Source organism: Streptomyces sp. NPDC088157 (assembly GCF_044741545.1).
GTDB lineage: Bacteria > Actinomycetota > Actinomycetes > Streptomycetales > Streptomycetaceae > Streptomyces.
This window is the reverse complement of record NZ_JBIUSU010000001.1, coordinates 1-230,686: the sequence shown is the minus strand read 5'-3', so window position 1 is coordinate 230,686 and position 230,686 is coordinate 1. Positions and strand designations below refer to the sequence as shown.

Sequence of the window (230,686 nt, the reverse complement as noted above, 5' to 3'; positions counted from 1 at the left end):
TTGCCGAAGTAGTGCAGCATGTCCGACTGCTGGAAGGCGTTGGTGAAGTTGTCCGGGCTCAGTTTGTCGGGCCAGGAGACGTAGCCCTTGTCGCTGGTTTCGGCGTAGGGGCGCAGGGCTGCGAAGAGGGCCCACAGCAGGGGCGCCAGCCAGGCCAGGGAGGTGCCGGCGAGGAAGACGTGCAGCAGGATCCGGGCGGGGCGCAGGGGGGTGCGCTGCTTCGGCGGGGCCGCGAGGGTGGGGGTGCTCATGCGCGGCGCTCCTTGCGGAAGGTCGCGATCAGGTAGGGGATGATCACGGCGAGGGAGATGACCAGCAGGACGACGGCGATCGCGGAGCCGTATCCGATGCGGCTGGACTCGCCGATGATGTTGTTGGTGACCAGGATGGACAGCAGTTCGGTGCCCTGGGCGCCCTTGTTGAAGACGAAGACGAGGTCGAAGGCGCGCAGTGCTTCGATGATCGTCACCACCAGCACGACGGTGTTGGTGGGGCGCAGCGTGGGGAAGATGACGTTCTTGAACGTCTGCCACTCGTTGGCGCCGTCCAGGGCGGATGCCTCGCGCAGGGAGGGGTCGACGCCCTTGAGGCCGGCCAGGTAGAGAATCATCATGTAGCCGGTGTGGCGCCAGCAGGCGGCGATCAGGACGGCCCACAGGTTGAGGTGGGGGTCGCCGATCCAGTCGATGTAGTGGCCGGGTCTGTTGGCGCCGATGATGCTGTTGATCAGGCCGGTGTCGGGGTTGTAGACCAGCTGCCAGACGAAGCCGGTGACGGCCAGGGAGACCACGACGGGCAGGAAGAACGCGGTCTGGTAGACGCGGCTGAAGCGGATCTTCTTGTCGAGCTGGACCGCCAGGAACAGTCCGAACGGCGTGGGGATCAGGATCAGCACGACGAACCAGATGACGTTGTGCTGGACGGCGGGCCAGAACTGCGGGTTGTTGGTGAACAGCTCGCGGAAGTTGTCCAGCCCCACCCACTTGATCGAGTCGAAGCCGATGCCGTCCCAGGTGGTGAAGGCCAGGGCGACCGAGGCCAGCGCGGTGACCCAGACGAGGGCCACGTGCAGGATCGTCGGCACGCCGGCCATCAGACCGAGGGTGAGCCGGTCACGGCGGGTCAGCAGGCGCCGGTGGCCCCGCGGGACCCGCCTCTTGGGGGATGCGGTGCCCGGAGGCGGCACGGCGGCCGCCTCCGGGGACTTCGTGGTGTCCACGGTCATGGTGTCGGTGCTCATCCGCTTTCAGCAGGAGGGTGTCAGCCGGACGCGAAGATCGTCTTCTTCTGGCGCTCGATCGAGGACAGCAGACTGTCGATGCCCTTGGGATCGCGGACGAACTTCTGCAGCGCGGGCTGCATCACCGTCGAGGTGAAGTCCGGCCGGCTGTCACGGTCCATGAACTGCGTGAGGTGCTTGGCGCCGCTGATCATCGCGTACGCCTTCTTCTGCAGCGCGGTGTACGAGGAGGTGTCGGCCTTGGACGAGGCCGCGACGACGCTCGGGTCGGCCTTGAGGTAGATCGCCTCGGCCTCCGGGGTGCCCAGGTACTCCAGCAGCTTGACGGCGGACGCCTTGCTCTTCGGGGCCTTGGAGAGCATGAAGCCGTCGGTGGGCGCCTCGACGGTGTCCTGGCCGTAGGCCGGGTCGATCTCCGGGAAGGCGAAGAAGTCGAGGTCGTCGGCGTCGGCCTGGTTGGTGAACTGCTGCGCCACGAAGGTGCCCAGCAGGTACATGCCGGCCTTCTTGGAGACCAGGGTCTGGGCGGCGTCCTGCCAGGTCCGGCCGACCGCGCCGTCCTGGTGGTAGGGGAGGATCTCGGCCCAGTGGTCGAAGGTCTTGCGGACCTTGGCGTCGGTCCAGGAGGCCTTGCCCGCCATCAGCTCGACGTGGAAGTCGTAGCCGTTGGTGCGGAAGTTGATCTGGTCGAAGGTGCCGAGCGCGGGCCAGGCGTCCTTGTCGCCGAAGGCGATCGGGACGAGGCCGTCCTTCTTCATCTGCTTGCACAGGGCGACCAGCTGGTCCCAGGTGGTCGGGACGGTGTAGCCGTGCTGCTGGAAGACGCTCTTGCGGTAGAAGAGGGCCCAGGGGTACGTGTACAGCGGCACGAAGTAGTACTTGCCGTCCTCGCCCTTGCTGAGCGCCTTCATCGCGTCGGGGAAGTTGCCGCCGATCGTCTGCCACACGTCGTCGATCGGGGTGGCGAGCTTCTTGGCCGCGAAGAACTGCATGCGGTAGCCGGCGAACCAGTTGAACACGTCGTCCGGGGTGCCCTGGAGGTAGGAGTTGATCTGCTCCTGGAACGTGTTGTGGTCCTTGGTGTTCACGTCGACCGTGATCCCGGACTGCTTCTTGAAAGCCGCGTAGATCTCGGCGAAGGCCTTCTTCGGCACCGCGTCGGACGCGTTGGAGCCGAGGGTGACGGTCTTCGGGTCGGCCGCGGTGCCGCTGCCGCCGCACGCGGACAGCAGGGGTATGCCGGCGCCGAGCACGGCCGCGCCGCCCATGCCGCGCAGAAGGGTGCGACGGCTCGGGGAGGGGAGGGCGGGGCGGCCCGAGGGAGAGAGGTGCATGAACGGCTCCTGACGCGGGGTTCGGCCACGAGGTGTGGCTGAAAGATGATCGCAATCGACCAGAAATCAACTTGACCGAACACTGGGTGGCGCAATAACAGCCGTATGTCCGGTCATGCGTCAAGAGCCGTCGGCTTCATTTGTCGAAACGTAATCGACACACCTTGATCACTTAATGATCGTTTTCCCTTCCTGCCCGCTTGATCACTTACCGCTCACTTGTAGGCGGCGAACGCCTTCGAGAACGCGGAGTCGGCCTGGACGATCGAACTGCAGGTCGCGTCCGCGAAGTTCTTGGCCCCGCCCGGGCACTGCTTGTCCCGGGTGGCCGACCACATCGACAGCCACCCGAGTCCCTTGGCCTTGGCGAAGGCGACGAGCTGGCTCGCGTCCTCGACCTTGAATATCTCGGACGTGACGTCATTCACACCGAGCATCGGGGTGACCGCGACCGTCTTCCAGGCCGCGCTGTCGCTGAGTCCGAGGACGCTCTTGACCTGCGCCTGGGTGGCGGTGGCGGCCTGCTCGGCGTACGTCCCCATGTCGCCGCTGTACGCCGGCCCGTAGTCCATCGCCATGATGTTGACGGTGTTGATCTTCACGTTGCCGGACTTCGCGTTCGCCAACAGATTCACACCGTCCTGGGTCAGCCCCTCGGGCATGACGGGAAGGGTGAACGAGACGTCCAGGTCCGGATGCTGCTGCTGGAGCTTGGCGATCGCCTGGGCGCGGCGGGTGTGGGCCGCGGTGTCGGGCAGCGCGCCGCCCTCGATGTCGAAGTCGACCTTGGTGAGCCGATACGCGTCCACCACCTTGCCGTACGCCGTCGCCAGCGCGTCCGCCGAGGAGCAGGTGGTCGCCAGCTCGGAGCCGGAGGCGCCGCCGAAGGAGACGCGGACGTCGCCGCCCTTGGCCCGCAGGGCCCCGATCTGCGCGGCCACCCCGTCGCTCGCGAGGTCGCTCACGCCACCCCACTTGGGCGTGCAGCCGCCGCCGTCGGTGACGAACGCGAGGTTGTAGTCCTTCACCCCGGTCGCGTTCACGCTCGCGAGGAGGTCGAAGGCGGGGTAGAGCGAGGTGTCGACGTAGGGGGCGAACCCGGCGGAGCCGGTGGTGCCCGTGCCGGTGCTCGCGCTGGTGCTCGGGGCAGGAGTCGAGGGGGCGGAGGGGGTGGAGGAGCTGACGGTCGGGCTCGGGGCCGCCGTGGGGCTCGCGGTCCGGGTCGGCCGTCCACTCGGCTCGGGTGTGGCGCCGCCGTCGGCGGAACACCTGGCGCCGTCGACGAGACACCCGGCGGGATCCGCTTGGCCGTCGACGACGAAACCGACGGTGACCGACTCCCCGACGGCGAGCCCGTCGGTGTCCCACTTGGGCGGCGAGACGGTGACGTGCTGGCCGCTGACGGTGGACTCCCCGTTCCACAGGGAGCTCAGCTTCGCCCCGGCCGGCAGATCGAACTCGAGCTTCCAGGCCGCCTTCGTCCCACCACTGTCGTTCGTCACGACGTACTGCGCGGTGTACCCCGTCGACCAGTCGCTGGTCCGGGTGTAGGCCGCCCCGACCCCGGCGGCCTGGGCGGTACCACCGAGCAGCACGGCCCCGCCGCCCACCACGGCCGCGGCGACCGCGCCGCCGATCATCTTGTTCCTGCCACTGACCCTGCGCCGATGCGTGCTTGTGCCCATCACATGCCTGCCTTCACTGCTCACGGGGGATCCCGGGGGTGGGTGCGGCAGCACGCTAGCGATCCCGAACCGGGCAAAGCGCCTGATAGGGACGGCGTTCGGGGTTCTTAGGGAGCGCTTAAGGAACACATCGGGGGCGGTTAAAGGTCGAGACCAATTCGGCCCTCAGGAGCGGCCGGCGACCGCCCCTCTCCGTCTGCGCACGGCTCCCCGGTGGCCTCTGCGCACCGGGTCGCGGCCGTTGAGCTGGATCCAGACCCGTATCTCGGTCCCACCCAGTACCGAGGAGCCGATGCGGACGTCGCCGCCCGTCGACTCGGCGAGCCGGCGGACGATGTCCAGGCCGAGACCGGTCGAGCCCGCGGCGCCCGAGCCGCGACCGCGGGCCATCGCCGCCTCGGGGTCGAGGATGCCCGGGCCGGCGTCCGAGACCAGGACGATCACCGCGTCCTCGCCGTTGTGGACGTCGACCGCGAAGGCCGTGCCCTCCGGGGTGTGCCGGAAGACGTTGCCGAGCAGGGCGTCCAGAGCGGCGGCGAGGTCGGTGCGGGCCACGGGTATGCGGACCGGGCGGTCCACACCCGCCGTGCGCACCTTGCGGCCCTCGTCCTCCGCGAGCGCCGACCAGAACGCCATCCGCTCCCGGACCACCTCCGCCGCGTCGCAGCCCGCGCCCGGGCCGACGGCCGCCGTCCGGGGCTTCGCCTCCCGCGCCGTCCGGATGATCGTGTCCACCTCGCGCTCCAGCTGGGCGACGGCGGTCCTCGTCTGCTCGGCGGCCGGAGTGTCTCCCAGGGAGGCCGCGTTGAGACGCAGCACGGTCAGCGGGGTGCGCAGCCGGTGGGACAGATCCGCCGCCAACTCCCTTTCGTTCGCCAGCAGTTGCACCACCTGATCGGCCATCGAGTTGAACGCGACCGCCGCGAGGCGCAGTTCGTTCGGCCCCTCCTCGGGCACTCTCGCCCCGAGTTGCCCCTCCCCCAGTTCGTGCGCCCCCTCGACCAGCCGTCTCGCCGGCTGCACCATCCGTACGCCCAGCCGGTCGGCGACGGCGACCGAGCCGACGACCAGTGCGGCCCCGACCGCCGCGAGCACCGCCCAGGCCGTACCGACGCCGTTGCTCACCTCGGACTCCGGGACGTACACCTCGATCACCACGGTCCCCAGGCTCAGCGCGACCGGCTGGAGCAGCGCGGAGCCGCCGGGGACCTCGGTGGTGGAGGCGCGGCCCAGTTTCCGCACGGCCGCGATGTCCGTGTCCGCGGCGCGCTGCCGGCCGAGGTCGACGGCGGCCCGGCCGTCGCTCGCCGGCAGGTGCACGGCCATTCCGTCGTCGGAGCCCGCCGAGGCGACGACCCGCTCCAACTGGTCGCGGTCGGTCGTGATGGACAGTGCCGGGACGACGACCGCGGCCTCCCGCTCGGCGTTGGAGAAGGCGCGGTCGCGGGCCATCTCCTTGATGACGAGGCCGAGCGGCACCGCGAAGGCGACCACGACCATCGTGGTGACCGCCAGGCAGACCTTGACCAGTGCCCATCTCATCGCAGCGGCCCCGTTCCCCCGGAGTCGGGGACGGGCGGCTCCAGCTTCACGCCGACGCCCCGCAGGGTGTGCAGATAGCGCGGCCGGGCCGCCGTCTCGCCCAGTTTGCGGCGCAGCCAGGACAGATGGACGTCGATGGTCTGGTCGTCGCCGTAGGACTGCTGCCACACCTCGGCCAACAGTTCCCGGCGCGGGACCACGACCCCCGGCCGGCCCGCGAGAAAGGCCAGCAGGTCGAACTCGCGGCGGGTGAGGTCGAGCCGTACGCCGTCCAGCTCGGCCTGGCGGCGCAGCGGGTCGACGGTCAGACCGCCGACGCTGATGACGCTGGAGGGCGGGGGCTCCGCGGCGCCGGACCGGGCCCGCCGCAGTACGGCGGCCATCCGGGCCGACAGGTGCTCCACCGAGAACGGCTTGGTCAGATAGTCGTCCGCGCCCGCGTTCAGGAGGCGGACGATCTCCGCCTCGTCGTCGCGCGCGGTGGCGATGATGACCGGCACGTCCGTGATGCCGCGCAGCATCTTCAGGGCCTCGGAGCCGTCCAGATCGGGCAGGCCGAGGTCGAGGATGACCACGTCGAAGCGGAAATGGGCGACCTCGCGCAGCGCCTCCAGTGCCGTACCGACGCTGCGCACGAGGTGCGAGGCGTCGGTCAGCTGCCGGATCAGCGCCGAGCGTACGAACTGGTCGTCCTCGACCACGAGCACACTTGCCATGCGCCGCAACCTACGCCATGCGGGAGAGCGTCATTCGGGCCTGTGGACAACTCGGCCCCTGTGGACGACCGGTGAGTCGGCGGTGCGCGGCCGGGTGCCATCCGCACGACACGGGTGAGGCGCGTGGGGCAAGATGGCCGCGATGCGCAGAGGACTCGTACACGTACTGGCCTGGTCGCTCGCCACGGGCGCGGCGGTCACGCTGTCGTGGTGGGGTGTGCACACGGTGATGGCGGGCACGGCCTACGACCCGCCGCGCGCTCTGCCGCTCACCGCGGCCGAGGCGACCACGCAGGGGTCGGGACCGCAGGCCTCGCCGACGGACCGGCCGTCCGCGTCCAAAAGCCCGTCCCCGACCCCGAGCCGGACCCCGACGACCCCGGCGGCCCCCTCGCGGACGGCGGCGACGAGCCCCTCCCCGTCCCCCACTCCCACCGCTTCCGGCCAGGTCAAGAGCTACGACACCGACGGCGGCCGGGTCGTCTTCGACCTGGACAAGACGTACGCGACACTCGTCTCGGCCACCCCGGGCCCGGGCTGGTCGATGCAGGTGTGGAAGACGGAGTCGTGGATCCGGGTGGAGTTCGGCTCCGGCGCGGACCGGGTGTCCGTCTTCTGCACCTGGCACGACGGGCCGCCCCGGGTCGAGGTGGGCACGTACTGACGGCCCGCGGTCCGCGAACGGGACAACGGGACAACGGGGACAAAGGATCAACGGCAGCGGGTCAGCGGAACACCGATGGCGGCGGCGCCGGTGACGCCACCGCCGACGCGTCCACGACCGGTACCGCGCCGCCGGTGAAGTCGGTGAGCGCCCGGCCGTGCTCGACCCGGCCGGGGTGCGGATCGGAGGCTGCCCGACGGGTCAGTTCGGCGGTCGGCAGCGGCAGATCGCAGGCGACCAGCACCGCGTTGCCGAACCGTTTGCCGCGCAGCACTGTCGGGTCGGCGACCAGCGCGAGTTCCGGGAACCGCGCGGCGGCGGTGGCGATCTGGCCGCGCAGGTGGGCGAGCGGCGGGCCGTCGGCGAGGTTGGCGGTGTAGACCCCGCCGGGCTTCAGCGCCCTGCGGACCTCGTCGAGGAACTCGGTCGAGGTGAGGTGGGCGGGGGTCCGGGCACCGCTGAACACGTCGGCCACGACGAGATCCGCCCACCCGTCGGGCACCTTGGCCAGTCCTTCCCGCGCGTCGACGGACCTGACCCTGATGCGCGCCCCCGGATCCAACGGCAGTTCCCGGCGCACCAGTCGGACGAGGGCCGCGTCCCGTTCGACGACCTGCTGGGTGGAGCGGGCGCGGGTGGCGGCGACGTACCGGGCGAGGGTGAACGCGCCGCCGCCGAGGTGCACGACGTGCAGGGGCTTGCCGGGCGGGGCGACGAGGTCGATGACATGACCGAGGCGCCGCTGGTACTCGAAGGAGAGGTGGGCGGCGTCGTCGAGGTCGACGTGCGACTGGGGGGCACCGTCGATGAGCAGCGTCCAGGCCCGCGCCCGGTCCCGGTCGGGTATGAGCTGGGCGAGCCCGCCGTCGACGGTCTCGACGACGGCGTCGGCGTCCCGCTCGCGCCGGGTGTTCCTGGACTTTGCCATGACAGCATTTTCGCAGGCTGCGGGGGCCGCCCGCGCGGCCGGGCGGAAAGCGGCCGGACCGCGCGCACCCAGGTCACGGACACGCGCGCGTGCGGTCGGGCCGGCGCACGCCGCCGCTCACGCCGGAGGCGTCCTCACCGGCAGCTGTCCGCCGCCTCGATCAGCCGCGCCGCCTCGCCCAACGCCCGCCGCAGCACCGCCGGATCCGTCGCGAGGTCCGACTCGCCGGGGGGTACCAGCCAGTCCGAACCCTGGGCCGACGGCTCGGGGGCGAGCCGCAGCCCGCGGCCGTCGGTCACCGTGCAGGTACTGCCCGGCACGTCCCATGCCGCCGCCGTCCCGGCCGGCACCACGAAGCCGAGGGTGTCGTCGCCGCCGTCGTGCAGGACGGGCCCCACCCCGTCCCCCGCCGCCCCCCTCCGCAGGATGTCGACCGCCTCCAGTCCGTGACGGGTCGGCACCGTCACCAGGTCGCACGCCACCGCCGACGACATAGAAGGATCGTTGTTCCTCTGGCTGGTCTCCATCCGGCCTCCACCGCGCAGCCCGCCCGTAGTCCACAAGGTTCAACGCCTCAGAACGTCAAGGGCTACGGCGGAAGTCCGCCGCAAAGGATGGCAGTTCATGGCAGATCACGGATGAGATATCCGTTTTGTAGCCAAACACCGCATGGCGGCCCGACCACAGCAGGTACGTTCTTGCCCGCCGGGAACAAGGGTGCCACACGGACAACTCACCCTTTTCCGGCATGGTTCGACGGTTCGCACGAGAGGACCCGGCCATGGCGTCGTCAACGGTGACCCCACCTCGGCCCGACCGGCCGGCACGGCCCAACCTCGCCTTCCGCCACCTGCGCGGACGTCGCTCGCCGGCCGAGTTCGCCGCGCTCGTACGGCGGGCCGGGCGCGAGATCGGCGAGCGGGTGAGCTGCGACGCGCGCTACATCGGGCGCGTCGAGGCGGGGGAGATCCGCTGCCCCAACTACGCGTACGAGCGGGTGTTCCTGCACCTGTTCCCCGGCAGCACGCTCACCGATCTGGGGTTCGCGCCCCGGGCGTCCGTGCGCGGCCGAGGGGCGCGCGCAGCCGAGGACGCGCCCTGTGTACACACCACGAGACCGGAGCGCACGACCAGTGACGAGCGGGGCACGAATGAGACGGGTGGGGCGCATGAGCCGTATGACACGCAGGACCCGTACGACACGCACCACGACCACGAGGAGAGCGACGTGCTGCGTCGCGCATTCATGACCGGCGGAGGTGCCACGATGGCCGCCGCCACCCTGGGCCCCCTCGGGCTCGCCCACGACGCGTCGGTGAAGCGCCCCGTGCGCCGCGCGGGAACGAACGAGGCCGGGGCCCTCGAAGAAGCGGTCCGCAGAATCCGGCTGCTGGACGACCGGCACGGGGCCGACGGCCTCTACCGGCGCGCGGCCGCTCCGCTGCGCGCCGCCTACGCGCTGCTGGACGCCGGGACGACCCGGCAGACGACCGCCGACCGGCTCCACTCGGGCGCCGGCGAGCTCGCCATCTCGGTGGGGTGGCTGGCCCACGACTCGGGCCGGTTCGACGACGCCCGTTCGCACTACGCGGAGGCCCTGGCGACCGCCCGGATGACCGGGGACCACGCACTGGAGGCGCACGCCTTCTGCAACACGGCGTTCCTCGCGCGGGACGCGGGCCGGCCCCGCGAGGCCGTCCGCGCCGCCCAGGCCGCCCAGCGCGTCGCCCGCCCCCTGGGCTCGCCCCGCCTGATGTCGCTGCTGGCGCTGCGCGAGGCGGGTGGCTGGGCGGGGCTCGCCGACCGCACCGGCTGCGCGCAGGCCCTCGTCCGCGCGCAGGCCCTCTACGACCGGGGCCCCTGCGAAAACGACCCCGAGTGGATGAGCTTCTACGGCGAGGCCGAGCTGGAGGGGCTCGAGGCGCAGTGCTGGTCGACGCTCGGCGACTGGCCGCGCGCGGCCCGGCACGCGGGGCGGGCGGCGGACCTCCAGGACCCGCACTTCAGCCGGAACATCGCGCTGTACACGGCCGAGCTGGCGGACGACCTCGCGCGCGGGGGCCGTCCCGACGAGGCCGCGGTGGCCGGGATGCGGGTGCTGGATCTGCTGGACCAGGTCCAGTCCTCGCGGATCCAGACGATGCTGGCGGGCACGGCCAGAGTGCTGCTGCCGCACCGGCGGGCGGGTGGCGTGTCGAGCTTCCTGGAGCGGCACGCGTCGACACCGCGGACGGTGTGAGACCCGCTTCCCGGGACCGTCCGCGGTTACCCGAGGTGCCCGAGGTCGTTCCAGCTCTCGATCGCCGGTTCGCCGTAGGCCCAGCCCAGGACCGACAGCGAGGTCGGGTTCAGCCGCAGCCGGGCCGCGAATTCCAGCGGCAGCCCCAGCCAGCGTGCTCCGATGGAGCGGAGGATGTGCCCGTGGGCGAAGACCAGGACGTCACGGTCGGCCGAGCGGGCCCAGGCGACGGCCTCGTCCGCGCGGGCGGTCACCTCGGCGAGGGTCTCGCCCCCGGGGACGCCGTCGCGCCAGATGAGCCAGCCGGGCCGGCCGGCCTGGATCTCGGCGGGGGTCATGCCCTCGTAGTCGCCGTAGTGCCACTCCATGAGGGTGTCCCAGGTGGTGGCCCGCTCGCCGAAGCCGGCGAGTTCGCACGTCTCACGCGCGCGTGCCAGCGGGCTGGTGCGCGTCTCCACGTCCGTGAGGCCGTCGAACGGCACCCGGTGCAGCCGCTCGCCGAGCAGCTTGGCGCCCCTGCGGCCCTCCTCCAGCAGCGGCACGTCGGTCCTGCCGGTGTGCTTGCCGGACAGCGACCACTCCGTCTGTCCGTGCCGGGCCAGCAGGATGCGCGGTGCCATGGGAGACCTTTCCGGGGAAACCCTGGGAGGGATCAGGGAAGAATTCAGCGGCGGATCCCCTCCATCATCGCTCACCCTGAACAGGGGCAACCCGGAGGGCGATCTCAGCGTCTTTGAGAGCCGGGGCGCCCATGAGGTGCGCGCACATACGCCGTAAAGTGGCCCGTCCCGCGCCACCGGCGCAGCAGCGACGACACAGCGACACGAAGGGGGAGGCGATCGGATGCCGCAGACCGAGACACCAGGCACCGAGGCGGCCCCGCGGACGGGGTTGCGCTGGTGGACCGAGCTGCCTCTGATCCTGCTGGTGTACGCCTGCTACTCCGCGGGCCGGCTGCTCGCGCGGGGCGATGTGACCACCGCCGTGGACCACGGCCTGGCGATCCTGCGGATCGAGAAGTTCCTGCACATAAACGCCGAGCACCCGCTGAACCGGCTGTTCAGGACCCAGGCGTGGATAGGCGTGCCGGCCGACTTCTGGTACGCGTCGCTGCACTACGTGGTGACGCCCGTGATCCTGGTCTGGCTGTTCCGGTCGGGGGCCCGGCACTACCGGGCGGCCCGCACCTGGCTGATGACGTCCACGTTCATGGGCCTCATCGGCTTCACGCTGCTGCCCACCTGCCCGCCCCGGCTGCTGTCGGCGGGGTACGGCTTCGTGGACACGATGGCCCAGTACAGCTCGTACGGCTGGTGGGGCGGCGAGGCGAGCGCCCCGCGCGGCATGGGCGGCATGACCAACCAGTACGCGGCCATGCCCAGCCTGCACGTCGGCTGGGCCCTGTGGTGCGGTGTCATGCTCTGGCGCCACGGCGGCACGCGCCTGGCGAAGACGGCGGGCGTCGTCTACCCGCTGGTGACCACGCTCGTCGTGATGGGCACCGCCAACCACTACTTCCTCGACGCGGTCGCGGGCGCGGCCGTGATGGGCGTCGGGCTGCTGCTGACGCCGTTGGTGCTGCGTGGCGCGGACCGCGCCCGGGTGTGGTTCGCGGCCCGTGTCCCGCTGGTCGCGACGGCCTCTGCGGGCACATCGGCCTCGATTGTCAGTGGTGGATGCCAGACTTCGACGGGTGAGCGAATTCCACGGCAGCGCGAGTCATCGTTCGGCCCCGGAGCCGAGCCGGGTGCCTCCCCCTCGGACGCCGGGGACGGCGCTCCGGCAGCGGCTCGCTGAGCTGCGCGGGCCCGACGTACCCGCCAAGGCGCTGGACGCCCGGGCCCTCGCGGCGCTGGCCGCCAACCCGGGCTGTGAGCGGCGCGCGATCCTCGACGGCGCCGGGGTGGACAAGGCGACGCTGGCGGACGCGCTGGGCTCGCCTTCGGCCTTCGGGCAGTCCCAGTTCGCTCTCACGCGCGGCAACGCGTTCGAGGCGAAGGTGAAGGCGGACGGCGGCGCGGAACTGCTGAGGCTCGTGCACGAACGGCTGGACCCCGGCGCGGCGCCGCCCGCCGGGGCGGCCGTGCCGGACCTGTCCGCGATCGGCCCCGAGGGCCGCACCGCGCGCACCGCGCTGGCACTGCGCGAGGCCACCGGGGCGTCCGGCACCTGGACGCTCCTGGACCATCCGATGATCGCGCTCGACGTCGCCGGCTCCCCCGCCTTCCTGGAGCCGGACGCGGTCGTGGTGCACCCGGACGGCAGCTGGACGGTCGTGGAGATCAAGTCCTTCCCGATGCTGGACGGTTCGGCGGACCCGGCGAAGGTCGGCGCGGCCGCCCGGCAGGCCGCGGTGTACGTGCTGGCCCTCGAGGAGGTCGCCGCCCGTCTCGACCCGGCCCCGCCCGTGCGCCACCGCGTCCTCCTGGTCTGCCCCAAGGACTTCTCCAACCTGCCCACCGCCTCCGCCGTGGACGTGCGCAAACAACGTGCGGTCACCCGGCGCCAACTGGCCCGCCTCACCCGCATCCAGGACATCGCCGACGCCCTCCCCGAGGGCACGTGCTTCTCCCCCGAGCTGCCCGCCGAGCAGCTCACCACGGCCGTCGAGGCGGTTCCCGCCATGTACGCGCCCGAGTGCCTGGCCGCCTGCGAGCTGGCCTTCCACTGCCGCGACCGCTCCCGCGCGGAGGGCGCCGTCACCTCCCTGGGCCGTTCCGTGCGGGCCGAACTGGGCGGGCTGACGACCGTCGAGGGCGTCCTGGCGGCTGCGCGCGGCGAGACCGGGGATCCTCAGGATCCGGCGGTCGCGGCCCTGCGCCGGGCCGCGCGCCTGCGTGCCGAGGCGCTGGGGGCGATGTGTCACTGATCACCACGCTCGCCCGCCTCGAGGCCGTCACGACCGGCCGCGCCCGGCCCACCGCCACCGTCCGGCACCGGCACCTCTCCGAGCGGCCGCTGGTCTTCGTGCCGCTGACCACCGCCGGTGAGGCCGGCGCTCCCCTGGGCGCGCTGGTCGGCACCGACCGGGACGCGCCGCGGCTGCTCGTCGTACCGCAACCGCGCGACCGCGACCTGCGGTTCGCGTTCCTCGCCGAACTGGCCGACGTCGTCCTGCCCTACCTCGACTCCTACGCCGAGGCCGTCGAGGCCGCCGAACGCAACGAGACCGACCCGGAGACCGGCAAACGCGTCAAGGTCGAGGTCGAGCTGTGCGCCGACGCTCCCCAGCTGATCGTCCCGAGCCGCGCGGGCGTCGACTTCGTGCGCCTCCTGGGCCGCTCCATGCGCTTCAGGCGGACGGCGGAACAGGACCCGGAGACGCCGCATCCCGCGCCCCCGCGCGTGCCGCTGCTCGGCCGGTGGCTGACCCACTTCGGGGAGCGGTCCCGGGTGCCCGGCTCCTCGCTGCTGACGGCGATGACGGAGCTTCTGGGCCGGCACTGGGCGACCGGGCAGTCCAGCCTGGAGGACCAGCACCTGGGCGCCCAGCTCGCCTGGATCGCCCCGCCGCAGGGCGAGTCGGGCGCGCAGGCGGCGCTGCGGGCGGAACTGGCGCGGGACGCCGACGGGCAGCTGTGGTGCCCGCCGGCCGGTCCGGCGACCGACCCGGCGTTCGACAACAAACTGCTCGCCCCGGCCATCGAGCGCTACGACCGCGCACGTACCGCGCTGGCCGCCGCCGAGGACGGCCTCCAGGCCGACGACCGGCTGGGCGCGCTCACCGCGGCCGAGCGGGAGATCCGTGAGCTGGTGAGGAGCCGGACGCTGCCCACCTGGACGAAGGTGTGGGAGGGCATCGACCTGCTGCGGGAGCTTCCGGAGGGTGCGCACGTCGAGGAGCGGTGGACGCGCGACCGCTGGTCGTTCACCGGCCACCGTGACCGGGTCGTCGCCGGTGAGCCCCCGCAGCCGCGGCGGGACGACGCGGTCACCGCCGCCAACAAGCTCGCCACCCGGGAGCGCGAACAGGCCCGGCTGGAGGCGCAGGAGGCGCTCGACGACCCGCTGGTGATGGCGGGGCGGCGGCTGGCCGGGGAGGCGTTCGCGGGCGAGGTCGTCGACGTCGTCATGGCGTACGGCGAGAGCAAGCGGCCCAGTCCGCGCCCGCTGGTCACCGTACGGACGGACGACCGGCCGCATCTCGGGGAGCGGGCGAAGGTGTTCCGGTCGCTGGGCGGAAAGCCCCAGGCGGCCGAGTTCGTGGAGCAGGCGGCGGAGGATCTTCTCGTGCTCCGGATCGTCGACAAGATGGGCCGCGGCAAGGAGCCCGAGGTGGGGTCCGTGCCCGAGAAGGGCGACCGGCTCTGCTTCACGCTCTTCGAGCACGAGCAGCGCGGCGGCGCGAAGCTCCCCGACCCGGAGGACACGCCGTGGACGCACGGGGGGCCGCCGGGCGAGCAGGTGCCCGAAGCCCCCGATTCCGTCACCCGGGAGGATGTCCTGTGACCACCGAGGCCGTCTTCGACCCCGGTACCGCCGCCACCCGCGCCACCGACGCGATCCTGCGCGACACGCTGCACGGCACCGCGCGCGGGGTGGTCGTCGACTCGCCGCCCGGTGCCGGCAAGTCCACGCTGGTCGTCCGCGCTGCGCTCGAACTCGCCGACGCCGGACGGTCCCTGATGGTGGTCGCGCAGACCAACGCGCAGGTGGACGATCTGGTCGTGCGGCTCGCCGTGAAGAACCCCGAGCTGCCGGTGGGCCGACTGCACAGCAGCGACGCCGACCCGTACGACAAGGCACTGGAGGAGCTGCCGAACGTCAGGAAGTCGGCGAAGGCGGCGGACCTGGCGGGCCTGCCGGTGGTGATCTCCACCGCCGCCAAGTGGGCTCATGTGAAGGTCGACGAGCCGTGGCGGCACGCGATCGTGGACGAGGCGTACCAGATGCGGTCGGACGGGCTGCTGGCGGTGGCCGGGCTGTTCGAGCGGGCGCTGTTCGTGGGCGACCCGGGGCAGCTGGACCCGTTCTCCATCGTGGGCGGCGAGCAGTGGGCGGGCCTGTCGTACGACCCGTCCGCCTCGGCGGTGAGCACCCTGCTCGCGCACAACCCCGAACTGCCGCAGCACCGGCTGCCGGTGTCCTGGCGGCTTCCGGCGTCGGCCGCGCCCCTGGTCTCCGACGCGTTCTACCCGTACACCCCCTTCCGCAGCGGCACCGGGCACGGCGACCGGCGGCTGTCCTTCGCCGTGCCCCCGGACGGCTCCGGCACCGACCGGGTGATCGACGAGGCGGCGGAGTCGGGCTGGGGGCTGCTGGAGCTGCCCGCCCGGCACACGCCCCGGACCGACCCGGAGGCGGTACGGGCCGTCGCGACGGTCGTACGGCGGCTGCTGGACCGGGGCGGCGCGGCCACCTCGGAGCTCTCCTCCGACCCGACCCCGCTGACCGCCGACCGGGTCGCCGTGGGGACGGCGCACCGCGACCAGGCGGCGGCGGTGCGGGCGGCGCTGGCGGAGCTGGGCGTCCCGGACGTGACCGTGGACACGGCCAACCGGCTCCAGGGCATGGAGTTCGACGTCACGGTGATCCTCCACCCGCTCTCCGGCCGCCCCGACGCCACCGCCTTCCACCTGGAGACGGGCCGCCTGTGCGTTCTCGCCTCCCGGCACCGGCACGCGTGCGTGGTGGTCTGCCGGGCCGGCGTGGGCGACCTGCTCGACGCATACCCGTCGACGGAACCCGTCCAGCTGGGAACCCTCGTGAAGTTCCCGGACGGCTGGGAGGCGAACCACGCGGTACTGGCCCACCTGGCGGAACACCGGATGACCTGGAGACCCTGATCGGGCGGGAGCATCGGGGGCCGAGGCCATGGCCTGGCGGGAGCATCGGCGCCCCGGACGTGCGACCCGGCGGGAACATCGGGGTGGCCGGGAGCCTTGAGACTGCGGGGCCGAGGGCCTCTTGCGCGACCGGGGGACAATGGAGGGTGGTCCACTCCACCGGGTCCACCCGGTGGAGCCATCCGAACCGTACGAGGAGGAGAAGACATGGCGGAGCCCACGCCGCGTCGGAACGAACCGCGGCTACGCCCCGCGCCCCTGCTCTTCGAGCCCGCCGAGGCGGCCGGCGATCCGGAGCACTTCTTCGACCTGGAGTCGATAGACGATCCGGCCGCGCTGCTCGCGCGGGCGACGGAGCTGACGCTCGCGTTCCGGGCGGCGGCCGACCGGGCGGTGGAGTTCCAGGCCATGGCGGCGGCGCAGCTCGCCGATCCGCGCCGCTTCGACCGGCTGACCCCGGCGGACATCGGCGAGCGGGCCGAGTGGACCGAGGACTACGCGAAGAAGATGGTCGAGTTCGGCCGTGATCTGCTGCGGGGCGACACCGAGGGGCGGGGGCACGCCGACCCCGTCTGAGCCCCTGGCAAGCCGGCCGCGGGTAGGCCGCGGCACGTCCCGCCCGGTCATTTGGCATATGCCGGGCGGGCAAGATACTCCCTCCGCGCCCCTCCTGTCCGGGTTTCTCGCAACCCTGTGAAATCGACTGCTCACGCCCGGTAGACCTGGCGGTATGAGCAGCGCATGCGACGACGAACCCATCGGTGTCACCCCGGACGGCGCCGCTTGGCTGGCCTCCGCCGGAACGTACCCGCGCAGCACGCTCGCGCTCTGGCAGGAGCGGCCGGACGCCCCGGTGGTGCTGCCCTGCGGCTCGGTGTTCGACATCGTCAGCGCGCCGGCGCTGTTCGGGCGGCTGATGCTCGACCGGCTGTGGGGCGAGGGGCCGGGCTCGGGGCCGGTGGCCGCGTTCCGCGGGCGGACGCTGCTGTTCGCGGCGCCGGGCACGGCTCAGCGGCTGCCCTCGCTGCTGGAGTGGGAGGAGTGGAGTGCCGAAGGCCGCTCCGACGGCCGTGCCGCGACGGTGCCGCCGCTGCTGTGTCACGGCACGGGCGACGCGGTGACCGTGCCCGCGCTCACCCCCTCCCGGGACGGCGCGTCGACGCGCTGGATGGTCGCCCCCGACACCCGTCACCCTTGGCTTCCCGGCCCGGAAATCCTGCTGTGGGCGGCCGTCCGGGCGGCCCGTTCGGCGGTGCGGATTTCGATTTCTCCTCCCCAGGATCAGGATGCTAAGGTCTACGACGTCAGCAGGCGCCGCTAGCTCAGTTGGTTAGAGCAGCTGACTCTTAATCAGCGGGTCCGGGGTTCGAGTCCCTGGCGGCGCACAGACGGCAGAGGCCCCTCGCGAAAGCGGGGGGCCTTTCGCGTGCCCGGGACGCGACCTGGTTCACAGCTTCGTCCCCGGCGTGATCTGCACGGTCCACTCCCCCGACGCCGTGCGTCCCTCCACGTCCACCCGTACGCCGTTGCCCGGCACCGTGAAGCTCTCGCCGAGGGGCACCGGGGCGTCCGCGAGGGGCGGGTAGACGGAGTTCTCCCAGCAGGCCTCGGTGCGCGGGTGGGCGTCGATCACCTCGACCGGGCCACGCCCGGACCGGGCGCCGCTGCTGACGCGGTAGACGAGGACGCCGCTGCGGCAGGCCGCCCGGTCGTTGCCCGCCGGGCCGCGCGCCTCGAAGGCGAGCGCACTGGCCGGGCCGGTGCGCACCACCGCGAGCTTGACGCCGTTGCCGAGCCCGAAGGCCGGCGCCCCGGCGGCACGGGTGGCCGGCACGTCCGGCGCGGCGCTCAGCGGTTCCAGGGTCAGCCGGCTCGGCCCGGGGCCCCGTACGCACACCACCTGGCGCGGTTCCAGCCAGCCCAGCTTCCACTTGTGCCAGGCGAACAGATCCGGGGCGAGGCCGAACTGGCTGCCCATCAGGTCCCAGTCGCCGACGTAGGTGTCCCAGTCGCCCTTGCCGTCGACGGGGCGATGGTAGAGGTCGGGCAGGTCGAAGACGTGCCCGGTCTCGTGGGCGAGGACGAGCCGGTCCGGGGGGTGCTGCTCGAAGACCGTGACGACCCGGCGGATGTCGACGCCGTCGGCATGCAGCGGGGTGTCCAGGTTGACGACCTTCGTGGCGTCCGAGTCGACGCCCGGCGCGTCCGGGTCGGCCACGAAATAGACGACGTCGTAGCGCGAGAAGTCGACGTGGGGGTCGGCGGCTGCCAGCGCGTCGTGCAGGTAGGCGGCCCGGCTCTCGGCGTTCCAGTCACGCTGTATGGCGTAGGCGGTGGACGGCTTCGGCATCCGGATCCAGTGCTTCAGCGGGCGCGGGTTCAGGGTGAACCTGCCATAGGACGCCTGCCGGAAGAAGCGGTCGGTGGCCGGGAAGTGGTCGGCGGCCAGTTCGTCGGGGGAGGTCGTCGGGGACCGGTCCGGGAAGGACAGGAAGACCATCACCGCGTCGAGGGAGCTGGTCGGACGGGGATAGGCGGTGTTCCAGGTGTCCACGCCCTCCGAGTGGTGGGCCACGGTGCGGGTCAGGGCGCACGGGGCGGCGGAGAAGGGTTCGGCGACCGAGGGTCCGCTGACGAGGGAGTTCGCGGCCAGTGCCGAAAGGGTGGTGAACACGGCCGCGGTACTGCGCAGTCGGGGGCGCGGGAGCAGTCGCAGACGTCGCGGCAGTCGCGGCACAGGGACCTCCGGAAGGCGGTTCACGGGACACCGCCACCCAGCCTGTGTGAATTTGTCGTACTACGCCCTGTTTGTCTGCCCCAGACGAGTGAGGCGCCGGAAAGCGGGCATCACCTCGACACCCCCGGAATTCTCACGGAACGTCACAAGCGGTCGTCCACCCGCAGAACCGGGCCAGGTGCGGGCAGAAACGATCTGTCAGAAAGGCGGGTTGTTCGGGGACACTGGGCAGTGGCTGCGCGGGTCCGGGGGCAGCATCTATGATCGGCAGACTTTCCTGCACGGACAGCGATCGAGTGCACTGCGGGAGCGAGCGGTGAGCGGAACGTCCGAAGGGTCGACGCCCGCGGCAGACCTCGACCGGTCAGCCGTCACAGAGAGTGACATCGATAGTACGGAAGGCGGGGCCCAGGTCCACCGGCCACCGGCCTACCGTTCCGTCTTCGCGGCAGCGCCACTCGCCATGGCCGTGGTCGACGGCGAGGGCCGGATCGTCGACGCCAACGACGCGCTCGACGCGCTGCTCGGCGGCGGGAGCACGGGCCTGGTCGGCCGGGTCGCCGCCGATCTGCTGGACCTGAGCTCCGACGCCCGCACCTGGCACGCCTACCGCGAGGTGCTGCGCGGCCGGCAGGCGAAGCTGCGCTGCACCCGGCGCCTGAAGCAGCCCGACGGGCACTCGCTGTGGGCGCAGGTCACGGTCTCCCCGCTCGACGAGGGCACGCCCGGCGTACTGCTGTCGGTCGCCGATGTCAGCGCTCACCGTGACCTGCAGGCGAGGCTGCGGCACCTCCAGATGCACGATCCGGTGACCCGGCTGCCCAACCGGACCCTGTTCTTCGAGCGGGTCTCCGCCGCGCTGGAGGCGGAGGCGTACGAGCAGAGCGGGAGCGGCCGGATCGGCCTGTGCTACCTGGATCTGGACGGTTTCAAGGCGGTCAACGACACCCTCGGTCACCGGGTCGGCGACCTGCTGCTGGCCGCCGTCGCCGAACGGCTGACGGAGTGCGCCGAGGAGGCCGGGCGGACCCGGCCGAGTGTGCCGCTGGTGGCTCGGCTGGGCGGCGACGAGTTCGCCCTGCTGGTCGAGGACTCCACCGGCACCGAGCAGCTCGCCGACCTCGCCGAGTCCGTCCTCAAGGCGCTCCAGGTCCCCTTCGACCTGGCCGGACACCGGCTGAACGTCTCCGCGTCCATCGGGGTCGTGGAGCGGCACGCGGCCGGCACCACGGCGACCGGTCTGATGCAGGCCGCCGACACGACCCTGTACTGGGCGAAGGTGGACGGCAAGGACCGCTGGACGCTGTTCGACCCCGAGCGCAACGCCCATCTGATGACCCGGCAGGCCCTGGCCTCCACGCTTCGGCCCGCCATCGAACGCGGCGAGTTCCGCCTCGACTACCAGCCGCTGGTCGGCATGTCGGACGGCCGGCTGCGCGGCGTGGAGGCGCTGGTCCGCTGGGACCACCCCCGGTTCGGGCCGCTGTCGCCGAATCGGTTCGTCGCGCTGGCCGAGGAGGACGGCTCGATCGTGCCGCTCGGCCGATGGGTTCTGGCCACCGCCTGCCGCCAGGCACGCCAGTGGCAGCTGGACAATCCGGACGATCCGCCGCTGTTCGTCAGCGTCAACGTGGCGGTGCGTCAGGTGTGGGACTCCGACCTCGTGGCGGACGTGGCGGAGATCCTCGCCGAGACCGGGCTCGCACCCCGCCTCCTCCAGCTGGAGCTCACCGAGTCGGCGGTGATGGGCTCGGCGGGACGGCCGCTCCAGGCGCTCCAGGCGCTCAGCGAGATGGGCGTGGGCATCGCCATCGACGACTTCGGCACCGGTTACTCCAACCTCGCCTATCTGAGCCGGCTGCCGGTGTCGGTGCTCAAGCTCGACGGGTCCTTCGTGCGCGGCTTCCAGTACGAGGGCGCGGGCGCCCCGCCGAACCCGGCCGACCAGGTCGTCGTCGAGGCGATGATCGACCTCGCCCACCGGCTGGGGCTGACCGTCACCGCCGAATGCGTGGAGACCTCCGCGCAGGCGACCCGGCTGCGCAGCATCGGCTGCGACACCGGGCAGGGGTGGCTGTACTCCCGTCCGGTGTCGCCGGATCGTATCTCCGAGCTGCTGGGGACCGAGACCTACGCCGTCGGCAACCCGTAGGCGTCCGCGATCAGTTCGTAGGAGCGCAGGCGCAGCTCACCGCGGTGGGCGTGGCTGGTGAGCATCAACTCGTCGGCGCCGGTGCGCTTGTGGAGGTCGTCGAGGCCGGTGCGGACCTCGTCGGCCGTGCCGTGGATGATGTTCGCGCTCCAGGAGTCGACGAACTCCCTTTCCAGCGCGCTGAATCGGTGTGCCTCCGCCTCCTCGGGGGAGGGGAACAGACCGGGGCGGCCGCCGCGCAGTCGGACCATGTTGAGGCCCATGGCCAGGGTCTGCCGGCGGGCCTCGTGCTCGTCGTCGACGGCGAGCACGGAGACGCCGATCAGCGCGTACGGCTCGGCGAGCGCTTCGGACGGCCGGAAGGACTCCCGGTACAGGTCGAGGGCCGGGACCGTGTTCTGCGCCGAGAAGTGGTGCGCGAAGGCGAAGGGCAGACCGAGCACGCCGGCCAGCCGGGCGCTGAAGCCGGAGGAGCCGAGCAGCCAGATGGGCGGCCGGTGCGGCGACTGCACTCCACCGGGGGACGTGCCCTGGACGGGTCCGGGGATCGCGTGGATCCGGCGGTAGCGATGTCCGTCGGGAAAGTCGTCGTCCAGGAAGCGGGTGAGCTCGGCGAGCTGTTCGGGGAAGTCGTCGGCGCCCTCGTGCAGGGTGGCGGTGCGGCGGAGGGCGGCGGCGGTGGCGCCGTCCGTCCCCGGGGCGCGGCCGAGGCCGAGGTCGATGCGACGGGGGGCCAGCGCCTCCAGGGTGCCGAACTGCTCCGCGATGACGAGGGGCGCGTGGTTGGGCAGCATCACGCCGCCCGAGCCGAGCCGGATGCGGTCGGTGTGGGCGGCGAGGTGGGCGAGGATCACCGCGGGCGAGGAGGAGGCGACGCCCGGCATCGAGTGGTGCTCGGCGACCCAGTAGCGGTGGAAGCCGCGCGACTCGGCGAACCGCGCGAGGCCGACGCTGGTGCGCAGGGCTTCGGTGGCGGTGTGGCCGGAGCCGACGGTGACCAGGTCCAGCACGGAGAGGGGCGCCGGGGCGCTGCCCTGTGCCGCGCCCCGGATCCCGTCCGCCGCCGCCGTCACATCACTCGCCGTCTCGTCTGCCGCCACGGGGGTCCTCCTGTTGTCGGCCGTGTGCTTCCTCCGACCGGTAACAGGAGGGTGTCCCCGTTTATTCCCGGCCGCCGCCCCCTCCAGGGCGGGCCGGTGGCCGGGCGGCTGATCAGGCCTGCACGATCGGTGCTCGGGTGAACAGCGCGCCGAGGCCCGGGGCGTTCACCCGGCGGTCCGTGAGGCGCAGGGCCTCCCACACCGTCACCTGGTTGGCGGTGAGGACCGGCTTGCCGAGTTCCGCCTCCAGGGCGGGAATGTACGCGGCCGTGTGCAGGGCGGTGGCGGGAAGCAGGACCGCCTCCGCGTCGGGCGCGTCCGCCGCCCGTGCGAGGGCGAACACCTCCGCCTCGCCCCAGGTGCCGACCTCCGCCGCCGTGAGGGTCCCGACGCTGTGGACGCCGGTCACCTCCACACCGCCCGCCCTCAGGAACCCGGCGAAGAGCCCGGCGACGTCGTCCGGGTACGTCGCGCCGACGGCGACCCGCCCGGCGCCGATCTCCTGGGCCGCGTGCACGAAGGCGAAGGAGGTGGAGGAGGCCGCCATCCCGGCGGTCGTGGCCAGGGCGCGCACCTGCTCCTGGGCGCCCTCCCAGCCGTGCACGAAGCTGCCGCTGGTGCAGGCCCAGACGATCGCCTCGGCGCCGGCCAGCCGCAACTGCTCGACGCCCTTCATCAGCCGCTCGGGCTCGCCCATCTGCCGCAGCGCGTCGACCCGGTGCGCGTCCTCGCCGATGTCCGTGTGGACCAGGTCCAGCCGGATGTCACTGCCCAGGAGCTGCTCGATACGGGGGTAGTCGTCCTCGGCCGAGTGGCCCGGGTAGAGAAAACCGAGTGCGGTCATGTCCAGCCTTCCTGCTACTGCTCTTCTTCCGGCAGGACCGGGGGTTCCTGCGGTACGGGGAGTTCCCGAAGTACCCGGGTGTCCGGCAGCCCGGGGGCCACACCGCGCCGAAGGTCCTCCGCTGTCCGAAGGGCGCGGGAGATGCCCCCACAGCAGCGGTTGTCACGGTCCCATCGCTCGCCTACCCGGTCGGCGCGACGCCGCCCACATGGTCACCTGGTTGGCCGAGAAAGGTGGGTGCCCCGGCGGGGCGCCGCCCCCACCGGCGGGCGGGACGCCCAACGAGCCGCACCGACGGTCGTGTTGACGGCGGTGGATTCGGGTGCGAACGTGGTCAATCCGCGCACGTCAGGCGCTTGGTCACGGACGTAGGGGGCACCGGATGGCCGTCGTCCCCGCAGCTCTGCCCACCCTTCTCGTGCTCGACGCCGATCCCCTCCCCCGTCTCGGGCGCCTCACCGGGCGGGCCCGGGTGCTGCACACCGACGAGGCGTCCCTCGCCGCGCGGCTGCCGGAGGCGGACGTCCTGCTGGTGTGGGACTTCGCCTCGCGGGCCGTGCGCTCCGCCTGGCCCGGCGAGGGTCCGCGGCCGGGCTGGGTGCACACGGCGAGCGCGGGCGTGGACCACCTGCTGTGCCCCGAGCTCGCCGCCTCGGACACGGTGGTGACGAACGCGCGCGGGATCTTCGACGAGCCGATCGCCGAGTACGTCGCCGCGCTGGTCCTGGCGATGGCCAAGGACCTGCCGCGCAGCTGGGAGCTTCAACGGCGGGGCGAGTGGCGGCACCGGGAGAGCGGGCGGGTCGCCGGGACCCGGGCCGTCGTCGTCGGGTCGGGGCCGATCGGACGTGCGATCGCCCGGACGCTGAAGGCGCTCGGCATCACCGCGGCCGTCGTCGGCCGCGTCCCGCGCACCGGCATCCACGGCCCCCAGGACCTGGACCGGCTTCTCGCCCGCGCCGACTGGGTGATCGCCGCCGCCCCGCTCACCGAGCAGACGCGCGGCATGTTCGACACCCCGCGGTTCGGGGTGATGCAGCCCTCCGCCCGCTTCGTGAACGTCGGCCGCGGGCCGCTGGTCGTCGAGGACGCCCTGGTGCGGGCCCTGGAACGCCGGTGGATCGCGGGGGCCGCCCTGGACGTCCTCACCACCGAACCGCTCGCCGCCGACAGCCCCTTGTGGCACGTCCCGGGCCTGCTGATCTCGCCCCACATGAGCGGCGACACGGTCGGCTGGCGGGACGAACTCGGCGCGCAGTTCGTGGAGCTGTTCGAGCGCTGGACGGCGGGTCGGCCGCTGAAGAACGTGGTCGACAAGCAGCGCGGATACGTGCCCGGACACTGACGTCCCCGATCGGCGGCTTCCGGTCGCCACCGTCGCGGAGGTCTTGAGGTGACGGTGTGCAGCATGCGATCCACGGCGCATACGTCGAATGGTCCTGGGTAGCCGCGCCGCCATGGCTCCACCGACCAGATTCAGTCATCGCACACACACCACCGGAACCACACGCCGATCGCTGCTCGCGGGGGTGGCGGCGCTCGGCACGCTGGGCGCCGCGGGCTGCTCACGGGTGGCGACGGCGTCGACCGCGGCCGGCGGCGACCTGCTGGAGAGACTCCGCGCCCAGGGTGTCGTACGGCTCGGGATAGCCGGTGAGATCCCCTTCGGCTACATCGACAGGGACGGCCGGCTGACGGGCGAGGCACCCGAGCTGGCGAAGGCGATATTCAAGCGCCTCGGGGTCGACAAGGTGCAGCCCGTGCCCACCGAGTTCGGGTCGCTCATCCCCGGGCTGGGTTCCCAGCAGTTCGATGTCGTGGCCGCCGGGATGTACGTCAATCCCGACCGCTGCGAGCAGGTGATATTCGCCGACCCGGATTATCAGATGCTGGATGCCTTCATCGTCCGCAAGGGGAACCCGAAGGGGTTGCACACCTACCGGGACGTGGTGGAGAAGGGCGCGAGGTTCGCCACCGGGACCGGGTACGCCGAGATCCAGTACGCCGTCGAGGCGGGGTACGAGCAGGACGACATCCTCGTCGTGCCCGACCAGGTCGCCGGGCTGAACGCCGTCGAGGCGGGGCGGGTCGACGTCTTCGCCGGTACGGCGCTCACCGCCCGCGAGGTCGTGAAGAAGTCCGCCAAGGCCGAGGCGACCAAGCCCTTCGCGCCGCTCGTCGGCGGCAAGCCGCACGTCGACGGGGGAGCGTTCGCGTTCCGGCCGACCGAGACGAAGCTGCGGGACGCCTTCAACACCGAGCTGCGGAAGCTGAAGAAGAGCGGGGAGCTGTTCCGGATCCTTCGGCCCTTCGGGTTCACCGAGGCCGAGATGACCGACCTGACCGCGAAGGAGCTGTGCGGCCCATGACCTCAGGACTCTGGGAACTCGTCCTCGGGGGGATCTGGGCGACCGTTCAACTGCTGGTGTTCAGCGCCCTGCTGGGCGCCGCCGTCTCCTTTCTCGTCGGGATCGCGCGTACCCACCGGCTGTGGATCGTCCGCTTCCTCGCGGGCGTCTACACCGAGGTGTTCCGCGGGACCTCGGCGCTCGTGATGATCTTCTGGGTGTTCTTCGTGCTGCCGCCCGCCTTCGGCTGGCAGCTGGTGCCGATGTGGGCGGGCACGCTCGCGCTCGGGCTGACGTACGGCGCGTACGGCGCGGAGATCGTGCGCGGCGGGCTCCAGGCCGTCGACCCGGCGCAGCGGGAGGGCGGGATCGCGCTCGGCTTCACGCCCGGGCAGCGGATGCGCAAGATCCTGCTGCCGCAGGCGGTGCCGGAGATGATCCCGCCGTTCTCCAACCTCCTCGTCGAGCTGCTCAAGGGCACGGCCCTGGTGTCCGTCATGGGCATGGGCGACCTGGCCTTCAGCGGCAACCTGGTCCGTCTCGCGCTCCAGGAGAGCGCGGAGATCTACACGTACGTGCTGCTCATCTACTTCGTGATCGCGTTCCTGCTCACCCGGGTGATGCGAGGGCTCGAGAACCATCTGAAGGCGGGTGTGCGATGAACTGGGACTGGGATGCCGTCCGCGACTTCATGCCGTTGTTCTGGGACGGTCTGCTCGTCACCCTGCAGGCGCTGGTCCTGGGCTCGCTGATCTCGTTCACGCTGGGCCTGGTGTGGGCGCTGCTGATGCGGACCCCCACGCGGTGGGTGCAGTGGCCGGTCGGGATCGTGACCGAGTTCGTCCGGGACACCCCGCTGCTGGTGCAGCTGTTCTTCCTCTTCTACGTGCTGCCCGAGTGGGGGCTGACCCTGTCGGCGATGGCCACCGGGGTCGTCGCGATCGGTCTGCACTACTCGACGTACACGATGCAGGTCTACCGGGCCGGTATCGAGGCGGTGCCCGCCGGCCAGTGGGAGGCGGCGACCGCGCTGAACCTGCCGAGGGCCCGGACCTGGCGTGCGGTGATCCTGCCGCAGGCGGTCCGCCGGGTGGTGCCCGCGCTCGGCAACTACGTCATCTCGATGCTCAAGGACACGCCGATGCTGATGGCGATCACCGTGCTGGAGATGCTCGGCCGGGCCCGGCTCTTCTCCCAGGAGCACTTCCAGTTCACCGAGCCCCTCACCGTGATCGGGGTGGCCTTCATCGTCATCTCCTATCTCGCCTCCCTCCTTCTGCGCACCCTGGAGCGACGCCTTGTCCGTTGACACTCTCGAGCAGCCCTCCGACACCCCCAGGACCACCGAGCTGATACGGCTGGAACAGGTCACCAAGCGCTTCGGGGACAACACCGTCCTCGACCATCTGGACTTCTCCGTGGAGCCCGGCAAGCACGTCACCCTCATCGGCCCCTCGGGTTCCGGCAAGACCACGATCCTGCGGCTGCTGATGACGCTGACCAAGCCCGACGAGGGCACGATCACCGTCGACGGGCAGCGGCTGTTCCCCGCGCCCGAGAAGCAGGTCCGCGAGGTCCGCAAGAAGATCGGGATGGTGTTCCAGCAGTTCAACCTGTTCCCGAACATGAGCGTGCTCAGAAACCTCACCGAGGCCCCGGTGACCGTGCTCGGCCTGTCCAAGGACGAGGCGGAGGCGCGGGCGCGCGAGCTGCTGGACCTGGTGGGCCTGGCCGACAAGTGCGACGCGAAGCCGTCCCGGCTGTCGGGCGGCCAGCAGCAGCGCGTCGCGATCGCCCGGGCGCTGGCGATGCGGCCGCAGATCCTGCTCCTGGACGAGGTCACCTCGGCGCTGGACCCCGAGTTGGTCGCGGGCGTCCTCGACGTCCTCAGGGACATCGCCCACTCCACCGACATCACGATGCTCTGTGTGACGCACGAGATGAACTTCGCCCGGGACATCTCCGACCAGGTCCTGATGTTCGACGCGGGCCGGGTCATCGAGGCGGGCCCGCCGGAGCAGATCTTCGGTTCGCCGGAGCAGGAACGCACCCGGGAGTTCCTGAGCGCGGTCCTCTGAGCACTTTCCCGGCTTCGAACCCGGTCCCAGCCGGACTTCAAGAAGTGAACTCCGCTCAGGTTCCCAGGTCTTGGCGCTGGGGCATGACTTTGGCATATGCCAGCGGGTCACTGCCGCAGTTGAGGGGGCCGAAGGTGAAACACATTCTCGCCAACAACCCCTCCCTTCGGCCCCCTTGGCCGTTATCGTGGAACTGATTCGCTGCCCGGATCACGGCCAGAGAAGCGACCAGGGGGGAAACCGTGGCGCTGAAGCACGAGCCGACCGCGCCGTACCACTCGGCCCAGGAAGCACTGCGCGTTCTGGAGACGGTGGCGCGGCACTCCACCGGTGTCACCGACGCCGAACTCGCCCGCCAGACCGGCCTCACCGCGGAGCGGCTGACCACCCTCCTGCGCATGCTGCGCCGCGAGGGCTACGTCGAGCAGGTCGCCGACGGGGCGTACGTCACGGGAGACGCCCTGACCCGCCTCGCGTCCGCGCACCTGCGCGAGCAGGCCCTGCGCGACCAGCTCCAGCACACTCTCGACCGGCTCCGCGACTCCGTCGGCGCGGCCGTCTACATCAGCCGGTACGTCGACGGCGAGGTCACCATCACCCAGTACGCCGACGGCCCCGCCACGCCGTCCGTCAACGAATGGGTCGACTTCCGCTCCTCCGCCCACGCCACCGCGCTCGGCAAGAGCCTGCTCGGCCAGCTCGACCACAACGGCCGGCGCGACCACCTCTCCCGGCACAAGATGGCCCGGCTCACCTCACGCACCATCACCAGCGACAAGCTGCTGCTCTCCCGCCTGGAGGCACAGCCGCCCACGGTCCCGATGCTCGACCTCCAGGAGTACGCGATCGGCACGGTCTGCGCGGCCGTCCCGATCACCGCCGGCTCCACGGCGGGCTGTCTGGCACTCTCCCTGCCCGTCGAGCACGCCCACCGGCTCCGCCAGGCCGCCGAGACCCTGAACAGGAACGCGGCACCGGTACTGCTGTCGCTCGCGATCTGAGCGCGTCCGCCGGGCGGCTCGGCGGGTGATCCGGGATGGTCCGGAGCACCCCCGCGGACCAGGTAGTATTTTCTCCGTCGTCAGCCGCCGAAGGCGGAGGGCGGGAGTCATGCGCCGCTAGCTCAGTTGGTTAGAGCAGCTGACTCTTAATCAGCGGGTCCGGGGTTCGAGTCCCTGGCGGCGCACCTCAACGGTGGCGGTTCATGTTCGCGGAAAGCGCGGACATGAACCGCCACCGTCGTTTTCCGTGCGGCGAAACCGCGCACGGCGGGGGCTCCGCGCCACCCACAGCCCTCAGGAAGGGCCCCTCCTGGACATGAGGGGCCCTTCGGCGTTCCCCCCACTCCCGATGCCTTCGATGTCTGCCGCGGTCAGCCTCCGGTACGTCGCCTCACCCGCCGGCCGCCACCACACCGGGTCGGCGCACCGGACCCCCTCCCGCCGCAGCCGCGCCCGGTGGATCTTGTTCGTGGCGGTGACGGGCATCCGCTCCAGCACCCGGACGAAGCGGGGCGCCATCTTCGTCCCCAGGTCGGGCTGGGCGAGGAGGAACCCGGCGAACCCGAGCGGGTCGAAGGACCCGGCCAGCGCCGCCATCACCTGGTCCCCGGTCACCGGATCCGGCACCGCGTAGACGGCCACCGCGGCCGCCCCCTCGTACCGGGCGAGGATGTTCTCGATCATCGCGGCGGCCAGGTTCTCGCCGTCGACGCGGAGCCGGTCGTCGGTGCGGCCCGCGAAGTAGAGGAAGCCGTCGCGGTCGCGGTAGAAGAGGTCGCCGGTCCAGTACGCGCCGTCCTCCCGGCGCCGCTCCGCTTCCGCCCCGGGGTTGCGCCAGTAGCCCTCGAAGGGGTTCGGGCCCCGGTTGACCAGCTCCCCGATCGCCTCCTCGCCGTTCAACAGCCGTCCGGCCGGGTCGAGATCGGCCGGCGGGCACTCGGCGCGCGTCCGCGGGTCGAGGACGACGAGACCGGGCCCCGCCCGACCGACCGCCCCCGCGGGGGTCCCCGGGGACCACTGCACGGCCGCCCCGCCCTCCGAGGAGCCGTACCCCTCCACCAGCCGGACCCCGAACCGCCGCTCGAAGGCCGCCGCGTCCACCGCCCCCGCCTCGGTGCCGAAGCCGAGCCGCAGCGCATGGTCCCGGTCGTCGGGGCGCGGCTCGGTGGCCAGGACGTACTGGATCGCGCGGCCCACGTAGGTGAAGTAGGTGGCCCGGTAGCGCCGTACGTCCGTCAGGAACCCGGAGGCCGAGAACCGCCTCCGCAGGGCGACCCCGGCCCCGGCCACCAGCGCGGGCGCCCAGTCGGCGATCACCGCGTTGCCGTGGAACATCGGCATGCAGACGTAGTGCACGTCGTCCCGGCGGACGGAGAACTGCCCGGCCAGGGAACGCCCGGCGGCGGCCAGCCGGCCCTGGGTGCAGATCGCGGCCTTGGGGGCGCCGGTCGAGCCGGAGGTGAAGTAGAGGAGGAGCCGGTCGGCGGGGGTGGCCCGGGAGGGGTCGGGGCGGGCGTTCGCATACGGGGCGAGCAGCTCGTCGTACTCCGGGGTGCCGGTGATCAGCAGACGGACCCCGGGCAGGTCGAGCCCCCTGAGGAGCGGGAGATGGGTGCGCTCGGTGATCAGCAGCCGGCACTCGGTGTGCAGGATGTCCCGGGCCAGTTCGGGGCCCCGCCGGGTGGGGTTGATCCCGGCGACGGCCGCGCCGGCGAGGGCGGCCGCCGACAGCCAGAGCGGGAACTCCAAAGTGTTGTCCAGCAGCACTCCGACATGCGGCGGGCCGTCCGGCGGAAGCAGGTCGGCCAGCAGTGCCGCACGCGCGGCGGCGCCGGCGGCGACCTCGTGATGGGTGAGGACGGTGTCCTCGCGGCGCTCGGGCTTCACGATGTCTTCGGCGGTCGCGGCGTGTTGGGTGTTCGCGGTGTGTTCGGCGGTCGCAGTGTTCTGGCACCACAGCCCGGGACGGTGGTCGCCCCACCGGGCCGCTACGAGTTCGGCGACGGACTCCATGGCGAGGCACGGTAGTTGACGTACCGTCAGATGTGGAGGGCTACGGCATGACGTCGTCGGCCTCGGCGAACATCCAGTGGGCGGTGACCATGAAGAAGACGCAGAAGGCGATGGCCACGCCGAGGAAGAGCAGCAGGCACCCCGACTCGGCGAGGAGCCTGCCGCGGGCAGGTGCCTTGGCCGTGGCCTCCTCGGGGTGGCCGGCCGCGTAGTGGACGGTGACGATGTCACCCTCGAGGGTCGTCCCCGGGCCGTTCGCCTCCTCGAAGCGGACGACCCGGCCCTCTCGGGTGGTGAACTCGTAGACGTGGTGCAGGGTCGTGCTGACCATGGTGTCGCCGCCGCCGCTGGCCGTCGTGTACGTCCGCAGACAGCGCGCCTCCGCGGTGAGGCCGCCGCTCCAGGCCCGGGCGAACCGCCGGGAGCGGCGGACCAGCCCGAACACGCCGCACAGCAGTGCGGCGATCATGGCCGACGGCACGATGTAGAAGAAGGCTTCCATGGGCTCCCCCGGTGTCCTGGCGCCGACCTGGTCGGGTCGGCGTGCAGGGAACGTACCCGCGCGCGAACCCGGGGGAGCTCAAGCGATGCTCAGAACGTGACGTCGGAGCAGGCGTAGAAGGCGTTGGTCGTGTCGGCGACCGTCCACACCGCGACGATCACGTGACGTCCGCTGAGCCCGGACGGCAGCGTGCCGCTGTGCGAGAGGGTGGACGGGGGCCGCTGACCGCCGTAGGGCACGGTCAGGAACGGGGTGAGGTTGAGGTCGGAGCGGGCCAGGTTGTGGTTCTGGTTCCAGCCCTGCCTGGTGACGTAGTACTTGAAGTCGGTCGTGGCGTGCATGGCGGTGAACTGCCAGCGGAAGGTGTAGTTCTGACCGCCGTTCACCTTGGTGGTCGGCCAGGCCCCGCCCGACGGGGTCTTCGGGCTGTCGAGCTGGGCGAAACGGGTGTTGTTCGCGGAACAGATCCGGCCGTCGGCCGCCCCGGACGCCGGGAAGCCCTTGGGGCCCTCGACGCTCTGCGGCTCCCACTGGATGTCGCCGCAGTTGGTGACGGTGCCGTTCTGGCAGAGCTTCTGCCGGCTGACGGGAAGGTCGGTGTAGCCGTGGCCGCTCGCGCCCCCGGCGGTGAGCACAAAGGCTCCCGCCGTGGTGAGCCCGAGCGCGGCGGCGTACCACTTGGTCTTTTTGCGCATGCTGCCGCTCCTGGAGAACGTGGGGAGTTCAGTGAGCTGAGCCGTGCAGGTCTAGACCAAGTTCGAGATTATTGCCGTTTCTTTTGCATGTCCAGACCAATCACGGCCCCTGTTCCCCGCGGCCCGCGCAGAAGGCGACGGTCAGGTCCTTCACCAGCGCCTTGCGCTCGTAGTCGTCGAGTTCCACGAGCCCCCGCATGGTCAGCCGGGTCACCGTGTCCTCCACCGAGTCCACCACGGAGGTGAGCACGCTCGCCCGGTGCTGGGCGTCGAGCGCGGCGATCCGGCGGCGGTGCATCGCGGCGGCGACCTCGGGGGCGTACTCGATCCGCAGCGGCCGCACCGCGAACACCTCCAGGCCGACCGCGCCCGCGTCCTGGGCGACCCGCCGGGTCAGCACCTCCCCCGCCGCCTCCACCGAACCGCGTCCCGCGCCCGGCGTCTCCACCGGGATCCGGGCCAGGGCGGCCTCCACGCACTCACGCAGATACGTCTCGTGGTCCTCCACGCCGAGCGTGGCCCGGGCGGTGTCCCGCACCCGCCACACCACGAGCGCCACCACCCGCAGCGCGACCCCGCTGCCGTCGGCGGCGGGCATCGGCTCGCTGCGCCAGTGCCGCAGCCGGACGTCCACCCGGCGGCGCAGCAGCAGCGGGTTCACCCACAGCAGGCCGGTGCGCCGCACGGTCCCCCGGTAGCGGCCGAACAGGCCCAGCACCCAGGCCCGCCCGGTCCGGCCCCGGGCCAGACCGCCGAAGCCGAACAGACCCAGCGCGCCGGCCCCCGCGTACGCCGCCCACTGCGCGGGACCCAGCCCGGCGCCCGAGAGCTGCGGCAGCCGCAGCGCCTGCGCCGCGTACGGTGGCAGCACCCCGGCCCACCACGAGGCGGCCACGCAGCCGGCCGCCCCGCAGAGCCCGGCGAACACGCCCGCCGCGCCCGGCAGCACCCGGGCCGGCCGCTCCACCAGGTCCGGGTCGACCTGCGCGACCGGGCGGGGCTTGTCCGGTGTGGGCCGGCGCAGCCGCGGCTGCTCCCCGGTGCCTGCCCGGCTGCCCACCACGGCCGACCCGAGCGGCACGGGCCGTGGCTCGGGCTCGTCGCGGAACAGCAGATGGACCGGGATCTCGGTGGTCTGCTCGTTCTGGATGAGCCGGGGGGACCTGGACGGTCCCTCGGACTCGGGTGTCTGTGACGTGGTCGTGTTCATGCGTGCCTCCAGCCTCCGCGCCAGCTACGCCATGACGGTGAACTGAGTGGGATCAGGGGAGCGAGCGGGTCCCGTCTACGAGAAGAGGCGCCGCCAGGTCTCCGGTCCCGGGTAGCCGTCCGCCGCGCCGCCGCGCCATCCCTGGGCGCGCTGGAAGGCCTCGACTCCTCGCCGGTCCGCCTCGCCCCAACGCGGTCCGGGTCCCGTCGTGTAGTACTTGCCGAAGCCCTTCCTGACCAGTTGCCTCCCCAGCCGGGTGACGTACGCGTTCTGCGCACCGGGCCGGAACATGCCGCGCCCGGGGTACGCGGGCACGCGCGGCCGCGACGGCGAGGCAGGCGGGCCGGCCGCCCCGGTTCCGGCGCCGGCCCCCGCCCCGTTCACTGGAATTCCGCCGGGACCGGTTGCGGAACCGGTCCCGGAACCGGAGCCGCCGCCGCCGGGACCAGTGCCGGTGCCGGAGGGGATGCCCGTGCCGGTGCCGGTGCCGGAACCGCTGCCGGGACCTGAACCGGTCCCGGGGCCGGCGCCCGCTCCGGAGGGGGTGCCCGCAGCCGGGGACCAGCCGGGGTCGATGTCCCTGCCCTTGCCGGCGGTCAGGAGGGCCCAGGTCCTCGGGCCGGGGATGCCGTCGGCGTCGGCGCCGCGCCAGCCCTGGGCCTGCTGGAAGGCCATGGTGGCCCACCCGTCGGACGCCGACCACCTCGGCCCCGGGCCCGAGCCGTAGAAGCGGGCGCCGCCGCGCTCGACGAGGAGCCGCCCCAGCTGGGTGACGTACCTGTTGTTCGCGCCGGGTCCGAAAGCCGCCCGCCCCGGGAACGGCGTCGTCGAGGCGCTCCCGGCGCCGGGCCTGTCCCCGCCGCCGTCGGCGGTACCGGCGCCCGCCTGCCCCCCGGAAGCGGGCGCGGCCTTCGTGAGGCCCTTGTAGCGGTAGGGGACGTAGTCGTCGGAATGGCTCCAGTAGGCGTAAGGAGTGGCCTGCCGGCGCGTGGTCGGGCGGGTCTGCTCGTAGACGATGTAGTAGCTGTGCGTGTAGTCCGTCCAGCCGCCGAAGATAACGACGTGCGAGCCTTTCTCGGGGTCGGACGGATTGTGGAACAGCAGAATGTCGCCGGGCTGGAGCTCCTCCTTGGTAATGCGCGTCCCGTACTGGTGGAGACTGCCCGTCCACTCGTTCCCGGACAGGTTCCAGGCCATGGACACGAAGCCCGAGCAGTCCTGCCGGTAACCGTCGTACCAATAGGCGCCCATGCTGTACGGCACCTCTGCCGAAACCCATTCCCTGGCCCGTCGGATGATCTCCACCCGGGTCGTCGGGGGCGTTCTGACCGGTCCCGCCAGTCCTCCAGGCCGGGCCGGCTGCCCCGCGGGACCGTGCAGCGGCGCCTTGCCGCCCTGGGGGGTCGCGGGCTCGTCACCTGCGGGTACGCCGGGCCGATCGGGGGCCTGCGGGGCGGCCAGGGCGGGCGCCGCGGGCGCGGCTCCGAGCGCCGCGGCCGCCGCCGTGGCGACGACCATGACGCGGTGGGCGGCCGTGCGACCGCCGAACGGGGCGGGCGGGGAATTCGACCCAGCCCGCCGCCGCGATACGCATCCGGGGCAGTCGCAGTCGCTCTCGGGATCGAATTCCTCGAATACCGGAGAGCCCATGCGATTCCCCTCACACTCCAGCTGGAAATGTCCGCGACTGTGCACGTTCGCCAGTTTCTCAACTGTCCCCCCGACGCGCATGCTGACGGTCCGAACGATGTACCCGGCACCCGTCCGGCGCCCGCCCGGCCCTGCGGCCCCGCGACCCCGGGCGGCTGGTCCGGGGCACCCCCGGGGGTCCTGTAGAGTTATGACGTCAGCAGGCGCCGCTAGCTCAGTTGGTTAGAGCAGCTGACTCTTAATCAGCGGGTCCGGGGTTCGAGTCCCTGGCGGCGCACAGACACCGAAGGCCCTTCGCGAAAGCGTGGGGCCTTCGTTCGTGTGCCGGAGCGGACGCCGGGTCCCTTCCGCGATCCGGACGTCGGCTTCGTCATCGGCCCGCAGGCCGACACGGGACCCGCACCGCCCACGGGAACGCCGGAAAGCGGTCGTCGCCCCCGTCCGCTGGGTAGGTGAACCTCACAGCCTCCCGCGCCGGTCGCCGGGTTACTCCCGCAGCCCGGGCGCGCGCGGTCGAGGACCGGCCCAGTCGGCGGTTTCGGGGGAGCGGGCCGCCGACCGGGCCGGGTGACACCGGATCAGGCGCTCGTGCCCGTCAGGTACGCCGACACGATCACGTTGGCCGTGTAGCTGCCGCTCACCCGGTCGAAGGTGCCGCCGCAGGTGATCAGGCGCAGTTCGGCGCGGTCCGACTGACGGGGACCGTAGGCCTGCCGGGCGTCGAAGCGGTCGCGCCGGATCACCTCGACGTCGTCGACGGTGAACTCGGCGACCTTCCCGTCGTCGCGGACCACCCGCACCGTCTCGCCCGCCTTGAGCGTGCTGAGCTTGTAGAAGACTGCGGGCCTGGTCGCGGTGTCGACGTGCCCGACCAGCAGGGCGGTGCCCCGGGCGCCGGGCTTCGCGCCGGCGGCGTACCAGCCGACGACGCCCGCCTGGTCGAAGGGCGGCGGGTCGACACCCCCCTCGGCGTCCAGCCCGCGGGCGACGACCGGGGCCTGTACGCCCAGGTCGGGGATATCGATGCGTTGCGGCAACGCCTGCCCCAACGGCCTGGCGGCAGGCGGGAGTTCGGCGTCCGGCGGGCGTCCCACCGCGGCCATGTCACCTGTGGCCGGGGCGGATATTCCGTGCCGTACGTCGGTCACCTGGCGCCCCCACAGCCACAGCCCGAGCAGCAGCACCGCCCAGGCCAGGCCGGTCAGAAGGCGGCCGGAAGAGCGTTCGCGGTCGGACATCGTTCATTCCGCCCTGCGTCTCCGGTGTACACCGCGGAACACGACGGCGGCCGCGGCGACTCCGGCGAGCACCAGCCCGACGACCGCCTGCACCGTGCCGGGGCCGTGGCCGTCCGCCTTGGCCTCGTCCGCGGCGGCGAGCGGGGCGGTGCCGCCGCCGCCCGCGTGGACGGGGGCGACGGGAGAGGCGGGCGTGGACGGCCCGTACGGCTCCGACGACTGCGGTGCGCGCGGTGACGACTCGGCCGACGACGCGACGATCTTGATCCGGCCCTTCACCTCGAAGTCGGCGCAGGTGATCCGCACGTCGTAGGTGCCCGTCCCGATCGAGGAGCGGACCCGGGTGTCGCCGACGAGCGTGCCGCCCGCGCCGCCCCCGCCCACGAGCCGTGCGTCCGCGACGAAGGCGTTCGAGGCCGCGGTGGCCGTTCTGCCGCCGCAGCCGCTGACCTTCAGTGTGACCTCGTCGCCGGGTGCGGGCGTCGACGGTGTGACCGAGACGCTGCCGCCCTTGTCACCACTGCCTTCGTCCGAGGCGTACGCCGTCGGGATCAGCACCGCGGCGACCACGGCGACGCCCGCACAGAGAGTGATTTTCAGTGAACTCATCGTGAACCTCCAGCTGTTTGGAGACTCCCCCGCCGGGACCCGGAGCGCATCCTCAGGCGGGGTATCACTGCTCCGTACGAGTGGCTTACGCCGTGTTACGGGTTTCAGATCCGGTCGACGAGATCGGCGATCGAGTCCACGATCCTCGACGGGCGGTACGGGAAGCTCTCGACCTGCTCGGGCCGGGTCAGACCGGTCAGCACCAGGAACGTCCGCATGCCGGCCTCCATGCCGGCGAGGACGTCGGTGTCCATGCGGTCACCGATCATCGCGCTGCTCTCGGAGTGGGCGCCGATGGCGTTCAGGCCGGTGCGCATCATCAACGGGTTCGGCTTGCCCGCGAAGTACGGGTTCTTGCCGGTCGCCTTGGTGATCAGCGCGGCGACGGCCCCGGTGGCCGGCAGCGCGCCCTCGGCGGAGGGGCCGGTCTCGTCCGGGTTGGTGCAGATGAACCGGGCGCCGTCGTTGATCAGCCGGACGGCCTTGGTCATCGCCTCGAACGAGTAGGTCCGGGTCTCCCCGAGGACGACGTAGTCGGGTTCGTGGTCGGTGAGGATGTAGCCGATGTCGTGCAGCGCGGTGGTCAGCCCGGCCTCGCCGATGACGTACGCCGTGCCCTCGGGCCGCTGGTCGTCCAGGAACTGGGCCGTGGCCAGCGCGGAGGTCCAGATGTTCTCGACCGGCACCTCCAGACCCATCCGCCGCAGGCGGGCGTGCAGGTCGCGCGGGGTGTAGATCGAGTTGTTGGTGAGGACCAGGAACGGCTTGCCCGAATCGCGCAGTTTCTTCAGGAAGGCGTCGGCGCCGGGGATCGGCACGCCCTCGTGGATGAGCACACCGTCCATGTCGGTGAGCCACGACTCGATGGGCTTGCGGTCTGCCATGTGCGGGGTCTCCCTGCCGTGCGCGGGTACGCGGTGGCCGCGCCTGTATGTGGTGCTGCGCCTGCACGCGGTCGCTGCGTGCGCCCCAGCCTAAGCACAGGCCGGATCTTGAGGGAATGGCCGGTTCCGAGGCGTCCACCGGCTGGGACGCGACCACGGCTCACCGGCGTCGACGGGCCAGCCTGCGGGCCAGCAGCAGGAGCGCTCCGGCGGCGAGGAGGCAGGCGGTGCCGGTGACCAGGATGGCGGGCGAGGTGAGGCCGGTGCGGGCGAGTTCCTCGGCCTCGTCGGCCAGGGAGAGGCGGCCGGTGTCCGCGGCGGAGGCATCGGGGGCGGGGGTGGCGGAGAGGGTGGGACCGGGCGTGGGCGCGGCCGGGTCGAGGCCGGTGCCGGAATCGGCGGTGCCGGAATCGGCGGTGCCGGGGTCCGGGGCGGCCTCGACGGCGAAGCGGTAGTCGTTCGACTGACCGATCCAGTCGCCGTCGTCACCGTGCCGCTGGACGACCGCCGCGTTGGCGGTGACGGCGTTGGGCGCCGTGTCCGAGGTGAGGGCGAGGCGCAGCTTGACGGTGAGGGTCCGGCCGGGGCCCACGGTGAAGCCGGGGAAGCGGTCGGTGCCGTCGGCCTGTCCGGTGGCCTGTCCGGTGACCTGTCCGGTGGCCGGTCCCTCGGTGGCCGGTCCCTCGGTGGGGCCGTCGGTGAACGCTCCGACCAGTTCGTCTTCGTCGGTGGGTTCGAAGCGGACCGGGTGCGGTCGTCCGTCGGCGTAGAACTCCAGGTGCGCCTGGGACGGCTTCAGGGTGCGTCCGGCGTCGACCAGGACGACGACCGGGTGGATCCCGTCGCAGGTACGGCGGGTGGTGTTGGTGAGGTCGAGATACCAGGTGCCGTATCCGCCCCCGGCCCGGTAGGAAGCCGGGCCCCCGTGCAGGCGGGTGGTGAGGGGGAAGTCGGCGCCGTCGGGGCCGGCGCATCCCGGACCGGCTTCCGCGTGGGCCGGCGCGGGAAGGAGGGCGGCGGCCACGGCGAGGCAGAGGGAGACAGGCGGGCACAGTCGCATGAACACGTGAGCCTGCACGAAGGAGTCCGGCGAGACGGGACGGCACACCGCACGACCGTACGAATCCCCTCGTTCGGCGCAAACGCAAGCATCCGCCCACCGGTCAGTGAGCGACCGGCTCAACAGCCGGCCGGGCCGTAGGCAGCCGGGCCGTAGGCAGCCGGGCCGTAGGCGCCATCCGGCACTGGGCTCGACAGCCGGGCCGGCCATGGGAGGCACCCGGCACCCGGCACTCGGCTCAGCCGCAAGCCCGGCCGTGGGAGGTGTTCGGCCGTCGGCTTGGCGGGCGGCCCGGCCCCGGGGAGCAGCACCCGGCACTCGGCTCGGCAGCCGGCCGCGCCGGGGGAAGCACCCGGCAATCGGCTCAGCCGTGGGCGACACCCGGCCGCCGGCTCGACACCGACTCGGCCCTCGGCCCGGCCCATGACGCCGAAGGTGAACAGGGCCACGAGGCCCACGGTGACCGTGATCGGCTCGGCCCTCGGGCCCGTCGGCGGGTCGGTCCGCGGCCCGGTGGTCGGGTCAGCCGTCCCCCCGGCCGAACACCGGAGCCAGCAGCAGTTGCGCCGCGCCCTGCGCGACACCGCGGGCGCCGCCCGGGGCGAGGCGTACGGGTACGGCGCCCTCCGGCGAGCCCTCACGGCGCGCGCGGGCGTCGAGGACGGCGGCGACTCCCCGTACGAACGGCTCCGGCGCCGCCGTGATCGTGCGGCCGCCCAGCAGCACGGCGTCGATGTCGAGCAGTCCCGCCAGGTTCGCTGCGCTCTCGCCGAGCACCCTGGCCGCCTCGGCCACGTCGCCCCGGCCGATGGCCGCCAGGCACAGCGCCTCCACACAGCCCCGGTTGCCGCAGGGACAGGGCGGCCCGTCCAACTGGAGCACCTGGTGCCCGAACTCGCCCGCTCCCGTGCGGGCCCCCCGGTGCACGGTCCCGCCGATCACCAGGCCGGCGCCGAGGCCCGTACCGAGGTACAGGCAGGCGAAGGAGCCGCGCTCCCCGCCGACGGCGAGGCCGAGCGCGGCGGCGTTGGTGTCCTTGTCGACGACCACCGGCGCGCCGAGCCGAGCCGCCAGCACCTCCCTCAGCTCGAATCCGTCCCACTCGGGAAAGCCGGTGACCCGGTGCAGCACCCCGCGGGCATGATCGAGGGGCCCGGGGAGCGCCACTCCGACGCCGAGCAGGGTCGACACGACACCACCACCGAGTACTTCCGTCACCTCGCGCACCACCGCTCCCAGCACCGCCTCCGCCCCCGCGCCCAGGGACAGCGGGACGCGGCGCTCGCCCACCACGCGCCCGTCGAGGTCGGCCAGCACCACCCTCAGCTCGTCCCGGTCGAGGTGGACCCCCACCGCGTGGCCGGCCTCGGGGACCAGCCGCAGGACCGTACGCGGCTTGCCGCCGGTCGACGCGCGGTGGCCGGCCTCCGCCGCCAGGCCCTCCTCCCGCAGCCGGGCGGTGATCTTGCTGACCGCCTGTGGGGTGAGCCCGGTGCGCTCGGCGAGCTCCAGGCGGCTGATGCCGTCCGCCCCGGCGGTGCGCAGCAGATCGAGCACGAGCGCGGCGTTGTGGCTGCGCAGGGCGAGCAGGTTCACGCCCGTCGGGCGGCCTGCCGGGCGGTCCGACGTGCGCTCCACCAAGCGCCCCGCCGAGCGGTCCGAAGTGCGACCCGTCGAGCGGTCCGCCGTGTGCCCCGTCGAGCGGTTCGCCGTGTGCCCAGTCGAGCCGTTCGACGTGTGCCCAGTCGAGCGGTTCGACGTGCGATCCGCCTCTCCGTCCGGTGTACGGGCCGCCGCGCGATCCGGCGTACGGTCCGCCTCGCCACTCCCTGTGGGGCCCGACTCGCGGCCTGGCTTACGGGCCGCCTCACCGTCCGGCGTGCGGGCCGCCTCGCCGTCCGGCATGCGGGCCGCCTCACCGTCCGGCATGCGGGCCGCCTCACCGTCCGGCATGCGGGCCGCCTCGCCGTACAGCGTGCGGTCCGTGCGGGCTTCGCCGTTCGCGCTGTTCACGTTGCCATTGTCTCCCGCGCTTGCACTTTAGCAACAGCGTTGCCAAAGTGGATGGCATGACTGGACGCACAACTGGCGAGACCGACTCCGCCACCGGCACCGGCACCGGCACCGACCCGGCCGTCACTCCGCTTCGCGTGGGCCTGATCGGCTACGGCCTCGCGGGCTCCGTGTTCCACGCCCCGCTGATCGCCGCGACCGAGGGCCTCGTCCTCGACACGGTGGTCACCTCGAACCCCGAGCGGCAGGAGCAGGCCCGCGCCGAGTTCCCGGACGTACGCGTCGCCGCCACCCCCGACGACCTCCTCGCCCGCGCCGACGAGCTGGACCTGGTCGTCATCGCGTCCCCGAACAAGACGCACGTACCGCTCGCGACCGCCGCCCTGAAGGCCGGACTGCCGGTCGTCGTCGACAAGCCGGTCGCCGGCACCGCGGCCGAGGCGCGGGAGCTGGCCGTCCTCGCCGAGGAGCGCGGCCTGCTGCTCTCCGTCTTCCAGAACCGCCGCTGGGACAACGACTTCCTGACCCTGCGCAAGTTGCTGGACGAGGGCGAGCTGGGTGACGTCCGGCGTTTCGAGTCCCGGTTCGAGCGGTGGCGGCCGCTGCCGAAGGGCGGCTGGCGCGAGTCGGGCGACCCCGCAGAGATCGGAGGTCTCCTCTACGACCTCGGGAGTCACCTCGTCGACCAGGCGCTGGTCCTGTTCGGCCCGGCGGCCTCCGTCTACGCCGAGGCCGACGTCCGCCGGCCCGGCGCGGAGACCGACGACGACACCTTCATCGCGCTGACGCACGCGAACGGCGTCCGCTCCCACCTCTACGCATCCGCGACGACGCCCCAACTCGGCCCGCGCTTCCGGGTGCTGGGCTCGAAGGCGGGCTATGTGAAGTACGGCCTGGATCCGCAGGAGGCGGCCCTGCGGGAGGGCGAGCGGCCCGACGGATCCCCGGGCTGGGGCACCGAGCCGGAGGAGTTGTGGGGCCGCGTCGGCGCCGGCGAGTCGCCGCTGACCGGCGGCGGACGACCCGAACAGACCCTCCCCGGCGACTACCCGGCCTACTACGCTGCGGTGGCCAGGGCACTGATCGACGGCGGCCCCAACCCGGTGACCGCCACCGAGGCGGCCGCCGCCCTGGACGTACTGGAGGCGGCCCGCCGTTCGGCACGAGACAAGGTGGCGGTGACGCTGTAGTGGGAACACACCAGATGACCCCGAAGTTCACCCCGGAGATCACCCCGACCCTGGAGGAGCTCCAGGCCCAGGAACGGCGGCTGATCTTCCGGCAGTTCACGAACGACGACGCGTGGGAGCTCGGCTCCCTGCTGGTGGAGCTGGCCCGCGAGCGCCAGGCGCCGGTCGCCGTCGACATCCACCGCGCCGGCCAGCAGCTGTTCCACGCGGCCCTGCCCGGCTCGACGCCCGACAACGACGCCTGGATCGCCCGCAAGCGCCGGGTGGTGGAGCGTTTCGGCGCCTCCTCCTACCTGGTGGGCTCCCGCTTCCGCGCCAAGGGCACGACGTTCGAGGAGTCCTCCCGCCTGGACCCCGACGAGTACGCGGCCCACGGCGGCTCCTTCCCCGTCAACGTGGAGGGCGTGGGCATCATCGGGGCGGTGACGGTGTCGGGCCTGCCCCAGCTGGAGGACCACCGGTTCGTGGTGGAGGTACTGGAACAGTTCCTGGAGAAGTACCTGGGCTGAGACGCGCCCAGGGGGCGGCGGGGCCGTGCCATGGTGCGGCCCCGCCGCTCGGGCGCGATCGGCCGCCGTCAGCCCGCGGACAGCAGACCACCGTGGTTCCCCGCCCCTCGGCGGAGCGTCACGCGTCCTTGAACTCCTGGCGCTGACGGCCGAGCCCGGCGATCTCCAGCTCCACGACGTCCCCGGCCCGCAGGTACGGCTTGGGCTCCGGCTCGCCCATGGCCACCCCGGCGGGCGTCCCGGTGTTGATGACGTCCCCCGGGTACAGGGTCATGAACTGGCTGACGTAGCGGACGACCTCCCCCACCGGGAAGATCTGCTGGGCCGTGGTCCCGTTCTGCTTCAACTCCCCGTTGACCCAGAGCCTCAGGGACAGGTCCTGCGGGTCGGCGACCTCGTCCGACGTCACCAGCCACGGCCCCAGGGGGTTGAACGTCTCGCAGTTCTTCCCCTTGTCCCAGGTCCCGCCCCGCTCGATCTGGAACTCCCGCTCGGACACGTCGTGCGCGACGGCGTACCCCGCGACATGCGCGAGCCCGTCCGCCGCCGACTCCAGGTAGCGGGCCGTACGCCCGATGACGACCGCCAGCTCCACCTCCCAGTCGGTCTTGAGGGACCGGCGCGGCACGAGGACGGTGTCGTAGGGCCCGACGACCGTGTCCGCCGCCTTGAAGAAGACGACCGGCTCGGCAGGCGGCTCGGCCCCGGTCTCCCGGGCGTGGTCGTGGTAGTTGAGCCCGATGCACACGATCTTGCCGATCCGGGCCAGCGGCGGCCCGATCCGCAGCCCGGTCGCGTCCAGCACGGGCAGTTCCCCGGACTCGGCGGCCTCGCGGACCCGGCCGAGCGCGACGTCGTCGGCGAGCAGTGCCCCGTCGATGTCCGGGACGACCCCCGAGAGGTCCCGCAGGACGCCCTGGGGGTCGAGCAGCGCGGGGCGCTCCGTTCCCGCCGTACCGACTCGCAGCAGCTTCATGGTCACTATCTCCCTCGATCGCGGGCAGCCGTCCGACGGGTGCAGCCATCGGAGGACTGGTCGATCCTCCAAGCTCACCATCGGCTCCGCAAGCCCCCGTTCACGGACTGGACCGACCGCCACCGGTCCGAGCCCGCCCTCACCGGCCCGGGACCACCCTCACCGGTCCGGGACCACCTTCACCGGTCCGGTGCCGTCACCCGCAGGACCGTCGATCCGTCGATCCGTCGATCCACCCGTCACCTGTACAGGGCGGCCCGCTCGAGCGCGCTCCACGTCGTGCTCGTGATCACGTACAGCGCGGCGGCCAGCGGTACGACGGCCACGGTGACCAGCGTGAAGAAGGACAGGAACGGCATGACCTTGGTGATCGTGCCGAGCCCGGGCACCTCCTCACCGGCGGCGCCGTCCCGGGGCAGCGGCAGCGGCGCCCGCTTCGCGCGTACGAAGTTGAAGGAGGCGACGGCCGCCACGACGGCGAACAGCCCCAGGTAGACCAGCCCGGCCGCGCCGAACAGCCCGCCGTCGGCCAGCGCGTCCGTCCAGCGGTGACCGAGGGGTGCCGCGAACAGTTGGTGGCCGAGCAGTCCGTTGTCCTCGCCGCCGATCGAGGAGCTGGAGAAGAGGTGGTAGAGGAGGAAGAAGGCGGGCAACTGGCAGAGGCTGGGCAGCAGTCCGGACAGCGGCGACACCTTCTCCTCGGTGTGCAGTTCCAGCACGGCCCGCTGCAGTTTCTCGGGGTTCCCGGCGTGCTTCGTGCGCAGCTCGGCGATCCTCGGCTGCAATGCGGTGCGGGCCTTCTGGCCCCGGGCGGCCGCGCGGGACAAGGGGTGTACGAGAAGTCGTACGAGCGCGGTGAACAGGACGATGGCGGCGGCCGCGGCGGCGGCGCCGAACAGGGGGTGGAGCAGGTCGGCGAGATGCTCGACCAGGCTGGCGAAAACGGACATGGGTGGTGAGCCCTCCGGGGGTCTCGTCGTGCCGAGGAGAACGGGACTGACGGCATGACGACCCGCGCGGGTCACCCACGTACCAGGTGCACGTACTCAGGTGCACGTACTGGTGCCGAGCGGCCCTAAGCGACGGTCGTCGGGAGGGCGCGGCCGGGTGCCCTGGGGCGGGGGCGGCCGGAGGCGTCGGGATCGCGTTGCGGCAGGAAGGCCGTACGGCGGGCCCGGTCCCTGATGGCCGTGCGCACCCGGGTGGGCGGCACGGCGGGGGCGCTGCGCGCGGCGACGAGGCTGCAGACGGCCAGCGCGGAGCCGGCCGCCGCCGTCGCGGCGAGCGCGACGGCGGCCGGGAGGCTGCCCGCGTCGAGAAGCACGACGTCGACGAAGAGGAGGAACAGCACGAGGGCGGGACGCGGCACGAACCGACTGCGGATCACGCGCTCCCCCTTTCTCTCGTCTTCGGCTCCCGGCTCGGCTGCGGGCGCTGAGTTCTGAGCTCTCACGCCCTGGGCTACGGGCGCTGATTTCTGAGCTCTGAGCTCTGAGCTCTGAGCTCTGAGCTCTGAGCACTGAGCACTGAGCACTGAGCACTGAGCACTGAGCACTGAGCTCTCGGCGTTCGTCTGCTTGTCCAATGTCGGTTATACCTGACCGGCCTCGATCGACTCCAGCAGCCTTTTCGCCTTCAGCGGCGCTCGGCTGACCGGATCCGCCGGGTCGGGGTCGAGCCCCCGGCCCCGGCGCCGGTACCTGTACCGGCGCGGGCGGTGGCCGCGGTGAGGGGCTTGGGCACGGGATGGGCTACCCGGGGTTAAGGAACATCGGAACGAAAACCGGCGCTAAGCCCGTCGCGGGCCTGAGAGCGCTTTGACGTGGGGGTCTGTGGGGCGGAGCCTTCGGCAGTCGTGTTGATCATTGACTGTCTGGAGGTCCGGGGTGCCGGTCGAGTTTCTGACGGATTCGCAGGCCGCGGCATGCGCGGTGTACGACGGGGCGCCGTCGCGTACGGAGTTGGAGCGGTTCTTCTTTCTGGACGACGCGGATCGGGCGCTGATCGAGCCGAAGCGGCGGGCGTACAACAGGCTTGGTTTCGCTGCCCAGCTCACGACCGTGCGGTAGCCGCCGCTCGACTCCGACGCGGACGAGGCTTGGCGGAGCCAGCTCCTGACCCGCTTGGGCACCGTACGGCCGTTCCTGGGGCTCCTGGTGACGGTGGTCGACTTCGGTGCCACCCCGGAGGGCCTGCCGGTCCTGGAGGCGTTGGACATGCTCGGCCGGTACTCCTGCCAGCTCCCCGACCTGCCCGGGGACCTGCGTCCGTGGCGTGAGCCGGACGCCACCGACGAGGGATGACGCCCGGCGCCGGTCCCGGGCTCTCGTCTCTGACCCCAGCCGCAAAGTATCGGTCGAGCTCGTTGTCAGTCGATGGCCTGGTAGAGCGTGGTCCAGAAGTCGTTCATGGCACGCGGCGAATCCGGGGTGGACAGTCCGACCTGGGTGAGCAGGACTCCGGTGAGCTGGTTGGTCCTGTCTGCGTAGGCGGTGGTGCCGGTACCGCCGAACCAGCCGAACTGGCCGATGGGCGCGTAGTCGCCGCGATAGGTGCGCACCGCCATCCCGAAGCCCCAGCCGCCGTTCGACCCCTGGCCGGACGACAGGTGGGCGACGTTGCTGAACATGGCCTCCCGGGCGGCTAGTTGCTCGGGCGAGAGACGGTTGGTGGTCATCAACGCGACGGCGGCCCGGGACAAGATCCGTTCACTCCCGTGCATCCCGTGGTTCAGCAGCATCTGGAAGTAGGCGTGGTAGTCGTCGGCGGTGGAGACCAGCCCGCCGCCGGCGCCCTGGAACGCGGGAGGCACGCTGGACCTTCCCCCTGCCGCCTCGTCCCACACGAGGAACTCGCCGGTCTGCGGGTCGGGCCCGTACAGCGGCGGCAGTCGGTCGATCTTGTCGGCGGGCACGTGGAAGGCGGTGTCCTTCATCCCCAGCGGATCGAGGATGCGTGTCCGCAGGAACGTCTTAAACGACTGTCCCGTGACCCTGGAGACGAGCACACCGACCACCTCGTTGCTGAGGTCGTACTGCCACCGCACCCCGGGCTGGTACTGCAGCGGCAGTTCGCCGAGGCGGCGCATCCACTCGTCCGGCTCCGGGGCCGGCCCGGATGCCACGCTGTAGTCGAGACGCTCGAAGGTCGCGGCCCTGATCGGGGAAGCCATCGACTCGAAGTCCACCCCGAGCCCGAACGTGGAGGTCAGCAGGTCCCGTACGGTGATCGGCCGGTGTGCCGGCATGGTGTCGTCCAGGGGTCCGTCGGGCCGCTTCAGCACCTGCCGGTCGGCGAGTTCGGGCAGCCACTGGTCCACGGGGTCGTCCAGCCGCAGCCGACACTCGTCGAGCAGGATCATCGCCGCCGCCATCGTGACCGGCTTGGACGTGGACGCCATCCGGAAGATCGTGTCCCGGCGCATCGGCGCGCCACCGTCATGACGCATCGTCCCGATCGCTTCGACGTGCGTCCGGCCGCCGCGGCTGACGAGGGCGACAAGGCCGGGAATCTTCTTGGACTCGACGTGCTGTGCCAGCACCTCGCGCAGCCGGCGCAGCCCTGTGTCGGAGAAGCCGCTGTTGCTTGTTCCCATGATGAATCTCCTGTTCACGGTGTGGTTCTCACGGCGGCCCTGGTGGCTGCCTGGCCCTTCGAATGGCCATGCGCAGAGCCTGCAGCCTTGACCCGAGGTCAAGGTCAACCCCCTGTACCGATCAAGGGGTGACCGGCACCGATCGCAGGCGTCCCGGTCCCTCTTGGCAGCAGGGGGGGCTGGAACTGGTGCGCGCTATCCTCACCCCGGTGATCATCCGGACTTCCCGGCCGTCACCGACGCGGTGCGCGAGACCGCAGCCGCCCACGATCCGGAGGTGCGCCGAGCCGATGACAGACGGGCTCACGATCGGTCAGGCGGCGGCGTTCGTCGGTGTCACGATCAAAACCGTGCGGCACTATCACCGGCTCGGCCTGGTCGCCGAGCCGGAACGCGACGGCTCCGGCTACCGCCGTTACCGATCGGACGAGCTGTACCGGCTGGTCCAGGTCCGGACCCTGGCCGCGGCAGGCGTGCCGCTGGCCGAGATCGGTGACCTGCTCGACGCCGATCCCACGACGTTCGCCGCGACCCTGGACGACATCCACCACCAACTCACCGAACGGATCGAAGACCTGATCGCGCGCCGCGACAGGCTGCACCGTCTCGACCATGGTGACCGCGCCCTGCTGCCCGACCGGGCCTGCGCGGTCTTGGAGCGGTTCGCCGAACTCGGCTTCGGTCCCGACTACGTGGCCGGTCAACGGGAGGCTCTGGTGCTGGCCCGGGCACTGGTCCCGGAGATCTTCGACAGCTTCCTGGCCCGGCTCGAACACTCCCTGGACGACCCCGAGTCCGTCGAGCTGACCAAGCGCTGTTGGGATGCGAGGGCCTGGGATCCGGACGACCCGCGGATCGAGGAGTTGGCGTCCACGCTGGCCGACAAACTGCTGACCCAACGGGCGCTGCTGGCGATGCCGACCGGGTTTCAAGACCAGTCCGACGCTGCCTCCCGGTACGCAATGGTCAACCACCACCGGGAAGACCAGTCACCGTCGATCGCCCGGTTGAACACGCTGGTCGAGGCGAACCTGCGCGCGGCCGGCATCACCGTTCCGGGTCAGTGACGGCCGCCCAGCAGACCCGGCACTGCGGCGAGACGCCCGCCGCGTCCCGCCGCGCCCGAACCGGGATCTGCCCGGCGGACGGACACGCGTACAACCATTGACGGGCACGGCCGTCACAGATGACGTCTTCCGCCACAGCGTCTTCTCCCGCAGGTGCACCTCCCGCCGCGCGATCAGCCGGTCGATCGCCATCTTCGAGCGGGCAGGGGTTTCGGAGTCCGGTGGCGTGAGCCGCTTCGCCCAGGCAGGGACCGCCGGGCCGTCGTACCCGCGCTCATCGCACCAACCCAGCTACGAGAGCACCGACGCACGCCGGGCGTTCCAGGTGTTCACCGCAGAGCTGCCCCACAGCAGTTCCAGGGTCTCGCCGATCTCGTCGTCCGCGACGGACACGAGGGGCCGGCCCTCACCGAGCCGCTCGGCGGTCTTGCCCTGCGGGAAGACTTCAGGCGGGTCCGGCCGCCGACGCCCCGTCAGCCGCCCACCAGGACCGACAGATCCTTAGCGCCGGTTTTCGTTCCGATGTTCCTCGACCCCCTACCCGGTGCGGGCACCCCGACAGGCTGCTTGTATCAACTGGTTGACACAAGATCCCGGCTCCCGGCATCTTGTACTCACCACTTGATACAAGTACGCGTACTCACCGGGGGCCCCGACATGCTGGACACCGTTCCACCTGAGCGTCTGCTCGCCCGCGCCGACCTCTGCGCCCGCTGGGCCGGGCTGGCCCTGGGCGCCGTCGTCGCACAGCGGTTGGCGGTTCGGGACAGCGACGACGTCGCCATGACCTTCCTCAGCGCGGTCACCGCGTTCGGACTGTGCGCGGTCGGCGGCGTCCTGCTCGGCGACTCCCTCACCCCCGCCCCGCTGGAAGCGGTCCGCACCGCCAGCCTCGCCCCGCGCCGGGTCCGTGACCACGTACCGCCCCGGATGGCCCCGCTGCTGCTCTTCCAGACGGCGTGTCTCGTCGTGCTCCTCATGATCGGGGCCGCCGCGGCCTCTCCCGACACCATGGGCCGGGCGGGCCGGGCCGTCACCGTCACGTGCAGGAGCGTGACCAGACCCCTCGGCCCCTGGCCCGGCATCCACTACGCCACCCCGATCCTCGCCTCCATCGCCCTCGGAACCGCCGCCTGCGTATGGGCCCTGCGCCGCATCGCCCACCGCCCCGGCGGGAACCAGCAGCGCCACGACCGCTCATGGGCGATCACCGCGGCCTGGGGACTGCTGGTCTCCAGCCAGTTGCTGCTCGTCCTCGGGATGATCGGCCGGGTACTGTCCCGCACGACCTGCGCCGGCATGCTGGGCAACGTCACCGCCCTGGTGATCTATCCCCTGGGCCTGCTGACCCTGTTCAGTCTGGGATGGTCCCTGTTCACCATCGTCGTGCCCCGGGCCGTCGGCGATGAGTGAACCGGCGGTACGCGTCGACACCACGAGCCAGGTGCCGCCGTACGAGCAGATCCGCGCCCAGCTCGCCGCCCTGATCGTCACCGGCCGACTGACGGAGGGGGAGCGTCTGCCGACCGTGCGCCAGCTGGCCTCCGACCTGGGTCTGGCGCCGGGCACCGTGGCCCGCGCCTACCGCGAGCTGGAGGCCGCCGAGCTGATCCGAACCCGTCGTGGCGCGGGCACCCGGGTGGCGGCGCCCCCGTCCGAACCGGCCCGACCCGATCCCGACCAACTCGCCACCCTGGCACGTGACTTCACCTCCTCCGCCCGCGCCCTCGGCGCAGACACCGAGGCCGTCCTGACCGCCGTCCGAGAGGCCCTGGCGGAAGGGTCGTAGTGCGGCCGCCGGGCGGTCGTCGAGCGGTCACGGGGCGGCCACGGGGCGAGGGCGCACGGCCGGCCTCCCGTACGGCACGGCGGAGACCGCGACGCTGCTCGCAACCGCCGCCCCCGCCGAAGCGCTCTACATGACCATGCGCGAGACGACCACCCACGGGACGACGACCGACGCGACGACCACTCACGGCATGACCGCTCACGGGACGACCACTCACGGGACGACCGCTCACGGCTTGGCCTCTCACGGGAGGACTGGCGCGACGACCGCGGGCGCGACGACCGCGCGCAGGATCAAGGACTGTGCAGGAACGTTCATCCGGCAGCTGACCCGCTTTGCCTGGCTCCAGGCGCGCTGCTGCGCATTCGCGGTCGCGCTGCTCGGCGGCATGGCGGTCTCCACCCTGCTCCCGCCCCTGCCGGTGGCCCGCTACGACCTGCTGCTCGCCTACGGTGTGCTGCTCACCGGCGTCGGGTTCCTGCTCGGCTGGGAGACCCGGCGGGAGGTCGCGGTCGTGGCCGCCTGTCATGTCCTGGGCTTCGCCTTCGAGGTGGTCAAGGTGCGGGTGGGGTCGTGGAGTTACCCCGAGGCGGGACTGTCCAAGGTCGCCGGGGTGCCGCTGTACGGAGGCTTCATGTACGCGGCCGTCGGCAGCTACGTCTGCAGGGCCTGGCGACTGCTCGACCTGGCCCTCACCGGCTACCGCGCCCGCTCCACCGCCGCCTTGGCCGTCGGCCTGTACGTCAATTTCCTGAGCCATCACTGGCTGCCGGACCTGCGCCTGCCCCTCGGCGCGCTGCTGCTGGCCGCGACCGCGGGGACCTGGGTGCACTTCACGATCGTCGAACGCCGGCACCGGATGCCCCTCGCGTTGGCCTTCGCGTTGATCGGCTTCTTCCTCTGGCTGGCGGAGAACATCGCCACGTACCTCGGGGCCTGGAGATACCCGTACCAGCTCCACGGCTGGGAACCGGTCTCCGTGTCCAAGTGGGCCTCCTGGGCCCTGCTGATCAGCGTCACCTTCGTCATCTGCGGGACCGGGCGGCGGCGCGGCGACGCCCTATCCCCGGGGCAGCGTCGCGACCAGCCTGCCCCACACGACCAGCCGGTACCGGGAGGTGTACTCGGGCGTGCAGGTGGTGAGGGTGAGGTAGCGGCCGACGGTGTCGTACCCGTAGGCGGGCTCGGCGAGGGAATGGGGCACGGACCGGATGACGCCCGAGTCACGGGGTGAGGTCTGCGGAAGGATCTTGTCGACGACGTAGGTGTAGGTCGCGTTCCGGGTCTCCACCTCCACCTTGTCGCCCTTCTTGAGGTGGTTGAGGTACCGGAAGGGCTCGCCGTGGGTGTTGCGGTGCCCGGCCACCGCGAAGTTGCCTTCCCGGCCCGGCTGTTGAGTGCCGGCGTAGTGGCCGACGTACCCCTTGTTGAGCACGTTCTGCTTGCTGGTGCCCTCGGCGACGGGGACGCGGAGGTCGAGCCGGGGGATGCGGAGAACGGCGTAGGCCTGGGAGGAGCGCGGCGCGCCGGACGGCGTCCCGGTGCCGCCGCCCGATCGTGCGGATTCGCCATCGGATCCGGATCCGGATCCGGGGCCGGCGCTCGAACCGGAGCCGGAGCCGCCCCCGTCGGCGGGGCCGCCCGCGGCGTCCCCTGTGTCGCCGTCGGCACTCCCGCTCCCCCACTCCCGTTCCAGCGCCTCCACCCGCCGCTCGGCGCCGCCCTTGGCCTCCCGGTTGGTCCACCACAGCTGATGCACGACGAGGAGCAGCACCAACACCCCCGCCGTGACGAGGACTTCGGCACCACTCCAGAGCACCCGCCGGTACTGGGCGCGCCGCCGCCGGGTGCTGTGCTGAACGAGGGGAATCCGCACGCGGGCACGATAGGCGGACGGGGTCGAGGTCTCCAGACCGTTCGCCCCCTCGAACCCTCCCCCGCCCTTCCTCCACAGGTTTGAGAAAGGGCTGTCAGAACTCTCGACAACACCACGGGCCGCACCCGATGCTTCGTGACGCACTGGCGCACCGCAGGCACCAGTGCACTGACGCACCCGACGACGCCGGTTGGGACGACCGGCGGTCGTTCGCTGTCATCGAAGCGGAGAAGTCATGATCCGACGCAGGACACTGCTGGCGGCCACGGGCGGCGCGCTCTTCACAAGCGCCCTCGCGACGGGCACCGCCCACGCCGACGCGACGATTTCCGTCAACCCGTCGACGACGTACGGTACTTGGGAAGGCTGGGGCACCTCCCTCGCCTGGTGGGCGAACGTCTTCGGCGCCCGCGACGACTTCGCCGACATCTTCTTCACGACCAAGTCGGTGTCCTACGACGGCAAGACCCTCCCCGGCCTCGGCCTCAACATCGCCCGCTACAACCTGGGCGCGTGCAGCTGGAACGCTGTCAACGGCTCCAGCATGGTGGCCTCCGCCAACATCCCCGCGTTCAAGCAGATCGAGGGCTACTGGCAGGACTGGAACAACGAGGACCCCACCTCCTCGGCCTGGGACTGGACAGCGGACGCGGCCCAGCGCGCGATGCTGCAGAAGGCGACCTCGCGCGGCGCCACGACGGAGTTGTTCGCCAACTCCCCCATGTGGTGGATGTGCTCGAACCACAACCCCTCCGGGGCCTCGGGCGGCGGCAACAACCTCCAGACCTGGAACTACCGCCAGCACGCCTCCCACCTGGCGGCGGTCGCGCTGTACGCGAAGTCGAACTGGGGCGTGAACTTCGCGACGGTCGACCCCTTCAACGAGCCGTCGTCGTCGTGGTGGACGGCGACCGGCACGCAGGAGGGCTGCCACATGGACGCGACCGTCCAGTCGGCCGTACTTCCCTATATGCGCAGCGAGTTGGACAAGCGGGGCCTGACGGCGACGAAGATCTCGGCGTCGGACGAGACGAGCTACGACCTCGCCCGCACCACGTGGAACTCCTTCTCGTCGACGACGAAGGGGTACGTCAACAGGGTCAACGTCCACGGCTACCAGGGCTCGGGCGGCCGCCGCGACCTGCTCTACACGGACGTGGTGACGACGGCCGGCAAGGCGCTGTGGAACTCGGAGACGGGCGACAACGACGGCACCGGCCTGACGATGGCGAGCAACCTGCTCTACGACTTCCGCTGGCTGCACCCGACGGCGTGGGTCTACTGGCAGGTCATGGACCCGTCGGCGAACTGGGCGATGATCCGGTACGACGCGAGCACGCTGGCGGCCGGCGCGGTCACCACGAAGTACTACGTGATGGCCCAGTTCAGCCGTCATATCCGCCCCGGCATGACGATCCTCGACACGGGCGTGAGCTACGCGGCGGCGGCGATCGACAAGTCGGCGAAGCGCCTGGTGATCGTGGCCGCGAACACCTCGTCCTCGGCCCAGACCCTGACCTTCGACCTCTCCCGCTTCACGACGGTGACGGGTGGCTCGTCGGGCCTGGTCCCCCGTTGGAACACGGTGACGAACGGCTCCGGCGACCTCTACACGGCTCGCTCGGACACCTACCTGAGCGGCAAGACGATCAGCGTGCCGTTCGCAGCGGGCGCGGTACAGACGCTTCAGGTGGACGGGGTGACGATCTAGAGGCCACGTTGTCGGGCCTGGCGGGTCTGCCGGGTCCGCCGGGTCCGCCGGGTCTGTTGACTCAGGTGGGTGTGCTGGGCCTGCGGGGCCATCGCCAGGTACCGCTGCGGAAGCTGTCGGCCGGTGTCCGCGGGACTCGGCAGGGTTCCGGCAGCTCGGCAGGTCGCGGCACGTCTCAGCAGGTCACAGCAACGTCTCGGCAGGTCAGGGGACGAGGATGATTTTGCCGACGGCGGTGCGGCCGGAGGACTCCGCCAGCTCCATCGCCTCGGCGACCTCGGCCAGCGGAAAGCGGGCGGCGATCTTCGCGGTGAGCCGGCCCTCGCGCAGGAGGCCGAACACCTGCGTGAGGTCGGTGCGCATCCGGGCGCGGAACGCCTCGCGCTTGGCCGAGTCCGGCTTGCCGGCCCCCGCCCAGACGTCGTAGAAGCTCGCGTGCCTGTGCGTGGGCAGATAGTTCCAGAAGGCCAGCTTGGCCAGCAGCGGCAGGAAGTCGAGCAGCACGGGCCTGGTGTCGTCGAGCGCCGCCGCGATGCTGTACGAGACCAGCGTGCCGGTGCGGTTGAGCAGTCGGTACGAGAGAGTGACGCTCGCCCCGCCGAGGTGGTCGAACACGGCGTCCACGCCCTCGGGGGCCAGTGCGCGGACGCGGGCGCCGAGGTCGGGGTCCCGGTAGTCGATCGGCTCAACCCCCAGCGCACGGAGCGCTTCGTGGTGACGCGGGTGGGCCGTGCCGATCACCCGGGCGCCCTCATGCCGGGCGAGCTGGGCCAGGATGCTGCCGACGCCGCCGCTGACGCCCGTCACGAGGACGGTGTGCCCGGCCCGTACCTTCGCGCTGCGGTGCAGCATCTGATACGCGGTCAGCCCGTTGACGACCAGTGTCTCCGCCTCGTCGGCGCCGATCCCGTCGGGCACGTCCACAAGGTCGGCGGCGGTCAGCAGGGCGGCGGTCGTCCAGCCGCCGGTCTTGGTCAGCGCGGCCACCCGCCGGCCGAGCAGGGCACGGTCCACTCCGGGGCCGACGGCCTCGACGACGCCGACCAGGTCGTAGCCGGGCACGAACGGGAACGGGGGCTGGCCGTAGTAGCGGCCCCGGCGCATGGCGCTCTCGGCGAAGGACACGGCGGTCGACTCGACCCGCACCAGGGCCTGCCCGGCGGCGGGCGCGGGCAGTTCGCGTCGGCTCAGCCGCAGCCCGGACGGCGCGACCTTGCCCGGCAGCACCACCTCGGTAGCGGTCACGGTGCCTTTGTCCGTGGCCTCGTCGGTGGCCTCGTCGGTGGCGCGTGTCTCGGGCATGGCCTGCTCCCCTGAAATTGCTGCGACTGCCAGTCGCTTTGTTAATGGTCGTAACTATGAACTCGTTCATCGCAATGCGTCAACAGGTAACCTGAGTGGTCCGGGTACGGCGCGACTCCCAAGTCGATGGGGCGGCGGGGCGAAGGGGCGGCGGGTTACAGCCCGTAGCGGAATGGCACCCCCGTCAACGTTCACATGGCCCGTTACGATGCGACGGTGACTAACGAAACGCGGACGGTGAGCAGGCGCGAGCGGCTACGGGCCCAGACGCTCCAGGAGATCGAGGACACGTCGTTCGCGATCATCGACGCGGACGGCGTCCAGGCGCTGTCGATCGCGGCGCTGGCCCGGAGCATGGCGATGTCCGCGCCGGCGGTCTACCGCTACTTCCCCTCGCGGGACGCGCTGGTGGCACACCTGGTGACCCTGTCGTACGAGCAGCTCGCGGCGGCGATGAGCGAGGCCGTGGAGGGCAGCAGGAAGGCGCCGCGCTCGCGGGTGCGGCTGGTGGTCACCGCGTATCGCGACTGGGCGCTGCGGTACCGGCGGCGCTACGGAATGCTGTTCGGCGAGCGGGCCGGCGATCTGCCCAGCGAGCTCACCACGCGGACTCCGCTGGATCAGGCGATGGCGCTGCTCGTGGACCTGCTGTCGGCCGTCCAGGACCCGGCGCCGGCCGACAGCACCAGCGGCGACCGCACGCTGGACGGGCAACTGCGGCAGTGGGCCCGCTCGCAGGAGCGGCCGGACACCTCGCCGGGCGTGGCCCGCGCCGCCATCCTGATGTGGACGCGGGTCCACGGGATCGTGAGCCTCGAACTCACCGGCGTCTTCGACAACCAGACGGTCGAGGCGCAGCGCCTGATCGACCTGGAGATCGACAACGCCGTCCAGTCCCTGGACATCTCGACGAGCTGATCCGCAATCCGCGCCCCCTGGCCTGCAGATATCTCTCTTTCGTCAGCGGGCGGCGCTACGGTGTCAACCATGCGCCCCGACACGCCTGCCGAGAACGTCGACCACACCGCCGAAGCGGCACGCCTGGAGCGGACCGCCGGCCTGTATCCCGAGGACGCGGAAGCCCTGCTGCTGCAGGCCGCGGCCCACCTGGAACTGGCCGGCGACCGCCCCGCCGCGACGACCCTGTATGACCGCCTCCTGTCCTCCTCGGAGGGTCCGGAGAACCTGGAGAGCCCCCACCTGATCCGCGCCCTCAAGGCCTCCAACCTGTGGGAGTACGGCCACGAGGCCGAGGCCAGAGCCATCATCGACGGCATCCGGGCCGCTGCCCCCCGAGACCCGGCCCCCTGGGTGATCGTCGCGGAGTCCCTGGAGTCCCACGACGAGCTGGAGGCGGCGCAGAAGACGTTCACGGAGGGGGTGACCCTGCTCCTGGCGGACACGACGGAGACCCCGCACGCCTCCCATCCCCTCCTCTTCGGCCGCCACCGCGTACGCCGCATGCTGGGCGCACCCCACGACGACTGGGACGTCCTCGCCGACACCCTCCACTCGTCCCCCGTCCCCCTGGACGAGCTCCACGACCCGAAGCGCGTCTGGTCCCTGGGCTCGGACAACCCGGCGGAACTGCAGGCGGAGATCTCCCGACTCCGGGCGGAACTCGGCACATACCGGGAGCAACTGTCACGCCCGTTCCCGGTCGCGGTCCTGCACTGGCCGGCGACCGAACTGGCGGAACTGGTCGCCGCGTACCCCTCCCTGGAGACGGAGTACCCCTCCCACGAGGAGCACTTGGCGGGCATAGAGGCATCGCTGCGCGAACTGTCCGCCTCGGGCACACCGAACCTGGGCATCGTGACGGGCACGGTCCCGTCGTACGAGGCCTTCGCAGCCTCAGAGGGCACATCCCCGGGAGACACGGACCTCCTCCCGCAGTACGCGACGACACTGGCGGCCCGAGGCCGAGCCGCGGGGTGGCCCCCGGAGCGGGGGACGGCGTGCTGGTGCGGGTCGGGAGCGGCTTATGGGGGGTGCCACGGGGCGGGGGTGTAGCAAGCGAGGCGGGGGGACGCCTCACGAGGAGTCGGTTGGTCCGGCCGCATCGGGTCAGGCACCGTGCACGGTGAGGCCCCGCCACGGGAGTGGAGCGTGATGTCCTGCAACCCCGCGCGACGCCACACCAACGGTCCCACCGTTCCAGCATCAGGTGAAGCTGCTGCCAGAGCCTGCCCAACGCCTCAACCACGCCGGCAGAATGATTGGGTGTCTGATGCCGTCCCTTCCTCCCCTTCTGTCTCCGCCCGCATGAGCCGTCAGAGCTCTCGCGACACTGCCCCAGAGGTCGCTGTCCGGCGCCTGCTGCACGGCTCGGGCTTGCGATACCGAGTCAATGTGCCCGTCCCGGGCATGCCCCGCCGAACGATCGACATCGTTTTCAGCAAGGCCAAGATCGCGGTTTTCCTGGACGGCTGCTTCTGGCACGGTTGCCCCGAACACGCAACGCATCCAAAGGCGAACGCGGCGTGGTGGCGCGCAAAGCTCGACAAGAACATGGCTCGCGATCTTGAAACCACCCAGCACCTCACCGCCGAGGGGTGGACGGTGCTGCGATTCTGGGAGCACGAGTCGGCTGCAGACGTCGCCGCTCGCGTCACCGCCTCATTGGCATCCCAGCGAACACCCCCAGCCCGGCCCCGCTCGACTGCCGCACTCACCGAGAGTGGCAAGCCCGACAACCAGTCGTGACTCTGATTCACTTATCAACAACCACCCCGACCAATAATGTGTAGGGGTTGTGCAAGCGGGGTGTCGACCCGCGCCTCCCAGCGTCCGCCGCGGTGGCGGAGCTCTGCGGTCGGTCGGCTTGACGAATGAGAGTGGGGGCGGTCGAGTGTGACCGACGAATTCGATGGCATGTACGAGACGTTCAAGGCACTCCTGGACGCCTTCCCCCCGGCGGAGGCCGTGAAGCGACTGGAGCTGATGGGCGTCCCCTCGGAGGTCATCCAGCAGATCCGCGATCGCCACGAGCGGCAGACGATACGCATCAAGGAACTCGAGGAACCACACGCCGTGGTCCTGGGCAACCGCGACACCTGGTATACCGGTCCGCAGCCCAGGGACAAGTGTTGGCCCGCGATCGAGAGCCTGCTGCTCAAGGACGGCTGGTCCAAGGACACCACCATCCGGAGCCTGGACGATTCCTCCACTCGAGTCGTCTCGCTGTTGAACCACCCGAAGGAGAAGGCGTTCTCTACGCGGGGTCTCGTGGTCGGCTATGTCCAGTCGGGCAAGACGACGAACTTCACGTCAGTCATGGCCAAGGCCGCCGATCGCGGTTACAAGCTGTTCATTGTCCTCGCAGGCATTCACAACGGTCTTCGCCGTCAAACCCAGGCCCGTTTGGTTCAACAGCTCGTAGAACCCAACCCCTCGATGTGGTCCCAACTTACCGGCCTCGACAAGGACTTCACCCCTACCGAGAACCCGGCCTCGTACTTCGGGAAGAGCAACAAGACGCACGTGCTCTGCGTGGTCAAGAAGAACGCGACTGTACTGCGCAAGCTCGCCGTGTGGCTGGACAAGGCGGCGGACTACCTCAAGGACTGTCCAGCGTTGATCATCGACGACGAGGCAGACCAAGCCACCGTTGCAACGAAGTCCATCAACCCTCTGATTCTGAGCATGATGCAAAGTCTGCCGCGCTCCGCGTACGTGGGATATACGGCATCACCGTTCGCCAACCTGCTGATCGATCCGAGCGCGGAAGATCTATATCCGCGAGACTTCGTCGTCAACCTCCCTAAACCACAAGGTCACTTCGGGACTGAGGTGCTCTTCGGGCGGTATGCACTCGACGGCGAGGATTCGGACCAAATCGACGACGGCCACGACATGATCCGGTCTGTGCCGGAGGACGACGTACCGTGCGTGCGACCGAAGACGAAGGCTGACGCCGAGGGCTTCGAACCCGTCATCACCGACACACTGCGCAGAGCTGTCGAATACTTCTGGCTCGTGACAGCCGCCCGTCGTGTTCGCCGTACCGGTAATCCGCACAGCACAATGCTGATCCACACAAGCGTCAACACCTCTGTCCACAACAGCTTCGAGCAGCCCCTGAAGCACTTGCTGAACCGAGCAGCGCACACCCTCACCGATACGGCCTTCGTCTCCCGATTGCGTGATCTCTGGGACGAGGAGACGAAACGCGTCGCTGCCGAGCACTTCGGTGAAACGAAGGTGCCGTTCGACGACTTGCTGGGCGAACTGCCAGCAGTTCTCAGCAGTTGCCGCATCGTCATGGACAACTCCAGTAGCGAAGCTCGTCTCGACTACGAGAACGGTCCCGTCGTGGCGATAGCTGTGGGAGGCAACACTCTCTCTCGCGGGCTCACCCTCGAAGGCCTATCGGTCAGCTACTTCGTGCGTGCCGTCTCGGCGTACGACACTCTGCTGCAGATGGGTCGTTGGTTCGGCTTCCGGAACGGCTATGCCGACTTGCCACGCATCTGGATGACCGACGAACTGGCCGAGTGGTTCCGGCACCTTGCCACGGTCGAGACCGAGATGCGTCGAGACATCGACATCTACATAACCGAGTCCGAGACGCCCCTCACCTTCGCCGTCCGCCTGCGCACCCACCCTGCTCTTCGCGTCACCGCAGCCGCAAAAATGCGGGACGCCGTCACGGCTGCCTCCTCGTACGGGGGCAAGCGGGTCCAGACCCACTACTTCCACACCAACGCCGAATGGTTGCGTGGAAACCTCAAGGCGTCGCGTGAGCTGGTCACAGCGGCACTTTCCAGCGCTGTCAGGGTGGAGAATCGCTCGGCAGAGGGCCGCTACATCTTCCGGGACGTGCCGCACGACGTCGTGATCGACTTCCTGGCATCCTACGATTTCCATGAGAAGTCCCCGGAGAACGATGCGGACCTGATCAGCGGTTACATTCAGAAGCGAGTTGCGACAGCCGGCTCACTGCGACGATGGAATGTTGCGATCGTCGGCAGCACCGCAGGAGAGTCCTTCACCTTCGTACCTGGTGTCTCCGTGGGGCGCAATCTACGTAGTCGCGTTGCCGTGACCAACCCCGCTCCCGACTTCGCTGACATCAAGACACTCATGAGCCGCCGCGATGCCGCCGTGGATCTGGCAGGAGACACGGGGAAGCTCACCGAGAAGGGCATCATCGACGAACGTCGTGTCCAGCTCCCGGACACCGGGCTGCTGGTTCTGTATCCGATTGACAAGACGTCCGAGCCCGGCCCGGGAAAGAAGCTGCGTGCGCCTCTGAACGCGGAGGAAGACGTGATCGGCGTCGGCCTCGTCTTTCCGGAACCGCAGCACGGGGACAGCACTGTGGAGAAATACATCTCGGCAGACCTGTCGGGTGTGCAGTTGGAGGACGAGGACCTCAGCCTCCTCGAAGGTGAAGACGCATGAGCGACAACGGCTTCCGTGACGTTGTCGAGGACCACTGGGTCGCGCTCGAAGCGGCGCCGACCAGCGGCGAGCGTCACCTCCGCGTTTCACAGCTTCCGGTGGTGACCGAACAAGGCTCCTTGGTGGCAGCGGTGGATCACGACGGATTTCGCCACGTGCTCGTGCCTGTGCACTCGCATCTGAAGATTCGTTCCAGCATCGAAGGCCCTGTCCTCCACTTGCGTAAACGCCCCTTGGAGGATGAAGAGACCTACCAGATGTACGCGGACCTCGCTTGCCTGCGCACCGACCTGAATGACCTCTTCACAGAGCTCTGCGCAGACATTCTGGATGCGACTGAAGAACTGCCGAACAACTCGGTCAAGGCGCTCTATCGGGTACTCGACCGCTGGAAGGCTCTGTTCCAACCGCAAGGAGCTGCGCTGGGCCCCGAACAACTCGCGGGCCTTTTCGGGGAACTGCTGGTGCTCAACCGGCTCCTGCAGTTGGACTCCAGCGCGCATCGCCTCTGGCACGGACCAAAAGGTCACCACCACGACTTCACCACGGGAATCATAGCTGTCGAGGTGAAGACGAGTACCAAAGGAGGTCGAAGGCCGCGGGTGCATGGGCTCGACCAACTCGATGCCCCGGAAGGTGGGGCCCTCTCTCTGGTCTGGTTCCGGCTGCGTCGCTCCATCGGCGGCAGTTCGGGTGTCGGCTTCCTTGAGTTGCTCGAACAGACGCTTCGATCCTGTGATGACGAAAGCGTCCTTCTCGATCTTCTCGCCCAGGTCGGTTACCGATCCGTCGATGCCGAGCGGTACAGGGATGTGCGCTTCGTAATCGACGAGGAGCGCTGGTACGAAGTCACCGCAGAATTCCCTTCGTTGACCAGCAGGAAACTCGTCGCCGCAGGCGTGCCGATTTCCGTTTGCGATGTCGAGTACACCATCGACCTGTCCAGTGAGGTTCCGGTACCCATGCTGCCCGACACGGTGGCCCGGACGATCGACCGCATGATTCAGGAGTCCGCGTGACGGAACCCCGCTGGTTCTCCCAGCCCTACCCGCCGGAAGGTGCAAGTGCCGCCGAGGGCATTCGCAATCAGCTCGGCCGGCCCGAGCTGGATCTGCTCACCATCCTGGTGCGGGAGTCGGCCCAGAACAGTTGGGATGCCCGGATCGAACGGTCCTCGGCACCCGTGGACTATCGCATCGACATGTGGACCGTCGGGCCGGCCCACGCCGGTGCATGGCGTGAGCTCCTGGTGGCGGGAGCCCCGAACAGCGCCGAGCACTTTCCGCTTCGCGAGACGCTCAAGCGGGGCCCAGTCCGTGTTCTGTCAGTGTCCGATCGTGGCACCCGAGGGTTGGGCGGCCCAACACGAGCGGACAACGCGGTGGGTCCTGACCGCGACTTCGTCTCCTTCGTCCGCAACATCGGCGAACCACGCGACACGGCCCTCGGCGGCGGAACTTACGGTTTCGGCAAAGGAATTTTCTACCTGCTGTCCAAGCCCGGGACCGTCATCATCCATTCCCGCTGCCGAACCGCTGGGGGCGGACACGAAACGCGGCTTATCGGCTGCACCCTTTGGAAGAGCTACGTTGCAACGGATTCCGACGGGGATCGTCGCTACACCGGTAGACACTGGTGGGGCGACACTTCTGGTGAAGTGGTTGAGCCACTGGTGGGTGCGCAGGCGGAGGCCACGGCTCAACGCCTCGGCCTCAAAGCGTTCGGGCCGGAGGAGACCGGAACGACGGTCGTTGTCGTGGATCCGAATCTGGACGGCCTCGAGCCCCCAGGGGCGGCCGATTATCTGAGTGAAACCATCGCCTGGCACCTGTGGCCCAAAATGGTTTCCATCGCGGGAAGATCACCTGCCATGCGATTCTCCGTGTCCTATGACGGAGTGCAGCATCCGGTACCGGATCCGCGCACCACAAGTCCTCTCAGCATGTTCGTCGCGGCGTACGAGGCGATGGTCGGCCCGACCGGTAGCGACTTGGTATGCCATAAGCCCAAGAAGCACCTCGGACGACTCGGTCTCGTGAAACGCATCATGCCCTCGTTGGAGCCAACACGTGCGTCCCTCATGCTGAACATCGAGGACTTGATCCATCACGTCTGCCTGATGCGCCCCGCGGAACTGGTCGTCACGTATCACGCAGGGCCCAAGCCCCCGAGCACAAATCAAGGTTATGCCGGGGTGTTCAGGGCCGACGAGGCTATGGACGAGGTTTACGCCAAGGCCGAGCCACCGACCCATGACGCCTGGAACCGGCATTCCCTCGACAGGCCCGAAAGCACCTACGTGCATACGACGTTCCGACGCATCAGTGAAAGCCTGGAACAGTTGCTCTCCTTGAGCGGCACCGCACGCCCCGGCGCCAGCAACGTCGCCCTCGGAGCGGCCAGTTCGCTCTTTTCGGGGTTGGTCGGAGGAGCCTGGGGGATCGGCGGGGCCACCGCCTATTCGAAACCCGGCAGCACCGCTCCGAGTTCTTCCAGGTCTACCGACAACGAGGAGACCGCAACGCGTCAGGCCGACGGCGGTCGACGTGCTACCACGCAGTCCACCGGCCGGACCGACATCGGCGGCGCAGACCCCGCCGAGGTCTTCGGCGACGACGGGCCGGCCACAGTGGCCTCGGGCGGTGGCACGCTCGAGGCTCCACGTCGTCGTCCCCGAGTGCAGTACGTCGGTGACCCCTACTACGACGACCGCGGGGACACCTCCGTGCTGGTTCAGGAGTTCCGACTGCCCGTGGCCGGGCCTCAGCGGGTACACATCGATCTCGCTGTCACCCTGCCTGGCACTGGTGGACGAGAGACCGATCCGCCCATCGGGGCGAGCATGCCCGTACTGATCGGTTGGGAGGACGCCACAGGACAGCTGCACACCTCCGATCCGCAAGTGGTCGAAGGTGGCGACTCCGTCTGGCGTGCCGTCGTACAGCCGGCTCCGGACACCATGACCGAGATCGGCGTCAAGGTCGAAGCGGTGAGGACGCCGTGACTCGACGCGTACTGCCCTACCGGGCCCCGACGGAGGACGTCGTAGCACCGGGCTCCTGGCGCCTGGTGGTCGAGGACGGCGAAGTGGCCCTTCCCGAGGCCTTGCCGGACTGGGACTACCAAATGGACGTGCACGTACGCAGAACCCTGCGAGTCGACCTGGACCGGGTCCGGCAGCAAACGGGGCTGCCGCCCCATGCCGCGCTCATGCTCTCGGTGGTCTGGACTGCGACAGGTTCCAACCTCAGCGGCCCAGCCAAGCATGTGCGCCTGTCCGAGGCTGGTACGAAGGCCGTCGAAGTCGAGGTCCGGTTGCGTGGTGCCGACCTCGGTGGCCTGCTGCTCCTGGACACCGCACTCGTGCTCGCCGAGCGCGTCAACGACGCACGGCCTTCCTCGCCAAGGCGGGCGGGATCCGTGCTGTGGAGCGACCGCGAAGTCCTTCGCCTGCAGGGCGACGCTCCGCAGTTCCCCATGGCCGTGATCGACTTCGGGCGAACGTCATTCCCGGAGGACGCCGCCTGGCATCTGCAAATCAGTGGGGGTCTGGAGAGCGCCACCATGGGTGCCCTCCTTCTCCTCGTCAACGAGCAGAACACGGTGACCGCCACGGCATTTCAGAACGCGGGCAAGCCTCGCCCCGTGGATCGAATCGTCCTGTCGGCGGTGTACGCGGATGCCGCCCGTGTCATGGTCGAGCACGCGCTCGCACAGGAAGGGTTCGCCGAAGACGCAGACTTCCCTGACGGTTCACTGGGCGCCACCCTGCTGAGCTTGTTCGACCAGTTGTTCCCAGGTCAGTCGATCACCGACATCAGCCTCCGCCGCCGGCAGTCGCCGGCCCTGTTCTCGTCGGATCTGCAGGCCGCAGTCAAGATCTTCGAGGTGTCATGATGAGCTTTCTCTACCCTCGACTCCTCGCCGAACAGGCAAGACCCCTTTTCGATGACTACCGGAACCTCACGTCTGCCGATCTGTCCCGACGCGTAGCCCTCACGCACGACTCTGCGGTGTACGTGGCCACGGGCGGAGATCGAGTCTCTTCCGGCCAGCTCCGTGAACTGCGGGAAGGCGTGCTGACCCTCGCGAAGCGTGCCGGCTTTCCGGAGCAGTCCGACCGTGCGCGCAATGCCGAGTTCGACCTTCGACTGGCCGCGCTGTTGCACGCGGAGATGGGCATGGTGCCCGCCGAAGCCGCATCTCGGGACGTCTGGGCCTTCCTGGCTCTCGTAGTTCTTCCTGACGTCGCCTTCTGGCGCTATCCGCAACCGCCCAAGGACCGAGTCCTTGGCACCGACCTCACCCGGCACGTGTTCGGTCGGCTCTGGTGGCGGGCGCAGCTCGTACGAGCACCCGAGGAGTCGGAGCCGTACCACGCTCTACAGATCCTCGGTGAAGCCGCGTTCGACCAGATCTACGCCCGCCGCGCTGCACTGGGGGGAAGTCCTCACTTGGTGCGGGCGATTCTGCGGGTCTGGAAAGATCTCGACCTGGCCGGTCTGAACGAGCGCGAAACCCTCCGTGACTTCCTCAAGCGATTGCTCCGACTCGCGCCGTTCGTACTGTTCGACGGCGTCGAGGCGCACGCTCTCGACGGCGAGTTGCGTGCCGTCGCTCAGGAGTCGGTGGACGCCCAGCGCCCAGGTCCCGCAGAGAATGCGACCCGAGTCGTTTCGAATCCTGCGCCTTCCGCCAGCGCAGTCGAGCCCGTTCGCATCTCTGCCTGCCCTGATGAGGGGCCGCCACTGTCCCAAAGGGCACCATCGATTTCCTCCGAATCCCGACGATTCAGATTTATGGAGATCTGCGCGGGTGCAGGAGGACAGGCACTCGGCCTCGAACGCGCCGGATTTGACCCCGTACTGCTCATCGACAGCAAGGCGGATGCCTGTTTCTCGATCGACCTCAACCGGCCGGCTTGGGACGTCGTGTGCATGGACTTGGTTCAATTCAGCCCGCACATGCGTCCCGACTCCACTGACGTCGATCTCGTCAGTGGCGGACTGCCACGCGTGAAGTCCTCGGCAACAGTGGGGCGGGCGGAAGACACGGAGGAACGCCGGGTGCTGCGCGCCGCGATCAGCCTGGCGTGCGACATCGGCCCGAAGGCCGTTCTCTTCGAAAACGTCCCTGCCCTCGTCGACGGCCCGGAATTTGCCACGGATCGAGCCTGGATCGACCACGAGCTGAACCAGGCCGGCTACCGAACCAGCTGGAAAATCCTGAACGCCTCAGACTTCGGCGTCCCCCAAAATCGAAAAAGCGGCTTTCTGGTCGCTCTGCGAGAGCCGCATTTCAGGCATTTCTCGTGGCCCCTGCCGAGCGACGTACCGCCGCCCACAGTGGGAGAGGCCCTCGGCGCTTCCATGTCTTCCGGGGGTTGGCCCGGGGCAGAACGTTGGATCAAGAACGCCGACCGGATCGCGCCGGCCCTCGTCGGCGGCTCCGACCGCAGAGGCGGAGCCGACCTTGGCCCGACAGGCAGCAAGAAGGCGTGGGCCTCACTGGGAGTCAACGGCAACAGCCTCGGGGACGAGCCTCCGGGGGCCAACTTCCCCGTGGACGAATTGCCCAAGCTGACCGTCGAACAGGCGGCAAGGATCCAGGCCTTCCCTGATCATTGGAAGCTCTTCGGCGGCAAGACCTCCAGGTATCGTCAAGTGGGCCACGCGATGCCGCCTCCACTGGCGGCTGCCGTCGGCCAGGCCCTAGCAACCGCACTCCGAAGCTAAGATCGTCCTATGCTCACGCCCCGTTCCGCCACCCCCGAACCCATCACCGTCGTCGACCTCTTCAGCGGCTGCGGGGGCTTCACCCAGGGGTTCCACGAGTTCCGCGCCACGGGGAAGCAAGGTGCTGGGCCCGTCTTCCACAGCATCGCGGCCGTCGAGCACAACCGTGCCGCAGCGGCCACGTACGCAGTGAACTTCGGGGAGCTTCGCAAGGACAGGCGGGTGCCGGCAGCTCGTGTACATGTCGGAGACATCGAGGCCTGGGAGCCGACTCCGGAGGCGCTTCACGCGGACGTCGTCGTCGGGGGTCCTCCTTGCCAGGGCTTCTCGGCCCTGAACCGCGTAAAAAAGGGCACTGACCGCAACCGTTTGTGGGAAGAGTATGTTCGCATTGTGGCTAAAATCCGTCCAAAGGTCTTCGTCATCGAAAATGTAGACCGTTTCCTGAAATCGGACGAATTTCAGAACCTGCTCAACGAGATGAAGCAGGGGGGTAAACTCGCCGATTACCGACTCGTCACCCCTCCCGGCCATGAACCCACCGACTCCGAGGAGGAGAAGAACAAGCGCTACCTCCTCAACGCTGCGGACTACGGTGCCGCGCAGGCTCGCCGGAGAGCCATCGTCCTCGGGGTCCGGCGCGATGCCGAAAACAGCAGCACGATCGCATACCCGGTCAAGTCGCACTTCCGGCGACCGAAAAACGGACCCACTCCGGTAAATCGGCCGATCGACGGTGTCGATGCGGGGATTTCATACTGGGAGACCGTCGACGACATCTTCCGAGAGTCCTCCAAACGTGCGCTGGGAGACCTTCCCGGCATAAAGGGTTTCGTACCCGAGCTGAACACCGAGCTTCCCGGAATCTTCAGCACGGAGCATCTTCACTTCGGCCGGAACCCAGAGACGCTTTCCCTTGCCCGATACGGCGCCATCCCTGCCGGCGGGAACCGTAAGCACCTCAGCGGCCTGTGGTACACCCGGGATGAATCCGGCCAATTCGCGTACTTCAACACAAAGAACCCTCCCGGCGTGAGGACCGCTGTCGAGTACCTCTCGACTGACAGCTGGGACAAGCACAACTCCGGAACCGGTGACGTCATGGGCAGACTCCGCCTTGGCGAACCATCGGTAACCATCCGCACGGAGTTCTTCAAGCCCGAGAAGGGCCGCTACCTTCACCCGGAAGAAAATCGCCCCATTACACACTTCGAGGCAGCGCGCATCCAAGGGTTCCCCATGGACTTCCGCTGGTGCGGAACGAAGACTGAAATCGCTGCCCAGATCGGGAATGCAGTACCGATTCCATTGGGGAAGGCCATCGCAGCGGCGATTTACGCCTACCTTCGCGACTAATTCAGGTAGCGCTGCGCGCTGGTCAAGCTCTCGTACATCAGCTGCAATCCCATTAATTCGGCGCGGAACTAGACTTCACGGGAAGATCCCGTCGCCGGCGAAGCAGGCGGCCATTCCACGAGCGCCTCTTTTTGATCCGTGACCACCCGGCGCACGACCTTGCACGGCGAACAGTGGCTCGTCGCCCCGACACAGGGCCATCCCTTCCAGGGCAACGGGTACCGGACGGCCATACATGATGCACTTCTGCTCGCCACGCAACGCGACGCCGTAGTCCTCAGCTGTTCAGCTCAGCGTCGTAGCGGGTTTGAGCGCGATCCAAGGTCTCGTCCACGTCGCAGCCATGAACACGAAGCCAGTGGAGGCAGTCCGTGATGATCGTGATTACCGACTCCTCGGCCACGACCCTTCCCAGTCTCCCCCGGCCGGGCATGAAGGATGGTTCCGTATCCGCGCGAAACTCCAACAGCGCATCGGCCCGCTGTACACCAGGGCCCGCCACGTGACCGGGCGGTGACGTGAGGCCTGTCGCCAACTCGCACCATGTAACCTTCCGGTCGAGATCGAGCTGCACTCCCCAGCGGGCAGCGATCGCGTCGACGAGAGCCATGCCCCGCCCGCCCTCCGCGTCCACGTTCGCGTCGAGCAGTGTGGGCAGGGCGCGCGTGTCGGGGTCGTGGATCTCAATGCGCAGACGCGCCCCCTTCATCGACACCGCGAGCGTGGCCGGAGTCCCTGGGCCGACGTGCTTGATGACGTTGGACACCAACTCGCTCACGCAGAGCTGCGCTTCGTCGACGACTTCCTGCAGGCCCCAGATGCCCAGGTGCAGTCGCATGATCCGACGTAGGGCGGCCACCTCCGTCGGCTCGGCCGTGAAGGCGAGGTCCCACGGTTTGCGCGTCATGCACGTCTCCTGAACCACGAAGGCCCCTCTCGTCGCAGGCGACACCCGTGAAACACACGGTGTCACGGGTAGTCACGGTGAGTTGCTTGGTATCAGAGTGCAGGCAGCGAATCCCTTCATGCAATGTGCACGGCGAGAATCCCACTTCCGAGTGATTGGCAAGCGCTCCCCTTGGCGTGAGACTGAACGTCCGCTATCCAAAACGGGGTTGAAATGGCCGGATCACCGACGGCACGCCGTCGCCGTCTCTCCATCGAGCTGAAGAAGCTCCGGGAACAGTCCACTCTCACCTGCGCCCAGGTGGGTGCGGGTCTCGACTGGAGCGGTTCCAAGGTCAACCGCATGGAGACGGGCAGCGGCAGGGTCCAGCCGTCGGACATCGACGCCCTCTGCCGGTTCTACGGCACGAGTGATGAACTACGCGAGTTCCTCAAGTCACTCGCCCGGCAGGCCAAGGTGCGGGGTTGGTGGCAGGTCCACGGGACGGGTGTGCCGGAGTGGTTCAACATCTACATCGGCCTGGAGCAGGAGGCCTCGACCTTCCGGCAGTACCAGTGCGAGTTGTTGCCCGGCCTCATGCAGACCCACGCGTACACCTCTGAGCTTCACAAGACCAGTGCGAGCATGTCCGCCGAGGACATCGACAGGGCCGTACGAGTTCGGATGGATCGCCAAGCCCTGCTGACGAGGTCGGACGCTCCCGACGCCTGGTTCATCGTGAACGAGGGTGCGCTGCGCAATGTCATCGGGGACCGTGCACTGATGCGCGAACAGGTCGAACACGTCCTGGACATGGCCCGGTTGCCCGCCGTCACGCTCCAGGTCCTGCCCTTCGACTCCGGCTCCTATCCGGCAACCGGCTCATTCACCATGCTGGGCTTCCCGGCGCCGGAAGACCCCGACATCGTCTACCGCGACGGAATCACCGATGCCGTCTACTTGGAGGGCGAGCATCATGTTCGTGAGTACACCCGAGCGTTCGACGGTCTGCGAGCCGCGGCCCTCAGTCCTCAGCGTTCGGCCCAGCTGATCGAAACGGTCTTGAAGGGATACGCGACTTGAGCATCACATCGACTGACACGAAGAGCCGTCCGGCGTGGTTCACGTCGTCGTACAGCAACGGGGCGGGAGGAGAGTGCGTCGAGTGCGCGCTGACGGGTGACGGTGCGCTGGTGCGTGACTCGAAGAGTGCGGGTGGGCCCGAGATCACCGTACGGAGCGGGGCTTGGTTCTCCTTCATACGTGCCGTGAAGCGCGACGCCGAGGGCTGACTCGACGAGCGTCCGTCGGCCTTGCGGGGCTGGTGTCCGGGGCGGCATCGTCGGAGCTGCCTCACAGCGCAAGAAGACGGGCCGGGACATCGACACCGTGTTCGCCCTGCACGTCACGGTCGATGACAGCAGAGTCACCGACGCAGACCATGCAACGCTTGTCGGACCCATGTACAGGCCAAGAAGTTCGACCCCCGGCGAACAGCGCCGCCACCTCCGCGCTCTTCCCCTCCGCCAGCGGCGCGGGGGCCCGGCGGCCCCACGGAGACGCCGCCGCCCGCGTTCCGCGTCCGCGGTCGAGCCCGGTTTCACCCGGACCGACCTCAACGGGAACACCTGCGTCCAAAGTGTCGAGGAGAGTGCTGAGATCATCGTCCGGATGGCACGGGTGGGACCCGACGGCCCGACCGGGGAGTTTCGCGACGCGGCGGGGCCGCTTCCCCGGTAGGACCCGACAGGCGCGGTCGGCCCGGCAGGCCAGGCCCTTCGCCGTCCGGCCCGGAGGATGTGATCGACGCCACTGGAACCGCCTCCCCCGCCCGGAGAGGTAGATGTGTGAGGTCCAACGAAGAGAGCGCAGAGGCCGAAGGCGACGACGACGGCGATCGGTTGCGCGGGCGGGTGCGGGGTGGGGAGCGGGCGGCGTTCGCCGAGCTCTACGAGTTGTACGCGACGGCCGTGTACAACCATGCCCTCCGGCTGACCGGGGACTGGTCCGTCGCCGAGGAGGTCATGTCGGAGACGTTTCTCGCCGCTTGGCGGGGGCGGGGCGACGTGGCCGTCGACGGTGGGTCGTTGCGGCCCTGGTTGTTCGGGATCGCCACCAACAAGGCGCGCAACGCCGACCGGAGTCTCAGACGGCGGCTCGCCTTTCTCGCTCGGCGGGCCGAGGCCGGAGCCAGAACCGGGACCGGCACCGGAGCCGGAGCGGAGGCCGGTGAAACGGTCGGTGACTTCGCCGAAGAGGTCGTGGGGCGCATCGACGACGCCCGTCGGCTCGCCGAAGTGCGGCGGGTGATCGGGCAGTTGCGGCGCCACGAGCGGGAGGTCATCGCCCTGTGCGTGTGGGGCGGGCTCGACTACGCGCAGGCCGCCGAGGCTCTCGGGGTGCCGGTGGGGACCGTCCGGTCCCGGCTGTCCCGGGCTCGGGCCCGGTTGCGGGAGATCGTCGAGCGGGAGGCACGGCAGTCCGGGCGCGCGGAACGACGTACGGAGGGACGTGCGGAGGGACGTGCGGAGGGACGTGCGGAACGGCGCGTGGACGGACGTGCGGAACGGCGCGTGGACGGACGTGCCGAACGGCTTACGGAACCCCGTTCCCGTCGCGGAGAGGTAGAGAGTGAGACCGCGTTCGCGGTCCTGCCCATTCAGGAGGAAGCCCGATGAACTCCACTCCGGTCGGACCCGAGCAGGAGCGACTCGACGAACTCCGGGAACTGGCACGGCTGTTGCCCGCCGGTCCCGGCGAGCAGGTGCTGCCTCCCGGGCGTCGCTCCCATCACAAGGACGTTCTGATGCAGCTCATCGACAGAGACGACACAAGGGACAGCACGCGCGGTCGCGTTGTCGACGGGGAGCCGTCCCGGCCTCGGGGCCGACGGTTCTCCCGGCCCGCGCTCCTCGCCGGTGCCATCGCCGCCGCGCTGGCCGCCGGGCTCACCGTCGGGATCGGCGCGGGGCAGGACGGTGGTGGTGCGGCGGCGGCCCGGCCCGGTGCGAGCAGCGCGGCGGGCGGGAGCCGTAGCGCCGTCGTGACCCTCGACCGTATCGCCGCCGTCGCCCTTCGGACGGACGTCGAGCCCGTGGGCGACGGTCAGTTCGTGTACGTGCGCAGCAAGGGCGCCGGGAACGAGGGTGTCTTCGACGGGCCCGTCAAGCTCGGCGCGATGCACGAGCGGCAGGTGTGGTTCTCGCAGCGGCAGGGGCCCGTGACGGATGTCGGGCTGATCCGCGAGTACGGGCAGGACTGGCCGATCGAGGTCGGCGTGCCGGACGGTACGGATCCGAAGGACGCGGCGGTGCCGGCGGGCTTCGACCGGCCCACCTACGCCTGGCTCGCCTCGCTGCCCACCGATCCCGACGCCCTGCTGAAACTGCTCTACGCCGACACCCATGTCGAGAAGGGGGAGGACAGGGATCAGGAGGTCTTCGGCCGGATCGGCGATCTCGTCGGGGAACAGATCATGCCGTCCGCCACGGCCGCCGCGTTCTACAAGGCCACCGCCCGGATCCCCGGGGTGACCGAGGTGGCCGACGCGGTGGACGCCGCCGGCCGGCACGGCATCGCCATCGCCCGGGAGGACACCCGGCACGGGACCCGCACCGAGTGGATCTTCGACCCCGGCACCCTCGACTACCTCGGCGTACGCACCGTCTTCAGCCGGGACACCGAGCGGGCCAGGGCGGGGACGGTCTACGACACGAGTGCGGTGCTGGAACGCGCCGTCGTGGACAAGCGCGGACAGGAGCCGGGCGAGCGCCGCCGGGCCGGGCGGAGTTAGGCCGTACCGCGTACCGCGTACCGCGTACCGCGTGACGCCTGCCGCGTGCCGCCTGGCGCTGTCACCGATTCCCGGGGCGGGGCGCCGTGGACCTCCCCGCCTTCGCCCCGGTGAGCGGGGCGTCGTGGACCGTCCGCGCCTTCGCCCCGCTGGGCGTGGTGGCCCCGGGCATCGGTGCGTCCGCGAGAATCGGGTTCGGGTTCGGGTTCGGGCTCGGGTTCGGGTTCGTGGTGTCGGTGGGGCCGCGGGTTAGCCTCGTGGCGATCGATGCCGACCGACGAGAAAGCAGGCAGACATGGCGAAGGTTCCCAGTGCGGTGATCGCCGCGGGCGGGCTGGTCGGCGGGTACGGCGTGGCCCGGTGGACGAGGCAGCGGCCGCTGGGCGGGGCCGTCCTCGCCGTCGCGGGGGCCGCGGCGGCGAAGCAGTGGCAGCAGCAGGCGGGCAGGAAGGCGGCGGGGGCGCTGACCGCCGCATACGTCGCCGCCTTCGCCGGGTCTCATCCGCTGGCGAAGAAGGTGGGCGCCTGGCCGGCGGTGTTCGGCGTGGCGGGCGCGGTCGCACTCGCGTCCTGGGCGGTCGCGGACCGGCACGCCTGAGCGGAGGCCGGTCTCAGGAATCGGACTGGAGCCGGCCCGCCCCCGACCGGAACGCCCGCCGGTACCCCTGCGGGCTGGTGCCCACCACCTTGCGGAAGCACTCGCGGAACGCCGTAGGGGAGCCGAAACCCGCCTGGGCGGCAATGCGTTCCACGGGGTACGCCGTCGACTCCAGCAGGTACTGCGCGCGCCGCACCCGCGCCCGGTGCAGCCAGCGCAGCGGCGTCGTCCCGGTCTGCTCGCGGAAGCGGCGGTTGAGGGTGCGGGTGCTCATGCCGGCCCGCCCGGCGATCTGATCCAGCGTCACCTCGCGGCCGCAGTTGTCCTCCATCCAGGCCAGCACGGGTTCGAGGGTAGCGCCGGCGGGTGTCGGCGGCGGGTCGTGGACGATGAACTGGGCCTGGCCGCCCTCGCGTTCGAGGGGCATGACCGACATCCGGGCCGCCTGCGCGGCGACCGCCGAGCCGTAGTCGCCGCGGATCATGTGCAGGCACATGTCGAGGGCCGCGGCGGCGCCCGCCGAGGTGAGGAACCGGCCGTTGTCGACATAGAGGACGTTCGGGTCGACCGTGACCTTCGGGTAGCGCTCCGCCAGGTCACGTGCCGCGATCCAGTGCGTCGTCGCGCGCAGCCCGTCCAGCAGGCCGGTCGCGGCGAACAGGAACGCGCCGACGCAGACCGAGGCGATCCGGGTGCCGTTCGCCGCCGCGTCCCGCAGGGCCTCGGCGACGCCGATCGGCAGCTCGTCCTGCGGGGCCGCGACCCCGGGCAGGATGATCGTGTCCGCCTCGGCCAGCGCCTCGAGACCGTACGGCGCCCGGACCGTGAACGCCCCCGCGCTCACCTCCCCCGAGGCGGACGGCGAGCAGACCCGCACCCGGTAGGCCGGGCGGCCGTCGGGCAGCCGTGCCCAGCCGAAGGTGTCGATCGGGGCGGACAGATCGAACGGGACGACCCCGTCCAGGGCCAGTACGGCGACCGTGTGCATGGCGAGATCCTAGGCATACGACGGTTCACGGCCACCTCGGCCCCCATCTGCCTGCTCTGCCTGCTCTGCCTGCTCTGCCTGCTCTGCCCTGGCGACCAGCCCGGGTAGTCCGGGTAGTCCGACCCTCGTGGCCAGATCTGGTAGCCCGGCACCGGCCCTCATGGCCAGAGCCGGCAGCCCGGAACCAGCGGCCAGGTCGGTAGCCCCGCCCTGGCGGCCAGCCCAGGCAGCCCGGCCCAGGCGGCCAGGCCGGGCAGCCCCGCCCAGGCACCCAGACCTGGTGGCCAGGTCCCGTGGCTGCCGACGGTCGCCGACCCGGCCGGCACCCGCTGGCGGAAATCCGTCGGCCTCTGGCATTTCCGCCGCTTCTGCGCTTCGCTCGCGCCGCCTAGCGTCGGGGCGTGACCAAGTTCCTCCTCGCCGTGCACGTACTCGCCGCGATCGTCGCGATCGGGCCCGTCACCGTCGCCGCCAGCATGTTCCCGCCCGCCGCCCGCCGGGCCCTGGCCGCGCCCGACGACGCCCGCGCGAGCGAGACCGTGCGGCTGCTGCACCGCATCTGCCAGGTGTACGCGGCCTTCGGCCTCGCCGTCCCGGTCTTCGGGTTCGCCACGGCGGGCGCGATGGGGGTGATGGGCGACCCGTGGCTGATCGCGTCGATCGTGCTGACCGTGCTGGCCGCGGGTGTGCTCCTGGTTCTCGTGCTGCCCCGGCAGGAGGTGCTCGTCGAGGGCGCGGGCATGGGCGCGGGCACGGGCACGGGCACGCGGGAGACGACGGTTCAACTCGCCATGTTCACCGGGATATTCAATCTGCTGTGGGCGACCGTGACGGTCCTGATGATCGTCCGGCCGGGGTCGACGACGGGGGCCTGACCACCGCCCGATCGGCCAGTCCGCAAGTCCGCAAGTCCGCAAGTCCGCCGGTGGGCCGGTCCGCTAGTCGGCCGGTCGCCCGGTGGGCCGGTCGGCCAGTCGCCCGGTCGCCCGAGCGGCCGGTCCGTCAGGTTTTCGTTATCGGGCCCGCCTCTCGTCCGTCTCCTCGCCATGCATCTGCAACCGCACGTGACTCGACCCCGACGGATCGGCCGGCGACAGATCAGCCGCCGCGGCCTGCTGAAGGCCGCGGGCGTGGCGGCCGGAGCCGTCGGTGCGGCCGCGGTCGTCCCCGTGGCCCCCGCCGCCGCGACCGGATACGCGCACCCGGGGCTCCTGCACACCGGCGCCGACCTGGCCCGTATGGCCGCCAAGGTGAAGGCCGGCGCCGCGCCCTACACGGCCGGATACGCCAGGCTCACCGCCAACCGGCACGCGCAGAGCGGCTGGACGGCCAATCCGCAGGCGACCGTGTACCGGGGCTCGGGCTCGCCGCAGAACTACACGATCCTCTACAACGACCTCCACGCCGCCTATCAGAACGGCCTGCGGTTCCACGTCAGCGGTGACAGCGCGTACGCCGACACCGCCGTCGCGATCCTCAACGCCTGGTCCGCGAAGCTCACCTCGCTCGCGGGCTCCGCCGACCGGTTCCTGGCGGCCGGGCTCTACGGCTACCAGGCCGCCAACGCCGCCGAACTCGTCCGCGACCACGCCGGCTTCGAGCTCGACCGCTTCCAGAAGATGCTGACCACCGTCTTCTCCCCGCTGAGCGAGGACTTCCTCGTCGGGCACAACGGCGCCGTGGTCACCAACTACTGGCCCAACTGGGATCTCACCGCCATGGCCTGCGTCCTCGCCACCGGCATCTTCTGCGACGACAGCGCCAGGGTGGAGCAGGCCGTCGAGTACTTCAAGCACGGCTCCGGGCTCGGCGCCGTCAGGAACGCCGTCCCGGTCGTGCACGACGACGGCCTCGGCGAGTGGCTGGAGGCCGGCCGGGACCAGGGGCACGCGCTGCTGGGCGTCGGCCTCATGGGCACCTTCTGCGAGATGGCCTGGAACCAGGGCGTCGACCTCTACGGGTACGACGACAGCCGCTTCCTCAAGGGCGCCCAGTACGTGGCCAAGTGGAGCCTCGGCGGGGATGTCGCCTACACGGCCAACACCCGGGCGAAGGGCGCGGTCGACGGCTGGTCGGGCAGCGAGACCGCGTCCGCCGCGGCCGGCGTCGATCCGGCGACGACCCGCCCGATCTGGGCCATGATCGCCAACCACTACACCAAGCGCCGAGGGCTGTCCGCCCCCTACCTCACCCGCATCGCCGCCAAGGCGGCACCCGAGGGAGGCGGCGGGGACTACGGCCCCAACAGCGGCGGCTACGACCAACTCGGTTTCGGCACACTGGCGTTCACCCGGGACAGAGTGGCCACGACCGCGGGCGGGGCGGCGGCGGGCGCCTCCTCGGCCGGCCCGCCCACGTCCTCGTCCGCGTCGACGCCCTCCTCCGCGTCGACGCCCTCGTCGTCGTCCGGCGCCGCCGCGGCGGGCGGGTCGGCCGCGCCCACCGCCTCGCCGGGCCCCGACAGCGCGGGGGCCGCCGCTCCGAAGAGCGGCGGCCTCGCGTCCACCGGTTCCACCGACCTCATGGCCTGGACCGCGACCACCGGCCTCACCGCCCTGGCCGGCGGTCTGCTGTTGCTGCGCCGACGGGGACGGGCCCAGGAGAGCGGGGCACGGCCGAAGTAGAGGACACCGAAGACGGCGGCCTCAGGCACTCGCCCCACGGGAACGGCCTCGGCACTCGCTCCACGGGAACGGCCTCAGGCAGTCGCCCGCGGGAACGGCCTCAGGCGGTCGCCCCGCTGGAGCAGCCTCGGCACTCGCCCCGCGTAAGGGGCCTCAGGCGGTCGCCTTGCTCGAACGGTCTCCCGTCGTCGCCGCGCGCGCCTTGGTCGCCGCCGCCGTCAGGGGCTTGGCGATGTCCTCCAGGGAACGTCGCTCGGCCTTGACCGCCAGGAACGCCGCGACCAGGCCCGCCGCGCACATCAGGGCCGCGCCGATGCAGAAGGCGAGGACCGTGTCGCCGACCTTCCCCGTGTCGGTGAGGTCGGCGAACAGCAGGGGGCCGCTGATGCCGCCGGCGGCGGTGCCGAGGGCGTAGAAGAAGGCGATCGACATCGCTCGGGTCTCCATCGGGAAGACCTCCGAGACCGTCAGATAGGCGCTCGACGCGCCCGCCGACGCGAAGAACAGCACCGCGCACCAGCAGGCGGTCATCGTCGTCGCGTTCAGCGAGCCCTGGTCGAACAGCCAGGCCGTGCCGAACAGCAGCACACCGGAGAGCAGGTACGTCGAGGAGATCATCACCCGTCGGCCCACCGTGTCGAACAGCTTGCCCAGCAGCAGCGGACCGCAGAAGTTGCCGATCGCGATGACGGCGAAGTAGTAGCCGGTGTTGCCGCTCGGCACGTCGAAGAACTTGGTGAGGATGGCGCCGAAGCCGAAGGTGATCGCGTTGTAGAGGAACGCCTGCCCGATGAAGAGCGAGAAGCCGAGGATCGAGCGGCGCCGGTAGTCGGAGAACACCGTGCGGGCGATCTCGACGAAGGAGACGCTGCGGCGCTGGTGGATCGTGAGCTCGCCCTCCGCGCGCGGCAGCCGCTCCCCCTTCTCCTCCTCGACCCGCTCCTCGATCAAGGAGACGATCTCCTCCGCCTCCCGGTCCCGGCCGTGGATCAGCAGCCAGCGTGGGCTCTCCGGGACGTGCCGCCGCACGAGCAGGATCACCAGGGCCAGGACCGCGCCCAGCGCGAACGTCAGCCGCCAGCCCACGTCGGCCGCGAAGATGTCCGTGTTCAGCGCGACGATCGACAGCAGCGAGCCGCCGACCGCGCCCAGCCAGAAGCTGCCGTTGATGATCAGGTCGACCCGGCCCCGGTACTGCGCGGGGATCAGTTCGTCGATCGCGGAGTTGATGGCCGCGTACTCACCGCCGATGCCGAAGCCGGTGAGGAACCGGAACAGCAGGAACCACCAGGTGTCGAAGGAGACCGCCGTCAGGGCGGTGGCCGCCAGATACACCGCGAGGGTGATCATGAACAGCTTCTTGCGGCCCCACTTGTCGGTCAGCCGGCCCCAGAAGAGGGCGCCGACGCAGGCGCCGGCCACGTACAGCGCGGCCGCGATGCCGGTGACCTGCCCGGAGGTGATCGGCAGGCCGCTGCCCGGCTCCGACAGCCGGCTCGCGATGTTCCCGACGACCGTGACCTCGAGGCCGTCCAGGATCCACACGGTGCCGAGTCCGAAGACGATGGTCCAGTGCCAGCGCGACCAGGGCAGCCGGTCGAGGCGGGCGGGTATGTCAGTGGTGATCGTGCGGTCCGTCTCGGCCGGCACGGCAGCTTCGGCGCTGGTCATGGGCTCCCTCCTCGGCACGCTCCTCATCGAGCGGAACGTCGGTCGGGTTCCCGCGACCAGCGCCTTCAAGCCCCCAGCGCCCGCGCCACGGTGTAGATCAGCAGCCCGGCCAGCGAGCCCACCACCGTGCCGTTGATCCGGATGAACTGGAGGTCCCGGCCGATGTTGGCCTCGATCTTGCGGGTCGTGTGTTCCGCGTCCCAGCCCGCGACCGTGTCGGTGATCAGGGAGGTGATCTCGCGCCGGTACGTCGTCACCACGTGCACCGCCGCTCCCTCCACCCAGCTGTCCACCTTCTCCTGGACCTTGCGCTCGGTGGCCATCCGGGCCCCCAGGGACAGCAGCGAGGCCCGCACGCGCAGCCGCAGTTCGCTGCGCTCGTCCTCCGCCGCCGCGACCATCATGGAGCGGACGGCGGTCCAGGCGGACGCGATCAGATCCTGGACCTCGCCCCGGCCCAGCACCTCACCCTTGAGCCGCTCCACCCGCGCCCGGGTGTCCGTGTCGGACTGGAGGTCGGAGGCGAAGTCGCCGAGGAAGCGGTCCAGAGCGCCCCGCGCCGGGTGGGACGGCATGTCCCGCATCTCCGCGCAGAACCGCACCAGCTCCTTGTGGACCCGCTCGCCGATCCGCTTGTCGACGAACCGGGGGGTCCAGCCGGGGGCGCCACCCTCCACCGCGCCCATCACCGAGTCGCCGTGCAGCACCAGCCAGTCGTGCGCCCGGGCCACCACCAGGTCCACGGCCCGCCGGTGACCGCCGTCCGCGACGATCTTCTCCAGCATCTTGCCGATGCCCGGCGCGATCTCCTGCGCGTCCGCGCGCCGCGTGATCGCCTCCCCCACCACCGCCTGCACGTCCGAGTCGCGCAGGACCGTCAGCGCGCCCCGCAGCGCCGTCGCCAGTTCCGCCGTCACCCGGTCGGCGTGCTCCGGTTCGGCCAGCCAGGCGCCCAGCCGGGTGCCGATGCCGACCGTGCGCAGCCGCTGCCGTACGACGTCCTCGGAGAGAAAGTTCTCCCCGACGAACTCACCCAGGGAGACGCCCAGCTGATCCTTCTTGTTCGGGATGATCGCCGTGTGCGGGATGGGCAGGCCGAGCGGGTGACGGAACAGCGCCGTGACCGCGAACCAGTCGGCGAGCGCACCGACCATGCCCGCCTCCGCCGCGGCCGCCACATAGCCCGCCCAGGGGCCCGCGCCCCGATGGGAGGCCCACTCGGCGAGGACGTACACCACGGCCACGAACAGCAGCAGCCCGGCCGCGGTGAGCTTCATCTGGCGCACCCCGCGCCGTTTCTCCTCGTCGGCGGCGCTGAAGACGGTCATCGCGCGCGCCGCCGCCCTGGTGCCGGTCGGCTGCTCCGCTTCCGTACGATCCATCCGCCCCATCCGTTCCGATCGACGCCCGTGCCAGCCGGGTCCCGCACGCAGATATTGTCCCTACTTGACCGACTCCTGGAACGGAACAGGAGTTCCCGGCGTCTGTCAGGTGGGGGAGCTCAACGGTGAACTCCTGCACAAACCCATCACCGCATGAACGCATGCCCACGTGAACGCATGCCCGCATGACCCGGAGCCGCACCGCTCCCCTCACCGAGGAGAACCACCCGCATGACCAGGCGACACGGTGCTGCCCTCCTGTCGGCGATCATCGCCCTGGTGGTGGGCCTGTCCACCGCCCTGTACGTCTCCGTCGCCTCCGACCACGGCCCCGGGCGCGACCCGGGCCGAGCCGCCCTCGCCGCGGCCCCCGGCCCCGGCGACGCGGCGCCCATCTCGACGGGCGTCTGGGTCGGCACCTGGGCGGCCGCCCCGGTCAGCGGCGAACCCGGCACCGCGGCCGACGGCACGGCGGGCCGCACGGTCCGCAACGTCGTGCACACCAGCGTCGGCGGGACGAGTGCCCGCGTCACACTGTCCAACCTCTACGGCACCGGCCCCCTCACCGTGACACATGCCACCCTCGCCGTCGCGGCCGACGGCGGGAGCGCGGCCGCGGTCCCCGACACGCTGCGCCGGCTCACCTTCGGCGGGGCCACCGTGGTCGTCGTCCCGGCCGGCGGGCAGACGGTCAGCGACGCCGTGACCGTCGCCGTCCCGCACGACTCCGACGTCCTGGTCAGCATCTACTCCCCCACCTCCGCCGGTCCGGTCACCTACCACCCGCACGCCCGGCAGACCAACTACGTCGCCGAGGGCGAGTCCACCGAGGACGTGACCGGCGCCGCGTTCACCGGGGCGGGCGAGTACTGGCGCTACCTGACCGCGCTGGACGTGCTCAGCAACGAGGCCGACGGCACCGTCGTCGCCTTCGGCGACTCCATCACCGACGGCGTCACCTCCACCTCCGGCACGAACCGCCGCTGGCCCGACGTCCTCGCCGACCGGCTGCGGGCGAGCGTCGCCGACGACGGGGACGCCCCCCGCTACGGTGTCGTCAACGAGGGCATCAGCGGCAACCAGGTCCTCGTCGACGACCCCCGCCGTGGCGCGGCCGGCCTCAACCGCTTCGAACGGGACGTCCTCGGCCGTACGAACGCCAAGGTCGTCGTCATCGACCTCGGCGTCAACGACATCCTGCGCAACCCGCGGCTCGCCGACCCGCAGGCGGTCGTGGACGGCCTGCGCACCCTCGTCGAGCGCGCCCACGCCCGCGGCGTCAAGGTCGTCGGCAGCACCCTCACGCCGTTCCGCGGCCACCGCGGCTACACCGGCGCCCGCGAGGACGTACGACAGCGGATCAACCGGGCGATCCGGGCGGACGGGGTGTTCGACGAGGTCGTCGACTTCGACAAGGCGCTGCGCGACCCCTACGACCCGCGCAGCCTGCGCCCGGAGTACGACTCGGGCGACCATCTGCACCCCAGCGACCGCGGCTACCGGAAGATGGCCGAGACCGTCGGCCTGACAAAACTGCAAGGGTCGGCGCCCGCCCGGCTGTAATGGCCGTCGGCCCCCGCCCGGCTGAAGCGACAGTCGGCTGCCGCCCGGCTGAAGTGACAGTCGGCCGCCGCGGCAGCCTCGGGCCGGCCGCACAGGGGCCGTCCGCCCTCGCCACGGCCGTCCGCCTCGCGGCCACCGTCGGTCCTCGAAGCAGCCGTCCCCGTCCGGCCTGACGGCAGCCGTCGGGCGTCGCGGCGACCGTCAGTCCTCGTAGCGGTGTTCCCGGCGTTCCTCCCGGGAGCCGGACCCGGATCCGTGGCCGTGCCGATGCCCCCGCAGGACGTCCTTGTGGCCCTCGAGCATCCGCAGGTGGGCGCCCTGGGCGTCGTCCCGCGAGGCCGAGCGCAGCTCGCGCCTCGCCGCCTTGCGGTCCAGCTTCTCCTGCCGACGGGCGGCCCGCGTCTTCTTGCGCTCGACCCCGACGCCACCCCAGAAGGCGAACCCGCCGACGATCACCCGCGGTGCGTCCGGGTCGCCCCGCTCACCGGTCTCCCGCTGGTCGAAGCCGCCCATCACGCCGATCCCGCGGACGTCGACCTCCACCCCCGGCGGGACGATGATCTGCACCCCACCCATGATCGCGACACAGTTGATCTCGACCTCACCGGCGGCGAAGTTCGCCTCACGCAGGTCGATCTCCCCACCGCCCCAGAAGGCGAAGCAGGTGAAACGCCGGGGGACCGTCCAGCGGCCCCGGCGCTGGAAGCCGGACAGCACGGCCACCGCCCAGGTCGACGAACCCTCGCCGCCCACGATCCGCCCGGCCCAACTCCCGTCCGCCGACGGCTCCTTGTTCAGCGACACGACCGACGGGGGCGTCACTCCGGCGACCGGCAGATCCCGGGTGATCGGCGTCAACTCCCCGTACGTGCGCGCCTTGTACGTCTCCTCCAGCCGTTCCTCGAACTCCGCCATGTCGAGACGGCCCTCCGCGAGGGCGTCCCGCAGGACCTCGGCGACCCGCTCACGATCGGCGTCGGAGGCACGGAGATCCGGCAGGCCCGGGGCTGCGTCGTCGGTCATATCAGCAGCCTACGAGTTCCCGGGCCCCGGCACTACGGTCTCCCTGGCGGGCTCGCGTTCCGGCGAGGATCCGGCGCCGCCCCCCATCGAGTACAGCATCTTCGCGATCACGGCTTCGATGTCGGGCTCCCGCACCGACAGGTCGACCAGCGGGTACTCCGCCGCGATCCGGGCGACCAGCGGAGCCGCCGACTCCGACGCCGGGAACGCCAGCCACTGCCTGGGCCCCTCCACCTTCACCACCCGCGCCGCCTCCCCCACCTCGACCGGCGGCAGCTCCCGCTCCAGATCCACCACCAGCGTGCGCTCGCTCTCCCCCACCTCGTGCAGCCCGGCCAGCGCACCGTCGTAGACCAGACGGCCGTGGTCGATCACCATCACCCGGGAGCACAGCTGCTCGATGTCCTGGAGATCGTGCGTGGTGAGCAGCACCGTCGTGCCCCGCTCGGTGTTCAGCTCGCGCAGGAACTCCCGCACCCGCGCCTTGGAGACCACGTCCAGACCGATCGTCGGCTCGTCCAGATAGAGCACCTCCGGGTCGTGCAGCAGGGCCGCCGCGATGTCCCCGCGCATCCGCTGACCGAGCGACAACTGACGCACGGGCACGTCCAACAGCGCCGACAGGTCGAGGAGTTCGACCAGACGGTCGAGGTTCTCCCGGTAACGGCCGTCAGGGATGCGGTACATGCGGTGCATCAGCCGGTAGGAGTCGATCAGCGGGAGGTCCCACCACAACGTCGTACGCTGCCCGAACACCACCCCTATCCGATGCGCCAGCCGCATCCGCTCACGCGACGGATCGATCCCCGCCACCCGCAGCCGGCCCCCGCTCGGCGTCAGGATCCCCGTCAGCATCTTGATCGTCGTCGACTTCCCCGCGCCGTTCGGCCCGATGTAGCCGACCATCTCCCCGCGCGCCACGGTGAACGAGATCGCGTCCACCGCCCGCACCCGCCGCAGCTCACGCTTCAGGAAACCGGTCTTCCTCCGCACGTCGAAGACCTTCTCCACCCGGTCCACCTCGATGAACACGCTCTCAGCACGCTCCGCACTCTCCGACACGGTCGCCCTCAACTCCCCGTACTCCGATAGGTCCGCAGCCCCGCCCGCCACGCCAGCCCCGCCGCCGCACAGCACGCCACCGCCACCAGCGGCGGAGTGAAGGCCGCCCACTCCGGCAGCCCCAACGGATACGGCCGCCCCAACACATAGGAAGCCGGAACCCAGTTGACGAACGCCAGCGGCAGCACGAACGTCACCCCGCGCACCAACTCCCGTCCGAACACGGTCGGCGGATACTGCAACAACGTCTGACCGCCGTACGTGAACGCCGCCTGCACCTCCGACGCGTCCTGCGCCACGAACTGGAACGCCGCCCCCGCCACGAACACCGCCGAGAAGATCAGCCCGCCGCAGACCAGCATCCACGGCACCAGCAGCAGCTTCACCGGCGTCCAGCCGACATCCATCGCGACACACGCGTAGCCCAGCACCAGCGAACCCTGCGCGATCCGCGCCACCCGGCGCAGCGCGAACCGGTCCGCGGCGACCTGCGCCAGCACCGGCGCGGGCCGCACCAGCAACGTGTCCAGCGTGCCGTCGCGCACCCGCGTGCCCAGCCGGCCCGCCGGCCCGATCGCCAGATCCGCGAACCCGAACGACACCGCCGACAACCCGTACAGAAAGGCGACCTCCGGCAGCGTGTAACCGCCGAGCACGTCGACCTGCGAGAACATCAGCAAGATCGCGACAAAGTCCAGCCCCGTCACCAGCAGACCACCGACCACCGTCAGCACGAACGACACCCGGTAGGCCAGCGTCGAACGGATCCACATCCCGGCGATCAGCCGATAGGCCCGCACCCCCTCCACCAGCCGGCCGCCCTCACCCACCCTGCACCACCACCCGCCGCGTCGCCGCCCCCTGCACCCACCGGCCGACCGCCAGCAGCACCACCGCCCACCCCGCCTGGAAGGCGAACGCGGACCACGGATCGACCCGCCCCATCAGCACGTCGGCGGGCATCTGCAACAACGCCGACCACGGCAACAACGTCACGAGGTCACCCAGCGGCTGCGGGAAGGCGTTGAGCGGCAGCGCCATCCCCGAGAAGAACATCCCGGTGACCATCAGCACCTGCACCGCACCCGTGCCGTCCATCAACCAGAACCCGCTCAGCGCCACCAGGAACCGGATCCCGTAACTCACCACCATCGCCAGCAGGATCGCGACCAGCAGGGCCAGCCAGGTCACCGGATCGTCCGGCAGCGCCGTGGGAAAGAACAACGCCCCGAAGACGAAGGGAATCACCCCCCGCCCCAGCAACTGGAACAACGCCCGCCCCATGTCGCTCGCCAGCCACCACATCTGGAGATCGGCGGGCCGGTACAGATCGATGGCGATCTCACCCGTACGGATCCGTTCCATGAGCTCGATCTCGAACCCGCCGCCCTGGATCGCCAGCGTCGCGAACAGCGCCTGCCCCAGCCACACATACGTGACCGCCTGCGCCTGGTCATAGCCCCCGAGGTGCGGCCGCTCGTCCCACAACGCCAGATACGCGTAGACGAGGATCAGGCCGAAAACGGTGTTGGTGAACACCCCGGCGGCCGTGGCCACCCGATACGTCGCGTACCTTCTGAAACCCCCCGCCGCGACGGTCGCGTACAACCGCGCCGATCCCAAGGCAACCGTCCTCCTCGCCCGATAGTCACCCCTGGTGCCCTCTTCGACACCGAAGCGCAGGAGCCTAGTGCGCCACCGCGACCGCGTGCCACGCGTTTTCCGGGCACGACGGCACGAGACCACGGCTGCACGGCTGCACCACGTGTGACGGAACGCGCGCCGATTGCCGGGAACGGAACGCTCGGTGCGAGAGTCTTCAGCAGGGAGCGCAGAACGCGTACGAGGCGTAAAAGACGTAAGAGGCGTTAAAGGCGTACGGGAACGTACGACGCGAAACAGGAGTCCTGCAACACATGAGTGACGAGCCGCAGCCGCAGCCGCAGCAGCCGACCCAGGGCACGGCACCCGGACCACCCGAAGCGGGTGACGGAGGAAGTGGCAGCGAAGGCAAGGAGGGCAAGAAGGTGAAGCGGCCCAAGCGCACCGGCCTGCGCCGACTCCTGCCCACCTGGCGGATGGTACTCGGCACGTTCGTCCTCGGCGTCCTGATCCTCGGTGGCCTGTTCTCCCTCGGCTACTCGATGGTCAAGATCCCACCGGCCAACGCGCTCGCCACCAAGCAGTCCAACGTCTACCTCTACGCCGACGGCACCGAGATCGCCCGCGACGGCACCGTCAACCGCGAGAACGTCGACCTCGCACAGATCTCCAAGGACGCCCAGCACGCCGTCCTCGCCGCCGAGGACCGCGACTTCTACACCGAGTCCGCCATCGATCCCAAGGCGATGCTCCGGGCCGGCTGGAACACCGCCACCGGCAAGGGCAAGCAGTCCGGCTCCACGATCACCCAGCAGTACGTGAAGAACTACTACCTCGCGCAGGAACAGACCGTCACCCGCAAGGTGAAGGAGTTCTTCATCTCCATCAAGCTGGACCGCGAGACCTCCAAGGACGACATCCTCGAGGGCTACCTCAACACCAGCTACTTCGGCCGCAACGCCTACGGCATGCAGGCCGCCGCCAAGGCCTACTACGGCATCGACGCCGCCAAACTCACCCCCGCCCAGGGCGCCTACCTCGCCGCCCTCGTCAACGCGCCCAGCGAGTACGACGTCATCGCCCACCCCGAGAACCGCAAGGCCGCCGAGGCCCGCTGGAACTACGTCCTCGACGGCATGGTCACCAAGGGCTGGCTCAGCGAAGCGGGGCGCGCCGGGCTGAAGTTCCCCACCCCCAAGGAGACCTCCGGCGCCGACACCGGCATGTCCGGCCAGCGCGGCTACCTCGTCAACGCGATCAAGGACTACCTGCGCGACAACAAGATCGTCACCCAGGACGAACTCGACGCCGGCGGCTACCGCATCACCACCACCATCGAGAAGAACAAGCAGAACGCCTTCGTCGACGCCGTCAACGACAAGCTGATGAAGAAGCTCGACAAGAAGAACCGCAAGGTCGACACCTACGTCCGCGCGGGCGGCGCCGCCGTCGACCCCAAGACCGGCAAGATCCTCGCCCTGTACGGCGGCATCGACTACATCAAGCAGTACACCAACAACGCCACCCGCCAGGACTTCCAGGTCGGCTCCACCTTCAAGCCCTTCGTCTTCACCTCGGCCGTCGAGAACGACTCCGAGACCCAGGACGGCCGCCGGATCACCCCCAACACGATCTACGACGGCACCAACAAACGCCCCATCCAGGGCTGGAGCGGCGGCACCTACGCCCCCGAGAACGAGGACTACGTCAACTACGGCAACATCAACGTGCGCACCGCCACCGACAAGTCGGTCAACTCGGTGTACGCGCAGATGGCCGTCGACGTCGGCCCCGCGAAGGTCAAACAGACCGCGATCGACCTCGGCCTGCCCACCGACACCCCCGACCTCCAGCCCTACCCCTCCATCGCCCTCGGCACGGCCAACGCCAGCGTCCTGGACATGGCGCAGGCCTACGCCACCCTCGCCAACCACGGCAAGCACGGCGTGTACACCCTGATCGCCAAGGTCACCAAGGACGGCTCCGACGTGATGGAGCTGCCCGGACAGAAGGCCTCCCAAGTCGTGAGCCGCGAAGCCGCCGACACCACCACCTCCATCCTGCGCAGCGTCGTCCAGAACGGCACCGCGACCGCCGCCCAGGCCGCCGACCGCCCCGCCGCCGGCAAGACCGGCACCGCCGAGGAGGACACCGCCGCCTGGTTCGCCGGCTACACCCCCGACCTGGCCACCGTGGTCGCGGTCATGGGCCAGGACCCGAAGACCGCCGCCCACAAATCCCTCAAGGGCGCGATGGGCCTGCCCCGCATCAACGGCGGCGGCGCACCCACCGAGATCTGGGCCCAGTTCACCAAGAACGCCCTGAAGGACACCCCCGAGTCGGACTTCAACCTCCAGATCCAGGACGGCGGCGAGGAGTCCGCCTACCCCTCGTCCCCGCCCGCGGAGGAAAAGCCCAGCGACGACGAGACCGACGGCAGCACGCCCGGCGACGACACCAAGGGCCAGACGCAGGGCAAGACCCAGGGGCAGACGGGCGGCGGCACGACGACCACCGGCGGCACGACCGGAGACCCCACCTCCGGCACCACCACCGGCGGCGGCACGACCACCGGCAACACGTCGACCGGCACCACCGACGGCGGCACGACGAACAGCGGAACGACCTCAGGCACCAGTTCCGGCACCACCGACGGCAACACGTCGACCGGCACCACCGACGGCGCGAGCGGAGACCCCGGCAACACCGAGGGCACGACGGTCGGCCCCCAGCTCACAGCCACCGGCTGGGACTGACCGACCCGGCACCCCCGTGCCGACGCACCTCAGTGACCGCTGGTCGCCTTGAGTCCCACCACGGCGACCAGCAGCAGACACACGAAGAAGATCCGGGCGGCGGTCGCCGGCTCCCCCAGCACCACCATGCCGACCACCGCCGCCCCGGCCGCCCCGATCCCCACCCACACGCCGTAGGCGGTACCGATGGGCAGAGAACGGGCGGCGTACGACAGCAGGAGCATGCTGGCGACGATGCCGGCGCCGGTGAACAGACTCGGGACGAGCCGGGTGAACCCGTCCGTGTACTTCATCCCGACCGACCAGCCGACCTCGAGCAGACCCGCGACGACAAGCAGAACCCAGGCCATGACAGGCACCTCCGAGACGCGGACTCACTGACACCGATGCGTCGTCTTTGCCTGCGTTCCCGGTACGGCGCGTCTCGTCGGGCTCCTTCTAAACGTAGCAAGGAAACGACAAAAGGGCCGGTGACGATGGTCACCAGCCCTTCTCGCCGACAAATCAGAGGCGCAAGCCGATCAGAGGTACAGCCCGGTCGAGTCCTCCGAACCCTCGAATCGGTCCGCCGCCACGGCGTGCAGATCGCGCTCCCGCATCAGCACGTACGCGACACCCCGCACCTCGACCTCGGCACGGTCCTCCGGGTCGTACAGCACCCGATCCCCCGGCTCCACGGTCCGCACGTTCTGCCCCACCGCGACCACCGCCGCCCAGGCCAGCCGGCGACCGACGGCCGCGGTGGCGGGAATCAGAATGCCGCCACCCGAACGCCGCTCACCCTCGCCGGTCTCCTGCCGCACGAGCACACGGTCGTGCAGCATCCGGATGGGCAGCTTGTCGTGCGGGGTACTCAGGTCGTCTCTCTTGGCGCTCACACCACTGAACCTACCTGCCGAAAGCGCATCCGTACGCGAGCGGGGGTCCGGGCTACGGAGCAAGAGGCGTACGGACGATCAGCGCCCGCGACGCCGTCCGCTGAACGCGAGCAGCCCCACGACACCGACGACCACGAGCGCCACCGGCACGACCCGCTCCAGCCGGGGCGCGCCCTCCTCGTCCACGAACTGCGCCCGCACTCCGCTCACAGCGCGGTTGACCTGGACGTAGGCCTTCCCGAGCGTGTGATCGACGTTGGCCACGACCCTGGCCTTGGCGTCCCCGACGATGGTCTTCGGGTGCACCCGCACCCCGATCTCGTCCAGCGTCTCCGCCAGCACCTCGCGGCGGGCCCTGATGTCCGCCTCGATCTGCGCCGGGGTTCTGGTGTCCGACGTCTCCGCCACGGTAAGGCCTCCGAAGTCAGCTGTGTCTTGTTCCGGACAGTCTGTCAGCTCTGCCCGCCGCCGCACCGCCAGGACCCCCGGTTACGCTGGCCCGATGAGCGAGCGACTCCAGACCGGGGACGTGGCCCCCGCCTTCACCCTCCCCGACGCCGACGGCAACCAGGTGTCCCTGTCGGACCACAAGGGCCGCAAGGTCATCGTCTACTTCTACCCGGCCGCGCTTACCCCCGGCTGCACGAAGCAGGCCTGTGACTTCACGGACAACCTGGAACTCCTGACCGGCGCCGGTTACGACGTCATCGGCATCTCCCCCGACAGCCCCGAGAAGCTGGGCAGGTTCCGGGACAAGGAGTCCCTGAAGGTCACCCTCCTGGCCGACCCCGAGAAGACCGTCACCGAGGCCTATGCCGCGTACGGCGAGAAGAAGAACTACGGCAAGACGTACATGGGCGTCATCCGCTCCACGATCGTGGTCGACGAGGAGGGCAAGGTCGAACGGGCCCTCTACAACGTCCGCGCCACGGGCCACGTAGCCAAGATCATCAAGGACCTGGGCATCTGAGTCCCCTTCCGGCCGGCAAGCGGCCCGCGTCGGAACACCCCGGCACGGGCCGCTTCACGTTCGGTGCGTTACTGTCCGATAAACGGTTCATTACTCCGTACGAGACCACGAACGAGTGGTCGGTGCCGGAGGGGCACGGCGTGCGGGGCACAGCCGGACGATCGGCGCATACAGCCGGGAAAGGCTCGCGCCGAAGGTTGCCGCGGCGAGAACCTGCGATACCTGTGCCCCAACTGCCATGCGCTGACAGAGACGTGGTGCCGACAGGATGAGAGAACACCGCTCGCCGGATAGCTGCGGATCCCCGTACACTTGCAGGCACCCGTCGCTCGACGGCGGGCGGCCAGCGGCCTTGGCGGAACGGCAGACGCCTCGCGTTTAGGGCGCGATGGGAGCAATCCCGTGAGGGTTCGAATCCCTCAGGCCGCACTTATCCTCACTTGCAAGGTCCGGCGTGCGACTTCCGCAAATCCGGACCTTGCTGGTGGGTACTCCTCAGCCCAGCAACTCCCGTACCACCGGCACCAGCCCCCGGAACGCCTTGCCGCGGTGGCTGATCGCGTTCTTCTCCTCCGCCGTCAGTTCCGCGCAGGTGCGCGTCTCGCCGTCCGGCTGGAGGATCGGGTCGTAGCCGAAGCCGTTCGCGCCGGTCGGGGTGTGGCGGAGGGTGCCGGTCAGGCGGCCCTCGACGACGCGTTCCGTGCCGTCCGGGAGGGCCAGGGCCGCCGCGCAGGCGAAGTGGGCGCCCCGGTGTTCGTCGGCGATGTCCGAGAGTTGGGCCAGGAGCAGGTCCAGGTTGGCCCGGTCGTCGCCGTGTTTGCCGGCCCAGCGGGCGGAGAAGATGCCGGGGGCGCCGTTCAGCACGTCGACGCAGAGGCCCGAGTCGTCGGCGACGGCCGGGAACCCCGTCGCCTGGGCGAGGGCGTGGGCCTTCAGGAGCGCGTTCTCGGCGAAGGTGACGCCGGTTTCCCTGACGTCGGGGATGCCGGGGTAGGCGTCCGCGCCGACGAGGTCGTGGGGCAGGCCTGCGTCGGCGAGGATCGACCTCAGTTCGGTGATTTTTCCGGCGTTGCGGGTGGCGAGGATCAGGCGGGTCATGCGCCCAGTATCCCCAGTCCCGTCGTCGCCGGTTCCGGCGTTCCCGGTTCCGGCGTTCCCGGTTCCGCCGTCATCGGTCCGGTCGGCCGTTCCTACGGCGTGCAGACCTTCGTGAGTTCGCCTGCCGCGTCCGTGACGGGGCTGAGGTCGGGGGTGTTGTCGCCGTTCTCGACGGCTGTGCGGACGTTGGTGACGGCTGCCTGGAGGTCGTCGACCGCCTTGTTGACGTCGGCGTTGTCGGTCTTGTCGCCTATCTTGTCGAGGTTGTTCTCGATGGAGGTCAGCGATTCCTGGGTCTGGGTGGGGTCGTTCGCGGCGTTCTCCACGGCCTGCTGGAGGTCGGTGACGCTGTCGGCGATGGAGTCGGCGGTCTGGACGCAGTCCAGGGCCTTGTTGACCGCGTCGCAGCCGGTCGCCGTCAGTCCGACGGTGAGGGCGACGGCCGCGGTGGCGGCGGCTATGACGGTACGGCGACGCCGGTGCTGGCGTCGGCTCGCGGCCGTGGACATAAGTGGTTCCTCCCCTTGCCAGGCCCTGGAGGCCCCCGTTGGTGTACTGGCCAAGACGCCTCGGCGGGCGGGCCGGTTGCTCGCGCCCGCCGCATCTCTTGGTGTTCCCTTTACTTTTCCAGGACCGTATCAAGTGCCGTGCGCTGCAGGACAGCCAGTTCCGTGCAGCCGGAAACGGCGAGGTCCAGCAGGGAGTTGAGCTCATCGCGGTCGAACGGCTCGGCTTCGGCGGTGCCTTGGACCTCGACGAAGCGGCCGTCGCCGGTGCAGACGACGTTCATGTCGGTCTCGGCGCGGACGTCTTCCTCGTAGCAGAGGTCCAGGAGCGGCACCTTGCCGACGATGCCGACGGACACCGCGCTGACCGTGCCGGTGAGGGGCTGGCGGCCGGCCTTGATGAGTTTGCGGCCCTGGGCCCAGGTGATGGCGTCCGCGAGCGCGACGTAGGCGCCGGTGATGGCGGCCGTACGCGTGCCGCCGTCGGCCTGGAGGACGTCGCAGTCGAGGACGATGGTGTTCTCGCCGAGCGCCTTGTAGTCGATCACGGCGCGCAGGGAGCGGCCGATGAGGCGGGAGATCTCGTGGGTGCGGCCGCCGATCTTGCCGCGGACGGATTCGCGGTCGCCGCGGGTGTTGGTGGCCCGGGGGAGCATGGAGTATTCCGCGGTGACCCAGCCTTCGCCGCTGCCCTTGCGCCAGCGGGGGACGCCTTCGGTGACGGAGGCGGTGCAGAAGACCTTGGTGTCGCCGAAGGAGACGAGGACGGAGCCTTCGGCGTGCTTGCTCCAGCCGCGTTCGATGGTGACCGGGCGGAGTTGTTCGGGGGTGCGGCCGTCGATTCGAGACATGGCGTTGAGCCTAGCCGTAGCGGCGGAAGGGGCTCCTCCCACGGGTGGGAGGAGCCCCTGAAGAGTGAGCGCGCGGAGGTTACATCATGTCTTCGATTTCCGCGGCGATGGGGTCGGCGTCGGTGCCGATGACGACCTGGATGGCGGTGCCCATCTTGACGACGCCGTGGGCGCCGGCGGCCTTCAGGGCGGCTTCGTCGACGAGTGAGGCGTCGTTGACCTCGGTGCGCAGCCGGGTGATGCAGCCTTCGATCTCTTCGATGTTGTCGAGGCCGCCGAGTCCGGCGACGATCTTCTCAGCCTTGGTGGCCATGTTCCGTCTCCCTGAATTCCCTGATGCGACCTGCGATGTGAACCGCTTTGTCGCAGTAACCCACAGTTGGCCCAGCTTCGCGAGCGATTGTGCCGGGTGTGCCGAAGGATGACGTCAAGGATGACGTCGCAGCAACCCAATCGTCCGTAGCTGGTCTACACCACCTGACAGGCGGTCGCCAAACGATGAGTGCCGAGAGCGCCCGGACCGAGGTCAGCCCCGCCCGCCGACGCTGGCACATCGCGTTCCAGGGTCTGCAGAAGATGGGGCGCAGTCTTCAGCTCCCGATCGCGGTGTTGCCGGCCGCGGGCATTCTCAACCGGCTTGGTCAGCCTGATGTGTTCGGGGACGAGGGGCTGGGTTGGACGAACGTGTCGCGGGTGATGGCGGGGGCGGGCGGGGCGCTGCTCGACGGCACTCTCGGGCTGCCGATGCTGTTCTGCGTCGGTGTCGCGATCGGTATGGCGAAGAAGTCGGACGGTTCGACGGCGTTGGCGGCGGTGGCGGGCTTCCTCGTCTACTACAACGTGTTGCGGCAGTTCCCCGAGGACTGCGAGCCGGGTTCGAAGGTGATCCCGGGCATCGGGTGTCAGGCGACGGACAGCACGGTGGGGGCGTTCGCGTACCAGAATCCGGGGGTGTTCGGCGGGATCGTCATGGGGTTGCTGACGGCGTTCTTCTGGCAGCGGTATCACCGTACGAAGCTGGTGGACTGGCTCGGGTTCTTCAACGGGCGGCGGCTGGTGCCGATCATCATGGCGTTCGTGGCGATCGCGTTCGCCGCTTTGTGTCTGTGGGTGTGGCCGCCGATCGGTGACGCGTTGGAGAGCTTCAGCGACTGGCTGGACGGGTTGGACGCGTGGGGTGCGGGCATCTTCGGTGTCGCGAACCGGGCGTTGCTGGTGATCGGTCTGCATCAGTTCCTGAACGTGCCCATCTGGTTCCAGTTCGGGAGTTTCACGAAGCCGGACGGCATGGTGGTGCACGGTGACATCAACATGTTCCTGGCGGGCGATCCGGACGCGGGGCAGTTCACGTCGGGCTTCTTCCCGATCATGATGTTCGCGCTGCCCGCGGCGGCGCTCGCGATCACGCACTGTGCGAGGCCGTCGCGCCGCAAGGAGGTCGGCGGTCTGATGTTGTCGGTGGCGCTGACGTCGTTCGTCACGGGGATCACCGAGCCGATCGAGTACTCGTTCCTGTTCGTCGCGCCGTTGCTGTACGCGGTGCACGCGGTGCTGACGGGGGCGTCGATGGCGGTGACGTGGGGGCTGGGGGTGCACGACGGGTTCAGTTTCTCGGCGGGGCTCATCGACTACGTCATCAACTGGAATCTGGCGACGCGGCCGTGGGCGATGATCCCGATCGGCCTGTGTTTCGCCGTCGTCTATTACGTGATCTTCCGTTTCGCGATCACGAGGTTCGACCTGAAGACTCCTGGGCGGGAGCCGGAGGAGGAGCGGGAGGACGTCACCAAGGCGTAGTCGGGCGCGGAGGGCGGCCGGCGGTGGGGCGCCGTCGGTCGTAGCCGAGCGTAATACCACGATTACGGGAATCGTGGGTTCCTTATGCCACCTTCATCGTGCTACAACATGGTCTACACCACTGAGTGGTGTAGACCACCACCCGATGGAGGAAGTCTATGAGCACCGCCACCGCGCCCACGGCGGCCCCTGAGAAGAGATGGGGATCCGGCCTTCTGCAGGGCCTGCAGAAGGTCGGCCGCAGCCTTCAGCTCCCGATCGCCGTGCTGCCGGCGGCGGGCCTGCTGCTCCGGCTCGGTCAGTCGGACGTCCAGGAGAAGCTGCATCTGCCCGACAAGGTCACGGCGGTCTTCGCCACGGCCGGTGGCGCGATCTTCGACAACCTGCCGATGCTCTTCTGTATAGGTGTCGCGATCGGCTTCGCCAAGAAGTCGGACGGCTCCACGGCGCTGGCCGCGCTGGTCGGCTTCCTGGTCTACAGCAACGTCCTCAAGGCGTTCCCGGTGGCCGAGGCCAAGGTCCAGGCGGGTGCGGACATAGCCGCGACCTACAACAACCCCGGTGTCCTCGGCGGCATCGTGATGGGTCTGCTCAGCGCGGTGGTCTGGCAGCGGTTCCACCGCACGAAGCTGGTGGACTGGCTCGGCTTCTTCAACGGCCGTCGTCTGGTGCCGATCATCATGGCGTTCGTCGGCACGCTCCTCGGTGTCTTCTTCGGTCTGGTCTGGGAGCCGATCGGTGAGGTCATCTCGGACTTCGGTGAGTGGATGACGGGTCTGGGCGCGTTCGGCGCGGGTCTGTTCGGTCTGATCAACCGCGCTCTGATCCCGGTCGGCATGCACCAGTTCGTGAACTCCGTCGCCTGGTTCCAGATCGGCGACTTCAAGGACTCCGCCGGTGCCGTCGTGCACGGCGACCTCACCCGCTTCTTCGCCGGTGACCCGACCGCCGGTCAGTTCATGTCCGGCTTCTTCCCGATCATGATGTTCGGTCTGCCGGCCGCCGCCCTGGCCATCGCGCACAGTGCCCGCCCCGAGCGCCGCAAGGCCGTGCTGGGCATGATGATCTCGCTCGCGCTGACCTCCTTCGTCACCGGTGTCACCGAGCCCATCGAGTTCTCGTTCATGTTCATCGCCCCGCTGCTGTACGCGATCCACGCGGTGCTGACGGCCCTGTCCATGGCGATCACCTGGGCCCTCGGTGTCCACGCGGGCTTCACCTTCTCCGCGGGTGCCATCGACTACGGGCTGAACTGGAGCCTGGCCACCAAGCCCTGGTTGATCATCCCGATCGGCCTGGTGTTCGGCGCCGTCTACTACGTCGTCTTCCGCTTCGCCATCACCAAGTGGAACCTCCCCACCCCGGGCCGTGAGCCCGAGGAGGAGATCGAGGACCTCACCAAGGCGTAGCCGCCGGCAGGTGCCGTCCGCCGGTACGCGCAGGAGAAGGCCCCCGGAGCCCTGAACCGCTCCGGGGGCCTTCTGCGCGGCGTGCGCGATTCCTCGGGGTCAGATCTCGTACGTCTTCCGTGGCGCGGCCAGTTCCGCCGGGCCGTCGTACACCGCGCGGGCGTCCGCCAGGTTGACCTGGGGGTCCGTCCACGGCGGGATGTGGGTCAGCAGGAGCTTCCTCGCGCCCGCCCTGCTCGCCGTCTCGCCGGCCTCGCGGCCGTTGAGGTGCAGGTCGGGGATGTTCTCCTTGCCGTGCGTGAAGGCGGCTTCGCACAGGAACAGATCGGTGTCGCGGGCGAGTTCCTCCAGCGCGGGGCTGATGCCGGTGTCGCCGGAGTAGGTCAGCGAGCGGCCGCCGTGTTCGACGCGGATGGCGTACGCCTCCACCGGGTGCGCCACGCGTTCCGTGTGCACGGTGAAGGGGCCTATGTCGAAGGTGGACGGCTTGACCGTGTGGAAGTCGAAGACCTCGCTCATGGAGGAGGCCGAGGGGGTGTCGGCGTAGGCCGTGGTCAGGCGGTGCTCCGTGCCTTCCGGGCCGTAGACCGGGATGGGGTCGCAGCGGCCGCCGTCGTGCCGGTAGTAGCGCGCGACGAAATAGGCGCACATGTCGATGCAGTGGTCGGCGTGCAGATGGCTCAGGAAGATCGCGTCGAGGTCGTAGAGACCGCAGTGGCGCTGCAACTCGCCCAGGGCGCCGTTGCCCATGTCGAGAAGCAGCCGGAAGCCGTCGGCCTCGACGAGGTAGCTCGAGCAGGCCGATTCCGCGGATGGGAACGACCCCGAGCAGCCGACGACGGTGAGCTTCATAAAGCAGAAACCTCCGCTGGCGGGAACCGAGAAGTACCCGGTGGGTCCGGGGGACGGATCGTGGAACGAATGATCGTTAAATGGGGCGACGGGGGTCGTGCGGTGCGTCGAGCGTAAGGCGCAAAACCCCGGGTCGCTCCTCCGCCAGGGGCCGTTGTGGGGGAACTCACCTGTGGTGTCACCGGTTCGGCTGGACCCGGGGCACGTGAAGCGCGCGAGAGGGCGGCGAGGTGCGCGAGGAGGCGCGCGGTGGCGCTCGCGCGCCGGTACCGTCGTCGTATGGACACGTCCTGGTGGCTCGCGCTCGCGGCGGTGATACTGCTCGCGCTGGTCGCGACGCTCGTGGACGGCTGGGGGCGGGGACGCCGGCCGCGGAGGCGCCGGAGCCGGCCGCCGGGCCGTGCGACGGGCCGGCCGCAGGGCCGGTCGACCCGGGGCCAGGGCCTCGCCGGTCATCCCAAGCCCGCGGAGATCTGGTGGGCGAACGTGCCGTTCGAGGACGGCCCGGAGGTGAAGGACCGGCCGTGCCTGGTGCTGACGGTGCGTGGTGACCGCGTGACCGTCGCGAAGATCACCAGCAAGTACCGCGACGAGCGGGCCGGGGTGATCCCGCTGCCGCCGGGCGCCGTCGGGGACGCGCGGGGGCGGCCGAGCTTCCTGGAGACGGACGAGCTGCGCCAGGTTCCGGTGGAGGATTTCCGGCGCCGGGTGGGGGTGGTGGACCCGGTCCTGTGGGACCAGGTCCGTCACCTGTCTACCTGACGGTCCTGAGGCGTCGCCGCCTGGACTCCGGAGGCCTCACGCCCAGAGCTGGCCCTGCAGGGTCTCGATCGCTTCCTCCGTGGTGGCCGCGGTGTAGACACCGGTCGACAGGTACTTCCAGCCGCCGTCCGCCACGACGAACACGATGTCGGCGCTCTCCCCCGCCTTGAGCGCCTTCTTTCCCACACCGATCGCCGCGTGCAGGGCGGCTCCGGTGGAGACGCCCGCGAAGATGCCCTCCTGCTGGAGGAGTTCCCGGGTGCGGGTCACGGCGTCCGCCGAGCCGACCGAGAAGCGGGTGGTGAGGACGGAGGCGTCGTAGAGCTCGGGTACGAAGCCCTCGTCGAGGTTGCGCAGGCCGTAGACCAGGTCGTCGTAGCGCGGCTCGGCGGCGACGATCTTCACGTCCGGCTTGTGTTCGCGGAGGAAGCGGCCGACGCCCATCAGCGTCCCCGTCGTGCCGAGGCCGGCGACGAAGTGGGTGACGGACGGGAGGTCGGCGAGGATCTCGGGGCCGGTGGTGGCGTAGTGGGCGCCGGCGTTGTCGGGGTTGCCGTACTGGTAGAGCATCACCCAGTCGGGGTGCTCGGCGGCGAGCTCCTTGGCGACGCGTACGGCAGTGTTGGAGCCGCCGGCGGCCGGGGAGGGGACGATCTCGGCGCCCCACATGGCGAGCAGTTCCCTGCGCTCCTGCGAGGTGTTCTCGGGCATCACGCAGACCATGCGGTAGCCCTTGAGCCTGGCCGCCATGGCGAGGGAGATGCCGGTGTTGCCGCTCGTCGGCTCCAGGATGGTGCAGCCGGGGGTGAGACGGCCGTCCTTCTCCGCCTGCTCGACCATGTGCAGGGCGGGTCGGTCCTTGACGGAGCCGGTGGGGTTGCGGTCCTCGAGCTTCGCCCAGATACGGACGTCGGCGGACGGCGAGAGCCTCGGCAGGCGCACCAGAGGGGTGTTGCCCACCGCGGCCAGCGGGGAGTCGTAACGCATGGGGTCCGGCGGCCGATCAGGCCATGCCGCCGGCCACGGCCGGCAGGATCGTCACGGTGTCACCGTCGGTCAGCTTGGTGTCGATGCCGTCGACGAAGCGGACGTCCTCGTCGTTCAGGTACACGTTGACGAAGCGGCGCAGCTTTCCGTCGTCCACGATGCGGGCGTGGATGCCCGCATGCCGGGTCTCGAGGTCGGTGAACAGGTCGGCGACGGTGTCACCATTGCCCTCCACCGCCTTCTGACCGTCGGTGTACTGGCGGAGGATGGTGGGGATGCGGACCTCGATGGCCATGGCTCAGGGCTCCTGTCGGAAGGTGTGGGCTGCGCGGGTTCGTGCGGGTGAGGCTCCCCACGCTCGGCTGCGCTCGCGCGGGAGGTACCCCCATCGGCTCACGGCCGTACGGCCGCGGGTACAGGGTCAACAGATGGCGCTGGCGAGCCTGCACAGGTCGACGTGCAGCCGCGCCACGAGCAGTGCGCCCGGCGTCTTCTCGCTCACGTCGTTCAGAACCATGGGCTCATCGTATCGATTCCCGGTCCGGCTCCTGGAATGTGATCCCACATCGCGGACGGAATGGGGCCGGGGGGTGAGATGTCACCGGGAAGCCATCGGGATGTCGGCCCGGCTCGCACACGGATTCCAGGTCGCCTCACGGCCGCGTGATCCGGTCGCCTGCCCTCTGTCGCGGACCGCCGGTCGCCGGTGGCCGTGCCGTCGGGCCGACGCGCGGCGCACCAGTCGGGTCGGGACGATCACGGAGGGCACGCCCGGCGGCGGGGGCGCTGACTGGCGCCCTGGCAGGGCTGCTGACGGGCGGTGACATGGCCGGTGGCGGGGGCTGCGGCACGCCTGTCGTCACGTCCGTGGGCCGAGCCGGTGGCGGGGGCCGCGGAACGTCCGTCGGCACGACCGTCGACCGGGCCGGTGGCCGGGGCCGCGGCACGCCCGTCGGCACGACCGTCGCCACGCCTGACGACCGGGCCGGTGGCCAGGGCGCACGCCCGTCGGCACGACCGTCGACCGGGCCGGTGGCCGGGGCCGCGGCCCGGGCCGGTGGCCGGGGCCGCGGCACGTCGGACAGGTCCTAGACGACGACCGGCTTGCCGGTCAGTTCGACGCCGGCCGTGCGCAGTTCCTCCAGGGCCCGGTCGGTGCTCTCCTTGGCCACGCCGGCGGTGAGGTCCAGCAGGACCTGGGTGCGGAAGCCGGCACGGGCCGCGTCCAGGGCGGTGGCCCGTACGCAGTGGTCGGTCGCGATGCCGACGACGTCCACCTCGTCGATCTGGCGGTCCCGCAGCCAGTCGCCCAGTCGGGCGCCGTTCTCGTCGGCGCCCTCGAAGCCGCTGTACGCGGCGGAGTAGGCGCCCTTGTCGAAGACGGCGTCCACGGCGCCGGAGGCGACGGCGGGCGCGAAGTTGGGGTGGAAACCGACGCCCTCCGTGCCCGCCACGCAGTGCGCGGGCCAGGAGTGCACGTAGTCGGGGTTGTCGGCGAAGTGGCCGCCGGGCGCGATGTGGTGGTCGCGGGTGGCCACCACGTGCCGGTATCCGGCGGGGGCCTGTCCGATCAGTTCGGTGATGGCGGCGGCCACGTCGGCGCCACCGGCCACGGCGAGGCTGCCTCCCTCGCAGAAGTCGTTCTGCACGTCTACGACGATCAAGGCGCGGCGCATGGTCGGTGTCCTTCGACTGAGGGTGAAGTAATTGAGCCTAGAGACTTTGTCGGCCCCGCGGGAGGGGGCGTGGCCCGGTGTATGCCGGGTTACGCGCTAGCTACCCGACGGACCCTGTACATACTCCGTGGGAATGACGGGTTCCCCGCGCGAGAGCTGTATCGCGGAGAGGGGCAGTCCGGCGCGGGCCGCGATGTGGCGGTCGCGGACGACGTCCAGGGGCTCGTGGGCGACGACCTCGCCGCCCTTGACCAGCTGGACGAGCAGCTGGTGGTCGGCCAGTCGGGCGGGGACGGCACCGGTGCCGACGACCTCGGCCTCGGCCACCCCGTGCGCGTCGGGCCTGCGGGCCGCCCACTTGCGTCCGCCGATTGAGGTCTTGCCGCCGGACGACTTCTTCGCCACCGATACCAGCGGCGCCTGCGGATCGGACGACTCGGCGCGGGCGACGAGCTTGTAGACCATCGAGGCGGTCGGGTGCCCGGAACCGGTCACCAGCTGGGTTCCGACGCCGTACGCGTCCACGGGGGCCGCCGCCAGCGAGGCGATGGCGTACTCGTCGAGGTCGGAGGTGACGATGATCCGGGTGTCCGTCGCGCCGAGCTCGTCGAGCTGCTGGCGTACCCGGTGGGCGACGAGGAGCAGGTCGCCGGAGTCGATGCGGACCGCGCCGAGTTCGGGCCCGGCGACCTCGACGGCCAGGCGGACGGCCTCGGCGACGTCATAGGTGTCCACGAGCAGTGTGGTGCCCCGGCCGAGCGAGTCGACCTGGGCCCGGAAGGCGTCCCGCTCGCTGTCGTGGAGGAGGGTGAAGGCGTGCGCGCTGGTGCCCACGGTGGGGATGCCGTAGCGGAAACCGGCGGCCAGGTCGGAGGTGGTGGCGAAGCCGCCGAGGTACGCGGCGCGGGAGGCGGCGACGGCGGCCAGTTCGTGGGTGCGGCGGGCGCCCATCTCGATCAGGGGGCGCTCGCCCGCGGCGGAGGACATCCGGGAGGCGGCGGCCGCGATCGCGGAGTCGTGGTTGAGGATGGAGAGGATCACGGTCTCGAGGAGCACGCACTCGGCGAAGGAGCCCTCGACCCGCATGATCGGGGAGCCCGGGAAGTAGACCTCGCCCTCCGGGTAGCCCCAGATGTCACCGGAGAAGCGGTATGCGGCGAGCCGGTCCAGGGTCTCCTCGTCGACGATGGCGCGTTCGCGCAGGAAGCCGAGGACGTCGGCGTCGAAGCGGAAGTTCTCGACGGCGTCCAGGACGCGCCCGGTGCCCGCGACGACGCCGTAGCGCCGGCCTTCCGGCAGTCGCCGGGTGAAGACCTCGAACACGCTGCGCCGCTCGGCCGTGCCCGCTTTGAGGGCCGCCTGGAGCATCGTCAGTTCGTACTGGTCCGTGAAGAGCGCCGTCGACGGAACGCCCACCCGTCGCCCACCACCATCCTTCTGGGGAAGAGCTTCGCGTCCTTCTTCTTCCGGAAGCCCAAGGTCCGCCACGTCCACTTACCTCACCCAGTTCATGACTCTCCGGCTACCCCAGGCGCGGCCGGGGGTCCGGGGGTTGTCCCCCGGCGTGTGCAGCATGGCAATGGATGCTACACCCCTTTGCGTCAGTGTGACGATTTATGGGGCTCGTGGCAGCATGGGCCTTGTGACGTCACCCGCTCCCCTTGAGATCGAACGCACCGAGTCGGCGGAGGAGGTCTTCGCCGTACCCGAGCCGGACGTCCCCTGGGTCACGATCGTGCACAACGACCCGGTCAACCTCATGAGCTACGTGACATACGTCTTCCAGGCGTACTTCGGGTACTCCAAGGACAAGGCCACCAAGCTCATGCTGGACGTCCACCACAAGGGCCGGGCGGTCGTCTCCAGCGGAAGCCGCGAAGAGATGGAACGCGACGTGCAGGCCATGCACGGATACGGCTTGTGGGCCACCCTCCAGCAGGACCGGAAGTAGCCTCCCCTCCTATGCCTGGACACTTCGAACCGCTCCCCGGCGGCGGCGCGGCCGTCGCGCTCGACGACGTCGAGATCTCCATCATCCGGTCGTTGGCCGTGCAGCTCCTGGAGCTCATCGGCCCCGGCCCCGCGGAGGACGCCCCCGACGACCCGCTCGCCGAGCTCTTCGCCGACGGGCCGAGCGAGCCCCCCGCCGATCCGGTGCTGCGCCGGCTCTTCCCGGACGCCTACACAGACCCGGAGGGCACCCCGGGGCCCGCGCGGGCGGACGAGCAGAAGGCGCACTCCGCCGAGTTCCGCCGCTACACCGAGAACGACCTGCGGGCCGGGAAGCGCGGGAACGCCCTCACGGTGGTCCGCTCGCTGGACAGGCTGGCCTCAGAGGCGGCCGGCGAGGGCGGGGCGGTGCTGAAGCTGACTCCGCAGGAGTCCCAGCAGTGGCTCCGGGCGCTCAACGACCTGCGCCTGGCGATCGGCTCCCGCCTGGAGATCACCGACGAGGACGACACGGACCTCCTCTACCGGCTGCCGGACGAGGATCCGCGCAAGCCGATGGTGATGGCGTACCTGTGGCTGGGCGGGCTCCAGGAGACGCTCGTGACCACCCTTCTGCCGTAGCCCCTATGCGGTAGTTCATACGCATTCCCGTTCGCTCAGAGGACGCTCAAATCCGGATAACGATCGCATTACCGCGACGGCCGGGAGTGTCCTCTTTGTGTCTCGTTCATCCACTTCTTCTTGTGTCGTGCGCCACAGCCCGCCCGGGTGATCGATATTGCGGGCGTGATAAATCTTCACGACCGCCCGGCGAACACCACCCGTATGTTCGGCCGGGTGCGCCACCGAGCCGGTTGATCGCCGGCCAGGCATCGCTCCATCAGTCCGGGGGGATCGAAACCCGATCCGAGGCCGACGAGAGGCCCGGTTCGGAATGGAGAAAGGCGCACCACACATGACCTCTGAGAAGGTCACTGACACCGCTGTCACTGACACTCCCGAAGAGGGGTACGAACGCGGACTCGGCAGCCGCCAGGTCCAGATGATCGCGATCGGCGGCGCCATCGGCGTCGGGCTCTTCCTGGGCGCCGGCGCGAACATCGCCAAGGCCGGTCCCAGCCTCATCCTGATGTACGCCCTCGCGGGCGGGATCATCTTCTTCATCATGCGGGCGCTGGGCGAGCTGCTGCTCTACCGCCCGGTCTCGGGTTCCTTCGCGGAGTACTCGCGCGAGTTCCTCGGCCCGTTCTTCGGTTACTTCACCGGCTGGACGTACTGGCTGATGTGGGTCGTCACCGGTATGGCCGAGCTGACGGCCGCCGCGATCTACGTCAACTACTGGTTCCCGGCCGTCCCCCAGTGGGTGACCGCACTGGTCTTCCTGGTGATCCTCTTCGGGGTCAACCTGATCTCCGTGAAGCTCTTCGGTGAGCTGGAGTTCTGGTTCTCGATGGTGAAGGTCACCGCACTCATCGGCATGATCGTCATCGGCCTCGGTGTCCTCACCTTCGGCTTCAGCAGCGCCGGCGACACGGCCGCGGTCTCCAACCTGTGGGCCTTCGACGGCTTCTTCCCCAAGGGCGTCGGCTCGTCCCTGATGACCCTCCAGGGCGTCATGTTCGCCTACCTCGCGGTGGAACTGGTCGGCGTCACGGCCGGCGAGTCGCAGGACCCGGAGAAGACGCTCCCCAAGGCGATCAACACCCTGCCGTGGCGCATCGCGCTGTTCTACGTCGGGGCGCTCACGGTCATCCTGTGCGTGGTGAAGTGGACCGAGTTCGCACCGGGCGTCTCGCCGTTCGTCGAGGCGTTCGCGAAGATCGGCATCCCGGCGGGCGCCGGAATCGTGAACTTCGTGGTGCTGACGGCGGCCCTGTCCTCCTGCAACTCGGGCATGTACTCCACCGGCCGCATGCTGCGGAACCTGGCCGACAGCGGCGAGGCCCCCGCGGTCTTCAGGAAGCTGTCGTCGACCAAGACCCCCGCCTTCGGCATCACGGTCTCGGTCCTGTTCATGGGCATCGGCGTCGTCCTGAACTACGTCGTCCCGGAGAAGGCCTTCGGCTACGTCACCTCGGTGGCCACCGCGGCCGGCATCTGGACCTGGCTGATGATCCTGATCAGCCACGTCCTCTACCGCCGCGCGGTCGTCGCGGGCCGCCTGCCCGCCTCGTCCTTCCCGGCTCCGGGCGGCTCGGCGTTCAGCTGGGTGGCCATCGTCTTCCTGCTCTTCGTCACCGGCCTGATCGCCTACGACGCCGACTCCCGGGTCTGTCTGTACGTGATGGCGGGCTGGGCGGTCGCGCTCGGCATCGGCTGGGTGGTCCTGAAGGGCCGCAACCCGGACATCACCGAGCGACGCGAGCCGGAGTTCGAGAAGGTCGGCTGACCGACCGGTCGACCACCCCCCAGGACGTCCGGCCGCAGGGAGCTCTCGTGGCGCCCCCTGCGCCAGCCGCTCAGGACGTCCGCGATGTGGGCCGTTCCGTACCACCCACCGGTACGGGACGGCCCACCCGTCATCCGCCACCGCCCTGCCCGACGCGCCGCCCGCGGCCCCATGGCTTCTGCATATCCTGGCCGTCATGCGGACACTGACCATCACCCGGGCCCTGCACGACCAGATCGTCGCCCACGCGCGCAAGGACCACCCCGACGAGGCGTGCGGCGTGGTCGCGGGCCCGGCGGGCACGGACCGGCCGGAACGTTTCATCCCGATGCTGAACGCGGCCATGTCACCCACGTTCTACGAGTTCGACTCGGGCGACCTGTTCAAGCTCTACCGCGAGCTGGACGACCGCGACGAGGATCCGGTGGTCATCTACCACTCCCACACGGCGACGGAGGCGTACCCGTCCCGCACGGACATCTCGTACGCGAACGAGCCGGGCGCGCACTACGTCCTGGTCTCCACGGCCGACACCGACGGACTCGGCGAGTTCCAGTTCCGCTCGTTCGCCATCGTGGACGGAGTGGTCACCGAGGAGGACGTACGGGTGGTCGACGCGTACTGAGGCGCGAGGCCTTCACGCCCTCGCCCCGCGCCCCCGCGCCTTCGCCTTCGCTCCCGCGTCTACGCCGCCGCGCCCCGCAGCAGCGCCCCGATGGGGCGCCACAGCTCCGGTACGGCGACGACGCCGATCGGGACACCGACGCCGGGGGCCGTGCGCCATATCAGGCCGTCCGGATGGTGGAGCACCGCGGTGACCTCGTCGGGGGTGGGTGGCGCCGCGTTGCCGCGCAGGTAGACGGCCCGCAGGCCCAGGTTGCGCAGCCTGGTCAGGGCCCGAGCCCGGTTGTGGGCGTGGACCAGCACGCGGACGTCCGTGGAGGCCCCTGGGAGGCCCTCCCGGGCGGCGGGGCTGGGCAGGTTCAGCGCCACCACCACTCTGCCGTTGGGCAGCTTGCAGAAGCCTCCTGCGGCCATGCGGTCACACCCCCGTGCGAGTCGGTATCGAGGTCGATGTCAATAAGAAGAGCACAGGAGGCACCTAAACACGATCGGCGGCAACCCGCCAGGGGGTCACCGCCGATGTGTGTCTGACCTGCGAAAACGTTGACTACTTGGTCGAGGGACCGACCTTCACCTTGATCTTCGAGCCGTCGGTGGCCTCGTAAACGATCTTGATGGTGGTGTTGGTGTCAGTGACCTTGACGCCCGCGAGCGGGGTCGCCGCGTCGTAGTACGTCGACTTGCGGTCGTCGAAGACGGAGACGCCCGGGCTCGACTTGATATTGACCGCGACGTCCGCCCTGTGCAGCGTGATCGCGTCCGTGCGGTACTGGCTGAACGGCGAGTCGAAACTCTGCAGACGGGCGTTCATCGCGGAGCCGTCGGCCCACTTCAGCGGGGTCGGGTGCGAGTCGATCGGGAGGATCTGACCCTCACCCGGGTGCTGGCTGGTGTTGTCGTCCGCCTGGGAGGTGTCCCACTTCCAGATCAGCAGACCGTTCTGGTACGGGTAGTGCTCGACCCAGTCGGGACGGGTCGTCGAGAAGCCGAAGTTGTACGGGCCGACCTCGAGGGTCTTGTCGTACGACACGTACTGGCGGTTCTCGGCGATGTAGTACTGGGCGTAGTCGTCCGTGATGGACGCGCCGATGCGCGAGAAGCCGGTCGCGGTCCAAGCGGCGTCCGCCGTCTCGGCGTTGTCGGAGAAGAGCGTGGCGCCGTCCGCCGTCACCTTGATCTCGTCGGCCGCGAAGCCCTTCTGGGCCACGCCGCCGTCGGTGGCGTAACGGAAGCGGACGCTGATCTTCTGGCCCGCGTAGGCGTCCAGCGGGAACGTCAGCTTCTGGTAGGCGTCGACCGTGCCCGTGAGGGCCGGCTTGCCGCTGCCGTCACGCGGGATCGCGGAACCGTCGGCCAGAGTGCCGTCGACCGGCGTCCAGTTGGCGCCGTCGGTGGAGACCTCGGTGTACAGGTAGTCGTAGTCCTGCTCGATGTCCCACCAGCCGTCCAGGGACAGCGACGCCGACGTCTTGCCGGTCAGGTCGACCGCGCGCGTCAGGGTGTTGCGCAGGTCGTCGCCGCTGCCGCTCCACCACTGCTTGGCGCCCTCGGCCGGGGCGACCACCTCGGTGGTGACCTCCTTCTCCGGCAACTGGACCACGAGCGCCTGGGCGTTCTTGGTGTTGTACTCGGCGACGCCCAGCGTGTGGCTGGACTTCACGCCCGCCTTGGCCACGTCGTAGTCGAGCCAGCCCAGCTGGAGCTTGTCCCAGGCGTTCATGTCGCCGGGCAGGTCGCCGATGGCCTGCTTGCCGGTGCCGAGCCAGGAACCGGAGGACATCAGGGTCCAGAAGCCGGTGGAGTTCTCGCCGCCGCCGGAGGTGTCGTACTCGTCCGGCAGGCCGAGGTCGTGGCCGTACTCGTGCGCGTAGACGCCGAGTCCGCCGTTCTCCGGCTGGATGGTGTAGTCGCCGACCCAGATGCCGGTGTCGCCGACCTGGGTGCCGCCGAGCTTGTTGGTGTCCGGACCGGTGGCGCCGGCGTCGGTGCCGAAGGCGTACCAGCGGTGGGCCCAGATGGCGTCCTCGCCCTGGGCGCCGCCGCCCGCGGACTCGTCCTCGCCGGCGTGCACGATCTGGAAGTGGTCGATGTAGCCGTCCGGCTCGTTGAAGTCGCCGTCGCCGTCGTAGTCGTAGCGGTCCCACTGGTCGAAGGTGGCCAGCTCCGCCTTGATCTGGGCGGCGGTGGCGCCGGCCGCCTCACGCTGGGCGACCCAGGCGTTGACGCCGTCCTGGACCGCGTACCAGGCGCCGGTGGAGGCGTTGTTGGAGCCGTACCGGGCCTCGTTGTAGGGGACCTTGACCCAGTCGGTCACCTCGCCCTCGACCGAGTAGCGGCCCGAGGACTGCTTCTCGTAGTACTTCTTCAGCGACTCGGTGTTCTTGCCGGTGCCGAAGTACAGCTCCTGGAAGTGCTTCTGGTTGTAGTCCGCCTGCCAGGCCGTGGAGTTGTCCGTGGCCCGGTCCGGCGCGGCTATCTTGTTGTGCAGCGGGCCGGCCGTGCCGCCGTAGCGGCTGTCGACCTGGTCGCCGAACTCGACGAGGATCGTGAAGATCTTGTCGGTCTTCTCGCGGCCGAGCTCGACGTACTTGCTGTCGCCCTTGCGGCTCTTGAGCTGGACGACCTTCGAGCCGTCCCGGTCCTTGACCGAGGCCTGGCCGGATATGACCTGCTTGAGAGCCTCCTCGCGCTGCGCCTCCTGGGTCTTGCTGAGCGGGCCGTCGAAGTCGTGCTTCTTGGCCTTGGCCGGCTGCGGGTCCTGCCGGTCCACCGCCGGGGCCTTCGCCGAGGTGTTGTCGGCGGCCTGTGCCACGGCGAACGCCGAGAACGTCGCCGAAGCCGCCGCAAGGGCGACGACCGTGGCGGCTGTCCTGAACGTCCAGGATCTACTGGTCACTCGATGTCCTCCCACGCACGCGTCCGGACGCGCGGAAGGGGGATCCCTGTCAAGGAAGGTCCGCGCGCTGTTATACGCGTGTAGTCAAGTGACGCTATTTGACTACTGGTTTACGAGAAAAGACAGACCTTGACTTGAACAAGACAAGTGCATTATTGGGAAGGGGAGTTCGCATTGCGGACATGTGGCTGTAACCGGCCGGTGGCCGTGACGGGCGCGTGGCGCAGTCCACTTGGTGGACGTCATGACTCCGTGCGCCCCCTGTGCACCGGCACCGTGGGTTAGGTCACGCTTACCGTTCGTTCCGCTCGGGCATGCAGCCGAATAGAGTCGAGACCGCCCCCGCTTCCGAGGACACCGATTGCCATGCCTCGTCCGACTGTTGCACAGCTCACGTACGGTTCCTGCACCGTCATCTTCTCGACGCTCGCCATGCTGCTGCTGTCACAGACGAGTTCGGGCCCCGGCATCGCGGTCGTCGTCGTCGCCGCGGTCGCGCTCGGCGTGCTCGTCGCCATGACGGTGCCGGTGCCGAAGGCGTCGCGAGCCCCCGTGGCCCGCTCCGTGATCCGTCCCGCGACCCGCTCCACGGCGAGCACGCCCGCGAGCCGGCCCGACCCCGTTCCCGTCCCGGCACGCGTGTCCGTGCACGCGCCGGTCCCGGCTTCGGTCGCCACCGCGCCCGAGCCCGTCCGTGAGCCCACGGCCCCCTGACGCACGCGCGCACGACGCAGGGCCCGCGCCTCGTGGCGCGGGCCCTGCGTCGTGCGCGGACACCTCACCGCGTGCTGACCACCACCGTCTTGGCCGCCTTGTCGTGCAGCCCCTGCTTGTAGGGCTTGTCGAAGAAGCTCCAGCCGCCGCAGACCGCCGTCCACAGACAGGCGCAGCAGAACGCGAACGGCACCCACAGCACCAGGGCGCGGATCAGTGACGTCTGCGCGGAGGGCGTGGAACCGTTGTCGAGGTCGGCCACGCGCATGCCGAGCCACTTCTTGCCCAGCGTCTGGCCGGACTTCGCGGTCAGGATCGTGTCGTAGGCGACGTAGAGGATCGCGGCGAGGAGCTCCCGGCCGAAGGTCTTGCCGAACTCGATGTCGTCCGCGTCCACCGTGTACTGGGCGACCCCGAAGGCCCACGCCAGCAGCGTCACCACGATGAAGACGAGGATCATGTCGATGATCCGGGCCAGCGTGCGCCTGCCGCTGTCGGCGAGCGGGGGCATCCCGGAGAGCGGGTCCGCGGGGTAGCCGCCGTAGGGATCGCCACCCTGCGGGCCGCCACCGTGGTGCGGGGGCCCGCCGGGTCCGCCGCCGCCCGGCCCGCCTCCGTACGGTCCGTGCGGGGCGTCGTACGGCGAGCCCGGCCCCTGACCGTGAGGGGGCTGCCCCTGGCCGTACGGGGGCTGCGGGGGCTCCTGCGGCGGCTGCTTCCGGAACGGGTCGTCCTCCGGCGGCTCGCCGCCGCCGGAACCGGGGGGCGGTTCGGTGGTCATGCCCCCGAGTCGACCGCGAACCCGCGGGCACCGCATCCGGCGAGCGGCCGTCCGGGGTACGGGAGCCGGGGGCCCGGGCGTCCTGCGGGAAACGTCGTGCGAGGTGCGGGGTGTACCGGGTGGCGGGTCAGCCGGCGACGAACGTGTGCGCCGCCTTGTCGTGCCAGCACTGGCGCCACGGCTTGTCGAACAGGCCCCATACGACGCCCACGACACCGACGGCGAGCAGACCGGGCACGCTGTAGACGAACCAGCGGCGCAGGGCCGCCCCGAAGGACGGGGGCTCGCCGCCCCCGATGTCCCGCACCTCGAGTCCGAACAGCTTCTTGCCCAGCGTGCGGCCCCACTTCGCGGTCGGCAGCGCTTCGTACACGACCCCGAAGCCCAGCAGGACGGCGAGGACGATCCCGAGGTACACCGACGTCGTGCCGTCGAGCAGCCAGACGGTGACCTTCTCTCCGGAGAGCTTGGCCGCGTCGACCTTCTCGTTCACGTGGTCGAGGGCCTTCGCACCCAGCGGCACGGCGGCGGCTGCGGTGACGGCACCGAGGACGAGCGTGTCGACGAGCCGCGCGGCCAGCCGCTTGCCGAGGCCCGCGGGACGTGCCGAGGCCTGCCGCCGCGCCGCCGCCTGGAAGATGTCCTCGACCGGCGGCTTCCAGGGCGCGACGGGTCCGTCCTCGGCCCCCGCGAGCTGGTGCACCTGCTGCGCCCACGAGGGCTGCCCACCGCCGGACCCGGCGGCCATCGGAGCGGCCGCGGACGCCTGCGCGGCGGCGGCCTGCGCGGCGGCCGCGGCGGGCTGCGGCTGGGGGCCGCCGCCCTGCTGGGGCACGCTCGGTGCGCCCTGCCGGGGGCCGGAGAAGCCTGACACGGGCGCTTGGGCGCCGGGCGGCGCGGCCGGGAACCCCGCCGGGCCCTGCGGGGCCTGGGCAGGGACGGGAGCGGCAGCCGCGGCGTGCGCCGGACTGTGCGGGGCCGGGGCGGGGGCAGGCGAAGAACCGGCCGGTGCCGCAGCCGGGACGTGCGCCGGGCCCTGCGGTGCCGGGGCACCCGGGCCCGCCGAAGCGCCCGGGCCTGCTGGAGCGCCCGGGGTCTGAGCCGCCGCCGCACGCTCGGCGGCCGCCTTGCCCGCACCGAAGCCGGGGGCGGCCCCGGGGGGCGCAACGGGGCCCTGGGCGGCGGGACCCTGGGCGGCGGCGGGGAACGCGGCCGCGTCGCCCGTCGGGCCCGGGCCGGCCGGGCTTCCCGGCTGCGCGCCGGGCACGCCGTCCCGGTGGCCCGTGCGGGGGGCCGGGGGACGGAAGGTGACCGTGCCCTCGTCGGGGACGAGCCCCGCCGGACCGGACGCACCGGACGGAGGGGCGGCCCCGTCGCCCGCCGTCGGCCGGCGGAACACGAACGTGCCCCCGGAGACCACGTCCCCGGCACCGCCGGCACCGTCGTCCGGTTCCGTGGGCGGGATGGTCGCCGTACCGTCCGTGCTCGTCGACAGGCCCTCGGGTCGCGCCGGGGCGGGCGAGGACAGCCTCGGGTCGGCGCCCTGCGGGGCGCCCCAGGAGACCCGGCGATCCTGGTCGCCGCCGAAGCCGGACTGGTGGACGCGGTCGGCGCCCCACGCGGAGGCCGGCTCGGGACGGCCGCCGTACGGATCCGCCGGTGGCGGGTCCTCGTCGAAGAAGTGCGGGCCGGTCTCCTCGACGGAGGCCGGGGGCGATCCGGGCGGAGGCGTGAGCGGACGGCCGTCGGAGGGCGCCGGCCGGCTGGTGCCCGGTACCCAGGAGGCACCGTTCCAGTACCGGACGTATCCAGGGATGGACGGGTCCGGGTAATACCCCTCGCGGGGCCTGTCGTCGCCGGGTGCCGGGGTTGGGGCGCTCATGTCCGTCGTCCCGTATCTGCTCGGGGGTGGGTTGGGGGGCTCCACATCTATCAGACCGACGCAAGGTCCACGGCCAGTCCTGTCGGACCCGCCCCTTTCCGGGCAACCCCGTGCACGCTCTTCACACGTTCGGAACCGCGCCTGTCGCCACCCGGGCCGCGACGCGTCGACGCCATGGCCGGAACGCATCGGGATCCGTGGCGGGAACGTGTCGGGGCCCGTAACGGGAAGCGTCGAGGCCTGTGGCGGGAGCTCGTCGGAGAAAGTTCTCCGAACCCGCGTAATGGTTCCGGGTCCGGTCTCTCTCCACTCGTACGGGCCCACCGCGGGCCCGCGCGAGGTCCGTCTCGAGAGGAGAACCGACATGCATCACACCGTGGTGGAGCGCGAACTGGAGCTCAACCTCATCCTGTCGCCGGAGCGCAGCATCCCGGTCCCGGCCCGGCTCGGCTACCGCAGCGACGACCCGTTCGCCGTTCACGTCGCCTTCCACATCAACTCCGAGCACCCGGTCCACTGGACGTTCGCCCGCGAACTGCTGGTGGAAGGGGTGTTCCGGCCGTGCGGGCACGGGGACGTGCGGGTGTGGCCGACGAAGGTGGAGGGGCGCAGCGTCGTGCTGATGGCGCTGAGCTCGCCCGACGGCGACGCCCTTCTGGAGGTGCCCGCGGCGCAGGTCTCGGCGTGGCTGGAGCGGACGCTGCGGGTGGTGCCCCCGGGGACCGAGGGGGACCGGCTCGGCATCGACGACGGCCTGGCCGAGCTGCTCGCCCCGACGCCCGCGGACGACCTGTGGCTGTGCGACCCCTGGCCGTCCGACGAGTCCCAGGACGGGGAGTGAGGCGCCGGTCCCCGTCCTGGCCCCGGTCCGCGTCCTGGCGGCGGTCCCCGTCCACGCCGCGGTCCCCGTCCCGGCCGCGGCGGCGTCAGAACAGTTTGCCCGGGTTGAGGATGCCCAGGGGATCGAAGGCCGCCTTGACCGCCCGCTGCATCTCCACGCCCACCGGGCCGATCTCGCGCGCCAGCCACTCCTTCTTCAGGACGCCCACGCCGTGCTCGCCGGTGATGGTGCCGCCGAGTTCCAGGCCGAGGCCCATGATCTCGTCGAAGGACTCGCGGGCGCGTCGGCACTCCTCGGGGTCCGACGCGTCGAAGCAGACCGTCGGGTGGGTGTTGCCGTCGCCCGCGTGGGCGACGACCCCGATGGTCAGTCCGTGCTTCTGCGCGATGCGTTCGACGCCGTCGAGCATCTCGCCGAGCCTCGACCGGGGCACGCACACGTCGTCGATCATCGTCGTGCCCTTGACGGCCTCCAGGGCGACGAGCGACGACCGTCGCGCCTGGAGCAGGAGTTCGGACTCGGCGAGGTCGTCGGCCGGGACCACCTGCGTGGCGCCGGCCGCCTCGCAGAGCGCGCCCACGGCGGCGAGGTCGGCGGCCGGGTCGGGAGTGTCGAAGGCGACCAGGAGCAGGGCTTCGGTGCTCTCCGGGAGCCCCATGTGGGTGAGGTCGTTGACGGCCCTGACCGTCGTACGGTCCATGAGTTCGAGGAGGGACGGGACGTGCCCGCCCGCCATGACGCGGCAGACCGCGTCGCAGGCGGCGGCCCCGGACGCGAACTCGGCGGCCAGCACGAGTTGCCGGGGCGGCTGCGGCCGGAGGGCCAGGATCGCTCTGACGACGATGCCCAGGGAGCCCTCCGAGCCCACGAACAGGCGGGTGAGGTCGTACCCGGCGACGCCCTTGGCCGTGCGGCGGCCGGTGGACATCAGGCGGCCGTCGGCGAGCACGACGTCCAGGCCGAGGACGTACTCGGCCGTCACTCCGTACTTCACGCAGCACAGGCCGCCGGACGCGGTGCCGATGTTGCCGCCGATCGTGCACGTCTCCCAGCTGGAGGGGTCCGGCGGGTAGTACAGGCCGTGTTCGTTCACCGCGCGGGAGAGTGCCGCGTTGACGACGCCCGGCTCGACCACGGCGATGCGGTCGACCGGGTTGATCTCGATGATCCGGTCCATCTTCGTCAGGGAGAGGACGACGCAGCCCTCGGAGGCGTTGGCGCCCCCGGACAGACCCGTGCGGGCGCCCTGCGGGACGACCGGGACGCGCAGCTCGGTCGCCGTGCGCATGACGTGCTGGACCTCTTCCACGGTGCGCGGCAGCACGACGACGGCAGGGGTCCCGGCCGGGCAGAAACTGGCCATGTCGTTGGCGTAGGAGCCCGTGACGTCCGGGTCGGTGAGGACGGCCTCGGCGGGCAGGCCGGTGAGCAGACGGTCGACGAGGTTACGGCTCATGATCACAGGTTCGCACCCGGGGCCATCGGTGTGAACCCCGTCCGCCCGGCCCTTCGGCTGACGTCGTACGGTCGTCCTACTGGCGCACAGTGAGCGCCATGGAGAACGCAGAGCGCGCCGCCGAGGAGCGCACCGCCCCCGAAGAGGCCGCCACGGCTCCCGCGGCTTCCATGGCCCCCGAGAGCCCCGCGGACCTCACGGACCCCATGGCCCCCCTGGCTCCCGTGACTCCCCTGGCTCACTCCGACCCCACAGCCCCCTCGGCTCCCGTGACTCCCATGGCTCACTCGGACCCCACAGCCCCCTCGGCTCCCGTGACTCCCGTGGCTCACTCGGACCCCACAGCCCCCTCGGCTCCCGTGACTCCCGTGGCTCACTCGGACCCCACAGCCCCCTCGGCTTCCGTGTCTTGCGGCAGCAGGGTCTCCCGGTCGCGTCGGTGGCTGCTGGTCGGCTCGCTCGTGGGGTGTCTGGCGCTGGGCGGCGGGGTGCTGCTGTGCCTGCCCGGTGGGGGGCCCGCGGTACGGCGGGCGCCCGGGCCCGCTCCGGGGGCGCAGGCGGGCACGGCCGTCCGTACGGGAGTGGCGGCCGCGCTGCCGGATCTGGCGGTGCTGATCGGCGAGCGCGAGAACAGGGTGCGGGCGCATCCACGGGACGCGCGGTCCTGGGCGGTGCTCGGCTCGGCCTACGTCGAGCAGGGCCGGCGCACCGCCGACGCCGCCGCCCTGTACCCGAAGGCCGAGCGGGCGTTGCGGACCTCGCTGAAGGTGCGCCCGAAGGCCAACGCCGAGGCCCTCGACGGTCTGGCCGCGCTCGCCAACGCGCGCCGTGACTTTCGGGCGGCCCTGTCCTATGGCGAGGCCGCGCGCAAGCTGGCGCCGACGCGCTGGACGACGTATCCGCAGCTCATCGACGCGTACACCGGGCTCGGCGACTACCTGAAGGCCCGCCAGGCGCTCGACAGGTTGACGGCGCTGCACTCGGGGCCGGTCGTGCGGGCGCGGGCGGCGGGGGTCTACTGGGACCAGGGCCGGCGCGAGGACGCGCAGGCCGCGCTGGCCGACGCGGCGGCCGGTGCCTCTTCCCCCGCGGAGCAGGCGGCCTGGCTGGAGCGGGCGGGGCAGCTGGCGTGGGAGCGCGGCGAGCGGGCGGACGCCCTGCGGCACTTCCAGGAGGCGGTCAGGATCGATCCCGACCAGCGGGCCGCCCAGGCCGGGCGGGGACGGGCGCTGGCGGCCCTGGGGCGGACGTCGGAGGCGTTGCACGCGTACCGGATGGCGCTCGCCGAGCAGCCGTTGCCGCAGTACGCGCTGGAGCTGGGCGAGCTGTACGAGTCGCTGGGGCGCGCGCGGGCGGCCCGCGCGCAGTACGACCTGCTGCGGGCGCGGGTCCGGCAGGAGGCGGCGGGCGGGGTCGACGGCGAGCTGGTGCTCGGCCGGTTCGAGGCGGACCACGGGGATCCGGCCTCGGCGGTACGGCGGCTGCGGGCGGAATGGCGACGGCAGCCGGGGATCGCGGTGGCGGACGCGCTGGGCTGGGCGCTGCACCGGGCCGGGGACGACAAGGAGGCGCTGACGTTCGCCGTGATCGCCACGGACCGGGTGCACGGGGGCGCCATCCACAGCGCGCCGTACATGTACCACCGGGGGGTGATCGAGCGGGCACAGGGGACGGAGGGGCCGGCCCGGCGTCATCTCCGGGAGGCGTTGCGGATCAACCCGTACTTCTCGCCGCTGCTCGGGCCGGAGGCCCGGGCGGCGGCGGCACGCCTGGGTGACGAGCCGGCCCCGGCCGAGCTGCCCGAATAGGGGTCACCCACCCGGACCGGGACCGCGGGCCGCTGGCCGCGGGTTCACAGGCGACCTCGTACGGGCGACCGTGTACGGGCGACCGTGTACGGGCGACCGTGTACGGGCGACCTCGTACGGGCGACCTCGTACGGGCGACCGTGTACGGGCGCCCGCGTACAAGCGGCCCCATACAGGCCCGCCTACAGACGACCGCGTATGGCTACGGCTGCCGCCTACAGGTTGCCGCGCTTCTCCTGCTCGCGCTCGATCGCCTCGAAGAGGGCCTTGAAGTTGCCCTTGCCGAAGCCCATCGAGCCGTGCCGTTCGATGATCTCGAAGAAGACGGTCGGCTTGTCCTGGACCGGCTTGGTGAAGATCTGCAGCAGGTAGCCGTCCTCGTCGCGGTCGGCGAGGATCTTCAGCTCGCGCAGGGTCTCGACGGGGACGCGGGTGTCGCCGACCCACTCGCCGAGGGTGTCGTAGTAGGAGTCGGGGGTGTCGAGGAACCGTACGCCGGCCGCCCGCATCGTGCGTACCGTCTGCACGATGTCGTTGGTGTTCAGCGCGATGTGCTGGACGCCCGCGCCGCCGTAGAACTCCAGGTACTCGTCGATCTGGGACTTCTTCTTGGCGATGGCGGGCTCGTTGATCGGGAACTTGACCTTGAGCGTGCCGTCCGCGACGACCTTCGACATCAGCGCGCTGTACTCGGTGGCGATGTCGTCGCCCACGAACTCCTTCATGTTCGTGAAGCCCATGACCTTGTTGTAGAAGCCGACCCATTCGTTCATCCGGCCGAGTTCGACGTTGCCGACGCAGTGGTCGACGGCCTGGAAGGTGCGGTGGGCGGGCGGCTCGACGATCGGCTCGGCGGCGGCGAAGCCGGGGAGGTAGGGGCCGTCGTAGCCGGAGCGGTCGACCAGGGTGTGGCGGGTCTCGCCGTAGGTCGCGATCGCGGCGAGGACGACCGTGCCGTGTTCGTCCTTCAGCTCGTACGGCTCGGCGACCGAGCGGGCGCCGTGCTCGATCGCGTAGGCGTACGCGGCACGGGCGTCGGGGACCTCGATGGCGAGGTCGACGACCCCGTCGCCGTGTTCCGCCACGTGCCGGTCGAGGAAGTGGCCCCAGGTGGTGGCGGCCTTGATGACGGAGGTCAGGACGAAGCGGGCCGAGCCGTTCGTGAGCACGTACGAGGCGGTCTCGCGGCTGCCCGTCTCCGGTCCGGAGTAGGCGACCAGCTTCATGCCGAAGGCGGTGGAGTAGTAGTGCGCCGCCTGCTTGGCGTTGCCCACGGCGAAGACGACCGCGTCCATTCCCTTGACCGGGAAGGGATCGGCCTGCCGGGCGGTGTCGGGAGTGTGGTGTGTGGTCTGCGTCATGGCGGAAGCCTCGCGCCGGTCAGCAAGGTGCGCAATAGTTCGCTTCATCGCTGGGCAATGTGTGCAGCGGTACGACGGTTTCGACGGGCTTTCTGTACAGGGTGACCATCTCGGAGGCGGGCCGGTATGGCGATCGATCGACTGGACGGCCGGATCATCGTGCTGCTGGCCCGGGAACCGCGCCTCGGGGTGCTGGAGATGTCCCGGCGGCTCGGGGTGGCCCGGGGGACTGTGCAGGCGCGGCTCGACCGGCTTCAGTCGAATGGAGTCATCCGGGGATTCGGCCCCGAGGTCGATCCGGCGGCGCTCGGCTACCCGGTGACCGCGTTCGCCACGCTGCAGATCCGGCAGGGGCAAGGAGCCGATGTGCGGGCCCACCTGGGTTCCGTGCCGGAGGTGCTGGAGCTGCACACCACCACCGGCAGCGGGGACATGATGTGCCGGCTGGTGGCGCGTTCCAACGCCGATCTCCAGCGGGTGATCGACCTGGTTGTCGGTTTTGATGGCATTGTCCGGGCCTCCACCGCGATCGTGATGGAGAACCCCGTTCCGCTGCGGATCATCCCGCTGGTGGAGCAGGCGGCCGAGGACGACCGGGACAGGCCCTGACCCGGCGGATCTTCCCGGAGCCGGTCCGGGCCTGATCGACATGGGGCGGTGAGGGCGTGTGAGCTTCTGGGAGTACCTGAGCAGCCGTCACCAGCAACTGCTGACCGACACGTACCAAACAGGAAGTTCTTCCCCGACTGCAACGCGGCGACTGGATGAAGAAGGAAGGGTTCGTCGCACGGCGTCGTCGGGCAGGCCTCCCGGTGGCGCACCGCTAACAGCTCGGTACCGCGCCCTTCCCCTTCTCCAGCGCGACCAGTGCGCCCACCGCGCCCTTCAGCGTGGTGACCGGGATCAGCCGCAGCCCCTCGGGCAGCTCGGCCTTGGCGTCGGAGCACTCGGCCTTCGGCACCAGGAACACCGTCGCCCCGTCCCGCCGCGCCGCCTGCGTCTTCAGGGCCACGCCGCCGACCGCGCCGACCGTGCCGTCGGCCTCGATGGTTCCCGTACCGGCGATCGTGCGACCGCCGGTGAGGTCGCCGCCGCTGCCGTCGCCGTCGAGCTTGTCGACGATGCCGAGCGAGAAGAGCAGTCCGGCGCTGGGGCCGCCCACGTCGGACAGGGTCAGGGTGACCTTGACGTCGTCGTCGCCGAGGTCCAGGTACTTCAGCGCGGCCTGGGTCGCGGAATCCTGGGACTCCCGCATCTGCTGCGTGTTGTGCCGCTCGATCTCCTTCGTGCTCTCCCCGCTGGGGTAGACGGAGTCACGCGGCATGATCGCCTGGTCGGCGCGGTACCAGCCGTCGATGACGTCGGAGAGCCTGACGTCCGTGTCGGGGTTGGTCGCCTCGATCGTCGTCATCCGCAGCTGCCCGCTGGTGTCCTGGGTGGGCGCGCCGGTGATCGTGATGACCGGGGTGCCCTTGTTCTCGCCGAGGACGTTCGCCGTCATGCCCGGCTGCGCCACCGAGAACGGCAGCGGCGCGAACGCGGCCGCCGCGAGCAGCGCCACGAGCGGCAGAGCACAGACGGTGAGGGCCTTGGGGCGTGAGAGGCGAGAGAGCACGAGGTCAATCTAACGTGACGACGTGTCCCGGCTCGCGGCTGGATGTCGTCCGGTCGGCCGCGAGCCACGGTTCCGTCTCGTCCCTCGCCCCCGCCCTCTCCCGCGTGCCCGGGACCCACGCGGAGTCAGCGCAGTGCCTCCGCCACCTCCCGCGCCGCGTCCACGACCCGCGGCCCCACCCGCTCCGGCACCGCGTCGGCCAGCATCACCACACCCACGCTGCCCTCGACGCCGGTCACGCCCAGCAGCGGAGCCGCGGCACCGCTCGCGCCGGCCTCCAGCTCCCCGTGCGTCAGCGTGTAGCCGGGTTCGTTCGCCGGATGCGCCGGATTCTGCCGTGCGAAGAGGATCGCCCGGCCGGCGGCGCCCCGGTCCAGCGGATGCCGGAACCCGGCCCGGTAGGCCACGTGGTAGTCCGTCCAGGTCGGCTCGACGACGGCGACGGCGAGCGCCTCCGTCCCGTCCACCAGGGTCAGATGCGCGGTCGCGCCTATGTCCTCGGCCAGCGAGCGCAGCGCGGGCAGCGCGGCCTCCCGCACCAGCGGATGCACCTGGCGGCCCAGCCTCAGCACCCCGAGGCCGACCCTGGCTCGTCCGCCCAGGTCACGCCGTACGAGTGCGTGCTGCTCCAGGGTGGCGAGCAGCCGGTACACAACGGTCCGGTTGACGCCCAGCTTGTTGGAAAGTTCGGTGACGGTCAGCCCATGGTCGGTGTCGGCCAGCAGCTTGAGGACCTTCAGTCCCCGGTCGAGCGTCTGGGAGGTCTCCGCGGTCACGACGCCCACTCCTTAAGTGGTGAGGTCGGCAACCTCCATCGCGGCGGATGCGTCACCGAGTCCCGTCAGTGACGCGCTACAGAGGCCGCCGATCGACAAACGGGCCCGGCGTGTCCGGGCCCAGTCGCTTCACGGCTGCGCTCCGCGGCGGCGCTGCCACGGGGCGTGTGCGTAGCGGGACAGTAGCGAAGCTGGTTCGCTGAGCGGAAGGCTCCGTCCAGAATCCGGTCATTGGCCGGTATGGACTACTTGCATTTATCCCGATACGTACGGAGCGTGGCCGCGCGGTTCGCGCCCCACCGGAGCTACGGCGAGGGGACTGCGCCTCCCATATGACACCTGGCGCCTGGCGCCTGCCATATGAGACCTGGCGCCTGGCGCTTGGCGCCTCGCACCTGAGTGAAGGGGCGGGCGCCTCACTTCATCCGGGTCGCCCACTCCTGCACCTTGGCGATGCGCTGGCGCAGCTGCCCCGCCGTCGCCTCCGCGCTCGGCGGTCCGCCGCACACCCGCCGCAGCTCGGTGTGGATCACTCCGTGCGGCTTGCCGCTCTGGTGGACGTACGCCCCGACCATCGTGTTGAGCTGCTTGCGCAGCTCCATCAGTTCCTTGTGCGAGACGACCGGCCGCCGCTCGGCGGGCAGCTCCAGCAGGTCGGCCTCGGTGTCCGGCTTCTTCCTGCTGTGCGCGATCTGTTTGGCCTGCCGCTTCTGCAGCAGCATCTGCACCTGGTCGGGTTCCAGGAGGCCCGGGATACCGAGGTAGTCCTGTTCCTCCTCGCTCCCCGGGTGGGCCTGCATGCCGAACTCGGCGCCGTTGTACATCACCCGGTCGAAGACGGCCTCGGACTCCAGCGCCTCGAAGGCGAACTGCTCCTGCTCGCCGGTGTCCTCGTCCTGCTCCTTGTTCGCCTCGTCCATCTCCTGCTCGGACTCGGCGTACGGATCCTCCTCGCCCTCCTTCTTGGGCTTGTCGAGGGCGTGGTCGCGCTCCACCTCCATCTCGTTGGCGAAGGTGAGCAGATCGGGCACGGTCGGCAGGAAGACGGAGGCGGTCTCGCCGCGCCGCCGGGACCGCACGAAGCGGCCGACGGCCTGGGCGAAGAAGAGGGGCGTGGAGATGGTCGTCGCGTACACCCCGACGGCGAGCCGCGGCACGTCGACGCCTTCCGACACCATCCGGACCGCGACCATCCAGCGGTCTTTGCTGCCGCTGAAGTCGTCGATGCGGCTGGACGCGCCGGTGTCGTCGGACAGGACGAGCGTCGCCTTGGTCCCCGTGATCTCCCGGATCAGTTTGGCGTAGGCGCGGGCGGACTCCTGGTCGGAGGCGATGACGAGCGCACCGGCGTCCGGGATGGCCTTCCTGACCTCGGTGAGCCGCTGGTCGGCGGCGCGCAGCACACTGGGCATCCACTCGCCGCGCGGGTCCAGCGCCGTACGCCAGGCCTGGCTGATCGCGTCCTTGGTCATCGGTTCGCCGAGCCGGGCCGCGATCTCGTCCCCCGCCTTCGTCCGCCAGCGCATGTTGCCGCTGTAGGAGAGGAAGATGACCGGCCGGACGACCTGGTCGGCGAGCGCGGACCCGTACCCGTACGTGTAGTCGGCGGCGGACCGCCGGATCCCGTCGTTGCCCTCCTCGTACGTCACGAAAGGGATGGGGTTGGTGTCGGAGCGGAACGGCGTACCGGTGAGCGCGAGCCGGCGGGTCGCGGGTTCGAAGGCCTCGAGACAGGCCTCGCCCCACGACTTGGAGTCACCGGCGTGGTGGATCTCGTCGAGGATGACGAGGGTCTTGCGCTGCTCGCTGCGGTTGCGGTGCAGCATCGGGCGGACGCCGACGCCCGCGTACGTCACGGCGACACCGTGGTAGTCCTTGCTGAGCGGGCCCGCGCTGTACTCGGGGTCCAGCCGGATCCCTATCCGCGCGGCCGCCTCCGCCCACTGCTTCTTCAGATGCTCGGTCGGCGCGACCACGGTCACCTGCTGCACGACGTGGTGGTGCAGCAGCCAGGAGGCGAGGGTCAGCGCGAAGGTCGTCTTGCCGGCGCCGGGGGTGGCGACGGCGAGGAAGTCGCGCGGCTGCTCCTGGAGGTACTTCTCCATCGCCCCCTGCTGCCAGGCACGCAGCTTGCTCGCGGTGCCCCAGGGGGCTCTGCCCGGGAAGGCCGGTGACAGGTGGTGGGAGTGGGAGGTGGAGGAAGCGGCGGTGGTAGTCACGGTCTCCGGGTTCGGGGTCGAATCAGAGGGGCCGCGCGAAGCGCGTCGGACACGGCTGCGGTCGTGGTGAGCGGGTGACGGGTGAAGGGCTCGGCTGCGTATGACAACCGGGCCACCCTACCGGCGGCACGGCGGTGTCAACGTGCCGACAAGGCCGGGTCGCCCATGGGTGGGACCCACGTCACAGAGGACGAGCGGCGCCGGGTCGGCGCGCGAAGCGCGGCAGCCGGGACGCGATCGCGGGGACGTCGAGGGCGCCCTGGCACACGTCCAGCACGAACCGCTCGGCCTCGTCCACGTCGAAGCCCGCGTCCAGCGGATGCCCCTCCAGGTGCAGGAAGACCCAGGTCGCGTACCAGGCGATGCGCTTGTTGCCGTCGACGAGGCCGTGGTTGCGGGCCAGGGACTCCATCAGTGCCGCGGCCTTCCGCCAGACGTCCGGGTACGCGTCCTGTCCGAACACGCTCGACCGGGGGCGGGCCAGGGCGGAGTCGAGCAGTCCGTAGTCGCGCACCTCGTCCGCCTCGAGCCGCCGGGTGAGGTCCATCAGCTCGGGCAGGGTGAGGTAGTGCATCAGGCGAGCCTCCGGTTCAGCTCGGCGCTGGCCTTCAGCACGTGCTCGGCGGCGTCGTCGAACAGCCGCGCGTGCTCGTTCACGGCCCTCATCACCGCGTCGTGCGCGAAGGACTGCATGCTGCGTCCCTCCGCCTGTGCGCGCTCACGCAGTGCGTCGAGTTCCTCGTCCGAGAACCGCAGGTTCAGTCCGGCCATGCCCACGACGGTACTAGCCGGTACCACGCGGTGTCATCTCGCTCTGGTCCGCAACCGGGTGGTCACCCACGCCCCGAACAGCGCGACGGCCGCCATCGGCAGGAAGACGGCGGCGAAGGCGGCCGGATGCGAACCGCCGGACGCCGTCGCCGCCGCCGTGTGGGTCACGCTCCCGCCGCCGAGCGCCGCGAAGGCGGCGCCACCGGCGGCCAGCAGCAGCACGTTGGACAGCCCGTCCGAGATCTGGAGGGCGGCGGAGTTGGTCCCGGCCTCCTCGGGCGCGGACAGCTGCAACAGCAGCACGCTGCTCGAGGAGATCACCAGCCCCATCCCCAGGCACCCGAAGCCCCAGGCGACGGCCAGGGTCCAGACGGGCACGGAATGGATCAGGACGCTGGGCGCGGTGGCGATGGCGGCGGCCGCCAGCACCATCCCCAGAGCCATCAGCCGCTCCCGGTACGGCGTCGCCCACGGCCGCGACTGCACCCACGACCCCAGCGCCCAGGTCGCCCCGCCGGCGGCGAGCGAGAACCCGGCGAGGGTCGGGCTGAGTCCCCGCTCGGTCACGAGCATCAGCGGCACGAAGGACTCGGCGGCGATGAAGGACCCCGCGGCCACCCCGCGCAGCAGCACGACGGAGGGCAGCCCGCGGGCCGCCCGCCACGTGCCGCGTGGCAGCAGCCCGAGCACGGCGGGCACGAGCAGCGCGCCTCCCGCGGCGGCGGTCAGGAGGGAGACCGGCCGCAGATCCTGGGCGGCGTACTGGAGCAGCCCGGCGCCGAGGGAGATCCCGAGGGCGAGCCGGATCCGGCGCCGGTCGAAGGCGGCCACGGCCGTGCCCGCCACCGGGCCGGCCGCCCGCTGCCGGATCCGGGGCAGCGCGAGCGCGAGCGGCAGCACGACGAGGACGGGTATCCCGAGGAAGACCCACCGCCACCCCAGCCGCTCGGTCACCGCACCGGCGGCCAGCGGCCCGACCACCGACGGCACGACCCAGCAGGCGGCGAACGCGGCCATGATCGCGGGCCGCAGCCGCTCCGGATAGGCCCGCCCGACGACGACGTACAGGGCGACGATCACCAGCCCCCCGCCCAGCCCCTGCACGGCCCGCCCGAGGATGAACACCCACATGCTCCCGGCGCTCCCGGAGAGGAGCAGCCCGGCGGCGAAGGCCGCGATGCCCACGCTCAAGGACCCCAGCGGCCCGCGCCGGTCCGACCACTGCCCGGCGAACACCATCCCGAAGAGGCTGGTGGTGAAGTACCCGGAGAACGCGAACGCGTACAGCGAGACCCCGTCGAGCTCGCGCGCCGCCACCGGCATGGCGGTGCCCACGGCGGTCGCCTCGAAGGCGATGAGCAGCACGACGGAGACGATCCCGATGCTGAGGGCCCGATAGGAACGCCCGAGGAGGGTGTCGCCCTCATGCTCCACGGCGGCGGAGGTCGGAACGTCGTCGGTGACACCCGGGTCAGTGACATGGGCGTCGCTGACACGGCTGTCGCTGGGGTCGAGGGCAGCCATGGTCGCCAGCGTAAGGTCCACCACCGACATTGACCCCTGTCGGAAGGCGGGTCCGCGACGGGACGTAGGTCGTAGGACCACCGCGCCGGGCCCCCGTTTCATGAACGGCGTGTGGCAGTCCCGTTGCAGCCCCGCGGTTCCCCTTGGCCCCTCCCGAACCCGCCCGTACGGTCGACCTACCAAGTTCGGAACGGGGCCCGACTCCCCGATCCCGACCTGGCCGTGTGCCCGAGTGGCTTAGGGACTCGCCTGCAAAGCGAGGTACGTGGGTTCAATTCCCGCCACGGCCTCTGACTGGCCCGACCAGGCAGAACGAAGAGGGCGGCACCCCCGCGGGGTGCCGCCCTCTTCTGCACGCTCCAGTGGCGGCCGGCACGCGTTGGCCACGCAGGCCCTACAGGGCCCTACAGGGCCGCTTCCGCCCCTGCGTACTGGCCCGTGGTCGTTGCGGTGATGGTGCGCGCTCCGGTCGGCGTGGTCCGGATCCGGCCGGAGCGTGACGCCGTCGGCGCGGGCGCGGGGCTACGCCCGGCGCGGGCGCGGGGCTACGCGTACAGGCCTCCGCCTGCCTCGTCCTCGAAGACGTCCGGCCAGTACCGCCGGCCGTCGTCCGTCGGGACGGCCGGGACCGGGGTCGGGTCGCAGGCGACCCGGTCGACGGCGGCCAGGGTGCGGCACATCGTCTCGGCCAACTGGTCGTAGGCCTCGGTGAGCTCGTGCACCGCGTCCAGGGCCCGCTCACGGCGTATCAGCCAGAAGGTGAACGCCAGGGTCGAGATGTCGGCGTTGAGCGGGCGCAGGCCGAGGTCCGGCTCGCTCCAGCTCAGCACCGCGCCCGTGGCGCCGTCGACGACCAGACTGGTGTCCTCGAGGAGGTGTCCGAGACGGATCAGGCGGTCGGCGTTCGCGGGCAGCCGCTCCTCGGTGAGGACGCCGGCGCGGTCCTCCGCGTAGTACTCGGCGAGGGTCTGGAGCGGCATGTCCGTCTCCAGCGAGAACCAGACGACCTCCTCGGGCAGGCCCACCTCGCGCAGGAAGCGGCGGGTCGGGGCGTGCGTGAGCACCTGCGGGCAGTCGACGTCCTCGAAGCGGACGACCTCACCGGAGCCGAACTCCTCGTCCAGGAGACGCACCGGCAGGTCCAGGGCCAGGCCGGACGTCGTGCCCGGGCCGGCCACCAGGGCCAGCGGGCGGATCACCGCGGCCAGTTTCCAGAAGGTGCCGGACGCGCCGTCCGTGCCCTTCGCGCCCTCCTCGAAGACGGCCAGCAGCTGCCGCGACGCCTCTGCCACCGCCTTCGGTCCGAGCCGGCCCGCGTAGCAGGCGAACTGGCCGCGCAGGGCCGCCAGTTCGTCGACCGCCGTCGCGAAGCGCACCAGCTTCTCCAGGGAGGGCGCGAGCGGGCGGAGGCCCATCAGGTCGGGGCGGTCGTGCAGGAAGTACGTCGTGGAGATCTCGCCCGTCATGCCGTCGAGCAGGACGGACTCCGTCTCCCGGCCGTCGGCGCCCAGGAGCCCGCCTATCACCAGCCGGTCGCGCAGCTCCGCCGCCAGGCGGCCGTCGGGGTCGCCGGTGGAGTCCGCGACCGTGCGCAGGCCGTCGGTGCGCAGCGCCTCGAACGTCAACAGGGCGCCGTCGCCCGGCAGTCCGGGGAGTCCGGGACCGGTGAGCCAGCGGCGCGTCGGGGCGTGCGTGACGTACGGGTTCAGCTCGTCCTCGGTGAAGGTGATCGTCGTCGTGGCGGTGGTGGTCCTGGTCGTGCCCATCGGGTCCCCCGTGCGGAAAGTTGCGTGCGCCGTCCCACTGCTCCGCAGCCTACGCGGCACCACTGACAACGGCTCTGACCAGCGACAGCACCCAGCACACCCGACACCGGTCCCGCACTGACAGACGCCGGGGCGGCCTCGCGAGTTCCCTTTCGGGCCCGATCACCTCTCAGGTGAGATACACGCCGCCGAGCACCACGACCACCGCCGCCACCACGAACAGCAGGATCCAGCCCAGCAACTTGCCCACGCTCGGCGGGGGCTCGTACTGCCGGGAATCCGGCTCCGGCCCGCTCACCGGTCCGTCACCACCGCCGCCTGGGGCCTTATCGGCAGCCGGTTCACCGGGCGGCCCGTCGCGGCCCGCACGGCGGAGGCGATCGCCGCCGGCGAGGTCACCACCGGGACGGCGCTGGCGGCCTTCGCACCGAACGGGGCGACCACGTCACGTTCCTCGACCAGCTTGACGATCCGGATGTCCGGGGCGTCCAGGGCCGTGGGCAGCGCGTAGCCGGTGAGGTCGGGGTGGCGGATCAGGCCCCTCGGGGTGCGGAGGTTCTCGGTGAGCGCGATGCCGACGCCCTGCGTCACCCCGGCCTCGATGCGGGCGGTGAGCTGCGCCGGGTTGAGAATCCGGCCGACGTCCTGGGCGACCGCGAGTTCCACGACCCGCACCGACCCGAGCTCGATGTCGACGTCCACGACCGCGCGGATCGCGCAGAAGGCGAGGCCGACGAAGGCGTCGCCCTGGCCGGCGGCGTCCAGCGGCTCGGTCGGGTGCGGGCGGCACTGTGCCGTCGCCCACAGCTCCTTGCCGTGCAACTCCTCCGTGACGGTCGTCGACAGGACGCCGTCGTACGAGGTGATCTTGCCGTCGGTGATCTGCAGCAGTTCCGTGGACATGCCGAACTTGTGCGCCAGCGGCTGGAGCAGCTGGGTGCGGACCATCTTCGCCGCGCGCTCCACCGCGCCGCCCGAGACCCACGTGTGGCGGCCCCGGCAGCCGGGGCCCGCGGGGGGCTGGTCGGTGTCCACGGGGGCCACGTGCACCTCGTCGACGCCCAGCGTCTCCTGGACGATCTGGCGGGCCAGCGTCGTGAAGCCCTGGCCGGTCTCCACCGCCGCGCACAGGACCGTCGCGACCCCGTCCTGGACCTTCACGGTCGCCGTGGAGACCTCGTCGGCGCCCTCGGCGCCCAGCATGTGCACCATGCCGAGGCCGTAGCCCACGCCGCGGCGCACCGCGCCCGGTTCGCCCGCGCCCTCGGGGCCACCGGGCAGCAGCCAGTCCTCCTCCGGCGTGTCCTTGGGGAGCGCCGGGAGGGGGAACTCCTGGACGGCCTGGAGGAGTTCGGCCACGGGGGCCGGGCAGGTCACCGTCTGGCCGGTCGGCAGGACGTCCCCGGTCGCCATGGCGTTGCGCAGCCGCAGCTCCGCCGGGTCGATGCCGAGCTTCTTCGCCAGTTTGTCCATCTGCGCCTCGTAGGCGGCGCACACCTGCATCGCGCCCTCGCCGCGCACATGGCCCGACGGCGGGTTGTTCGTGCGGACCGCCCAGCCCTCGATGAAGGCGTTCGGGACGACATAGGGGCCGCAGGCGAAGGACACGGCGGCGGCCAGCGCCTCGGCGGAGGTGTCGGCGTAGGCGCCCGCGTCCAGCAGGATCTGCGCCTCGACCTTGACCAGCCGTCCCTCGAGGTCGGCGTGGTGGCGGTAGCGCAGCAGCGTCGGATGTCTGTGGGCGTGGCCGAGGAAGGACTCCTCGCGCGTGGCGGTGAGTTTCACCGGGCAGCCGGTCTTCAGCGCGAGCAGGCCGAGCGGGAGCTGGAAGCCCTGGTCCTCGCGGTCGGCGGTGGCGCCGGGCACACCTGTGACGACGATCTTCACCCGTTCGGGTTCGAGGCCGTAGCAGGCGGCGGCCGTGTCCCGGTCGGTGTGCGGGTCGGTGGAGGCGAGGTAGAGCTCCACGCCGCCGTCGGGACGGGGCACGGCGAGGCCGGCCTCGGCGCCGATCGGGGCGGGGTCGGCGCGGCCGATGCGGTACTGGCCCTCGACGACGATCTCGCCGGCCGCGGCGGGGTCGCCGTGGTGCAGCGGGATGTGCCGGATCAGGTTGCCGTCGGGGTGCAGCGCCTCCGCCTCGAAGGCCTGCTCGGGATCGATCACCGGGTCGAGCACCTCGTACTCGACGATGACGGCCGCGGCGGCCATCCGCGCGGTGTCCGGGTGGTCGGCGGCGACGGCCGCGATGGGCTCGCCGTGGTGGCGTACGACGTCGGAGGCGAACACCGGGCGGTCGGCCTTGCCGCGGCCGTGCAGGGCGCGGCCGGGGACGTCCTCGTGGGTGACGACGGCCCGTACGCCGGGCATCTCACGCGCGTGTGACGTGTCGATGGACACGATGCGCGCGTGCGGGTGCGGTGAGCGCAGCACGGCCGCCCACAGCAGGCCCTCGGCCCACAGGTCGGCCGCGTACGGGAAGGTGCCCTCCGTCTTGGCGCGCGCGTCGGCGGGCTGCAGGGAGGCGCCGAGGCCGTGCGGGATCGCCTCGGGAGCCGGGGCGGGATCCACGGGCGTCGCCGTGGCTGCGTCGTTGCTCACGCCTGACCTCCGTCCTGGCCCTGTCCGTATGCCGGGTCGTGCGGGTGGGGTTGTGCGGGGTTCTCGAACGCCGACGAGTGGACGCCCCCGGCGCCCGGTCCGGCCTGGTGCGGGATACGTGCTTCGTCGCCGTCCGTCTCGGAGTCGGCGGCGGCGTGCGCCTCGCGTTCCGCGACGACGTCCTTGACGGCCCGCAGGACGCCCCGGTAGCCGGAGCAGCGGCACAGGTTGCCGCACAGGGCCTGGCGGGTCTCCAGTTCCGACGGCGCCGGGTTGCCCTCCAGCAGGTCGTGCACGGTCATCGCCATGCCCGGCACGCAGAAGCCGCACTGCACGGCCCCGCACCGGGCGAGCGCCCGCTGTACGTCCGAGGGCTGCCCGTCGACGGCCAGGCCCTCGACGGTACGGATCTCGCTGCCGGCGGTGGTGACGGCCGGGACCAGGCAGGAGGCGACGAGCCGCCCGTCCACCTGGACGTTGCAGGCCCCGCACTCGCCCTGCGAGCAGCCGTCCTTGGCGCCCGCGAGGCCGAGCCGTTCACGCAGGACGTAGAGCAGCGACTCGCCGATCCAGGCGTCGGTGACGGGGCGGTCGGAGCCGTTGACGCGCAGGACGTAGCCGGCGAGGGGGTGTTCCTCGTGGAACGGCGCCGGGGCGTCGTCCGTCTCCTCGGCCGGCTCAGCCTCGGCGGCCTCGGCGGAATCCGGGGAGGCGGGGGCCGTGTCCGCCCCGGGATCGCGCGGGGTGTCCGAGGCGGTCCGGTCCTCGTGCGGCTCCGCCGGGCCGTCCGCGCTTCCGTGTGCGGCGGCGCGTTCGACGGTCGGCTCGGCGGGCCCGTGGGCGGCCTCTGCGGCCTCGTGAGCGGCCTCGTGGGCGCGTTCGGCGCCCCGGGCGGTTTCGAGGTCCCCCTCGGCCTCAGCGGCCCGCTGAGCGTCTCGCCGGGCCGCCTCCGGAGGGCCGCTCGGGGCCACCGTGTAGGCCTCGGCGGAGACTTCCGGGGCGTACGTCCCGGACGGGGGTGTGTGCTGCCCGGTGTGCTCGGCGTCGGGGTGACGCCCGTCGAGGTCCGCGGTCGGCGCGCCGTGCTCCGGCGCGTGCCCGAACACGGGCATGTCCGTCGCCGGCCGCACGGCCGCGTCGGCCTCGCCGACGGGCTGACCCCACGTCTGCTCCGCCGTCCCGTGGTCCGCCGGGCCCGTCGCCCAGGGCGCGGCCGCGCCGCCGGGCAGGGTGGCCGGGGGCGTGCCGCCCCACTGCTCGACCAGGGCCGAAGCGGTGAACTCGCCCGACTCGTCGGGCAGGTCGCCGCCCACGACGGGGATCGACCACTGGCCCGTCACGTCGTGGCCGGACGCGGACCGCGGTGCGCCCTGCGCCGCCGAGGTGTCCTCGAAGGCCCACTGGCCGGTCCCGCCCGGGTGGTACGAGAAGCGGTCGTCGCCGACCGTCTGCGGGGTGCCCTGCGGGGCGGGCCAGTCGGAGCCGCCGGCCGGGGCCGCCCAGGCTCCGCTGCCGTCCGTGGGGGGTGTCGCAGCTATCTGCGGCGGCACGTACCCGTGGCCCGGCGCGGCGAGCGGGCTGTCGCCGCGGGCGGCCAGGAGGGCGTCGATGCCGCCCTCGGGGAGCTTCACGAAGGCGGTCGCGCCGTCGTCGTAGTCCCCCTGGGGCAGCGGGTCCCAGCGGCCGCCGCCCTGCGGCGCGCCCTGGCCCTGCCCCTCTTCCGGACCGGGTCCGTGTCCGGGTCCGTGCTGGTCGTCGGTCACGACAGCGCCCTCCCCAGTGCTCGTCGGGCCAGCGCGGCGACGGTGCGCCGCAGGTGCAGTACGGCGGGCGGGAGTTCCGCCACGGAGCCGTCCACGCCCGGCACCGAATCGGGGATGCAGGCGGCGGCGACGTACTCCCCGAAGGCGGTCAGGGCCTCCGGGACGATCGTGCGGTTGTTGTCCCAGTCGATGAGCCGGGCGACCCACTGCTCGGCCTCCAGCGGGCGCAGCGGCATCGGCGCTATGGCTCCGACGGCGCACCTGACGCCGCGCCGGGCGGGGTCGAGGACCAGCGCCACGGAGGCCGCCGCACGGCCCGGGCCGGTGCGGCCGGTCGCCTTCAGGAAGATCTGCGGGGCGTGCAGCAGCGGCACGCGCACGTACCCGATGAGTTCACCGCCGCGCAGCATCTCCATGCCGGCCAGCAGGTGCGACACCGGCATCTCACGGCGGGCTCCGCCCGGGCCCGCGATGATCAGGGTCGCCTCCAGCGCGGCCAGCACGGGCAGCGCGTCGCCCGTGGGAGCGGCCGAGGCGATGTTGCCGCCCAGCGTGCCCGCGTTGCGGATCTGCGGCGGGCCCGCGGCGCGCGCGGCGGCGGCGAGCGCCGGGATCAGGGCGGCGAAGTCGGGGCGGCCCATGCGCGCGTGCGTGAGTCCGGCGCCGAGCAGCGCGTGGCCGTCCTGGTACTGCCAGCCGCGGATCTCGCTGATGCGGCCGAGACCGACCAGCCCGGTGGGCCTGAGCTGCCCGGAGTTGACGGCGGCCATCAGATCGGTGCCGCCGGCCACGGGCACGGCGGCGGGCATGGCGGCCAGCGCCGCCACGGCCTCGTCCAGAGTCGTGGGCAGCGTGACGGCCTGCCCCGCCTGCGGTGCGTGCGTGGTCAAAACCGGCTGCCCCTTCCCGCTGCCCCACCTGGTCCCACCTGTGCTGCCGTACGGTACGTGCTGACAGGGCGGACGTGGCAACTCTGGCACATCTTCGCAACACCCGAACGCGGGGGTCCGCTAGGAGGCATTCGCCCACCTCACCCTGGAGATGGTCCGTTTTCGTACGGCATCACCGGTGCGCGTGAATTGCCACTCTTCGGTGACCCTGACGGGTTTTATCCGTGACGCGCGCCCTCACCGGTTCGGGGGCGGGCCGTCGACCGGCTGTCCCAGGACACCGGGCCGCCGCTGCCACGGCCTCGGCCCGGCCGGCGGACGGTAGCCGACGCCCAGCGCGTCGAGCCGCCCGTAGTGGGCCTCCATCCGCCGCTCGAAGTCGGCGAAGTCCCGGTCCTCCGGTGCGGGCAGGGAGCTCCAGGCGACCTCGGCGAAGGCGGCGAGCCGCGGGAAGGCCTGATAGTCCACGCGCGCGTGGTCCTCCATCACCTCGGTCCACAGGTTGGCCTGCGTGCCGAGCACATGCCCCGCCTCCTCGGGCGTCAACTCCGCGGGAACGGGCTCGAACCGGTAGACGTCCTCCAGGGTGCGCACGAACCCGATCGGCACGGGCTCGTCCGCGCCGCCGTCCTGCCGGTGGTCCAGGTACACCTGCTGCGACGGGCACATCACCACGTCGTGCCCGGCCCGCGCGGCGGCGATCCCGCCCGCGTAACCACGCCAGGACGACACGGCCGCACCGTCCGCGAGCCCGCCCTCCAGGATCTCGTCCCAGCCGATGAGCCGACGCCCGCGCGCGGAGAGCCACGTGTCGAAGTGCCCGATGAACCAGGACTGGAGCTGGTCCTCGTCCTCGAGTCCGAGTTCCCCGATGCGGGCCTGCACGGCCGGCGACTGCCGCCACTGGTCCTTGAGGCATTCGTCACCCCCGACGTGAATGAACTCCGAGGGGAACAGTTCCAGCACTTCCTCGAAGACGCCCTCGTAGAAGCGCAGGGTGTTGTCGGAGGGGGCGAGGACGTGGGGACTGATGCCCCAGCTGTCCCACACGGAGAGGGCGGCGCCCCCCTCGCCGGACGCGGTGACGACGTCGGTGTTGCCGAGTTCCGGATAGGCGGCGATCGCGGCCTGCGAGTGGCCGGGCACGTCGATTTCGGGAACGACGGTGATATGCCGCTCGGCGGCGTACGCGACGATCTCCCGGATGTCGTCCTGCGTGTAGAAGCCGCCGTGCGGCTTCTCCTCCCAGAGCGGTGAGGCGCCGTGGCCGAATTTCGTGCGCGCCCGCCAGGAACCCACCTCGGTCAGCCGGGGGTGCCTCCTGATCTCGATCCGCCAGCCCTGATCGTCCGTCAGATGGAAGTGGAAGACGTTGAGTTTGTGCGCCGCCATCAGGTCCAGGTAACGCAGCACGCCGTCCTTGGGCATGAAGTGCCGGGCGACGTCGAGCATCAGGCCGCGCCAGGGGAATCGTGGGGCGTCCTCGATCGTGACGTGCGGCACGGCCCACGTGCGGTCGCCGCCGAGCGGGGCCCTGCGGTACGCGTCGGGACCGAGGAGTTGCCGCAGGGTCTGGGCGCCCCGGAAGACACCGGCCGCGCTGCCGCCCTCGATGAGGACGCCGGTCCGGTCGCTGACGAGGCGGTACTCCTCGGGGCCCAGCCCGGGGGCGAGTCGGAGCGCGATGTCGTCGCCGTCGATGCCGTCGCCGTCGATGCCGTCGCCGTCGATGCCGTCGCCGTCGGCGCCGTCGCCGTCGGCGCCGTCGGGCCGCGGCCCCTCGGGCAGCGGCAGTCCGGTCGCCTGCCAGAGGACGGCGCGCAGCCATCGTGCGACGCCCTCCGTCGCGGTACCGGCGCGGAGCCGGGAGTGGCCCGCCAGCCGTACCTCGCCGGCGCCGGCGACGATGCGGCGCGGCATCGGAATCAGTGAAGTCATGTCAGTCCTTTACCGCTCCGCCCAGCCCGGAGACCAGTCGTCGCTGTACGAGTACGAAGAACACCAGAACCGGAATCGTCATGACCGTGGAGCCCGCCATCACGCCGCCCCAGTCCGGGTCGTCCGGCTTGTAGAAGACCAGCAGGGCCATCGGCAGGGTCGACTGCGAGGTGTCGCTGATGATGAAGGACTTGGCGAACAGGAAGTCGTTCCAGGCGGAGATGAAGGAAAACACGCTCGTGGCCACCAGGCCCGGCAGGACGAGCGGGAAAAGGATCTGCCACAGAAAGCGCGTGCGGCTCGCCCCGTCGAGGTACGCGGCCTCCTCCAGCGCCTCCGGAACCGCTTTCACGAACCCTCTCAGCATCCAGATCGCGAAGGGCAGCGAGAAGGCGATGTGCGGCAGGATCAGGGATCCCAGGGTGTTCAACTGACCGAAGTCCCGCATGAGGAAGAACAAGGGGATCGTCAGCGCCTCCACGGGCACCATCTGGGCCACCAGGAACATGATCAGCAGGGTGGTCCGGAAGCGGAACCGGAATCGCGTCACGGCGGTCGCGGCGAGAAACGCGATCACCCCGGAGAAGATCACCACCGCGCCCGCGACGACAAGGCTGTTGAGGAAGTACCGGCCGAATTCCTGCTGCCCGAAGACGCGCCGGAAGGAATCCGCAGAGGGCGCGAGCGTCCACGGCCGCGGCTCGGCCGACCGGATCTCCCCGGCCGGTTTGAAGGCGCTCAGCACCATCCAGTAGAGCGGGAAGGCGACGACGGCCGCGACCAGCAGCGCGCAGGCCTCGGCGGCGAACCGCCACGGACGGGCCACCAGGCCCCGCAACGGGCCCACGGTTCCTCCTCGCACGCCTGCTCTCCTCACAGTTCCTCCCCCTGACGGCGCAGCAGCCGCAGGTACACCAGCGTCACGGCGAGCAGGATCAGCAGCATCACGACGCCGATCGCCGCGCCGAGGCCGTACTGCGAGGAGGCGAAGGCCTGTTGGTAGGCGTAGACGTTCAGGACGAGGTTCTGGCCTGCGATGCCGCCGCCGTTCGTCATCACATAGATCTGCGTGAAGACCTTGAAGTCCCAGATGACCGACTGGATGGTGACGACCACGAGGATCGGCCGCAGCATCGGGGCCAGCACGGACCGCCAGATCCGCCACTGCGAGGCGCCGTCCAGGGCGGCCGCCTCCAGGACCTCGGACGGCACGGCGCGGATCCCGGCGTAGACGGTGACCATCACGAACGGGAAGGAGCACCACACCACTTCGAGCAGGACGAGGAGGAAGGCGCTGTGGCGGCCGTACGTCCATGAGTGGTCGCCGAGGCCGAGGACCCGGTTCACCGGGCCGAAGTCGGGGTCGAACAGGAACAGCCAGACCGTGGAGCCGGTGACCGCCGGGGTCGCCCAGGCGCCCATCGCGGCCAGCATCAGCGCGAGCCGGGGCACGGCACGCACACGCGTGAGCAGCACGGCGAGCGCGCAGCCGACGGCGAGCGTGGAGACCACGCAGGCCGCCGCGAAGACGACCGTCGACAGGAGAACCTGCCAGAACTGGTCGTCGGAGAAGACGTCCGCGTAGTTGCCGAAGCCCCGGAAGACGGTGGGTTCACCACCGCTGACCTGGGCCTGGGTGTACCGGAAGAGGGAGATCAGACCGAGCTGGTAGACCGGGTAGGCGAGCAGCGCGGCAAGGACGACGAGAGCCGGGGCGAGATACAGCCAGGGAGTCGTCGGACCCCGCCCGCCGCTGCCCGCCAAGGGGCGCGGGGAACTGCGCGACCGGCCGCGGCCGATCCGCAGTCGCCCACGAACCTCGACCCCCGAGCCATCGGGCGTCAGCGGCGTCACCCGGCGGAGCCGAACGCCGCGTCCATCTTCTTCGCCGCCTCCGCCGAGGCCGCCGCCACGTCCTTCTTGCCGCTGATGACCTCCTGGAACATCGTCGGCAGGACCAGGGACGAGTCGATCTGCGACCAGGCGGGCGAGGCGGGCACGAACTTCGTCCCCGCGGTCAGGGTCTGCACGAAGGGCTTCACGAAGGGTTCCTTCGCGGCGACCTGGTCGCGGACGTCCGTGAAGGTGGGCAGGAAGCCCATCGCGTCGAACAGCGAGGCCTGGGTCCTCTTCGAGGCGAGGGCCTCCATCAGCTGGACGGCGAGGGTGCGGTGCGAGGTGCTCTTCAGCACGCCGATGTTGTTGCCGCCCGCGAAGGCCGGCGCGATCGACCCGGACGTCACCCCCGGCAGTGGTACGACGGCGTACTCGCCCTTCACCTCGCCGGCCTCCACGGCCGTGTGGCTGAAGTCGCCGCCGATCGCCATGCCCGCCTTGCCCGCGGCGAACGCGGTGATGGTGTCGTTGCCGCCCATGCCCGCGCACTTGGCGGGGGGACAGTTGTCGTCGGAGAAGAGGGACGTGTACGCGGTGATGCCCTTCCGGGCGGCCGCGCTGTCGAGGCCGGAGGCGTAGGAGCCGCTCTTGCCGGTGGCGAGGTCGCCGCCGTTGGCCCACACGAAGGGCATCGCACCGTAGGTGTAGGCGCCGCCGACGACCAGGCCGTACAGCTCGGGCTTCGCGGCGCGGATCTCGCGGGCGGTCGTCGCCAGCTCGGCCATGGTCTTCGGGACTGCCAGACCGAGTTCCTCGAAGACGTCCGTGCGGTAGTACAGGGCGCGGACGCCGACGTAGAAGGGGGCGCCGTAGAGCTTGCCGTCGACGGTGACGGACTGCTCGGCGGTGGGGTCGGTCTCCTTGGCCTCGGGCCAGTCGCGGAAGTCCTCGGTGACGTCGAGGAGCCCGCCGTCGTGGACGTAGCCGGCCGTGTCGGTGTTGCCGTACTCGATCACGTCGGGAGCGGACTTCGGGTCGTTGAAGGCGGCCTTGACGCGCTGGGCGCGGGTGTCGACCGGGATGTACTCGACGTCGACCTTCGCGCCCTTGTGGGCCTTCTCGAAGGCGGCGACGACCGAGTCGACGACCTGTTCCTTGGGCTTGTTGCCGACCTCCTGGAAGAGCCAGACGCGCAGGGTGCCCGTCCTGTCGTCCGTGCCGGAAGAGGAGTTGTCGGATGTCTGGGGGGCGCAGGCGCTGGCGACCAGGGCGGCGGCCGCGAGCACGGCCAGCCGGGTGGGGAGCTTCATGGAGCAGTCCTCCGAGCGTTGCAACATATGCAATGACTGTTTCGCTCTGCACAACACATCGGAGGTTAGGGACTGCATGAACACGCCCACAAGAGGTCTCAACCACTCTGTGACCACCTGACGCACTCCGTGCAACGACAAAGGCGCCGGAACACGACAGGGCAGGCCGAACGGGACGGGGCGAGCGGAACGGCCGGGACCACCAGGACCAGTGGGACCGCCGGGACCGCCGGGACGGCCGGGACAGCCGGGACGCCGGGACGCCGGGACAGCCGGGACAGCCGGGACAGCCGGGACAGCCGGGACAGCCGGGACAGCCGAGCGGGAGGAGCAGGACGCGCAACAGGGGCAGGAGAGGCAGGACGGCAGGAGGGGCAGCAGCGGGCGGAGACGTCAAAGGCCCCCGGGGCGCGTCACATCGCGCCCCGGGGGCCCCGGAAAGTGCGTAGGGCTACTTCTTGTCGCCGCCCTTGCCCTTGTCGTCGCCGCCGCCCGCCATGGACTCGAAGATCTCCTTGCACATGGGGCACACGGGGTACTTCTTCGGGTCGCGGCCCGGTACCCAGACCTTGCCGCACAGCGCCACGACGGGCGTCCCGTCGAGGGCGCTCGCCATGATCTTGTCCTTCTGGACGTAGTGGGCGTAGCGCTCGTGGTCCCCGTCGCCGTGCGACACCTGCGGCGTCGGCTCTACGAGGGTTCCCGTCCCAGTGCCTCGCTGGGGCTGGGTCTCAGGCTCAAGAGTGCTCATGGCGCCAAGGGTAATCAACTGCTCGGGACTATGGCTCCCGCGCTGGCACAACGGGCGCCACCGGCTGTGGCACATCGCTTGCGTCCAGCCCCGTCCGGAGGCTTCCGTGGTGGGGCAGAGGCCACTGATCGCGCCCCGCCTCGCCACAACCCCCACGCTCTCGCGCGGATGTTGCGGGAGCTGTTCCGGTCCGCGTGATCAACGAATCCGCAGTTCCGGCTGGGCCGCCCGCCGGCTGTCCCGGCCGACCACCGCCCTGTGCCGCCCACTCCCGTCAGTTGAGCGAAGCGTCGTCCGGATACGTCGCCACCATCGCCAGTTCGTTGCGCTGGCGGCGCAGGACCTCGCGCCAGAGTCTCTCGGGGGACGGGGAGGAGACGTCGCCGGGCTCGGACTCCACGACGTACCAGGCGCCCTCCCCCAGCTCGTCCTCCAGCTGGCCGGGGCCCCAGCCGGCGTATCCGGCGAAGATCCTGAGGGAGCCGAGGGCCGAGGCCAGGAGTTCCGGCGGGGCCTCCAGATCGACGAGGCCGATCGCGCCGTGCACCCGGCGCCAGCCGAGCGGGGTGCCGTTGACGGCCGCGCCGCCCGGGATGACGGCGACCCCGAGGGCCGAGTCCAGGGAGACCGGGCCGCCCTGGAAGACGACGCCGGGTTCACCGGTGAGGTCCGCCCAGCCCTCCAGGATGTCGCTCACGCCCACCGGCGTGGGCCGGTTGAGGACGACACCGAGGGAGCCCTCCTCGTCGTGGTCGAGGAGAAGCACCACCGCACGGTCGAAGTTCGGGTCCGCCAGGGCCGGCGTTGCCACGAGCAGCCGTCCTGTGAGCGAGGACACCTCGGTCATGCCAGACATGATCCCGCATCTTCCCGCGGAGTGGGGAGGCAATCAGGGGGACCGGGGTGAGGGCAGGTCGGGCGCACGGATGCGATTCGGGCGCACGAACACTTCCAGCGGCCCATGGTGACCCCACGTGCCCGACGGTGAACGGTTCGTGTTGTGACACAGCTATGACGTTCCTGGGCCGTCCTTGGGCTTACAGGACAGGGGGCGACGGCGATTACTCTGTCTCATCTGGCCCTGCCTCCGACACCAAGGCCCCTGCCCCAATCCACCATCCATGGAACGCGAGATACATGACCGTCAACGGCTCTGACGACGTACTGCTTGTCCACGGCGGAACCCCGCTCGAGGGCGAGATCCGTGTCCGTGGTGCGAAGAACCTCGTACCCAAGGCCATGGTCGCCGCCCTGCTGGGCAGTGAGCCGAGTCGGCTGCGCAACGTTCCGGACATCCGTGACGTGCGGGTCGTACGCGGCCTGCTGCAACTGCACGGCGTGACGGTCCGTCCGGGTGAGGAGCCGGGCGAGCTGGTGCTCGACCCGACCTACGTGGAGAGCGCCAACGTCGCCGACATCGACGCCCACGCGGGTTCGAGCCGGATCCCGATCCTGTTCTGCGGCCCCCTCCTGCACCGACTCGGGCACGCGTTCATCCCCGGCCTGGGCGGCTGCGACATCGGCGGCCGGCCCATCGACTTCCACTTCGACGTGCTGCGGCAGTTCGGCGCGAAGATCGAGAAGCGGGAGGACGGTCAGTACCTGGAGGCCCCGCAGCGGCTGCGCGGCACGAAGATCGTGCTGCCGTACCCGTCGGTCGGCGCGACCGAGCAGGTGCTGCTGACGGCCGTCCTGGCGGAGGGCGTCACCGAGCTCGCGAACGCGGCCGTGGAGCCGGAGATCGAGGATCTCATCTGCGTGCTCCAGAAGATGGGTGCCATCATCGCGATGGACACCGACCGCACGATCCGCATCACCGGTGTCGACAAGCTCGGCGGCTACAACCACGCGGCCCTGTCGGACCGTCTGGAGGCCGCCTCCTGGGCGTCCGCGGCGCTGGCGACCGAGGGCAACATCTACGTCCGCGGCGCCCAGCAGCGCTCGATGATGACGTTCCTGAACACCTACCGGAAGGTGGGCGGCGCCTTCGAGATCGACGACGAGGGCATCCGCTTCTGGCACCCGGGCGGCCAGCTGAAGTCGATCGCGCTGGAGACGGACGTCCACCCCGGTTTCCAGACGGACTGGCAGCAGCCGCTGGTCGTCGCGCTGACGCAGGCCACGGGCCTGTCGATCATCCACGAGACGGTCTACGAGTCCCGTCTGGGCTTCACCTCCGCGCTCAACCAGATGGGCGCCCACATCCAGCTGTACCGCGAGTGCCTCGGCGGCTCCGACTGCCGCTTCGGGCAGCGCAACTTCCTGCACTCGGCGGTCGTGTCGGGCCCCACGAAGCTCCAGGGCGCCGACCTGGTCATCCCCGACCTCCGCGGCGGCTTCTCGTACCTGATCGCCGCCCTCGCGGCCCAGGGCACCTCGCGGGTCCACGGCATCGACCTCATCAACCGCGGCTACGAGAACTTCATGGAGAAGCTCGTCGAGCTCGGCGCGAAGGTCGAGCTGCCGGGTAAGGCGCTCGGGTAGGGCGCGGTCGCAGTACGCCGATGGGGCGGCCACCCGGGATCCGGGTGGCCGCCCCATCGGCGTACTGCGCGTCCTCGGCGGACGTGCCCCAAAAAGGGGCGCGGGGAACTGCGCGACCAGCCATCGGCGGCCCGCAGCTGCCCACGGCGCTCCCGGAGGAGCGCTTACTTGCCCTTGGCCGCTTCCTTGAGCTTCGAGCCCGCAGAGACCTTGACGCTGTAGCCGGCCGGGATCTGGATCGGGTCGCCGGTCTGCGGGTTGCGGGCGGTGCGAGCGGCACGGTGGGTGCGCTCGAAGGTCAGGAAGCCGGGGATCGTGACCTTCTCGTCGCCCTTGGAGACGATGTCGCCGACGACCTCGGCGAACGCGGCCAGCACTGCGTCGGCGTCCTTGCGGGTCACCTCGGCGCGGTCGGCCAGCGCGGCCACCAGCTCACTGCGGTTCATGTTGTTACTCCCGTGTTCTTCTTGCCGTTGCGGCGTGCCACGCGGCGGAGCCGCATGTTGGGCACAGCGAAAGTCGTTGTGCACGCGCCCAGAGACGCATCCTGCCCCTACCAGCGGCGGGAAAGCCAATCCGGCACCCGCACGGAGTCGTGAGACAACCCTTGGGAGTCACACGAAGAGCGGTTGGGGCGGGCGCAACCCTAGAGGTCTGTCCGCGGCGCGAGGTTCCGCGACGCGCCGTGGCGGGGCCACCGTGGCGATCCTCACAGCCCCGCCTCGATGCGCCCAGCCTACGAGGCCGACGCCCCCGCCGCCTTGGCGGCCTCGCGCACCGCACCCGCCACCGCGCCCGCGACCTTGTCGTTGAAGACGCTCGGGATGATGTAGTTCGCGTTGAGCTCGTCGTCGCTCACGACGTCCGCCAGGGCCTTCGCGGCCGCGAGCATCATCTCGGTGTTGACGGTCCGGGACTGCGCGTCCAGCAGGCCGCGGAAGACGCCCGGGAAGACCAGCACGTTGTTGATCTGGTTGGGGAAGTCGGAGCGGCCGGTGGCCACGACGGCGGCCGTCTGACGGGCGATCGCCGGGTCGACCTCGGGGTCCGGGTTCGCGAGCGCGAACACGATCCCGCCTTCGGCCATGGCGGCCACGTCGTCGCCGTCGAGGACGTTCGGGGCGGAGACGCCGATGAAGACGTCCGCGCCGCGCACGGCCTCCTTCAGGGTGCCGGTGAGGCCCTCGGGGTTGGTGTTGTCGGCGATCCAGCACAGCGCCGAGTCCGGGGCGGCGTCGACCAGGTCCTCGCGGTCCGCGTGGACGACACCGTGGATGTCGGCGACGACCGCGTTCTTCACGCCGGCCGCGAGCAGCAGCTTGAGGATGGCCGTGCCGGCCGCGCCGGCGCCGGACATGACGACCCGCACGTCGCCGATGCCCTTGTTCACGACACGCAGGGCGTTCGTGAGCGAGGCGAGGACGACGATGGCGGTGCCGTGCTGGTCGTCGTGGAAGACGGGGATGTCGAGGGCCTCGCGCAGCCGTGCCTCGATCTCGAAGCAGCGGGGGGCGGAGATGTCCTCGAGGTTGATGCCCGCGAAGCCGGGGGCGATGGCCTTGACGATCTCGACGATCGCGTCGGTGTCCTGGGTGTCCAGGCACAGCGGCCAGGCGTCGATGCCGGCGAACCGCTTGAACAGCGCGGCCTTGCCCTCCATGACCGGCAGCGCGGCCTTCGGGCCGATGTTGCCGAGGCCCAGCACGGCGGAGCCGTCCGTCACGACCGCAACGGAGTTGCGCTTGATGGTGAGGCGGCGGGCGTCCTCGGGGTTCTCGGCGATCGCCATGCAGACGCGGGCCACGCCGGGCGTGTAGATCATCGAGAGGTCGTCACGGTTGCGGATGGGGTGCTTGGACGCCATCTCGATCTTGCCGCCGAGGTGCATCAGGAACGTACGGTCGGAGACCTTGCCGAGGGTGACGCCCTCGATGCCGCGCAGCTGCTCGACGATCTCGTCGGCGTGCGCGGTGGAGGTGGCGGCGATGGTGACGTCGATGCGGAGCTTCTCGTGGCCGGACGCGGTGACGTCGAGGCCGGTCACCGAGCCTCCGTGGGACTCCACGGCCGTGGTGATCTGGGAGACCGCCGTTCCGCTCGCGGGCACCTCCAGACGGACCGTGATCGAGTAGGAGACGCTGGGCGCCGTTGCCATGGCCGACTTCCTCTGCACTGCTGGGTCGCGGGTTTGCCGTCCGATCGTCGCACCTACCGACGAGTACGTGAAAGCCGCCCGGGATTGCGATCGTTTTGTTCTCAATGAAGTGGCCACAGCCCATGAGAGAGGCCCACACCACCAGGTGATGTGGGCCTCTCTGTCGTTCATGACACCGACCCGCCATGCTCGCCTCGCGGCAAGTGGTCGCTCGTAGCGACGAAGGTTGGGCCCGGGGGCTTGGATCGAGCCGGTGTCACGACCAGGCTAACAAACGGATGCCCGAAGGCCATTCCCGTCCGGAGAGTTCACAGGAAACAGTCCGTTCGGACCCGTCCGTCCCGACTGTCCTATCGATCCCATTCGCCCCATCAGTCCTATCGGTCGCATCGGTTCCATCGGTTCCATCGGTTCCATCGGTTCCATCGGTCCCCGCTGACCCGGCGGGCGCTTCAGTCCCTCAGGAGGTCCGGTACCCCGTTCGCGTCGGGTGCGTCCCGTTCGCCGGAGACCACCGTGAGCTGCTGGGTCGCCCGGGTGAGGGCCACGTACAGCACACGCAGGCCGGCCGGTGACTCGTCCGCGATCTCCGCCGGCGAGACGACGACCGTCGCGTCGTACTCCAGGCCCTTGGCCTCCAGGCTGCCCAGGGCCACCACGCGCTCGCCCAGACCGGCGAGCCAGCGTCTGGCCTCCTCGCGGCGGTTCATGGCGACGACGACGCCGACGGTGCCGTCGACCCGCTCCAGGAGGCGTTCGGCCTCCGCGCGGACGGTCGGCGCCAGGGTGTCGCGCTCGGCGGTGCCGTGCCGCCTGTTCGTCGCCACGAAGCGGGGCACGACACCCGTCGACCTGACCGCCGACGGGGACTCGGCGCCCGGCATCGCCAGGGCCAGCACCTTCGCCGCCAGCTCCGCGATCTCCGCCGGGTTGCGGTAGTTCACGGTCAGCTGGAAGCGGCGGCGCGGGCGGCTGCCGAGTGCCTCGTCGCGGGCCTCGGCGGCCTCGTCGGGGTCGGACCAGGAGGACTGGGCCGGGTCGCCGACGACCGTCCAGGTGGCGTGCCGGCCGCGGCGGCCGACCATGCGCCACTGCATCGGGGTCAGGTCCTGCGCCTCGTCGACGATGACGTGCGCGTACTCGGTGCGCTCCTGGGCGAGCCGCTCGGCGCGCTCGCGCTGCGTCTCCTCGCGCACCGGCATCAGCTCCTCCAGCCCGGTGAGCTGGTCCAGCGGGTCGAACTCGCGCCGCTTCCGGGGGCGCAGCGGGGCGCCGAGGATCGCCTGGAGCTCGTCGAGCATGGCGATGTCGTGCACCGAGCGGCCGTCCCGCTTGAGGGCACGGGCGACCTTGCGGACCTCGCCCGGGTTGAGGATGCGCCGGGCCCAGCGGCCGAGCCGCCGCTCGTCGGCCATGGCCGTGAGGACCGCCTGCGGCGTCAGCTCGGGCCACCAGGCGTCGAGGAAGGCGATGAACGAGTCCTCGGTGGTCACGTCCTCGTCGAAGGAGGAGCGCAGCTCGGCCGCGAGCTCCGGGTCGCTGTGCCGGCCGGCCGCTCCGGAGCGCTCCCACAGGGCGTCCAGGAGCAGCTTGCGGGCGCGGGGGCGCAGCAGGTTCACGGGGGCGGTGCCGCTGAGCGCGCTCTCCCGGACGCGGTCCAGGTCGGCGGCCTCCAGCTCCAGGCGGCGGCCGAAGGCGACGACCCGCAGCCGGGAGGGCGTACCCGACGGCGCGGGGGCCTCGTCGGGCTCGTCGAGGGTCGGCTGGGTCATGGCCCGGCCGCCGTTCTCCAGCGCGCCGCGCGCCGCCTTGCGGAGCACCTTCAGCATCCGGTACGACCCCTTGGCCCGGGCCACCGCCGGGGAGTCGTACAGGGTGGCCTCGGCGCCGTCGACCAGGGAGCCGATGGCACGGATGGCGACCTGCCCCTCCTCGCCGAGCGAGGGCAGCACACCCTCGGTGTACGCCACCAGCAGGGGCGTGGGCGAGACGATCAGGATGCCGCCCGCGTACCGGCGCCGGTCCTGGTAGAGCAGGTAGGCGGCCCGGTGCAGCGCGACGGCGGTCTTTCCGGTGCCCGGGCCGCCCTCGACGTAGGTCACGGAGGCGGCGGGGGCGCGGATGACCAGGTCCTGCTCGGCCTGGATGGAGGCGACGATGTCGCGCATGGTGTGGCTGCGGGCCTGCCCGAGGGCGGCCATGAGGGCGCCGTCGCCGATGACGGGCAGTTCGTCGCCGTCCAGGACCGCCTTCAGCTCGGGACGCATCAGGTCGTCCTCGACGCCGAGGACGCGACGCCCCTTCGAGCGGATCACCCGGCGCCGTACGACCCGTCCCGGGTCCACCGGTGTGGACCGGTAGAAGGGGGCCGCGGCCGGCGCCCGCCAGTCGATGACCAGCGGGGCGTAGTCGGTGTCGAGTACGCCGATGCGGCCGATGTGGAGCGTTTCGGCGATGTCGGCGGTGTTGTCGGGACGGACGGCCCCTTCGGCGGGCTCCACGGCGGTGTAGGCGCCGTCCGGGCCCTTCTTGCCGTCCTTGCCGAGGAGCAGGTCGATCCGCCCGAACAAGAAGTCCTCGAACTCGTTGTTGAGCCGGTTGAGGTGGACGCCCGCGCGGAACACCTGCGCGTCCCGTTCCGCGAGGGCGCCGGGCGTGCCGACCTGGCCGCGTTTGGCCGCGTCGTTCATGAGGAACTCGGCCTCGTGGATCTTCTCCTCGAGGCGTCGGTACACCCGGTCGAGGTGTTCCTGTTCGATGCTGATCTCTCGGTCCCGTACCGAATCCGGCGCGGTTTCGTGAACCGATCCGACCGCGGTTTCCTGCTGTGCCTGAACGGCCACCGGGCCCCCTTCTGACGTGCTGGGCAGCCGTCAACCGTACGGCAAGGGGGCCCGCTGGAGGAAGTTACGCGTCGATCTGGACGAGCTTCTTGCCGTCGAAGGTCATGACCTCGAAGTGGTCGATCTCATTGGTCTTGAAGGCGGCGCCGCCCGCGACGTAGAGCGGGTTCTTGGCCTGCTCGGTCTTGGCGTCGGGGAGGCCGTATCCCCACTCCGGCACCGACCAGGAGGAGACCGTCTCGCGCTCGCCGTTCTTGCCGACGGCGATGAGCGAGCACTTCTCGGGGCCCTTCACGTTCTTCAGCTCGACGCCGATCTCCGTGCCCCACGTCTTGTCGCCCATGGCGACGGTCGCGGAGACCTTGCTGGCGGAGTCGGTCGCGGAGACCCGGTCGCCGAGCGCGTCGAAGGAGTCCTTGGCGGAGTTCGCGGACTTGGTGGAGCCCGCCTGGACGTCCTTGGTCCCGCTGTCGCCGCCGGTCGCCGCCAGCACGGTGAGCGGACCGCCGATGATCAGCGCGGCCGCGGCCGCCACCAGGAAGAAGGACCGGCGGCGCTTGGCCGCACGGCGCTCGGAGACCTCGTCGACCAGCCGTTCCGCGAGGCGCGGGCCGGGGCGGGCGGACAGGGACTCGCCGATCGCGGGGGTGCCGGTGCCCGGCAGGTCCGCGAGGGCGGCCAGCATGGGTTCCATGCCGGCGAGCTCGTCGAGCTGCTGGGCGCACCACTCGCAGCCTGCGAGATGCATCTCGAAAGCGGTTGCTTCGGCGTCGTCGAGGATGCCGAGGGCGTAGGCGCCGACGGTCTCGTGTTCGCTCGGGCTCGGAGATCCCGTAGATCCCTGCATGGGTCCAGACATACCCGAACCACCTGCTCCGAATCCCCCGTAAACGCTCATCACGCCGTCACCCCCCGCTCCTCCAGAGCCAGCTTCATCGACCGCAGGGCATAGAAGACCCGTGAGCGCACGGTGCCGCTGGGGATGCCCAGCGTCTCGGCCGCCTCGTTGACGGTACGCCCCTTGAAGTACGTCTCGACGAGCACCTCCCGGTGGGCCGGGGTCAGGTCGTCGAGCGCGTCGGACAGCGTCATCAGCCACAGCGCCTTGTCGATCTCGTCCTCCGCAGGAATGACCTCCAGCGGCGACGGGTCGACCTCCTGCGGCCGGGCCTGCCGGCTGCGGTGGCCGTCGATGACGATGCGGCGTGCGACCGTCACCAGCCAGGGGCGTACAGATCCGGTCGCACGATTGAGCTGACCGGCGTTCTTCCAGGCACGGATGAGCGTCTCCTGCACGACGTCCTCGGCGCGCTGCCGGTCTCCGGCAACCAGGCGCAGGACATACGCAAGCAGGGGTCCGGCATGCTCCCGATACAGAGCACGCATCAGCTCCTCGTCAGGTTCCGAGGGCTGGGACATGCGATGTCGGGCCCTCGATCCACGTTCATTGGCCACGGCCGCATCCTTGCGCACGCCCACCTCCGGTGTCCGGGGGATCCCCCAGTCGGTCGCTCGACGACGGGTACGCAGGCGGGGTGTTGCGTGTTCAAACCACGCAGACATTTTTCTTCGGGGTGTCATGACGAGGGGGACATGGCGGCACATTCCCACCGCTTTTTCTTTACATTTCCGCCACACCGACAAGATCTCGCCGACTGCCCGGCCGACGGCTCAGGTAAACGGCGTGTAATCGAAATCACTTCGACGGTCGCTCTCCGATGCCTCTACGAAAGCCGCATACCAGACAGGGGAGTTACGGCCGGGACGCGAGTGCCGCCCGTCGGCGGTGCCGCGCCACCCGCTCCCGGTTCCCGCAGACCTCGCTGGAACACCAGCGCCGCCGGCGGCCCCGGGACATGTCCACGTACACGATCGGGCAGTTGTCGCCGGCGCACTGCCGAAGCCCCGCCCGGGCGACGGGATCGGTGAGCAGCTCCACCGCGTCCCGGGCCACGGCGGCCAGCAGCGCGGCACACGCCGGCGGTCCGGCCAACTCCCGGACGAACCCGCCGTCCTCGCCCAGCACCGCACGGGGGGCCGGGGGCGCGGCCCGGGCGGCGTCGTTGACGCGGGCCAGGGCGAGGTCGTACGACCCGGTGTCGTTCCGGGCGAGCCACCCGTGCACCAACCGCCCGGTGTTCCGCCGCAGTTCGCGGAAGGCCGGCGGCCAGGAGGGGTCGGCGTGGGTGAGCGGGGTGTCCGGCGGGACGAGTCCGCGGCCGCGGATCCACGCGCACAACGGCGCGACGGCGTCGAGCCGTTCGAGGGGGTGCGCCGTCGCGAGCAGGTCGAGACAGATCCGTCCGGCGTCGAAACGGAGCTCGTCCATGCGCGTGTCACCGCCTGCCGAGAGGCACTGCTGAGGAACCGTTCCTCTCACAGTGCCCGGCTGGAGGCGTAACCGGAACCCCCTGGGCTTTTTCACGCAGGTCAGTGCATCTCGGCCTGCCTGGGGCGCCCCCTCCGGGGGAGATTGAGGACGAGGCTCTCTCACGGACCGAAGTGGGGCCGGGGGCGGCTGCCTTCGGTGACGGCCGAAAGCAGCAGCACCCGGTGACAGCCGGGGGCGGCAGCACCCGGCGACAGCCGAAGGCAGCAGCACCCGGTGACAGCCGGACCGGCTCCGGGTGCCGACCCAACCCGCCTAATCGTCCGAGTACTTCGCGTCCGCCGCCGGGTCCAGTGCCAGCCGGTACCCCCGCTTCACCACCGTCTGGATCAGCTTCGGCGCCCCGAGGGCCGTCCGCAGCCGGGCCATCGCCGTCTCTACGGCGTGCTCGTCCCGACCGGCACCGGGCAACGCCCGCAGCAGATCGGAGCGCGGCACGACCCACCCCGGCCGCCGGGTCAGCGCCCGCAGCAACGACATCCCCGCCGGAGGCACCGGCTTCAGACACCCGTCCACCAGCACCGCGTGCCCCCGGATCTCCACCCGGTGCCCGGCGATCGGCAGCGCCCGGGCCCGCCCCGGCAGTTCCTGACACAGCAGCTGCACGAGCGGCCCGAGCCGGAACCGCTCCGGCTGGACGGTGTCCACGCCCTGCGCCTGGAGCGGCAGCGCGGTGACCGGACCGACACAGGCCGGCAGCACGTCGTGCTGGAAGGCGGCGAGCAGCTCGGACAGCAGTCCGCGCTCCTCCGCGCGCGACAACAGGGACGCGGCGGCGGGCGCGCTGGTGAAGGTGATCGCGTCCAGTCCGCGCGAGACGGCGGCGTCGAGGAGCCGGTCGAGCGGCGAGACGTCCTCCGGAGGCATCCACCGGTAGACGGGCACCCCCACGACCTCCGCTCCCGCGGCCCGCAGCGACTCCACGAACCCGGGCAGCGGCTCACCGTGCAGCTGGACGGCGACCCGGCGCCCGTCGACACCCTCCTCCAGCAGCCGGTCGAGCACTTCGGCCATGGACTCGCTGGACGGCGACCACTCCTCCGTCAGTCCGGCGGCCCGTACGGCGCCCTTCACCTTGGGACCGCGGGCCAGCAGCTCGACTCCGCCGAGCCGGGCGAGCAGTTGCTCGCCGAGCCCCCAGCCGTCGGCCGCCTCGATCCAGCCGCGGAAGCCGATGGCCGTGGTGGCGACCACGACATCCGGCGCCAGGTCGATGAGTTCCTTCGTGGCGGCGAGCAGTTCGCCGTCGTCGGCGAGCGGCACGATCCGCAGGGCCGGCGCGTGCAGCACCGCCGCCCCGCGTCGCTGGAGCAGCACGCTGAGTTCCTCGGCCCGGCGCGCGGCCGTCACGCCCACGGTGAAACCCGCGAGAGGTCCGTGTTCGACGGCGCCCTGGGGGCCTGTGTCGGATCGCTGCTGTTGCTCGTGCATCACTCTCGTCCCGCTCGAATCCCGTTCGCACCTACATGCCGACGAGCCTGTCAATGGTGCGTGACAGGCTCGGTTCGGCCACGTGTCGCCGGTGTTACGTCACACCTCGGCGTAGCTGAGCTGCGGCTTCGCCTCGGAAGCGGTACTGCCCGCCGTGGTCCGGCCTGCCGGGCGACGAAGGTATACGGCCCAGGTGACCCCGAAGCACACCGCGTAGAAGGCGAGGAAGGCGACGAAGGCGCCGGTGCCGGAGCCGTAGGAGAGGAAGGACTGCCGGAAGGCCAGGTTGATCCCGACACCGCCGAGCGCGCCGACCGCACCGATGAGCCCCATGGAGGCCCCGGAGAGACGCCGGCCGTAGGCGGCCGCCTGCTCGCCCTCGAGGCCGCCTGCGACGGCCTTCGCCTGGAAGATGCCGGGGATCATCTTGTACGTCGAACCGTTGCCGAGACCGCTGAGCACGAACAGCACCACGAAGACGGAGACGAAGAGCGGCAGCGACTTCTGCATGCTGGCGAAGACCAGGACGGCGGTGGCGGCGGCCATGCCGACGTAGTTGTACAGGGTGATGCGGGCGCCGCCGTAGCGGTCGGCGAGCCAGCCGCCGACGGGACGGATGAGGGAGCCGAGCAGCGGGCCGATGAAGGTGAGGTAGGCGGCCTGGAGGGGCGTCCGGCCGAACTGGTTCGTCAGGACCTGCCCGAAGGCGAAGCTGTAGCCGATGAACGACCCGAACGTCCCGACGTAGAGGAAGGACATGATCCAGGTGTGGCCGTCCTTCGCCGCGTCGATCGCGGCGCCGGTGTCGTTCTTCACGGAGGCCAGGTTGTCCATGTACAGCGCGGCGAGGGTGGCGGCGACGAGGATCAGCGGGATGTAGATCCCGAGCAGCACGCGCGGTCCGCCGCTGGCGCCGATGACGGCGAGGGAGATCAGCTGGATGACCGGCACGCCGATGTTGCCGCCGCCCGCGTTGAGCCCGAGCGCCCACCCCTTCTTACGGAGCGGGAAGAAGGCGTTGATGTTGGTCATCGAGGAGGCGAAGTTGCCGCCGCCGATGCCCGCCAGCAGACCCACCATGAGAAACGTGTTGAAGGAGGTCCCCGGCTTCATCACCGTGAACGCGGCGATGGTGGGGACCAGCAGCAGGCCGGCGGAGATGATCGTCCAGTTCCGGCCACCGAAGATCGCGACGGCGAAGGTGTACGGCACCCGCACGACGGCCCCGACCAGCGTCACCATCGACGTCAGCATGAACTTGTCCGCGGGGGTGAGGCCGTACTCCGGGCCCATGAAGAGCACCAGCACGGACCACATCGTCCAGACCGAGAAGCCGATGTGCTCGGAGAGGACGGAGAAGAGGAGGTTGCGGCGGGCGATCTTCTCGCCCTTCTCGTTCCAGAAGGCCTCGTTCTCCGGGTCCCACTCCTCGATCCAGCGGCTCCCCTTCCTCGCGGGGGACGGGGGTGCGGGGGCTGTGCTCGGGGCTGTCATGACGCCTCCACGGTGCTTCGGGGCTGGGGTGGTTCGGGGGGATGAGCGGTGATGAGTCCCGAAGGTAGGGAGGGCGCGTTTCCGCGCTGTGGCTGTGGGTGACCGGAAAGGAACGTTGCTCTCACCTTGCGCGAAGGGCCGGTGAGAGGTTTTGGGGAGGGCTCGGCGCAGAGGCACCTGGCCGGGCGGTCGGGGCCTGGGACGGATACGGGGCCGGCGCTGCTGCGGACAGACCTGAGCCTGAGCGTACGGGCCGGGCTGGAGCTGAGCGTACGGGCCGGGCTGGAGCTGAGCGTACGGGCCGGGCTGGAGCTGAGCGTACGGGCCGGGCTGGAGCTGGAGCTGAGCGTACGGGCCGGGCTGGAGCTGAGCGTCGGGCCGGGCGGCGGCTGGACGTACGGGCCGGGCTGGAGCTGAGCCTGCGGCCCGGGCTGGGGCCGAGCGTACGGCCGGGCGCGGCTGGACGTACGGGCGAGACGCCGTCGATGGCGTTCGGCCTGTGCGGGGAGTTGCGCGGGACTCGATTGCCCGGGACTCGGCTCGCTCCCCCGGGACGTCGCTTCCCGCAGGGAGGCGCCCCCGCCCGCCCGTCAACCGGGGGTGGGGGCGCCTCCGCCGGGGGCCGGGCCGTCCTTCACTTGCAGACGAACTCCTTGTTGGCGGTGCTCGCGCTCAGTTTGCAGGTGGGGCCCCGGACCGCACCGCTCGGGGCGTGAGCCGTGAGGTCCCAGGTCCCGGCGTCGCGGCTCACGACCCCGTATCCGAAGACCCCTCCCTGGGTGAGGGAGTGATTCACGGACTGCAGCGGCATCCCGACCGACTTCCCGATGACGGCGGCGTCGTTCGGCCCCTGCTCCAGTGGGTCTCCACCGGAGAAGCCCACCGTCACCTGCGGTGGCCGCGTGGTGTCGAAATCGATCATCTGGTAGAGGTGCGCATGGCCGGAAAGCACCATGCGGATGTTGTCCGCCAGCCGCCCCAGGGTCGTACCGGCGACGGCCCTGGCGAGGACGGGGGTGAACGTCTGCGGCGGAGGGCCGGGCGATCTCACCATCCACACGGGCTTGTGGGTGAGGACGAAGTAGTCATGGCTGGTCTGCTGCCCCGCGGCCTTGTTCACGGCCTCGAATTGCCGGGTGTAGAACGCCTGCTGCGTGAGGCTTCCGGTGTCGTCCGGGTCGGCGAACGAGGAGTCCACGGAGAGGAGGTGCAGGACGCCTGCCCTGATCTCCACGGGATCGGGGTAGAGGGAGCACGATCCGTTGCTTCGGAGGTCGTCGGCGAGATAGCGGAACCACGCGGCCCCCGCGCCGCCCGTCGCGGGTGGGGTGCGGCAGTCCTCGTGGTTGCCTCGAGCCAACGCGACCGGCGCCACGGCCAGCAGTCTTTCCGCCGGTCTGAAGAAGTCGGCGACCACACAGGCCCAGGTGAATCTGTCCGCCATGGTCGTGCAGCCGGGGTTCGCCGCCGCGTCGTTGGCCTGAGCCGGGTCGTCACGGTAGAAGTAGTCGCCGACATGGATCACGAGATCCGGTTGCGTCACCGTGGCCGCGCGTTCGGCGATCCGCGGGAACGGCCAGCCGGTCTGGTGGTTGGCGCAGTCCTGGTTGGGACCCGCCGTCGTGACGCGGCAGCCCGTGTCGCCGATGACTCCGATGGTGCCGGGACGGGTGCTCGCGGTCCACTTCGGCAGGGGAAGCTCGAGGTTCGTGGGGTGCACCACGGCCGCGGCGACCGTCGGCCCCTGGAGCACCGCGTTACGGGCCCCGAGCGGCACGAGCAACGCGCACACCGTGGTGGGGAACTGCGGCGGCGCGGGACGGCTCAGCAGCCGCAGCCGGTAGGTGTTCCTGATGGCGCCCACGGTGTACCGCACGGAGGGGCACGTGCCGGAGGTGTCGGTGGTCACGTAGCGGATCTGGGTACCCCGGCTGGTCAGCTGGGTCCATGCCCATGCCTCGCTGCTGGGGGGGCCGGTCCCCGGCGGTGGGGTCGGCCCCGGCGGCTTCGGTCCCTCGCCGTAGGGCGGGGTCCCCGGCGAGGGGGTCGACCTCGGCGGCTTCGGCCCTCCGCCGTCGGACACGGTCCCCGCGAGGGCCGTCCCGACCGAGAGCGCCGCGGCCAGCACGCCCGTCATGGCGAGAACGACTGTCCGGCGCATCGTGCTCACGTTCCTCCATCCCAAAACCCTGGGCCCCGGCCCGTCCGACGACGGGCTGACCGGGCATACCGGGCATACTTACCAGGGCTTGAGAGGGCCGCACACCAAACCAGGCGAACGGCGTACAGATGCGCATAGATGTGCACAGGCGCACGCACAGGGCGTTGTCCGGGGCCGCGGGGGTCGTTCAGCCCCGGTGGCTGCCCGCACCGACCCGGCCGTCCGGCCACAGGCGGGGCCTGCGGCGGGCCGCCAGGTCCTCGACCCAGCCGAAGCAGACGACGCAGACCCCGGTGAGGAGCCAGATGGCCGGCAGTTGCGGCCACGGACTCTGCAGGACCCAAGGGGCGTCGTTCTCCAGCCACGGGATGCCCCACAGCCGGTCCCACAGGGCCTCGACGACTCCGATGCACACGTTGTGCCACAGGTAGATCGTCACGGCACGGGAGTTGAGCAGAGTGATCAGCCGGTCCCAGCGGCGCAGCCGGCCCGGCCACTCCGACCAGGACGGGCTGATGTGCAGGAGCAGCAGGACCGCGGCGAAGGACCACAGGGACTGCGCGAAGGGCATGTCGTCCAGGTCGTGGCCCTCCTTGAGGTCGTGGTTCAGGGCGTACCAGAGGCCGACCGCCGCCACCGCCGGGGCCAGCGAGGGGACCACATAGCGGGGCAGGCGGCGCAGGACGCCCTCCTGGTGCGCCATGCCCAGCAGCCAGCACGCTCCGAACGCGCCGAAATCGCTGAGCTGTGCCTCCAGCCGCCAGCCGGGCACCGAGAACGCGCCGACCTCCAGGGCGGCGGACAGCGCGACGGGCGCGAGGATCGTCGGCCAGGGCAGCCGGCGCAGGGCGCGCAGCAGGAGCGGGGAGAGCAGCACGAACCAGAGGTAGGCGCGGAGGTACCACAGGGGTACGCCCATGTCGGCGGCCCAGTCGTCGCCGATCAGCCCGTGCACGCCGGGCGCGCCCTCGGCGTACGGCGGGTCGCTCAGCGGCAGGACCCAGTAGGCGAAGTGGAGCCACCACCAGCCGGGGTGCCCCTCCTCGTCCGGACTCCAGCCCCCCAGCAGCATGCCGGTCACGCCGACCGCGCCCAGCAGCCACAGCGGGGGCAGCAGCCTGCGCAGTCGGCCACGTACGACTTCCAGCGCGGGGCGTCGGGCCAGCGAGCGGGCCATGAGGTTGCCGGCGAGGGCGAACATCACGCCCATGGAGGGGAAGACGAGGGGCAGCCAGGCCCAGCCCATCAGGTGGTAGAGGACGACCCGGAAGAGGGCGATGGCGCGCAGGAGATCGAAGTAGCGGTCGCGTCCACCGCCCTTCTTCCGCGAGCCCTGCCCCTCAGCAGGGTGCTGCTCAGCACCGTGCCGAGCGGAATCCTTGTCGGAACCCCGCTGCTCCGAGCCGGCGGCCGGTTGCTCCGGACCCAGGGGACCGGTGCTCCGGGTGGGCAGCGGGGGCTGGGGCAGTTCGGGCAGCTCGGACGTGGTGTCCGTCGGTCGGATACTCATCAGGCCGTTCCTCCGTCCACGGTCGCCACCGGCGCGCCGGGCGGTGCCGCCACCTGCCCCTTGCGGCGGAGTTTCTGCCAGCGCAGGCGGCCGCCGGTGAGGGCGGTGATCCAGGACTGGAGCAGAACGATGTACATCAGCTGGCGGTAGAGGAGCTGCTGGAGCGGGAGGGAGACGAGGGGGGTGAGGCGTTCCCGGTCCAGGACGAAGGCGTACGCCGCGCAGCCCGCCTGGACGGCGAGGACGCCGAACCAGGCCGCGATCGTCTTGCCGGTGGGTCCGAAGAGCAGGCCGTAGACGAGGAAGAGGTCGATGAGCGGGGCGAGGAGCGGGGCGACGACCATGAAGAGGGAGACGAGCGGCAGGCCGACGCGGCCGAAGCGGCCCGACGGTCCGCCTTCGACGAGGGCGCGCCGGTGCTTCCAGATCGCCTGCATGGTGCCGTAGCACCAGCGGTACCGCTGGGACCACAGCTGCTGGACGGACTCGGGCGCCTCGGTCCAGGCGCGCGCCTTCTCCGCGTACACGACGTGCCACCCGTCCCGGTGGATGGCCATGGTGATGTCGGTGTCCTCGGCGAGGGTGTCGTCGCTCATGCCGCCGACCCGGTCGAGCGCGGTGCGGCGGAAGGCCCCCACCGCCCCGGGGATGGTCGGCATGCAGCGCAGGACGTCGTACATACGGCGGTCGAGGTTGAAGCCCATCACGTACTCGATGTGCTGCCAGGCGCCGATGAGGGTGTCCTTGTTGCCGACCTTGGCGTTGCCGGCGACGGCGCCGACCTGCGGATCGGCGAAGGGCTGGACGAGTTCACGGACCGTGGAGGGCTCGAAGACCGTGTCGCCGTCCATCATCACGATGAGGTCGTGCCGGGCGTTGGCGATACCCCGGTTGAGGGCGGCGGGCTTGCCCGCGTTGAGCTGCCGGACGACGCGGACGCCGGGCAGGTTCAGGTCCTCGACGATACGGGCGGTGCCGTCGCTGGAGCCGTCGTCGATGACGAGGATCTCGATCGGGTGCTCGCTCTTCATCAGCGAACGCACCGTGCTCTCGATGCACTTGGCCTCGTTGTAGGCCGGGACGAGCACCGACGCCGGTTCGGTGACGGGCGCGTCGGGTCCCCAGACGAAGCCTTCGCGGCGGGTACGGCGGGTGTGCATCGCGGAGAGCAGGAGCATCAGCCCGAAGCGGGCGAAGACGAGCACGCCGATGACGGCGAGGCCGACGACCAGGACGCCGGTGATGTCGTCGGAGGCCTCGACCAGGAAGACCCAGGCCCTGCCCTTCCACAGGTCGGTACCGGTGACCGGGGTGTGCGCGCTCGGGGCCTTCAGGGCCTCGGTGAGGTTCTCGAACTCGTAACCCTTGCGCTGAAGTTCGGGGAGGTAGGTGTCGAGCGCCCGGACCGTCTGGTGACGGTCGCCGCCGGAGTCGTGCATGAGGACGATGGCGCCCTTGCCGCCCTGTGGTGTGGAGTTGCGGATGATCTGCCGCACGCCGGGCCTGCGCCAGTCCTCGCTGTCGGCGGTGGTGAAGACGGTGAGGTAGCCGCGGGTGCCGACGTACTGGGTGACCGGCCAGGAGACGTTGTCGAGGGCGTCGGTGCTGGAGGAGTAGGGCGGCCGGAAGAGCGACGTCCGGATGCCCGCGGCTCCCGCCAGGGCCAGCTGGTTCTGGGTGAGCTCCCAGTCGATGCGCTTCTGCGACTGATAGGAGAGGTCGGGGTGGTTGAAGGTGTGCAGCCCGATCTCATGGCCCTCGTCCACCATCCGCCGGACCAGGTCCGGGTAGCGGGAGGCCATGGTGCCGGTGATGAAGAAGACGGCGTGCACATCGTGCTTCTTCAGGACGTCGAGGACCTTGGGGGTCCACTTCGGGTCGGGGCCGTCGTCGAAGGTGAGCACGATCCGGTGGTCCGGCACGGCCAGGCTGGTCTGCTGCCCGTTGCGGGTGTCGACGACCGGTCCGCCGTCGAGGACCGACTGCGGCACCTTGTCGGCGGCGGCCTCGGGGCGGATGCGGTAGTCGGCGAGGATCTCGCTGTGCACGTAGCCGCGCAGCATCAGCATCGCCATCATGGCGAGGAGCACGACGAGCGGCAGCAGATGGCGCAGCCGGAGCGACACCAGACGCCGGCGTTCGGGGGACGGCGGGGCGGCGTGCGTGGAGCCGCCGGTGGCGTGCCCCGCCGCTCGGCCCCGCCCCTGCCTCGGGCCGGACCGCCGCCCGGAGGACCGCCGCCCGGTGCTGCGCGGCCCGCCGGCCGACTCACCTCCCGGGGAGTCCACCGTCGTCGGTGAAGGGGACGACGCGGCGTGGCCGCCTGACGAGTGCGCGGGCTGCGCGTGCGTGGGCTGCCCGACAGCGGACCGTCGGGTCGAGCGACGGCTGGTACGTGGTGCCATGAGAGGTGGTTCTCCGGGGACGAGATCGGGCGAAGGTACGCGCCGCGAGACGAAGCGGCGAGGAGCGATCGTCGAGAGATCGCTGACAGAGGTGACGGATAGTGAGGGCCGAGGCCCTCGGCAGGCCCCGGGGGGCCAAGTTGCGGCCGCCGGCCACGGCCGCGAGGCGACGTTGCCGACGAATCCGACGTTGCCGATGTCGCCGGCATCGCCGGCATCGCTGATGACGGTCGCCGGCCCTTGAACCCCGTGGGTCCTCGAGGCCGGGCCGAACCCCAGCGCGCCGGGATCGGCGACACCCGCGGAGCCCTTCGCAGCGGTCCGTCGGGAACCACGGAGCCCGTGGGGCCGGTGAGGGCCGTGGGTCCCTGAAGGCTGTGGGTCCTTGAAGGCTGTGGGTCCTTGAGGCCCCGAACCTTGAAGGCCGTGGGACCTGGAGGCCCGTGGGTCCATACGGACCGGCAGCCCGCCCAGGCCCATACGGACCAGCAGCCCGTGCAGTCCATACGGGCGGCAGTCCGTTGAGCCCGTGCGGCCGGTGCGGCATCTTGCTGCGCGTGCAGCCCATGAGGTCGTGGAGCCATGAGGTCGTGGGCTGCGTCTGGGCGACCGGTGAAGCCTGTTGAGGCCGATGGAGCCCATCCGACCGTGCGGACGGTGAGGCCTGCTGGGGCCAGGGCCCACGCGGTCGCGGGCCGGTGAGGCCTTGGGGCCGGTGAGGCCTTGAGCCGGTGAGGCCCACGCGACCCGCGAGGCTTGTGCGGCCCGCGGGGCGGCGACTGCGGCCCGCGGGTCGGCGGCGCTCACGGAACCGTTGGTCGGCGGCTCCCACAGGGCGGTTCAGGCTGCCGGACTCGAGGCCGCCGGGACCGGTTCAGGGGGGCCGTCGGCGACCGTGGTCGAGCTTCCTCCGGCCGGGGACGGGGAGGAGGCCACCGAAGGAGACGCGGCGGGTGAGCTCGCCGGTGGTGGCGTGGACGGTGGCGGCGCGACCACCGGGCTGCTCGGGCCGGGGGCCGAGGAGACCGAGGCCGTCGGTCCGGTGCTGGGACGAGCGCTGCCGCTCGCCGAGGGCCGCGCCGCCGCGGACGACCGGCTCGACGGCGCCGCGCTGCCCGACGCACCCGGCGCCGCACTCGCTCCCGGCTTGCCCGGCACGGCGCCTGACGCGGTGGCGGTGACATCCGGGCCGCCCGGCAAACGGGCGCCGGGAACCCCGGGTCGCGGGGTGCTGGACTCGTCCGGCGCCGACGTGCTCTCCACGTTGCCGGCCGCCGGCTTGTCGTCGGCCTGGCCCGGCACGGGGACCGGCAGCCAGGGCGCACCCGCGTTGCCCGTCAGCAGCGCGGCCACGATGACGACGGCGTACGCCCCGCAGGCGGTACCCACCAGGATGCCGATCCGGCGGAACGTCCGGCTGCGCCGGCCGGACTCGTCGACGAACACCGGGACGTCGGAGGCGGCGTCCGATCCGTCGGGCCGCCCGCTCTTCAGGGGGTCGAGCTGGACGGTGACCTCGCCCGGATCGTGGCCCTTCCCTTCCGCGCCGCCGGGCTCCTCTCCCCAGGGGTCCCGGAGATCGCTCGAGCGTTCACTTTCGGAAAGACTGTTCGACGTGTCCGAGGCCGGCAGCAGTCCACCTTCGCACGGTACATCCAGCAATGACCGGTATCTTGCACTCTCTCCCGCCATGGACGTCAGAGGTTGCCCCTCGATCCCGGAAAAGCCCTGCGATCCCACTCCCGCCGCCGGTACGTCCCGGGTCATCGATGCGGCCTCCGGCCACTCCGGTTGGGCGTCTTCTCGCCAACTCTTCATGTGCGCACTTCCCCCCAAAAACTGTTCCGGGTGCGCCTACGACCCTGAGCGCAGTCGACGGAACCGGGCCCCCACCCAACTCCAGCGCCCCTTTTATCCCATTGCGCTCAGATCCACGAATCTAGCGCAAGCTTGGGCCCTGTGTTCGCGATGTGTCATTTATGAACAGAAGTCATGTTCATGCCTATGGCCCGAAATCAACCCCCGCCAGACCGCGACAGTCGCACTCCGACCACCCCGATCCGAAAGTGATCACTCAAGGCGCATCGGGGGTCGAGGGCGCCTCACCCATCATCGACATCAGGGACATAGAGGCAGATAAAGGCCGCGCCCAGAAGACGCCGGCACACCGGCTCAGGCATGGCCGAAAAGTTCACCGGAGCAGATAGCGGTTTGCCCGATTTCCCCACCTGCCCCATTGACGCGGACACGGCAGCCACATACGTTCCCCCGTCGAAGCGCTTCGACGTCACGCATCGAATCGATTCGATGGACGCACCGTGACGCCCCCAGACCCATCCGACTCCCCCGGAGGCACAGGATGTTGACGGCACGAAGGCGTGTGAGGGCACGACGAGGGACGGCGTGCGCGGCGGCGGTAGTCGTCGGTTCGCTGCTCCTGGCCTCCTGCGGCGGCTCGGACGGCGGCTCGACCGACGCCAAGACGCTGCGGCTGTGGCACTACGAGGCCCCGAACAGCGCGATGGGCATGGCCTGGACGGCGGCGGTCAAGGAGTTCGAGGCCCAGCACCCCGGCGTACAGGTGGAGTTCGAGGAGAAGAGCTTCGACCAGATGCAGAAGACCGCCCCGATGGTCCTGAACTCCTCCGACGCGCCCGACCTCATGGAGTACAACAAGGGCAACGCGACGGCGGGCCTGCTCTCCGAGCAGGGGCTTCTCACCGACCTGTCGGCGGAGGTGACGAAGCGCGGCTGGGACAAGCTGATCGGCCCAGGGGTACGCACCACCAGCCAGTACGACGCGAACGGCGTGATGGGGTCGGGCAAGTGGTACGGCGTGCCCAACTACGCCGAGTACACGATGGTGTACTTCAACAAGGACCTGTTCGCGAAGTACCGGCTCGCCGAGCCGAAGACGTTCGACGACCTCGTCGCGGCGATGGACACCTTCGCCGAGAACAAGATCACCCCGCTCGCCAACTCCGGCGCCGAGTACCTCGCGCAGCAGTACGTCTACCAGCTGGCCCTGTCGAAGGCGGACCGCTCCTGGGTCGACTCCTACGAGCTGTACCAGGGGAAGACCGACTTCCACGACACGGCCTGGACGTACGCGGCCGAGACCTTCGCCGACTGGGTGAAGAAGGGCTACATCGGCAAGAACTCCACCAGCGCCAAGGCCGAGGACGCGGGCGTCTCCTTCATCCGGGGCAAGGCACCGATCCTGTTCTCCGGCAGCTGGTGGTACGGCCGCTTCCAGGACGAGGCGACGTTCGACTGGGGCACCACCCTGTGGCCCGGCTCGGACCTCGCCCCGGGCTCCGGCGGCAATCTCTGGGTCGTCCCCAAGAGCGCCCACAACAAGGAGCTCGCCTACGACTTCATCGACATCACCATGTCGAAGAAGATCCAGAACCTGCTCGGCAACAAGGGCGGCGTCCCGGTCGCGGCGGACACGGCCGCCATCACCGACCCGAAGTCCAAGGAGCTCATCGCCCACTTCAACACCCTGTCCGGCCGAGACGGTCTGGCCTTCTATCCCGACTGGCCGGTCCCCGGCTTCTACGACGTCCTCGTCTCCGAGACCCAGAAGCTGATCACCGGCAGCGAGCAACCGGACGGCTACCTGGACGCGTTGCAGGAGGCGTACGACAAGGGCGTACCGAAGACATGACGGTGACCGTCGAACGCGGCGGGCGGGTGACCGGCAAGCAGGACGGGACCGTTCACCCGCGCCGCGCCCGCGATTCCTACGCGCTGTTCCTGCTCCCCGGCGCCCTCGCCTTCCTCGCCGTCGTCATCGTGCCGTTCCTGATGAACACCGGGGTGAGCCTCACCGACTGGCAGGGGGTGGGCAGCCCCGAGTGGTCCGGACTCGCCAACTACCGCGAGCTGCTGGACGACGCGGAGTTCTGGGAGAGCTTCCGGCACAGCCTCTTCATGGTCGTCGCGATGGCGGCGCTCCCCACGGCCGCCGGACTGGTCCTGGCCGCCGCCCTGTTCGACCACGTCGGCAAACACTTCGGCAGCCGGACCGCGGCCGTCCTGCGCGCCTGTTTCTATCTCCCGCAGGTACTGCCGATCGCGGTCGCCGGCATCGTCTGGAGCTGGATCCTCGCACCCGACGACGGCTCGCTGAACGAGCTCCTCCGAGCCGTCGGCCTGGGCTCCTGGCAGCAGGACTGGCTCGGCGATCCCGACCTCGCGCTGTACAGCGTCATGGGCGTGATGGTGTGGGTGCAGCTCGGCTTCCCGCTGGTCGTCTTCATGGCGGGCCTGGAACGCGTCGACCCGCAGCTCTACGAGGCGGCCGAGCTGGACGGCGCCGGCTGGTGGCGCCGCTTCCTGCACATCACGCTGCCGCAGATCCGCCCGGAGGTCTACGTCGTCCTGACCTGGTGCACGATCGCCGCGCTGAAGGTGTTCGGCGCGGTGTACGTCCTGACGAAGGGCGGCCCCGGCGGCGCGACGAACGTCCCCTCCTACTTCTCCTTCACCACGTTCTTCGAGAAGACGCAGGTCGGCTACGGCGCCGCGATCTCCACCGTGCTCACCGTGATCATCCTCGCCCTCTCCCTGGTCGGCCTGCGGCTGCAGACCCGGGCGGAGGACGCGGAGGAAGGACCGCGCACATGAAGGCCGCCCGAGCCCTGCGCCGCTACCCGGTCCTCGTGGCCCTCTGTCTGGCCGCGCTCTTCATGATCGTCCCGTTTCTGATCGTCGCCGTGAACGCGCTCAAGTCCCCGGCGGAGTACTCGCGCAGCGGCCCGTTGAGCCTGCCCGACGGCCTGTATCTGGACGGTCTGAAGGACTTCTGGGAGCGCGTCGACTACAGCCGGAAACTGCTGAACTCGGTCCTGATCAGCGGCTCGGTGGCGGTCGGGGCGGTGGTCCTGTCGGTGCTGAACGCCTACGCGATCGGCATCGGGCGGATCAGGGGCCGCACCTGGGTGCTGGCCTTCTTCGTGCTGGCGAACATGCTTCCGCAGGAGGCGCTGGTCTACCCGGTGTACTACCTGAGCAAGCAGGCCGGCCTGTACGACACCCGGCTCAGCGTGATCATCGTCTTCACGGTGATCCAGGCGGCCTTCGGCACCTATCTGCTCTCCTCCGTGCTGAGCCGGTTCCCGCGCGAGATCATCGAGGCGGCCCGGATCGACGGCGCCGGCACGTGGCAGGTGCTGTGGCGGATCGTCGTCCCGGTCAGCCGCCCCACCCTCGGCGTGCTCCTCGTCTTCTTCTTCATCTGGACCTGGAACGAGTTCCTGCTCCCGCTGGTCATGCTGATCTCCAACGACAACCAGACCGTGTCGGTGGCCCTCGGCGTCCTCCAGGGGCAGCGCCTGATGGACGCCACGATGACCAACGCGGCCGCCCTCCTCGGCGTGCTCCCGGCCCTCGTCTTCTTCCTCGTCTTCCAGCGGACCCTCACCCGCGGTATCGCCGTGGGTGCCGTGAAGTAGTGAGGACCGAGCAGTAAGGAACCCCCCACCCATGAAGTTCACCGACGGTTACTGGCTGCTGCGCGAGGGCGTCACGGCCGCCCACCCGGCCGAGGTCCTCGACGTCACCGAGTCGGACGGCGCCCTGGAGATCCACGCGCCGACCCGGCCCATCCGCAGCCGCGGCGACCTGATGACGGGACCGGTCATGACGATCACCGCCCACGCCCCGATGCCCGACGTCGTCGGCCTCACCCTCACCCACTTCACGGGCGAGCGGCCCCGGGAACCCGCCTTCGGCCTCACCGGGGCGGGGCCCGGCCCGCAGCTCTCCTACGACGACGCGTACGCGACCCTGACCTCCGGCGCGCTCTCCGTGAAGGTCGCCCGCTCCGGCCCCTGGCACGTGGAGTTCCTCGCCCACGGGCGGACGCTCACCTCCAGCGGCCCCAAGGGCATGGGCATCATGCGGGACGCGGCCACCGACGGCCACTACCTGCGCGAGCAGCTCAACCTGGGCGTGGGGACCTCCGTCTACGGCCTCGGCGAACGCTTCGGCCCGCTGGTCAAGAACGGACAGGTCGTCGACATCTGGAACGCCGACGGCGGCACCGCCACCGAACAGGCCTACAAGAACGTGCCGTTCTACCTCACGGACGCGGGCTACGGCGTCTTCGTCGACCACCCGGGCAAGGTGTCCTTCGAAGTCGGCTCGGAGGCGGTGTCGAGGGTCCAGTTCAGCGCCGAGACCCAGGAGTTGACGTACTACGTCATCCACGGCCCCACCCCGAAGGACATCCTGCGCAAGTACACCGCCCTCACCGGCCGCCCCGCCCTCCCGCCCGCCTGGTCGTTCGGCCTGTGGCTGTCGACCTCGTTCACCACCTCCTACGACGAGGAGACGGTGACCTCCTTCATCGAGGGCATGCGGGAGCGCGAACTCCCCCTGTCCGTCTTCCACTTCGACTGCTTCTGGATGCGCGAGTTCAACTGGTGCGACTTCCGCTGGGATCCACGGGTGTTCCCCGACCCGGAGGGCATGCTGACCCGGCTGAAGGCGAAGGGCCTGCACGTCAGCGTGTGGATCAACCCGTACATCGCCCAGCGGTCGCCGCTCTTCGCGGAGGGCAGAGCACTCGGCCATCTGCTGAAACGCCCGGACGGCAGTGTCTGGCAGTGGGACCTGTGGCAGCCCGGCATGGCCCTCGTCGACTTCACCAGCGCCGCCGCGCGCGACTGGTACGCGGCCAAGCTGGAGGCACTGCTCGCACAGGGCGTCGACTGCTTCAAGACCGACTTCGGCGAACGCGTCCCCGTCGACGTGGCCTGGTCCGACGGCTCGGACCCGGAGCGGATGCACAACTACTACACGTACCTCTACAACCGCACCGTCTTCGACGTGCTGCGCAAGCACCGGGGCGAGGGGGACGCGGTCGTCTTCGCGCGGTCGGCGACGACCGGCAGCCAGCAGTTCCCGGTGCACTGGGGCGGCGACTGCGAGGCGACGTACGAGTCGATGGCGGAGTCGCTGCGGGGCGGGCTGTCCCTGGGTCTGTCGGGGTTCGGCTTCTGGAGCCACGACATCGGCGGCTTCGAGGGCACGCCGACTCCCTCGTTGTTCAAGCGCTGGCTCGCCTTCGGTCTGCTGTCCTCGCACAGCAGACTGCACGGCAGCTCCTCGTACCGGGTGCCCTGGCTGTTCGACGATGAGTCGGTGGACGTGCTGCGGCACTTCACCCGGCTGAAGCTGCGGCTCATGCCCTACCTGTACGAGGCCGCCCGCGTGGCCCACGAGGAGGGCACCCCGATGATGCGGGCGATGGTGCTGGAGTTCCCCGCGGATCCCGGCTGCGCGCACCTGGAGCGGCAGTACATGCTCGGCCCCGATCTGCTGGTCGCGCCGGTGTTCAGCGACGCGGGGGACGTGGCGTACTACGTCCCCGAGGGCACCTGGACCCACTACCTCACCGGGCGGACGGTGACCGGGCCGCGCTGGGTGCGTGAGCGCCACGGCTTCCTCAGCGCCCCGCTGCTGGTGCGGCCGGGCGCGGTGCTCCCGGTGGGCTCCCACGCCGACCGGCCGGACTACCCGCACGCCGACGGGGTCACCCTGCGCACGTACGGCCTGGAACGCGGCGCTCAGGTCACGGTGCGGGTAGGGGACGTGACCTTCACCGTCGTACGGGAGGGGGACACGCTGCGGGCGTCCGCGAGCGACCCTGCGGCACCGTGGGCGCTGGCCGCCGGGGACCGGGTCGCACGCGCGGCGGCGGGCACCGGCTTCCTGACCCTGGAGGCCCCGGACGACCGGGAGCAGGTCCGATGGTGAAGATCACCGATGTGGCGCGGCACGCCGGCGTCTCCCCCAGCACGGTGTCGTACGCGCTGAGCGGCAAGCGCCCGATCTCCGAGGAGACCCGGCGGCGGGTCGAGGAGGCCGCCCGCGCACTGGGCTACCGCCCGCACGCCGGCGCCCGGGCGCTGGCCAGCAGCCGCTCGAACGTGCTGGCGCTCGTGGTGCCGCTGCGGACCGGCATCCATGTCCCGGTCGTCATGCAGTTCGCGGTGTCGGTGGTGACGGCGGCCCGCAACCACGACCACGACGTGCTGCTGCTGACGCAGGAGGAGGGCGAGGAGGGACTGCGCAGGGTCGCGGACACCGCCCTGGTCGACGCCCTGATCCTGATGGACGTCCAGCTCCAGGACCCCCGGCTGCCGTTGCTGCGCTCCCTGGACCGGCCGTCCGTGATGATCGGCTTCCCGCTCGAGGCCTCCGGGCTGACCTGCATCGACCTCGACTTCCGGGCGGCCGGCGAGCAGTGTGTGGAACACCTGGCGCAGCTCGGGCACCGGGTGGTCGGGCTGGTCGGGTCGCCGCCGGAGGTGTATGTGCGCGGGACGGCGTTCGCGCAGCGCGTGGTCCAGGGGTTCACGGCGGCCGCCGACCGGGCCGGGCTCGCCTCCACCGTCCACCCTTGCGAGGCGACCCCCGCCGCGGCCCGCGAGGTGGCCGAGCGACTGCTGCGCGAACAACCCGCGCTGACGGGGGTGGTGGTTCACAACGAGGCGGTGCTGGAGCCGCTCATCGACGCGTTCGAGCAGCTCGGGCTGCGGATCCCCGGCGACCTGTCGGTCACCGCGATCTGCCCGGACGAGCTCGCCTCGGGGCTGCGGGTGCCCGTCACCTCCATCGCGCTGCCGTCGGCGGAGGTGGGTGAGCGGGCGGTGGAGCTGCTGATGCGCAAGCTCGGCGGCGAGGCCGTTCCGGAGGCGACGCTGCTGCCGCCGACGCTGACCCGGCGGGCGAGCACGGCGCCCCGGACGGTCAGTCCACGCTGACCGGGTTGCCCAGGCGCGTGCCCAGGATCGCGCAGGACACGCCCTGGACGCCTTCGTAGCTCACGGTGCGACCGGGAGCGAGTTCCCGGGCGAGGCGTTCGGCCAGCGTCTCGCCCTCCTCGTGCAGGCGCAGGAACATGGCGTCGTAGCGGACGTCGTCGCGGTCGGCCAGCCAGGTGTTCATGGCCGCGTCGATGCCCCGCGCCCAGGCGGTCAGGTCGGCGACCAGCGCCTCGGACAGGCCGAGGGCGGCTCGGGGGTCGTCCGGGGCGAAGTCGTCGTAGAGGCCCCTGCGGAGCGGGAGCGCGCGGTACTCGCCCAGGAGTGTGATGTGCGGCGGATCGCCCACCGGGCCCTCCCTCTCTCGTCACGGCAAGAACCTGTCACGAACAAGAACCCCGCCGCTCGGAAGCGACGGGGTTCTTGTTCACATGGGATGAGAGGGCCTGGGGGTCATGCCCCCGGGCAGAAGGCGCGGTGGCCTGGGCTCGCGCACTTGCGAGCGCAGGTCACCTCCATCTCGTGGAGATGGCGGGAATCGAACCCGCGTCCAACGGTGCAGAATCAGGGCTTCTCCGTGTGCAGTTCGCTGTGATTTTCTCGGCCCCGGCGATCACGCGAACAAGTCGCCGACGGGCCCAGTCACTGTTTGATTTCCCATCGAACCCCGTGACCGGGCTCGATGGTTTAGTTCCCTAGATTATGCCAGGATCCGGATCGGGAACGCTTCCGGGCTGACACCCATTATGGGTCCTACACTCACTGCTTATTAGGCAGCGAGGGCGTAGGACTGGGAATCGCTCTTGGTATTGGCGATTATTTTTTGCGACATATGGTTTACGAGATCATTGCCGCTTCCTCGACACGCTTCCCCTGCTTCAACATTCGCTGTCGAAACCGATCATCCCCATGTTGATTTTTCAATCCCTCCGGAGAGGGTTCGTGCCTGCTGTGAGGCACAGGTGCCATCGTACGTGACCAACGCCCGACGGTGCCACCGTATTCCCGGCGACCTCGCGTGCGGCGGCTACGCGTGCCGCTGCTTGCGCTTCTCCGCCGCGATCACCCGGTCCGTCTCCCGGCGGTCCTGCTGCTCGCGCAGGGTCTGGCGCTTGTCGTACTCCTTCTTGCCGCGCGCCAGCGCGATCTCGGCCTTGGCCCGGCCGTCCTTGAAGTAGACGGCGAGGGTCACGATCGTGTGACCCGTCTCCTCGGCCTTCACCGCCAGCTTGTCGATCTCCTCGCGGTGCAGCAGCAGCTTGCGCTTGCGGCGCGCGGAGTGGTTGGTCCAGCTGCCCTGGAAGTACTCGGGGATGTGCGCGGCGTGCAGCCACGCCTCGTTCCCCTCGATCTGGACGAAGGCGTCGGTCAGCGAGGCGCGCCCCTCGCGCAGCGACTTCACCTCGGTGCCGGTGAGCACGAGACCGGCCTCGTACACATCGATGATCGCGTAGTCGTGCCGGGCCTTCTTGTTCTGCGCGACGATCTTGCGCTTGCCGTCCTTGACCTTGCCGGACGCGGCCGCCCCGCCCTGCTTCGGCTGGGACTCCTTCGGTACGTACATTCCCTTGCTCATAGTGCAGCCAGTTTCGCACCCGGAGGCCCACTGAGGGAAAGCCGATTACCGAGCCGGGCGTCGGGCCCGGTCACGGGTGGCTCAGGACACGTCCCCGAGCCCGCTCAGCACGGTCTCGGCCCGCTCCAGCGCCCCGTCGTCCGCCTCCAGGTCGGGGGTGATGCCCCGGCCGTCGACGCCATGGCCGGAGGGGGTGCGGTAGTGCCCGACTGTCAGCTCGGCGACGGAGCCGTCCGGCAGCCGGCTCGGCATCTGGACCGAGCCCTTGCCGAAGGTCCGGGTGCCCACGACGACCGCGCGGCCACGGTCCTGGAGGGCGCCGGTGAGCAGCTCGGCGGCGCTCATCGTGCCGCCGTCCACGAGTGCGACCAGAGGGCTGGTGGTGTCACCGCCGCCCTCGGCGTGCAGGGCGCGCTGGTCGCCGTCGACGTCGTAGGTGGCGACGAGGCCGCCGTCGAGGAAGGCGGAGGCGGTGGACACGGCCTCGGTGACCAGACCACCGGAGTTGCCGCGCAGATCCAGGACGATGCCGGCGCCGGCCGGGGCCCGGCGGACGGCGCTGCGCACGCTGTCACCGACGCCCTTGGTGAACGCGGCGACGGTGATGACGGTGGTGCCGTCGGAAAGCCGGTGGACGGTGACCGAGTCCGTGGAGAGGAGCGCCCGGCGCAGGGTCTCGGTCCACGCGCGCGTGCCGCGCTCCAGACCGAGACGGACGGTGGTGCCGGCGGGCGCGTCCGTGGCGTCACCGCGCAGTAAGGAGACGACGTCGGTGACCGGGAGCCCGTCGACGGACCGCCCGTCGACGGTGCGCAACCGGTCGCCCGCGTGGACACCGGCGGCGGCCGCGGGCGATCCCGACTGCACCTTGGTCACCTCGATCCGGCCGCCCCGCTCACGCCGCGCCTCCAGTCCGACGCCGGTGTACCGGCCGTCGAGCGACTCCTCGAATTCCTCGTACTCGCCCTCGGAGTAGACGGCCGCCCAGCGGTCCCCGCTGCGGCTGACGGCTCGCTCGGCGGCCTCCATCGGGGACTTGCCGTCCGCGGCGGCCTCCTCGGCGGCCCGCGTCACGTCCTCGGAGTGACCGGCGGGGGCCGTGGAGGGGGCGGCGCTCCGCCCGCCTTTACCCGGGTCTCCCGGCAGCGATCCGGTGGCGGCGCCCGCGACGAGCACACTCGCGAACACCAATGTCAGGGCGGCCCCGCGGCCGAAACGGCGGGGCTGACAGAACAGGTCACGGCCTGACATGGCGGTGAGTCTAGGGGAACGCCAGGGGCCGCACGGTCGGTTGACCGTACGACCCGCGGGGCGTGTGTCACACCTTGAGGTACTTGCGCAACGCGAAGAACGCGGCCAGCGCGGGCATCAACAGGCTCGTGGCGAGGATGAGCGGAAGCTTGGTCAGCACGGCGTCCCAGCCGATGAAGTTGATCAGGTTCAGCTTCTCGGACAGGGCCAGGCCGTTGTCGATGATGAAGTACCGGGCGATCACCAGGAATCCGCAGGCGACCGTGCCGCCGATCAGCCCGGCGACCGCCGCCTCGGCGATGAACGGCGCCTGGATGTAGAAGCCGGAGGCCCCGACGAGCCGCATGATCCCCGTCTCACGCCGTCGGCTGAAGGCCGAGACACGCACGGTGTTGACGATCAGCATCAGCGCCACGACGAGCATCAGCGCCATGACCGCCCGCGCCGCCCAGTTCATGCCGTTGAGCAGCCCGAAGAGGTTGTCCAGGATGCCCTTCTGGTCCTGCACGGACTGCACGCCGTCCCGCCCGTCGAAGGCGGTCGCGATGACCTGGTACTTCTCCGGGTCCTTCAGCTTGATGCGGTACGACTCCTGCATCTGGTCCGGGGTGAGGGAGCTGGCCAGCGGGGAGTCGCCGAACTGCTCCTTGTAGTGCTTGTACGCGTCGTCCTGCGACTCGTACGTCACCTTCTCGACGACACCCATCTTGTCGAGGTCGGACTTGATCTGCTTCTTCTGGTCCGCGGTGACCGCGCCCTTGGCGCAGTTCGGGTCGGACTCGGCGTCGCTCTTGTTGCAGAGGAAGACCGAGACGTTGACCTTGTCGTACCAGTAGCCCTTCATCGTGCTGACCTGGTCGCTCATCAGGAGCGACCCGCCGAAGAGCGCCAGGGACAGGGCGACGGAGACGACGACGGCGAAGGTCATCGTCAGGTTGCGGCGGAGACCGACGCCGATCTCCGACAGTACGAACTGGGCGCGCATGGCGAGTTGTTCAGGCCTTTCCGGGGACGTCCGCGAGGGCGGGGGCGATGGCGGGGGCGGTCAGTGCTGGTAGCCGTAGACGCCGCGCGCCTGGTCGCGGACGAGGCGGCCCTGCTCCAGCTCGATGACGCGCTTGCGCATCTGGTCCACGATGTTCTGGTCGTGCGTGGCCATCAGCACGGTCGTGCCGGTCCGGTTGATCCGGTCGAGCAGCTTCATGATGCCGACGGAGGTCTGCGGGTCGAGGTTGCCGGTGGGCTCGTCCGCGATCAGCAGCTTGGGCCGGTTCACGAAGGCACGCGCGATGGCGACGCGCTGCTGCTCACCGCCGGACAGCTCGCCGGGCATCCGGTCCTCCTTGCCGCCGAGCCCGACGAGGTCGAGCACCTGCGGCACGGACTTGCGGATCTCGCCCTTCGACTTGCCGATGACCTCCTGCGCGAACGCGACGTTCTCCGCCACCGTCTTGTTCGGCAGCAGCCGGAAGTCCTGGAAGACCGTCCCCAGCTGGCGGCGCATCTGCGGCACCTTCCAGTTGGAGAGGCGCGCGAGGTCCTTGCCGAGGACGTGCACCTGACCGTGGCTGGTGCGCTCCTCGCGGAGGACCAGCCGCAGGAATGTGGACTTTCCGGATCCGGAGGATCCCACGAGGAACACGAACTCGCCCTTCTCCACCTCGAGGGAGACATCCCTGAGTGCGGGGCGGGTCTGCTTGGGGTAGACCTTGGAGACGTTGTCGAATCGGATCACGGATGCACCACGGGTCGCCGGGGGTAGATGAGCGTGACCATACGCGAACCGGGGAGGGCGGCGCAGGCGTCAGGAGGGGTTGGGTGGGGCTTGTGCGTTTTTGTACGGGACTTTGTATGCCCACCGCTCTCCGGGTGGGCCGCGCGGCCCCCGGCGGAACCTGGCACAGTGGAGGGGGAACGTTCCCGTTCCCCGAAGCGTTGTGTACTTGGAACCGGTGCAAGGAGGGCGAGCGCATGACGTACGACCGGCTGGTGTGCGCTAACTGCGCCGCGCCCGTGAGCGAAGGCCGGTGCCCCGTGTGCCGCGCGAGCCGCGAGCGGATGCAGCAACAGGAGAACTTCTTCGCGGGACTGAACCCGATGGCGCTCATCGCGCTGCTGGCGGTACTGGTGGCGGCGCTGGCGCTGCTGGCCCACCAGACCGCGTGATCCCGGACGCGCATCACGAAGGGGCCCGGAGCTGATCGCTCCGGGCCCCTTCGCGTGTACGTCACGTACGGACACGACTACCTGACGTCAGGCAGCGGCCCCGCCGCGGCCGGCCACGAGGCGCGGCAGCACCCGGAAGCCGACGCCGCCGGCGATCATCGTGGCAGCGCCGATGATCAGGAACGTGGTCTGGCCGGCGCCGGTCTCGGCGAGCTCCTTGCCACCACCCTGCGCGCTGGTGTCGGCGGCGGAGTCCGAGGTGTCGGTCAGCGCGGAGCTGCCCTCCTCCTGGGTGGAGGTGCCGTCGGTGTCGGTACCGGTACCGGCGGAGGCGCTGCCCTGCGAGGACGAGCCGGCGGACGTGCTGCCCTCGGAGGACGAGCCCGAGGAGGTGTTGCCCTCGCTGGAGCTGCCGGAGGACGTGTTGCCCGAGGACGTGTTGCCGCTCGAGGTGCCCGCCGAAGTGCCGGTCGAGGTACCCGCGGACGTACCCGTCGAGGTACCCGCGGACGTACCCGTCGAGGTGCCGGCGGACGTGCCGGTCGAGGTGCCCGCCGAAGTGCCGGTCGAGGTGCCGGCGGACGTACCGGTCGAGGTACCCGCGGACGTACCCGTCGAGGTACCGGCCGAAGTACCCGTCGAGGTACCGGCGGACGTACCCGTCGACGTGCCGGTGGACGTGCCCTCCGAAGTACCCGTCGACGTACCCGCCGACGTGCCGGTGGACGTGCCCTCCGAAGTACCCGTCGACGTACCCGCCGAGGTACCGGTGGACGTGCCCTCCGAAGTACCCGTCGACGTACCCTCCGAAGTACCGGTGGACGTACCCGCCGACGTGCCGCCGTCGGTGCAGATCCCGATCGGGCAGGGCTCCTCGCCCGTCTGCGGGGTGACTTCGCCGGACGTCGAGACAAGACCGCTGAGGCCACCCTCGTCACCGGCGGCCGAGGCGACCCCGGCCACCGTCAGCGAGGCACCCGCGGCGATCACGGCGCCCGCGGCTATGCGCGCGACCCGGATCCGCGTCTTCTTGGTCATATGGTTGCTACCCCCAGTAGCTGAATCGTCGATGAGGCCGCGCCCGGGGCCGTGATCGACGGAGGTAGCCGATATGTAGCTGAAGCCCCCGGTTCACATGCGCCCCGGAGATACGCATGCCACACTGCACCTTCCCCACTTTTCAAAGCATCGTCAAGGTCGTTGCGTACGCAATGTCCAAGTCGGGGCGCTTTGCGTGGCGTTGGTGGTGTGAATGTGATGTAAAAAGCAACCGCCCCTGATTCAGGGGCGGTTGCCTTGTCGACAAAGTTACTTCTCTTGCTGCTTGCGCCAGCGAATTCCGGCTTCCAGGAACCCGTCGATCTCACCGTTGAACACGGCCTCGGGGTTACCGACCTCGAACTCGGTACGCAGGTCCTTGACCATCTGGTACGGGTGCAGGACGTACGAACGCATCTGGTTGCCCCAGGAGTTGCCGCCGTCGCCCTTGAGGGCGTCCATCGCGGCCTGCTCCTCCTGGCGGCGCCGCTCGAGCAGCTTGGCCTGGAGCACGTTCATCGCGCTCGCCTTGTTCTGGATCTGCGAGCGCTCGTTCTGGCACGAGACGACGATGCCGGTGGGGAGGTGGGTGAGGCGCACCGCGGAGTCGGTCGTGTTCACGCCCTGACCGCCGGGACCGGAAGACCGGTAGACGTCCACCCGCAGCTCGGACTCGTCGATCTCGATGTGGTCGGTCTGCTCGACCACGGGCAGGATCTCGACACCCGCGAAGGACGTCTGCCGACGCCCCTGGTTGTCGAAGGGCGAGATCCGCACGAGCCGGTGCGTGCCCTGCTCCACGGAGAGGGTGCCGTAGGCGTACGGGATCTGCACGGCGAAGGTGGTCGACTTGATGCCGGCCTCTTCCGCGTACGACGTCTCGTAGATCTCGGTCTTGTAGCCGTGCTGCTCCGCCCAGCGCAGGTACATCCGCTGGAGCTTCTCCGCGAAGTCGGCGGCGTCGACGCCACCGGCCTCGGCGCGGATGTTCACGAGCGCCTCGCGGGAGTCGTACTCACCGCTGAGCAGCGTACGGACCTCCATCTCGTCCAGCGCCTTCTTGACGGAGGTGAGCTCGGACTCGGCCTCGGCGAGGGTGTCCGGGTCGTCCTCCTCCTGGGCCATCTCGAACAGCACGGCGAGATCGTCGATCCGGCTGCGCAGCGCGTCGGCCTTCCTGACCTCGGCCTGGAGGTGGGACAGCTTGCTGGTGATCTTCTGCGCCTCGTCCGGGTTGTCCCACAGGGACGGCGCGGCCGCCTGCTCCTCGAGCACGGCGATGTCTGCCCTCAGCTTGTCGAGGTCCAGAACGGCCTCGATCGACTCCATGGTCGAGGAGAGGGACTTGAGCTCTTCGGATACATCGACGACTGCCACGCCTCCAGCCTAACGGACCCGGCATCCGAGCCCGTCCGGCCTCTGCCCCGGAGCTCCGGTCAGGACCGTCCGGGTCAGGGAGACGCCGGTGCCGAGCTCTTCGTGTCCTGCGGAGTCGCCCCCGCGTCGTCGCCGGAGGTGGCCGCCCACGTCCCGATGCCGGCCGCGGCGACCAGGGCCACCGCCGCCACGCCCAGCGTGATCCGCCGGCGCCGGGTGGCGGAACGGTGGCGCGCCGAGCCGGGGCGGGGTGCGCCGGCCGCCCTCGGCACCCGTGCCGTGCCGTGCGCCCCGCCCGCCAGCTCGTCCGGGGCGGGCACCCGCATCGACGTGTGGGTGTCCCGGTTGGAGTCCGGTTTCGCGTTCGGCACCAGCGGGACCGAGCCGCGCCGCACCCGACCGGAGGGGGCCGTGGGGGAGGAAGCGGAGGGCTCGGCCTCCTCCTGCTCGCCTTCCTCCTGTTCCGGGTCCGGCTCGTCGACGTCCAGCGGCGGCATCCCCGCCAGCGTCGGCAGCTGCTCCCGCAGCCGGGCGGCGAGCTCGGACGCCCGCAGCCGGGACGCCGGCGCCTTCGCCAGGCACTGCACGATGAGCTGCCACAGCTCGTCCGTGATGCCGGGGAGCGGGGCCACGGACTCCGTGACGTGACGGCGCAGCACCGCGCCGGGGTGGCCGCCGCCGAACGGCGTGAAGCCCGCGAGGAGCTCGTACAGGACGGTCGCCAGGGCGTAGATGTCCACCGAGGCACGCGGCGGCAGGCCCTCCACGATCTCCGGCGCCAGATAGTCCGGGGTGCCGATGATCTTCGTGGCGCGGGTCCGTTTGGGGGTGTCGATCAGTTTCGCGACGCCGAAGTCGGTCAGCAGGGCGCGGTGCGAGCCGCCGGGGCCGAGCGGTCCCTGCATGTCGAGCAGTATGTTCTCGGGCTTCACGTCCCGGTGCACGATCCCGGCGGCGTGCGCGGCGGCCAGTCCCTCGGCGATGTCCGCGACGATCGCCACGGCGGCCTCGGGCGCGAGCCGCCGGTCCCGCTCGAGGCGGGTGCGCAGGTCCGTGCCGCGGACGAGGTCCATGACCAGGGCCAGGTCGTTGCCGTCGACCACCAGGTCCCGCACGGACACCACGTGCGGGTGCTCCAGGCCGAGCAGTGCGGTGCGCTCCTGCACGAAGCGGCCCACGAGCTCCTCGTCGGAGGCGAGGTCCTCGCGCAGCAGCTTGACGGCGACGGGCCCGTCCGGTCCCTCGCCCAGCCACACCGTGCCGGCGCTGCCCCGTCCCAGGATCTGGTGGGCGGTGTACCGGCTGCCGATCTTCCGTGCCAAGGCTGCTCCTACAGACGCGTGTTGCCCATCAAAGTACGCGTCCGAGGAGCCAACCTTCACCGCGGAGACGGAAATCACCCGCCAGATGTCGACAAGTACACAAGCTCACGGTCAGGACCGGAGCCTGTGCCTCAGTTGCCGGTGCCGCCCGAGCCGGTGCCGCCCGAGTTCCCGGCCAGGTCGCCGATCCAGCCGGTGACCTTGTCGAACCAGCCGCTGATCAGCTGCCAGTAGCTCTGGCCGGTACCGATCCACTCCTGGAGCGGACTCAGCTCCCAGATCAGCCACCCGGCCACGAACAGGATGACGATCGTGAACAGGCAGCCCTTCAGACAGCCCAGCCCGGGGATCTTCATCGGGTTGGCACTGCGCTGCCTCGGCTCCCGGGGCTGCCGTGGTTCCGGCTCGGGCCGCTGCCTCGGCTGCTGCTGGGGCTGGGGCTGGGGCGCGTACCGCTGGGGCTGCTGCTGAGGCTGCTGGTGCTGCGGAGGGGCGTACTGCTGCTGCGGCTGCCCCTGGTACCCGTAGCCGGGCGGGGGCTGCTGCTGGCGCTGCTGAGGTCGTTGTTGCTGCTGAGGCCGCTGTTGCTGCTGGTTCTGCGGCGGGTAGGGCTGCTGCGGCTGCTGCTGCCGGGAGACCTGGCGCTGGGGGCGGCGGCGCAGCGGGTCCTCGCCGGGATCGAGGTACTGCTGGACCTGCGTCGGCTCGTTGCGGTCGCGGGCGGCCCGCATCTGGTTCTGCCAGGGGTGCGGCTGCTCGGGCTGCTGACCCTGCTGGCCGTGCGGTCCCGGCTGGTGCGGCGGCACCGGGGGCAGGACCGCCGTCGGGTCGGCTCCGCCGCCGGGACCGCCCGTGTGCGGGAGGACGGCGGTGGGGTCGGCGGCGCCCGCCGGGCCGGTCGTGTGCGGCAGGACGCTGGTCGCGGCGTTCGGGTCGTAGGCGCCACCCGGCACGGTCGCGGGCGTCGGGTCGGGGGCGAGCAGATGGCCGACGCCGTCGGCGGCCGCGATCTGCATCGAGTTCGCGTGCACTCCGATGCCCTCGGCGACGATCCGCAGCCCGCGCGCGAGGTTCTCGGCGCTCGGCCGGTCGTCGGGGTTCTTGCGCAGGCAGCGCTCGATGACCGTCCAGAGCGGGTCGGGGACCGTGGACGGGCGGCGCGGCTCGGCGTTCAGGTGTTGGTGCAGGACCTCGAGGGCGGAGCCGCCGGAGAACGGCGGACGGCCGGTGACCAGCTCGTACAGCAGGATGCCCGCGCCGTAGATGTCCACGGCCGACGTCTGCGGACGGCCCTCGGCGGACTCCGGCGCGACGTACGAGGGCGTGCCGACGAACTCGCTGGTCCGGGTCAGGCCCGGGGAGTCGGCGAGACGCGCGATGCCGAAGTCGGTGAGCAGCGGGTGCATCTGCCCGCCGTTCTGCATCAGCAGGACGTTGGCCGGCTTCAGGTCGCGGTGCACGACCCCGTCGGCGTGGCTGGCCGCGAGCGCGTCGGCGACCTGGGCGGTGAGCAGGGCGGCGGCGACCGGCGTGAAGGGGCCGTTCTCGCGCAGGTAGCGGTGCAGGTCCGGGCCGTCGACGAGGTCCATGACCAGCGCCAGCAGATCGCCCTCGACGACCAGGTCACGGACCCGGACGATGTTCGGGTGGGTCAGGCGCAGCAGTACGGACCGCTCCCGCAGGAAGCGCATCACGACGTCGGGGTCGTTCGCGAGCTCCTCTTTGAGGACCTTGATCGCGACGGTCTCTCCGGGCTGGCCGGCCACGGCCGCCTCGGCGCCCGCGGTCTCGCGCTGGCGGGCTCGCCAGACGGTGCCCGTGGCGCCGCGTCCGAGCGGCTCCTCGAGCAGGTACTTGCTGCCGACTGGCCGCACGTCACGCGCTCCCTGCTGCTTGCTTGCCTGTCCTGTTCGTGTTCCGACCCACTGTAGTGCCGCTGTGCGGACGCCGGGCTGTCGTCGTTGTCCGAAGGAAAGACGCTCGGCTCGGTCTTCTTGGTTGCCGGGGCCGGACGTGACCGATCTCAACTGATCGCCGGTGACGCTCTTGTCCGGCACTTTTGCGGGCAGAGCCGACCAATCAAGATCACTTGTCACCGGGTGTGGGGCGCGTTGTCAGTGACAGGTGCGAGGATGCCTTCAGTACTGGCCGCTGTGCTCGTGTGGGGTGGGGGGAAGCCCGCATCCGTGCAGAAGGGACCGCTGACGGCGATGCAGATCCGGCTGACCGTCGTAGACCCGACGGGCGCGCCCTTCCCCGCGCCGGGCTCCGCTCGCGCGGGGGGACCTCCGGCGCGGGCCCGCTCCGCGAGCTGCGACGTGCTGGTCACGGCGCCCGCCGGCACGGCCTTGGCCGCGGTGGCGTCCGCGCTGGCCGCGGCGGTCTCCGGGGAGGGCGCCGCCTCGGCCTCCTCCGCGGCGGTCGTGCTGTACGCGGGCGTGGAGCGGCTCGACACCCAGCGCTGCACACTCGGCGAGCCGCCGCTGATCGACGGCGCCGTGCTGTCCCTGGGCGCTCCGGCCGACCCCGAGCCGCATCCCGAGGTCGACGAAGCACCGGCCCGCCTGCACGTGGTGGCCGGGCCGGACGCGGGCGGGGTGCATCTCCTGCACGGCGGCCAGGTCCGCGTGGGCCGCTCCGCCGACGCCGACGTGCCCCTCGACGACCCGGACGTCTCCCGGCTGCACTGCGCCGTGACGCTCTCCTCCGACGGTCGCGTCACGGTCGCCGACCTCGGCTCCACCAACGGCACCACCCTGGACGGCGCCCGGGTGCAGGACCGTCCCGTGCGCCTCGCCCCCGGCGCCCTGCTGCGCGTCGGCGAGTCGGCCCTGCGGCTGGCCCCGCCCGGCGGCCCCGGCCCACGGGCGACGACCACGCCGGACGGGGAGGGCCATGTCCGGGTGCCCTGCGCGGGCACGGCGTCGCAGGACCCGGACCCGGACCCGGCAACGGGCGACGGCCCGTCCGGGGACCGTCCCGCCCCGGGCGCGGCCCACACGCGCGCGACGGGCGACGGCACGGGCGACCGGGAAGGTCCTTCGGGACCGACCGGCCACGCCTACGGCACGGTGGACTGGAGCGGCTCGCCGCAGGCACGCAGCGCGGGCGCGCGCGGTGCCGGGGAGATCCCTCCGGCGCCCCCGCTCGTACCGGGCCAGGGCACGGCACCACGCATCGAGAGCCGGCGCGGCGGCGAGGCACGCGCGGTGGACCCCGGGCGCCGGACGCCGCCGGGAGCGGTCGGCTCCGACAGCGCGCCGGGCGCGGGCGAAGGCTCCATGGCCACCCACGCCGGCCACTCCGGCCTCGGCTCGTTCACGGGCGCGTACGACGACGTCCGCGGGCCGCACGGCTCGCCCGACGATGTCCACTCCCCGCAGCGCCCCTCCGCCTCCTCTCCCGCTCCCCGGTCCGCCTCCACGCCGACGCCGACGCCGACACCCTCGGCTTCGTCCCCGTCCTCGTCCACGCCCTCTCCCTCGCCCGCCTACGACGACCTCCCCGACGCCGATCCGTACGCGGGCACCGGCCGTAAAGGCACCCCGCTGCGCGGCACCGACGTACCCCCGGGCGTACGCAAACGCGGCGGCCTCTCCGCGTGGGCGCGCCGGCTGGCCGGCGGTCGCGGGGGCGCCCAGGACACGGACGCCCCCGGGACCTACGACGAGGAGACGGCCGGAGCGCAGTCGTACCCGTCGGCCGCCGTGTCCCCCGCACCCGAGACCTGGCCGGACCCGGCGGCGCTGCTGCTGACGGCGCTGGGCCCCGGCCCCCGGCTGTGGGAACGCGGCCCCGGACACCCCGAGACGCTCACCGTGCGCCTCGGCACGGCCGACCGGCCGGCGCCCGACGGCTCCGGCCTGCTGCCCGCCGTACCGGTGACGACGGGGCTGCGCGAGGTCGGGGCGCTCGGTCTGGCCGGGCCGCGCCCGCGGCTGTCCGGGCTGGCGCGCGCGGTGCTGGCCCAGCTCGCCGCGCTGCACTCCCCCGACACCCTGGAAATCGTCCTGATCAGCACGGACCGCGCGCGTTCCGAGGAGGAGCGCGTCGCCGAGTGGTCCTGGCTGGGCTGGCTCCCGCATCTGCGCCCGGGGCACGGCCAGGACTGCCGTCTTCTGCTCGCCTACGACCGCGACCAGGCCACGGCCCGCGCCGACGAACTGCTGCGCCGTCTGGAGGACCATCTCTCCGACAGCGCGGGCGGCCCGAGCGGCACGGGACCGGCTCAGGTACCCGTGCAGCGGAGCGCCGCCCGGCGGCCCTCCTGGGCCGTGGCGGACGGGACGGGGGACGGCGGGTTCCCCGGCCCGTACACGGTGGTCGTCGTGGACGGCGATCCCGGCGGCGCCGACCTGCGCGAGGCGGTGGCCCGGCTGGCGGTGGCCGGACCGCGTGCCGGGATACATGTCGTCTGCCTCTCCGAGACGCCCGCCGCCTCCCCTTCCTCGCCGGTGACGGAGACATACGAAACGGCGTGTGCGGCGGCGCCCACGTTCCGCGCGTGCGGAGCCGTCGCGCTGCTCAGCGGGGACGTGGCGACCGCGCTGCGGCTGCTGAGGGTCGCGCCGGCCGGGGCGGAGACCGAGCGGCCCGGCCCGGTGGGACCCGGCACGGTCGGCGCGGTGGACGCGGTCTCCCCCGCCTGGGCCGAACGCTTCGCGCGGGCTCTGGCGCCACTGCGTCCGGACGGCGCGGGCGGCGGCGGTGAGCGGCACACGCGTGTGTCCGCGCCGCTGCCCCAGTCGGCCCGCCTCCTGGACAAGCTGGGCCTGGCCCGGGCCACGCCCGCCTCGCTGATGGCCCGTTGGGCGGACGCGGCCGACGACGCCGAGGCGCTCGGCGGGCGGGCGTGGGCTGTGCTGGGCGCCGGTCCGCGCGGTCCGGTCGGCGTGGACCTGGTCGCCGAGGGCCCGCACCTGCTGATCGAGGGGCCGACCGGCAGCGGGCGTACGGAGCTGCTGCGGGCGGTCGTGGCCTCGCTGGCCGCCGCCGAGCGTCCGGACCGGCTCGGCATCATCCTGCTGGACGGCCGCGACACCGTCGGCAAGGGTGGCGGCGGCCACGGCGACGGTCTGCGGATCTGCACGGACGTACCGCACGTCACCACCCACCTCACCGCCAACGACCCGGTCCGTATGCGGGAGTTCGCGCAGTCGCTGAGCGCCGAGCTGAAGCGGAGGTCGGAGCTGCTGGGCCGTTCCGGCTTCGCGGAGTGGCACACGCAGCGCACGGTCTCCGGCCGCATCGTCCCGCAACGCACCCCCAACGCCCCGTCCCCGGGAGCCGGGCTCGGCGGCGGGTCCGCGGGCGGCGCCGCCGACATCGAGTCCCCGCCCAGTGCCACGCTGCGGCTGCGCCCGGGAGCGGCCGCACGTCAGCGCGCCGAGGCGGCGCCCCCGCTGCCCCGGCTGGTGGTGGTCGTCGACGACCTGGACGCACTGGTCTCCCCCGCCCTCGGCTCCCCCGGCCGGCCGGCCGCCGGCTCGGTCATGCGCGCGCTGGAGGCGGTGGCCCGCGAGGGCGAGCGGCTCGGTGTGCACCTGGTGGCGGCGGCAGGCCCCGGAGGCCGTACGGCGGAGTCGGAACCGGCCCGTCTGTCCACGGTTCGGATCACGCTGGAGCCACCCGGTTCGGGCACGGACGAACCGGCGCCGGGCCGCGGCCGCCTCAAGGGCGCGGACGGCCGCCTGACCCCCTTCCAGGGCGGCCGCGTCACGGGCCGCATCCCCCGCACGGCGACCCTGCGCCCCACGGTGGTTCCCCTGGAGTGGCACCGCATGGGCGACCCGCCGACCCGTCGCCCGGTACGGGAACTGGGCAACGGCCCGACGGACCTGGCCCTGCTGGCCAGCGCCCTGGAGAGAGCGGCACGCCAACTCAGCCCACCCGAGGGCGCCCCCACCGGCAGCCCCTGAACGCGAAAACCCTGCGGCGCCCGCACGGGCCGACCCGTGCGGGCTTCGAGCGGGCCCGTGCGAATTTCGAGCGACCCCGTGCTGGCTTCGGGCGGCCTCCGCCGCCTCCGGGCGGCTTTCGAGCCGTTCCGAACCGACTCGGGCGGCCCCGCGAGCCTGTGCGGTCCGGAGCTCCGGGGCCCTGAGTCCGAACGGGTCCCGGGCGGGCCTGAGCGGGTCCCGGGCAAGCCCTGTCGCGCCTGTGCGGGTTCCGGGCGGGGCCGTGCGGGTTCCAGGCGGGCTCGGGCAGATCCGGCGGTCCCGGTGTCCGGCGCTTCGGGTGTCCAGATGTCGGGGCGGGCTCCGGCGAGCCCGGGTGCGTCCGATGCGGGTCCCGGGCAAGCGGGCTACCGGGGCGGTGGTCCGCTCGGCGGCCGCGGGGTGGCGAGCACGAACGGCGGCCGCCGGGCGGTGAGCACGAACGGCGGCCGCCGGGCGGTGAGCACGAATGGCGGCCGCCGGGCGGTGAGCACGAATGGCGGCCGTGTCGGGATGTGAGTGGCGGCGCTGTGGCGGGAATCGCGCGCGTTGCGATCACGACGCGGTCACGATCCCCCGCTTGACAGCACAGGCGCTCTTGCCGAGCCACAGCACCCGGCGTAGACCAGTGCCACGGGACAGCGCCCGAACGTTCACGAGTCGACGAGGACGAAGAACGGGGCAGTGATGCGCAGCACCAGCAACATCATCCGGACACGCAGGACCGTGAAGGCGGCCGCCATGCTTCTGTCGGGAGCCCTGGCGCTCTCGCTCACCGCGTGCGGCAGCGACGACGACAAGAGCGGCGGAAGCGACAGCAGCACCGGAAGCAAGGAATCCGGCAGCACCCTCACCCTCCCCAAGCTCGACGGCACCACCCTCGAGGTGGCCGCCGTATGGACCGGCACCGAACAGGCGAACTTCAAGAAAGTCCTCGCCGAGTTCGAGAAACGCACCGGGTCGAAGATCACCTTCGTGCCCGCGCAGGATCCGATCATCAACTTCCTCGGTTCGAAGATCGCGGGCGGCTCACCGCCGGACGTGGCCATGCTGCCGCAGCCCGGCGCCATCAAACAGGCCGCCGACAAGGGCTGGACCAAACCGCTGGGCGCCGAGGCCCAGGCAGAGCTCGCCAAGAACTACTCGCAGGGCTGGCAGGACATCGGGAAGGCCGGCGGCAAGCAGTACGGCGTCTACTACAAGGCCGCCAACAAGTCGCTGATCTGGTACAACGCCAAGGTCTTCGAGAACGCGGGCGCGAGCGAACCCAAGACGTGGAAGGACCTGCTGACCACCGCGCAGACGGTGTACGACTCCGGCGTCACCCCGTTCTCGATCGGCGGCGCCGACGGCTGGACCCTCACCGACTGGTTCGAGAACGTCTACCTCTCCCAGGCGGGCCCGGAGAAGTACGACCAGCTCGCCCAGCACAAGATCAAGTGGACGGACCCCTCCGTGAAGGAGGCGCTGACCACCCTCGCCGAGATCTGGGGCAAGAAGGACTGGGTCGCGGGCGGCGCGAGCGGCGCGCTGCAGACCGAGTTCCCCGCCTCGGTGACCCAGACCTTCACCGGCGGCGACCAGCCGAAGGCGGCCATGGTCTACGAGGGCGACTTCGTGCAGGTCAACATCGCCGACACCAAGTCCAAGGTCGGCACGGACGCCAAGGTGTTCCCGTTCCCGCAGGTCGGCGACACCGCGCCGGTGGTCTCCGGCGGCGACGCGGCCGTCATCCTGAAGGACTCCAAGGGCGCGCAGGCGCTGGCCACCTTCCTGGCCTCGCCGGACGCCGCGGAGATCCAGGCCAAGCTCGGCGGCTACCTCTCGCCGAACAAGAACGTCGACGTCTCCGCGTACCCGAACGAGGTCCAGCGGACGATCGCCAAGGCGCTGGTCGCGGCGGGCGACGACTTCCGCTTCGACATGTCCGACCAGGCCCCGCAGGCCTTCGGCGGCACGCCCGGCAAGGGCGAGTGGAAGGATTTGCAGGACTTCCTGAAGAACCCGACCGACGTGGCCGGCATCCAGGCGAAACTGGAGTCGGACGCGGCAGCGGCGTACGGGAACTGAAGCAGACATGGCAACGGCTGCGGCGGCGGGGGCTCCCGGAGCCCCCGCCCCTCCTCGCTCGCGCAAGAGTGTGACCGGCACCCGAAGGACCGTGGCAGCGCTGTTCCTGCTGCCCGCCCTGGTGCTGCTGGGCGCGCTCGTGGTCTACCCGATCGGGTACTCGGTCGTGCGCAGTTTCTACGACCAGTCCGGCGACGGCTTCGCCGGCGTCGACAACTACAAGGCCCTCTTCACGGACGACGGCATCCGCACCGCCCTGAAGAACAACGTGATCTGGGTGGTGTTCGCGCCGACGGTCGCCACCGCGCTCGGTCTGATCTTCGCGGTGCTGACCGAACGGGTGCGCTGGGGCACCGCGTTCAAGCTGGTCGTCTTCATGCCGATGGCGATCTCGATGCTCGCCGCCGGCATCATCTTCCGGCTGGTCTACGACCAGGACCCGGACAAGGGCGTCGCCAACGCGGTGTGGGTGGGCGTCCACGACACGTTCGCCGAGGCGTCGGCGTTCCCGAAGGCCCACCCGGGCCGGGACTCGCCGCTCGCACCGGAGAACGGCGGCTTCATCACCAAGACCGCCGTCCACACCGGCGACCCGGTGAGCCTGCCCATGGTCGGCGTCGCCCCCGGCCAGATGCCCGGCGGCGCGGGGAAGGCCGTGACGGCGCGGCCCGAACAGGACGCGGTCACCGGGACCGCCTGGCAGGACTTCACCCGCGGCAAGGGCGTCGGCACCCTCGGCGTGCCCGACCCGTCCGAGCTGGGCTACGCCGGGATGCGGATCGAGGCGGTGAAGGACGGCAAGGTGGTGGCGTCGACGAAGGCGGCCGGCGACGGCACCTTCACGCTTCCCGCCGAGGCCGACGGCGCCCGGCTCCGGCTGCCCGCGAGCAACTTCAAGGAGGCGTACAACGGCCTGGACTGGCTGGGCCCGTCGCTGGTCACACCGGCGATCATCGGCTCGTACATCTGGATGTGGGCGGGCTTCGCGATGGTGCTGATCGCGGCCGGTCTCGCGGGGATCCCGAGGGAACTGCTCGAAGCGGCCCGGGTGGACGGCGCCAACGAGTGGCAGGTGTTCCGCAGGGTGACCGTCCCGCTGCTCGCGCCGGTCCTCGCGGTCGTCGCCGTCACCCTGATGATCAACGTGCTGAAGGTCTTCGACCTGGTCTTCATCATTGCCCCGGGCTCCTCGCAGGACGACGCCAACGTGCTCGCCCTGGAGCTGTACCGCAAGGGCTTCTCCGAGGACCAGCCGGGCATCGCCAGTGCCATCGCGGTGTTCCTGCTGCTGCTGGTGATCCCGGTGATGTGGTTCAACGTGCGTCGGCTCAGGCGGGAGGTACGGCGGTGACCGAACGGCTCGCATGGCTCATGGAAAAGCTCAACGGCGGCCTGGTGCGCGCCTTCCTGATCGTCGTCGGCCTGTTCTGGCTGGTGCCGACCATCGGGTTGCTCGTCTCCTCCCTCCGTTCCCCCGAGGACATGAGCGCCAGCGGCTGGTGGAAGGTGTTCAGTGAACCCTCCCGACTCACCTTCGACAGCTACCGGACGCTGCTGGAGAACGGCGACATCACCAGCTCCCTCGTCAACACCGTGCTGATCACGGTGCCGGCGACGGTCCTGGTCGTCGTCATCGGCTCGCTCGCGGGCTACGCGTTCGCGTGGATGGAGTTCCCGGGCCGGGACTGGTGGTTCCTGGGCGTGGTGGGGCTGCTGGTCGTGCCGGTGCAGGTGGCGCTCATCCCGATCGCCGAACTGTTCGGCAAGGTAGGCCTGTTCGGGAACATCGCGGGAGTGATCCTGTTCCACGTCGGGTTCGGACTGCCCTTCGCTGTGTTCCTGCTGCGGAACTTCTTCGCGGAGATCCCCCGCGAACTGCTGGAGGCGGCCCGTCTCGACGGAGCAGGTGAACTGCGCCTGTTCGCACGGGTCGTGATGCCGCTGGGCGGCCCGGCGATCGCGTCCCTGGGCATCTTCCAGTTCCTGTGGGTGTGGAACGACATGCTGGTCGCGCTGGTGTTCACCAACGCCGACAGCCAGCCGATCACGGTCGCCCTCCAGACGCAGGTAAGGCAGTTCGGCAACAACATCGACGTGCTCGCGCCCGGCGCGTTCATCTCGATGGTGATCCCGCTGGCCGTGTTCTTCGCGTTCCAGCGGCAGTTCGTGTCCGGCGTGATGGCGGGCGCGGTCAAGTAGCCCTGGAACGAGGGGCGGGCCGGTTCGTCGGCCCGCCCCTCGCCGTTCACCCGCAATCCCCCGTATGCCGTACGAACCGTAACCAATTCACTCCATCGGCCGTTCCCGGGCAAGGCCCTGTCTTCCGCCCGCGCCGACCCATGGATGTCCCTTGCCCAGGTTCAGTGTCATCGTCCCCGCGTACAAGGTTCAGGCGTACCTGCACGAGTGCCTCGAATCGGTGCTGTCCCAGTCGTTCGCCGATCTCGAACTGATCGCCGTCGACGACCGTTCGCCGGACGCCTGTGGCGAGATCATCGACGAGTTCGCGGCCCGCGACGCACGCGTGCGTGCCGTGCACCTTCCGCGGAACGTGGGCCTGGGGCGGGCCCGCAACGCCGGTCTGGAGCGGGCGACCGGCGACTACCTGCTGTTCCTGGACTCCGACGACACGCTCACCCCGGACGCGTTGCGCGCGATCGCCGACCGGGTGAAGGAGACGGGCGAACCGGACGTCCTGGTCTACGACTACGCGAGCACGTACTGGTCGGGCGAGACGGTACGCAACCAGTTCGCGGCACAGCTCACCGAGGAGGGCCCGGCGCCCTTCCGGCTACGGGACCGTCCGGGGCTGCTCAGGGTGATGATGGTGGCCTGGAACAAGGCCTACCGGCGGAAGTTCGTCGAGAGCGTGGGCCTGACGTTCCCCCCCGGCTACTACGAGGACACGCCGTGGACGTACCCGGCGCTGATGACGGCGCAGACGCTCGCGACACTGGACCGGGTCTGCGTGCACTACCGGCAGCGCCGCCGGGGCAACATCCTGTCCACCACGAGCCGGGGACACTTCGACGTCTTCGAGCAGTACGACCGGGTCTTCGCGTTCGTAGAGCAGCGGCCCGAACTGGCGCCGTGGCGGCCGGTGTTGTTCCGCCGCATGGTCGACCACCTCTCGACGGTATTCACCAAGCGCGACCGGCTCCCGCACGGTTCGCGCGCCGAGTTCCTTCGCAAGGCCCGTGCCCACTACCGCCGTTACCGCACCCCGGGCGTCTCGGTCCCGCTGCGCTCCCGGCTGCGCCACACCCTGGTGCACTTCGGCGTGCACCGCACCTACCGGGTGCTCCAGACGTCCATGACCGTGCGCCGACGCACGCACAAGGCCGTCTCGAAACTCGCCCGCGCGCTGAGGTCGGCCTCCCTCCAGGCCCACTACCGCGTCCAGCTGCGGCTGCCGCTGCGCGCCGACCGTGCCGTGTTCGCCGCCTACTGGGGCCGGGGGCACAGCTGTAACCCGGGCGCGCTGGAGGCCGCGTTCCGTACCTTCGCGCCGCAGGTCCGCACGGCGTGGATCGCCCGCCCCGAGCACCTGGCGGCCGTCCCGTCCGGCCCCCGTCAGGTGCGCCCCGGGACGGCCGCCTACTGGACGGCGCTGGCCCGCTCCAAGTACCTGGTGAACAACGTCAACTTCGACCGGCGGCTGGTCAAGCGCCCCGGTCAGGTCTTCGTGCAGACCCAGCACGGCACCCCCCTCAAGCACATGGGCCTGGACCTCCAGGAGCGTCCGGCCGCCGCCCGCGACATGGACTTCGCCGAGCTGCTGAGGGGCGTCGACAAGTGGGACTACGTCCTGTCGGCCAACCGCCACACCACCCTGACCTGGGAGCGCGTCTACCCGGGAAGCTACGAGACCCTCGAGTACGGCTACCCGCGCAACGACGTCTTCCAGCGGGCGGCGACGGCGGACGTGGCCCGGCTGCGCGAGTCCCTCGGCATCCCCCGCGACACGGTCGCCGTCCTCTACGCGCCCACCCACCGCGACTACCGCCGCGTCCAGCGCTCCCCTCTCGACCTGGAACGCGTGCTGCGCCGCCTGGGGCCCCGCTTCGTGATCCTGGCCCGCGCCCACTACTGGCAGGAGCCCCCGGCCGGCCGGCCGGTGCCCGGCGTCATCGACGTCACCGACCACCCGAGCGTGGAATCCCTCTGCCTGGCCTCGGACGCCCTGGTCACCGACTATTCGTCGCTCATGTTCGACTACGCGGGACTGGACCGCCCGATCGTGATCCACGCCGACGACTGGGAGGCCTACGAGGCGGCCCGCGGCACCTACTTCGACCTGCGCGCCTGTCCGCCGGGCGCGGTCGCGCGCAGCGAGGACGAGCTGATCGACATCTTCACGACCGGCCACTGGCGCGGCTCCCGCTCGGCCCAGCTGCGGGCCGCGTTCCGCGAGCGGTTCTGCCCGCACGACGACGGACGCGCCGCCGAGCGCGTCGTACGGCGGGTCGTGCTGGGCGAGACGCGGCTGCCTCCGGTCGTGCCGCTCGCCGAGCGCCGTCCGGTGCCGTCGTTCGCCGCCGCCGCCGCGGCGGGGATGCCCGCGGGGCGCCCGACGCTCGCCCATGTGCCACCGCCCGCCGGGCCGGTCCTCCCCGTCACCGACCGGCGCTGAACGCCGCGCGTCCGGAAGGGAGTTCCCATGCTCCTCGGCTCGTCGCGGCCCACCCCGACCGGGCCGTCCACCTGGCTGCCGACCGGGCGGCCCGGCCGCTCCGCCTGAAGAACCCGCCCCAGATCAGTGGATCTACAGATCAACGGCTCAGCAGATCGACAGAGAAAGAGCAGAATGCCCCGCTTCAGCATCATCGTCCCGTCCCATGGGGTCGCGGGCCGGCTGTCCCTCGCGCTGGACTCCGTCCTCGCCCAGTCCTTCGGTGACTTCGAGCTGATCCCGGTCAGCGACGCGCCCGACGCCCCGGCCGCGGTCCTCGCCGCCGGGTACGCGCGGCGGGACTCCCGGGTGGCGCCGGTCCACTCGCCGCCGTCCGCCGGGCTGAGCGGGGCGCGCAACACCGGGATGCGGGCGGCGACCGGCACGTATCTGCTGTTCCTCGACGGCGACGACACCCTCGCCCCCGGCGCCCTGGCGGCCCTGGCCGGCCGGCTGACCGAGACCGGCGACGTCGACGTCCTCCACGCCGAGCACGAGCGCACCCCCTGGTGGGAGGGCGAGCCGGCCAACCCGGCCGCCCTGCTGCTGGCGAGGGCACCGAAGGGCGCCTTCTCCCCCGCCGAGGCCCCGCACATCACCGGCGTGCAGCTGCCCGCGTGGGGCACGGCCTACCGGCGCGCCTTCGTCACCGAGCACCGGCTCTCCTTCCCCGACGGGCACTTCACGGACGTCGGCTTCGGCGGCCTGGTCAGCGTGCACGCCGAGCGGGTCGCGGTGCTGCGCTCGGTCGTCGTACGGCATCTGCTGCGACGGCAGGGCAACCGGCTGAACCTGCCCGGCGAACACCACCTGGAACTGCTGGACCGGACCGACGAGGTGCTCACCCGGGCGGCCGAACTCGGGCTTGCCGGGGACCGGTCGGGCCCGCTCTTCGAGCAGCTCTTCGCGGCCGTCCTGAAGAGCGCCGCGCATCCGGCCCGGCTCACCGCACGCCCTCGCCGGGCCTTCTTCCGCCGCGCGGGCAAGCTGTACCGGAGCCACCGCCCGGCAGGATTCCGCCGGCCGGGCGGCAGCCTGGGGGTGCAGCACCGGCTGCTGGCGGCCGGGGCGTACACGGCGTTCCGTGCGCTGCGCGGCGCCAACCAGAAGGCCTCAGGTGCCGTCGAGCGCCTCCCACGCCCCCAGGGCCTGCGCACCCGGCTGTTCTACCGGCGCCAACTGCGCCGCCCTATCGACCCGAACCTGGCGGTGTACTGCGCCTACTGGGGGCGCGGCTACGCGTGCAGCCCGGCCGCGATCCACGCCAAGGCCGCCGAACTCGCCCCGCACATCCGCTCGGTGTTCCTCGTCGAACCCGACCAGGCGCACGCGATGCCGAAGGGCGTCGACCACGCCGTCATCGGCGGCCGCCGCTATTGGCAGGTCCTGGCCCGCGCCAAGTACCTGATCAACAACGCCAACTTCGCGGAGGGCGTCGTCAAACGCGAGGGCAGCGTGCATGTGCAGACGCAGCACGGCACCCCGCTGAAGAAGATGGGCGTGGACCAGTCCACGTACCCGGTCGTCGCCGCCGCGACCGGCTCCTTCACCAAGCTGCTGGGCCGCGTGGACCGCTGGGACCACAGCCTCTCCTCCAACGCCCACTCCACCCAGATGTGGGAGCGCGCCTTCCCGGGCTCGTACGAGCAGCTCGAGTACGGCTATCCGCGCAACGACGTGTTCTACACGGCGACCGGGGCCGACGTGGCCCGGATCCGGCGGGAGCTGGGAGTGCCGGAGGGCAGTACGGCCGTCCTGTACGCGCCCACCCACCGTGACTACCAGACCGGTTTCGAGCCGGGGCTGGACCTGGAGGCCTTCTGCGAGGCGGCCGGCGAGGACGTCGTCGTGCTGCTGCGGGCGCACTACTTCTACGACGGGGGCGGTCGGCGCGACACCGGCCGGGTCATCGACGTCACCGGGCACCGCTCCTCCGAAGAGGTCTGTCTGGCCGCCGACGCGCTGGTCACCGACTACTCGTCGATCATGTTCGACTACGCCAACCTGGACCGCCCGATCGTCGTGTACGCCGACGACTGGGACGTCTACCGGGAGACCCGGGGCGTCTACTTCGACCTGATGGCGGCCCCGCCGGGACCGGTCGCCCGCACGCCGGAGGAACTGGCGCGGGTGTTCCGCGACGGCTCCTACGCGGACTCCGGGTCCGCCGCCCTGCGGGCCGGGTTCCGGTCCCGTTTCTGCCAGTTCGACGACGGCCGGGCCGCCGAGCGGGTGGTGCGCCGGGTGCTGCTCGGCGAGTCCCCGGAGGCGATCGCACCCGTGCGGCCGCTCGCCGAGCGCGTCCCGGCCCCCGCCGCCTCCACTCTCGTAAGGAGCTGACCCCCGCAGTGCCCCGCTTCAGCATCATCGTCCCGTGTTTCAAGGTGCAGGGCTTCCTGCGCGAGTGTCTCGACTCGGTCCTGGAGCAGTCGTACCGGGACGTCGAGGTGATCGCCGTCGACGACCGCTCGCCCGACGGCTGCGGCGCGATCCTCGACGAGTACGCGGCCCGCGACGACCGCGTCCGGGTCCTGCACCTGCCGGAGAACGCCGGCCTCGGCCGCGCCCGCAACGCCGGTATGCCGCTCGCGGGCGGCGACTACCTGTTCTTCCTGGACAGTGACGACACCCTCACCCCGGGCGCGCTGCGCGCGATGGCCGACCGGCTCGACGAGTCCGGCGACCCGGATGTGCTGGTCTTCGACTACGCCCGCACCTACTGGTGGGGCGGCACCCGCAGGAACGCCCTCGCGCACGTCCTCGCGGAGGCGGGCGACGGCACTTTCACGGCCGCCGGGCACCCCGAGATCCTCGACCTGCTGATGGTCGTGTGGAACAAGGTCTACCGGCGGGAGTTCGTCGAGAGCAACGACTTCTCCTTCCCGCCCGGCTACTACGAGGACACGCCCTGGACGTTCCCCGTCATGCTCAGCGCGGAGCGGATCGCCACGCTGGACCGGATCTGCCTCAACTACCGCCAGCGCCGGCAGGGCAACATCCTGTCCACCACCAGCCGCAAGCACTTCGACATCCACGACCAGTACGAACGGGTCTTCGCCTTCGTCGACTCCCGCCCCGGCCTAGCGACCTGGCGCCCCTACCTGCACCGCAAGATGGGCGAGCACTGTCTGGACATCCTCGCCAAGCCGGACCGGCTGCCGCCGTCGGACAAGGGCGAGTTCTTCCGCCGTACGGCCGAGCTGTTCGCCCGCCACAAGCCCGCCGGTGAACCGGTCCCCGCCGAACTCCGGGTCCTGGAGGGCGGTTACACCGCCTACCGGATCAGGCGGAGGGCCGGGCAGGCGGGCCGGGAACTCGCCCGGCGCGGCGGGCAGGCGCGCCGGGCGGCGGGCGGGCGGGCGCACCGGGGGCTGACCGCCCTGCACGGTCGCCGCCCGCTGGATCCGGACCTCGTCCTGTACTCGGCGTTCTCGCACCGGGGCGTGCTCGGCGATCCGGGAGCCGTCTACGAGAAGGCGCGGGAGATCGCGCCGCGGTTGCGCGGGGTGTGGGTGGTGCGCGACGAGGAGACGGCCGCGCTGCTCCCGGAGGGTGTGGAGCACGTGCTGCTCGACTCGCCCGCCTACCGGCGCGTCAGCGCGCGAGCCGGGTTCTTCGTCAACAACGTGAACTGGCCCGGCACCCTGGTCAAGCGGCCGGGCAGCGTCCACATCCACACCCACCAGGGCACCCCGCTGAAGTACATGGCGGCCGACCTGCTCCAGCAGCCCGGCGCCCGGCACGGCGTGGACGTGCCGCAGATGCTGCGCCGCGCCGACCGCTGGGACTACAGCCTGGTCGCCAACCAGCACTCGGAACTGGTGTGGGAGCGGGCGTACCCGTGCCACTTCACGTCGGTACGGAGCGGCAGTCCGCGCAACGACGTGCTGGTGAGGGCCGGCACGAACGCCGAGACGTCGGCGGGGCCGTCGGTCCGCGCGCGGCTCGGTGTGCCGGCCGGTCACACGGTCGTGCTGTACGCGCCGACCCGCCGCGAGTACGTGCGCGGCGGGCACGCCGACCGGCTCGACCTGGCCCGGTTCGCCGCCGACCTCGGCGAGGGGCACACCCTCGTCGTACGGCTGCACCCGTCGCTTGCGACCGGTCCGGCGCGCGGGCTGGGCCTGGCCGACCTGCACCGGCGCGGGGTGCTGGTGGACGCGACGGACGAGCCGCGCGTCGAGGACGTCATGCTCGCCTCCGACGTCCTGGTCACCGACTACTCGGCCCTGATGTTCGACTACGCCAACCTGGACCGGCCGATCGTCGTCCACGCCGACGACTGGCCCGCGTACACGGCGAGCCGGGGCGCCTACTTCGACGTCACGGCCGACGCGCCGGGCCATGTCTCGCGCACCTACCGGGAGCTGGCCTGGCTGCTGGCCTCCGGCAGCTGGCGCGACGAGGAGTCGGCACGGCTGCGGGCGGGGTTCCGGGAGCGGTTCTGCGCCTACGAGGACGGGCGGGCCGCCGAGCGGGTCGTACGGCGGCTGCTGCTGGACGAGGAGTTCCCCGAGGGGGCCGCCGTCCCGAAGGTGCCCGGTCCGGCCGTGGCCCGCGATCTGCTCACGTCGACGTGAAGGCCCCCCTGCGGCCGCGTACCTGGGTGCTGGTCCTGGCCGCCGTGTTCGCGCTGCTCCAGCTCGCGAACGTGACCGGCCGGGACACACCGGACAGCAAGAACTACCTGTCGTACGCGCTGAGCCTGCGCGGTGAGAGCAAGCGTGAGGCGGCGGCCGTCACCATCGCCTACGCCTGCGCGGGTCAGGGCTCGATCGCGGACCGCCGGCAGAGCGTGGACGTGCTGCGCTTCGACGCGCCCGGCCCCGGCCGCCGGGTCACCGCCGAGTGCCGCGAGCGGGAGTGGCGCAACGTCGACGCGCGGCTGAGGGCGGGGCAGACCGGCGGGCACACCGTGCCGTTCATGCCGGAGCGCTTCATGCGGATCTTCGAGGCGCGCCCCGGCTACCCGGTGTTCCTGCTGCCGTTCCTCACCCTGTTCGGTGTCACCTGGGGTGTGTGGCTGGCGGGGGTCGCGGTGGCGGCTGCGGGCGGGGCGCTGGTGTTCCTGATCCTGCGCACACTGGGCGCGCCGACCTCCGTCTGCGCGACCGGCCAGGCCCTGTACTACGTGCTGCCGTGCGGTACGACCGCGATGCGCCCGATGACCGAGGGCCTGATGCTGGCGCTGACGCTGGTGGCGCTGTGGGGGTGCGGGCTGGCCCTGGACGGCGAGGTGCGGGCGGGGGCCTGGCTGGTCGGCGGTTCGCTGGCCGCCCTGTTCACCGTCAAGCACTCGCAGGCGCTGTTCCTCGGGCTGTGCCTGGCGGCCGCGGCCGTACTGATCGCCGTACGGCGCCGACGGCAGGGGCGGGAGGCGGGGCCGGGGGTGGCCGTGGTGGCCGTCGCGGGCGGTTGCGGGGTGCTGGGGACGCTGGTACTGGCGAGGCTGCTGCACTATCCGTCCGAGTCGGAGAGCCTCCAGGATCTGCTGACCCACCACTTCGACCGGCCCGACCGCACGCACGCGTGGGCGAAGTTCCTGCGCCTCCAGGGGCACTTCTGGGTGGAGTGGCTGCGCCGGCAGCTGTGGGAGCCGCTCTTCGTGGCCGCGCTGGCGGCCGGAGCCGGGGGCGTGGCGCGGGGACGGCGGCGGGCGTTCGGCGTCTTCGTGCTGGGCGCCGCCTGCACCGGGATCCTCACCCAGGCCGGACACCCGGACATCACCATCTGGGGCGACCGGTTGATCGTGCTGGCGTGGCTGCTGCCCGTCCTGGGAGTGCCGCTGCTGCTCGAACCCGTACTGCGGGGGCGGGTGGCCCTGCCGGTTCAGGAAGGCTCCGATCGGGCTCACTCGATGCGGTGACGTTCGACAAGACCGGTGACCCGAGCGGGAACATACGGCGAATGCCCCCTTTTGCTCACATTGATGACCGCACCGGCTCCCCGTCGGGCTCTCCGTCCCGTTTCCAGCCCGGCTCCCTGCCCGATTCCCTGTCCGCCCCCTCGCCCTCTTCGCTCTCCCGCGCGGTCCTCCTCGGCACGAGGCGCTTTCGCACGATCCGCTTCGGTGGGGTCCGTTGAGCGCCGGCGTCCTGACCCGGCGGCCCGCGCGCGGCGCGACGGCGCTGCGCGGCGGGCGGATGTGGCGGCCGACGCCGTACCAGGTCTTCGGTCTCCTCTTCTGGCTGGTGATGTCGCTGGCGTACTGGCGGGTGCCGCAGTGCTGCGACGCCGGCCAGCACGCGGCGGTCGTCGAACGCCTGAAGGACCATCTCCTGCATCCCCGCCACCCGACGGGCGACCTGCCGGGTGCGGGCAGCCCCTATTACTCGCCGTACGCGGTCGCGGAGGGCGCGTTCGCCCGGGTGACCGGGCTGACGGGCTGGGAGGTGCTGCGGGTCGCCGGACCGGTCAACCTGCTGGTGCTGCTCACCGGCATCGGCCGCTTCACACGCGTGCTGACGCCGCGACCGTGGGCGCCGGTGCTCGCGCTGGCGGCGATGACCCTGCTGTGGGGCACCGAGCGAGCCTGGTGGAGCGGGTACCTGGGCCTGATGTCGATGACAGGCAACCTCGGCTACCCGTCCACGTTCGCCATCGGGCTCACCTTCTGGGCGTGGGCCCTGGCGGGCACGCGCACGCGTGACGCGCGCCGGGTGCGGTACGTGGGACCGAGCGGGCTGGGCGGCTTCACCGGTTACGTGGCACTGGGCGTGCTGTACGGGGTGATCCTGCTGGTGCATCCGATCACGGCGATCGCGGCGGTGACCGGGGGCGCCGCCTTCGTCGTGGGGTGGCAGCGGGGGTGGCGGGGCGCGGTGGCCGCCCGCTGGGCGGTGACGGGGGCCGTGGCGGTGCTGGTGGCCGCGATGTGGCCGTACTTCGACGTGTTCGCGCTGGCCGGGGACGGCAGCGTGGACGCCATGCACCGGCGGCTGTACGACGGGCTCGTCGGCCACTTCTGGCTGGCGCTGCCGGGGGTGCCGGCGCTGTGGGCGCGGGGCCGCCGCTCGGCGCGTGACCCGCTGGTGCTGATGTTCGTCCTGCAGTGCCTGGTGGTGGCGTACGGCTTCGTCAGCGGCCACTACACCTACGGGCGGATCCTCGGGCTCGCCCTGGTCCCGCTCCAGTTCGCGCCGGCCGTGGAACTGGCGGCGTCCCGGCCCTGGCGGGCGGGGCGGCGGGTACTGGGCGCGGTCGCGGCGGGCGCGGCCTGTCTCGGCTTCCTCACCGTGCAGGCGGGGGCGGTCGTACCGCGCGCACTGGACCCGGTGGGTTTCGAAGCGCCGCCGCGCTGGCCCTCGTACGACTGGGCCGCACGGCACATCGGGCCCGGCGAGGTGGTGGTCACCGACGGGTACTACGCGGTCCACGCGATCGCCGGGTACGGGCCGAACCTGGCCGCGCCGGCCTGGCCGGACGCGGCCCTGGACGAACGGGAGCGGCTACGGCGGCTCGACGACGTCCGCGTCTACCTCTCCCCCGGGTCGACCCGCGCCGAGCGCGTGGGGATCGCCCATCGCTACCGCATCCGCTGGCTGCTGCTGACACGCTGGCACCCGGTGCCCGAGGAGGCCGTGGTGGTGGCGTGGAGCCGGCGTACGGGGGAGGTGCTGGCGCGGGTCGGGGACCACCGGACCGCTCGAAGCGGCCTGGGCCCACGAAGGTCCGGAAACCGCCCGGCGGCCCGCGGCCGCTCAGTGACTACTCGATGACGAGGTCGACCTCGATGTTGCCGCGGGTGGCGTTGGAGTAGGGGCAGACCTGGTGGGCGGTCTCGACCAGCTTGCGGCCGGTCGCCTCGTCCAGGCCCTCGGGCAGCTCGACGCGCAGCGTCACCTTCAGGCCGAAGCCCTCGCCCTGCTTGCCTATGCCGACCTCGGCGGTCACCGCGGCGTCCGTGACGTCCACCTTCGCCTGGCGGCCGACGAGACCGAGGGCGCTGCCGAAACAGGCCGCGTAGCCGGCGGCGAACAGCTGCTCCGGGTTGGTGCCCTGACCGTTGCCGCCGAGCTCCACCGGCGGGGCCAGCTGGAGGTCGATCCTGCCGTCGGAGGAGACGGCGCGACCGTCGCGGCCGTGGGTGGCGGTGGCGACTGCGGTGTAGAGCGCGTCCATGGATGAACCATCCCTCTCGGAAGTCGTGTCGGGGGGTGGCCGGCCCTCGCGCCGTTCGCGTCCGGACCGCCTCACGGAGATAAGTAGAGCACACAATTCAATTGTGCACAACTAAATGGCCCGCTGGAGCTACCCTGGAGTCATGACCCCGACGCCCACACCCGCAGCGCAGGAGAACGCCGAGGAGAACTGGCTCCACTTGGACAGCCAGATCTGCTTCTCCCTGCACGCCGCCTCACGCGCCTTCAACGGCGTCTACCGCGTGATCCTCAAGGAACTCGGGCTGACCTACCCCCAGTACCTGGTGCTGCTGGTCCTGTGGGAGCACGGCGAGCTGCCCGTCAAGAAGCTCGGCGAACACCTCCGCCTCGACTCCGGCACACTCTCCCCGCTGCTCAAGCGGCTGGAGTCGGCCGGCCTGGTGCGCAGGGAGCGCAGCGCCCGCGACGAGCGCTCGGTGGAGATCCGGCTCACGGAGGAGGGCGTCGCGCTGCGCGGACAGGCGCTGCGGGTGCCGCGCCGGATCGTTTCGGCGACCGGATTCGACCTGGACGAGATCCGCGAACTGCGCGAACACCTCGACCAGCTCACCACGGCGCTCGACGCGGCGGCCCTGGAGGAGGACCCGGGGCACGGACACCCGAGGGGCTGACGGCGGTCGCGCGGACAGGGCGGACGGACAGGACGGACAGCGGCGCACGGACGGCGTGCGGACGGCGTGCGGACGGCGGTCGTGCGCACGGCAGCACGCGGACGGCGCGCGGGCGGACGGGCGGACGGCGCGCGGACGGCCAGCAGGCGCGCGGACGGCGGGCCGGGGCGCGGACGGCGGGCCGGGGCGCGGACAGTGGGCCGGGCCGCGACGACCGGGCGTTTTACTGCGTTTAGCCGGACTTGACCGGACTTACGATCCGCGAGTGATGAAACGTCGCCGTCTCCTCGCCCTCCCCGCCTCCCTCCCCGCCTCCGTCCCCGCCCTCACTCCTGCCGTAGCCCTTGCCCTCGCCTGGCTCGCCACCCGGGCCGTGATGCTGTGGCTGCTCGCCCACGACTCCCTGCCCGTGCTGGGCGGCCGCGTCGCCCGGGAGGTGTGGCGCGGCTACCACCACTGGTACGGCACCCTGTCGACGGGCGGCTTCCCCGCGCAGGACACGCTGTGGCAGTACCCGCCGGGCGCCGGGCTGGTGCTGCTGGCGCCGGGGGCACTGCCGTGGTGGACGTACCTCCAGGCGTTCGTCGCCCTGACGGTCGCGGCGGACGCGGTGATCACGGTGGCCCTGGCCCGCGCGGGTGTGCGCCCCGGTCGCAGCCTGTACGGCGCCGCCCTGTGGGTGGGCGGGCTCCCCCTGCTGCTGCGCCTTCCGCTCGCACGCTACGACGTGCTGGTGACCGCCCTCGCCGTCATCTCCCTGTTGACGTTGTCGCGGTCCACGCGCGTGTGCGGGGCGTTCGCGGCGCTGGGGGCGCTGGTGAAGGTGTGGCCGGCGCTGGTGCTGCTCGGGGCGCCGAGGGGACGGGACACCAGGTCGGTGTGGACGTCGGTGGCCGTGACGGGAGCCTCGTCGCTGGCGCTCCTCGCGCTGGCGTTCCGCGATCCCCTCGCGTTCCTGCTCCAGCAGGGCGGCAGAGGCGTGCAGATCGAGTCCCTGGGCGGCACGGCGCTCTCCCTCGCCTCTCACGCCGGCTGGCCGGGCGACGTCCGGTACCGGTACGGCGCGATGGAGTTCACCGGGCCCTGGGTCCCGACCGTCGCCCACCTCTGTCTGGCCCTCACCGCCGTGGCCCTCGGCCTCCTGCTGCTGTGGCGGGTCCGGGCCCGCCGCTGGACGGCGGCGACACCGTACGACGCCGCGCTGAGCGCCGTGCTGTTGTTCACCGTCACCAGCCGGGTGATCAGCCCGCAGTACATGATCTGGCTGCTGGGCCTGGCCGCCGTCTGCCTGACCTCGCGGCACACCACCCAGCGCCCGGTCGCCGTGCTGGTCCTGGCGGCGACCGCGGTCAGCTCGGTGGTCTTCCCGCTCCTCTATCCGGAGGTCATCGCCCGCACCTGGACCGGCACCACGCTGATGCTCGTACGCAACGGCCTGCTGACCGCGGCCGCCGCACTGTCCTACGCCCGCCTGTGGCGCTCCGGCACGGCTCCGTGTCCTGCCCGGCGCGCGGGGCCGCCCGCACGCTCTGCCCAGGAGCCGGACACCCTCGTCGCCTCGGGCCGCCGAGGGCGCGGGCCGGTGGTCTCGTAGGCTGCCCGGGTGATCGATTCCGTACGGGCCGCCGACCGCGCCGTCGGCTGTGTCGTCGGCTCCGCCGTGGGGGACGCGCTGGGCGCACCCTTCGAGTTCGGGCCGCAGGGCGCCTTCTCCGAGCGCTTCCCGTCCGCCGGACAGGGAGGCGAGATGTGCGGGGGCGGCGGCTGGGACCCGGGCGAGGCGACCGACGACACGCAGATGGCCGTCCTCGTCGGGGAGTCCCTGCTGGAGTGCGGCGGGCTGGAACCCGCGGACGTCTTTCGGAGGTTCCGGCGCTGGGCCGCCGCCGATCCCAAGGACATCGGGCTGCAGACCGAGGCGGTCCTGAGCAGCGGCGACCCCTGGGACCTCGCCGCCGCCCTGCACTTCCAGACCAGCCAACGGGCGGCCGGCAACGGGTCGTTGATGCGGGCCGCCACCTCCGGCGTGTACTTCGCGTCCCGCGGCCGTATCGCCACCATGGACGCGGCCCGCCGCCTCGCCGCCCTCACCCACGGGGACCGCGCGGCCTGGGAGGGCACCGCCGTCTTCCATGAGCTGGTGCGGATCGCCCTCACCGGCGCCGACCCGCTGGCCGCGCTCCCCGAGACCCTCGCCGAGGTCCACCCCGGCCATCGCGAGCGTTACGGAGTCGTGCTCGCCCCGGACTGGCATCCGGACCTGGCCACCGAGTTCAACGGCGCCGTCTGGCCGTGCCTGGGTTCCGCCGTCTGGGCGCTGCGCACCACGTCCTGCTTCGAGGACGCCGTCCGCGCCGCCGTCGACCTCGGCGGCGACACGGACACCGTCGCGGCGGTGACGGGCGGGCTCGCCGGGGCCGTGTACGGCATCGGCGACATCCCGCGGCGGTGGACGGCCGCGCTGCGCGTACCGCTGCCGGGTCACGGCGACCGTGTGCTGCGCCTGCCCGGACTCACCGACCTGGCAGGCCGGCTGGCGACGGCCTGACGGTCGGCGTCGGCCCGGGTCAGGCGTTGTTCAGGTACGCCAGCACGGCCAGTACCCGCCGGTGTCCGCTGTCGCTCACCGGGAGGCCGAGCTTCAGGAAGACATTGCCGATGTGCTTGCTGACGGACCGCTCGGTGATGACGAGGGTGTCGGCGATGGTGGCGTTGTCGCGCCCTTCGGCCATGAGTTTCAGCACCGCGCGCTCACGCGGCGTCAGCGAGTCGAGCGGCGAGTCGCGGCGGCGGGACAACAGCTCGGTGACGACCTCGGGATCGAGGGCCGTACCGCCGGACGCGACCCTCTCCAGCGCGTCGAGGAACTCGTCCACCCGGCCCACGCGGTCCTTCAGCAGATAGCCGACCCCGCTCGCGCCCCCGCCGAGCAACTCGGCGGCGTAGGACTCCTCGACGTACTGGGAGAGCACCAGCACCGGCAGGCCGGGGATCCTCTCGCGGGCCTCCAGGGCCGCCCGCAGCCCCTCGTCGCGGAATCCCGGCGGCATCCGCACGTCGAGCACCGCCACGTCGGGGCGGTGCTGAAGGAGCGCGGGAAGGACCTCGGGGCCGGAGCCGACGACCGCCACCACCTCGTGCCCGGCCGATGTCAGGAGCAGGACCAGGCCCTCCCTGAGCAGGGCGTTGTCCTCGGCCATCACGACTCTCATGCCACCTCGACTCCCGTCACAGCACCTGCGGCCCGGCGCCCGCAGCCGTTGCCACCTGCGGTCCGGCGCCCGCAGCCCCTGTCGCCTGCGGTCCGGCGCCCGCAGCCCGCGTCGCCTGCGTCACAACCCGTCGCCTGTCGCCTGCCTACAGCGCCTTGATCGCCTCGGTGGTCGCCCGGGCCAGCGCGCCCAGATAGCCCTTGGGCAGCTTCGGGCTGCGGATCACCACCGAACGCCAGTAAAGCGGACCCGAGATCAGATCGAGCGCCAGTTCCTCGTTCATCCCCTCGCGGATCTCGCCGCGCCGCGCCGCCGCCGCCACGATCTTCAGGGCGACCTCCTCCTGCCCCTCCTTCAGCGCCTTCTGCAACGCCTCGGCGATCTCGGGGTTGCGGGCCGCCTCAGCCTGGAGGTCGGGGATGATCTGCGAGGCCACCGGGTGCCGCAGGGCCCGGGACGTCACCTCGTAGAGCATGCGCAGGTCGCCCTCCAGGCTGCCCGTCTCCGGGGCCGGCAGCCCCTGGACGGCGATCACCGAGACGATGTCGAGGACCAGGTGGAGCTTGGAGCGCCAGCGCCGGTACACCGCGGTCTTGCCCACACCGGCGCGACGGGCGATGCCCTCGATGGACATCCGCGCATAGCCGACGGTCGCGAGCTCCTCGAACACGGCCGCCCTGATGGCTTCCGTCACATCCTCGCGGAGCACGGCCGCGCCCGCGGGGGCCCGGCGGCGCGGTCGCGCCTGGGGTCCATCGGCGTTCGTCGCGTTCGTCGTCATACGGACCAGCATAGGGCGTTACGACGAAACGGTTGCGTTCCGACGCCAGATCGGCCTACTCTCACGTTGCGACGATACGGTCCCGTCCCGACGTAAGAAAACGTGAAGAAAAGCGTAAGGAAACGTCGGACGACAACAGAAACGCCACCCGCACCCTTCCCCCGAGTGAAAGCAGCGGATGTGAGTCAGGTCCTCCACACACCGCCCATGACACAGGCCGCCCCCCACGGCGACCTGGCGGCCCTGGCCGCGCGTCACGGCCTCACGGTCAGCGGTGCCCGCCCGTCCCTGCCCGACTACGTCCGCCAGCTCTGGGCGCGCCGCCACTTCATCACCGCGTTCGCCACCGCCAAGCTCACCGCGACGTACGCCCAGGCCAAGCTGGGCCAGGTCTGGCAGGTGATGACCCCGCTGCTGAACGCGGCGGTCTACTACTTCATCTTCGGTGTGCTGCTCGACACCAAGAGAGGTGTGGCGGACTTCATCCCGTTCCTCGTCACGGGCGTGTTCGTGTGGACCTTCACGCAGACCTCGATCATGACGGGCACCCGGGCCATCTCCGGCAACATCGGTCTGGTCCGGGCCCTGCACTTCCCGCGGGCCGCGCTGCCGATCTCGTTCTGCCTCCAGCAACTTCAGCAACTGCTGTTCTCGATGGCCGCCCTCGTGTTCATCCTGCTCGCCGTGGGCGTGCCGCCGGCCCCCTCGTGGCTCCTGGTGATCCCGGCGCTGACGCTCCAGTTCGTCTTCAACGCCGGCATCTCGATGGTCCTGGCCAGACTGGGCGCCAACACGCCGGACATCGCCCAGCTGATGCCGTTCATCCTGCGTACCTGGATGTACATCTCGGGTGTGATGTGGAGCATCGACAACCTGATCGACAAGCACGCCGGCATGCCGACCTGGGTCGCCGAGCTGCTGCGGGCCAATCCTGCCGCCGTCTACATCGACCTGATGCGCTTCGCGCTGATCGACACCTTCCACGCCAGCCAGCTCCCGCCGCACGTGTGGCTGGTCGCGGCCGGCTGGGCCCTGTTCTCCGGTGTCGGCGGCTTCATCTACTTCTGGAAGGCTGAGGAGACGTACGGCCGTGGCTGACAACGCACCCCGAACCGCGCCCATCGACGTCGACGACGAGCGGGCCCCCACCGTCGTCGCCGACAGTGTCGACATCGTCTACCGGGTCAACGGCACGGTCGGCGGCCGGGGCAGCGCGACCGCCGCCCTCAACCGCATCGTCCGCCGCAAGCAGGCCGACAAGGTGTCCGGCGTGCGCACCGTGCACGCGGTGAAGAACGTCTCCTTCGTCGCCTACAAGGGCGAGGCGATCGGCCTGATCGGCACCAACGGCTCCGGCAAGTCGACGCTGCTCAAGGCGATCGCCGGTCTGCTCCCGGTGGAGCGCGGCAGGATCTACACCGACGGCCAGCCCTCCCTCCTCGGCGTCAACGCGGCCCTGATGAGCGACCTGACCGGCGAGCGCAACGTCTACCTCGGCGGCCTGGCGATGGGCATGACCCGGGAGCAGATCAAGGAGCGCTACCAGGAGATCGTCGACTTCTCCGGCATCAACGAGAAGGGCGACTTCATCTCCCTGCCCATGCGCACCTACTCCTCCGGCATGGGCTCCCGGCTGCGCTTCTCCATCGCCGCGGCCAAGGACCACGACGTCCTGCTCATCGACGAGGCGCTGGCCACGGGTGACGCCAAGTTCCGCAACCGCTCCGCGGAGCGCATCCGCCAGATGCGCGAGCACGCGGGCACGGTGTTCCTGGTCAGCCACAGCAACAGCTCGATCCTCGAGACCTGCGAGCGCGCCCTGTGGCTGGAGCGCGGCGAACTGCGCATGGACGGGCCCGCGGACGACGTCATCAAGGCGTACGAGGCCTTCACCGGGGACGGCAAGGCCAAGAAGCCCGCGGCGAAGTAGCCGCCCCGAACCACACGACGGAAGGGCGCCCCCGAGTAGATCGGGGGCGCCCTTCCGTCGTGCCTACCGGCTCCCTGCTGCCTGCTGCCTGCTCAGGCGGCTGCCGACTCCCTGCTACCGCCTGCCTGCTCAGGCCGCTGCCGGCTACCTGCTCAGGCCGCTGCCGGCTGCCGGCTACCGGCTACGAGTGCGTCCGCAGCAGCGTGCGCATCGTCCGCATGGCGACCGACAGGTTGGCCAGGTCGAACGTCTCCGACGTCTGGATCTCCTCCAGCGTGGTGCGCGCCCGGCCCAGGATCGCCGCGTTCTTCTCCTCCCAGGCCTTGAAGCGCTGCTCGGGCGTCGAGGTGCCGTTGCCGACGGCCAGGACGTCCGCCGTCAGCGCCGCGTGGGCCGCGTACAGGTCCTCACGGATGGAGGCGCGGGCCATGGACTGCCAGCGGTCGGCGCGCGGCAGCTCGATGATGCGGTCCATGAGCTGGGTGATGCGCAGCCGGTCGGCGAGGTCGTAGTAGACCTCGGCGACGTCCAGCGGGTCCCGTCCCATACGGTCGGCCACCGAGACGATGTCCAACGCCGGGAAGGCCGAGGAGAACCCGGCCACCCGGGTGGCCAGCTCGTCCGGGACGCCGGCGTCGGTCAGCTCGTCGTGGATCCGCTGCCACCACTCCAGGTCCGCGCCGCGCAGCAGCTTCGTCAGCTGCGACCACACCTGCTCGACGCGCTCGGCGAAGAAGTCGACGGTCTCGGCGAGCTGGAGCGGCTGCGGCCGGTTGTTCAGCAGCCAGCGGGTGCCGCGCTCGACGAGCCGTCGCGAGTGCAGCCGGATACGCGTCTGGACGTCGGCCTCGACCCGGTTGTCGAGCTCCTCCACCGCGTCCCACACCGGCGCCGAGCGGAAGATAGCCCGGGCCGCGGTCTGGGCCCGCACGATCTCCTCCAGCGAGGCGCCGGTCTCCTCCCGCAGCCGGTGCAGATACGTCGTACCGCCCGTGTTGACCGTGTCGTTGACCAGGACGGTCGTGGTGATCTCACGGCGCAGCGGGTGGCTGTCGATGCCCTCGGGGAACCGCTCGCGCAACGCCGTCGGGAAGTAGGCGTGCAGCAGACCGCGCAGGTAGAGGTCGTCGGGCAGCGAGGTGTGCAGCAGCTCGTCCGACACCGTGATCTTCGTGTAGGCCATCAGGACGGCCGTCTCCGGGCTGGTCAGGCCCTGGCCGGCGCCGAGACGCTCACGGATCTGGCGGTCGGTGGGCAGGAACTCCAGCGCCCGGTCCAGGTGCTTCTCCCTGACCAGGTGGCGCATGAAGCGCTGCTGGGCGTGGAGCATGTCCTTGGACTGGGCGAGGGCGTTGGCGATCGCCGTGTTCTGCGCGTAGTTGTTGCGCAGGACGAGAGCGCCGACCTCGTCGGTCATCTCCGCGAGCACCTTGTTGCGCTGCTTGACGGTCATGTCGCCCTCGCCGACCAGGCCGTTGAGCAGGATCTTGATGTTCACCTCGTGGTCGGAGGTGTCCACGCCCGCGCTGTTGTCGATGGCGTCGGTGTTGATCCTGCCGCCGTGCAGCGCGAACTCGATCCGGCCGAGCTGGGTCAGGCCCAGGTTGCCGCCCTCGCCGACGACCTTGACGCGCAGATCGGCGCCGTCCACCCGGATCGGGTCGTTGGCCTTGTCGCCGACGTCGGCGTTGGACTCCGCGCCGGACTTCACGTACGTGCCGATGCCGCCGTTCCACAGCAGGTCCACCTGCGCCCGCAGGATCGCCTTCATCAGGTCGGCCGGGGTCAGCTTGGTGACGGCCCCCTCGATGCCCAGGGCCTCACGGATGTGACCGTTGACGGGGATCGCCTTCGCCGTGCGCGGGAAGACACCGCCGCCGGTGGAGATCAGGTCGCCGTTGTAGTCGGCCCAGCTGGAGCGGGGCAGCTCGAACAGGCGGCGGCGCTCGGCGTACGAGGTCGCCGCGTCCGGCTTCGGGTCGATGAAGATGTGCCGGTGGTCGAAGGCCGCGACCAGACGGATGTGCTCGCTGAGCAGCATGCCGTTGCCGAACACGTCACCGGACATGTCACCGACGCCGACGACCGTGAAGTCCTCGGCCTGGGTGTCCACGCCCAGCTCCCGGAAGTGCCGCTTCACGGACTCCCAGGCGCCGCGGGCCGTGATGCCCATGCCCTTGTGGTCGTAGCCGGCCGAGCCGCCGGAGGCGAACGCGTCCCCGAGCCAGAAGTTGTACGACTCCGCGACCTGGTTGGCGATGTCGGAGAACGTCGCCGTGCCCTTGTCGGCGGCGACCACCAGGTAGGTGTCGTCCTCGTCGTGCCGCACGACGTCGGCCGGCGGCACGACCTCCCCGCCGACCAGGTTGTCGGTGATGTCGAGCAGCGCCGAGATGAACGTCTTGTAGCTGGCGATGCCCTCGGCCAGCCACGCGTCACGGTCCACCGCCGGGTCGGGCAGCCGCTTGGCGACGAAGCCGCCCTTGGCTCCGACCGGCACGATGACGGTGTTCTTCACCATCTGCGCCTTCACCAGGCCGAGCACCTCGGTCCGGAAGTCCTCACGCCGGTCGGACCAGCGCAGACCACCGCGCGCGACCTTCCCGAACCGCAGGTGCACGCCCTCCACCTGCGGCGAGTACACCCAGATCTCGAACGCGGGCCGGGGCGCCGGCAGGTCCGGGATGGCCTGCGGGTCGAACTTCATGGAGACGTAGTCGTGCGGCTCGCCGCCCGCGCGCTCCTGGAAGAAGTTCGTCCGCAGGGTCGCCTTGATGACCGTGAGGAAGGACCGCAGGATCCGGTCCTCGTCGAGCGAGGCCACCTCGTCGAGGGCGGCGTCCAGCTCCTCGAGCAGCGCGTCGACGATCTCGTGCCCGGCGCGCTGCCGGTCCGGCGACATCCGCGCCTCGAACAACGACACGAGCAGCCGGGTGGTGTGGACGTTGGTCCGGAGGGTGTCCTCCATGTAGTCCTGGCTGAAGGTGGACCCGGCCTGACGCAGGTACTTGGCGTACGCGCGCAGCACCATCGCCTGACGCCAGTGCAGCCCGGCGCCCAGTACCAGCGCGTTGAACCCGTCGTTCTCCGCCCTGCCGGTCCAGGTCGCCGAGAACGCCTCCTGGAACCGCTCACGCCCGTCGTCGCCGAGGAAGTCCCCGCCGGGACCGGCCAGTGACTTGGGGATGCGCAGGCCGAAGTCGTAGATCCAGGCGTTGCTGCGGTCCGAGCAGCGCAGTTCGTACGGCCGCTCGTCGATCACCTCGACACCGAGCCGGTTCAGGACCGGCAGCACGGCCGACAGGGAGATCGCCTCGCCCTTGCGGTAGATCTTGAAGCGGCGCTCGTCGGGCGCGGCGCCCACCGGCTCGTACAGGCTGAGCGAGAAGGTGCGCTCTCCGGTGAGCCGCTCCAGGTGGACGAGGTCGGCCACGGCGGAGCGCGGGGTGTGGTCGGCCTTGTAGCCCTCGGGGAAGGCGTTGGCATAGCGCCGCAGCAGCTCCGCGCCCCGTTCCTCCCCCAGCTCGGCGTTCATCGCCTCGCCGAAGGCGTCCGCCCAGGACCGTGCCGCCTCCACCAGCCGCGCCTCGATGCGCTCCTTGTCGCCGTCGGACAGCTCCGGCAGCTCGGTGCCCTGCGGGACCCGGACGACGAAGTGCAGCCGGGACAGGATCGACTCGGTGTTCCAGGCGGTGAAGTCGACGTTCGTCCCGCCCAGCTCCTCCTTGAGGATGTCGATGATCCGCAGCCGCACACCCGTGGTGTAGCGGTCGCGGGGCAGGTAGACGATCGCGGAGTAGTAGCGCCCGTACTCGTCCTGGCGCAGGTAGAGCCGCAGCCGCCGCCGTTCCTGGAGGTAGAGCACGGACGTGACGATGGACCTGAGTTCGTCCACCGGGGTCTGGAAGAGCTCGTCGCGCGGATAGGTCTCCATGATCTGGAGCAGGTCGCGCCCGTCGTGGCTGTTGGGCGAGAACCCGGCGCCCGTCAGCACGGCCTCGACCTTGCGCCGCACGACCGGCACCCGCACCACGGACTCGGTGTAGGCGGCGGAGGAGAAGAGCCCGAGGAACCGCCGCTCCCCGACGACGTTCCCGTCCTTGTCGAACCTCTTCACGCCGACGTAGTCGAGGTAGGAGGGCCGGTGCACGGTGGCCCGGCTGTTCGCCTTGGTCATCACCAGCAGCTTGTGCTCACGGGCCTTGGCGCGGGCGTCGGCCGGAAGCCGCTCGAAGGACGGGCTGACGGGGTGGGCGTCACCGTCGGCGTGCTGCGGGTCGGACCGCAGGATGCCGAGTCCGGTCCCGGGAACGGCGGCGAGGGCGTCGTCGCCCCGCAGCTCGTACTCCCGGTAGCCGAGGAACGTGAAGTGGTCGGCGGCCAGCCAGCGCAGCAGCTCACGGGCCTCGTCGACGTCGGGCCGCGCCAGGTCACCGGGGACGGGCTCCTCCTTGAGCCCGTCGGCGACCCGCAGCGCCGTGTCCCGCATCTTCTCCCAGTCCTCGACGGCCTCCCGGACGTCGGACAGGACGCGCACCAGGTCGGCGGTGATCTGCTTCAGGTCCGCGCGGTCGGTCTCACGGTCGGTCTCGACGTGGATCCACGACTCGACGTGCCCGTCGTGCGGGAGCTCCCCGGCGGCGGGCGGGACGCTGAGCACCTCGATGAGCTTGCCGGCCACATCGCGCCGCACGACGACCTGCGGGTGGATGACGAGGTGGATCCCCCGCCCCTGCCTGGTCAGCTCATTGGTGACGGAGTCCACGAGGAACGGCATGTCGTCGGTCACGACCTCGACGACGGAGTGACTGCACGTCCACCCGTTCTCCTCGACGGTCGGCGTGTGGACCCGTACGTTGGCCGTCCCCTGCGGCCGGTTCTCGGCCAGCCGGTAGTGCGAGAGCGCGGCTCCGAAGACGTCGACCGGGTCACGGCCGTTCAGGTCCTCCGGGGCGGTGTGCAGGTAGTAGCGCTGGAGGAACGCGAGGAGGGAGTCGTGGTCCGGGGTCCCCGGAGTACCGCCACCCTCGCCCGTCGTCCCAGTCGGTAGGTGCCCCCCGACCGGGCTGTTCTCAGCGACCCGCGCCGCCCTTTCGAGCAGCTCGGCCTTGGCTTCGTCCAGCTTGGTCTGCATTGTCCTCTGGCTCCTGTCGCGCGCCGTTGCGTGACGTAGAAGGAAGTACGGTCTCTTCCCCTGCGGCTCGACGCCACGGCCCGGGTTCTCCGGTCTGCTCCGACGCTATGCCGCAAGTTGAGATGAGCGGGGGGTTATCGGCCATTCTCGACACCACTCCCGGGTGTGACGCTGCTCTCCGCGCCAGGTGCGTCCGGGGTGTGTACGGCGTCCCGGGGCCCATTGATGCCCCATCCCGCCCGCGCCGACCAGCATCCGCCGCCCGGCTGCGGAGATGGTCCGCACACACCGGGCGCAGGGCAGGGGCGACAATGCCCCCGCGAGCTATCGCGCTGATCACGCCACCAAGGCTATCGCCCCTCCCCGGCCCCCCGTCATGAGCCGTATGTGTACAAAAGACGGCCCAGAACTTTGCCGTTCTGCACAGAGGCCGAACGGGGGATTACGTGGGAAGGGGTGTGGGGCGGGACGCGGGGCGCGGGGCCGGGAACGCGGGGCGGAAAAGTCGACGCCGGCCCCACCCCGCGGGACGCTGAAAGCGCCCCCTCTTGGCAAGCCCACCACCAGGAGGCACGTTGCCCATGGCAACGCCAGCCCGAGAGGAGCCGCCCACCATGACCGCGAAGATCCTCATCGTCACCGGCGACGCAGCGGAATCCCTGGAAGTCCTCTACCCGTACCAACGCCTCCGCGAGGAAGGGTACGAGGTCCACATCGCAGCCCCCGCCCGCAAAAAGCTCCAGTTCGTCGTCCACGACTTCGAACCCGGCTTCGACACCTACACCGAGAAGCCCGGCTACACCTGGCCCGCCGACCTCGCCTTCTCCGAGGTCGACCCCGGTCAGTACGCCGCTGTCGTCATCCCCGGCGGCCGAGCCCCCGAGTACCTCCGCAACGACCCCGAACTCCGCAAGATCCTCAAGTCGTTCTTCGACGCCGACAAACCGGTCGCCCAGATCTGCCACGGCCCCCTGCTCACCGCGGCCGCCGACGCCCTCCGAGGCCGACGCGTCACGGCCTACCCGGCCCTGGAACTCGACATGCAGTCGGCCGGGGCCACCTTCCAGGACGCCGAGGCAGTGGTCGACGGCACCCTGGTCTCCGCGCGCGCCTGGCCGGACCACCCGGCGTGGATGCGCGAATTCCTCACGGTGCTGCGCGCCAAGGCGCCAGTGACCTGACCGGACCTGACCTGCCCCACCCGGGCAGCCCGGACCCCGACGTGGGCGGCGCCCTCAGGACGCCGTCCCGAGGGGCGCCGACGCCCGCCCCACCCCCGAGGCCGGCCCCCACGCGAGTCGACACCGGAGCGAACCTCGGAAACGACCCGCAGGCCCACCCGCGAACCCACATGCGAAGACCTTCCTCACGCAGCCGCGGCCAGCCGCCCCGCGACCTCCACCGCCTCCGCCAACGTGTCCACCACCGGTACCCCCACCCCCTCCAGACTGGCCCGACCGTGCGACCCGCCGGTGTACAGCACGGCCCGCGCGCCCACGTGCAACGCGGCCACCGCGTCATCGGCGGCGTCCCCGATCACCACCGTGCGCGCCGCCTGGACCCCGGTCAGCGCCTTCAGGTGCCGCACCATGTGCTCGGCCTTGCTGCCGCCCGAGGGCCCGGTCCGTCCGTCGACCCGTACGAAGTGCGGCTCGATCCCGAACCCCCGGACCAGCGGCACCAGTTCATCGTGGACGTACATGCTCAGCAGGGACTGGCTGTGCCCTGCCGACCGCCACCCCGCGAGCAACTCCACCGCGCCCGCGGTGAGCCCGCACCGCACCCGGTGCTCGGCGTAGTACCGGTGGAAGACGTCGTCCATGGCCTCCCACTCGGCATCGGTGGGCAGCCTTCCCATGAGCCGCTCGTAGAACTTCGGCACCGGTACGCAGTACAGCGCCCGGTACCGCTCCAGCGTGATCGGCTCCAGCCCCAGCTCGACGAATGCCGCGTTCGTCGCCCCGATGATCGCGTCGTTGTCGTGGAACAGCGTCCCGTTCCAGTCCCAGACGATGTGCGCCGCTTCCTGCTTCCCCATACCTGCAAACGTACCCGCCACCACCGACAGTCAAGTGCCCACCGAAGCGGCGACCGGCGCGTCCCCGACCCACCGGACCGGACACGGCACGGCCCCGCGACCTGGCTGGTGCGACCGCTTCGCTTGGTGCGCCGGCTGCTGGTCCCTGGAACCCGCCACATCAGTCACCCGGCCACCCGGCCGCCCGCCGGTTCAGTCCCCCGGCCACCCGTCCGCCCGTCAGCCCGCCCGGCCACCCGTCCGCCCGTCCGCCCAGCGACCCAGCCACCCGACGGTTCAGTCCCCCGGCCATCCGTCAGCCCGTCCGCCCGCCCGGCCACCCGTCCGCCCGTCCGCCCAGCGACCCGCCGGTTCAGTCCCCCGAACCCACCAGGCTCGCGATCTCCTGCCCGGCGAACCACAACAGCTCATGGTCCTCGGCCCCGTCCACGACGAACTGCGCGTCGTCGTCCCCGCCGTCCGCCGCCGCGAGCGCCTCCGCCGCGGCCCTCACGTCCGTCTCGGCCTCCCCGGCGTCGACGTGCACCGCGGCCGCCTTGGCCAGCCGGACGGCACCTGTCACCCGCACCTCGCCCAGCGCCGCCGGATCGAGCCCCCGGTCGGGATCCGCGGCGGCCGCGCGGTCGGGTACGTCGACGGCGACCACGACCCGGCGCCGCGGGGCACCCGGGTCCGCCGCGAGCAACCGCACCGAGGCGAGCGCGGCCCGGCTGAGCGCCGCGTACTCCAGCTCCTCGATGTCGTCGGAGACGTACCACTCACGCAACGCGGGCGTGACGGCGTACGCGACGAGCGGCCCGGACCCCAGTTCACCCGTCTTGTGCGCCTCGGCGAGAGCGGGGAGGGTCAGGGGGACGTACACGCGCATGGCTGGCCGCTCTCTTCGTGGTCGCAGGCTCGGACTCGATGCCTTTGGGGAGAACGGTTCCACACCTCCCCGAGGGCCTTCAGGATACGTGCGGCCGTCCCCTTTCGGGCCCCTGTCCACACCCTCACGGGCGTCAACCCAGGGCAGGCGATTCACCCGGCCCGCCCCCGCAGCGCCGGGCTTCCCCCGCCCCCGGCAACCCTGATAGGTGAACTTTCCCGGCCCCCGCCACGGGCGCCCCGCTTCCTTGCCGACACGGACCGTGACCACGTACAAGATCCACAGCGGCAAGTTACCGCCCGGTAGAGCCGAGCCCGCCGAACCGGGCCCACCGAACGGGGACACCCATGAACAAGGTCATGACGAGGACTCAGCAGCACCCCGGCACCCGCCCTCCGGGCCGCCGTGACACGCGCCGCCCCGCAGGCGCCCCGCCCCGCACCCCGAGCGGCAGCGGCCCCCGCACGGCACCCGGCGGCGGCCGCCCACCCGGCTCTCCCGCCACCGGCGCCCCCGCCCGCACCCGTCCCGCCGACGGCCGCCCCGCCACCCCCCGGCCCCTCCCCCGACACCCGGCATCCCGACCCACCACCAGCACCCCCGCCGGCCCCACTCAGGCCCCCGCCCCCAACCCCGGCCGTCCCGTCTCCCAGCCGCGCCCCACGGACCTCTTCGCCGACCGTCTCCTCGCGGTGCTGACCGGCCAACGCCCCGTGCACTTCATGCTCCGGCACACCCTCGGCCACGCCTACGACGACCTGGCGCACCTCGCCGAACGCGGCCCCCTGCGCACCACTCACGGCGCCCGCCCCGTCGTCCGTGACATCGGCTACTACGTCCCTCGCCCCGGCGCCATCGAGGCGTTCGCCCGCATCGGCGCCGGCGACCGTCTACGGGCCATGGCCTTCCGCCTGGAACTCGGCACGGACCACCGCTGGCGCTGCACCGCCGTGGAACTCGACGGCACCCGCAGGCCCCGCCCACAGGACGACTGAGCCGCCCCCAGGGCCGCCGAACGGACAGAGGGCCGGGCCACCCGAAGGTGACCCGGCCCTCAAGCCGCTACGAACCCCACGGCGCCGTCAGACCACGCGGCACGTCCCACGTGACGACGCACGTCACATCGCACCTCGCACGTCCCGCCCGGGCCGACAGACCGCGGACGCACGTGCCGCAGACGAACGCGCCGCGGGCGAACGCGCCTTACTTCTTGCGGCGCCGCCCGGCCTTCGCCTGCTTGCGGCGCTCCGCGCGGGTGAGGCCGTCGGCCTCGGAACGCACCGGCTCGTCGTCGTCACTGTCGAAGTCGCCCTCGATAGTGCCGCCCTCACCGTCCACCGTCGGAGCCGAGAAGTGCAGCTGACGACGCTGCGGAGCGTCCAGCCCCTTCGCCCGGATCTCCGGACGCGAACCCGCCTGCGCCGGCACCACGTCCTGCTTCGCCATGTCGACCGGCGCGGCGTCCTCGACCGGGACCTCCTCGACCTGCTGCTCGACCTGGACCTCCAGGTTGAACAGGTAGCCGACGGACTCCTCCTTGATGCCGTCCATCATCGCGGAGAACATGTCGAAGCCCTCGCGCTGGTACTCGACCAGCGGGTCCTTCTGCGCCATCGCGCGCAGACCGATGCCCTCCTGGAGGTAGTCCATCTCGTAGAGGTGCTCGCGCCACTTGCGGTCCAGGACCGACAGCACGACCCGACGCTCCAGCTCACGCATGATCTCGGAACCGAGCTGCGACTCCCGCGACTCGTACTGCTCGCGGATGTCGTCCTTGATGGACTCGGAGATGAACTCGGCGGTCAGACCGGCCCGGTCACCGGCCGCCTCCTCCAGCTCCTCGACGGTGACCTTCACCGGGTAGAGCTGCTTGAAGGCGCCCCACAGCCGGTCCAGGTCCCAGTCCTCCGGGAAGCCCTCCGCGGTCTCCGCGCCGACATACGCGTCGATCGTGTCGTCCATGAAGTGGAGGATCTGCTCCTGGAGGTCCTCGCCCTCCAGGACGCGACGCCGCTCACCGTAGATGACCTCACGCTGACGGTTGAGGACCTCGTCGTACTTCAGGACGTTCTTACGCGTCTCGAAGTTCTGCTGCTCCACCTGCGACTGCGCGGACGCGATCGCGCGCGTGACCATCTTGTTCTCGATCGGCACGTCGTCCGGCACGTTCGCCATCGACATCACGCGCTCGACCATCTGCGCCTTGAACAGCCGCATCAGGTCGTCACCCAGCGACAGGTAGAAACGGGACTCGCCCGGGTCGCCCTGGCGGCCGGAACGACCGCGCAGCTGATTGTCGATACGACGCGACTCGTGCCGCTCGGTGCCGAGCACGTAGAGGCCGCCGAGCTCCTTGACCTCGTCGAACTCGGCCTTGACGGCCTGCTCGGCCTTCTCCAGGGCGGCGGGCAGCGCGGCGGCCCACTCCTCGATGTGCTCCTCGGGGTCGAGGCCGCGCTGGCGCAGCTCCGCCTCGGCGAGGTCCTCGGGGTTGCCGCCGAGCTTGATGTCGGTACCACGGCCGGCCATGTTGGTGGCGACCGTCACGGCGCCCTTGCGGCCGGCCTGGGCGACGATCGACGCCTCACGCTCGTGTTGCTTGGCGTTCAGCACCTCGTGCTGGACACCCCGCTTGGAGAGCTGCTGCGACAGGTACTCGGACTTCTCGACCGACGTCGTGCCGACGAGGATCGGCTGGCCCTTCTCGTGCTTCTCGGCGATGTCGTCGACGACCGCCTCGAACTTCGCGACCTCGGTGCGGTAGATCAGGTCGGACTGGTCCTTGCGGACCATCGGCCTGTTCGTCGGGATCGGGACCACACCGAGCTTGTAGATCTGGTGGAACTCCGCGGCCTCGGTCATCGCCGTACCGGTCATGCCGCAGAGGCCGGGCTGTTCCTTGTCGTCATGGTCGTGACGCTTGTAGAGGCGGAAGAAGTTCTGAAGGGTGATCGTGGCGAGCGTCTGGTTCTCGTCCTTGATGTCCACCCCTTCCTTCGCCTCGATCGCCTGGTGCATGCCCTCGTTGTAGCGGCGGCCGGCGAGGATACGACCGGTGTGCTCGTCGACGATCATGACTTCGCCGTCCATGACGACGTAGTCCTTGTCCTTCTTGAAGAGCTCCTTCGCCTTGATGGCGTTGTTCAGGTAGCCCACCAGAGGGGTGTTCACCGACTCGTAGAGGTTGTCGATGCCCAGCCAGTCCTCGACCTTGCTGACACCGGCCTCGTGAATGGCGACCGTGCGCTTCTTCTCGTCGACCTCGTAGTCGCCGGTCTCCTCGAGGCCCTTGAGCGGGTTGCCGGCCTCGCCCTTCTTCAGGCGCGTCACCAGCTTGGCGAAGTCGCCGTACCACTTGGTGGCCTGGTCGGCCGGGCCGGAGATGATCAGCGGCGTACGCGCCTCGTCGACCAGGATGGAGTCGACCTCGTCGACGATGGCGAAGTTGTGGCCGCGCTGGACCAGCTCGTCCTGCGCCCACGCCATGTTGTCGCGCAGATAGTCGAACCCGAACTCGTTGTTCGTGCCGTAGGTGATGTCGCACGCGTACATCTCGCGGCGCTGCGCCGGCGTCATGTTGGCGAGGATGCAGCCGACATCCAGGCCCAGGAACTTGTGGACGCGGCCCATCATCTCGGAGTCGCGCTCGGCCAGGTAGTCGTTGACCGTGATCAGGTGAACGCCCTTGCCGGACAGCGCGTTCAGATACGCGGGCAGCGTGCCGACGAGCGTCTTGCCCTCACCGGTCTTCATCTCGGCCACATAGCCGAGGTGCAGCGCTGCGCCACCCATGATCTGGACGTCGTAGTGACGCTGGCCGAGGACGCGCTTGGCGGCCTCACGCACGGTGGCGAAGGCCTCGGGCAGCAGGTCGTCCAAGCTCTCACCGTCGGCATACCGCTGCTTGTACTCATCGGTGAGGGCCCGCAGCTCGGCGTCGGAGAGGTCGACGAAGTCCTCTTCGATGGAGTTGACCTGGTCCGCGATGCGGTGCAGCTTGCGCAGGATCTTGCCTTCGCCTGCACGCATGATCTTCGAGAGGACGGACACGGGGGTTGGTCTCCTTGCCGGTCGGGCCTGGGACGGTCGGTTTCCATTGGGCTTGCTGAGCAACGGCCATCGTATGCGAGGACCCCGCCGCCCCGGGAGGCCTGCCGCGACGAGGACCGCACACTGCTGCGCTCGTGTTTCAAAATCTTCTTCAAAGTGGACAACGGCCGGGCCCCGCCGATGGTGCCGCGTCCGGCAGACGAATTGCGCGAATTGTGATCACCCGCTCACGGACAGCAAAAAAGATGGCGCCCGCCCGGCCCCCCGAGCAGAATCGGCCGATGGAGCTCGAGCCCGTCACCCTCACCACCCCCCGCCTCGTCCTGCGCCCCCTCGACCCGCGGGACACCGACGCCGTGTACACCGCCGCCCAGGACCCCGACATCCAGCGCTGGACCACGATCCCCTCCCCCTACCTCCCCGAGCACGCCCGGAGCTTCATCGAGCTGCTCGCCCCGGAAGGCTGGGCCACCGGCTCCATGTTCACCTTCGGCGTCTTCCTCCCCGACGGAACCCTCACCGGCGCCCTCAGCCTCACCATGCGTTCCCTCGGCACGGCCGAGGTCGGCTTCTGGGCGGCCAAGGAACACCGCGGCCACGGCTACACCACCGAGGCCGTCCTCACCTCCGCCCGCTGGGCCTTCACCACCCTCTCCGTCGACCGCGTCGAATGGCGGGCCGAAATCGGCAACACCGCCTCCCGCGCGGTCGCCGAGAGCGCCGGCTTCACCCTGGAAGGCACCCTGCGCTCGGCCATCAACAACAAGGGCGTACGACGGGACTGCTGGCTGGCCTCCCTGCTCCCGTCGGACCTCGGCCTCCCGTCCACCGCGCCGTACGTTCCGGCGCCTTCCAAGCACACCGGGGATACAGCCGGCCCGTCCGGCGTTTGAGGACGAGGCCCTTCCGGGACCGAAGCGGGGGTCTCAGGACGACAGCCCCCAAGGACGGGAAGGGCCGGGAGGGAGCGACAGCCGCAGGGACGGAAAGGCGCGGGAGGAGCGACAGCCGCAGGGACGGAAAGGGGACGGACGGTGGGAGCGAGGAGCCCCGCGCGTGCCCACCCGCACCCCGAACCCCCAGCTCACCCCCCGCTGTCAGTCCCACCCCCTATCGTGCGAGCCATGACGACCCCGCGCCCCGCCACCACCCTCTCGGCAGACGAAGCCCGCCGCATCGCCCTACGCGCGCAGGGCTTCCTCGGCACACCCGACCGCAAGGCCGGCGTCCGCGGAGCACTCCGTCACCTCGGCGCGGTCCAGCTCGACACGATCTCCGTCCTGGCCCGCTCCCACGAGCTGATCCCCTACGCCCGCCTGGGAGCGGTCGGCCGCAAGACGGTCGAGGACGCCTACTGGAAGCCCGTGTCCATGGAGACGCCCCGGGCACGACCGCACGCCTTCGAGTACTGGTCCCACGCCGCCTGCATCCTCCCCATCGAGGAATGGCCCCACTTCGCCTTCCGCCGCCGCGCCTACCGGGCCCGCCCGCACTGGAACCACGCCCTCCCGGACGGCACGTACGACCAGGTCGTCAAGCAGCTCCGCGCCGAAGGCCCGCTCACCGCGACCGAGTTGGGCGGAGCGAAGAAGACCAGCGAGTGGTGGGACTGGTCCGGCACCAAGGTCGCCGTGGAACGCGCGCTGATGTACGGCGAGGTGGTCTGCGTGGAGCGCCGCGGCTGGAAGCGCGTCTACGACCTCGCCGAACGCGCCGTACCCGCCGACCTGCTGCACGACGAACTGGACGACACCGAGTGCCTGCGCCGCCTCGTCCGCCTGGCCGGCCGGTCGCTCGGCGTGGGCACACGCGCGGACATCGCCGACTACCACCGTCTCAAGGGCGAACAGGTCGACGCCGTGATCGCCGACTCGGGCCTGGTCCCGGTCACGGTGGAGGGCTGGGGCAAGCCCGCCTGGGCCGACCCGGCGGCCCTGGAAACGCCCCCGCGCGGCCGTCACCGCACCACGCTCCTGTCCCCCTTCGACTCCCTGATCTGGGAACGGGCGCGCACCGAGCGGATCTTCGGCTTCACCCACCGCCTGGAGGCCTACGTCCCCAAGCCCAAGCGGATCCACGGCTACTTCGCGATGCCGGTCCTGGCCGGCGGCCGGCTCGTCGGCCGTGTGGACCCCGCCAGGGAGGGCCGCACACTGGTCGCCAGGCAGGTCAGCCTGGACGGCCCGAAGGCGGTCCCGGCGGTGGCCCAGGCCCTGCTCGAGGCGGCGACCTGGGTGGACTGCACGGACGTGCGCGTGGAGCGCGTGGACGCCCCGGACCTGCGCGAGCCCCTCATGAAGGAACTCACCCGCGCACTGGCCTGAACCGTGCCGGAGTCGCGCGGCGACCCGAGCCGGGACCGGGGCTGGACCCTCCGGAATCAGACCGGGACCAGACCGGGATGAAGGCCCGACTCAGGCTCGCATCAAGGGATCACCAGGGTCAGGGCGATGACCGGAGCCTTGGCGATCAGCGAAGTCACGGCGCTGACCGAAGTCACGGCGATCACCGAAGTCACCGGATCTCAAGGATCTTCTCCCGCATCGCGTACACCACCGCCTCCATCCTGGAGTGCAGCTGAAGCTTCTCCAGGATGTTGCGCACATGGTTCTTCACGGTGTTCTCGGAGATGAACAACTCCTTGGCGATGTCACGGTTGTTCATCCCCGTGGCGACCAGCTTGAGCACCTCCAGCTCGCGGTCCGTCAGCCGCGGCGCGGGCACGAGCCGACGCTCGTCGGTCCGCTGGATCATCGACTTGAACTCGGTGAGCAGTTTCGACGCCATGGAGGGGCTGATCTGCGACTGCCCGTCGGCGACCGCGCGGATCGCGGTGGCGACCTCGTCCGTGGAGATCTCCTTGAGGAGATAGCCGGTGGCGCCGGCCTTGATCGCCTCGTAGAGGTCGGCCTCCTCGTCGCTGATCGTCAGCATGATGATCTTCGCGCTGGGGGCCACCTCCTTGATGGAGGTGCACGCCTCGATACCACCGCGCTTGGGCATCCGTACGTCCATCAGCACGATGTCCGGCAGCAGGTCGGCCGCCTTGTCCACGGCCTCTGCGCCGTCCCCCGCCTCACCGACGACCTGGATGTCCTCCTCGGCCGCGAGAACGATCTCCAGGCCACGGCGGAACAGGGCGTGGTCGTCCACGACAAGGACTCTGATCGGCTCCTTGCGTGAGGTGCCCCCGTCCGGGCCCATGCCGACGACGCCGTCGTCGGCATCGTCGTCCCGCATCGGTCCGAAGCTGTCCGCCATCGTTCCTCCCCCTGAAGGCTGTGGCCGTGGTCCAGTGCCGTCGCCAACCCAAGGCAGCGGCCCACCGGTTGAGCCGCCCTGGCCATGATTCCATGCCCGGACGACAACGCGGTGACAGAGCGGTGCCCGAAGGGGTCGCACACGGGTGCCCCTGGGGGCGCACACAGCGCTCCAGGGGCACACCGCTCAGCTGTCACCGAGCATGATCAGCCGCCCAGCGCGCCGCCCGCCTCGGGGGAGTGCGCCTGGGCCACCATCGGGTCGGTGTCGAGGTAGATCACGCCGTAGTCGTAGGCGTGACGCCGGTAGACGACGCTTGGCTGCTTGGTCTCGGAGTCGACGAACAGATAGAAGTCGTGTCCGACCAGTTCCATCTCGTAGAGGGCCTGGTCGAGTGTCATCGGCGCGGCGACGTGGGTCTTCTCGCGCACCACGAGGGGGCCGTCGCCCTGCACCTCGAGCGAGCCGATCTTCTTCGTCGGCACGCTCTCCGACTCGCCGGCGGGGACGGGACGGCCGTTGCCGTTGAGCGTCGCCACACCCGGGACATGGTCGGGAACCTCTGCCGCGGAGAGCCTGCGGGCACCGCGGCGCGTGTAACGCTTGTCGTGCTGCTTGCGCAGCTGGGCATCCAGCTTCTCCGCCGCCAGGTCGAGTGCCGCGTACGCGTCGTTGGCCGAAGCCTCCGCCCGGATCACAGGACCGCGGGAGCGGAGCGTGATCTCCACTCGGTCGCACCGGTCCGCCTGTCGGGGGTTGGGCTCCTTGGACACCTCCACGTCGAGGCTGATCACCTTGCCGTCGAGCTTCTGGATCTTCTCCAGGTTCAGCTTCTCGGCCACGTGCTTGCGGAACCGCTCGGGCACCTCGGTCTTGCGTCCCTTGACGACGATGTCCACGCAGAACTCCGTTCCCGGATCACTCCGCTTCAGTGGCGGAGCATCTCCCTTTTGCACCAGGCTCCGGTGAGCACCGGAACCTCGGACTTGGTGACTTCCACCTCCTCCTCCCCCATGGGCGAGATCTACACCCCAGGTGCTGCGGAAGATTACGAAAACCGCAGCACGGCAGTCGGATAGGAGAGGTGTGGCCTGCGGCTTTCCCTCACAACCGAACATATCTCGCCCGGACGGATGTCGTCACCCTCTACTGCGGCGTACCTCCGTTCAGGCGAATGGGCCCTCTCATTACCTGCAACGACACAAGTTCTCGCTCAGTTCCGGTTTATTTCGAGAGAGTCCGGCGACGCGGCGACCACTGCCGCGCAGAGCACGTCACCGGCTCTGCCGGCACCGCCCATCAGCCTCTTCGGCACCCCGTCCACGGCTCCCTCCTCCGCTCCGGACAGCTTCTCTCTGCCTTCCCGAGTACTGCCCACATACACGGCCGTCGGCCCTTCACCACACAACACACCCGTCGCCTCCTCCCCGCACTGCCCCCTCTCACTCTCCCCCTGTCCCGCCCGCTCCGCCGCCGCGGCCGTCCGCACCGCGCGCGCCGCCTCCGCCAGCGAGGCGCCGGTCGTGACCACGTCGTCGACGAGGACCACCGGACCACCGCACAGCACCCGCGCACCCCCGGGCGCCACCGTCAGCGCGCCCACCAGGTTGTCCAGCCGCTGCCGGAAGTCGAGCCCCGACTGGTCGGCCACGGCCCGCCGCTGCCGCAGCACCGCGGCCACCCGGGCCGGCACCCCGGCCCGCCGCAACTCACCGGCCGCCGCGAACGCGATCCGTCGCGCCGGATCATGACCACGCGCCCGCACCGCGGCACGGGCGGAGGGGACGGGGACGAGCAGTACGCCTGCGGGTGACGGGGGGCCCTCCCCCCTCCCCACCTCCCCCATCCCCGCCCGCACAGCCCCCGCCAGCGCCGCCCCCAGTGGTCGGGCCAGCGCCAGGGCGCCGCGTTCCTTGTGGGCCAGCAGCACCGCCCGTACCTCGTCCGCGTACCGGGCCGCCGCGTGCACGGCGGGCAGCCCGGGCGGTTCCGGTACCGGTCGGACCCGGAACGGCGCGGCTCCGCCCAGCGCCGCACGGCACTGCGGGCAGAGCATCGTACGCGCGCTTCCGCAGCCTCCGCAGTCAGCGGGGAGCACCAGGCCGGCCAGTTCCTGCCACCATCTGCGAACGCCTTCCACGTCCTCCACTCTGCCGACCTGGGGAGCGGCCCGCCACCCCTGTGGAAAACCGCCTGGGGAGGCCTGTGGAAAACTCACGACAAGGCGGAGTGAAGGCGGGCGTGAAGGTGGTCGGACGACCGTCGAAAGGCGGACGGTAGTCGATCTGACCAGCAGAAAGGAGCAGGCCGAAAGCAGTTTCCTGAGGGAAGCCGGGCCAAAGAAGAAGGAGTCCGGGCAGTTGCCCCGAGTCCCGGGTCCGCTCTGCTCCGCTGAAGTCGCCGCGCGGTCCCGGGAAAAGAGTCACCCCGGATAGAACGCGACCGAAGCGGTCTCCTTCAACGTCCGCCACCCGCTTCCGCCGGGCAGCCAGAGCAGCCCGTCCTTGGAGGTCGCGAAGAGCGGGATGTCGCTGTCCTCGGAGGCGGCGATACTGGTGACCTCGGTGAGGCCGGGCAGTGTCCCCGCCTCGGGGATCGAGCCGTCGCACTGCACGTACTGCACCTGCTGCACGCCCCCGGACTCGCGTCCGACGACCACGAGCCGGCTGTCCCCGGCCCACGAGACGGCCGTGACCTGTTCCAACTCCGGTGTCGCGGAGCGCAGTTCCTGGAGCGACACGGACGGCTGCTCGCCGGTGCCCGGGCCTCGTTCGATCCGTCCGATGAGCAGGGACTGCTTGCCGCCCTTGTCCACGACGAGCGCGATCCGCACCCCGTCGGCGGCCACGCGTACGGCGTTGATACGGCCGTCCAGCCCCGGGGTGAGCACCTCCAGGGGCCGGCCGCCGCCCTTCTGCAGCAGGAGCAGCCGAGGAGCGCTGAGGTCGCGGTCGGCCACCCACAGGTCGCCCTGGGCGTCCCAGCTGGGGGTGGTGAGCCGGTCGGTCTCGGTCTTGCCCTTGCTCTGGAGTACGGGGTCGCCGATGGAGCTGCCGGAGACGGTGGAGGTGACGTAGAGCGTCTTGCCGTCGAGGGCGACTCCGGCGGCGCTGTGTTCGTCGCGGGCCACGGCCACCGAGCGCAGTGCCTTGGTGCCGTCTCCGAGCGCTCCGGGCACGGGGTCGGCCTTGGTGTTGCCGCTGCCGCTCGTCATCCGTACGAGGCGGTGCTGGCCGTCGATGAAGTACAGGTAGCCGGGGCTGGTTTCGGACCCGCGTGCGGCGACGGCCGCGGCCCGGTCCTCGGCGAGGGAGCACAGCTGGGTGCCGCCCGAGCGCAGCGCGACCTCGTCGACGGCGGGGGTCAGGCTCTGCAGGGAGAACAGCAGCTGGGCCGCCATCTCCTCGCACTTGCCCTGTCCGATGTGGACCGCCTTGTCGTTCAGCGGCACGGTGAGCTTGTTCTGGTCGTCGGGGGTCAGCGCGGTGACGCCCTTGGGAAGGGCCGTTCCGGTGGGGAAGCTGGATCTGACGACGGGACGGAGCCAGCTGGTGGGTCCGGTGAGCACGGAGCGCACCATCTGCGTCACCGGGTCGACGCGTTCACGGACGTAGACGGGGTCGGCGACGGCCATGGGCGGCCGTGAGCCGTCGGCCGTGGTGTTGGAGGCGAAGTAGTACTTGTTGACGGACACGTAGTTGCGCTGGAAGTCCGACTTGCCCATGACGACGCCCTGGGGGAGGGAGTCGATGCGCCACTGCCCGGTCTTCTTGTCGCGGCTGAGGTGGACCGGCTGGCCGTAGGTGCCGGACGCGGGCGCGTACGACTGCTGGGCGTCGACGGCGGCGACCTTCGTGCCGGTCAGGACGTAGGAGTAGTCGTCGCCGTCCTCCCTGGTGCCGGCGGGTCTGGCCTCGGTCGCCGGTCCGTCCGCGAGGACCGTCGTGGACCGTTCCGGCTGCCATCTCTGGGCGGCTCTGTCGGTCAGGTACTGCCGTGCGGTCGAGTAGCCCGGGTCGTCGCTGGTGAGCGCTTCGAGGAAGCCCTGGAGGATCTCCGAGGGCTGCGCGTCGTCCTGGGGCGGCATCGCGAACACCCGTACCTGGGTGTCCTGGCGCGGTGTGGACTCGACGCCGCGCAGATCGCCGCTGTCGGGCATGGAGGCGCACCCGGCCAGCAGGACGACGCCGCACGCGGCGTACGCCACCGCGCGCCCCGGCGTGCGCCGGGTTTCCCCCTCGCGCCACTCAGCGCCCACGAAATGCCTCCCCATGCTGGTCCGAGCCCTCCGCGTCGGCGTTCGGCCGGTCCGGAGTCCCCCTCGGTGTCGTGTCCCGCGCGTCGGCCGCGTCCCCGTCGTCGTCTCTTGAGCGTGCCGGTTCCGTGTGTTCCGGTTTCTCGCCGCGTGCCGTCTCCGCAGCGGGCGGTTCGTCCTGTCTGCGCCCCCCGCCGACCGTTCCGGGCGCGGGCCGGGACACTACGCGCGCGCCGTTGCCGGGCAGCGCCGTCGGGTCGGCCGTGGGCGTTGTGCCGGCCATGCGGGGCCCGAGGGTGCTCCGTGCGGCCGACTGCTGCTCATCGGCGGGCTGTACGGGCACCGTCGCGCTCTTCTCGTCTCCGCCGCGCGGCTGACCCGCGTCGTCGAGGTCTCCGCGGTTGCGGCGGGAGTCCTTGGGCTCGAGCGGTATCGGCGAGCCGCGCAGCGGTTCGTCGGCGGTCCTGGGCAGCGTCAGCCGGAACTGCGAGCCGCCGCCGGGCTCTCCCCAGGCCTGGAGCCAGCCGCCGTGCAGGCGTGCGTCCTCCAGGGCGATGGACAGCCCCAGACCGGTGCCGCCCGTGGTACGCGCGCGTGCCGGGTCGGCCCGCCAGAACCGGCTGAAGACGCGGGTGGCCTCGCCGGGCTTGAGCCCGACGCCGTAGTCGCGCACGGCGATCGCGACTGCCCCGCCCGCGGCGGCCAGTTTGACGATGACGTCCTTGCCCTCGCCGTGTTCCACGGCGTTGACCACCAGGTTCCGCAGGACCCGCTCGACGCGCCGGGCGTCTGCCTCGGCGACGACGGGCTGCTGGTCGCCGATGACGCGTACGGCCGTCCCCTTGCGTTCGGCGAGCGGCGCGGCCCCGCTGACGACCCGCCGCACGACCTCCCTGAGGTCGATCGGCTCGGCCTCCAGGGCGGCGGCGCCGGCGTCGAAGCGGCTGATCTCCAGCAGGTCCGCGAGCAGTGTCTCGAACCGGTCGAGCTGGTCGGCGAGCAGTTCCGCGGACCGTGCGGTGACGGGGTCGAAGTCGACGCGGGCGTCGTGGATGACGTCGGCGGCCATCCGTACGGTCGTCAGCGGTGTCCGCAGTTCGTGCGAGACGTCGGAGACGAACCGTCGCTGCATGCGGGACAGGTCCTCCAGCTGCTGGATCTTCAGCTGGAGGTTCTGGGCCATTTTGTTGAAGGCCTCGCCGAGGCGGGCGATGTCGTCCTCGCCGGTGACCTTCATCCGCTCCTGGAGCCGCCCGGCGGACAGCCGCTCGGCGATACCGGCGGCCATCCGCACCGGTGTGACGACCTGCCGCACCACGAGCCACGCGATGGCGCCGAGGAGTACGACGACGAAGAGCCCGGCGGTCGCCAGCGTGCCCTTGACCAGGCTCAGCGACTTCTCCTCCTGCGTGAGCGGGAAGAGGTAGTACAGCTCGTACGGATCGCCGTTGGGGTCGTTGACCTGCTTGCCGATGACCAGGGCCGGCTGGGAGTCCTTGTCGCTGAGGTAGATGATGCGGGAGTAGCTCTGGGCCGCACCGGTGCTGCTGTTGACCTGCTCGCGCAGGTTCTCCGGGACGCTCTTGTCGGGGTCGACGAAGCCTGAGGCACGCGGGCCGCGGGCGACGCCGCTGACGTCGCCGGGAGGCAGGGTGACCACGTCGAAGGCGCCCTGGCCACCGCTGGACAGCGACAGCACGAGCTCGCTCATCCATTCGATGACGTTCTGGGAGGCGCCGCCGTCCGCCGGGGTGCCGTCGTCGGCGGCCGCGCTGGCGGCCTCGTCGGCCTTCTGTTTCGCCACGGCGAATCCGCCGGTGGCCTGGCTCTGGGACGCCTTCACCTTGGCGTCCAGCAGCCCGTTGCGCACCTGCCCGATGACGACGAAGCCCAGCAGCAGGACGACGCCCAGCGACATCAGCAGCGTGGTGACGACGACCTTGAGCTGGATGTTGCGCCGCCACAGCCGCATGACGGGCAGCAGCGGCCGACGCACCCAGCGCAGCAGCAGCCTCAGAACGGGGCTGCCCTGCACCCCGCCCTGGAGCAGTCCTCCTTCGAGGAGACGCGCGAAGCGTGAACCCGGCGTCCTACGGCCGACAGGCCGCTGTGGACGGGCCCCGGACCGACCGGGGGCCGAAGCGGCACTGTCACCGGACATGTCAGCTGGGTCCTGCCTTGTATCCGACGCCACGGACGGTCACGACGATCTCCGGTCGCTCGGGGTCCTTCTCGACCTTGGAGCGCAGTCGCTGTACGTGCACGTTCACCAGGCGGGTGTCGGCGGCGTGCCGGTAGCCCCACACCTGTTCGAGGAGCACCTCGCGGGTGAAGACCTGCCAGGGCTTGCGCGCCAGCGCGACCAGCAGGTCGAACTCCAGCGGCGTCAGCGCGATCGACTGTCCTTCCCGCTTCACGGAGTGACCGGCCACGTCGATGACCAGATCGCCGATGGCGAGCTGTTCCGGCGCCGGCTCCTCGGACCTGCGCAGCCGTGCCCGGATCCGGGCGACCAGCTCCTTCGGCTTGAACGGCTTCACGATGTAGTCGTCGGCGCCGGACTCCAGTCCGACGACGACGTCGACGGTGTCGCTCTTCGCCGTGAGCATCACGATCGGCACTCCGGACTCCGCCCGGATCAGGCGGCACACCTCGATGCCGTCCCGGCCGGGCAGCATCAGATCCAGCAGCACCAGGTCGGGCTTCGCCTCACGGAAAGCGGCCAGCGCCTTGTCACCGTCGGCCACGAAAGACGGCTCAAAACCTTCACCACGCAGCACAATGCCGAGCATCTCGGCCAGTGCGGTGTCGTCGTCGACGACAAGGACTCGTCCCTTCATAAACGACATCATCCCATTCTCATAACGGTGAAGGCGGCGCAGGTGAGAAGGCTCACCGGCCAGTGACGATAGTCGTACGGGGCGGTCACTGTCTGCCCGGGTCCGCCGACGTCGATGTCAGCACCGATGTCGGGCGGTCCGGACACCGGCTCGACGCACGGACGTCGTGACTCAGAGGAAGCTCCCGCAGCCGTCGCGTGACGACGCGGGCTCCGAGGGGCCCTGGGCGAGCCGGGGTGAGGGATTGCCCCAGGCTCCCGAGAGGGTTGGTGGCATCGGCCGGGCAGGCGGCTCCCACGCGCGCACCGCCCGGAACGCCCCCACGGTCGAACGAGGACGTGGCGCCCGCGGACGCCCGCTTCCGTCCGCGTCCGCCGCGCACACCATCTCGGCGTCATCGGCGCCTCAAGGAGAGCATTCGGCGTGTCCACAGCATCCGACACCCCGGTCGTGGACACCCTCGCCGCCATGACCATCGACTCCCTCGAACGATGCGGTCTGTCGCCGGACACGCTCATCCTGACCCGCCTCGCCGCGCTCGCGGCCTCGGACGCGCCCCCCGTCTCCTGCCTCACCCACGTCGACGCGCGCGCAAGGACGCGCGCGCAAGGCCGATCTGACCGCCGCTCAGGTACCGGACGTCCTGGTCGCCCTCGCCCCCATCGTGGGCACGGTCCGCGTGATGACGGCAGCGGGCGACCCCACCGCAGCGCCGGGCATCGCGATCGCGGTGGCCCCCGCCGAGATCGAGGCCGGGAGCCGAAGGGGAGCGACCCTCAACGGTCATCGTGCGCGGCAAGGAACTGCGTGGGGTCGTACAGGCGCTCGCACGGGACGAAGGGGCCAAGCCGCCAAGCGGGCGCTGCGGCTCCTCTCTGCGGCTCTCACGGCTGCCCTGTCGAAGACATTGGCCTGACCCGGAACCTGACCGAGCTCGTCCACGTGCGGGCGACCGCCGACAGCGGCAAGAGCCGGGACGCCGTGCCCGTCCTCCGCTTCCTTGCTGCCGCCGCCGACTCACGCCGTACCGCCGACGTTCCTCTTCCCGGTGAGGGAGACACGCAGGTGAGCGGGGTCACCGGCCTGTGACCACAGTCGTAGCGGGCGGGCCCTGTCCGCCCTCGGGGTCGCGCCGTCGGTTTCGACGGCGGTCCCTGCGGGAAATCTCGGTGCGGTACGGCACCGTCCAGTGGTGGGATGCGCCGCATGAGTGACCCGCTGCGCGACCGCATCGAGCGGTATTACGCCACCGTTCCCCTCCTCTTCGCCGACGCCGAGGACTTCGGCCCGCTGCGCCTGTTCGTACGGAAGGAACCCGGCGCCCCCTACTACGGCGGCCCGGGGCACGCCCAGCCCACCGCGGCGGGCTCGGCCTCCGTCGAAGCCGCCGACATCGCCCGGGTGCGTGCCCGCCAGCGTGAACTCGGGGTGCCGGAAGCGTTCGAATGGCTCGCCGAGTCGGCGCCCGCGCTGCGTGCCCGTATCGAGGCCGCCGGCCTCGCGGTGCTGCGACGCCCGCTGATGGCACTGCCACCCGACCACCCGCTCCCTCCACAGCCCCTGCCGGAGGGCGTGACACTGCGCGCGCTGACCGCGGACGATCCCGCACTGCCCGCGGCCCTCGCGCTCCCGCACCTGGCCTTCGCCACGGAGCCCGCCACCGGTGAACCCGCCCCCGCGACGGGCCCGTCCGACCGCGCAAAGCTGTCGGGGCGGGCGAAGGAGCTGACCGAGGACGGCACGGTGGCCGCGGTCCGACCCACGATCCGCGCCGGACACAAGACCCTCGTCGCCGCCCTTGCGCCGGACGGCACTCCCCTGGCCACCGGCCACTACCACCCGGCGAACGCCACCACGGAGATCGGCGGCGTCGGCACCCTTCCGTCCGCCCGCCGCCAGGGGCTGGCCGCCGCCGTGACCGCGGCCCTGGTCACCCACGCCCGGGCCCACGGCATCGAGACGATATTCCTCGCCTACGCGCAGGAGACAGTCGCCCGCATCTACGCCCGCCTCGGCTTCCGCCCCGCCGGCACGACCCTCCTGATCGCCGGCCAACCCGCACGCTCGTAGGCACGCGCCCGGCGCACGCGGGCGCCTACCGACGGGCGATCACAGTGCCTCCCCGCCCTGGCGCGCCCTTCCGTACAGCTCGGCGAGCGCATCGGCCGTCACCGGCGACACCACACCTACCTCCGTGACGATCGCCGTCACCAGCTCGGGCGGCGTCACGTCGAACGCGGGGTTGTACGCCTGGGTCCCCAGGGGCGCCACCGGAGTCCCGGCTCCCGCTCCCATCACCGGCGCCTGCGACGCCATGGCCTCCGTCACCTCGTGCCCGGGGCGCTGCTCCACCTCGATGGACGCACCGTCGGGCGTCGCGAGATCCACCGTCGTCAACGGCGCCACGACGATGAACGGCACATGGTGGTACCGCGCCAGCACCGCGAGCGGATAGCTCCCCACCTTGTTCGCCACCGACCCGTCGGCCGCGATGCGATCCGCCCCGATCAGCACCGCGTCCACCTCCCCGGCCGCGAAGAGCGAACCCGCGGCGTTGTCCGTCAGCAAGGTGTACGCCATGCCGTTGCGCGCCGCTTCGTACGCCGTGAGGCGCGCGCCCTGCAGCAGCGGCCGCGTCTCGTCCACCCAGAGCCGACGGAGCCGCCCCGCCCGGTGCCCGGCGAGCGCGACCGCGAACGCCGTCCCCTCCCCGCCCGACACCAGCGCACCGGTGTTGCAGTGCGTGAGGACACGGTGGCCGCCGCCCGGCAGCAACTCGTCGAGGAGCGCCAGCCCGTGCCCTGCCATCCGGGCACTGGCCTCGGCGTCCTCCCGGTGGAGCTGCCGGGCCGCCGCCAGCGCGGCCCGCGCGCCCTGCGCCGGATCGCCGCCCTTGACGAGCTCGGCCTGGTACGCGGCCCTCGCCCGGCCCACGCCGACGGACAGGTTCACCGCGGTGGGCCGGGCGCCCGACAGGGCGTTCGCGGCGTCCTCCACGTCGAAACCCCGCGCGGCGGCGAGCGCGACGCCGTACGCCCCCGCGATGCCGAGCAGCGGTGCCCCACGCACGGCCAGCGAACTGATCGCCTCCACCAGCACGGACGCGTCCGTACACACCAGTTCGACTTCCTCGGCCGGCAGTCTCGTCTGGTCGAGAAGGACCAGAACAGGACCCTCGGGCAACTCCTCCCAACGGATCGCAGGTACCTCGGTCGGCCGCTTGTCCTCGCCGGTTTGCGCGTACTGATCAGCCATGCGATCAGTCTGCCCCGGATCCGGCGGACAATTGAAGGTGTGCAGCCCCTACCGCGGCCGGTCACCCGGTGAGCGCCCCATGGCACGATGGCTCCCAACCTGCCGCCGCGCCCGCGGACGGGCACCGTGAAGGAGCGACGATGAAAGACACTCCGGGCTGGGCCTCGCCCGGATCCGCCCCGTCCGACGGACAGGAGCCCGGCGCGTCCCACCCCGCCGAGCCCACGGACCGCCCCGCCGACGCCCGGCCCGCGGACCAGCCGGGCGAGGACCCGCAGAGCCCCGGCACGAAGTGGTCCAAGGAACAGCCGCCCCCCGGCCCCGGCCAGTGGTCCGCGCCCGCGGGACCCCAGAGCCCGGGCCGCGACGCCGGCCAGAGCCCGCCGCCCCCGCCGCCTCCTCCGCCCGGCCCCGGCTGGGGCGGGCCCCCGCCCTCCGGACCGGGCGGCGGATACCCCGGCGGCCCCGCAGGCCCCGGACCCGGCGGATACGGCGGTTACGGCGCTCACGGCGGCTGGGGTGCCGGCTGGGGCGGCCCCCCGCCGGCGGCGAAGCCCGGCGTGATCCCGCTGCGCCCGCTCGCCGTGGGCGAGATCCTCGACGGCGCCGTCGCCACGATGCGCACCTACTGGCGCACGGTCCTGGGCATCTCGCTGACCGTCGCCGTCATCACCCAGATCTTCGTCGTCCTGTTGCAGGGCCTCCTCCTCGAAGGCACGGACACGACCGCTCTCGGCGAGCCGAGCGCCACCGCCGACGAGCAACTCAACGCCATGGGCGACGCCATGCGTGCCTCCGGCCCCGTCCTCCTCATCGCCCTCATCGGCACCATCACGGCGACCGCCCTGCTCACAGCCGTCACCAGCCGGGCGGTCCTCGGTAAACCGGTCACCCTCGGGGAGGCCTGGCGCGACGCCCGCCCCCAGGTGTTCAAGCTGTTCGGCCTGATCTTCCTGCTGGTACTGATCGCCGCCGTGACCGTCCTCGTGTGCCTGCTGCCGGGCATCCTCGTGAGCGCGGCGGGCAGCTCGGACGCGGGGGCCGCGCTGATGGCCTTCGGCATCCTCGGCTCGATCGGCCTGGTGCTGTGGCTGCTGGTCCGCTTCTCCCTCGCCTCGCCCGCCCTGATGCTCGAGAAGCAGAGCATCAAAAAGGCGTTCGGCCGCTCCGCGAAGCTCACCCGCGGCTCCTGGTGGCGCGTCTTCGGTATCCAGCTGCTCGCCCTGATCATCGCGAACCTCGTCTCGATGATCGTCGTCGTCCCCTTCGCGCTCATCGGTATGGCCCTGAGCGACGGGGGGATCAGCGGCATGGCCGACGCGAGCAGCGACTACGGCTGGACCTACCTGATCGTCAGCGGCATCGGTTCGGTCATCGGCTCCATGATCACCTTCCCGATCTCGGCAGGGGTCTACGTACTCCTCTACGTCGACCAGCGCATCCGGCGGGAGGCCCTCGACCTCGACCTGGCCCGCGCCGCGGGCCTCCAGGGTTACGGCCCCTCCGCCGTCGGCACCACCCCGGGGAGCTGATGCGGTGAACCTGGCGGGGGGCGTTTTCACCGCACTGCCACTCCCGGGCGGCCTGCCCGTCCGGTCCCTGCTGCCCGGCAGTACCGAAGCGGTCCCGGCGGCCCTGCCCCGCATCGCCGACAGGACCATGGCAGCGCTGCTGCGGGCGGGCGACGGCACCGTGCTGTCGTCGGCCCGCTCGGGCCACGAGCCGCCGGTCACCGTCCCGCGCGACCCCGCGCGGGAAGCGGCCCGCCGTGAGCTGTCCAAGGACCTGTACCACCAGAACGACCCCAGCCTGTTCCAGCGCGCCCTGGACACCCTCTGGGACTGGATCGGCGACCTGCTCGGCACCGCTTCGACCGCCACCCCCGGCGGCACCCTCGGCCTGCTGGTCGTGATCCTGGCCGTAGCGGCCGTCGTGGGCGCCCTGTGGTGGCGCCTGGGCTCCCCGCGCCGCCGGCCCACGTCCACCGCCGCCCTCTTCGACGACCGTCCCCGCAGCGCCGCCGACCACCGCGCCGCCGCCGAGACACACGCCGCCCAGGGCCACTGGAACCAGGCCGTCCAGGAACGCACGCGCGCCATCGTCCGCTCCCTGGAGGAACGCGCCCTCCTCGACGTCCGCCCCGGCCGCACGGCCGACGAGGCCGCCGCCGACGCCGGCCGCACCCTGCCCGCGCACACCGACCGACTGAGCGCCGCCGCCCGTGACTTCGACGACGTGACATACGGCGGCCGCCGGGCCACCCAGCAGTCGTACACGCGCATGGCCGAACTCGACCTCGACCTGGAACGCGCCAAGCCCCACCTGACAGCGAGCAGCACCCACACCGCGGCCCACCCCGCCCGCCAGGGAGCCTCCGAATGACGACCGAGGCCACGCTCCCGTCCACCTCGGCCTCGCCCACCGCCCGGCTGCTGTGGACCCGCGCACGAGGCGTCACTCTCGCCCTCGTGCTGCTCCTGGCGGGCGCCGTCACACTCGCCGTGCTCCAGTCCGACGCCCGCCACGGCGCCCTCGACCCGCGCTCCGCCGACCCCTACGGCAGCCGCGCGCTCGCCGCACTCCTCGCCGACCGCGGCGTGTCCACCCGCGTCGTCACCACCCTGGCCGGGGCCCGCACCGCAGCGAGCCCCGACACCACTCTCCTGGTCGCCACCCCCGACCTCCTGACGGAGCGCCAACAGCGCGACCTCCACTCGGCGATCGCCGGCTCCGGCGGCCGCACCCTCCTCGTCGCCCCCACCGGCTGGTCCGTGGAAACCCTCGCACCCGGCGTGACCGCGGACCCCGCCAACAGCCGCGGCTCCGCGCTCTCCCCCGACTGCGCACTGCCCGCCGCCCGCCGCGCCGGCACCGCGGAAACCGGCGGCATCCGCTACACCACCCGCGACCTCGGCGCCGACAAGTGCTACCCCAGCGCCCGCCTGGCCACCCTGCTGCGCGTCCCGGACACCTCCGGCGACGGCGACACCGTGGTCCTCGGCGCGCCCGACATCCTCTACAACAACCGCCTCGACAAGCAGGGCAACGCCTCGCTCGCCCTCCAACTCCTCGGCTCCCGCAGCCATCTGGTCTGGTACCTCCCCTCGCTCTCCGACACCGCCGCCACGGACCCGGACGACGAAAAGGGCTTCTTCGACCTGTTGCCCTCCGGCTGGCTCTGGGGCACGCTCCAGCTCTTCGTCGCGGCAGCCCTCGCCGCCCTCTGGCGGGCACGCCGACTCGGCCCCCTCGTGCCCGAGAGACTCCCCGTGGCGATCCGCGCCTCCGAGACCGTCGAAGGCCGCGCCCGCCTCTACCGCAAGGCCAACGCCCGCGACCGCGCGGCCGTCGCTCTTCGCTCCACCACCCGCACCCGCCTCGCCCCTCTCCTGGGCGTCCCCGTCACCCAGGCGCACACGCCCGAGGCACTCGTCCCCGCCCTGTCCGCCCACCTTCACGGCGACGGACAGTCCCTGCACTTCCTCCTCTTCGGCCCACCACCCGGCGACGACGCGACCCTGATCGCGCTCGCCGACCAACTCGACGCCCTCGAAAGAGAGGTACGCCGTCCATGATGGACCCGACCACTGACAACGCCGGGCACACCGGGGATCCAGGCCGCGCCCGCGCCTCCCTGGAGGCCCTGCGCGCCGAGATCTCCAAGGCCGTGGTCGGCCAGGACCCCGCCGTGACAGGGCTGGTCGTGGCCCTGCTCTGCCGCGGGCACGTCCTCCTCGAAGGGGTCCCCGGAGTGGCCAAGACGCTGCTCGTCCGCGCCCTCGCCTCGGCACTCGAACTCGACACCAAGCGCATCCAGTTCACCCCCGACCTCATGCCCGGCGACATCACCGGCTCCCTCGTCTACGACGCCCGCACCGCCGAGTTCTCCTTCCAGCCCGGCCCGGTCTTCACCAACCTCCTCCTCGCGGACGAGATCAACCGCACCCCGCCGAAAACCCAGTCGTCCCTCCTCGAAGCGATGGAGGAACGCCAGGTCACAGTCGACGGCACGCCCCGCCTCCTCCCCGACCCCTTCCTGGTCGCCGCCACCCAGAACCCCGTCGAGTACGAGGGCACCTACCCCCTCCCCGAAGCCCAACTGGACCGCTTCCTCCTCAAACTGACGATCCCGCTCCCCTCCCGCCAGGAGGAGATCGACGTCCTCAACCGCCACGCCGAGGGCTTCAACCCACGCGACCTGCACGCCGCCGGCATACGCCCCGTCGCAGGACCGGCCGACCTCGAAGCCGCCCGCGCCGCAGTCGCCAAGACAACGATCTCCCCCGAGATCACGGCCTACGTCGTCGACATCTGCCGCGCCACCCGCGAATCCCCGTCCCTCACCCTGGGCGTCTCCCCGCGCGGCGCGACCGCCCTCCTGGCCACCGCACGCGCCTGGGCATGGCTCACCGGCCGCGACTACGTCATCCCCGACGACGTCAAAGCCCTCGCCCTCCCCACCCTCCGCCACCGCGTGCAGCTCCGGCCGGAGGCCGAGATGGAAGGCGTCACGGCCGACTCCGTCATCAACGCGATCCTCACCCACGTCCCCGTACCCCGCTGATGGCACTCACCGGACGCACGGCCCTCCTCGCGGCCCTCGGCTCCCTCCCCGTCGGTATCTGGGGCCCAAGCTGGACTGGCATCCTCGCGGTCAACGCCCCCCTGGCCGTGGCCTGCGCCTGCGACTTCGCCCTGGCCGCCTCGGTACGCCGACTGAGCCTGACCCGCTCCGGCGACACCTCCGCCCGCCTCGGCGACCCGGCGGACATCACCCTCACCATCACCAACCCGTCCCGCCGCCCCCTGCGCGCGCATCTCCGCGACGCCTGGCCCCCCAGCAGCTGGCAACCAGGCACGGAGACGGAGGCCTCCCGCCACCGCCTGACGGTCCCACCCGGCGAACGCCGCCGCATCACGACCCGCCTACGCCCCACCCGCCGCGGCGACCATCACACCGACCGCGTCACGATCCGCTCCTACGGCCCCCTCGGCCTCTTCTCCCGACAAGGCACCCACAAGGTCCCCTGGACCGTACGCGTCCTCCCCCCGTTCACCAGCCGCAAGCACCTCCCGTCGAAACTGGCCCGCCTGCGCGAACTGGACGGCCGCACCAGCGTCCTCACCCGCGGCGAGGGCACAGAGTTCGACAGCCTGCGCGAATACGTTCCCGGCGACGACACCCGCTCCATCGACTGGCGCGCCACAGCCCGCCATTCAACGGTCGCGGTCCGCACCTGGCGCCCCGAACGCGACCGCCACATCCTTCTCGTCCTCGACACCGGCCGCACCTCCGCAGGACGCGTCGACGACGCCCCCCGCCTCGACGCCTCCATGGACGCGGCACTCCTCCTCGCCGCCCTGGCATCCCGCGCCGGCGACCGAGTCGACCTCCTCGCCTACGACCGCCGCGTACGCGCCCTCGTCCAGGGCCGAACAGCCCGCGACGTTCTCCCCTCCCTGGTGAACGCCATGGCCACCCTCGAACCCGAACTGGTCGAAACGAACGCCCGTGGCCTCACCGCCACAGCCCTGCGCACGGCCCCCCGGCGCTCCCTCATCGTCCTCATGACCACTCTGGACGCCGCCCCGGTCGAGGAAGGCCTCCTTCCCGTCCTCCCCCGACTCACCCAGCGCCATACGGTCCTGGTGGCATCGGTCGCCGATCCTCACATCGCCCGCATGGCCACGTCCCGCGGCAATGCCGAGGCCGTGTACGAAGCCGCAGCCGCCGCCCAGGCCCGGACAGAACGCCATCGCACAGCCGACCAGCTCCGCCGGCACGGCGTCACCGTCGTCGACGCGACACCGGACCAACTGGCCCCCGCACTCGCAGACGCCTACCTGGCACTGAAAGCGGCGGGACGCCTATAGAAACAAACGGGCTCTCTTGAAAGAGAGCCCGTCAAAACCATCACACCCCTGAACGCAGAAAACCCCCGCACCGTGAGGTGCGGGGGTTTCCCGTAATATTTGTTCGGCGGTGTCCTACTCTCCCACAGGGTCCCCCCTGCAGTACCATCGGCGCTGTAAGGCTTAGCTTCCGGGTTCGGAATGTAACCGGGCGTTTCCCTCACGCTATGACCACCGAAACACTGTGAAACACATGCAGCCGCACCATGCCGTGACCATGACATGGGGCCGTTCGTGGTTTCAGAACCAACACAGTGGACGCGAGCAACTGAGGACAAGCCCTCGGCCTATTAGTACCAGTCAGCTTCACCCATTACTGGGCTTCCACATCCGGCCTATCAAC

192 protein-coding genes, 5 tRNA genes, 1 rRNA gene, 1 other RNA gene, 4 pseudogenes and 1 riboswitch (1 of these 204 cut by a window edge) are annotated in these 230,686 nt (G+C 71.0%); of the genes and pseudogenes, 93 read left to right on the top strand and 110 right to left on the bottom strand.

Features of this window, described 5'->3' with window-relative positions; translation table 11 throughout:
• The 6 genes from ACIPFH_RS01015 to ACIPFH_RS00990 form a co-directional block, all read right to left on the bottom strand.
• Positions 1-251: the 5' end (the start) of a carbohydrate ABC transporter permease gene (locus ACIPFH_RS01015; protein ID WP_401821822.1), read on the bottom strand. The gene continues 643 nt to the left of window position 1, outside the view; only the first 251 of its 894 coding nucleotides appear in the window; it begins with the start codon at positions 249-251; its stop codon lies off the left edge, out of view.
• Positions 248-1,225 (bottom strand): carbohydrate ABC transporter permease, encoded by a 978-nt coding sequence (locus tag ACIPFH_RS01010; protein ID WP_401823686.1) that lies wholly within the window; start codon positions 1,223-1,225, stop codon positions 248-250. Before ACIPFH_RS01010 ends, ACIPFH_RS01015 begins: the two co-directional genes overlap by 4 nt.
• Before the next feature lie 35 nt (positions 1,226-1,260).
• Entirely contained in the window at positions 1,261-2,574 is a 1,314-nt protein-coding gene (locus tag ACIPFH_RS01005; RefSeq protein ID WP_401821821.1) for an ABC transporter substrate-binding protein, read from the bottom strand.
• Between the two features lie 215 nt (positions 2,575-2,789).
• Positions 2,790-4,259, bottom strand: coding sequence for a cellulose binding domain-containing protein (locus ACIPFH_RS01000; protein WP_401821819.1), 1,470 nt, complete (start codon positions 4,257-4,259; stop codon positions 2,790-2,792).
• A gap of 165 nt (positions 4,260-4,424) precedes the next feature.
• The gene (locus tag ACIPFH_RS00995) at positions 4,425-5,801 is read right to left on the bottom strand and encodes an ATP-binding protein (RefSeq protein WP_401821816.1); all 1,377 of its coding nucleotides are present in this window, start codon (positions 5,799-5,801) and stop codon (positions 4,425-4,427) included.
• Positions 5,798-6,517, bottom strand: coding sequence for a response regulator transcription factor (locus ACIPFH_RS00990; protein ID WP_401821814.1), 720 nt, complete (start codon positions 6,515-6,517; stop codon positions 5,798-5,800). Before ACIPFH_RS00990 ends, ACIPFH_RS00995 begins: the two co-directional genes overlap by 4 nt.
• A 142-nt stretch (positions 6,518-6,659) precedes the next feature.
• Here ACIPFH_RS00990 and ACIPFH_RS00985 point away from each other — a divergent pair, with 142 nt between their 5' ends.
• Positions 6,660-7,181, top strand: a complete 522-nt coding sequence (locus ACIPFH_RS00985) for a hypothetical protein (RefSeq protein ID WP_401821811.1) — start codon at positions 6,660-6,662, stop codon at positions 7,179-7,181.
• Positions 7,182-7,242: 61 nt separating this feature from the next.
• On the opposite strand, the gene ACIPFH_RS00980 is transcribed toward ACIPFH_RS00985, so the two are convergent.
• A complete protein-coding gene (locus tag ACIPFH_RS00980; protein WP_401821809.1) occupies positions 7,243-8,109 on the bottom strand; it encodes a spermidine synthase in 867 nt (288 codons plus the stop codon).
• Between the two features lie 134 nt (positions 8,110-8,243).
• Complete coding sequence (locus ACIPFH_RS00975) at positions 8,244-8,636, bottom strand: hypothetical protein (protein ID WP_401821807.1); 393 nt, start codon at positions 8,634-8,636, stop codon at positions 8,244-8,246.
• 254 nt (positions 8,637-8,890) lie between these two features.
• Here ACIPFH_RS00975 and ACIPFH_RS00970 point away from each other — a divergent pair, with 254 nt between their 5' ends.
• Complete coding sequence (locus tag ACIPFH_RS00970; RefSeq protein WP_401821804.1) at positions 8,891-10,348, top strand: tetratricopeptide repeat protein; 1,458 nt, start codon at positions 8,891-8,893, stop codon at positions 10,346-10,348.
• A 26-nt stretch (positions 10,349-10,374) separates the two neighbouring features.
• Here the strand turns inward: ACIPFH_RS00970 and ACIPFH_RS00965 are convergent, their stop codons facing one another.
• Complete coding sequence (locus ACIPFH_RS00965) at positions 10,375-10,968, bottom strand: histidine phosphatase family protein (protein WP_401821801.1); 594 nt, start codon at positions 10,966-10,968, stop codon at positions 10,375-10,377.
• A 223-nt stretch (positions 10,969-11,191) separates the two neighbouring features.
• On the opposite strand from ACIPFH_RS00965, the gene ACIPFH_RS00960 reads away from it, so the two are divergent.
• The 7 genes from ACIPFH_RS00960 (at position 11,192) to ACIPFH_RS00930 (ending at position 17,519) form a co-directional block, all read left to right on the top strand.
• Positions 11,192-12,145, top strand: a complete 954-nt coding sequence (locus ACIPFH_RS00960) for a phosphatase PAP2 family protein (RefSeq protein ID WP_356246782.1) — start codon at positions 11,192-11,194, stop codon at positions 12,143-12,145.
• Entirely contained in the window at positions 12,096-13,217 is a 1,122-nt protein-coding gene (locus tag ACIPFH_RS00955) for a hypothetical protein (RefSeq protein ID WP_401821798.1), read from the top strand. Before ACIPFH_RS00960 ends, ACIPFH_RS00955 begins: the two co-directional genes overlap by 50 nt.
• A complete protein-coding gene (locus ACIPFH_RS00950; RefSeq protein WP_401821796.1) occupies positions 13,208-14,797 on the top strand; it encodes a hypothetical protein in 1,590 nt (529 codons plus the stop codon). Before ACIPFH_RS00955 ends, ACIPFH_RS00950 begins: the two co-directional genes overlap by 10 nt.
• The gene (locus ACIPFH_RS00945) at positions 14,794-16,134 is read left to right on the top strand and encodes an AAA family ATPase (RefSeq protein ID WP_401821793.1); all 1,341 of its coding nucleotides are present in this window, start codon (positions 14,794-14,796) and stop codon (positions 16,132-16,134) included. Before ACIPFH_RS00950 ends, ACIPFH_RS00945 begins: the two co-directional genes overlap by 4 nt.
• Before the next feature lie 207 nt (positions 16,135-16,341).
• Complete coding sequence (locus tag ACIPFH_RS00940) at positions 16,342-16,710, top strand: hypothetical protein (protein WP_020132289.1); 369 nt, start codon at positions 16,342-16,344, stop codon at positions 16,708-16,710.
• A gap of 154 nt (positions 16,711-16,864) precedes the next feature.
• On the top strand, positions 16,865-17,455 hold the full coding sequence (locus ACIPFH_RS00935) for a bifunctional DNA primase/polymerase (protein ID WP_401821790.1): 591 nt from the start codon (positions 16,865-16,867) through the stop codon (positions 17,453-17,455).
• Positions 17,446-17,519 (top strand) — tRNA-Lys (locus ACIPFH_RS00930). Before ACIPFH_RS00935 ends, ACIPFH_RS00930 begins: the two co-directional genes overlap by 10 nt.
• A 62-nt stretch (positions 17,520-17,581) precedes the next feature.
• On the opposite strand, the gene ACIPFH_RS00925 is transcribed toward ACIPFH_RS00930, so the two are convergent.
• Positions 17,582-18,850 (bottom strand): M6 family metalloprotease domain-containing protein, encoded by a 1,269-nt coding sequence (locus tag ACIPFH_RS00925; protein WP_401823684.1) that lies wholly within the window; start codon positions 18,848-18,850, stop codon positions 17,582-17,584.
• Positions 18,851-19,187: 337 nt separating this feature from the next.
• On the opposite strand from ACIPFH_RS00925, the gene ACIPFH_RS00920 reads away from it, so the two are divergent.
• Entirely contained in the window at positions 19,188-21,023 is a 1,836-nt protein-coding gene (locus ACIPFH_RS00920; protein WP_401821788.1) for a putative bifunctional diguanylate cyclase/phosphodiesterase, read from the top strand.
• Here the strand turns inward: ACIPFH_RS00920 and ACIPFH_RS00915 are convergent.
• Positions 21,002-22,123: an LLM class flavin-dependent oxidoreductase gene (locus ACIPFH_RS00915; RefSeq protein WP_401821785.1), complete on the bottom strand. Its 1,122-nt coding sequence runs from the start codon at positions 22,121-22,123 to the stop codon at positions 21,002-21,004. The genes ACIPFH_RS00920 and ACIPFH_RS00915 overlap by 22 nt on opposite strands.
• A gap of 112 nt (positions 22,124-22,235) precedes the next feature.
• The gene (locus ACIPFH_RS00910) at positions 22,236-22,967 is read right to left on the bottom strand and encodes an aspartate/glutamate racemase family protein (RefSeq protein WP_401821782.1); all 732 of its coding nucleotides are present in this window, start codon (positions 22,965-22,967) and stop codon (positions 22,236-22,238) included.
• A 382-nt stretch (positions 22,968-23,349) separates the two neighbouring features.
• Between ACIPFH_RS00910 and ACIPFH_RS00905 the strand changes: the two genes are divergently transcribed.
• The 7 genes from ACIPFH_RS00905 to ACIPFH_RS00875 all read left to right on the top strand — a co-directional run bounded on the left by ACIPFH_RS00905 (position 23,350) and on the right by ACIPFH_RS00875 (position 28,579).
• Positions 23,350-24,312 (top strand): D-2-hydroxyacid dehydrogenase, encoded by a 963-nt coding sequence (locus tag ACIPFH_RS00905; RefSeq protein ID WP_401821779.1) that lies wholly within the window; start codon positions 23,350-23,352, stop codon positions 24,310-24,312.
• A 112-nt stretch (positions 24,313-24,424) separates the two neighbouring features.
• Positions 24,425-25,336 carry an ectoine/hydroxyectoine ABC transporter substrate-binding protein EhuB gene (ehuB, locus tag ACIPFH_RS00900; RefSeq protein ID WP_401821776.1) on the top strand — a complete coding sequence of 304 codons (912 nt, stop codon included), beginning with the start codon at positions 24,425-24,427 and terminating at the stop codon, positions 25,334-25,336.
• Positions 25,333-25,977 (top strand): ectoine/hydroxyectoine ABC transporter permease subunit EhuC, encoded by a 645-nt coding sequence (gene ehuC / locus ACIPFH_RS00895; RefSeq protein WP_356263089.1) that lies wholly within the window; start codon positions 25,333-25,335, stop codon positions 25,975-25,977. Before ehuB ends, ehuC begins: the two co-directional genes overlap by 4 nt.
• Positions 25,974-26,624, top strand: a complete 651-nt coding sequence (ehuD, locus tag ACIPFH_RS00890) for an ectoine/hydroxyectoine ABC transporter permease subunit EhuD (protein ID WP_356263087.1) — start codon at positions 25,974-25,976, stop codon at positions 26,622-26,624. Before ehuC ends, ehuD begins: the two co-directional genes overlap by 4 nt.
• Positions 26,614-27,393 carry an ectoine/hydroxyectoine ABC transporter ATP-binding protein EhuA gene (ehuA, locus tag ACIPFH_RS00885; protein ID WP_356263084.1) on the top strand — a complete coding sequence of 260 codons (780 nt, stop codon included), beginning with the start codon at positions 26,614-26,616 and terminating at the stop codon, positions 27,391-27,393. The genes ehuD and ehuA overlap by 11 nt, the downstream gene beginning before the upstream one ends.
• Positions 27,394-27,635: 242 nt before the next feature.
• Complete coding sequence (locus tag ACIPFH_RS00880; protein ID WP_401821771.1) at positions 27,636-28,394, top strand: IclR family transcriptional regulator; 759 nt, start codon at positions 27,636-27,638, stop codon at positions 28,392-28,394.
• 111 nt (positions 28,395-28,505) lie between these two features.
• A tRNA-Lys gene (locus ACIPFH_RS00875) sits at positions 28,506-28,579 on the top strand.
• A 109-nt stretch (positions 28,580-28,688) separates the two neighbouring features.
• On the opposite strand, the gene ACIPFH_RS00870 is transcribed toward ACIPFH_RS00875, so the two are convergent.
• The 5 genes from ACIPFH_RS00870 to ACIPFH_RS00850 all read right to left on the bottom strand — a co-directional run bounded on the left by ACIPFH_RS00870 (position 28,689) and on the right by ACIPFH_RS00850 (position 34,464).
• Positions 28,689-30,407: an AMP-binding protein gene (locus ACIPFH_RS00870; protein ID WP_401821768.1), complete on the bottom strand. Its 1,719-nt coding sequence runs from the start codon at positions 30,405-30,407 to the stop codon at positions 28,689-28,691.
• A gap of 40 nt (positions 30,408-30,447) precedes the next feature.
• The gene (locus ACIPFH_RS00865) at positions 30,448-30,909 is read right to left on the bottom strand and encodes a DUF3592 domain-containing protein (RefSeq protein ID WP_401821765.1); all 462 of its coding nucleotides are present in this window, start codon (positions 30,907-30,909) and stop codon (positions 30,448-30,450) included.
• A gap of 89 nt (positions 30,910-30,998) precedes the next feature.
• A complete protein-coding gene (locus ACIPFH_RS00860; protein WP_401821763.1) occupies positions 30,999-31,604 on the bottom strand; it encodes a lytic polysaccharide monooxygenase in 606 nt (201 codons plus the stop codon).
• Positions 31,605-31,704: 100 nt separating this feature from the next.
• Entirely contained in the window at positions 31,705-32,814 is a 1,110-nt protein-coding gene (locus ACIPFH_RS00855; RefSeq protein WP_401821760.1) for an SPFH domain-containing protein, read from the bottom strand.
• Between the two features lie 75 nt (positions 32,815-32,889).
• The gene (locus ACIPFH_RS00850; RefSeq protein ID WP_401821758.1) at positions 32,890-34,464 is read right to left on the bottom strand and encodes a peptidoglycan-binding protein; all 1,575 of its coding nucleotides are present in this window, start codon (positions 34,462-34,464) and stop codon (positions 32,890-32,892) included.
• A gap of 203 nt (positions 34,465-34,667) precedes the next feature.
• On the opposite strand from ACIPFH_RS00850, the gene ACIPFH_RS00845 reads away from it, so the two are divergent.
• Positions 34,668-34,741, top strand: a tRNA-Lys gene (locus ACIPFH_RS00845).
• Between the two features lie 301 nt (positions 34,742-35,042).
• Here ACIPFH_RS00845 and ACIPFH_RS00840 read toward each other — a convergent pair.
• From ACIPFH_RS00840 to ACIPFH_RS00820, 5 genes are all read right to left on the bottom strand, one after another.
• Positions 35,043-35,702, bottom strand: a complete 660-nt coding sequence (locus ACIPFH_RS00840) for a class F sortase (RefSeq protein ID WP_401821756.1) — start codon at positions 35,700-35,702, stop codon at positions 35,043-35,045.
• 3 nt (positions 35,703-35,705) lie between these two features.
• On the bottom strand, positions 35,706-36,311 hold the full coding sequence (locus ACIPFH_RS00835; RefSeq protein WP_401821753.1) for a hypothetical protein: 606 nt from the start codon (positions 36,309-36,311) through the stop codon (positions 35,706-35,708).
• 104 nt (positions 36,312-36,415) lie between these two features.
• Positions 36,416-37,195, bottom strand: a complete 780-nt coding sequence (locus tag ACIPFH_RS00830; RefSeq protein WP_401821750.1) for an HAD-IIA family hydrolase — start codon at positions 37,193-37,195, stop codon at positions 36,416-36,418.
• Positions 37,196-37,355: 160 nt separating this feature from the next.
• Positions 37,356-38,255 (bottom strand): hypothetical protein, encoded by a 900-nt coding sequence (locus tag ACIPFH_RS00825; protein WP_401823682.1) that lies wholly within the window; start codon positions 38,253-38,255, stop codon positions 37,356-37,358.
• 522 nt (positions 38,256-38,777) lie between these two features.
• Positions 38,778-39,896 (bottom strand): ROK family protein, encoded by a 1,119-nt coding sequence (locus tag ACIPFH_RS00820; protein ID WP_401823679.1) that lies wholly within the window; start codon positions 39,894-39,896, stop codon positions 38,778-38,780.
• Between the two features lie 428 nt (positions 39,897-40,324).
• Here ACIPFH_RS00820 and ACIPFH_RS00815 point away from each other — a divergent pair, with 428 nt between their 5' ends.
• On the top strand, positions 40,325-41,458 hold the full coding sequence (locus tag ACIPFH_RS00815) for a Gfo/Idh/MocA family oxidoreductase (RefSeq protein WP_401821748.1): 1,134 nt from the start codon (positions 40,325-40,327) through the stop codon (positions 41,456-41,458).
• A gap of 14 nt (positions 41,459-41,472) precedes the next feature.
• The gene (locus ACIPFH_RS00810; protein WP_401821746.1) at positions 41,473-41,967 is read left to right on the top strand and encodes a heme-degrading domain-containing protein; all 495 of its coding nucleotides are present in this window, start codon (positions 41,473-41,475) and stop codon (positions 41,965-41,967) included.
• A 118-nt stretch (positions 41,968-42,085) separates the two neighbouring features.
• Here ACIPFH_RS00810 and ACIPFH_RS00805 read toward each other — a convergent pair whose 3' ends face one another.
• The 3 genes from ACIPFH_RS00805 to ACIPFH_RS00795 all read right to left on the bottom strand — a co-directional run bounded on the left by ACIPFH_RS00805 (position 42,086) and on the right by ACIPFH_RS00795 (position 44,330).
• Positions 42,086-42,943: a fumarylacetoacetate hydrolase family protein gene (locus tag ACIPFH_RS00805; protein ID WP_401821744.1), complete on the bottom strand. Its 858-nt coding sequence runs from the start codon at positions 42,941-42,943 to the stop codon at positions 42,086-42,088.
• 239 nt (positions 42,944-43,182) lie between these two features.
• Positions 43,183-43,893, bottom strand: coding sequence for a YidC/Oxa1 family membrane protein insertase (locus tag ACIPFH_RS00800; RefSeq protein WP_401821742.1), 711 nt, complete (start codon positions 43,891-43,893; stop codon positions 43,183-43,185).
• Between the two features lie 125 nt (positions 43,894-44,018).
• On the bottom strand, positions 44,019-44,330 hold the full coding sequence (locus tag ACIPFH_RS00795; protein ID WP_401821740.1) for a DUF6412 domain-containing protein: 312 nt from the start codon (positions 44,328-44,330) through the stop codon (positions 44,019-44,021).
• Positions 44,331-44,829: 499 nt separating this feature from the next.
• Here ACIPFH_RS00795 and ACIPFH_RS00790 point away from each other — a divergent pair.
• Together ACIPFH_RS00790 and ACIPFH_RS00785 are read left to right on the top strand one after the other, a co-directional pair.
• Positions 44,830-45,009 (top strand): annotated as a pseudogene (locus ACIPFH_RS00790) (DUF4158 domain-containing protein); the annotation flags it as partial.
• A gap of 57 nt (positions 45,010-45,066) precedes the next feature.
• Entirely contained in the window at positions 45,067-45,246 is a 180-nt protein-coding gene (locus ACIPFH_RS00785; RefSeq protein WP_401821738.1) for a hypothetical protein, read from the top strand.
• 65 nt (positions 45,247-45,311) lie between these two features.
• On the opposite strand, the gene ACIPFH_RS00780 is transcribed toward ACIPFH_RS00785, so the two are convergent.
• On the bottom strand, positions 45,312-46,538 hold the full coding sequence (locus tag ACIPFH_RS00780) for a serine hydrolase domain-containing protein (RefSeq protein ID WP_401821735.1): 1,227 nt from the start codon (positions 46,536-46,538) through the stop codon (positions 45,312-45,314).
• A gap of 290 nt (positions 46,539-46,828) precedes the next feature.
• On the opposite strand from ACIPFH_RS00780, the gene ACIPFH_RS00775 reads away from it, so the two are divergent.
• Positions 46,829-47,605 (top strand): MerR family transcriptional regulator, encoded by a 777-nt coding sequence (locus ACIPFH_RS00775; RefSeq protein ID WP_401821733.1) that lies wholly within the window; start codon positions 46,829-46,831, stop codon positions 47,603-47,605.
• Between the two features lie 129 nt (positions 47,606-47,734).
• Here the strand turns inward: ACIPFH_RS00775 and ACIPFH_RS00770 are convergent.
• Positions 47,735-48,037, bottom strand: a pseudogene (locus ACIPFH_RS00770) (site-specific integrase); the annotation flags it as partial.
• A 225-nt stretch (positions 48,038-48,262) separates the two neighbouring features.
• Between ACIPFH_RS00770 and ACIPFH_RS00765 the strand changes: the two are divergent.
• The 3 genes and pseudogenes from ACIPFH_RS00765 to ACIPFH_RS00755 form a co-directional block, all read left to right on the top strand.
• A complete protein-coding gene (locus tag ACIPFH_RS00765) occupies positions 48,263-49,018 on the top strand; it encodes a hypothetical protein (protein ID WP_356246747.1) in 756 nt (251 codons plus the stop codon).
• A complete protein-coding gene (locus ACIPFH_RS00760) occupies positions 49,011-49,394 on the top strand; it encodes a GntR family transcriptional regulator (protein WP_401821731.1) in 384 nt (127 codons plus the stop codon). Before ACIPFH_RS00765 ends, ACIPFH_RS00760 begins: the two co-directional genes overlap by 8 nt.
• Positions 49,395-49,524: 130 nt before the next feature.
• Positions 49,525-50,406, top strand: a pseudogene (locus ACIPFH_RS00755) (DUF817 domain-containing protein); the annotation flags it as partial.
• Between the two features lie 48 nt (positions 50,407-50,454).
• Here ACIPFH_RS00755 and ACIPFH_RS00750 read toward each other — a convergent pair.
• Entirely contained in the window at positions 50,455-51,270 is an 816-nt protein-coding gene (locus ACIPFH_RS00750; RefSeq protein WP_401821728.1) for a class E sortase, read from the bottom strand.
• 235 nt (positions 51,271-51,505) lie between these two features.
• Between ACIPFH_RS00750 and ACIPFH_RS00745 the strand changes: the two genes are divergently transcribed.
• Positions 51,506-52,981, top strand: a complete 1,476-nt coding sequence (locus ACIPFH_RS00745; RefSeq protein WP_401821726.1) for a beta-1,6-galactanase — start codon at positions 51,506-51,508, stop codon at positions 52,979-52,981.
• Between the two features lie 204 nt (positions 52,982-53,185).
• Here the strand turns inward: ACIPFH_RS00745 and ACIPFH_RS00740 are convergent, their stop codons facing one another.
• Positions 53,186-54,283 carry a medium chain dehydrogenase/reductase family protein gene (locus ACIPFH_RS00740; protein ID WP_401821724.1) on the bottom strand — a complete coding sequence of 366 codons (1,098 nt, stop codon included), beginning with the start codon at positions 54,281-54,283 and terminating at the stop codon, positions 53,186-53,188.
• A gap of 216 nt (positions 54,284-54,499) precedes the next feature.
• Here ACIPFH_RS00740 and ACIPFH_RS00735 point away from each other — a divergent pair, with 216 nt between their 5' ends.
• The 9 genes from ACIPFH_RS00735 to ACIPFH_RS00695 all read left to right on the top strand — a co-directional run bounded on the left by ACIPFH_RS00735 (position 54,500) and on the right by ACIPFH_RS00695 (position 66,780).
• Entirely contained in the window at positions 54,500-55,201 is a 702-nt protein-coding gene (locus tag ACIPFH_RS00735) for a TetR/AcrR family transcriptional regulator (RefSeq protein ID WP_401821721.1), read from the top strand.
• Positions 55,202-55,270: 69 nt separating this feature from the next.
• Positions 55,271-56,296 (top strand): hypothetical protein, encoded by a 1,026-nt coding sequence (locus tag ACIPFH_RS00730; RefSeq protein ID WP_401821719.1) that lies wholly within the window; start codon positions 55,271-55,273, stop codon positions 56,294-56,296.
• Positions 56,297-56,548: 252 nt separating this feature from the next.
• Positions 56,549-56,989, top strand: a complete 441-nt coding sequence (locus ACIPFH_RS00725) for a very short patch repair endonuclease (protein WP_401823676.1) — start codon at positions 56,549-56,551, stop codon at positions 56,987-56,989.
• A gap of 147 nt (positions 56,990-57,136) precedes the next feature.
• Complete coding sequence (locus tag ACIPFH_RS00720) at positions 57,137-59,689, top strand: Z1 domain-containing protein (RefSeq protein WP_401821717.1); 2,553 nt, start codon at positions 57,137-57,139, stop codon at positions 59,687-59,689.
• The gene (locus ACIPFH_RS00715; protein WP_401821715.1) at positions 59,686-60,708 is read left to right on the top strand and encodes a PD-(D/E)XK motif protein; all 1,023 of its coding nucleotides are present in this window, start codon (positions 59,686-59,688) and stop codon (positions 60,706-60,708) included. Before ACIPFH_RS00720 ends, ACIPFH_RS00715 begins: the two co-directional genes overlap by 4 nt.
• Positions 60,705-62,693: a hypothetical protein gene (locus tag ACIPFH_RS00710; protein ID WP_401821713.1), complete on the top strand. Its 1,989-nt coding sequence runs from the start codon at positions 60,705-60,707 to the stop codon at positions 62,691-62,693. The genes ACIPFH_RS00715 and ACIPFH_RS00710 overlap by 4 nt, the downstream gene beginning before the upstream one ends.
• 65 nt (positions 62,694-62,758) lie before the next feature.
• On the top strand, positions 62,759-63,586 hold the full coding sequence (locus ACIPFH_RS00705; protein WP_401821711.1) for a hypothetical protein: 828 nt from the start codon (positions 62,759-62,761) through the stop codon (positions 63,584-63,586).
• A complete protein-coding gene (locus ACIPFH_RS00700; protein ID WP_401821708.1) occupies positions 63,583-65,424 on the top strand; it encodes a DUF6339 family protein in 1,842 nt (613 codons plus the stop codon). The genes ACIPFH_RS00705 and ACIPFH_RS00700 overlap by 4 nt, the downstream gene beginning before the upstream one ends.
• Positions 65,425-65,433: 9 nt before the next feature.
• On the top strand, positions 65,434-66,780 hold the full coding sequence (locus tag ACIPFH_RS00695) for a DNA cytosine methyltransferase (protein ID WP_401821706.1): 1,347 nt from the start codon (positions 65,434-65,436) through the stop codon (positions 66,778-66,780).
• 277 nt (positions 66,781-67,057) lie between these two features.
• Here the strand turns inward: ACIPFH_RS00695 and ACIPFH_RS00690 are convergent, their stop codons facing one another.
• Positions 67,058-67,687, bottom strand: a complete 630-nt coding sequence (locus ACIPFH_RS00690; RefSeq protein ID WP_401821704.1) for an ATP-binding protein — start codon at positions 67,685-67,687, stop codon at positions 67,058-67,060.
• A 213-nt stretch (positions 67,688-67,900) separates the two neighbouring features.
• Between ACIPFH_RS00690 and ACIPFH_RS00685 the strand changes: the two genes are divergently transcribed.
• The 6 genes and pseudogenes from ACIPFH_RS00685 (at position 67,901) to ACIPFH_RS00660 (ending at position 72,057) form a co-directional block, all read left to right on the top strand.
• Positions 67,901-68,749: a helix-turn-helix domain-containing protein gene (locus tag ACIPFH_RS00685; RefSeq protein ID WP_401821702.1), complete on the top strand. Its 849-nt coding sequence runs from the start codon at positions 67,901-67,903 to the stop codon at positions 68,747-68,749.
• Positions 68,746-68,958 (top strand): DUF397 domain-containing protein, encoded by a 213-nt coding sequence (locus ACIPFH_RS00680; RefSeq protein ID WP_401821700.1) that lies wholly within the window; start codon positions 68,746-68,748, stop codon positions 68,956-68,958. The genes ACIPFH_RS00685 and ACIPFH_RS00680 overlap by 4 nt, the downstream gene beginning before the upstream one ends.
• 289 nt (positions 68,959-69,247) lie before the next feature.
• Positions 69,248-69,406, top strand: a pseudogene (locus ACIPFH_RS00675) (short-chain dehydrogenase); the annotation flags it as partial.
• A 161-nt stretch (positions 69,407-69,567) separates the two neighbouring features.
• Complete coding sequence (locus ACIPFH_RS00670; RefSeq protein ID WP_401823673.1) at positions 69,568-70,344, top strand: RNA polymerase sigma factor; 777 nt, start codon at positions 69,568-69,570, stop codon at positions 70,342-70,344.
• Positions 70,341-71,459: a CU044_5270 family protein gene (locus ACIPFH_RS00665; protein ID WP_401821698.1), complete on the top strand. Its 1,119-nt coding sequence runs from the start codon at positions 70,341-70,343 to the stop codon at positions 71,457-71,459. Before ACIPFH_RS00670 ends, ACIPFH_RS00665 begins: the two co-directional genes overlap by 4 nt.
• Before the next feature lie 295 nt (positions 71,460-71,754).
• Positions 71,755-72,057: a hypothetical protein gene (locus ACIPFH_RS00660; RefSeq protein WP_401821696.1), complete on the top strand. Its 303-nt coding sequence runs from the start codon at positions 71,755-71,757 to the stop codon at positions 72,055-72,057.
• Between the two features lie 13 nt (positions 72,058-72,070).
• Here the strand turns inward: ACIPFH_RS00660 and ACIPFH_RS00655 are convergent, their stop codons facing one another.
• Positions 72,071-73,045 (bottom strand): GlxA family transcriptional regulator, encoded by a 975-nt coding sequence (locus ACIPFH_RS00655; RefSeq protein WP_401821694.1) that lies wholly within the window; start codon positions 73,043-73,045, stop codon positions 72,071-72,073.
• A gap of 401 nt (positions 73,046-73,446) precedes the next feature.
• Here ACIPFH_RS00655 and ACIPFH_RS00650 point away from each other — a divergent pair, with 401 nt between their 5' ends.
• Both ACIPFH_RS00650 and ACIPFH_RS00645 read left to right on the top strand, forming a co-directional pair.
• Entirely contained in the window at positions 73,447-73,920 is a 474-nt protein-coding gene (locus tag ACIPFH_RS00650; RefSeq protein WP_401821691.1) for a DUF2269 family protein, read from the top strand.
• 171 nt (positions 73,921-74,091) lie between these two features.
• The gene (locus tag ACIPFH_RS00645; RefSeq protein WP_401821689.1) at positions 74,092-75,669 is read left to right on the top strand and encodes an alginate lyase family protein; all 1,578 of its coding nucleotides are present in this window, start codon (positions 74,092-74,094) and stop codon (positions 75,667-75,669) included.
• A gap of 153 nt (positions 75,670-75,822) precedes the next feature.
• On the opposite strand, the gene ACIPFH_RS00640 is transcribed toward ACIPFH_RS00645, so the two are convergent.
• Both ACIPFH_RS00640 and ACIPFH_RS00635 read right to left on the bottom strand, forming a co-directional pair.
• Positions 75,823-77,340 carry an MFS transporter gene (locus ACIPFH_RS00640; RefSeq protein ID WP_401821686.1) on the bottom strand — a complete coding sequence of 506 codons (1,518 nt, stop codon included), beginning with the start codon at positions 77,338-77,340 and terminating at the stop codon, positions 75,823-75,825.
• A gap of 65 nt (positions 77,341-77,405) precedes the next feature.
• Positions 77,406-78,731 (bottom strand): DUF445 domain-containing protein, encoded by a 1,326-nt coding sequence (locus ACIPFH_RS00635; RefSeq protein ID WP_401821684.1) that lies wholly within the window; start codon positions 78,729-78,731, stop codon positions 77,406-77,408.
• Positions 78,732-78,953: 222 nt separating this feature from the next.
• Between ACIPFH_RS00635 and ACIPFH_RS00630 the strand changes: the two genes are divergently transcribed.
• A complete protein-coding gene (locus ACIPFH_RS00630; protein WP_401821681.1) occupies positions 78,954-80,285 on the top strand; it encodes an SGNH/GDSL hydrolase family protein in 1,332 nt (443 codons plus the stop codon).
• A 201-nt stretch (positions 80,286-80,486) separates the two neighbouring features.
• On the opposite strand, the gene ACIPFH_RS00625 is transcribed toward ACIPFH_RS00630, so the two are convergent.
• Genes ACIPFH_RS00625 through ACIPFH_RS00610 form a run of 4 tightly spaced genes read right to left on the bottom strand, consistent with a single transcriptional unit; the run spans position 80,487 to position 83,993 of the window.
• Positions 80,487-81,308 (bottom strand): DUF1707 domain-containing protein, encoded by an 822-nt coding sequence (locus ACIPFH_RS00625; protein ID WP_401821679.1) that lies wholly within the window; start codon positions 81,306-81,308, stop codon positions 80,487-80,489.
• Positions 81,309-81,317: 9 nt separating this feature from the next.
• On the bottom strand, positions 81,318-82,370 hold the full coding sequence (locus ACIPFH_RS00620) for an ATP-binding cassette domain-containing protein (RefSeq protein WP_401821677.1): 1,053 nt from the start codon (positions 82,368-82,370) through the stop codon (positions 81,318-81,320).
• An 8-nt stretch (positions 82,371-82,378) separates the two neighbouring features.
• Positions 82,379-83,143 (bottom strand): ABC transporter permease, encoded by a 765-nt coding sequence (locus tag ACIPFH_RS00615; RefSeq protein WP_401823670.1) that lies wholly within the window; start codon positions 83,141-83,143, stop codon positions 82,379-82,381.
• A gap of 49 nt (positions 83,144-83,192) precedes the next feature.
• Positions 83,193-83,993 carry an ABC-2 family transporter protein gene (locus ACIPFH_RS00610; protein ID WP_356246692.1) on the bottom strand — a complete coding sequence of 267 codons (801 nt, stop codon included), beginning with the start codon at positions 83,991-83,993 and terminating at the stop codon, positions 83,193-83,195.
• A 293-nt stretch (positions 83,994-84,286) separates the two neighbouring features.
• Here ACIPFH_RS00610 and ACIPFH_RS00605 point away from each other — a divergent pair, with 293 nt between their 5' ends.
• Positions 84,287-86,728, top strand: a complete 2,442-nt coding sequence (locus ACIPFH_RS00605; RefSeq protein WP_401821674.1) for a transglycosylase domain-containing protein — start codon at positions 84,287-84,289, stop codon at positions 86,726-86,728.
• A gap of 29 nt (positions 86,729-86,757) precedes the next feature.
• Here the strand turns inward: ACIPFH_RS00605 and ACIPFH_RS00600 are convergent, their stop codons facing one another.
• The 3 genes from ACIPFH_RS00600 to ACIPFH_RS00590 all read right to left on the bottom strand — a co-directional run bounded on the left by ACIPFH_RS00600 (position 86,758) and on the right by ACIPFH_RS00590 (position 88,014).
• Positions 86,758-87,078, bottom strand: coding sequence for a multidrug efflux SMR transporter (locus ACIPFH_RS00600; RefSeq protein WP_015660107.1), 321 nt, complete (start codon positions 87,076-87,078; stop codon positions 86,758-86,760).
• Between the two features lie 35 nt (positions 87,079-87,113).
• Positions 87,114-87,187: riboswitch (guanidine-III (ykkC-III) riboswitch) on the bottom strand.
• 62 nt (positions 87,188-87,249) lie between these two features.
• A complete protein-coding gene (locus ACIPFH_RS00595) occupies positions 87,250-87,552 on the bottom strand; it encodes a co-chaperone GroES (RefSeq protein WP_234482940.1) in 303 nt (100 codons plus the stop codon).
• 132 nt (positions 87,553-87,684) lie between these two features.
• Positions 87,685-88,014, bottom strand: a complete 330-nt coding sequence (locus ACIPFH_RS00590; RefSeq protein WP_356246688.1) for a DUF3618 domain-containing protein — start codon at positions 88,012-88,014, stop codon at positions 87,685-87,687.
• A 94-nt stretch (positions 88,015-88,108) separates the two neighbouring features.
• Between ACIPFH_RS00590 and bcp the strand changes: the two genes are divergently transcribed.
• Both bcp and ACIPFH_RS00580 read left to right on the top strand, forming a co-directional pair.
• Entirely contained in the window at positions 88,109-88,576 is a 468-nt protein-coding gene (gene bcp, locus ACIPFH_RS00585; protein WP_356246686.1) for a thioredoxin-dependent thiol peroxidase, read from the top strand.
• 346 nt (positions 88,577-88,922) lie between these two features.
• Positions 88,923-89,005, top strand: a tRNA-Leu gene (locus tag ACIPFH_RS00580).
• A gap of 66 nt (positions 89,006-89,071) precedes the next feature.
• Here the strand turns inward: ACIPFH_RS00580 and rdgB are convergent.
• From rdgB to ACIPFH_RS00560, 4 genes are all read right to left on the bottom strand, one after another.
• Positions 89,072-89,674: an RdgB/HAM1 family non-canonical purine NTP pyrophosphatase gene (rdgB, locus tag ACIPFH_RS00575; protein ID WP_401821670.1), complete on the bottom strand. Its 603-nt coding sequence runs from the start codon at positions 89,672-89,674 to the stop codon at positions 89,072-89,074.
• A 92-nt stretch (positions 89,675-89,766) separates the two neighbouring features.
• Positions 89,767-90,183, bottom strand: a complete 417-nt coding sequence (locus tag ACIPFH_RS00570) for a hypothetical protein (protein ID WP_401821667.1) — start codon at positions 90,181-90,183, stop codon at positions 89,767-89,769.
• A 110-nt stretch (positions 90,184-90,293) separates the two neighbouring features.
• A complete protein-coding gene (gene rph, locus ACIPFH_RS00565) occupies positions 90,294-91,031 on the bottom strand; it encodes a ribonuclease PH (protein ID WP_356246680.1) in 738 nt (245 codons plus the stop codon).
• Between the two features lie 79 nt (positions 91,032-91,110).
• Positions 91,111-91,344, bottom strand: a complete 234-nt coding sequence (locus ACIPFH_RS00560; protein WP_020132213.1) for a glucose PTS transporter subunit EIIB — start codon at positions 91,342-91,344, stop codon at positions 91,111-91,113.
• Between the two features lie 185 nt (positions 91,345-91,529).
• On the opposite strand from ACIPFH_RS00560, the gene ACIPFH_RS00555 reads away from it, so the two are divergent.
• Both ACIPFH_RS00555 and ACIPFH_RS00550 read left to right on the top strand, forming a co-directional pair.
• On the top strand, positions 91,530-92,828 hold the full coding sequence (locus ACIPFH_RS00555) for a PTS transporter subunit EIIC (RefSeq protein ID WP_401823667.1): 1,299 nt from the start codon (positions 91,530-91,532) through the stop codon (positions 92,826-92,828).
• 158 nt (positions 92,829-92,986) lie between these two features.
• Complete coding sequence (locus ACIPFH_RS00550; RefSeq protein WP_356246678.1) at positions 92,987-94,237, top strand: PTS transporter subunit EIIC; 1,251 nt, start codon at positions 92,987-92,989, stop codon at positions 94,235-94,237.
• 99 nt (positions 94,238-94,336) lie between these two features.
• On the opposite strand, the gene ACIPFH_RS00545 is transcribed toward ACIPFH_RS00550, so the two are convergent.
• On the bottom strand, positions 94,337-95,089 hold the full coding sequence (locus ACIPFH_RS00545; protein WP_401821664.1) for an MBL fold metallo-hydrolase: 753 nt from the start codon (positions 95,087-95,089) through the stop codon (positions 94,337-94,339).
• A gap of 279 nt (positions 95,090-95,368) precedes the next feature.
• Between ACIPFH_RS00545 and ACIPFH_RS00540 the strand changes: the two genes are divergently transcribed.
• Positions 95,369-95,851, top strand: a complete 483-nt coding sequence (locus ACIPFH_RS00540; RefSeq protein ID WP_401821662.1) for a type II toxin-antitoxin system PemK/MazF family toxin — start codon at positions 95,369-95,371, stop codon at positions 95,849-95,851.
• Between the two features lie 36 nt (positions 95,852-95,887).
• On the opposite strand, the gene ACIPFH_RS00535 is transcribed toward ACIPFH_RS00540, so the two are convergent.
• From ACIPFH_RS00535 to ACIPFH_RS00515, 5 genes are all read right to left on the bottom strand, one after another.
• Positions 95,888-96,838, bottom strand: coding sequence for a PLP-dependent cysteine synthase family protein (locus tag ACIPFH_RS00535; RefSeq protein WP_401821659.1), 951 nt, complete (start codon positions 96,836-96,838; stop codon positions 95,888-95,890).
• A 16-nt stretch (positions 96,839-96,854) separates the two neighbouring features.
• On the bottom strand, positions 96,855-97,133 hold the full coding sequence (locus tag ACIPFH_RS00530) for a MoaD/ThiS family protein (protein WP_401821657.1): 279 nt from the start codon (positions 97,131-97,133) through the stop codon (positions 96,855-96,857).
• Between the two features lie 126 nt (positions 97,134-97,259).
• Positions 97,260-97,355, bottom strand: a complete 96-nt coding sequence (locus ACIPFH_RS00525) for a putative leader peptide (RefSeq protein ID WP_020132206.1) — start codon at positions 97,353-97,355, stop codon at positions 97,260-97,262.
• A 571-nt stretch (positions 97,356-97,926) separates the two neighbouring features.
• Entirely contained in the window at positions 97,927-98,514 is a 588-nt protein-coding gene (locus ACIPFH_RS00520; protein ID WP_356246667.1) for an isochorismatase family protein, read from the bottom strand.
• 96 nt (positions 98,515-98,610) lie between these two features.
• The gene (locus ACIPFH_RS00515) at positions 98,611-100,008 is read right to left on the bottom strand and encodes a nicotinate phosphoribosyltransferase (RefSeq protein WP_401821653.1); all 1,398 of its coding nucleotides are present in this window, start codon (positions 100,006-100,008) and stop codon (positions 98,611-98,613) included.
• Between the two features lie 139 nt (positions 100,009-100,147).
• Here ACIPFH_RS00515 and clpS point away from each other — a divergent pair, with 139 nt between their 5' ends.
• The 4 genes from clpS to ACIPFH_RS00495 all read left to right on the top strand — a co-directional run bounded on the left by clpS (position 100,148) and on the right by ACIPFH_RS00495 (position 103,478).
• Complete coding sequence (gene clpS / locus ACIPFH_RS00510; protein WP_057574446.1) at positions 100,148-100,465, top strand: ATP-dependent Clp protease adapter ClpS; 318 nt, start codon at positions 100,148-100,150, stop codon at positions 100,463-100,465.
• Between the two features lie 11 nt (positions 100,466-100,476).
• Complete coding sequence (locus ACIPFH_RS00505) at positions 100,477-101,085, top strand: DUF2017 domain-containing protein (RefSeq protein ID WP_401821650.1); 609 nt, start codon at positions 100,477-100,479, stop codon at positions 101,083-101,085.
• A 334-nt stretch (positions 101,086-101,419) separates the two neighbouring features.
• Positions 101,420-102,853: an amino acid permease gene (locus tag ACIPFH_RS00500; protein ID WP_356246659.1), complete on the top strand. Its 1,434-nt coding sequence runs from the start codon at positions 101,420-101,422 to the stop codon at positions 102,851-102,853.
• A 196-nt stretch (positions 102,854-103,049) separates the two neighbouring features.
• Positions 103,050-103,478, top strand: coding sequence for a Mov34/MPN/PAD-1 family protein (locus ACIPFH_RS00495; protein WP_401821648.1), 429 nt, complete (start codon positions 103,050-103,052; stop codon positions 103,476-103,478).
• Between the two features lie 59 nt (positions 103,479-103,537).
• Here the strand turns inward: ACIPFH_RS00495 and ACIPFH_RS00490 are convergent, their stop codons facing one another.
• Both ACIPFH_RS00490 and ACIPFH_RS00485 read right to left on the bottom strand, forming a co-directional pair.
• Entirely contained in the window at positions 103,538-103,891 is a 354-nt protein-coding gene (locus tag ACIPFH_RS00490; RefSeq protein ID WP_401821645.1) for a hypothetical protein, read from the bottom strand.
• Positions 103,892-104,024: 133 nt separating this feature from the next.
• Positions 104,025-106,373 (bottom strand): immune inhibitor A domain-containing protein, encoded by a 2,349-nt coding sequence (locus ACIPFH_RS00485; protein WP_401821642.1) that lies wholly within the window; start codon positions 106,371-106,373, stop codon positions 104,025-104,027.
• Positions 106,374-106,739: 366 nt separating this feature from the next.
• Here ACIPFH_RS00485 and ACIPFH_RS00480 point away from each other — a divergent pair, with 366 nt between their 5' ends.
• Positions 106,740-107,087: a hypothetical protein gene (locus ACIPFH_RS00480; RefSeq protein WP_401821640.1), complete on the top strand. Its 348-nt coding sequence runs from the start codon at positions 106,740-106,742 to the stop codon at positions 107,085-107,087.
• A gap of 64 nt (positions 107,088-107,151) precedes the next feature.
• On the opposite strand, the gene ACIPFH_RS00475 is transcribed toward ACIPFH_RS00480, so the two are convergent.
• Together ACIPFH_RS00475 and ACIPFH_RS00470 are read right to left on the bottom strand one after the other, a co-directional pair.
• Positions 107,152-107,868, bottom strand: a complete 717-nt coding sequence (locus ACIPFH_RS00475) for an RDD family protein (RefSeq protein WP_401821637.1) — start codon at positions 107,866-107,868, stop codon at positions 107,152-107,154.
• Between the two features lie 127 nt (positions 107,869-107,995).
• Entirely contained in the window at positions 107,996-109,750 is a 1,755-nt protein-coding gene (locus tag ACIPFH_RS00470; RefSeq protein ID WP_401821634.1) for an RDD family protein, read from the bottom strand.
• 364 nt (positions 109,751-110,114) lie between these two features.
• Here ACIPFH_RS00470 and ACIPFH_RS00465 point away from each other — a divergent pair, with 364 nt between their 5' ends.
• A complete protein-coding gene (locus ACIPFH_RS00465; RefSeq protein WP_356260888.1) occupies positions 110,115-110,591 on the top strand; it encodes an SsgA family sporulation/cell division regulator in 477 nt (158 codons plus the stop codon).
• An 85-nt stretch (positions 110,592-110,676) separates the two neighbouring features.
• On the opposite strand, the gene ACIPFH_RS00460 is transcribed toward ACIPFH_RS00465, so the two are convergent.
• On the bottom strand, positions 110,677-112,047 hold the full coding sequence (locus ACIPFH_RS00460) for an FAD-binding oxidoreductase (RefSeq protein ID WP_401821632.1): 1,371 nt from the start codon (positions 112,045-112,047) through the stop codon (positions 110,677-110,679).
• A 278-nt stretch (positions 112,048-112,325) separates the two neighbouring features.
• Here ACIPFH_RS00460 and ACIPFH_RS00455 point away from each other — a divergent pair, with 278 nt between their 5' ends.
• Positions 112,326-113,855: a tetratricopeptide repeat protein gene (locus ACIPFH_RS00455; RefSeq protein WP_401821630.1), complete on the top strand. Its 1,530-nt coding sequence runs from the start codon at positions 112,326-112,328 to the stop codon at positions 113,853-113,855.
• Positions 113,856-114,070: 215 nt separating this feature from the next.
• Here the strand turns inward: ACIPFH_RS00455 and hppD are convergent, their stop codons facing one another.
• Entirely contained in the window at positions 114,071-115,216 is a 1,146-nt protein-coding gene (hppD, locus tag ACIPFH_RS00450) for a 4-hydroxyphenylpyruvate dioxygenase (protein ID WP_356260879.1), read from the bottom strand.
• Between the two features lie 126 nt (positions 115,217-115,342).
• On the opposite strand from hppD, the gene ACIPFH_RS00445 reads away from it, so the two are divergent.
• The gene (locus ACIPFH_RS00445) at positions 115,343-115,825 is read left to right on the top strand and encodes an Lrp/AsnC family transcriptional regulator (protein WP_356260876.1); all 483 of its coding nucleotides are present in this window, start codon (positions 115,343-115,345) and stop codon (positions 115,823-115,825) included.
• A 214-nt stretch (positions 115,826-116,039) separates the two neighbouring features.
• Here ACIPFH_RS00445 and ACIPFH_RS00440 read toward each other — a convergent pair whose 3' ends face one another.
• From ACIPFH_RS00440 to ACIPFH_RS00415, 6 genes are all read right to left on the bottom strand, one after another.
• Complete coding sequence (locus ACIPFH_RS00440) at positions 116,040-116,831, bottom strand: S16 family serine protease (protein ID WP_401821625.1); 792 nt, start codon at positions 116,829-116,831, stop codon at positions 116,040-116,042.
• 125 nt (positions 116,832-116,956) lie between these two features.
• The gene (locus ACIPFH_RS00435; RefSeq protein ID WP_356260870.1) at positions 116,957-117,607 is read right to left on the bottom strand and encodes a helix-turn-helix domain-containing protein; all 651 of its coding nucleotides are present in this window, start codon (positions 117,605-117,607) and stop codon (positions 116,957-116,959) included.
• Positions 117,608-118,023: 416 nt separating this feature from the next.
• Positions 118,024-119,826 carry a DEAD/DEAH box helicase gene (locus ACIPFH_RS00430; RefSeq protein WP_356260867.1) on the bottom strand — a complete coding sequence of 601 codons (1,803 nt, stop codon included), beginning with the start codon at positions 119,824-119,826 and terminating at the stop codon, positions 118,024-118,026.
• A gap of 181 nt (positions 119,827-120,007) precedes the next feature.
• Positions 120,008-120,400 (bottom strand): type II toxin-antitoxin system death-on-curing family toxin, encoded by a 393-nt coding sequence (locus ACIPFH_RS00425; protein ID WP_401821620.1) that lies wholly within the window; start codon positions 120,398-120,400, stop codon positions 120,008-120,010.
• Positions 120,400-120,597, bottom strand: a complete 198-nt coding sequence (locus tag ACIPFH_RS00420) for an Arc family DNA-binding protein (RefSeq protein WP_401821617.1) — start codon at positions 120,595-120,597, stop codon at positions 120,400-120,402. Before ACIPFH_RS00420 ends, ACIPFH_RS00425 begins: the two co-directional genes overlap by 1 nt.
• Positions 120,598-120,630: 33 nt before the next feature.
• Positions 120,631-122,121 (bottom strand): MFS transporter, encoded by a 1,491-nt coding sequence (locus ACIPFH_RS00415; protein WP_401821615.1) that lies wholly within the window; start codon positions 122,119-122,121, stop codon positions 120,631-120,633.
• Positions 122,122-122,339: 218 nt separating this feature from the next.
• On the opposite strand from ACIPFH_RS00415, the gene ACIPFH_RS00410 reads away from it, so the two are divergent.
• Positions 122,340-122,411 (top strand) — tRNA-Cys (locus ACIPFH_RS00410).
• Between the two features lie 255 nt (positions 122,412-122,666).
• Here ACIPFH_RS00410 and ACIPFH_RS00405 read toward each other — a convergent pair.
• The 11 genes from ACIPFH_RS00405 to ACIPFH_RS00355 form a co-directional block, all read right to left on the bottom strand.
• Positions 122,667-123,887: an SUKH-4 family immunity protein gene (locus ACIPFH_RS00405; protein ID WP_401821612.1), complete on the bottom strand. Its 1,221-nt coding sequence runs from the start codon at positions 123,885-123,887 to the stop codon at positions 122,667-122,669.
• Between the two features lie 169 nt (positions 123,888-124,056).
• Positions 124,057-124,185: a hypothetical protein gene (locus tag ACIPFH_RS00400; protein ID WP_356261074.1), complete on the bottom strand. Its 129-nt coding sequence runs from the start codon at positions 124,183-124,185 to the stop codon at positions 124,057-124,059.
• Positions 124,182-126,488, bottom strand: a complete 2,307-nt coding sequence (locus ACIPFH_RS00395; RefSeq protein ID WP_401821610.1) for a xanthine dehydrogenase family protein molybdopterin-binding subunit — start codon at positions 126,486-126,488, stop codon at positions 124,182-124,184. Before ACIPFH_RS00395 ends, ACIPFH_RS00400 begins: the two co-directional genes overlap by 4 nt.
• Entirely contained in the window at positions 126,485-128,251 is a 1,767-nt protein-coding gene (locus ACIPFH_RS00390; RefSeq protein ID WP_401821607.1) for a 2Fe-2S iron-sulfur cluster-binding protein, read from the bottom strand. The genes ACIPFH_RS00395 and ACIPFH_RS00390 overlap by 4 nt, the downstream gene beginning before the upstream one ends.
• Positions 128,248-129,141: an FAD binding domain-containing protein gene (locus ACIPFH_RS00385; protein WP_401821604.1), complete on the bottom strand. Its 894-nt coding sequence runs from the start codon at positions 129,139-129,141 to the stop codon at positions 128,248-128,250. Before ACIPFH_RS00385 ends, ACIPFH_RS00390 begins: the two co-directional genes overlap by 4 nt.
• A 237-nt stretch (positions 129,142-129,378) precedes the next feature.
• Positions 129,379-131,079, bottom strand: coding sequence for a beta-N-acetylhexosaminidase (locus tag ACIPFH_RS00380; protein WP_401821603.1), 1,701 nt, complete (start codon positions 131,077-131,079; stop codon positions 129,379-129,381).
• A 1-nt stretch (position 131,080) separates the two neighbouring features.
• Positions 131,081-131,926, bottom strand: coding sequence for a carbohydrate ABC transporter permease (locus tag ACIPFH_RS00375; RefSeq protein ID WP_356261095.1), 846 nt, complete (start codon positions 131,924-131,926; stop codon positions 131,081-131,083).
• Between the two features lie 26 nt (positions 131,927-131,952).
• A complete protein-coding gene (locus ACIPFH_RS00370) occupies positions 131,953-132,879 on the bottom strand; it encodes a carbohydrate ABC transporter permease (protein ID WP_401823663.1) in 927 nt (308 codons plus the stop codon).
• Between the two features lie 50 nt (positions 132,880-132,929).
• Positions 132,930-134,225 carry an extracellular solute-binding protein gene (locus ACIPFH_RS00365; protein WP_401821601.1) on the bottom strand — a complete coding sequence of 432 codons (1,296 nt, stop codon included), beginning with the start codon at positions 134,223-134,225 and terminating at the stop codon, positions 132,930-132,932.
• A 451-nt stretch (positions 134,226-134,676) separates the two neighbouring features.
• A complete protein-coding gene (locus tag ACIPFH_RS00360; protein WP_078616040.1) occupies positions 134,677-134,976 on the bottom strand; it encodes a DUF3039 domain-containing protein in 300 nt (99 codons plus the stop codon).
• Between the two features lie 274 nt (positions 134,977-135,250).
• Positions 135,251-135,823 (bottom strand): YqgE/AlgH family protein, encoded by a 573-nt coding sequence (locus ACIPFH_RS00355; RefSeq protein WP_356261089.1) that lies wholly within the window; start codon positions 135,821-135,823, stop codon positions 135,251-135,253.
• A 290-nt stretch (positions 135,824-136,113) separates the two neighbouring features.
• Between ACIPFH_RS00355 and murA the strand changes: the two genes are divergently transcribed.
• A complete protein-coding gene (gene murA, locus ACIPFH_RS00350; RefSeq protein ID WP_356261093.1) occupies positions 136,114-137,460 on the top strand; it encodes a UDP-N-acetylglucosamine 1-carboxyvinyltransferase in 1,347 nt (448 codons plus the stop codon).
• Positions 137,461-137,624: 164 nt separating this feature from the next.
• On the opposite strand, the gene ACIPFH_RS00345 is transcribed toward murA, so the two are convergent.
• From ACIPFH_RS00345 to ACIPFH_RS00310, 8 genes are all read right to left on the bottom strand, one after another.
• A complete protein-coding gene (locus tag ACIPFH_RS00345) occupies positions 137,625-137,906 on the bottom strand; it encodes an HU family DNA-binding protein (protein WP_004000874.1) in 282 nt (93 codons plus the stop codon).
• Between the two features lie 290 nt (positions 137,907-138,196).
• Positions 138,197-139,615 (bottom strand): NAD-dependent malic enzyme, encoded by a 1,419-nt coding sequence (locus ACIPFH_RS00340; protein ID WP_401821597.1) that lies wholly within the window; start codon positions 139,613-139,615, stop codon positions 138,197-138,199.
• Positions 139,616-140,067: 452 nt separating this feature from the next.
• A complete protein-coding gene (locus tag ACIPFH_RS00335; RefSeq protein ID WP_401821596.1) occupies positions 140,068-142,458 on the bottom strand; it encodes a HelD family protein in 2,391 nt (796 codons plus the stop codon).
• Positions 142,459-142,522: 64 nt separating this feature from the next.
• Positions 142,523-143,305, bottom strand: coding sequence for an anti-sigma factor family protein (locus ACIPFH_RS00330; RefSeq protein ID WP_401821594.1), 783 nt, complete (start codon positions 143,303-143,305; stop codon positions 142,523-142,525).
• 50 nt (positions 143,306-143,355) lie between these two features.
• On the bottom strand, positions 143,356-143,877 hold the full coding sequence (locus ACIPFH_RS00325) for a sigma-70 family RNA polymerase sigma factor (RefSeq protein WP_010039908.1): 522 nt from the start codon (positions 143,875-143,877) through the stop codon (positions 143,356-143,358).
• A 334-nt stretch (positions 143,878-144,211) separates the two neighbouring features.
• Positions 144,212-144,787: an ABATE domain-containing protein gene (locus ACIPFH_RS00320; protein WP_401821592.1), complete on the bottom strand. Its 576-nt coding sequence runs from the start codon at positions 144,785-144,787 to the stop codon at positions 144,212-144,214.
• 315 nt (positions 144,788-145,102) lie between these two features.
• Entirely contained in the window at positions 145,103-146,278 is a 1,176-nt protein-coding gene (locus ACIPFH_RS00315) for a uroporphyrinogen-III synthase (RefSeq protein ID WP_401821591.1), read from the bottom strand.
• A gap of 99 nt (positions 146,279-146,377) precedes the next feature.
• Entirely contained in the window at positions 146,378-147,772 is a 1,395-nt protein-coding gene (locus tag ACIPFH_RS00310) for a nitrate/nitrite transporter (RefSeq protein WP_401821588.1), read from the bottom strand.
• A gap of 141 nt (positions 147,773-147,913) precedes the next feature.
• Here ACIPFH_RS00310 and ACIPFH_RS00305 point away from each other — a divergent pair, with 141 nt between their 5' ends.
• Positions 147,914-148,189 (top strand): hypothetical protein, encoded by a 276-nt coding sequence (locus tag ACIPFH_RS00305; protein WP_401821586.1) that lies wholly within the window; start codon positions 147,914-147,916, stop codon positions 148,187-148,189.
• 217 nt (positions 148,190-148,406) lie between these two features.
• Here ACIPFH_RS00305 and ACIPFH_RS00300 read toward each other — a convergent pair whose 3' ends face one another.
• The 4 genes from ACIPFH_RS00300 to ACIPFH_RS00285 form a co-directional block, all read right to left on the bottom strand.
• A complete protein-coding gene (locus ACIPFH_RS00300; RefSeq protein WP_401821583.1) occupies positions 148,407-149,933 on the bottom strand; it encodes a metallophosphoesterase family protein in 1,527 nt (508 codons plus the stop codon).
• A 187-nt stretch (positions 149,934-150,120) separates the two neighbouring features.
• Positions 150,121-151,443: an acyltransferase family protein gene (locus ACIPFH_RS00295; protein WP_401821581.1), complete on the bottom strand. Its 1,323-nt coding sequence runs from the start codon at positions 151,441-151,443 to the stop codon at positions 150,121-150,123.
• Positions 151,443-153,521, bottom strand: coding sequence for a bifunctional polysaccharide deacetylase/glycosyltransferase family 2 protein (locus ACIPFH_RS00290; protein WP_401823660.1), 2,079 nt, complete (start codon positions 153,519-153,521; stop codon positions 151,443-151,445). The genes ACIPFH_RS00295 and ACIPFH_RS00290 overlap by 1 nt, the downstream gene beginning before the upstream one ends.
• A gap of 1,167 nt (positions 153,522-154,688) precedes the next feature.
• Positions 154,689-155,510, bottom strand: a complete 822-nt coding sequence (locus ACIPFH_RS00285; RefSeq protein ID WP_401821578.1) for a hypothetical protein — start codon at positions 155,508-155,510, stop codon at positions 154,689-154,691.
• A gap of 697 nt (positions 155,511-156,207) precedes the next feature.
• Between ACIPFH_RS00285 and ACIPFH_RS00280 the strand changes: the two genes are divergently transcribed.
• From ACIPFH_RS00280 to ACIPFH_RS00260, 5 genes are read left to right on the top strand one after another with little or no spacing between them, the layout of a single operon-like run.
• Complete coding sequence (locus tag ACIPFH_RS00280; protein WP_401821576.1) at positions 156,208-157,518, top strand: ABC transporter substrate-binding protein; 1,311 nt, start codon at positions 156,208-156,210, stop codon at positions 157,516-157,518.
• Positions 157,515-158,480, top strand: coding sequence for a carbohydrate ABC transporter permease (locus ACIPFH_RS00275; protein WP_401821575.1), 966 nt, complete (start codon positions 157,515-157,517; stop codon positions 158,478-158,480). The genes ACIPFH_RS00280 and ACIPFH_RS00275 overlap by 4 nt, the downstream gene beginning before the upstream one ends.
• Positions 158,477-159,307, top strand: a complete 831-nt coding sequence (locus ACIPFH_RS00270) for a carbohydrate ABC transporter permease (RefSeq protein WP_401821572.1) — start codon at positions 158,477-158,479, stop codon at positions 159,305-159,307. Before ACIPFH_RS00275 ends, ACIPFH_RS00270 begins: the two co-directional genes overlap by 4 nt.
• Positions 159,308-159,338: 31 nt before the next feature.
• Positions 159,339-161,615, top strand: coding sequence for an alpha-xylosidase (yicI, locus tag ACIPFH_RS00265; protein WP_401821570.1), 2,277 nt, complete (start codon positions 159,339-159,341; stop codon positions 161,613-161,615).
• Positions 161,609-162,625, top strand: a complete 1,017-nt coding sequence (locus ACIPFH_RS00260) for a LacI family DNA-binding transcriptional regulator (protein WP_401821568.1) — start codon at positions 161,609-161,611, stop codon at positions 162,623-162,625. Before yicI ends, ACIPFH_RS00260 begins: the two co-directional genes overlap by 7 nt.
• Here ACIPFH_RS00260 and ACIPFH_RS00255 read toward each other — a convergent pair.
• From ACIPFH_RS00255 to ftsE, 6 genes are all read right to left on the bottom strand, one after another.
• Complete coding sequence (locus ACIPFH_RS00255) at positions 162,612-162,974, bottom strand: hypothetical protein (protein WP_401821565.1); 363 nt, start codon at positions 162,972-162,974, stop codon at positions 162,612-162,614. The two genes, ACIPFH_RS00260 and ACIPFH_RS00255, sit on opposite strands and share 14 nt — an antisense overlap.
• Positions 162,975-163,145: 171 nt before the next feature.
• Positions 163,146-163,534, bottom strand: a transfer-messenger RNA (tmRNA) gene (gene ssrA / locus ACIPFH_RS00250).
• A 118-nt stretch (positions 163,535-163,652) separates the two neighbouring features.
• Positions 163,653-164,201, bottom strand: a complete 549-nt coding sequence (smpB, locus tag ACIPFH_RS00245) for an SsrA-binding protein SmpB (RefSeq protein WP_359121516.1) — start codon at positions 164,199-164,201, stop codon at positions 163,653-163,655.
• Positions 164,202-164,282: 81 nt separating this feature from the next.
• Positions 164,283-165,452, bottom strand: coding sequence for a S41 family peptidase (locus ACIPFH_RS00240; protein WP_401821562.1), 1,170 nt, complete (start codon positions 165,450-165,452; stop codon positions 164,283-164,285).
• A gap of 67 nt (positions 165,453-165,519) precedes the next feature.
• On the bottom strand, positions 165,520-166,437 hold the full coding sequence (gene ftsX / locus ACIPFH_RS00235; protein WP_020132391.1) for a permease-like cell division protein FtsX: 918 nt from the start codon (positions 166,435-166,437) through the stop codon (positions 165,520-165,522).
• 60 nt (positions 166,438-166,497) lie between these two features.
• Entirely contained in the window at positions 166,498-167,187 is a 690-nt protein-coding gene (gene ftsE / locus ACIPFH_RS00230) for a cell division ATP-binding protein FtsE (protein WP_020132390.1), read from the bottom strand.
• Positions 167,188-167,423: 236 nt separating this feature from the next.
• Between ftsE and ACIPFH_RS00225 the strand changes: the two genes are divergently transcribed.
• A complete protein-coding gene (locus ACIPFH_RS00225; protein WP_356265808.1) occupies positions 167,424-167,618 on the top strand; it encodes a hypothetical protein in 195 nt (64 codons plus the stop codon).
• 87 nt (positions 167,619-167,705) lie between these two features.
• Here ACIPFH_RS00225 and ACIPFH_RS00220 read toward each other — a convergent pair whose 3' ends face one another.
• From ACIPFH_RS00220 to ACIPFH_RS00205, 4 genes are all read right to left on the bottom strand, one after another.
• Positions 167,706-168,656, bottom strand: coding sequence for a hypothetical protein (locus tag ACIPFH_RS00220; RefSeq protein ID WP_401821557.1), 951 nt, complete (start codon positions 168,654-168,656; stop codon positions 167,706-167,708).
• A 270-nt stretch (positions 168,657-168,926) separates the two neighbouring features.
• Positions 168,927-170,033: a peptide chain release factor 2 gene (gene prfB / locus ACIPFH_RS00215; protein ID WP_401821555.1), complete on the bottom strand. Its 1,107-nt coding sequence runs from the start codon at positions 170,031-170,033 to the stop codon at positions 168,927-168,929.
• Between the two features lie 74 nt (positions 170,034-170,107).
• Positions 170,108-171,355: a serine/threonine-protein kinase gene (locus ACIPFH_RS00210; protein ID WP_401821552.1), complete on the bottom strand. Its 1,248-nt coding sequence runs from the start codon at positions 171,353-171,355 to the stop codon at positions 170,108-170,110.
• Positions 171,356-171,486: 131 nt separating this feature from the next.
• Positions 171,487-173,229, bottom strand: coding sequence for a serine/threonine-protein kinase (locus tag ACIPFH_RS00205; RefSeq protein ID WP_401821550.1), 1,743 nt, complete (start codon positions 173,227-173,229; stop codon positions 171,487-171,489).
• Between the two features lie 336 nt (positions 173,230-173,565).
• On the opposite strand from ACIPFH_RS00205, the gene ACIPFH_RS00200 reads away from it, so the two are divergent.
• The 9 genes from ACIPFH_RS00200 (at position 173,566) to ACIPFH_RS00160 (ending at position 191,751) form a co-directional block, all read left to right on the top strand.
• A complete protein-coding gene (locus ACIPFH_RS00200) occupies positions 173,566-177,273 on the top strand; it encodes an FHA domain-containing protein (protein ID WP_401823659.1) in 3,708 nt (1,235 codons plus the stop codon).
• Between the two features lie 759 nt (positions 177,274-178,032).
• Positions 178,033-179,361, top strand: coding sequence for an ABC transporter substrate-binding protein (locus ACIPFH_RS00195; protein ID WP_401821547.1), 1,329 nt, complete (start codon positions 178,033-178,035; stop codon positions 179,359-179,361).
• 7 nt (positions 179,362-179,368) lie between these two features.
• Positions 179,369-180,712: a carbohydrate ABC transporter permease gene (locus tag ACIPFH_RS00190; RefSeq protein WP_401821544.1), complete on the top strand. Its 1,344-nt coding sequence runs from the start codon at positions 179,369-179,371 to the stop codon at positions 180,710-180,712.
• A gap of 20 nt (positions 180,713-180,732) precedes the next feature.
• Positions 180,733-181,560: a carbohydrate ABC transporter permease gene (locus ACIPFH_RS00185; RefSeq protein ID WP_401823657.1), complete on the top strand. Its 828-nt coding sequence runs from the start codon at positions 180,733-180,735 to the stop codon at positions 181,558-181,560.
• A gap of 151 nt (positions 181,561-181,711) precedes the next feature.
• Positions 181,712-183,994, top strand: a complete 2,283-nt coding sequence (locus tag ACIPFH_RS00180) for a CDP-glycerol glycerophosphotransferase family protein (protein WP_401821542.1) — start codon at positions 181,712-181,714, stop codon at positions 183,992-183,994.
• A gap of 174 nt (positions 183,995-184,168) precedes the next feature.
• Positions 184,169-186,373, top strand: a complete 2,205-nt coding sequence (locus tag ACIPFH_RS00175; protein ID WP_401821539.1) for a CDP-glycerol glycerophosphotransferase family protein — start codon at positions 184,169-184,171, stop codon at positions 186,371-186,373.
• Positions 186,374-186,381: 8 nt separating this feature from the next.
• On the top strand, positions 186,382-188,613 hold the full coding sequence (locus ACIPFH_RS00170) for a CDP-glycerol glycerophosphotransferase family protein (RefSeq protein WP_401821537.1): 2,232 nt from the start codon (positions 186,382-186,384) through the stop codon (positions 188,611-188,613).
• A gap of 8 nt (positions 188,614-188,621) precedes the next feature.
• A complete protein-coding gene (locus ACIPFH_RS00165) occupies positions 188,622-189,899 on the top strand; it encodes a hypothetical protein (protein ID WP_401823656.1) in 1,278 nt (425 codons plus the stop codon).
• A 214-nt stretch (positions 189,900-190,113) separates the two neighbouring features.
• Positions 190,114-191,751, top strand: a complete 1,638-nt coding sequence (locus tag ACIPFH_RS00160; protein WP_401821535.1) for a hypothetical protein — start codon at positions 190,114-190,116, stop codon at positions 191,749-191,751.
• On the opposite strand, the gene ACIPFH_RS00155 is transcribed toward ACIPFH_RS00160, so the two are convergent.
• The gene (locus ACIPFH_RS00155) at positions 191,741-192,154 is read right to left on the bottom strand and encodes an organic hydroperoxide resistance protein (protein ID WP_020132372.1); all 414 of its coding nucleotides are present in this window, start codon (positions 192,152-192,154) and stop codon (positions 191,741-191,743) included. The genes ACIPFH_RS00160 and ACIPFH_RS00155 overlap by 11 nt on opposite strands.
• A 142-nt stretch (positions 192,155-192,296) precedes the next feature.
• Between ACIPFH_RS00155 and ACIPFH_RS00150 the strand changes: the two genes are divergently transcribed.
• The 3 genes from ACIPFH_RS00150 to ACIPFH_RS00140 all read left to right on the top strand — a co-directional run bounded on the left by ACIPFH_RS00150 (position 192,297) and on the right by ACIPFH_RS00140 (position 195,354).
• Positions 192,297-192,806, top strand: a complete 510-nt coding sequence (locus tag ACIPFH_RS00150; RefSeq protein ID WP_401821534.1) for a MarR family winged helix-turn-helix transcriptional regulator — start codon at positions 192,297-192,299, stop codon at positions 192,804-192,806.
• 268 nt (positions 192,807-193,074) lie between these two features.
• Entirely contained in the window at positions 193,075-194,400 is a 1,326-nt protein-coding gene (locus ACIPFH_RS00145; RefSeq protein WP_401821532.1) for a glycosyltransferase family 87 protein, read from the top strand.
• 9 nt (positions 194,401-194,409) lie between these two features.
• A complete protein-coding gene (locus ACIPFH_RS00140) occupies positions 194,410-195,354 on the top strand; it encodes an ADP-ribosylglycohydrolase family protein (RefSeq protein ID WP_401821531.1) in 945 nt (314 codons plus the stop codon).
• Between the two features lie 19 nt (positions 195,355-195,373).
• Here ACIPFH_RS00140 and ACIPFH_RS00135 read toward each other — a convergent pair whose 3' ends face one another.
• Both ACIPFH_RS00135 and ACIPFH_RS00130 read right to left on the bottom strand, forming a co-directional pair.
• A complete protein-coding gene (locus ACIPFH_RS00135) occupies positions 195,374-196,018 on the bottom strand; it encodes a LuxR C-terminal-related transcriptional regulator (protein WP_401821530.1) in 645 nt (214 codons plus the stop codon).
• Between the two features lie 145 nt (positions 196,019-196,163).
• Complete coding sequence (locus ACIPFH_RS00130) at positions 196,164-196,811, bottom strand: TetR/AcrR family transcriptional regulator (RefSeq protein WP_401821529.1); 648 nt, start codon at positions 196,809-196,811, stop codon at positions 196,164-196,166.
• A gap of 168 nt (positions 196,812-196,979) precedes the next feature.
• On the opposite strand from ACIPFH_RS00130, the gene ACIPFH_RS00125 reads away from it, so the two are divergent.
• A complete protein-coding gene (locus tag ACIPFH_RS00125) occupies positions 196,980-197,897 on the top strand; it encodes an ABC transporter permease (protein ID WP_401821527.1) in 918 nt (305 codons plus the stop codon).
• Positions 197,890-198,729 carry an ABC transporter ATP-binding protein gene (locus ACIPFH_RS00120; protein WP_401821524.1) on the top strand — a complete coding sequence of 280 codons (840 nt, stop codon included), beginning with the start codon at positions 197,890-197,892 and terminating at the stop codon, positions 198,727-198,729. Before ACIPFH_RS00125 ends, ACIPFH_RS00120 begins: the two co-directional genes overlap by 8 nt.
• 181 nt (positions 198,730-198,910) lie before the next feature.
• On the opposite strand, the gene ACIPFH_RS00115 is transcribed toward ACIPFH_RS00120, so the two are convergent.
• On the bottom strand, positions 198,911-203,863 hold the full coding sequence (locus tag ACIPFH_RS00115) for an NAD-glutamate dehydrogenase (RefSeq protein ID WP_401821522.1): 4,953 nt from the start codon (positions 203,861-203,863) through the stop codon (positions 198,911-198,913).
• 614 nt (positions 203,864-204,477) lie between these two features.
• Between ACIPFH_RS00115 and ACIPFH_RS00110 the strand changes: the two genes are divergently transcribed.
• Positions 204,478-205,044 (top strand): DJ-1/PfpI family protein, encoded by a 567-nt coding sequence (locus ACIPFH_RS00110; RefSeq protein ID WP_401821520.1) that lies wholly within the window; start codon positions 204,478-204,480, stop codon positions 205,042-205,044.
• A 185-nt stretch (positions 205,045-205,229) separates the two neighbouring features.
• On the opposite strand, the gene ACIPFH_RS00105 is transcribed toward ACIPFH_RS00110, so the two are convergent.
• Both ACIPFH_RS00105 and ACIPFH_RS00100 read right to left on the bottom strand, forming a co-directional pair.
• Positions 205,230-205,901: an HAD family hydrolase gene (locus ACIPFH_RS00105; RefSeq protein ID WP_401821518.1), complete on the bottom strand. Its 672-nt coding sequence runs from the start codon at positions 205,899-205,901 to the stop codon at positions 205,230-205,232.
• 352 nt (positions 205,902-206,253) lie between these two features.
• On the bottom strand, positions 206,254-206,769 hold the full coding sequence (locus ACIPFH_RS00100) for a DUF6912 family protein (RefSeq protein WP_401821516.1): 516 nt from the start codon (positions 206,767-206,769) through the stop codon (positions 206,254-206,256).
• Positions 206,770-207,116: 347 nt separating this feature from the next.
• On the opposite strand from ACIPFH_RS00100, the gene ACIPFH_RS00095 reads away from it, so the two are divergent.
• The gene (locus ACIPFH_RS00095; RefSeq protein ID WP_401821514.1) at positions 207,117-207,764 is read left to right on the top strand and encodes an Rv3235 family protein; all 648 of its coding nucleotides are present in this window, start codon (positions 207,117-207,119) and stop codon (positions 207,762-207,764) included.
• Between the two features lie 208 nt (positions 207,765-207,972).
• Here ACIPFH_RS00095 and secA read toward each other — a convergent pair whose 3' ends face one another.
• Positions 207,973-210,819, bottom strand: a complete 2,847-nt coding sequence (gene secA / locus ACIPFH_RS00090; RefSeq protein WP_356255061.1) for a preprotein translocase subunit SecA — start codon at positions 210,817-210,819, stop codon at positions 207,973-207,975.
• Between the two features lie 281 nt (positions 210,820-211,100).
• Between secA and ACIPFH_RS00085 the strand changes: the two genes are divergently transcribed.
• Positions 211,101-211,712 carry a GNAT family N-acetyltransferase gene (locus ACIPFH_RS00085; RefSeq protein ID WP_401821513.1) on the top strand — a complete coding sequence of 204 codons (612 nt, stop codon included), beginning with the start codon at positions 211,101-211,103 and terminating at the stop codon, positions 211,710-211,712.
• 231 nt (positions 211,713-211,943) lie between these two features.
• Positions 211,944-213,143 (top strand): winged helix-turn-helix domain-containing protein, encoded by a 1,200-nt coding sequence (locus ACIPFH_RS00080; RefSeq protein WP_401821511.1) that lies wholly within the window; start codon positions 211,944-211,946, stop codon positions 213,141-213,143.
• A gap of 190 nt (positions 213,144-213,333) precedes the next feature.
• On the opposite strand, the gene ACIPFH_RS00075 is transcribed toward ACIPFH_RS00080, so the two are convergent.
• From ACIPFH_RS00075 to mtrA, 6 genes are all read right to left on the bottom strand, one after another.
• Positions 213,334-214,080 carry a response regulator transcription factor gene (locus ACIPFH_RS00075; RefSeq protein WP_020133042.1) on the bottom strand — a complete coding sequence of 249 codons (747 nt, stop codon included), beginning with the start codon at positions 214,078-214,080 and terminating at the stop codon, positions 213,334-213,336.
• 206 nt (positions 214,081-214,286) lie between these two features.
• Entirely contained in the window at positions 214,287-214,979 is a 693-nt protein-coding gene (gene hpf, locus ACIPFH_RS00070; protein WP_356255070.1) for a ribosome hibernation-promoting factor, HPF/YfiA family, read from the bottom strand.
• Between the two features lie 314 nt (positions 214,980-215,293).
• Positions 215,294-216,229, bottom strand: coding sequence for a ComF family protein (locus tag ACIPFH_RS00065; protein ID WP_401821509.1), 936 nt, complete (start codon positions 216,227-216,229; stop codon positions 215,294-215,296).
• Between the two features lie 273 nt (positions 216,230-216,502).
• Positions 216,503-218,353, bottom strand: a complete 1,851-nt coding sequence (locus ACIPFH_RS00060; protein ID WP_401821507.1) for an LpqB family beta-propeller domain-containing protein — start codon at positions 218,351-218,353, stop codon at positions 216,503-216,505.
• Positions 218,328-220,496, bottom strand: coding sequence for an MtrAB system histidine kinase MtrB (gene mtrB / locus ACIPFH_RS00055; RefSeq protein WP_401821505.1), 2,169 nt, complete (start codon positions 220,494-220,496; stop codon positions 218,328-218,330). The genes ACIPFH_RS00060 and mtrB overlap by 26 nt, the downstream gene beginning before the upstream one ends.
• Before the next feature lies 1 nt (position 220,497).
• The gene (gene mtrA, locus ACIPFH_RS00050; protein ID WP_187281934.1) at positions 220,498-221,187 is read right to left on the bottom strand and encodes a two-component system response regulator MtrA; all 690 of its coding nucleotides are present in this window, start codon (positions 221,185-221,187) and stop codon (positions 220,498-220,500) included.
• A gap of 930 nt (positions 221,188-222,117) precedes the next feature.
• Here mtrA and ACIPFH_RS00045 point away from each other — a divergent pair.
• Together ACIPFH_RS00045 and ACIPFH_RS00040 are read left to right on the top strand one after the other, a co-directional pair.
• On the top strand, positions 222,118-222,264 hold the full coding sequence (locus tag ACIPFH_RS00045; RefSeq protein ID WP_401821503.1) for a hypothetical protein: 147 nt from the start codon (positions 222,118-222,120) through the stop codon (positions 222,262-222,264).
• Positions 222,265-222,372: 108 nt separating this feature from the next.
• Positions 222,373-223,245 (top strand): GNAT family N-acetyltransferase, encoded by an 873-nt coding sequence (locus ACIPFH_RS00040; protein ID WP_401821501.1) that lies wholly within the window; start codon positions 222,373-222,375, stop codon positions 223,243-223,245.
• 39 nt (positions 223,246-223,284) lie between these two features.
• Here the strand turns inward: ACIPFH_RS00040 and mtnA are convergent, their stop codons facing one another.
• Complete coding sequence (gene mtnA, locus ACIPFH_RS00035) at positions 223,285-224,430, bottom strand: S-methyl-5-thioribose-1-phosphate isomerase (protein WP_401821500.1); 1,146 nt, start codon at positions 224,428-224,430, stop codon at positions 223,285-223,287.
• Positions 224,431-224,570: 140 nt separating this feature from the next.
• Between mtnA and ACIPFH_RS00030 the strand changes: the two genes are divergently transcribed.
• The 5 genes from ACIPFH_RS00030 (at position 224,571) to ACIPFH_RS00010 (ending at position 230,304) form a co-directional block, all read left to right on the top strand.
• The gene (locus tag ACIPFH_RS00030) at positions 224,571-225,962 is read left to right on the top strand and encodes a hypothetical protein (RefSeq protein WP_401821499.1); all 1,392 of its coding nucleotides are present in this window, start codon (positions 224,571-224,573) and stop codon (positions 225,960-225,962) included.
• Between the two features lie 127 nt (positions 225,963-226,089).
• Positions 226,090-226,812: a DUF4129 domain-containing protein gene (locus ACIPFH_RS00025; RefSeq protein ID WP_401823655.1), complete on the top strand. Its 723-nt coding sequence runs from the start codon at positions 226,090-226,092 to the stop codon at positions 226,810-226,812.
• A complete protein-coding gene (locus ACIPFH_RS00020; protein WP_401821497.1) occupies positions 226,809-228,005 on the top strand; it encodes a DUF4350 domain-containing protein in 1,197 nt (398 codons plus the stop codon). The genes ACIPFH_RS00025 and ACIPFH_RS00020 overlap by 4 nt, the downstream gene beginning before the upstream one ends.
• Positions 228,005-228,994 (top strand): AAA family ATPase, encoded by a 990-nt coding sequence (locus ACIPFH_RS00015; RefSeq protein WP_401823653.1) that lies wholly within the window; start codon positions 228,005-228,007, stop codon positions 228,992-228,994. The genes ACIPFH_RS00020 and ACIPFH_RS00015 overlap by 1 nt, the downstream gene beginning before the upstream one ends.
• Positions 228,994-230,304, top strand: a complete 1,311-nt coding sequence (locus tag ACIPFH_RS00010; RefSeq protein WP_401821495.1) for a DUF58 domain-containing protein — start codon at positions 228,994-228,996, stop codon at positions 230,302-230,304. Before ACIPFH_RS00015 ends, ACIPFH_RS00010 begins: the two co-directional genes overlap by 1 nt.
• 101 nt (positions 230,305-230,405) lie before the next feature.
• On the opposite strand, the gene rrf is transcribed toward ACIPFH_RS00010, so the two are convergent.
• Positions 230,406-230,522 (bottom strand): 5S ribosomal RNA (gene rrf / locus ACIPFH_RS00005).
• Between the last annotated feature and the right edge of the window lie 164 nt (positions 230,523-230,686).

Coding starts and splice junctions, on each gene's coding strand:
- ACIPFH_RS01010 (WP_401823686.1), bottom strand. CDS start 1,225: ATGACCGTGGACACCACGAAGTCCCCGGAGGCGGCCGCCGTGCCGCCT.
- ACIPFH_RS00295 (WP_401821581.1), bottom strand. CDS start 151,443: ATGAGTATCCGACCGACGGACACCACGTCCGAGCTGCCCGAACTGCCC.
- ACIPFH_RS00505 (WP_401821650.1), top strand. CDS start 100,477: ATGCCTGGACACTTCGAACCGCTCCCCGGCGGCGGCGCGGCCGTCGCG.
- ACIPFH_RS00455 (WP_401821630.1), top strand. CDS start 112,326: ATGGCTCACTCGGACCCCACAGCCCCCTCGGCTCCCGTGACTCCCGTG.
- ACIPFH_RS00085 (WP_401821513.1), top strand. CDS start 211,101: ATGGAGCTCGAGCCCGTCACCCTCACCACCCCCCGCCTCGTCCTGCGC.
- ACIPFH_RS00940 (WP_020132289.1), top strand. CDS start 16,342: ATGGCGGAGCCCACGCCGCGTCGGAACGAACCGCGGCTACGCCCCGCG.
- hppD (WP_356260879.1), bottom strand. CDS start 115,216: ATGACGCAGACCACACACCACACTCCCGACACCGCCCGGCAGGCCGAT.
- ACIPFH_RS00995 (WP_401821816.1), bottom strand. CDS start 5,801: ATGAGATGGGCACTGGTCAAGGTCTGCCTGGCGGTCACCACGATGGTC.
- ACIPFH_RS00660 (WP_401821696.1), top strand. CDS start 71,755: ATGGCGAAGGTTCCCAGTGCGGTGATCGCCGCGGGCGGGCTGGTCGGC.
- ACIPFH_RS00760 (WP_401821731.1), top strand. CDS start 49,011: ATGAGTGAACCGGCGGTACGCGTCGACACCACGAGCCAGGTGCCGCCG.
- ACIPFH_RS00135 (WP_401821530.1), bottom strand. CDS start 196,018: ATGAGAGTCGTGATGGCCGAGGACAACGCCCTGCTCAGGGAGGGCCTG.
- ACIPFH_RS00200 (WP_401823659.1), top strand. CDS start 173,566: ATGCAGATCCGGCTGACCGTCGTAGACCCGACGGGCGCGCCCTTCCCC.
- ACIPFH_RS00130 (WP_401821529.1), bottom strand. CDS start 196,811: ATGCTGGTCCGTATGACGACGAACGCGACGAACGCCGATGGACCCCAG.
- ACIPFH_RS00730 (WP_401821719.1), top strand. CDS start 55,271: ATGCGCCCCGACACGCCTGCCGAGAACGTCGACCACACCGCCGAAGCG.
- ACIPFH_RS00695 (WP_401821706.1), top strand. CDS start 65,434: ATGCTCACGCCCCGTTCCGCCACCCCCGAACCCATCACCGTCGTCGAC.
- ACIPFH_RS00355 (WP_356261089.1), bottom strand. CDS start 135,823: ATGACCGAGGTGTCCTCGCTCACAGGACGGCTGCTCGTGGCAACGCCG.
- ACIPFH_RS00545 (WP_401821664.1), bottom strand. CDS start 95,089: ATGAAGCTCACCGTCGTCGGCTGCTCGGGGTCGTTCCCATCCGCGGAA.
- ACIPFH_RS00805 (WP_401821744.1), bottom strand. CDS start 42,943: ATGAAGCTGCTGCGAGTCGGTACGGCGGGAACGGAGCGCCCCGCGCTG.
- ACIPFH_RS00990 (WP_401821814.1), bottom strand. CDS start 6,517: ATGGCAAGTGTGCTCGTGGTCGAGGACGACCAGTTCGTACGCTCGGCG.
- ACIPFH_RS00865 (WP_401821765.1), bottom strand. CDS start 30,909: ATGGAAGCCTTCTTCTACATCGTGCCGTCGGCCATGATCGCCGCACTG.
- ACIPFH_RS00220 (WP_401821557.1), bottom strand. CDS start 168,656: ATGACCAAGAAGACGCGGATCCGGGTCGCGCGCATAGCCGCGGGCGCC.
- ACIPFH_RS00260 (WP_401821568.1), top strand. CDS start 161,609: ATGGTGAAGATCACCGATGTGGCGCGGCACGCCGGCGTCTCCCCCAGC.
- ACIPFH_RS00965 (WP_401821801.1), bottom strand. CDS start 10,968: ATGGCACCGCGCATCCTGCTGGCCCGGCACGGACAGACGGAGTGGTCG.
- ACIPFH_RS00155 (WP_020132372.1), bottom strand. CDS start 192,154: ATGGACGCGCTCTACACCGCAGTCGCCACCGCCACCCACGGCCGCGAC.
- ACIPFH_RS00475 (WP_401821637.1), bottom strand. CDS start 107,868: ATGACCACCGAACCGCCCCCCGGTTCCGGCGGCGGCGAGCCGCCGGAG.
- ACIPFH_RS00625 (WP_401821679.1), bottom strand. CDS start 81,308: ATGACCGACGACGCAGCCCCGGGCCTGCCGGATCTCCGTGCCTCCGAC.
- ACIPFH_RS00365 (WP_401821601.1), bottom strand. CDS start 134,225: ATGAAGCTCCCCACCCGGCTGGCCGTGCTCGCGGCCGCCGCCCTGGTC.
- ACIPFH_RS00825 (WP_401823682.1), bottom strand. CDS start 38,255: ATGCGACTGTGCCCGCCTGTCTCCCTCTGCCTCGCCGTGGCCGCCGCC.
- ACIPFH_RS00330 (WP_401821594.1), bottom strand. CDS start 143,305: ATGCAGGGATCTACGGGATCTCCGAGCCCGAGCGAACACGAGACCGTC.
- ACIPFH_RS01005 (WP_401821821.1), bottom strand. CDS start 2,574: ATGCACCTCTCTCCCTCGGGCCGCCCCGCCCTCCCCTCCCCGAGCCGT.
- ACIPFH_RS00445 (WP_356260876.1), top strand. CDS start 115,343: ATGGCGATCGATCGACTGGACGGCCGGATCATCGTGCTGCTGGCCCGG.
- rph (WP_356246680.1), bottom strand. CDS start 91,031: ATGTCTCGAATCGACGGCCGCACCCCCGAACAACTCCGCCCGGTCACC.
- ACIPFH_RS00315 (WP_401821591.1), bottom strand. CDS start 146,278: ATGCACGAGCAACAGCAGCGATCCGACACAGGCCCCCAGGGCGCCGTC.
- ACIPFH_RS00095 (WP_401821514.1), top strand. CDS start 207,117: ATGAACAAGGTCATGACGAGGACTCAGCAGCACCCCGGCACCCGCCCT.
- ACIPFH_RS00190 (WP_401821544.1), top strand. CDS start 179,369: ATGGCAACGGCTGCGGCGGCGGGGGCTCCCGGAGCCCCCGCCCCTCCT.
- ACIPFH_RS00555 (WP_401823667.1), top strand. CDS start 91,530: ATGAGTGCCGAGAGCGCCCGGACCGAGGTCAGCCCCGCCCGCCGACGC.
- ACIPFH_RS00685 (WP_401821702.1), top strand. CDS start 67,901: ATGGCCGGATCACCGACGGCACGCCGTCGCCGTCTCTCCATCGAGCTG.
- ACIPFH_RS00405 (WP_401821612.1), bottom strand. CDS start 123,887: ATGGGCACGACCAGGACCACCACCGCCACGACGACGATCACCTTCACC.
- ACIPFH_RS00850 (WP_401821758.1), bottom strand. CDS start 34,464: ATGGGCTCTCCGGTATTCGAGGAATTCGATCCCGAGAGCGACTGCGAC.
- ehuC (WP_356263089.1), top strand. CDS start 25,333: ATGACCTCAGGACTCTGGGAACTCGTCCTCGGGGGGATCTGGGCGACC.
- ACIPFH_RS01000 (WP_401821819.1), bottom strand. CDS start 4,259: ATGGGCACAAGCACGCATCGGCGCAGGGTCAGTGGCAGGAACAAGATG.
- ACIPFH_RS00415 (WP_401821615.1), bottom strand. CDS start 122,121: ATGGCTGCCCTCGACCCCAGCGACAGCCGTGTCAGCGACGCCCATGTC.
- ACIPFH_RS00380 (WP_401821603.1), bottom strand. CDS start 131,079: ATGACTTCACTGATTCCGATGCCGCGCCGCATCGTCGCCGGCGCCGGC.
- ACIPFH_RS00835 (WP_401821753.1), bottom strand. CDS start 36,311: ATGAGTTCACTGAAAATCACTCTCTGTGCGGGCGTCGCCGTGGTCGCC.
- ACIPFH_RS00935 (WP_401821790.1), top strand. CDS start 16,865: ATGAGCAGCGCATGCGACGACGAACCCATCGGTGTCACCCCGGACGGC.
- ACIPFH_RS00745 (WP_401821726.1), top strand. CDS start 51,506: ATGATCCGACGCAGGACACTGCTGGCGGCCACGGGCGGCGCGCTCTTC.
- ACIPFH_RS00270 (WP_401821572.1), top strand. CDS start 158,477: ATGAAGGCCGCCCGAGCCCTGCGCCGCTACCCGGTCCTCGTGGCCCTC.
- ACIPFH_RS00290 (WP_401823660.1), bottom strand. CDS start 153,521: ATGATGGCGATGCTGATGCTGCGCGGCTACGTGCACAGCGAGATCCTC.
- ACIPFH_RS00740 (WP_401821724.1), bottom strand. CDS start 54,283: ATGCCCGAGACACGCGCCACCGACGAGGCCACCGACGAGGCCACGGAC.
- ACIPFH_RS00855 (WP_401821760.1), bottom strand. CDS start 32,814: ATGAACACGACCACGTCACAGACACCCGAGTCCGAGGGACCGTCCAGG.
- ACIPFH_RS00655 (WP_401821694.1), bottom strand. CDS start 73,045: ATGCACACGGTCGCCGTACTGGCCCTGGACGGGGTCGTCCCGTTCGAT.
- ACIPFH_RS00540 (WP_401821662.1), top strand. CDS start 95,369: ATGGACACGTCCTGGTGGCTCGCGCTCGCGGCGGTGATACTGCTCGCG.
- ACIPFH_RS00225 (WP_356265808.1), top strand. CDS start 167,424: ATGACGTACGACCGGCTGGTGTGCGCTAACTGCGCCGCGCCCGTGAGC.
- ACIPFH_RS00960 (WP_356246782.1), top strand. CDS start 11,192: ATGCCGCAGACCGAGACACCAGGCACCGAGGCGGCCCCGCGGACGGGG.
- murA (WP_356261093.1), top strand. CDS start 136,114: ATGACCGTCAACGGCTCTGACGACGTACTGCTTGTCCACGGCGGAACC.
- ACIPFH_RS00800 (WP_401821742.1), bottom strand. CDS start 43,893: ATGTCCGTTTTCGCCAGCCTGGTCGAGCATCTCGCCGACCTGCTCCAC.
- ACIPFH_RS00360 (WP_078616040.1), bottom strand. CDS start 134,976: ATGAGCACTCTTGAGCCTGAGACCCAGCCCCAGCGAGGCACTGGGACG.
- ACIPFH_RS00480 (WP_401821640.1), top strand. CDS start 106,740: ATGCCTCGTCCGACTGTTGCACAGCTCACGTACGGTTCCTGCACCGTC.
- ACIPFH_RS00080 (WP_401821511.1), top strand. CDS start 211,944: ATGACGACCCCGCGCCCCGCCACCACCCTCTCGGCAGACGAAGCCCGC.
- ACIPFH_RS00010 (WP_401821495.1), top strand. CDS start 228,994: ATGGCACTCACCGGACGCACGGCCCTCCTCGCGGCCCTCGGCTCCCTC.
- ACIPFH_RS00665 (WP_401821698.1), top strand. CDS start 70,341: ATGAACTCCACTCCGGTCGGACCCGAGCAGGAGCGACTCGACGAACTC.
- ACIPFH_RS00495 (WP_401821648.1), top strand. CDS start 103,050: ATGCGGACACTGACCATCACCCGGGCCCTGCACGACCAGATCGTCGCC.
- rdgB (WP_401821670.1), bottom strand. CDS start 89,674: ATGACCCGCCTGATCCTCGCCACCCGCAACGCCGGAAAAATCACCGAA.
- ACIPFH_RS00530 (WP_401821657.1), bottom strand. CDS start 97,133: ATGGCCATCGAGGTCCGCATCCCCACCATCCTCCGCCAGTACACCGAC.
- ACIPFH_RS00040 (WP_401821501.1), top strand. CDS start 222,373: ATGCGCCGCATGAGTGACCCGCTGCGCGACCGCATCGAGCGGTATTAC.
- smpB (WP_359121516.1), bottom strand. CDS start 164,201: ATGAGCAAGGGAATGTACGTACCGAAGGAGTCCCAGCCGAAGCAGGGC.
- ACIPFH_RS00645 (WP_401821689.1), top strand. CDS start 74,092: ATGCATCTGCAACCGCACGTGACTCGACCCCGACGGATCGGCCGGCGA.
- ACIPFH_RS00500 (WP_356246659.1), top strand. CDS start 101,420: ATGACCTCTGAGAAGGTCACTGACACCGCTGTCACTGACACTCCCGAA.
- ACIPFH_RS00015 (WP_401823653.1), top strand. CDS start 228,005: ATGGACCCGACCACTGACAACGCCGGGCACACCGGGGATCCAGGCCGC.
- ACIPFH_RS00985 (WP_401821811.1), top strand. CDS start 6,660: ATGCGCAGAGGACTCGTACACGTACTGGCCTGGTCGCTCGCCACGGGC.
- clpS (WP_057574446.1), top strand. CDS start 100,148: ATGGGCCTTGTGACGTCACCCGCTCCCCTTGAGATCGAACGCACCGAG.
- ACIPFH_RS00725 (WP_401823676.1), top strand. CDS start 56,549: ATGAGCCGTCAGAGCTCTCGCGACACTGCCCCAGAGGTCGCTGTCCGG.
- ACIPFH_RS00570 (WP_401821667.1), bottom strand. CDS start 90,183: ATGTCCACGGCCGCGAGCCGACGCCAGCACCGGCGTCGCCGTACCGTC.
- ACIPFH_RS00345 (WP_004000874.1), bottom strand. CDS start 137,906: ATGAACCGCAGTGAGCTGGTGGCCGCGCTGGCCGACCGCGCCGAGGTG.
- ACIPFH_RS00310 (WP_401821588.1), bottom strand. CDS start 147,772: ATGACAGCCCCGAGCACAGCCCCCGCACCCCCGTCCCCCGCGAGGAAG.
- ACIPFH_RS00640 (WP_401821686.1), bottom strand. CDS start 77,340: ATGACCAGCGCCGAAGCTGCCGTGCCGGCCGAGACGGACCGCACGATC.
- ACIPFH_RS00275 (WP_401821575.1), top strand. CDS start 157,515: ATGACGGTGACCGTCGAACGCGGCGGGCGGGTGACCGGCAAGCAGGAC.
- ACIPFH_RS00560 (WP_020132213.1), bottom strand. CDS start 91,344: ATGGCCACCAAGGCTGAGAAGATCGTCGCCGGACTCGGCGGCCTCGAC.
- ACIPFH_RS00910 (WP_401821782.1), bottom strand. CDS start 22,967: ATGACCGCACTCGGTTTTCTCTACCCGGGCCACTCGGCCGAGGACGAC.
- bcp (WP_356246686.1), top strand. CDS start 88,109: ATGAGCGAGCGACTCCAGACCGGGGACGTGGCCCCCGCCTTCACCCTC.
- ACIPFH_RS00840 (WP_401821756.1), bottom strand. CDS start 35,702: ATGTCCGACCGCGAACGCTCTTCCGGCCGCCTTCTGACCGGCCTGGCC.
- ACIPFH_RS00300 (WP_401821583.1), bottom strand. CDS start 149,933: ATGCGCCGGACAGTCGTTCTCGCCATGACGGGCGTGCTGGCCGCGGCG.
- ACIPFH_RS00525 (WP_020132206.1), bottom strand. CDS start 97,355: ATGGTTCTGAACGACGTGAGCGAGAAGACGCCGGGCGCACTGCTCGTG.
- ACIPFH_RS00020 (WP_401821497.1), top strand. CDS start 226,809: ATGACGACCGAGGCCACGCTCCCGTCCACCTCGGCCTCGCCCACCGCC.
- ACIPFH_RS00630 (WP_401821681.1), top strand. CDS start 78,954: ATGACCAGGCGACACGGTGCTGCCCTCCTGTCGGCGATCATCGCCCTG.
- ACIPFH_RS00870 (WP_401821768.1), bottom strand. CDS start 30,407: ATGGAGTCCGTCGCCGAACTCGTAGCGGCCCGGTGGGGCGACCACCGT.
- ACIPFH_RS00595 (WP_234482940.1), bottom strand. CDS start 87,552: ATGCTGCACGACCGTGTGCTCGTGCGGCAGGAGACCGGCGAGGGTGAG.
- ACIPFH_RS00075 (WP_020133042.1), bottom strand. CDS start 214,080: ATGGCGGACAGCTTCGGACCGATGCGGGACGACGATGCCGACGACGGC.
- ACIPFH_RS00980 (WP_401821809.1), bottom strand. CDS start 8,109: ATGGCAAAGTCCAGGAACACCCGGCGCGAGCGGGACGCCGACGCCGTC.
- ACIPFH_RS00340 (WP_401821597.1), bottom strand. CDS start 139,615: ATGGCAACGGCGCCCAGCGTCTCCTACTCGATCACGGTCCGTCTGGAG.
- ACIPFH_RS00145 (WP_401821532.1), top strand. CDS start 193,075: ATGAAACGTCGCCGTCTCCTCGCCCTCCCCGCCTCCCTCCCCGCCTCC.
- ACIPFH_RS00860 (WP_401821763.1), bottom strand. CDS start 31,604: ATGCGCAAAAAGACCAAGTGGTACGCCGCCGCGCTCGGGCTCACCACG.
- yicI (WP_401821570.1), top strand. CDS start 159,339: ATGAAGTTCACCGACGGTTACTGGCTGCTGCGCGAGGGCGTCACGGCC.
- ACIPFH_RS00520 (WP_356246667.1), bottom strand. CDS start 98,514: ATGCGCCGCGCCTTGATCGTCGTAGACGTGCAGAACGACTTCTGCGAG.
- ACIPFH_RS00810 (WP_401821746.1), top strand. CDS start 41,473: ATGACCCCGAAGTTCACCCCGGAGATCACCCCGACCCTGGAGGAGCTC.
- ACIPFH_RS00195 (WP_401821547.1), top strand. CDS start 178,033: ATGCTTCTGTCGGGAGCCCTGGCGCTCTCGCTCACCGCGTGCGGCAGC.
- ACIPFH_RS00425 (WP_401821620.1), bottom strand. CDS start 120,400: ATGCACTACCTCACCCTGCCCGAGCTGATGGACCTCACCCGGCGGCTC.
- ACIPFH_RS00325 (WP_010039908.1), bottom strand. CDS start 143,877: ATGTCCCAGCCCTCGGAACCTGACGAGGAGCTGATGCGTGCTCTGTAT.
- ACIPFH_RS00105 (WP_401821518.1), bottom strand. CDS start 205,901: ATGGGGAAGCAGGAAGCGGCGCACATCGTCTGGGACTGGAACGGGACG.
- ACIPFH_RS00690 (WP_401821704.1), bottom strand. CDS start 67,687: ATGACGCGCAAACCGTGGGACCTCGCCTTCACGGCCGAGCCGACGGAG.
- ACIPFH_RS00175 (WP_401821539.1), top strand. CDS start 184,169: ATGCCCCGCTTCAGCATCATCGTCCCGTCCCATGGGGTCGCGGGCCGG.
- ACIPFH_RS00185 (WP_401823657.1), top strand. CDS start 180,733: ATGGAAAAGCTCAACGGCGGCCTGGTGCGCGCCTTCCTGATCGTCGTC.
- ACIPFH_RS00600 (WP_015660107.1), bottom strand. CDS start 87,078: ATGGCCTGGGTTCTGCTTGTCGTCGCGGGTCTGCTCGAGGTCGGCTGG.
- ehuD (WP_356263087.1), top strand. CDS start 25,974: ATGAACTGGGACTGGGATGCCGTCCGCGACTTCATGCCGTTGTTCTGG.
- ftsX (WP_020132391.1), bottom strand. CDS start 166,437: ATGCGCGCCCAGTTCGTACTGTCGGAGATCGGCGTCGGTCTCCGCCGC.
- ACIPFH_RS00320 (WP_401821592.1), bottom strand. CDS start 144,787: ATGGACGAGCTCCGTTTCGACGCCGGACGGATCTGTCTCGACCTGCTC.
- ACIPFH_RS00280 (WP_401821576.1), top strand. CDS start 156,208: ATGTTGACGGCACGAAGGCGTGTGAGGGCACGACGAGGGACGGCGTGC.
- ACIPFH_RS00460 (WP_401821632.1), bottom strand. CDS start 112,047: ATGAGCCGTAACCTCGTCGACCGTCTGCTCACCGGCCTGCCCGCCGAG.
- ACIPFH_RS00815 (WP_401821748.1), top strand. CDS start 40,325: ATGACTGGACGCACAACTGGCGAGACCGACTCCGCCACCGGCACCGGC.
- ACIPFH_RS00765 (WP_356246747.1), top strand. CDS start 48,263: ATGCTGGACACCGTTCCACCTGAGCGTCTGCTCGCCCGCGCCGACCTC.
- mtrA (WP_187281934.1), bottom strand. CDS start 221,187: ATGATGTCGTTTATGAAGGGACGAGTCCTTGTCGTCGACGACGACACC.
- mtrB (WP_401821505.1), bottom strand. CDS start 220,496: ATGTCCGGTGACAGTGCCGCTTCGGCCCCCGGTCGGTCCGGGGCCCGT.
- ACIPFH_RS00535 (WP_401821659.1), bottom strand. CDS start 96,838: ATGCGTTACGACTCCCCGCTGGCCGCGGTGGGCAACACCCCTCTGGTG.
- ACIPFH_RS00775 (WP_401821733.1), top strand. CDS start 46,829: ATGACAGACGGGCTCACGATCGGTCAGGCGGCGGCGTTCGTCGGTGTC.
- ACIPFH_RS00060 (WP_401821507.1), bottom strand. CDS start 218,353: ATGGGGAGGCATTTCGTGGGCGCTGAGTGGCGCGAGGGGGAAACCCGG.
- ACIPFH_RS00615 (WP_401823670.1), bottom strand. CDS start 83,143: ATGTGGATCCGTTCGACGCTGGCCTACCGGGTGTCGTTCGTGCTGACG.
- ACIPFH_RS00115 (WP_401821522.1), bottom strand. CDS start 203,863: ATGCAGACCAAGCTGGACGAAGCCAAGGCCGAGCTGCTCGAAAGGGCG.
- ACIPFH_RS00635 (WP_401821684.1), bottom strand. CDS start 78,731: ATGGGGCGGATGGATCGTACGGAAGCGGAGCAGCCGACCGGCACCAGG.
- ACIPFH_RS00465 (WP_356260888.1), top strand. CDS start 110,115: ATGCATCACACCGTGGTGGAGCGCGAACTGGAGCTCAACCTCATCCTG.
- ehuB (WP_401821776.1), top strand. CDS start 24,425: ATGGCTCCACCGACCAGATTCAGTCATCGCACACACACCACCGGAACC.
- ACIPFH_RS00150 (WP_401821534.1), top strand. CDS start 192,297: ATGACCCCGACGCCCACACCCGCAGCGCAGGAGAACGCCGAGGAGAAC.
- ACIPFH_RS00605 (WP_401821674.1), top strand. CDS start 84,287: ATGAGTGACGAGCCGCAGCCGCAGCCGCAGCAGCCGACCCAGGGCACG.
- ACIPFH_RS00975 (WP_401821807.1), bottom strand. CDS start 8,636: ATGGAGACCAGCCAGAGGAACAACGATCCTTCTATGTCGTCGGCGGTG.
- ACIPFH_RS00470 (WP_401821634.1), bottom strand. CDS start 109,750: ATGAGCGCCCCAACCCCGGCACCCGGCGACGACAGGCCCCGCGAGGGG.
- ACIPFH_RS00905 (WP_401821779.1), top strand. CDS start 23,350: ATGGCCGTCGTCCCCGCAGCTCTGCCCACCCTTCTCGTGCTCGACGCC.
- ACIPFH_RS00100 (WP_401821516.1), bottom strand. CDS start 206,769: ATGCGCGTGTACGTCCCCCTGACCCTCCCCGCTCTCGCCGAGGCGCAC.
- ACIPFH_RS00490 (WP_401821645.1), bottom strand. CDS start 103,891: ATGGCCGCAGGAGGCTTCTGCAAGCTGCCCAACGGCAGAGTGGTGGTG.
- ACIPFH_RS00830 (WP_401821750.1), bottom strand. CDS start 37,195: ATGGCAGACCGCAAGCCCATCGAGTCGTGGCTCACCGACATGGACGGT.
- ACIPFH_RS00700 (WP_401821708.1), top strand. CDS start 63,583: ATGATGAGCTTTCTCTACCCTCGACTCCTCGCCGAACAGGCAAGACCC.
- mtnA (WP_401821500.1), bottom strand. CDS start 224,430: ATGGCTGATCAGTACGCGCAAACCGGCGAGGACAAGCGGCCGACCGAG.
- ACIPFH_RS00030 (WP_401821499.1), top strand. CDS start 224,571: ATGAAAGACACTCCGGGCTGGGCCTCGCCCGGATCCGCCCCGTCCGAC.
- ACIPFH_RS00420 (WP_401821617.1), bottom strand. CDS start 120,597: ATGGCCGGACTGAACCTGCGGTTCTCGGACGAGGAACTCGACGCACTG.
- ACIPFH_RS00110 (WP_401821520.1), top strand. CDS start 204,478: ATGACCGCGAAGATCCTCATCGTCACCGGCGACGCAGCGGAATCCCTG.
- ACIPFH_RS00240 (WP_401821562.1), bottom strand. CDS start 165,452: ATGTCAGGCCGTGACCTGTTCTGTCAGCCCCGCCGTTTCGGCCGCGGG.
- ACIPFH_RS00550 (WP_356246678.1), top strand. CDS start 92,987: ATGAGCACCGCCACCGCGCCCACGGCGGCCCCTGAGAAGAGATGGGGA.
- ACIPFH_RS00780 (WP_401821735.1), bottom strand. CDS start 46,538: ATGGGAACAAGCAACAGCGGCTTCTCCGACACAGGGCTGCGCCGGCTG.
- ACIPFH_RS00025 (WP_401823655.1), top strand. CDS start 226,090: ATGGCAGCGCTGCTGCGGGCGGGCGACGGCACCGTGCTGTCGTCGGCC.
- ACIPFH_RS00715 (WP_401821715.1), top strand. CDS start 59,686: ATGAGCGACAACGGCTTCCGTGACGTTGTCGAGGACCACTGGGTCGCG.
- ACIPFH_RS00970 (WP_401821804.1), top strand. CDS start 8,891: ATGGCGTCGTCAACGGTGACCCCACCTCGGCCCGACCGGCCGGCACGG.